The 205,740-nt window shown below is 37.4% G+C and carries 153 protein-coding genes, 1 tRNA gene and 1 pseudogene (1 of these 155 cut by a window edge); 71 read left to right on the top strand and 84 right to left on the bottom strand.

Going from position 1 to position 205,740, the window contains the following annotated elements; translation table 11 throughout:
* Positions 1-443: 443 nt before the first annotated feature.
* Positions 444-1,298, bottom strand: coding sequence for a bifunctional hydroxymethylpyrimidine kinase/phosphomethylpyrimidine kinase (gene thiD / locus ACFINX_RS00970; protein ID WP_375611307.1), 855 nt, complete (start codon positions 1,296-1,298; stop codon positions 444-446).
* A gap of 128 nt (positions 1,299-1,426) precedes the next feature.
* On the opposite strand from thiD, the gene ACFINX_RS00965 reads away from it, so the two are divergent.
* The 3 genes from ACFINX_RS00965 (at position 1,427) to ACFINX_RS00955 (ending at position 5,477) form a co-directional block, all read left to right on the top strand.
* Entirely contained in the window at positions 1,427-2,233 is an 807-nt protein-coding gene (locus tag ACFINX_RS00965) for a lysophospholipid acyltransferase family protein (RefSeq protein WP_375611308.1), read from the top strand.
* Positions 2,234-2,925: 692 nt separating this feature from the next.
* The gene (locus ACFINX_RS00960) at positions 2,926-4,023 is read left to right on the top strand and encodes a D-alanyl-D-alanine carboxypeptidase family protein (RefSeq protein ID WP_375611309.1); all 1,098 of its coding nucleotides are present in this window, start codon (positions 2,926-2,928) and stop codon (positions 4,021-4,023) included.
* A 392-nt stretch (positions 4,024-4,415) separates the two neighbouring features.
* On the top strand, positions 4,416-5,477 hold the full coding sequence (locus ACFINX_RS00955) for a CobW family GTP-binding protein (protein WP_375611310.1): 1,062 nt from the start codon (positions 4,416-4,418) through the stop codon (positions 5,475-5,477).
* Positions 5,478-6,369: 892 nt separating this feature from the next.
* Here ACFINX_RS00955 and ACFINX_RS00950 read toward each other — a convergent pair.
* The 3 genes from ACFINX_RS00950 to ACFINX_RS00940 form a co-directional block, all read right to left on the bottom strand.
* Positions 6,370-7,119 (bottom strand): L,D-transpeptidase family protein, encoded by a 750-nt coding sequence (locus ACFINX_RS00950; RefSeq protein ID WP_375611311.1) that lies wholly within the window; start codon positions 7,117-7,119, stop codon positions 6,370-6,372.
* 40 nt (positions 7,120-7,159) lie between these two features.
* On the bottom strand, positions 7,160-8,116 hold the full coding sequence (locus tag ACFINX_RS00945) for an acetyl-CoA carboxylase carboxyltransferase subunit alpha (RefSeq protein WP_375611312.1): 957 nt from the start codon (positions 8,114-8,116) through the stop codon (positions 7,160-7,162).
* 78 nt (positions 8,117-8,194) lie between these two features.
* The gene (locus ACFINX_RS00940; protein WP_375611313.1) at positions 8,195-9,133 is read right to left on the bottom strand and encodes a site-specific tyrosine recombinase XerD; all 939 of its coding nucleotides are present in this window, start codon (positions 9,131-9,133) and stop codon (positions 8,195-8,197) included.
* A 260-nt stretch (positions 9,134-9,393) separates the two neighbouring features.
* Here ACFINX_RS00940 and ACFINX_RS00935 point away from each other — a divergent pair, with 260 nt between their 5' ends.
* The 4 genes from ACFINX_RS00935 to ACFINX_RS00920 all read left to right on the top strand — a co-directional run bounded on the left by ACFINX_RS00935 (position 9,394) and on the right by ACFINX_RS00920 (position 12,356).
* Positions 9,394-10,026: a shikimate kinase gene (locus ACFINX_RS00935; protein ID WP_375606223.1), complete on the top strand. Its 633-nt coding sequence runs from the start codon at positions 9,394-9,396 to the stop codon at positions 10,024-10,026.
* A complete protein-coding gene (gene aroB / locus ACFINX_RS00930; RefSeq protein WP_375638134.1) occupies positions 10,001-11,134 on the top strand; it encodes a 3-dehydroquinate synthase in 1,134 nt (377 codons plus the stop codon). The genes ACFINX_RS00935 and aroB overlap by 26 nt, the downstream gene beginning before the upstream one ends.
* 416 nt (positions 11,135-11,550) lie before the next feature.
* Complete coding sequence (locus ACFINX_RS00925; RefSeq protein ID WP_375617422.1) at positions 11,551-11,946, top strand: MliC family protein; 396 nt, start codon at positions 11,551-11,553, stop codon at positions 11,944-11,946.
* 17 nt (positions 11,947-11,963) lie between these two features.
* The gene (locus ACFINX_RS00920) at positions 11,964-12,356 is read left to right on the top strand and encodes an MliC family protein (protein WP_375629080.1); all 393 of its coding nucleotides are present in this window, start codon (positions 11,964-11,966) and stop codon (positions 12,354-12,356) included.
* A gap of 16 nt (positions 12,357-12,372) precedes the next feature.
* Here ACFINX_RS00920 and mnhG read toward each other — a convergent pair whose 3' ends face one another.
* The 7 genes from mnhG to ACFINX_RS00885 all read right to left on the bottom strand — a co-directional run bounded on the left by mnhG (position 12,373) and on the right by ACFINX_RS00885 (position 19,151).
* Positions 12,373-12,783: a monovalent cation/H(+) antiporter subunit G gene (gene mnhG / locus ACFINX_RS00915; protein WP_375611317.1), complete on the bottom strand. Its 411-nt coding sequence runs from the start codon at positions 12,781-12,783 to the stop codon at positions 12,373-12,375.
* Positions 12,780-13,061, bottom strand: coding sequence for a K+/H+ antiporter subunit F (locus ACFINX_RS00910; protein WP_375606068.1), 282 nt, complete (start codon positions 13,059-13,061; stop codon positions 12,780-12,782). The genes mnhG and ACFINX_RS00910 overlap by 4 nt, the downstream gene beginning before the upstream one ends.
* Positions 13,058-13,543 carry a Na+/H+ antiporter subunit E gene (locus ACFINX_RS00905; RefSeq protein ID WP_375612748.1) on the bottom strand — a complete coding sequence of 162 codons (486 nt, stop codon included), beginning with the start codon at positions 13,541-13,543 and terminating at the stop codon, positions 13,058-13,060. The genes ACFINX_RS00910 and ACFINX_RS00905 overlap by 4 nt, the downstream gene beginning before the upstream one ends.
* A complete protein-coding gene (locus tag ACFINX_RS00900; RefSeq protein WP_375611319.1) occupies positions 13,540-15,162 on the bottom strand; it encodes a monovalent cation/H+ antiporter subunit D in 1,623 nt (540 codons plus the stop codon). Before ACFINX_RS00900 ends, ACFINX_RS00905 begins: the two co-directional genes overlap by 4 nt.
* The gene (locus tag ACFINX_RS00895; protein ID WP_273790150.1) at positions 15,162-15,503 is read right to left on the bottom strand and encodes a Na+/H+ antiporter subunit C; all 342 of its coding nucleotides are present in this window, start codon (positions 15,501-15,503) and stop codon (positions 15,162-15,164) included. Before ACFINX_RS00895 ends, ACFINX_RS00900 begins: the two co-directional genes overlap by 1 nt.
* A complete protein-coding gene (locus ACFINX_RS00890) occupies positions 15,503-18,424 on the bottom strand; it encodes a monovalent cation/H+ antiporter subunit A (protein ID WP_375668174.1) in 2,922 nt (973 codons plus the stop codon). Before ACFINX_RS00890 ends, ACFINX_RS00895 begins: the two co-directional genes overlap by 1 nt.
* Before the next feature lie 229 nt (positions 18,425-18,653).
* Entirely contained in the window at positions 18,654-19,151 is a 498-nt protein-coding gene (locus ACFINX_RS00885) for a BA14K family protein (RefSeq protein WP_375632101.1), read from the bottom strand.
* 167 nt (positions 19,152-19,318) lie between these two features.
* Between ACFINX_RS00885 and ACFINX_RS00880 the strand changes: the two genes are divergently transcribed.
* Both ACFINX_RS00880 and ACFINX_RS00875 read left to right on the top strand, forming a co-directional pair.
* Entirely contained in the window at positions 19,319-20,416 is a 1,098-nt protein-coding gene (locus ACFINX_RS00880) for a carboxynorspermidine decarboxylase (RefSeq protein WP_375612883.1), read from the top strand.
* 55 nt (positions 20,417-20,471) lie between these two features.
* Positions 20,472-21,710, top strand: coding sequence for a saccharopine dehydrogenase NADP-binding domain-containing protein (locus tag ACFINX_RS00875; protein ID WP_375628551.1), 1,239 nt, complete (start codon positions 20,472-20,474; stop codon positions 21,708-21,710).
* A gap of 1,141 nt (positions 21,711-22,851) precedes the next feature.
* On the opposite strand, the gene lpdA is transcribed toward ACFINX_RS00875, so the two are convergent.
* The 8 genes from lpdA to ACFINX_RS00835 all read right to left on the bottom strand — a co-directional run bounded on the left by lpdA (position 22,852) and on the right by ACFINX_RS00835 (position 33,983).
* Positions 22,852-24,258, bottom strand: coding sequence for a dihydrolipoyl dehydrogenase (gene lpdA, locus ACFINX_RS00870; RefSeq protein WP_375611323.1), 1,407 nt, complete (start codon positions 24,256-24,258; stop codon positions 22,852-22,854).
* A 31-nt stretch (positions 24,259-24,289) separates the two neighbouring features.
* Complete coding sequence (odhB, locus tag ACFINX_RS00865; RefSeq protein ID WP_375612752.1) at positions 24,290-25,501, bottom strand: 2-oxoglutarate dehydrogenase complex dihydrolipoyllysine-residue succinyltransferase; 1,212 nt, start codon at positions 25,499-25,501, stop codon at positions 24,290-24,292.
* Between the two features lie 32 nt (positions 25,502-25,533).
* Positions 25,534-28,533 carry a 2-oxoglutarate dehydrogenase E1 component gene (locus tag ACFINX_RS00860; protein WP_375668173.1) on the bottom strand — a complete coding sequence of 1,000 codons (3,000 nt, stop codon included), beginning with the start codon at positions 28,531-28,533 and terminating at the stop codon, positions 25,534-25,536.
* A 163-nt stretch (positions 28,534-28,696) separates the two neighbouring features.
* Positions 28,697-29,599, bottom strand: a complete 903-nt coding sequence (gene sucD / locus ACFINX_RS00855; protein WP_375612754.1) for a succinate--CoA ligase subunit alpha — start codon at positions 29,597-29,599, stop codon at positions 28,697-28,699.
* Between the two features lie 3 nt (positions 29,600-29,602).
* Complete coding sequence (gene sucC, locus ACFINX_RS00850; RefSeq protein WP_375612755.1) at positions 29,603-30,799, bottom strand: ADP-forming succinate--CoA ligase subunit beta; 1,197 nt, start codon at positions 30,797-30,799, stop codon at positions 29,603-29,605.
* An 88-nt stretch (positions 30,800-30,887) separates the two neighbouring features.
* Positions 30,888-31,850, bottom strand: a complete 963-nt coding sequence (gene mdh, locus ACFINX_RS00845) for a malate dehydrogenase (RefSeq protein ID WP_375628541.1) — start codon at positions 31,848-31,850, stop codon at positions 30,888-30,890.
* Positions 31,851-32,139: 289 nt separating this feature from the next.
* Positions 32,140-33,339 (bottom strand): cell division protein ZapE, encoded by a 1,200-nt coding sequence (gene zapE, locus ACFINX_RS00840; RefSeq protein ID WP_375668172.1) that lies wholly within the window; start codon positions 33,337-33,339, stop codon positions 32,140-32,142.
* Between the two features lie 98 nt (positions 33,340-33,437).
* Positions 33,438-33,983 (bottom strand): AprI/Inh family metalloprotease inhibitor, encoded by a 546-nt coding sequence (locus tag ACFINX_RS00835; RefSeq protein ID WP_375620904.1) that lies wholly within the window; start codon positions 33,981-33,983, stop codon positions 33,438-33,440.
* 225 nt (positions 33,984-34,208) lie between these two features.
* Here ACFINX_RS00835 and dapF point away from each other — a divergent pair, with 225 nt between their 5' ends.
* The 7 genes from dapF (at position 34,209) to ACFINX_RS00800 (ending at position 40,282) form a co-directional block, all read left to right on the top strand.
* The gene (gene dapF, locus ACFINX_RS00830) at positions 34,209-35,060 is read left to right on the top strand and encodes a diaminopimelate epimerase (RefSeq protein WP_375628539.1); all 852 of its coding nucleotides are present in this window, start codon (positions 34,209-34,211) and stop codon (positions 35,058-35,060) included.
* Entirely contained in the window at positions 35,060-36,343 is a 1,284-nt protein-coding gene (gene mtaB / locus ACFINX_RS00825) for a tRNA (N(6)-L-threonylcarbamoyladenosine(37)-C(2))-methylthiotransferase MtaB (protein ID WP_375668171.1), read from the top strand. The genes dapF and mtaB overlap by 1 nt, the downstream gene beginning before the upstream one ends.
* A gap of 14 nt (positions 36,344-36,357) precedes the next feature.
* Positions 36,358-37,611 (top strand): signal recognition particle-docking protein FtsY, encoded by a 1,254-nt coding sequence (gene ftsY / locus ACFINX_RS00820; protein ID WP_375638139.1) that lies wholly within the window; start codon positions 36,358-36,360, stop codon positions 37,609-37,611.
* Complete coding sequence (locus tag ACFINX_RS00815) at positions 37,608-38,294, top strand: septation protein A (protein ID WP_375620900.1); 687 nt, start codon at positions 37,608-37,610, stop codon at positions 38,292-38,294. Before ftsY ends, ACFINX_RS00815 begins: the two co-directional genes overlap by 4 nt.
* 62 nt (positions 38,295-38,356) lie before the next feature.
* Positions 38,357-39,118: a hydroxyacylglutathione hydrolase gene (gloB, locus tag ACFINX_RS00810; RefSeq protein WP_375628534.1), complete on the top strand. Its 762-nt coding sequence runs from the start codon at positions 38,357-38,359 to the stop codon at positions 39,116-39,118.
* Between the two features lie 2 nt (positions 39,119-39,120).
* Positions 39,121-39,618 (top strand): hypothetical protein, encoded by a 498-nt coding sequence (locus ACFINX_RS00805; RefSeq protein ID WP_375638140.1) that lies wholly within the window; start codon positions 39,121-39,123, stop codon positions 39,616-39,618.
* A gap of 196 nt (positions 39,619-39,814) precedes the next feature.
* Positions 39,815-40,282: a hypothetical protein gene (locus tag ACFINX_RS00800; protein ID WP_375611337.1), complete on the top strand. Its 468-nt coding sequence runs from the start codon at positions 39,815-39,817 to the stop codon at positions 40,280-40,282.
* Positions 40,283-40,305: 23 nt separating this feature from the next.
* Here the strand turns inward: ACFINX_RS00800 and ACFINX_RS00795 are convergent, their stop codons facing one another.
* The 6 genes from ACFINX_RS00795 to rho form a co-directional block, all read right to left on the bottom strand.
* On the bottom strand, positions 40,306-41,202 hold the full coding sequence (locus ACFINX_RS00795) for a ParB/RepB/Spo0J family partition protein (RefSeq protein ID WP_375612765.1): 897 nt from the start codon (positions 41,200-41,202) through the stop codon (positions 40,306-40,308).
* A 41-nt stretch (positions 41,203-41,243) separates the two neighbouring features.
* Positions 41,244-42,041, bottom strand: a complete 798-nt coding sequence (locus tag ACFINX_RS00790) for a ParA family protein (protein WP_273790170.1) — start codon at positions 42,039-42,041, stop codon at positions 41,244-41,246.
* 6 nt (positions 42,042-42,047) lie between these two features.
* Positions 42,048-42,695 (bottom strand): 16S rRNA (guanine(527)-N(7))-methyltransferase RsmG, encoded by a 648-nt coding sequence (gene rsmG, locus ACFINX_RS00785; protein WP_375611339.1) that lies wholly within the window; start codon positions 42,693-42,695, stop codon positions 42,048-42,050.
* Entirely contained in the window at positions 42,695-44,563 is a 1,869-nt protein-coding gene (gene mnmG / locus ACFINX_RS00780) for a tRNA uridine-5-carboxymethylaminomethyl(34) synthesis enzyme MnmG (protein ID WP_375668170.1), read from the bottom strand. Before mnmG ends, rsmG begins: the two co-directional genes overlap by 1 nt.
* A 106-nt stretch (positions 44,564-44,669) precedes the next feature.
* Positions 44,670-45,977, bottom strand: coding sequence for a tRNA uridine-5-carboxymethylaminomethyl(34) synthesis GTPase MnmE (mnmE, locus tag ACFINX_RS00775; RefSeq protein ID WP_375668169.1), 1,308 nt, complete (start codon positions 45,975-45,977; stop codon positions 44,670-44,672).
* Positions 45,978-46,008: 31 nt separating this feature from the next.
* Positions 46,009-47,274: a transcription termination factor Rho gene (gene rho, locus ACFINX_RS00770; RefSeq protein ID WP_015857121.1), complete on the bottom strand. Its 1,266-nt coding sequence runs from the start codon at positions 47,272-47,274 to the stop codon at positions 46,009-46,011.
* 552 nt (positions 47,275-47,826) lie between these two features.
* Between rho and ACFINX_RS00765 the strand changes: the two genes are divergently transcribed.
* The 6 genes from ACFINX_RS00765 to polA all read left to right on the top strand — a co-directional run bounded on the left by ACFINX_RS00765 (position 47,827) and on the right by polA (position 54,648).
* Positions 47,827-48,666 carry a pyruvate, water dikinase regulatory protein gene (locus tag ACFINX_RS00765; protein WP_375612767.1) on the top strand — a complete coding sequence of 280 codons (840 nt, stop codon included), beginning with the start codon at positions 47,827-47,829 and terminating at the stop codon, positions 48,664-48,666.
* A complete protein-coding gene (locus tag ACFINX_RS00760) occupies positions 48,663-49,259 on the top strand; it encodes a Maf family nucleotide pyrophosphatase (RefSeq protein ID WP_375611343.1) in 597 nt (198 codons plus the stop codon). The genes ACFINX_RS00765 and ACFINX_RS00760 overlap by 4 nt, the downstream gene beginning before the upstream one ends.
* A complete protein-coding gene (locus tag ACFINX_RS00755) occupies positions 49,252-50,124 on the top strand; it encodes a shikimate dehydrogenase (protein ID WP_375612769.1) in 873 nt (290 codons plus the stop codon). Before ACFINX_RS00760 ends, ACFINX_RS00755 begins: the two co-directional genes overlap by 8 nt.
* Entirely contained in the window at positions 50,121-50,708 is a 588-nt protein-coding gene (gene coaE / locus ACFINX_RS00750; protein WP_375612770.1) for a dephospho-CoA kinase, read from the top strand. Before ACFINX_RS00755 ends, coaE begins: the two co-directional genes overlap by 4 nt.
* Positions 50,709-50,712: 4 nt before the next feature.
* Complete coding sequence (dnaQ, locus tag ACFINX_RS00745) at positions 50,713-51,420, top strand: DNA polymerase III subunit epsilon (protein ID WP_375629128.1); 708 nt, start codon at positions 50,713-50,715, stop codon at positions 51,418-51,420.
* A 300-nt stretch (positions 51,421-51,720) separates the two neighbouring features.
* Positions 51,721-54,648: a DNA polymerase I gene (polA, locus tag ACFINX_RS00740; RefSeq protein WP_375668168.1), complete on the top strand. Its 2,928-nt coding sequence runs from the start codon at positions 51,721-51,723 to the stop codon at positions 54,646-54,648.
* A 5-nt stretch (positions 54,649-54,653) separates the two neighbouring features.
* On the opposite strand, the gene ACFINX_RS00735 is transcribed toward polA, so the two are convergent.
* The 7 genes from ACFINX_RS00735 to ihfB form a co-directional block, all read right to left on the bottom strand.
* Positions 54,654-55,517, bottom strand: coding sequence for an endonuclease/exonuclease/phosphatase family protein (locus ACFINX_RS00735; RefSeq protein WP_375612773.1), 864 nt, complete (start codon positions 55,515-55,517; stop codon positions 54,654-54,656).
* 112 nt (positions 55,518-55,629) lie between these two features.
* Positions 55,630-56,403 carry a Bax inhibitor-1/YccA family protein gene (locus ACFINX_RS00730; RefSeq protein ID WP_375611347.1) on the bottom strand — a complete coding sequence of 258 codons (774 nt, stop codon included), beginning with the start codon at positions 56,401-56,403 and terminating at the stop codon, positions 55,630-55,632.
* 1,120 nt (positions 56,404-57,523) lie between these two features.
* Positions 57,524-58,027: a signal peptidase II gene (gene lspA, locus ACFINX_RS00725; protein ID WP_375611348.1), complete on the bottom strand. Its 504-nt coding sequence runs from the start codon at positions 58,025-58,027 to the stop codon at positions 57,524-57,526.
* Entirely contained in the window at positions 58,017-58,871 is an 855-nt protein-coding gene (locus ACFINX_RS00720) for a TrmH family RNA methyltransferase (protein ID WP_375668167.1), read from the bottom strand. The genes lspA and ACFINX_RS00720 overlap by 11 nt, the downstream gene beginning before the upstream one ends.
* Before the next feature lie 2 nt (positions 58,872-58,873).
* Positions 58,874-59,806: a class I SAM-dependent methyltransferase gene (locus ACFINX_RS00715; protein ID WP_375611350.1), complete on the bottom strand. Its 933-nt coding sequence runs from the start codon at positions 59,804-59,806 to the stop codon at positions 58,874-58,876.
* Positions 59,807-59,980: 174 nt separating this feature from the next.
* Complete coding sequence (locus tag ACFINX_RS00710; RefSeq protein ID WP_273790185.1) at positions 59,981-60,277, bottom strand: lipopolysaccharide assembly protein LapA domain-containing protein; 297 nt, start codon at positions 60,275-60,277, stop codon at positions 59,981-59,983.
* Positions 60,278-60,284: 7 nt separating this feature from the next.
* Positions 60,285-60,563 carry an integration host factor subunit beta gene (ihfB, locus tag ACFINX_RS00705; protein WP_273790186.1) on the bottom strand — a complete coding sequence of 93 codons (279 nt, stop codon included), beginning with the start codon at positions 60,561-60,563 and terminating at the stop codon, positions 60,285-60,287.
* A gap of 183 nt (positions 60,564-60,746) precedes the next feature.
* Between ihfB and lptC the strand changes: the two genes are divergently transcribed.
* The 6 genes from lptC to rlmN all read left to right on the top strand — a co-directional run bounded on the left by lptC (position 60,747) and on the right by rlmN (position 67,902).
* Positions 60,747-61,391, top strand: a complete 645-nt coding sequence (gene lptC / locus ACFINX_RS00700; RefSeq protein ID WP_375611351.1) for an LPS export ABC transporter periplasmic protein LptC — start codon at positions 60,747-60,749, stop codon at positions 61,389-61,391.
* Between the two features lie 76 nt (positions 61,392-61,467).
* Positions 61,468-62,067: an LptA/OstA family protein gene (locus ACFINX_RS00695; RefSeq protein ID WP_375611352.1), complete on the top strand. Its 600-nt coding sequence runs from the start codon at positions 61,468-61,470 to the stop codon at positions 62,065-62,067.
* A gap of 6 nt (positions 62,068-62,073) precedes the next feature.
* A complete protein-coding gene (gene lptB / locus ACFINX_RS00690) occupies positions 62,074-62,868 on the top strand; it encodes an LPS export ABC transporter ATP-binding protein (RefSeq protein WP_012754448.1) in 795 nt (264 codons plus the stop codon).
* Positions 62,869-63,780: 912 nt separating this feature from the next.
* Positions 63,781-64,245 carry a PTS IIA-like nitrogen regulatory protein PtsN gene (gene ptsN, locus ACFINX_RS00685; RefSeq protein ID WP_375611353.1) on the top strand — a complete coding sequence of 155 codons (465 nt, stop codon included), beginning with the start codon at positions 63,781-63,783 and terminating at the stop codon, positions 64,243-64,245.
* Positions 64,246-66,130: 1,885 nt separating this feature from the next.
* Positions 66,131-66,634 carry an invasion associated locus B family protein gene (locus ACFINX_RS00680; RefSeq protein WP_375611465.1) on the top strand — a complete coding sequence of 168 codons (504 nt, stop codon included), beginning with the start codon at positions 66,131-66,133 and terminating at the stop codon, positions 66,632-66,634.
* A 41-nt stretch (positions 66,635-66,675) separates the two neighbouring features.
* Positions 66,676-67,902, top strand: a complete 1,227-nt coding sequence (rlmN, locus tag ACFINX_RS00675; RefSeq protein WP_375638148.1) for a 23S rRNA (adenine(2503)-C(2))-methyltransferase RlmN — start codon at positions 66,676-66,678, stop codon at positions 67,900-67,902.
* Positions 67,903-68,692: 790 nt separating this feature from the next.
* Here rlmN and ACFINX_RS00670 read toward each other — a convergent pair.
* On the bottom strand, positions 68,693-69,334 hold the full coding sequence (locus ACFINX_RS00670; protein WP_375612781.1) for a LysE family translocator: 642 nt from the start codon (positions 69,332-69,334) through the stop codon (positions 68,693-68,695).
* 170 nt (positions 69,335-69,504) lie between these two features.
* Between ACFINX_RS00670 and ACFINX_RS00665 the strand changes: the two genes are divergently transcribed.
* From ACFINX_RS00665 to trxA, 6 genes are all read left to right on the top strand, one after another.
* A complete protein-coding gene (locus tag ACFINX_RS00665; RefSeq protein ID WP_375612782.1) occupies positions 69,505-70,740 on the top strand; it encodes an argininosuccinate synthase in 1,236 nt (411 codons plus the stop codon).
* 373 nt (positions 70,741-71,113) lie between these two features.
* A complete protein-coding gene (locus ACFINX_RS00660) occupies positions 71,114-72,775 on the top strand; it encodes a lysine--tRNA ligase (RefSeq protein ID WP_375620882.1) in 1,662 nt (553 codons plus the stop codon).
* Positions 72,775-74,349 (top strand): peptide chain release factor 3, encoded by a 1,575-nt coding sequence (locus ACFINX_RS00655; protein WP_375638149.1) that lies wholly within the window; start codon positions 72,775-72,777, stop codon positions 74,347-74,349. Before ACFINX_RS00660 ends, ACFINX_RS00655 begins: the two co-directional genes overlap by 1 nt.
* A gap of 386 nt (positions 74,350-74,735) precedes the next feature.
* The gene (gene addB, locus ACFINX_RS00650) at positions 74,736-77,858 is read left to right on the top strand and encodes a double-strand break repair protein AddB (RefSeq protein WP_375668166.1); all 3,123 of its coding nucleotides are present in this window, start codon (positions 74,736-74,738) and stop codon (positions 77,856-77,858) included.
* Positions 77,855-81,331: a double-strand break repair helicase AddA gene (gene addA / locus ACFINX_RS00645; RefSeq protein WP_375668165.1), complete on the top strand. Its 3,477-nt coding sequence runs from the start codon at positions 77,855-77,857 to the stop codon at positions 81,329-81,331. Before addB ends, addA begins: the two co-directional genes overlap by 4 nt.
* 177 nt (positions 81,332-81,508) lie before the next feature.
* Positions 81,509-81,832, top strand: coding sequence for a thioredoxin (gene trxA, locus ACFINX_RS00640; protein WP_375611361.1), 324 nt, complete (start codon positions 81,509-81,511; stop codon positions 81,830-81,832).
* Positions 81,833-82,512: 680 nt separating this feature from the next.
* Here the strand turns inward: trxA and tsaE are convergent.
* The 11 genes from tsaE to gyrB form a co-directional block, all read right to left on the bottom strand.
* The gene (tsaE, locus tag ACFINX_RS00635; protein WP_375611362.1) at positions 82,513-82,983 is read right to left on the bottom strand and encodes a tRNA (adenosine(37)-N6)-threonylcarbamoyltransferase complex ATPase subunit type 1 TsaE; all 471 of its coding nucleotides are present in this window, start codon (positions 82,981-82,983) and stop codon (positions 82,513-82,515) included.
* Between the two features lie 51 nt (positions 82,984-83,034).
* The gene (locus tag ACFINX_RS00630) at positions 83,035-85,500 is read right to left on the bottom strand and encodes an ATP-binding protein (protein ID WP_375668164.1); all 2,466 of its coding nucleotides are present in this window, start codon (positions 85,498-85,500) and stop codon (positions 83,035-83,037) included.
* 34 nt (positions 85,501-85,534) lie between these two features.
* Positions 85,535-86,932: an adenosylhomocysteinase gene (gene ahcY, locus ACFINX_RS00625; RefSeq protein ID WP_375668163.1), complete on the bottom strand. Its 1,398-nt coding sequence runs from the start codon at positions 86,930-86,932 to the stop codon at positions 85,535-85,537.
* A 574-nt stretch (positions 86,933-87,506) separates the two neighbouring features.
* Positions 87,507-88,505 carry a complex I NDUFA9 subunit family protein gene (locus ACFINX_RS00620; RefSeq protein WP_273790204.1) on the bottom strand — a complete coding sequence of 333 codons (999 nt, stop codon included), beginning with the start codon at positions 88,503-88,505 and terminating at the stop codon, positions 87,507-87,509.
* A gap of 43 nt (positions 88,506-88,548) precedes the next feature.
* Positions 88,549-89,868 carry a bifunctional folylpolyglutamate synthase/dihydrofolate synthase gene (locus ACFINX_RS00615; protein WP_375668162.1) on the bottom strand — a complete coding sequence of 440 codons (1,320 nt, stop codon included), beginning with the start codon at positions 89,866-89,868 and terminating at the stop codon, positions 88,549-88,551.
* Positions 89,869-89,872: 4 nt separating this feature from the next.
* Complete coding sequence (gene accD, locus ACFINX_RS00610; RefSeq protein WP_375611366.1) at positions 89,873-90,793, bottom strand: acetyl-CoA carboxylase, carboxyltransferase subunit beta; 921 nt, start codon at positions 90,791-90,793, stop codon at positions 89,873-89,875.
* Between the two features lie 986 nt (positions 90,794-91,779).
* Positions 91,780-92,499 carry a sulfate transporter family protein gene (locus tag ACFINX_RS00605; RefSeq protein ID WP_375612793.1) on the bottom strand — a complete coding sequence of 240 codons (720 nt, stop codon included), beginning with the start codon at positions 92,497-92,499 and terminating at the stop codon, positions 91,780-91,782.
* Between the two features lie 1,888 nt (positions 92,500-94,387).
* Positions 94,388-95,809, bottom strand: coding sequence for a bifunctional phosphopantothenoylcysteine decarboxylase/phosphopantothenate--cysteine ligase CoaBC (coaBC, locus tag ACFINX_RS00600; protein WP_375668161.1), 1,422 nt, complete (start codon positions 95,807-95,809; stop codon positions 94,388-94,390).
* Between the two features lie 68 nt (positions 95,810-95,877).
* Positions 95,878-97,464 carry a 2-polyprenylphenol 6-hydroxylase gene (gene ubiB, locus ACFINX_RS00595; RefSeq protein ID WP_375611369.1) on the bottom strand — a complete coding sequence of 529 codons (1,587 nt, stop codon included), beginning with the start codon at positions 97,462-97,464 and terminating at the stop codon, positions 95,878-95,880.
* Between the two features lie 2 nt (positions 97,465-97,466).
* Positions 97,467-98,249: a bifunctional demethylmenaquinone methyltransferase/2-methoxy-6-polyprenyl-1,4-benzoquinol methylase UbiE gene (gene ubiE, locus ACFINX_RS00590; RefSeq protein ID WP_375612796.1), complete on the bottom strand. Its 783-nt coding sequence runs from the start codon at positions 98,247-98,249 to the stop codon at positions 97,467-97,469.
* A 118-nt stretch (positions 98,250-98,367) separates the two neighbouring features.
* Complete coding sequence (gene gyrB / locus ACFINX_RS00585) at positions 98,368-100,800, bottom strand: DNA topoisomerase (ATP-hydrolyzing) subunit B (protein ID WP_375611371.1); 2,433 nt, start codon at positions 100,798-100,800, stop codon at positions 98,368-98,370.
* A gap of 1,229 nt (positions 100,801-102,029) precedes the next feature.
* Between gyrB and ACFINX_RS00580 the strand changes: the two genes are divergently transcribed.
* The gene (locus tag ACFINX_RS00580; RefSeq protein WP_375668160.1) at positions 102,030-102,935 is read left to right on the top strand and encodes a transporter substrate-binding domain-containing protein; all 906 of its coding nucleotides are present in this window, start codon (positions 102,030-102,032) and stop codon (positions 102,933-102,935) included.
* Positions 102,936-102,946: 11 nt separating this feature from the next.
* Here ACFINX_RS00580 and ACFINX_RS00575 read toward each other — a convergent pair whose 3' ends face one another.
* Positions 102,947-104,479 carry a YifB family Mg chelatase-like AAA ATPase gene (locus ACFINX_RS00575; RefSeq protein ID WP_375612798.1) on the bottom strand — a complete coding sequence of 511 codons (1,533 nt, stop codon included), beginning with the start codon at positions 104,477-104,479 and terminating at the stop codon, positions 102,947-102,949.
* 408 nt (positions 104,480-104,887) lie between these two features.
* Between ACFINX_RS00575 and ACFINX_RS00570 the strand changes: the two genes are divergently transcribed.
* The 3 genes from ACFINX_RS00570 to ACFINX_RS00560 all read left to right on the top strand — a co-directional run bounded on the left by ACFINX_RS00570 (position 104,888) and on the right by ACFINX_RS00560 (position 112,187).
* Positions 104,888-106,852: an autotransporter assembly complex family protein gene (locus ACFINX_RS00570; RefSeq protein ID WP_375628501.1), complete on the top strand. Its 1,965-nt coding sequence runs from the start codon at positions 104,888-104,890 to the stop codon at positions 106,850-106,852.
* Complete coding sequence (locus ACFINX_RS00565; protein ID WP_375668159.1) at positions 106,852-111,510, top strand: translocation/assembly module TamB domain-containing protein; 4,659 nt, start codon at positions 106,852-106,854, stop codon at positions 111,508-111,510. The genes ACFINX_RS00570 and ACFINX_RS00565 overlap by 1 nt, the downstream gene beginning before the upstream one ends.
* A 554-nt stretch (positions 111,511-112,064) precedes the next feature.
* Positions 112,065-112,187 carry a hypothetical protein gene (locus ACFINX_RS00560; protein ID WP_375611376.1) on the top strand — a complete coding sequence of 41 codons (123 nt, stop codon included), beginning with the start codon at positions 112,065-112,067 and terminating at the stop codon, positions 112,185-112,187.
* Positions 112,188-112,946: 759 nt separating this feature from the next.
* Here the strand turns inward: ACFINX_RS00560 and ACFINX_RS00555 are convergent.
* Both ACFINX_RS00555 and infC read right to left on the bottom strand, forming a co-directional pair.
* A complete protein-coding gene (locus ACFINX_RS00555; RefSeq protein ID WP_375668158.1) occupies positions 112,947-114,713 on the bottom strand; it encodes an ABC transporter ATP-binding protein in 1,767 nt (588 codons plus the stop codon).
* Between the two features lie 592 nt (positions 114,714-115,305).
* Entirely contained in the window at positions 115,306-115,824 is a 519-nt protein-coding gene (gene infC / locus ACFINX_RS00550) for a translation initiation factor IF-3 (RefSeq protein ID WP_026500140.1), read from the bottom strand.
* Between the two features lie 196 nt (positions 115,825-116,020).
* Between infC and ACFINX_RS00545 the strand changes: the two genes are divergently transcribed.
* The 3 genes from ACFINX_RS00545 to dapE all read left to right on the top strand — a co-directional run bounded on the left by ACFINX_RS00545 (position 116,021) and on the right by dapE (position 118,972).
* Positions 116,021-116,800, top strand: a complete 780-nt coding sequence (locus ACFINX_RS00545) for an alpha/beta hydrolase (RefSeq protein ID WP_375612802.1) — start codon at positions 116,021-116,023, stop codon at positions 116,798-116,800.
* Positions 116,801-116,831: 31 nt separating this feature from the next.
* Positions 116,832-117,578 carry a M48 family metallopeptidase gene (locus ACFINX_RS00540; protein ID WP_375668157.1) on the top strand — a complete coding sequence of 249 codons (747 nt, stop codon included), beginning with the start codon at positions 116,832-116,834 and terminating at the stop codon, positions 117,576-117,578.
* 221 nt (positions 117,579-117,799) lie between these two features.
* On the top strand, positions 117,800-118,972 hold the full coding sequence (gene dapE, locus ACFINX_RS00535; protein WP_375611380.1) for a succinyl-diaminopimelate desuccinylase: 1,173 nt from the start codon (positions 117,800-117,802) through the stop codon (positions 118,970-118,972).
* A 1,605-nt stretch (positions 118,973-120,577) separates the two neighbouring features.
* On the opposite strand, the gene hemW is transcribed toward dapE, so the two are convergent.
* Entirely contained in the window at positions 120,578-121,777 is a 1,200-nt protein-coding gene (gene hemW / locus ACFINX_RS00530; protein ID WP_375638155.1) for a radical SAM family heme chaperone HemW, read from the bottom strand.
* Positions 121,774-122,421, bottom strand: a complete 648-nt coding sequence (gene rdgB, locus ACFINX_RS00525) for an RdgB/HAM1 family non-canonical purine NTP pyrophosphatase (RefSeq protein ID WP_375606138.1) — start codon at positions 122,419-122,421, stop codon at positions 121,774-121,776. The genes hemW and rdgB overlap by 4 nt, the downstream gene beginning before the upstream one ends.
* A 364-nt stretch (positions 122,422-122,785) precedes the next feature.
* Here rdgB and hrcA point away from each other — a divergent pair, with 364 nt between their 5' ends.
* Positions 122,786-123,856 carry a heat-inducible transcriptional repressor HrcA gene (gene hrcA / locus ACFINX_RS00520; protein ID WP_273790224.1) on the top strand — a complete coding sequence of 357 codons (1,071 nt, stop codon included), beginning with the start codon at positions 122,786-122,788 and terminating at the stop codon, positions 123,854-123,856.
* A gap of 124 nt (positions 123,857-123,980) precedes the next feature.
* On the top strand, positions 123,981-124,643 hold the full coding sequence (gene grpE / locus ACFINX_RS00515) for a nucleotide exchange factor GrpE (RefSeq protein WP_375611384.1): 663 nt from the start codon (positions 123,981-123,983) through the stop codon (positions 124,641-124,643).
* 106 nt (positions 124,644-124,749) lie between these two features.
* Here grpE and thpR read toward each other — a convergent pair whose 3' ends face one another.
* The 6 genes from thpR to ACFINX_RS00485 form a co-directional block, all read right to left on the bottom strand.
* On the bottom strand, positions 124,750-125,289 hold the full coding sequence (gene thpR / locus ACFINX_RS00510) for an RNA 2',3'-cyclic phosphodiesterase (protein WP_375668156.1): 540 nt from the start codon (positions 125,287-125,289) through the stop codon (positions 124,750-124,752).
* A 628-nt stretch (positions 125,290-125,917) separates the two neighbouring features.
* A complete protein-coding gene (locus tag ACFINX_RS00505) occupies positions 125,918-126,211 on the bottom strand; it encodes an HPr family phosphocarrier protein (protein ID WP_012754483.1) in 294 nt (97 codons plus the stop codon).
* A 17-nt stretch (positions 126,212-126,228) separates the two neighbouring features.
* Positions 126,229-126,627, bottom strand: coding sequence for a PTS sugar transporter subunit IIA (locus ACFINX_RS00500; RefSeq protein ID WP_375611386.1), 399 nt, complete (start codon positions 126,625-126,627; stop codon positions 126,229-126,231).
* A gap of 135 nt (positions 126,628-126,762) precedes the next feature.
* Positions 126,763-127,227 (bottom strand): HPr kinase/phosphatase C-terminal domain-containing protein, encoded by a 465-nt coding sequence (locus tag ACFINX_RS00495; protein ID WP_375611387.1) that lies wholly within the window; start codon positions 127,225-127,227, stop codon positions 126,763-126,765.
* A 23-nt stretch (positions 127,228-127,250) separates the two neighbouring features.
* The gene (locus ACFINX_RS00490) at positions 127,251-129,035 is read right to left on the bottom strand and encodes a stimulus-sensing domain-containing protein (protein WP_375611388.1); all 1,785 of its coding nucleotides are present in this window, start codon (positions 129,033-129,035) and stop codon (positions 127,251-127,253) included.
* A gap of 39 nt (positions 129,036-129,074) precedes the next feature.
* Positions 129,075-129,797 carry a response regulator transcription factor gene (locus ACFINX_RS00485; protein ID WP_005774392.1) on the bottom strand — a complete coding sequence of 241 codons (723 nt, stop codon included), beginning with the start codon at positions 129,795-129,797 and terminating at the stop codon, positions 129,075-129,077.
* Positions 129,798-130,183: 386 nt separating this feature from the next.
* Between ACFINX_RS00485 and lysM the strand changes: the two genes are divergently transcribed.
* Entirely contained in the window at positions 130,184-130,639 is a 456-nt protein-coding gene (lysM, locus tag ACFINX_RS00480; RefSeq protein ID WP_375668155.1) for a peptidoglycan-binding protein LysM, read from the top strand.
* A gap of 110 nt (positions 130,640-130,749) precedes the next feature.
* Here the strand turns inward: lysM and ACFINX_RS00475 are convergent, their stop codons facing one another.
* Complete coding sequence (locus ACFINX_RS00475) at positions 130,750-131,304, bottom strand: copper chaperone PCu(A)C (protein ID WP_375611390.1); 555 nt, start codon at positions 131,302-131,304, stop codon at positions 130,750-130,752.
* 959 nt (positions 131,305-132,263) lie between these two features.
* On the opposite strand from ACFINX_RS00475, the gene dnaK reads away from it, so the two are divergent.
* Positions 132,264-134,156 (top strand): molecular chaperone DnaK, encoded by a 1,893-nt coding sequence (gene dnaK / locus ACFINX_RS00470; RefSeq protein ID WP_273790233.1) that lies wholly within the window; start codon positions 132,264-132,266, stop codon positions 134,154-134,156.
* A gap of 158 nt (positions 134,157-134,314) precedes the next feature.
* Positions 134,315-135,457 (top strand): molecular chaperone DnaJ, encoded by a 1,143-nt coding sequence (gene dnaJ / locus ACFINX_RS00465; RefSeq protein ID WP_375606148.1) that lies wholly within the window; start codon positions 134,315-134,317, stop codon positions 135,455-135,457.
* A gap of 353 nt (positions 135,458-135,810) precedes the next feature.
* On the opposite strand, the gene ACFINX_RS00460 is transcribed toward dnaJ, so the two are convergent.
* Positions 135,811-135,990 (bottom strand): hypothetical protein, encoded by a 180-nt coding sequence (locus tag ACFINX_RS00460; RefSeq protein ID WP_375660465.1) that lies wholly within the window; start codon positions 135,988-135,990, stop codon positions 135,811-135,813.
* A 1,199-nt stretch (positions 135,991-137,189) separates the two neighbouring features.
* Here ACFINX_RS00460 and argB point away from each other — a divergent pair.
* The 3 genes from argB to lepA all read left to right on the top strand — a co-directional run bounded on the left by argB (position 137,190) and on the right by lepA (position 142,290).
* Positions 137,190-138,095 carry an acetylglutamate kinase gene (gene argB, locus ACFINX_RS00455; protein WP_375612884.1) on the top strand — a complete coding sequence of 302 codons (906 nt, stop codon included), beginning with the start codon at positions 137,190-137,192 and terminating at the stop codon, positions 138,093-138,095.
* Between the two features lie 32 nt (positions 138,096-138,127).
* Entirely contained in the window at positions 138,128-139,042 is a 915-nt protein-coding gene (locus ACFINX_RS00450; RefSeq protein ID WP_273790236.1) for a DMT family transporter, read from the top strand.
* 1,442 nt (positions 139,043-140,484) lie between these two features.
* Entirely contained in the window at positions 140,485-142,290 is a 1,806-nt protein-coding gene (gene lepA / locus ACFINX_RS00445) for a translation elongation factor 4 (protein ID WP_375611467.1), read from the top strand.
* Between the two features lie 167 nt (positions 142,291-142,457).
* Here the strand turns inward: lepA and ACFINX_RS00440 are convergent, their stop codons facing one another.
* Together ACFINX_RS00440 and dapD are read right to left on the bottom strand one after the other, a co-directional pair.
* Complete coding sequence (locus ACFINX_RS00440) at positions 142,458-142,628, bottom strand: hypothetical protein (protein WP_375668154.1); 171 nt, start codon at positions 142,626-142,628, stop codon at positions 142,458-142,460.
* 236 nt (positions 142,629-142,864) lie between these two features.
* Positions 142,865-143,713 (bottom strand): 2,3,4,5-tetrahydropyridine-2,6-dicarboxylate N-succinyltransferase, encoded by an 849-nt coding sequence (gene dapD / locus ACFINX_RS00435; protein ID WP_375668153.1) that lies wholly within the window; start codon positions 143,711-143,713, stop codon positions 142,865-142,867.
* 106 nt (positions 143,714-143,819) lie between these two features.
* Here dapD and ACFINX_RS00430 point away from each other — a divergent pair, with 106 nt between their 5' ends.
* Positions 143,820-144,683 carry an LOG family protein gene (locus ACFINX_RS00430; protein WP_375611394.1) on the top strand — a complete coding sequence of 288 codons (864 nt, stop codon included), beginning with the start codon at positions 143,820-143,822 and terminating at the stop codon, positions 144,681-144,683.
* A 32-nt stretch (positions 144,684-144,715) separates the two neighbouring features.
* Here ACFINX_RS00430 and truA read toward each other — a convergent pair whose 3' ends face one another.
* Genes truA through def form a run of 3 tightly spaced genes read right to left on the bottom strand, consistent with a single transcriptional unit; the run spans position 144,716 to position 146,926 of the window.
* Positions 144,716-145,459, bottom strand: a complete 744-nt coding sequence (truA, locus tag ACFINX_RS00425) for a tRNA pseudouridine(38-40) synthase TruA (RefSeq protein WP_375611395.1) — start codon at positions 145,457-145,459, stop codon at positions 144,716-144,718.
* 1 nt (position 145,460) lies between these two features.
* The gene (gene fmt / locus ACFINX_RS00420; RefSeq protein ID WP_375611396.1) at positions 145,461-146,390 is read right to left on the bottom strand and encodes a methionyl-tRNA formyltransferase; all 930 of its coding nucleotides are present in this window, start codon (positions 146,388-146,390) and stop codon (positions 145,461-145,463) included.
* The gene (gene def, locus ACFINX_RS00415) at positions 146,390-146,926 is read right to left on the bottom strand and encodes a peptide deformylase (protein WP_375649083.1); all 537 of its coding nucleotides are present in this window, start codon (positions 146,924-146,926) and stop codon (positions 146,390-146,392) included. The genes fmt and def overlap by 1 nt, the downstream gene beginning before the upstream one ends.
* A gap of 90 nt (positions 146,927-147,016) precedes the next feature.
* On the opposite strand from def, the gene ACFINX_RS00410 reads away from it, so the two are divergent.
* Together ACFINX_RS00410 and ACFINX_RS00405 are read left to right on the top strand one after the other, a co-directional pair.
* The gene (locus ACFINX_RS00410; protein ID WP_375668152.1) at positions 147,017-148,198 is read left to right on the top strand and encodes a DNA recombination protein RmuC; all 1,182 of its coding nucleotides are present in this window, start codon (positions 147,017-147,019) and stop codon (positions 148,196-148,198) included.
* A 111-nt stretch (positions 148,199-148,309) separates the two neighbouring features.
* A complete protein-coding gene (locus ACFINX_RS00405) occupies positions 148,310-148,897 on the top strand; it encodes a hypothetical protein (protein WP_375611399.1) in 588 nt (195 codons plus the stop codon).
* Positions 148,898-150,496: 1,599 nt separating this feature from the next.
* Here ACFINX_RS00405 and ACFINX_RS00400 read toward each other — a convergent pair.
* Both ACFINX_RS00400 and ACFINX_RS00395 read right to left on the bottom strand, forming a co-directional pair.
* Positions 150,497-150,572: transfer RNA gene (locus tag ACFINX_RS00400), tRNA-Ala, on the bottom strand.
* A gap of 117 nt (positions 150,573-150,689) precedes the next feature.
* Positions 150,690-151,070, bottom strand: a complete 381-nt coding sequence (locus ACFINX_RS00395) for a TIGR02300 family protein (protein WP_375611400.1) — start codon at positions 151,068-151,070, stop codon at positions 150,690-150,692.
* Between the two features lie 187 nt (positions 151,071-151,257).
* Here ACFINX_RS00395 and aroA point away from each other — a divergent pair, with 187 nt between their 5' ends.
* From aroA to pncB, 5 genes are all read left to right on the top strand, one after another.
* On the top strand, positions 151,258-152,586 hold the full coding sequence (gene aroA, locus ACFINX_RS00390; RefSeq protein WP_375611401.1) for a 3-phosphoshikimate 1-carboxyvinyltransferase: 1,329 nt from the start codon (positions 151,258-151,260) through the stop codon (positions 152,584-152,586).
* Positions 152,583-153,230: a (d)CMP kinase gene (gene cmk, locus ACFINX_RS00385; protein ID WP_375668151.1), complete on the top strand. Its 648-nt coding sequence runs from the start codon at positions 152,583-152,585 to the stop codon at positions 153,228-153,230. Before aroA ends, cmk begins: the two co-directional genes overlap by 4 nt.
* A 131-nt stretch (positions 153,231-153,361) precedes the next feature.
* Positions 153,362-155,062, top strand: a complete 1,701-nt coding sequence (gene rpsA, locus ACFINX_RS00380) for a 30S ribosomal protein S1 (RefSeq protein WP_026500132.1) — start codon at positions 153,362-153,364, stop codon at positions 155,060-155,062.
* 227 nt (positions 155,063-155,289) lie between these two features.
* Entirely contained in the window at positions 155,290-163,860 is an 8,571-nt protein-coding gene (locus ACFINX_RS00375; RefSeq protein ID WP_375668150.1) for a GH36-type glycosyl hydrolase domain-containing protein, read from the top strand.
* 132 nt (positions 163,861-163,992) lie between these two features.
* Complete coding sequence (gene pncB / locus ACFINX_RS00370; protein ID WP_375611404.1) at positions 163,993-165,297, top strand: nicotinate phosphoribosyltransferase; 1,305 nt, start codon at positions 163,993-163,995, stop codon at positions 165,295-165,297.
* Between the two features lie 1,463 nt (positions 165,298-166,760).
* On the opposite strand, the gene ACFINX_RS00365 is transcribed toward pncB, so the two are convergent.
* The 10 genes from ACFINX_RS00365 to nth form a co-directional block, all read right to left on the bottom strand.
* On the bottom strand, positions 166,761-167,147 hold the full coding sequence (locus ACFINX_RS00365) for a YbaN family protein (RefSeq protein ID WP_375611405.1): 387 nt from the start codon (positions 167,145-167,147) through the stop codon (positions 166,761-166,763).
* Positions 167,148-167,555: 408 nt separating this feature from the next.
* Positions 167,556-168,461, bottom strand: coding sequence for a metal ABC transporter permease (locus ACFINX_RS00360; RefSeq protein ID WP_273790250.1), 906 nt, complete (start codon positions 168,459-168,461; stop codon positions 167,556-167,558).
* On the bottom strand, positions 168,458-169,324 hold the full coding sequence (locus ACFINX_RS00355) for a metal ABC transporter permease (RefSeq protein ID WP_375611406.1): 867 nt from the start codon (positions 169,322-169,324) through the stop codon (positions 168,458-168,460). The genes ACFINX_RS00360 and ACFINX_RS00355 overlap by 4 nt, the downstream gene beginning before the upstream one ends.
* Positions 169,321-170,151: a manganese/iron ABC transporter ATP-binding protein gene (locus tag ACFINX_RS00350; protein ID WP_375611407.1), complete on the bottom strand. Its 831-nt coding sequence runs from the start codon at positions 170,149-170,151 to the stop codon at positions 169,321-169,323. The genes ACFINX_RS00355 and ACFINX_RS00350 overlap by 4 nt, the downstream gene beginning before the upstream one ends.
* Positions 170,148-171,056 carry a metal ABC transporter substrate-binding protein gene (locus ACFINX_RS00345; RefSeq protein WP_375611408.1) on the bottom strand — a complete coding sequence of 303 codons (909 nt, stop codon included), beginning with the start codon at positions 171,054-171,056 and terminating at the stop codon, positions 170,148-170,150. The genes ACFINX_RS00350 and ACFINX_RS00345 overlap by 4 nt, the downstream gene beginning before the upstream one ends.
* Before the next feature lie 290 nt (positions 171,057-171,346).
* On the bottom strand, positions 171,347-173,761 hold the full coding sequence (pheT, locus tag ACFINX_RS00340) for a phenylalanine--tRNA ligase subunit beta (RefSeq protein WP_375649122.1): 2,415 nt from the start codon (positions 173,759-173,761) through the stop codon (positions 171,347-171,349).
* Positions 173,762-173,793: 32 nt separating this feature from the next.
* Positions 173,794-174,876, bottom strand: a complete 1,083-nt coding sequence (gene pheS / locus ACFINX_RS00335) for a phenylalanine--tRNA ligase subunit alpha (RefSeq protein WP_375612817.1) — start codon at positions 174,874-174,876, stop codon at positions 173,794-173,796.
* 94 nt (positions 174,877-174,970) lie between these two features.
* Positions 174,971-175,372 (bottom strand): 50S ribosomal protein L20, encoded by a 402-nt coding sequence (gene rplT, locus ACFINX_RS00330; RefSeq protein ID WP_012754515.1) that lies wholly within the window; start codon positions 175,370-175,372, stop codon positions 174,971-174,973.
* A 33-nt stretch (positions 175,373-175,405) separates the two neighbouring features.
* On the bottom strand, positions 175,406-175,609 hold the full coding sequence (gene rpmI, locus ACFINX_RS00325; protein WP_183193590.1) for a 50S ribosomal protein L35: 204 nt from the start codon (positions 175,607-175,609) through the stop codon (positions 175,406-175,408).
* Between the two features lie 155 nt (positions 175,610-175,764).
* On the bottom strand, positions 175,765-176,505 hold the full coding sequence (gene nth / locus ACFINX_RS00320) for an endonuclease III (RefSeq protein ID WP_375612818.1): 741 nt from the start codon (positions 176,503-176,505) through the stop codon (positions 175,765-175,767).
* A gap of 120 nt (positions 176,506-176,625) precedes the next feature.
* On the opposite strand from nth, the gene ACFINX_RS00315 reads away from it, so the two are divergent.
* The 3 genes from ACFINX_RS00315 (at position 176,626) to ilvD (ending at position 180,144) form a co-directional block, all read left to right on the top strand.
* Positions 176,626-177,057, top strand: a complete 432-nt coding sequence (locus tag ACFINX_RS00315; protein ID WP_375612819.1) for an Hsp20 family protein — start codon at positions 176,626-176,628, stop codon at positions 177,055-177,057.
* 26 nt (positions 177,058-177,083) lie between these two features.
* Positions 177,084-177,335, top strand: coding sequence for a DUF1150 domain-containing protein (locus tag ACFINX_RS00310; RefSeq protein WP_012754519.1), 252 nt, complete (start codon positions 177,084-177,086; stop codon positions 177,333-177,335).
* A 970-nt stretch (positions 177,336-178,305) separates the two neighbouring features.
* Positions 178,306-180,144 carry a dihydroxy-acid dehydratase gene (ilvD, locus tag ACFINX_RS00305; RefSeq protein WP_375638162.1) on the top strand — a complete coding sequence of 613 codons (1,839 nt, stop codon included), beginning with the start codon at positions 178,306-178,308 and terminating at the stop codon, positions 180,142-180,144.
* A 1,030-nt stretch (positions 180,145-181,174) separates the two neighbouring features.
* Here the strand turns inward: ilvD and mutS are convergent.
* Positions 181,175-183,919: a DNA mismatch repair protein MutS gene (mutS, locus tag ACFINX_RS00300; RefSeq protein ID WP_375649126.1), complete on the bottom strand. Its 2,745-nt coding sequence runs from the start codon at positions 183,917-183,919 to the stop codon at positions 181,175-181,177.
* Positions 183,920-184,114: 195 nt separating this feature from the next.
* Between mutS and ACFINX_RS00295 the strand changes: the two genes are divergently transcribed.
* Entirely contained in the window at positions 184,115-186,415 is a 2,301-nt protein-coding gene (locus tag ACFINX_RS00295; protein WP_375668149.1) for an NADP-dependent malic enzyme, read from the top strand.
* A gap of 67 nt (positions 186,416-186,482) precedes the next feature.
* Here ACFINX_RS00295 and secB read toward each other — a convergent pair whose 3' ends face one another.
* Together secB and ACFINX_RS00285 are read right to left on the bottom strand one after the other, a co-directional pair.
* A complete protein-coding gene (secB, locus tag ACFINX_RS00290; protein ID WP_375611417.1) occupies positions 186,483-186,959 on the bottom strand; it encodes a protein-export chaperone SecB in 477 nt (158 codons plus the stop codon).
* A 142-nt stretch (positions 186,960-187,101) separates the two neighbouring features.
* Positions 187,102-187,596, bottom strand: coding sequence for an FxsA family protein (locus ACFINX_RS00285; protein ID WP_375612822.1), 495 nt, complete (start codon positions 187,594-187,596; stop codon positions 187,102-187,104).
* 174 nt (positions 187,597-187,770) lie between these two features.
* On the opposite strand from ACFINX_RS00285, the gene ACFINX_RS00280 reads away from it, so the two are divergent.
* Together ACFINX_RS00280 and ACFINX_RS00275 are read left to right on the top strand one after the other, a co-directional pair.
* Positions 187,771-188,463: a Tim44/TimA family putative adaptor protein gene (locus tag ACFINX_RS00280; RefSeq protein WP_375612823.1), complete on the top strand. Its 693-nt coding sequence runs from the start codon at positions 187,771-187,773 to the stop codon at positions 188,461-188,463.
* Between the two features lie 52 nt (positions 188,464-188,515).
* A complete protein-coding gene (locus tag ACFINX_RS00275; RefSeq protein ID WP_375612824.1) occupies positions 188,516-189,106 on the top strand; it encodes a Smr/MutS family protein in 591 nt (196 codons plus the stop codon).
* 135 nt (positions 189,107-189,241) lie between these two features.
* Here ACFINX_RS00275 and ACFINX_RS00270 read toward each other — a convergent pair.
* Together ACFINX_RS00270 and ACFINX_RS00265 are read right to left on the bottom strand one after the other, a co-directional pair.
* Positions 189,242-189,490 (bottom strand): annotated as a pseudogene (locus ACFINX_RS00270) (Arm DNA-binding domain-containing protein); the annotation flags it as partial.
* A 528-nt stretch (positions 189,491-190,018) separates the two neighbouring features.
* A complete protein-coding gene (locus ACFINX_RS00265) occupies positions 190,019-190,558 on the bottom strand; it encodes a GcrA family cell cycle regulator (RefSeq protein ID WP_375611421.1) in 540 nt (179 codons plus the stop codon).
* 490 nt (positions 190,559-191,048) lie between these two features.
* Here ACFINX_RS00265 and ACFINX_RS00260 point away from each other — a divergent pair, with 490 nt between their 5' ends.
* From ACFINX_RS00260 to ACFINX_RS00250, 3 genes are read left to right on the top strand one after another with little or no spacing between them, the layout of a single operon-like run.
* Positions 191,049-192,263 carry an aspartate aminotransferase family protein gene (locus ACFINX_RS00260; RefSeq protein ID WP_375668177.1) on the top strand — a complete coding sequence of 405 codons (1,215 nt, stop codon included), beginning with the start codon at positions 191,049-191,051 and terminating at the stop codon, positions 192,261-192,263.
* Entirely contained in the window at positions 192,260-193,195 is a 936-nt protein-coding gene (argF, locus tag ACFINX_RS00255) for an ornithine carbamoyltransferase (RefSeq protein ID WP_375611422.1), read from the top strand. Before ACFINX_RS00260 ends, argF begins: the two co-directional genes overlap by 4 nt.
* Positions 193,196-193,231: 36 nt before the next feature.
* Positions 193,232-194,233, top strand: coding sequence for an Hsp33 family molecular chaperone (locus ACFINX_RS00250; RefSeq protein WP_375611423.1), 1,002 nt, complete (start codon positions 193,232-193,234; stop codon positions 194,231-194,233).
* A gap of 705 nt (positions 194,234-194,938) precedes the next feature.
* On the opposite strand, the gene ACFINX_RS00245 is transcribed toward ACFINX_RS00250, so the two are convergent.
* The 5 genes from ACFINX_RS00245 to ccmA are packed head-to-tail and all read right to left on the bottom strand — an operon-like array spanning position 194,939 to position 197,860.
* Positions 194,939-195,532, bottom strand: a complete 594-nt coding sequence (locus ACFINX_RS00245; protein ID WP_375668148.1) for a DsbE family thiol:disulfide interchange protein — start codon at positions 195,530-195,532, stop codon at positions 194,939-194,941.
* On the bottom strand, positions 195,507-195,758 hold the full coding sequence (locus tag ACFINX_RS00240; RefSeq protein WP_375612828.1) for a hypothetical protein: 252 nt from the start codon (positions 195,756-195,758) through the stop codon (positions 195,507-195,509). Before ACFINX_RS00240 ends, ACFINX_RS00245 begins: the two co-directional genes overlap by 26 nt.
* Positions 195,746-196,525, bottom strand: a complete 780-nt coding sequence (locus tag ACFINX_RS00235) for a heme ABC transporter permease (protein ID WP_375611426.1) — start codon at positions 196,523-196,525, stop codon at positions 195,746-195,748. The genes ACFINX_RS00240 and ACFINX_RS00235 overlap by 13 nt, the downstream gene beginning before the upstream one ends.
* Positions 196,526-196,571: 46 nt before the next feature.
* Entirely contained in the window at positions 196,572-197,237 is a 666-nt protein-coding gene (gene ccmB, locus ACFINX_RS00230) for a heme exporter protein CcmB (RefSeq protein WP_375668147.1), read from the bottom strand.
* A gap of 11 nt (positions 197,238-197,248) precedes the next feature.
* Entirely contained in the window at positions 197,249-197,860 is a 612-nt protein-coding gene (gene ccmA, locus ACFINX_RS00225; RefSeq protein ID WP_375611428.1) for a heme ABC exporter ATP-binding protein CcmA, read from the bottom strand.
* 295 nt (positions 197,861-198,155) lie between these two features.
* Between ccmA and acnA the strand changes: the two genes are divergently transcribed.
* From acnA to recF, 5 genes are all read left to right on the top strand, one after another.
* Positions 198,156-200,843: an aconitate hydratase AcnA gene (acnA, locus tag ACFINX_RS00220; RefSeq protein WP_375611429.1), complete on the top strand. Its 2,688-nt coding sequence runs from the start codon at positions 198,156-198,158 to the stop codon at positions 200,841-200,843.
* Positions 200,844-201,080: 237 nt separating this feature from the next.
* Positions 201,081-201,347 (top strand): 30S ribosomal protein S20, encoded by a 267-nt coding sequence (rpsT, locus tag ACFINX_RS00215; RefSeq protein WP_273790272.1) that lies wholly within the window; start codon positions 201,081-201,083, stop codon positions 201,345-201,347.
* Positions 201,348-202,049: 702 nt separating this feature from the next.
* Positions 202,050-203,621: a chromosomal replication initiator protein DnaA gene (gene dnaA, locus ACFINX_RS00210; protein WP_375611430.1), complete on the top strand. Its 1,572-nt coding sequence runs from the start codon at positions 202,050-202,052 to the stop codon at positions 203,619-203,621.
* 186 nt (positions 203,622-203,807) lie between these two features.
* Positions 203,808-204,929, top strand: coding sequence for a DNA polymerase III subunit beta (gene dnaN / locus ACFINX_RS00205; protein WP_375606188.1), 1,122 nt, complete (start codon positions 203,808-203,810; stop codon positions 204,927-204,929).
* Between the two features lie 20 nt (positions 204,930-204,949).
* A protein-coding gene (gene recF, locus ACFINX_RS00200; RefSeq protein WP_375611469.1) for a DNA replication/repair protein RecF crosses the window boundary here: on the top strand, positions 204,950-205,740 show its 5' portion. It continues 343 nt past the right edge of the window; only the first 791 of its 1,134 coding nucleotides appear in the window; the start codon lies at positions 204,950-204,952; its stop codon lies beyond the right edge, outside the window.

Raw genomic sequence — 205,740 nt, 5'->3', positions numbered from 1 at the left:
GTGACATTTTGATTGTGTGTGATGGGGGAACGGTCTTTGTCTCTTTGCTCTCTCGCAGATGAATTTACAGGAGAAGCTCCCGCAAATTGCACGATGGGTTGAATGGCTGTTTTGCCACCAATATAAGAAACAGCGAATATAGTGGATCCGCTAGCTTTAATATCGCCTTGTAAAAGGTCTTTCCCTCTACTCTTTTTGCTATCAAATCCTGATTTTACAATTCCTTGCTCTCTTTTTTATACTCAAAATTGCCTCTAAAACAGGATAGATTAATCGTAAAAAATATATAAAAGAAGCAAATTATAACATTTTTTCTTATCCTTCTTAATACAAAATAACTGTTAAGCTACAATACGCTAACATTTATCAGTCATAAGTCCAAAACATCATATAATGACGAAACAAATTCATAGAGTGAAGATTTTTCACTATCAACCGTTGTATTAATCTTTCCATAATGCATAAAAATGATGAAGCGGCCCTCGCCCTTTCCCTACTTTTAAAGCATCTGAGGCAGTTAAAGCGCCATGCAAATAATCTTTTGCTTGTTTAACAGCGCAATCCAAAGGTTGGGTAGGTAACAGAGCTGCAATGGCAGCAGAAATGGTACACCCTGTCCCATGATCATGAGTGGTTGAAAGACGAGAGGCTTCAAGTATAACAAGGTTTTCACAATCACAATAAAGATCTGGACTAGAACAATCGTAATTTTCTGTACTATTTTTGGTCAGCGTATTCAAATGTCCCCCTTTTAACAAAACTGCATGACACCCTAGCGCCAAGAGTCGTGGAGCATATTGATACATAGTCTCTAAAGACCATTGCACTTCACATCCCAATAACAATGCAGCTTCAGGCAAATTTGGCGTGATCAAAGTTGACATCGGCACAAGAACATCACGCATAATTTCAATTGCATCAGACTTTAAAAGAACATCACCACTTTTTGCAACCATAACCGGATCAAAAACAATGAAACGCGCTTTATGATAAGCAAGACGTTCTGCAATAACCTGTGCAATCTGAGCATTTGCAACCATACCAATTTTAACGGCATCAACATGAATATCCTCAAAAACAGAATCAATTTGATCTGCAACAAAAGAAGCATCTAATGCCTGAAAAGAACGCACACCCTGAGTATTTTGTGCAACAACAGCTGTAACCACACTCATACCATAAGTTTTCATAGCTGAAAAAACCTTCAAATCCGCCTGCATTCCAGCGCCACCAGAAGGATCTGTTCCCGCAATAGATAAAATCCGTGGAATAAAAAGTTTATCTTTTTGTAATTCCATCAACCTCTTTCCTTCTGTTTTTAAATATCGGAAAATGAGTTACCGAAAAATAGATGCTTGAAAAAATATAAAGAAGATGTTTTCTCACGTGAATTATATTATATACGAAGTCTTCTTATAGATATAAAATGGAAAATGTAGTGCTTATCCTTCGTTCTATTCTTTTTACGTTCGCTTTTTATACATCAACTTTCATACAAATGATTCTTTACGCTCCCGTTTATTTTTTAATGCCCCGCAAAAAGGCATGGATTGTTCCTAAAACATGGGCGCGCGTTACACTCTTTTTGCAAAAATACATCGCAGGCACAAGTTATGAGATTGAAGGTTTAGAAAATCTTCCCAAAGGACCCTATATCATTGCTCCAAAGCATCAATCGGCTTGGGAAACTTTCAGTCTTGTTCCTTATTTTGATGATCCCACTCTCATTTTAAAACGTGAATTGATGTGGATTCCATTGTTTGGCTGGTATATGGCAAAAACGCAAATTATCCCCATTAACCGCACAACACCCATCAAAGCCTTAAAAATGATTATACAAAAAGCAAAAGAGAAAGTAAAACAAGGGCGCCAAATCTTGATTTTTCCCGAAGGAACACGCCGACAACCCGGTCAAGAACCAGATTATAAGTCAGGAATTGTCGCGCTCTATAATGAATTAGGACTTCAAGTTGTTCCTATTGCACATAATGCGGGTTTATATTGGCCACGCAATAATTTTCGCCGCTATCCCGGAACAATTCGTGTCCGTATTCTTCCCCCGATAGAGGCTGGTTTAAGCAAACGTGATTTTCTAGATCAACTTGTCCAAAAAACTGAAAAAGCGTGTGATGAACTGCTTCTCTTAGCAGCTCAAGACCCTACCCCTCCTCCTATGCCACCATACGCTGTTCAGAAACTTCAAAAACTAAATCAACATGAAACAATGCACTGATTGATAAGAATAATGCATAACTTTGTATATTGAGCGGAGTATAGGGAACAAAAATATAAGAAAGATACTTCAAACTTTCTAATTTAAAATTGTAAAACACTTGTACATGATAAGAAATGATCAATGTGTAAATTTTTTTGAAAAAGAATTCTTCCTCTCTTTAAAATCATTTAAATAACATACATCTCATTGATTTATAACGATGTTTTAGCGTTATTCAACTTGAATGAGAACCCTGAACACCGTAAGATTTTCTCATTTCAAATCTATTCTAGGTTGAATCAATTAGAATCATTTTCTTACACATTACAAGCGGGGATATCTGTGTGAATAAAACGATACAAGAAAAGATTAAAATGCTTTTTACGAACCGTCTCAAGTGCCAAGGGCTATCCTAACAGGAGAGCAAGAAAAATGCATGATTATGCAGATTCATTCCTTTCTGAGAAATTCAATCCCTCCAAGAACCTGAAATCTTGTACAATCTTCATTATTTAAAAAGTATTTCTTGAGATACTCAAACCATTAAACCAAATTCAAGGGGAAAATAAAAATGAGAATTGGTTTTTATCCCACAGACACAACGGATACAGCAATTAACCATCTTTCCTTCCTATCCTAGACTTAAATGCTTTGTGTGCTACATTAAAACAATTCTAAATAACGAATAAGAGGGAACTAGATTTAAATTAATGCGACGTCTCTTCTATAATTTATTTTTTTCTGTGATTTTGAGTTTATCCAGCGCTGTTGCTCTAGCGCAGCCTTTTATTTCTGTTGATGTTACAACGAGGCGTATCTTAAAACATAATCAAGCTTTTGAGCGTTGGTATCCTGCTTCCTTGACAAAATTAATGACCGCTTATGTTATTTTTCGTGCCATGAGCCGAGGGGAAGTTTCACCAAACAAACATATCACCATCAGCGAATACGCCGCAAAAGCTCCCTCATATCGTTCAGGCTATAAAGCTGGTTCTGTACTCACACTTGATACAGCCTTAAGTATCACCATGGTTAAATCTACCAATGATTTAGCCATTGCCATGAGTGAAGCTGTTGCGGGTTCACAGAAAGATTTTGTACGTAAAATGAATAGCGAAGCTAAACGTTTAGGCATGTTTGGCACCCATTTTGCGAACGCAAGTGGTTTACCAGATCCTCAAAACTACTCCACGGCACGCGATATTGCTCTTTTAGCCGTTCAAATACGTCGAGAATTTCCACAATATGCTCATTATTTTTCTATTCCAGCCATTGATTTTGGTAATAATCGAAAAATCCAACATAACTCAAACAACCTCATTGGCCGTTTTTATGGGATAGATGGTATGAAAACAGGCTTTATTTGTGCCTCTGGTTTTAATCTTGTTGCCTCAGCCACCCGCAATAAACGTACAATTATTGCTGTCATTCTAGGTGCTAACAACATAAGTGAAAGAGAAGAAAAAGCTGCACAACTTCTTGAAATAGGATTTTTGCACCAAGGAAGCCCCCAATTAACACTAGCAACATTAAAACCTTATGGGAGCAACATAACACAAGCCAACAATATGAGACAACAAACATGCACACCTGAAGCCATAAAAATGCATGCAAATTCATATGATGATCAAGGAAATATTATTCTCACCTCACCTTTTATCACTGCTCCACCTTCTTTTTCTCATCCTTTATCAGTACACCTCATTCGTACGCCACAAACACCTAAAATGACAGTAAAACCACTAAGAAAACCCTATATTCCGTATAAAAGGCACGCAAACCATTCTATAAAAAGCCATAAATCATAATCTACAATTAATTATAATACTTTGATTTATAATGATAATTAATTATTTTGTACCTTATGTCAAAACCACAAGTATTGTAAGATTCTCTCATTTCAAATCTGTATTTGTTGAATCAATAAAACCAGTCTCTTGCGCACCACAAGGTGGATGAACATGTAGATAAAATAATTAAAACAAGGAATAAAAGTCCTTTCAAGAACCAAGAATTATCATAACATTGACGCTAAAAGTGTATAATATACCCACGTGCACCTACCTTTATAAGCGTAAAGATAGTGGTACAATGGATTTCATGGGGGATTAACCATTATATCCCTCACGGACATCATTATAAATTGCTTAGACATACTGAGATATATTTTTTAAAAACAAAACTATGATTGATGATTAACATGAAAATAAAGCGCATCCCTCTCACGCTTATTACGGGTTTTTTAGGCTCTGGCAAAACAACTTTGCTCAACCGTATGCTACAAGACCCTCTTCTAACAGAATGTGCTGTTATCATCAATGAATTCGGCGAAATCAGTATTGACCACCTTCTGGTTGAAAAAACGACAGAAGGAATTATTGAGCTTGCCAATGGTTGCTTATGCTGTAATTTACGCAGTGATCTCATCGACACATTAATTGATTTAATAAATCGCGTTCAGACAGGACAGATCAAACAACTCCATCATATTATCATTGAAACCACAGGGATGGCTGATCCCGCCCCTATTTTACAAATACTTTTAAGCCACCCATTGTTTATTCAAACATTGTCCATAAATGCTGTTCTTGCAACATTTGATACATTAAGTCCACTTTCCATATGTAAGCGCTATCCTGAAATATATAAACAATTAATATTTGCTGATAAAATCATTCTCACCAAAACAGATCTTAGAGACCCACAAACGCTTTCAGATGCACTCCTTAGCACACTTAAAACAATGAATCCTACAGCACAAATCATTGACGCCCATTCTAAAGATTTCTGTTCAAATCTATTAATAAATAACACATTATGGGATGAAAAAGTAGAAAATACAAAACTTAAACAAAATCTTACGACTACCCCACATGATCATACCCCCCATAAAACCATTCGTACCTTTTCACTAAACTGTGAGGGTCCTGTTGATTACGCCACAATTGAAGCTTTTTTAGATCTCCTACAAGAGCGTTATGGTACAAAATTATTACGTATTAAAGCAATTATCGCATTGCGTGATGACCCTTATCGCCCACTTGTATTACATGGCGTACAAACATTTTTTCATCCTCCCATAAGATTGCCGGCATGGCCAAAAGGAATAAAACAAACACGTTTTGTCATCATTGCCGATGGTGTTGAAAAAGACGCAATACAAAAGCTCCTCAATGCTTTTTTTAATAAACCAGCAATAGATACTGCAGACAAAACAGCTCTCTTAGAAAATCCTCTGGTCATTCCAGGAATAAAATTTTAATTTTTTCTCCCCTTCAATGATATAATATTAAATTCATTGGCACCACCATCTTTATGCTTTTAAAGAAGCAAACCGGCACCATTACACACTTTGCTAATTCCCAATGTTGAAACAAGCCCTTGGTACTTGAGACGGTTTGTAAAAAGCATTTTAGTCTTTCTTGCACAGTTTCACCCACGCGGTTATCCCCGCTTGTAACGTGCAAGAAAATGGTTTTAATTTATTCAACATGGAACGGCTTTGAAATGAGAGAATCTTATGGTATTCAGGGTTCTAATTTAACTTGAATAACACTAAATTATCATTATAAATAAAATTGTTATGATAAAAAATTTAATATCCATCAATCTGCAAACAGATTGTTTTCTCTCTAAATGCGCTTCATCTGCAAACCACTTCATGTGATTCATTTCACAGACAGATTGACCAAATTCTTGGTTCTAAAATATTCTGCTCAACTCTATATTTATTCAAGCTAATTGAAATCAAAATCCCTGTTAAGAAAAAAACCAAAATCAGACAGAGGCAATATCGCATTTTAAAATATGTGAATGTGTCTTATATAACAGCACGACAAGACAATATTTTACAGCATAAAAGAATAAAACTCTTTGAAAGAAATAAAAAGAGAGGTGCATTTTATGTTAACTTACTCTTCACTAAAAACGAAGATTGACACCAGTGCCTATGTGCAAACAATCCAACTTCTTTGAGAAAATTCCTCTTGGCTTCCCACTTCATATGATTTACTTACATTAAGGCTCTATGAAAAAACTCTGCACTTTAAGACTATTGACCACTCACTTAAACACCTTGTGTGCAAAGTTTTTGCATATCCTGTATCGCCATTATTAAGTGATAGTGTTTACGGTGCTGTAAGATACAATAACACTTACTGCATTAGAGAAACTGAATTTTTATCAATATCGCGATTAAAAACGTAACGTTTTTCATAAACCTCAACAGTTGGAGGTTGACGATTTTTTTCAAAAAAATCATAACCTTTCTTAAGCATAACCCAGAATTGATAATGAGGATTCTTGCTATGACGTGACATATTATCCTCGGTCATGCGGAAAGGAAAAGCCTGCAACTGAAACTCTCTTTGTCCTCCTTTAAAAGCATCCCGTGCAAACGCATAAATCTGAGCCATGTTCTTATCACTCATAGAATAGCAACCTGCGGAAAAGCAAGAACCATGCACCATAAGATTGCTTCCTGTGCGACCATTTTCCTGATCATAAAGGTTAGGAAATCCTATATTAAAAGAGAGATAATATTTTGAATAAGGATTCATTTGGTTTGCGCTAATAGTATAAAAACCCTCTGGTGTCTGAAGATCCCCTTCTTTATATTTAGGTCCAAGCTTACCAGACCATTTGCAAATGCCATAGCGAGCAACCAAGATAAAAGGTCCTGAACGAGATTGCTTCCAAACTTCAGCAAGATTTTCTTCCTTAAAAAACCGCATCATAATCGGTGCATAGGGATCTATATCATACAGAACCATTCTATTTTTGATTTCTTGCGGCAACGGCTGCTCAACTTTAGCGCGAATAGAGGCTGGTAATCTTCCTTCACATGCTGTCAATAGTCCCATTACAAACAACACACACACAGCAAGGAATCTGCTAAATGTCATCGAATAAAACTCCAATCCAACACCCCTCACAAAAAATAACCTATGTTAGAGATCGACCAATTTGAAGGTATTTTTCCCTTCGCTCTTGTTTAAGCACTTGACCATCTTTTCCAGCCATAGCTTTTAAAGCCTCTGAAATAACATCACCCGTTGCATCAATGACAATCTCTTTGCCACGATGCGCTCCCCCTAAAGGTTCCGAAATAATGCCATCAATAATCTTTAAGCGATACAAATCTTGAGCGGTAATACGCATATTCATTGCAGCATCTTTTGCACGAGCTGGATCACGCCATAAGATAGAAGCTGCTCCTTCTGGTGAAATAACAGAGTAAATTGCGTGCTCCAACATATAAACTTTGTTGGCAGCCGCGATTGCTATCGCCCCTCCAGAACCGCCTTCTCCAATAACAACAGAAACCACAGGAACTTTCAAACGCAAAGTTGTAGCTGTTGATTGAGCAATTGCTTCCGCTTGCCCACGTTCTTCAGCGCTTACCCCAGGATAAGCACCTGCTGTATCAATAAAAGTGAGGAGTGGCAAACCAAAGCGGTCAGCCATTTCCATAATACGTACAGCTTTACGATAGCCTTCTGGACGCGCAGAACCAAAATTATAGCGCAAACGTGTTTGCGTATCGTGACCTTTCTCTTGACCAATATAAGCAACGGCCTCACCTTTAAAGCGTGCAAACCCCGCTTGAATAGCCTCATCTTCAGCAAACTTTCGATCTCCGGCCAAAGGCGTAACGTCACTCAATAGGCGTTTAGAATAGTCCATAAAATGGGGACGATCCGGATGACGAGCGACTTGTGTTTTTTGCCACGGCGATAATTTTTTATAAATATCGCGCAACGCTGTTTGGGAACGCGTTTCAAGACGAGCAATCTCGTCACTCATATCAAGACTGCCTTTTTCCTGAGAAATTTTTTTTAATTCAAGAATTTTCCCATCAAGATCAGCAACTGGTTTTTCAAAATCAAGATAATTATACATTTGTGTCAACTCATTCAGTGTCACTTATACACTTATAATTTGCTTTATAAAGTCTTTTTCAAAAACATCACCTTTTCTTTAACGAGCCTTTTGCTCATCGGCAAGTGGATGATGCTCATTGACTAAACGATAAAGTCCCTCTTCCAACACATGGGTATAAATCTGAGTGGTAGCAATATCAGAATGACCTAACAAATGTTGAACGGCACGCAAATCAGCACCATTTTGCAAAAGATGACTAGCAAAAGCATGACGCAACACATGGGGAGAAAAGCTATCACTTCCTATCCCTGCTCTTCTAGCGAGATTTTTCAACTCTCGTGCAACGACTTGACGAGCAATATATCCTGTCTCGGAATGCGCAGGAAAAAGATAAGAACTCGTAGCGTCCTTTCCCTGATCACGCAAATTTAACCACTGTGAAAGAACTTGGCATGCTTTTTTTGATAACAGCACCATTCGTTCTTTTTTGCCCTTACCACGAACCAAAACGCTGTATTCATTCCTTCGAACAGACTGAACCGGCAGACTCACCAACTCACTAATACGTAACCCTGTTGCATAAAGCATTTCAATCAATAGCTGAAGACGCAGTGCACGGAAATAACCTTTGGACCCATAGTCTGCTTGGTTGACTTCTAACTCCGCAAAATCAAGCAATTTTATCACTGCATCTTCACTCATGATTTTGGGCAAAGGACGCCTCTGACGAGGTGCATCAATATCATGAGAGGGATCATCTGCTCTCAACCCTTCAGCATAAAGGAATTGATAAAACTGACGCAAAGTTGATAAACGGCGCGCTTGCGACGATGCCGCAAAACCAAAAGTATGCATAAGTGACAAAAGAGTAATTAAATCTTCTTTTTGTGCTGAAAAAAGCGAAACAGAGTGTGAAGACAATTCGTCTTGTGCCCACTGCAAATCATGCTGATAAGCCGCAAGCGTATGAGACGAAGCCCCTCTCTCCGCACTCATCATCTCAAGAAAATGATCTATCACAGCACCACTTTTCATTTCATTGATTCGCTTCCGTAGAAAGATTCCATGAATTCAAGGGAACATCAATGTACATATCCACAGTTACTGGTTCAACCCAAACCACAAGAGCACCCATTATAATGAAAAGAACAGAAAGCAAAATGAAAAGAATCATCAAAAATCTAGTCAATGTTGGCATAAGACAATAACCTACCCAAAAATATTCTATCTCGTATTATGCCTCACAAAGATTAACAGGAATTGACTTTAAGATGGATAAATGCCGAAATAAAGTTATGAAAAGCAATCGACAAAAACGCGTCCCCATAACACAAATAAAGAATCAGCTCTTATCGTCCCTTGATAAAAGAGCACTTGTCCTTGTTGGTCTTATGGGGGCAGGCAAATCAGTGATCGGAAAACGCGTCGCCACCATGCTTCGTTTACCTTTTTATGATTCTGACCAAGAAATTGAAAAAGCTGCACAAATGACAATCACGGAACTCTTTGAAATTTATGGTGAATCCGAATTTCGTGCTCTTGAACAGCGTGTTATTCTAAACCTCATGAAAAAAAGTCCCCTTGTTTTAGCAACAGGTGGTGGTGCCTACATAAATGAAAATATCCGAAAAGCCATTCACCAAAATGGTATATCCATATGGCTAAAAGTCGATCTTGATATCCTCATGCAACGTGTCTCAAAGCACCCAACACGTCCCCTGCTTCAAACAGCCAATCCTAAAGAAACCATGCAAAAACTCATGGAACAGCGTTATCCTATCTATGCAAAGGCAAACTTAACAATTAACAGTCATAAAGAAAGCCGTCATACCGTAGCACAAAATGTTATACGATCCGTACAGCACTACCTATACACAGAAATTAACAATAGGGATAACCAGCATGCAAACCAAAACCGTCACTGTTAAACTGGACAAACACTGTTACGATATCATCATTGGTCCGGGTCTGATTACACAAGCTGCTTCACAAATTAAACATGCTCTTAATAAAAAAGATCCTCATCAAACGCGCTTGGCACTTGTTACAGATACAAATGTTGCTTCCCTTCATTTGGAGATATTGCAAGCAGAATTAACAAAAAATAAAATTCATACTGTCCCTATTATTGTAGAAGCGGGAGAACAATCAAAATCATTTTCAACCCTGCAAGTTGTTATCGATCAAATTCTTGCTGCACGCTTAGAAAGAGGCGACTGTGTTATTGCTTTTGGCGGTGGTGTCATTGGTGATCTAGCAGGATTTGCGGCAAGTATAATCCGCCGTGGCATGAACTTCATTCAAATGCCCACAACGCTTCTTGCACAAATTGATTCTTCTGTTGGTGGAAAAACGGGAATCAATAGCCAATATGGCAAAAATCTTATTGGTGCCTTTTATCAACCACAATGCGTTATTGCTGACACGTGTCTTCTTGATACCCTGCCACCGCGTGAATTTCGCGCTGGCTACGCAGAAATAGTAAAATACGGTCTCATTAACCAACCTGACTTTTTTGAGTGGCTTGAAAAAAATGGGCAGAAAATTTTCTCTAACGGCCCTATGCGAACAGAGGCCATTGTTCGCTCATGCCAATTTAAAGCTGCCATTGTAGCACGTGATGAGTACGAAACGGGAGAGCGCGCACTCTTAAATCTCGGCCATACATTTGGACACATGCTTGAAACAGCAACCGCTTATGACTCCAACCGTTTAATCCATGGCGAAAGTGTAGCAATTGGGATAATTCTAGCTCATCAATTCTCTGCTCAATTAAATTTAATAAGCCCCACGCTTACACAACGCATTGAAGCGCACTTCAAATCTATAGGATTGCCTACACAATTAAAGGATATCCCAGGGTCTCTACCAGATGCTGAAACTTTAATGACTCTCATTGCCCAAGATAAAAAAGTTTCGCAAAACAATTTGACTTTCATATTAACACGCGGACTTGGCCAATCATTTATTGCAAAAAATGTTTCACCAGATGCAGTTTTATCCTTTTTGGAACAAAAATTAACAGAAATTCGTTAATTCATATTGAATATAATTGATTCGTTTTTATACTTCTATTAAAGATTAAATATGATGATGTCTGCGTAGCTCAGTAGGATAGAGCACAGGATTCCTAAAGAAATTGGGCACTTTGAGGAGAAATCCTCAAAGTGAATCTGCTCAAATTCGGGGAAAGCTTCATGGGCGACTATATGCCAATCCCGAGCCAAGTCTCTTTTCAAATGAGAGAAAGGTGTAGAGACTGAACGGGCAGCACCTAAAGAGCAAAAGCTTCAAGGTGAAGAGACAGTCCAGACCACAAACAGCCGATAAGGCTGGCGGTGAAAATCGAAGTGGTATGAATCCTGGGGTCGCAGGTTCGAATCCTGCCGTAGACACCATCGTATCAGTCAAATTATTCTTTGTGCACAATATTAGGAATATAGGGAAGCATCATGAAAAAAACTTTGCACATTTTAGGATTTTTCACCGCTTTAAGTTTATCACTCTTCAGCTCAAACAATAGCTTAGCTGGTTCTTTAATCATTGAAGTACCAGACAATCCAGAGCCCAAAACAGAGACCATTACCTATCAGTGTGATACTGAAACAGGTAAAGAGCGCGTAGAGGCAGTCTATCTTAATGCTGACAATATTTCGTTGGTTGATTTCAAATGGAACGGTGATCGTGTCATTGCTGCTAATGTCATCGCGGCAACAGGAGCAAAATTTGCAGGAGCTCAGTACATCTGGTGGGAGAAGAACAAAGAAGTCACGCTTTATGACCTTGCTCAGGATCCAGAAGAAAAAAAACCTATCCTCTGTAAAGATGAGTCAACATTATTATTTTAAATAACACGGGAAATATTATGAAAAAAATTTCTTTTACTAAACAATTTTTCATTACTTTAAGTGTGCTCCTCCTCGGTTCAATTAATGCATTAGCAAGTTCTTTAGTCATTGAAGTACCAGATAATCCAGAACCAACAACAGAGACCGTCTCCTATCAATGCGATATGGGAACAAGCAAAGAGTATGTTGAAGCAACTTATTATAATGCTGGCAATATTGCGCTTGTTGATTTAAAATGGAACGGTAAGCGCATCGTTGGTTCTAATGTAATTGCCGCTTCTGGAGGAAAATATGTGGGTGGACAATACATTTGGTGGATAACTAAAAATGAAGCCATATTTTACGATCTTATTAATGATCCAAAAGAAGAAAAGCCCATCCACTGTGTAGAAGAAAAAAGCACAGAATAAGGAAGATTCTTACATTTCAAGAACCGCGCTGGCTCTCATCTCGTGATGTTCCTTCTGATGTGGGTAGCTTTTCCTCCGTTTGGTGTAATAAAAGAGCCAGCGGTTTTTCTGATTGTTTTTCTGAATGATGTCGATAAGCTGCCGTATGTGAAAGCAACATAGAAGCTACCGGTGCTGTTAAAAACAAAAAAAACATCAGCAACACTTCATGAAAAACAAAATAATGGTCCACAAATATTGAATAAAGAAATGAAGAAATAAGAATACTACCAACGCCCCAACTCGTACATACTGAAAGCATATGCAAACGCTTATAAAAATTGGAAAAACGCACCAAACCTATCGTTGCGATCAATGTCAATCCAGACCCTAATATTAAGAAAACTGTGATAGCAATAGCAACCACAAGCGATATATCATCTTTCATTCAATAATCTCCCCCCGCATAAGAAATTTCGCCAAAGCGATGCTTGAGACAGATCCCAACAATCCAATAATGAGAGCTGCGACAAAATAAGTGGTTGTTCCTGAACGAATATCGAATGTAAGAAACAAAAGAATAGTGGTTATATAAAGGGCATCCAAACCAACAATTCTATCCTGCGCCCGTGGACCACGAATCAACCGAAACAGCGCGAAAATCACCGCTAAACTTAAAAAAAACTGTGAAAAGAAAAGCCCCCAATAAAGAATCACCATACTCATAAAAAAATCTCCAAAAGCAATTGCTCATACCGTTGTTTGATCAACTGTTTGTAATCATATCCATTTTTTAAATTTAAGACATGAAGCAAAAGTTCACCCTTTTTACTATTATAGGCAACCCAAGCAGTTCCAGGGGTTGCCGAAAGGATGCATGCTAAAATAGCCAAAGCAGTGCGATTATGAAGCAGAAGAGGTACTACAATAAAACCAGATTTCTGCTCTCGAGACCTTTTTGTTAAAACAAACCAAGCCACCGAAACATTTGAGAATATAGAATCTATAAATACTCGAAAAACGAGACGAAAAACCGCACTCCAGCTTTTAATAACAACCTTCTCCGGCTCCAGAAGCCGTATCATCCAACCACAAAACAAAGCGGTTAAAATCCCTAAAAGCAATTGCCCTAAACTAAAACCATTTAAAATAAGCCACATAAGGACAATGACACCACTGAAAAAAGGGGAAGGACAAAAACGATTCATTTACTTATCTCCCTATTTTCGAGAGAAAAATCCGTTAAAACGCTCCCAATATAGTTTTGAGGTTCATACAAAGTCTTAGCAGTTTCAGACATATAATGACTAACAGGACTGGCTACAATTGTTATAAGAAAACACAAAGCAAGGAGAACGGCAATAGGCGCAAATTCTATCACTTGCACACGAGGAATACGCCCTTCAAGAGAAACCCAAAAAGTTCGGATACCCGTTCGTGTCAATGCAATCAAAGCCGCAAAACCAGAGAGAGTGACAAAAACTACAAAAAGCCAATCTTGGTAAACCGGAAGAGAAGCAGAAAAATCCTCTCTACTGTGGTTTAAAATTGCCATGAACATCATAAATTTAGCAACAAAACCAGAAAAAGGCGGCAATCCAATAATCAAAATGGCACAGATACCAAAACAAGCTCCAAGAATTGCCAAGGTTACTGGAAAATAGATGCCAACTTCATCTTCTTCCTCCTCTTCATCGTCACCATACACCTCCATTGTGACAGCAAGAACATTAGCAGCCACATCTTGACAGCGTTCTACCAACTCTACCAAAAGAAAAAAAGCTCCCAGTGCTAAAGTTGAAGAAACAATATAAAAAAGTGCGCCTGCTGTCAGTGCTGCATTGCCTATCCCGATCGCAGCCAACAATGTGCCAGAAGAGACAAGAACGCTATAAGCTGCCAAACGCACCAAAACTTGGCTCGCCAATACTCCAATAAAACCAATAATCATAGTGGCAAGCCCACCATAAAACAAAACTGTATGACCAAAATGGTTAAAATATTCACTTTCAGGACCAAACCATAGCAACGTTAAACGTAAAATAATATAAATACCAACCTTGCTCAAAAGTGCAAAAGAAGCTCCAACAGGCGCTGCTGCTGCACTGTAAGTTGGCACCAACCAAAAATTAAGCGGCCACATACCCGCTTTAAGCAAAAAAGCAATACCTAAAAGTGCAACACCTATTTCGAACAAAACAATATCTGTAGAAGATATATATTTTATTTTAACAGCCAAATCGGCCATATTAAGAGTACCAACGACTCCATAAATGAGCGCTATACCAACTAAAAAAAATAATGAAGCAACAAGATTAACCACAACATAATGCAACCCTGCACGCACGCGCGTCTGACCAGAACCATGCAAAGCAAGCCCATAGGAAGCCGTTAACATAACTTCAAAAAACACAAATAAATTAAATAAATCGCCAGTCAAAAAAGCACCATTTATCCCCACCATAAAAAATTGCATTAGTGACTGAAAATGAGAACCAGCTTTGTACCAATGAGCCCGCGCAAAAACCAACACGCTAGTCACCAACAAGCTGGAAAGTAAAAGCATCATAGCGCTTAAGCGATCAAGGACTAAAACAATTCCAAAAGAAGACGGCCAATTACCAAGTCGATAAACATCGCAAGCCGGTGCTATTTCAAGAGTACGTATAATCAATAAAATGGCAGTAACGACCAACAGTCCCGCAGAAGAAAGACTGATGAATGATTTAAGTCTTGCACGACGTTCATCATAAAAAAGAAGAAGTGCTCCAGTGATTAACGGCAAAAGAATAGGCAAAATAAGGAGATGATGCACTCCTATTTCCATTATTGCACCTCACGTCCATCAACGTGATCAGAACCCGTTAAACCACGTGAAACCAACAAGATAACTAAAAATAAAGCTGTTGTTGCAAAACCAATCACAATCGCAGTTAAAACCAAGGCTTGTGGAAGAGGATCGACATAATTAGCTGGATTAATAACAGTGGTAGGATCAACAATTGGAGCAGCATTACTACGCGGTCTACTCATTGAAAATATAAAAAGATTAACACCATAGGAGATCAAGGACAAACCAAGAATGACTTGAAAAGTACGTGGACGCAAAACAAGCCAAATACCTGATCCGACAAAAACACCGATACCCAAAGAAAGAACAATTTCCATTAATTTTCCTTCTCTTTTAAAATAGGTTTCTTACCGATTCGGTAACTCCGAATTGACTGGTGTGCAAGTGCAATTAAAATGAGAACAGTTGCTCCTAACACAAGAGAAAGCACACCAAAATCAAACAAAAAAGCAGATGCCATGGGAACTTTCCCAATTAACGGAAGATGAATATATCGAAAAAAGGATGTTAAAAAAGGATATCCAAAAAACCAAGAGCCCATCCCCGTTACGACTGACAATAATAAACCAAAGCCTATCCAACGCAAAGGTAAAACTCTCAAATGCGTTTCCACCCACCGAATATCGCGTGCAAGATATTGTAAAATAAATCCTATAGCCAAAGTAATACCACCGACAAATCCACCTCCTGGCAGATCATGCCCTCGCATGAATAAATAAATAGCAAAAGCGATAATAATTGGAAAGAGCCAACCCATAATAACAGCAGGAACAGCTAAATAATTCAATACTGTATCTCCCACATTTCGATTAGGCTGTGCTATATCAAAGGCTTTCTGGATACGTTGTTGAAAAGGCGCATCAATACTCTCAGGCGCAGGACGAAAACGTCGTAAGAGTGCAAAAACAGTAAGGGAAACAACACCCAAAACCACAATTTCTCCCATGGTATCAAAACCACGGAAATCAACCAATAACACATTCACAACATTGCGACCACCAGCATCTGAGTAAGCATGCGTTAGAAAAAAATCAGAAATCGTTGTACCTTGGGGACGTGTCATCACTGCAAAAGAAAGCCATGCTACACCAGCACCTCCTACAAGGGATATGATGAAATCACGGAAACGACGCAAACGAACCCAAAAATGAACAGCAGCTGGCCCAGGGTCATGCAAACGTTTAGGCAACCACCGTAAACCAAGCAATAATAAAACGACTGTAACAACCTCAACAACCAATTGTGTTATTGCTAAATCAGGAGCAGAAAGCCATAAAAAGGTTGCACAAGTCATCAAACCAGCTCCCCCTAAAAGCATAAGTGAAGCAAGACGATGAAACTTTGCTCGCCAAGCAACTAAAAGCGCACATAATCCGCCAACCAGCCAAAGAGCGAGAAAAGGAATATCAAGTGGAAAAAGCGGTAATGTCCCCACTGGAATGAAACCATCGCACCAAAGTAAAAGACCAACAAAGGCAAAACAGACCCAAAAAATCCAATGCAATTGGATCTGCAAACGGCGTGTTGACAAAGCAGACTCCACCGCACGGGCCCATTTCCAAGAAATAATTACGAGAATGCGTTCAAAAATACGCGGTCCTTTTAAGTGACGGAAAAAAGGAGCCCCATCATCACAGGATAAAAAATAACGATGCCCAACAGCATAGAGCAATCCGCCCCCTAATAATGCAACAAAGCTCATCACTAATGGAGTGTTAAACCCATGCCAAACAGCCAAACTATAAGGAATTGTCATTGGTCCTAAAACAGACACGACCGCATTATCTAAAATAGGTCCTATTGTTAAATTAGGAAAAATACCAACCGCTAAACAAATAAACACCAAAAGCTCCATTGGTAAACGCATGAAATGCGGTGGTTCATGGGGAGTCTTGGGTAAATTGTCAGGCTTTGGTCCTAAAAAAACGCCATGAATAAAGCGTATAGAATAGGTCACACTAAACAGACTAGCTAGCGTTGCCACATAAGGCGCAATCCAATCGAGCCATGATTCCATATGCGTTTCAACAGCTTCAGCAAAAAACATCTCTTTCGATAAAAAACCATTCAACAAAGGAACCCCAGCCATCGCTGCACTCGCAACTAAAGCAAGAGTTGCTGTGATAGGCATAGAACGATAAAGCCCTGACAGTTTACGCATATCACGTGTTCCCGTCTCGTGATCAATAATGCCAGCAGCCATAAATAAAGAAGCTTTAAAAGTAGCATGATTGGCCATATGAAAGATCGCCGCAACACATGCAAGTGGACTACCAAGACTTAAAAGTGTTGTAATTAATCCAAGATGACTAATAGTCGAGTAAGCAAGCAGTCCTTTCAAGTCTTGCTGAAACATGGAAAAATAGGCACCTAGAAGAAGAGTTGAGAGTCCTGAAAAGCCAACCAGCCAAAACCAAGATTCTGTTCCAGAGAGCACAGGCCATAAACGAACAAGCAAAAACAATCCCGCTTTTACCATTGTTGCCGAATGCAAATAAGCCGATACGGGAGTTGGAGCAGCCATCGCGTTAGGTAGCCAAAAATGAAAGGGAAATTGCGCGCTTTTTGTTAACCCTCCCAATAAAATACAAATAAGGATAGGACTATAAAGAGAACTTGACCGGATCATATCTCCAGACTGTAGCACCTTATCCAAATCAAAACTGCCAACAGTATACCCAATCAATAAAACTCCAATAAAAAGAGCAAAGCCGCCAAAACCTGTGATCGTTAGAGCCATACGCGCACCCTCACGCGCACTTGCATTATGGTACCAATAGCCGATCAGCAAAAAAGAAAAAATACTGGTAAGTTCCCAGAAAACAACCAAAAAGACGAGATTACCTGATAAAACTATTCCTATCATTGATCCCATAAAGGCCAAAAAAAAGGAAAAAAAACGCGGTACAGAATCCGCTGGATCTATGTAATAACGTGAATAAATGACAACAAGCAGCCCAATCCCTGTAATAAGCAAGCAAAAAAGCCAGGACAAACCATCTATGCGGAGAATCAAATCGCTTTCCCATTCTGGAAGCCAAGAAATATCTAAACGCACTATGTGGTTTCCGCGAACTTCCGGATAAAGCATTATTGTAAAAATAAGACAGAAAAGTGCGACGACCCCAGCAAACCACGCTTCATTATTTTTTGCTGTCGAACGAAAAAAGCCAATGACAGCACTTCCACCAAAAGGAAGCAAAACGAGCAATACCAACATTGCTTCCCGTGTTGTCATTCTTTAAACTCCATTTTACCTTAATATTTTGTCATCGACAAAACAAAAACTTATATTCTCACCCCCCCATTCCACACTTAATGATAATAAGATTTAATAAAACTTAAAAGCATTTAAATTTTAAAAAAAACAATGCTTGCATGAAAATACTGCGCACCACACAAGTCTTCTCTTTATTGTAAGAACAATAACGCCCACGACAAGAAGCAATTAAAATTTTATTTAATTTCTATCCTTTAAAAAAGCGTGATAAACACTGCCTACGCCCCCCATGAAAAGGCTGAAAACTATTATCATTTTTATTATAAGAGCGATAACGCGCACGGCAAGATTCAATATGTTGTTTAAGCATCCATGGCTCTTTTTTTTCTAATTTTTCCGAAGAAGACGTTAAAAACACTTTTTTAGCATCTGGTACAACTTTTAATGATGCGCCTTTTGTGCTTAAGTGCGGTGATGTAACAAATGCCACTTCAGGATACCACCAATTATCACTGTATTTACGATAACCACGCCGATAATGACGATAACCTTTGAAACCATTAAGTTCTCTACGCCCCGTAAAAATCAGAGGCACCGAACTATCTTGGACAGAAGTATGAGTAACCAGTTTGGCTTTAGCGTCACTTCTATTTTGCCCCCAATTAACAAGAGTGGTTGTTATAATGAAAAAAATGCTAACAAATACAAAAGCTAAAGCATAATATAATTTTTTTTTCATACTCATAACAAAAAACTCAACATAATAAACAACAGTAATTACAGAAAGCCTTTCTCTTGCTAGACAGAAACAGATTCTTTTCTTAAGATTCTTTTTTCTTGAGACATTCTGTTACTCTTTGTACTAAACGTTGATCTTGGCAATAAGATCCTTCAAAAAAGAATGAATAAATGATGATAAAAACCCCCTATTATCTTATAGACAAATCGAAACTCATCAAAAACATGCAAACAATTTCTCATTTACGGGAAATGTCCGGAGCTAAAATTTTACTTGCTTTAAAATGTTTTGCCACATGGAGTGTTTTTGATTTAATGTCTGAGTTCATGGATGGAACCACATCATCATCCCTTTATGAACTACGTTTAGGAAGAGAAAAATTTGGCAAAGAAACCCATGCTTATTCAGTGGCTTGGGCAGATGATGAAATTGATGAAGCCTGTGGTTATGCAGATAAAATCATCTTTAATTCCATCCAACAGCTTCAACGCTTTTCTGATGCAACAAAAACCATTCAAAGAGGTTTAAGGTTAAACCCAGGAATGAGCGCATCAAATTTTGATCTTGCCAACCCCTCACGCCCTTTTAGCCGCTTAGGAGAAACAAACCAAAGCGCTATCAAAGAAATTCTGCCACTTATCAACGGATTGATGATCCATAACAATTGTGAAAATGCTGACTTTAATCTTTTTAACCAAATGCTTGGGTATATGGAAGAAAAATTTGCAGAACTTTTTTCTGCTGTTGACTGGATAAGCCTTGGCGGTGGAATCCATTTTACGGCTGAAAATTATCCTCTAGAAGCTTTCGCAAAACGCTTAAAACAATTTTCTAAAACTCATGGTGTCACTCTTTTTCTAGAACCAGGAGAAGCTGCTATTACCAAAAGCACCACATTAGAAGTCAGTGTTCTTGACACATTGTATAATGAAAAGAATCTAGCCATCGTTGATAGCTCAATTGAAGCACATATGCTTGATCTTCTCATTTATCGTGAAAATGCTAAATTAGAACCTAATCAAGGACCACACGAAATTATGATTTGTGGAAAATCTTGTCTTGCCGGCGATATTTTTGGAACATTTCAATTTCAAAAACCTCTTAAAATAGGCGATAGACTGTCTTTTCAGGATGCAGCAGGTTATACAATGGTCAAGAAAAACTGGTTTAATGGCGTTACAATGCCTGCTATTGTTCTCAAAGAGTGCGATGGTACATTAACACTTCAACGCCAATTCAGCTATAGCGACTATCAGGAAAGCCTTTCATAAAGATAAACCATAAAAAACGTCATACAACAGTATTAAAAAGGGAGATGGACCTACAATGAAAAAAAATGTTCTCATTATTGGTGCTGGAGGTGTTGCACAAGTTGTTGCACACAAATGTGCTCAAAACAATGATATTCTTGGTGAAATTCATATTGCGTCACGAACACTCAAAAAATGTGAAGCCATCATTGCTTCTATTAAAGAAAAAAACACAATGAAAGAGCAAGGTGTTCTCAAAAGCCATTCGCTCAATGCCATGAATGTAGAAGAAACTATAAAGCTCATCCAAAAGACCAAATGCGAAATTGTCATTAATGTTGGTTCTGCCTTTCTTAATATGTCTGTTCTTTCAGCTTGTATTGAAACCAAATGCGCTTATATCGATACCGCAATTCATGAAGACCCATTGAAAATTTGTGAAACACCTCCTTGGTATGGCAATTATGAATGGCCTCGGCGTCCAGAATGTGAAAAAGCTGGTATAACCGCTATTTTAGGAGCAGGTTTTGACCCAGGTGTAGTGAATGCTTATGCAGCATTAGCGCGCGATGATTATTTTGATAAAATCACAGATATTGATATTATTGATATTAATGCCGGAAATCATGGACGTTGGTTTGCTACAAATTTTGATCCAGAAATTAACTTCCGTGAATTTACAGGACAAGTATGGTCATGGCAAAATAAAAAATGGACTTCCAATAAAATGTTTGAAATCAGCCATGAATGGGATCTTCCCGTTGTGGGAAAACAAAAAGCCTATATGACAGGACATGATGAAATTCATTCACTTTCCAAAAATCTTGATGTAGAGAATGTCCGTTTCTGGATGGGATTTGGTGATCGTTATATCACTGTTTTTACGGTTCTAAAAAATCTTGGTCTCTTATCTGAACAGCCCATTAAGACAGCAGAAGGACAAGAAGTCGTGCCCTTGAAAGTCGTAAAGGCCGTCTTACCCGACCCTTCCTCTCTCGCCCCAGACTACACAGGAAAAACCTGTATTGGAGATCTTATTAAAGGCGAAAAAGATGGACACCTGCGAGAAATTTTTATCTATAATATAGCCGATCACAAACAAGCTTTTCATGAAACTGGGGCACAAGGCATTTCCTATACGGCTGGCGTACCAGCAGCGGCAACAGCTCTTCTTATTGCCACAGGTGAATGGGATGTTAAAACTATGGTCAATGTGGAAGAATTACCACCCCACCCTTTCCTTAAATATCTTGATCATATGGGGCTTCCCACTTTTATAAGAGAACAACAAGAGGATAAAAAATTACAATTTTAATACCTATAGAAAGCATATGCTTGATTTTTTAAGTTATCACAAAACTGCCCAATGAAAACAAACTTAATATTCTCGTGTAATTATGGTTTTCAAAAAAATTTTAGCTATTCGTTATATTTTGGCAACATTGCGATTTCTTAACAACCCTAAAGAAGAGACATAGCATCTTTTTAAGACATAGCGAGCAATGATCAAGAAAAACAGAGAAGAAAAAACTAATTTAATCACACTGTATAACTTGTCATTATCATCAAAAAGATAGTGTCATAAACAAAAGATATAAAAATACCGCTCTTTTAAAGAAGAGCGGTATTTTGTAGAATATTCAATTCCTCGCCTCTTCATCTTAAATGACAAAGATCCTTAACCTACACCAATCATTAAACAATTCAATTTCTTTGAGTGAATTCCTTTTGACTTCCCTCTTCATATATAACGATTTGATTTATAACAATAAATCATCATTTTCAACTTGATTCATAACGCTGAATACTGTAAAATTCTCTTAATCACAAACTCTCTCACATTGAAGTAATTAAAATCTTTTGTCTGCACATCACAAACAAAACGAGCGTGTGAGGTAAAATGATAAAAGAACAGAATAAAAATTCTCTTATGAAAATTCTCAAATAATAAAGAGCTTTAGCAATATTAAGAACTGAAAAAGTGTATTATAATGCCAGCGTGTACTTTTACTAAACATAAAGATGATGGTGCACAATAGGTCTTATAACAGTTTGAATGAATTTCATATATTTCAAGAGGAACTTTTACAGCTATACCATTCACGAACACCCTCGCGAAGTAGATTTGAGCATTTTGAGAGATGTCTTCTTAACACAAAGCACCCAGATAGGCTCAGAATCCTATCTTAAATATTTTATAACAGTATAAAAACTACCCCATATATAAAACTTTACATAGACTAAACACCACCGCTCTAAACGATAGTGCACAACAGAATAATCAATCAAAACTGCACAACAGATATCTAAAACAGTAATTATCGAAAAGCATACAACAAATGGAACATTTCAATACAATTGGTTATATTCTTTTTTAAAGTTTTAAAATGTTGTTGCATGCTTCACAAATATTTTCTGCCTCATGTGCCTTTTAAAATTTACTTTTTAAAAGCTTTTTAAATATGAAGTGGTTTAGCAAATGTTGCCAAAGCTGCCTCACGCACGGCTTCTGATAAGGTAGGATGTGCATGGCAACAACGTCCCAGATCTTCTGATGAACCTCCAAATTCCATTAAAACTGCAATTTCATGGATCATTTCACCAGCACCAAATCCAAGAATATGCCCCCCTAATACCCGATCTGTTTTTTTATCAGAAAGGATTTTAACGAACCCATCACTCTTTTGCATTGCACGTGCACGACCATTGGCCATAAAAGGAAATTTGCCAACATTATATTCAATACCAGCAGTTTTTAGCTCTTCTTCTGTCCTTCCTACACTCGCAATTTCCGGCTGTGTATAAACAACACTAGGAATAACATCAAAATTAACATGCCCTTTTTGACCTGCCAAAATTTCTGCCACAGCAACGCCTTCTTCCTCTGCTTTATGTGCTAGCATTGGTCCTTTTACGACATCACCAATCGCATAAATTCCTGGAACATTCGTCTGCCAATGAGCATCAATTGCAATAAATCCGCGTTCATCTAACTGAACACCAGCCTCTTGTAATCCAAGCCCCTCTGTATAAGGAGAACGTCCAGTAGCAATAAGCACAACATCAGCCTCTAAAGTTTCAGATTCACCACCTTTGACAGATTCAAAGCTCACCTGAGCAGTTGAGCCAGATTGTGTAACAGCTGTTACCTTTGCACCCGTTTTATATTCAATCCCCTGTTTTTCCATTAATTTCTGAAATTGCCGTGAAACTTCACCATCCATTGAGCCCAAAACTTTATTAAGATACTCAATAATGGTCACTTTAGCACCTAAACGGCTCCAAACTGATCCAAGTTCTGAACCAATGACACCAGCACCTACTACAATCATATGCGTTGGTACTTTTTCAAGTGAAAGAGCTCCCGTAGAAGAAACAATAGTCTTTTCATCAATTTCAACATTCACCCCTGGAATGCCTGAACTCTCTGAACCGGTAGCAATAATAATATTTTTTGTCTCAATTGTTTGTTTATTACCATCTCTGGCAACAACTTCCACATGACCCGCACTCAAAATTTTGGCTGTCCCAAAAAAAGTATCAACTTTATTTTTTTTCATCAAAAAAGAAACACCACTCGTATTGGCTGTCACCACAGCTTTCTTATGAACCATCATTTGTTCAAGATTAAGCTTAGATTTACCAATAGAAATACCAAGCGTTTCAAAACCATGCTGGGTTTCAGAAAACACTTCTGAAGCATGCAGCAACGCTTTAGAAGGAATACAACCAACGTTGAGACATGTTCCTCCTAATGTTGTACGCTTTTCAATAATTGCTACTTTAAGTCCCAGTTGCGCCGCTTTTATTGCTGCTACATAACCACCTGGACCCGCTCCGATCACAGCCACATCATAAGACATCCGTTTCTCCTTTCATCCTGAAAACTGTATTTTACAAATCAAGAACAAGGCGTTCCGGATCTTCTAAGCTTTCCTTAACACGCACAAGGAAAGTCACAGCTTCTTGCCCATCCACAATACGGTGATCATAAGAAAGCGCTAAATACATCATGGGGCGGATCACAACTTGACCCTCAACAACCATTGCTCGCTCTTTAATCGCATGCATTCCCAAAATACCAGATTGTGGTGCATTCAAAATCGGTGTTGACATCAACGATCCATACACACCACCATTGGTAATGGTAAAAGTTCCGCCCTGCATATCAGAAACGGCTAATTTTCCATCACGCGCAAGACGCCCCAAACGACCAATCTCTTTTTCAATCTCTGCCAATGACATTTGATCTGCATCTCGCACCACTGGAACAACAAGCCCTTTATCCGTTCCAACAGCAATTCCAACATTGACATAGTTTTTGTAAACAATATCTGTCCCATCAATCTCTGCATTAACAGCAGGAAGTTCTTTTAATGCATGACAAACAGCCTTGGTAAAAAAACCCATAAAACCAAGCTTAACACCATGTTTCTTTTCAAAAAGATCCTTATAACGCTTGCGCAAATCCATCACCGCTGACATATCAACCTCATTAAATGTGGTCAACATTGCTGCTACATTTTGTGCATCTTTAAGACGGCGAGCAATTGTTTGACGCAATTTCGTCATACGAACCCGCTCTTCACGTGTTTCTTGGACAGGAGGTGCCGAAGAACTCGTCGCAGAAGAAGAGGGTGTAGGAGCATTTGTACTTTGTTTTAATCCACCAAGAACATCTTCTTTAAGAATTTGTCCACGTTTTCCAGAACCTGAAATATCGCTTTTTGCAACATTATTTTCAGCCATCAATTTTGCTGCTGAAGGAGAAGGAGGCATTGCACTGCTCAAAGCAGGCTTCTCCGATTCAGATGAAGCCGCTGGAACAAGTGTAGCAGAAGGTGAAAGTGATTGGGAGATACCAGCTTCTCCAGCTTTCACCACTCCTAAAAGAGCATTTACTTCAACCGTATCGCCTTCTTTTGCAATGATTTCAGATAATTTCCCAGCAACAGGAGAAGGAACTTCAACGGTTACCTTATCAGTTTCTAATTCAACCAAAGGCTCATCCATAGCGACAGCTTCGCCAAGTTTTTTAAACCATTTGCCAACCGTTGCTTCGGTAACCGATTCGCCCAAAGTAGGAACACGAATTTCAGTAGTCATAATATTTTTCCATACATCAGAGTAGTAATAAATTAAGAACCTAACGCGTCTTTAAGAAACGCAGCCAGTTGTTCAAGGTGTTTCACCATTAACCCAGAGGCCGGTGACGCACTCGCAGGACGTCCTGCATAACGAGCACGTGAATATTGCGCATTAATATGCGTCAAAACCCATTCCAAATAAGGCTCAATAAATGACCAAGCCCCCATGTTTTTTGGTTCCTCTTGGCACCAAAAAACTTCCGCCTGCAAAAAGCGCGATAATACATTCACCAAAACTTTCGCAGGGAAAGGATAAAGCTGTTCAACACGAAGGAGGTAAACATCATCAATACCCCTTTTTTCACGTTCTTCATAAAGGTCGTAATAAACCTTACCAGTACAAAGAACGACACGGCGAATCTTATTATCTTTTTGCAACTTAATGACAGAATCTTTGAGACATTCTGCATCATCAAGCAACACACGACAAAAACTTGTTTCTGGCCCCATTTCATTGAGAAAAGAAACAGCTCGCTTATGACGTAAAAGTGATTTCGGTGTCATCAAAATCAATGGCTTCCGGAAATCACGCTTAATTTGTCGACGCAAAATATGAAAATAATTTGCAGGGGTTGTACAATTAGCAACCTGCATATTATCTTCCGCACAAAGTTGAAGAAACCGTTCTAAACGTGCAGAAGAATGCTCCGGCCCTTGCCCTTCAAAACCATGAGGCAATAAACACACAAGACCAGACATACGAAGCCACTTACGCTCTGCGGATGAAATAAATTGATCAAAAATGACCTGTGCACCATTAGAGAAATCACCAAATTGTGCTTCCCAAAGTGTTAATCCTCGTGGTTCAGCAAGAGAATATCCATATTCAAAACCAAGAACAGCTTCTTCAGAAAGCATAGAATTAACAACGTCATAAAGCGCTTGCCCCTTTTGTAAATGATTCAAAGGAATATAACGCGCCTCATTTTCTTGGTCATAAAGAACTGAATGACGTTGTGAAAAAGTTCCCCGTTCAACATCTTCACCGGAAAGACGAACTGGTGCACCTTCCAAACAAAGTGAACCAAAAGCTAAAGCTTCAGCGGTTGCCCAGTCAACACCCTCACCGGTTTCAAAAATTTTAGCACGATTATTTAAAAAACGTTGAATGGTTTTGTGAACGTGAAAATTCGCCGGAATTTCAACAATTTTCTGACCAATTTCCTTTAAAGTTTTTAATTCAACACCAGTTGTTCTAGAATGCTGCTCATCAGAACTACTAAAAGCTTTGAGTCCCGTCCAGCTTCCATCAAGCCAATCAGCCTTATTAGGCTTATAAGAAGCACTCGCTTCAAGTTCACCTTCAAGCTTATCGCGCCATAATTTTTTTTGTTGCTCAATCTCTTCTGAAGAAATCATTCCTTCTGCTACCAATTGGTCACTATAAAGTTGAAGTGTTGTTTTATGATTACGTATTGCTTTATACATAAGCGGCTGCGTAAAGGAAGGTTCATCACCTTCATTATGCCCATAACGGCGATAACAAAACATATCAATAACCACTGGTTTATGGAAAATTTGGCGAAACTCTGTTGCTATTTTGGCAACAAAAACAACTGCCTCAGGATCATCACCATTCACATGGAAAATTGGTGCGTCAATCATTTTTGCGACATCTGATGGATAAGGCGAAGAACGTGAAAAACGTGGAGATGTTGTAAAACCAATCTGGTTATTGATAATAACATGAAGTGAGCCTGCAACACGATAACCTTTAAGACCTGAAAGACCAAAAGTTTCTTGGATAACGCCTTGTCCTGCAAAAGCGGCATCACCATGAATAAGCAATGGCATCACTTTTGAACGCTCACTTAATGGGAGTAAATCAGTATGCGCAGGTCCCATAAGTTGATCTTGTTTAGCACGTGCTTTTCCCATGACAACCGGATCAACAATCTCAAGATGAGATGGATTGGCCAACAGCGATAAATGAACTTTTTTACCATCAAAGTCCAGATCAGCGGTAGTTCCCAAATGATATTTGACATCACCGGATCCCTCCACATCATCAGGCTTGTAAGATCCCCCTTTGAATTCATGAAAAATAGCCCTATGCGGTTTGGCAAGAACTTGTGAAAGAACATTTAAACGACCACGATGTGCCATTCCTAAAATAACTTCCCTAACCCCCAAAGCACTACCACATTTGATAATCTGTTCAAGAGCGGGAATCAGCGCCTCACCACCATCGAGTCCAAAACGCTTTGTACCTTTATATTTAGTGTCTAAAAACTGTTCGAATCCCTCTGCCTGAATAAGCTTATTCAGAATAGCTTTCTTGTCTTGTTGTGTGAAAGAATTTTTTTTATCTCGCCCTTCAATGCGTTCTTGAAGCCATACTTTCTGAACCGGATCAGAAACATGCATATATTCCACACCGATTGTTGAACAATAGGTACGATTGAGAATCTCAAGCATTTGCGGAATAGTTGCACATTCCAACCCTAAAACATTATCAATAAAAATAGGACGCTCGTAATCAGCTGGGGTAAAACCATAAGCTTCTGGAGAAAGTTCCTTATAATCTTCTTGTTTTTCGGCCAATTGAAGAGGGTCAAGTTGCGCATGAAGATGTCCCCGTTCTCGAAACGCACGAATCATCATAATTGCATGAACGGAATCACGTGTTGCTCGAATAATATCTTGTTCACTGGAAGTTTTTCCCTTTTGTGCAGCAACTGTTATTGCTTTTTCCTTTAATTTATCGCCAAAATATTTTTCAAGAGAAGACCAATCACCATCAAGAGCAGAAATCAATTCACCCTCTGCTTTTAATGGCCAATGATCACGCTGCCATGTTGCTCCTTCAGCATTTTTAAGAACATCTTCTTTATTATCATGAAGTCCTTCAAAAAAAGCACGCCACTGTGAATCAACACTGGTAGGATCTTTTTCATATTGAGCATAAAGTTGATCTATATAATCCGCATTCCCACCATAAAGAAATGATGTCTGTGCAAAAAGGCTATTTATTTCGTCCTGCCTTGCCATATACTTCTCCGGAACATTTATTCCGTCTCCTTATATCTCTTTTTGACCTTTAAATGCTTACAAACAAGCAGTGATTCGAACATTCAAAAAAGTTTTACCTTTTTATACTCAAGCTTTTTCACCTGAATCTAAGAACCTTTTCTTATTCAGGTGAAACTTTCTTTTAGCCTTTCAAAACTGACATCAAAGTCTTACCTATCTGTGATGGCGAAGAAGATACACGAATCCCTGCTGATTCCATTGCCGCAATTTTATCTTCTGCTCCACCTTTACCACCAGAAATAACAGCACCAGCATGTCCCATTGTACGTCCTGGAGGAGCCGTACGGCCAGCAATAAAGCCAACAACTGGCTTTTTACGACCTTTTCTTGCTTCATCTTGCAAAAACTGTGCTGCTTCTTCTTCAGCAGAACCACCAATCTCACCAATCATAACAATAGACTCGGTTTCATCATCTGCTAAAAACATTTCCAACACATCAATAAATTCAGTGCCCTTAACAGGATCGCCACCAATCCCTATAGCAGTTGTTTGTCCGAGACCTTCCTGACTCGTTTGAAAAACGGCTTCATAAGTTAAAGTTCCCGACCTCGAGACAACCCCAACAGAACCTTTTCTAAAAATAGAACCAGGCATAATACCAATTTTACATTCATTTGGTGTAAGAATACCGGGACAATTAGGACCAATAAGACGAGACTTTGAGTTTTCTAATCGCGCCTTCACTTTAACCATATCCATAACGGGAATACCTTCCGTAATACAGATAATTAAACGAACTTCAGCTTCTATAGCCTCTATAATAGCTGCCGCAGCCCCTGCAGGAGGAACATAAATAACGGAAGCATCTGCACCTGTTTTTTCTTTTGCTTCTGCAACATTAGCGAAAATAGGAAGAGTTTCGCCTTTTGAACCTTCCCATGTTTCTCCACCCTTTTTAGGATTAACGCCACCAACCATTTGCGTACCATGATAAGCAAGCGCCTGTTCTGTATGAAACGTTCCTGTTTTTCCTGTAAGCCCTTGAACGAGAACTTTTGTCTCTTTATTCACAAGAATTGACATAGCTTAAGCTCCCTTCACGGCTGCAACAATTTTTTGGGCAGCATCATCTAAATCATCAGCAGGAATAACATTCAAACCACTCTCATTGATAATTGCTTTACCTTGCTCAACATTAGTACCTTCAAGACGAACAACCAAGGGAACCTTTAAACCAACCTCACGAACAGCAGCAACCACACCTTCAGCAATGACATCACAACGCATAATACCACCAAAAATGTTAACCAAAATGCCCTTAACATTTGGATCGGCCGTAATAATTTTAAAAGCAGCTGTCACCTTTTCTTTTGATGCTCCACCACCAACATCCAAAAAATTCGCTGGCTCTGCTCCATAAAGCTTAATGATATCCATTGTTGCCATAGCAAGCCCAGCACCATTAACCATGCAACCAATCGTACCCTCAAGAGCAACATAAGCAAGATCATGCTTTGATGCTTCTATTTCCTTTGGATCTTCTTCTGAAAGATCGCGCAATTCTAAAATATCTGGATGACGAAACAGAGCATTATTATCAAAAGAAACTTTCGCATCAAGAACACGCAAGTGACCATCTTTCATCACAATAAGCGGATTGATTTCTAAAAGGCTCATATCTTTTTCACAAAATGCCTTATAGAGAATCGGAAAAAGCTTTTCACCATCTTCTCGCGCACTACTTTGTAGTTTCAACGCATCACAAAGTCTTGCACAATCAGCAGAAGTAACACCCTCTACAGCATCAATGGGAAGCGTGAATATTTTTTCTGGTGTCTCTTCAGCAACCGTTTCAATATCCATTCCACCTTCTGTTGAAACAACAAAAGCAATTCGACCAACGCTACGATCAACCAAAAGTGAAAGATAAAGCTCCCGTTCAATATCGGCACCATCTTCAATATAAAGGCGGTTGACCTGCTTACCCTCTGGACCAGTTTGTTTGGTTACCAAAGTTTTTCCAAGCATTTCTTGAACATTTGCAACAACTTCTTCAACAGATTGTGCAAGCCGAACACCACCCTTTGCATCAGGACCAAGTTCTTTAAACTTACCCTTACCACGACCACCAGCGTGTATCTGACTTTTAACCACATAGAGAGGTCCGGGCAATTTTTCCGCCCATTTTTCAGCTTGCTCTACAGAATAAACAGCGACACCATTTGCAATTGGTGCTCCATATTCATGAAGCAGACGTTTGGCCTGATACTCATGGATATTCATGCATTTGTCCTTTTCTTTTATGGATCTTATTAATCCTAAAGTTTTAACATTCTAAATACTTATTTTAATGAATTAAATCTTGTTCAATTTACTTGAGACTAGGTACAAGAGCAATACAAGCTTCACAAAGCTTTTTAACCGCATTTACTGAATGATCAAAAGCACCTCTTTCTTCTTTATCAAGATCAATTTCAATGACTCGTTCAACACCACCTGCACCAAGTACAACAGGTACCCCAACATAGGTATCATTAACCCCATATTCTCCTGAAAGATAAGCTGCAACAGGCACAACACGCTTAGTATCCTTTAGGTAGGCCTCAGCCATAGAAACAGCAGAAGCTGCTGGTGCATAATAAGCAGAACCTGTTTTTAACAAACCAACAATTTCTGCACCGCCATCACGGGTACGCTGGATAATTTGATCAATTCTTCCCTGTGTTGTCCAGCCCATCTTTATAAGATCAGGCAAAGAAATACCACCAACCGTTGAATAACGCACGAGAGGAACCATTGTATCACCGTGGCCCCCTAAAACAAACGCTGTCACATCTTTAATAGAGACCTTAAATTCCTCAGATAAGAAATGACGAAAACGCGCTGAATCAAGAACACCAGCCATACCAACCACTTTATGTGTAGGGAGACCTGAAAATTTCTGCAATGCCCACACCATCGCATCAAGGGGATTGGTAATACAAATAACAAACGCTGAAGAAGCGTATTTTTTAATTCCAGCTCCAACTTGTTCCATAACCTTTAAATTAATGCCCAAAAGTTCATCACGACTCATACCAGGTTTTCGCGCAACGCCTGCTGTTACAATAACAACATCAGCACCTTCAATTGCTTCATAAGCATTAGCACCTTTTAGACTGATATCAAAACCATCAACAGGAGAAGATTCGGCTATATCTAGAGCCTTACCTTGTGGCACACCTTCTGTAATATCAAATAAGACCACATCAGCAAGCTCTTTAAGCCCAATAATATGTGCTAAAGTACCACCAATCATACCTGAACCAATGAGAGCTATTTTTTTCCGTGCCATTTTATTTTTTCCTAACTTTTAGATAATTCAGCGCACACCCAATCAACGTCCGTATACTGAATATTTTTGACTTCAACCATATTCAAACAATATCATAAAAAGGAGTAAAGAAATGAAATTTACAAATTTCTCTCCTTACAGAAACAACAACCCTCCGCTGAAACAACTATTAGAAAATTATCACGATGTATCGATAAAGTGAATTTAAAAAAAATACAACAGAATTATTATATTTCTTTAATTTCAAAAAGTTATTGTTTTGACAGTTTACGTAAAGGTAAAAGTATAATCAATGCTTCTTCTTCAAAAGAAAATGTTCTTCCCAAAGTTTTAAATAATCGTAGCTTTGCATTTCGAAAAGACGTGATTGTGTTCTTTGAAATTCAAATGTTTCCGTAATCTGCGCATGCCCTTTATACAAATCCCCTATCCCTGCGGCTGCCGACATAAACAACCGTATGTGGCGCTCATAAAGAATATCAATAAGCAAAATAAACCGTTTTGTTTCATTACGACATGTATCATCCATGACCGGTACATTATCAATAAAAATCGTATGATAATGCTTTCCTAATAACAAATATTCAGCCGCGGCCAAAGGCTTTGCACATAAATCCCCATAATCAAAACGAGCACATCCTGCACCAAAGCGCGGAATAGGAATAAAGCGCCCTTTTATAGAAAGCTCATCAGACATCTCCTTATGTCCTTGCAATACAAGTGTCCATGCTTGATCCATATATTCATTTGCTTGAACCCCCAACGGCGATACATACATCTGTTGTAGATTTGATTTCTCAAGGCGATAATCTGTTTTTGCATCAAGATTAACAACACGAACATATGCTTTCAAAACTTGAATAAAAGGCAAAAAGAGCTCACGATTTAAACCGTTACAATAAAGGTTATCTGGCGCCACATTTGAAGTCGCAATAAAGAAAATTCCTTTATCAAACAGAGCAGAAATAAGCCGCCCCAATACCATAGCATCAGCAATATCCGTTACACTAAACTCATCAAAACAAAGTACTTTTGCTTCTCGTGCAAGATCCTCAGCAACAGCTAAAATAGGATTATCTTGTTTAAATTTTGCACACCCAGATGCTTGACGATAAAAATTAATACGCTCATGCACATCAGCCATAAAATCATTAAAATGGGCACGCTTTTTATGACCTTTAGGCAAACAAGAAAAGAACAAATCCATCAGCATGGTTTTGCCCCGTCCTACTTCACCATAAATATACAGTCCCTGAAAAAAACCTGTTTCATCTCCTTGTTTTACAACACAAGAAATATTTTGTTTTTTCCTTTTAAATATTCTGTTAAAGAAAGAGCAAAATATCCAAGGCAAAGGATGAGAGATATTTTGTTCCGCAATTTTTTTTAATAAATGATCAAAATATTCTGTTATAGCTAATTGAGCGGGATCAAAACAAACCTCTCCTTTAGCAACAAGCTCCTTATAACATGTTGAAACGAGAATCATCCAAAAAACCTTTTTCAAACCGATCTCAATGAAAAATACAAATACTTTTCAAGAATCTGTCCGTCTAGTTTAGTTTGTCATAAACGATCAAAAATAATTTAACGACTTAAAATAACGGGATGATCATCAAGTGTACGTCCCTCAAAACGATCAACATTTGAAGAATAAAGAACGAGGATAACACGTCCAGAGTTATTATAAAAATATAATCTTTTTCCTTTAACAGCCCACGATCTCACTTGGGAAGCAATTCCTGGACAGTGTAAAGGACCAGCACGGTACCCTTGTCCAAACTTTGTTTGTGGAGTTGCAATCCGGCAAACTTTTCCTCCCATAGAAAGATTCCACACCCCAGCAACACTTGCAGGAAATAAATCAGTAGCATTACTTGGCAATTCGAGACTAGCCATTCGTCCATCGCTCTGAGAATCTCCTTTTTCATACATCGGAGCGTTTGCATCTTCAGATATCGACGAAGAAGTAGACGACAGATCAGACGCTTCTAATATTGTCATTTGTTGAGATGGATAAAAAACTTCTAATGCGTTACCATCGTCATTACCATCAAACCGTGTTGTTGAACATCCCCCTAAAAACATTACAGTTGATAGTGCAACGAAAAACGAAACTTTTGAAAACGCCATGTCTGTACTCTCTCCCACGACAATAAATAAGTTCACAAAAAAATTAAGCGAATATTTGTTATAGTTACAAAGATAAATTAACAAATTAAAAAAAACAGGTTAAAATCACTTATTTTAAAAGAAATAATTTATGTGCCCAATTTTATATTTATTAAACACTAGAAATTTATAATATTTTCAGTCATATATCTTTTTATAAGTAATCATTAGAAATAGAGAAATTTCATGAAAACGCCATTTAGCAAAATGGACGGTCTTGGAAATCAAATTATTGTTGTTGATATGCGTGAAAGCACATACGCTCTTACACCACAAGCAATCCTTGCTTTGTCGGCAGATCCTGAAATGCATTTTGATCAAATCATGGCTATCCACACACCAACCCAGAAAAAAACCGACTTCCGCATAGAAATATGGAATGCCGACGGATCAATGGCTAAAGCTTGTGGCAATGGTACCCGCTGTGTCATCGCATGGCTTAAAGATCACAATTTTGGTGAAAAATTTCATTTAGAAACTCCCGCTGGAATTATTGAAGGAAAATACCAAACCGATAATCTCATTTCTGTTGATATGGGATGCCCAAATTTCAATGCAAAAGAGATGCCTGTTTCACGTGAAATAGTTGATACCAATCACGTAGAAATTATCGCTGGTCCCCTAAAAGACGCTTGTCTCATATCCATTGGCAATCTCCATGCTATCTTTTTTGTTGAAAATGATATTCAACATATTCCATTAGAAAAATATGGGCCAAAACTTGAACATGATCCCCTGTTTCCCGAACGGTGCAATATTTCCATTGCTTGCATAACGTCAAAGAAAAGTCTAAATTTACGTACATGGGAGCGAGGGGCAGGATTAACACAAGCATGTGGGAGTGCTGCTTGTGCAAGTGCAGTGGCTGCTTATCGTCGTGGACTTACAGAGCGCCATGTTGATGTAAATTTACCAAAGGGAAAACTTAATATTTTTTACCGAGAAGACGATCATATTATCATGACAGGACCAATTAAATATCACTTTAGTGGTTTTTTAAGCCCTTTAACAGGGTGTTACAAAAAGGATCACTCCTGATGGCAATAGAAATTGTAACTTTTGGTTGTCGACTTAATAGCTACGAATCGGAAATCATTCGCAAAGAAAGTACTTCTTCAGGGCTAGATCAACTTAAAGATGGTGCTATTATCTTTAATACCTGTGCTGTCACTGCCGAAGCCGTACGACAAGCAAAACAAGCTATCCGCAAAGCAAGACGTGAAAATCCTCATGCGCGTATCATTGTAACAGGGTGTGCAGCCCAAACAGAAGCACAAAATTTTGCCTCAATGACAGAAGTAGATCTTGTTTTAGGAAACGAAGATAAACTTCACGCTCATTCTTATCGTCAACTTCCTGATTTTGGTATTAATCATTCTGAAAAGGTGCATATCAATGACATTATGGAAGTACAAAAAATTGCTCCACATATGGTCAGTGCAATGCAAGAGCGCACCCGCGCTTTTGTACAGGTACAAAACGGATGCGATCACCGCTGTACATTTTGCATTATTCCTTATGGACGAGGACCATCTCGTTCAGTTCCCATGGGTGCTGTCATAGAACAAATTAAAAAGCTGATAGGTGGGGGTATCCAAGAAGTGGTCCTTACAGGTGTTGACCTTACAAGTTATGGCCACGATCTTCCTGGAAAAGCTACTCTAGGAAAATTAACTTCAGCTATTTTGCATCATGTCCCTGACTTAGCCCGATTACGCCTCTCATCTATTGACTCTATTGAAGCAGACGAAGAACTCATAAATCTTTTAGCTTATGAAACAAGAATCATGCCCCATTTGCATTTATCTTTGCAAGCAGGTGATAATATGATTTTAAAACGGATGAAACGGCGTCATCTGCGCGAACATGCCATTCAATTTTGCCAAGAATTGCGTGCCAAACGTTCTACAATGGTTTATGGTGCCGACTTAATTGCTGGTTTTCCTACAGAAACAGAAGAGATGTTTCAAAATAGTCTTGCCTTAATCAAAGATTGTAATTTAACCCATCTCCATGTCTTCCCCTTTAGTCCAAGAGAAGGAACACCTGCCGCACGTATGCCACAAATCAACCGTAAAATAGTTAAGCTGCGTGCTGAAAAATTGCGTAAAGCAGGTGATATGGCTTACCAAAAGCATCTTGCTCATTTACAAAACAGTCTACAAACAATTCTCGTTGAAAAAGATGAAATCGGACGAACAGAAGATTATACTCTTGTACAAGTTACAGGTGCAAAAGCAGGAACAATTGTTCAAGCCCTTATCGTTGATCATGATGGCGATAAATTGATTGCTGTCCCTCCAAAATTAAACGCTGCTTGAGCAGGAGAATTCTTATGACTAAATCTTTTATAAAAAAAATATTCTCTTTTAACAAATCTCAAGAGCAAGAAATTGAACAACAGATTTCTATTCCTGATAAAAGCGATATAATAGAAGAAAATAAAGACAAAAATGAAAAGACAAAAAATAATCAAATCTCTATAAACACAGAAAAAGAAGAACAAACAAAAAATCCAGAGTCAATACTCACAAAATATGATGAAAAATCTCCATTTCTAGAATCCCATTCTGATAAAATTCCCTTTTCTGGTAAAATTATTGTCACAGACAACATCCGTGAAAAAAAGAATGAAGAAATTTTATCTGAACCTTCTGTTGAACAAAAAAAGACAGCGTGGTTTGGGCGCCTTAAAAAAGGCCTATCCCTTTCTTCACAACGCCTAAGCGGATCAATTGGCGATCTCTTTGTTAAAAGAAAACTTGATGAAGATACACTGCAAGAGCTCGAAGATATTCTTATCCAAGCTGACATAGGTGTAGAGACGGCAACACGCATCACAAATACTTTAGCTTCCAGTCGTTACGGAAAAAACCTCTCCCCAGATGATATTCATACTATTGTAGCTGATGAGGTCAAAAAAGTTCTGGAACCTGTTGCAATACCATTAGAACTTGATCTCAGCCATAAACCTCATGTTATTTTGCTGGTAGGTGTAAATGGCACTGGAAAAACGACAACTATTGGAAAACTTTCAGCCAAATTAACAGAAGGGGGATTAAAAGTTATGCTGGCAGCAGGTGATACTTTCCGAGCCGCTGCTATTGAGCAACTACACATTTGGGGTGAACGTACCAATTCTCCTGTTATTTCGACAAAATTGGGTGCAGATGCCGCCAGCTTAGCATTTGATGCTTATGAAAAAGCAAAAAAAACAAACAGTGATGTATTAATTATTGATACAGCAGGGCGTTTACAAAATAAATCTGAATTAATGGATGAGTTGGCAAAAATTATTCGTGTTTTAAAAAAACACACCCCCCAAGCACCCCACACAATCCTTCAAACTCTTGATGCAACAACCGGACAAAATGCACTCAACCAAGTGGACATTTTCAGTGATATTGCTGGTGTTAATGGTTTAGTTATGACAAAGCTAGATGGGACTGCACGAGGAGGAATTCTTGTCGCTATCGCAGCAAAATATAAATTACCCGTTTATTTTATCGGTATAGGAGAAGATATTGAAGATCTTCAACCCTTTTCTGCTTCTGACTTTGCCGAAACTATTGCAGGAAAACACGCATGAAACAGCCTTTATCTAATCTTAATTTACACAATAATTCTGAAAAAAAGATGAATAACAATAAAAAAATTTCTCTCTCACCAACACTTAAGTTTCTTTTGGAAATGGGTCCATTGGTTGCCTTCTTTTTTGCCAATTATAAGGGAGAATGGCTGATAAAAAACATTGGATTTTTTCAAAATTTTAGTAAGCCTATTTTCCCTGCAACAGCTATTTTTATGGTGGCTATTATTATTTCCCTAAGCTTATCATGGATCCTTGCAAGACAAATTCCTATTATGCCTCTTATTTCAGGAATATTTGTTTTAGTTTTTGGCTTTCTAACTCTCTGGCTTCATAATGAAACTTTCATAAAAATGAAACCAACAATCATTAATAGCTTATTTGCTTTTATACTTTTTGGAGGGATGTTTTTTAAAAAACCACTTTTACGTTATGCTCTTGATTCTACCTTAAAACTTGATGATTTAGGTTGGCAAAAACTTACCTATCGTTGGGCGTTTTTTTTCATTTTTCTTGCCATTTTGAATGAAATAATTTGGCGTAATTTTAGCGATAATTTCTGGACAAGTTTCAAAGTATTTGGCGTCATGCCTATAACAGTCCTTTTCATGCTTACCCAAATGCCTATAATTATAAAACATTCAAAAGGACTTTTTACAGAAGAGGACAAATCTGATTCTTAAAAAAATCATCACTACCGATTATTTTATAGATTCATCGCCAAACACTGTTCGGGAGAAAAAATATGTTGATTGAACAGTTTATTTGTCGAGAAGACAATTTCGGTGTACTCCTTCATGATGAAAAAAGTGGTATGACAGCTGCAATAGATGCTCCTGAAGGCAAAGCGATTCACAATGCCTTAAAGCGCCACAATTGGACACTTAACACTATTTTTGTAACTCATCATCATCACGACCATGTAGAAGCCCTATCAGAATTAAAACAAGTTTACAACGCTACGGTTATCGGACCAGAAGCAGAAAAAGAAAAGATCAATCATCTTGATAAAACACTTCAACCTGATGAAAGTTTTTCTTTTGGCTCACTCCTTCTTTTAGCTCTTTCAACACCTGGTCATACTCTAGGCGCATTATCTTACTATTTTCCTGAAAAGAATTTACTCTTTGCTGGAGATACACTTTTTTCATTGGGCTGTGGACGTCTTTTCGAAGGAAAACCAGCACAAATGCTGAATTCTTTAAAAAAACTTCGTAAACTTCCTGATGAAACACTTCTCTATTGTGGACACGAATATACAAAAAATAACGCTCTTTTCGCACTAACAATTGACCCACATAATAAAAAACTCCACCAAAGAATAGAGGAAGTTTTTTTGCTACGTGCAAAAAACGCTATGACTTTACCAGTAACCTTAGGGCAAGAAAAAGCCACCAATCCCTTTCTCCGCTGGGATGATAGTGTATTGCGAAAGAACCTTGTAATGGAAGAAAAAACAGATGAAGAAGTTTTTGCTGAAGTTCGAAGAAGAAAGGACAATTTTTAACCATGCGTAAGTTCGTATTACGTTTGTTCCTGCTTTTTCTTTTCGTGATACATATTCAACAAACAATGGCAGAGGAAAAGGAAACAGATAATTCTTCTCTTATAGCACCTCTCATTGCAAATTATCCCTTAACAGAAGATTTTCTTTTAAAGCTGGAAAAAATTGAAAAAGAATGTAAAAACTTACTTCCAGAAACAAAAAATAATCTTATAACTTATGATTCTAGTATCCACTCTAGTATTGAAAACTACACTACCTATATTTCTAGTAAACCAAAACTTGTGAATATTTTAAAAGAAAATAATATAACACCGAAAGATTTTGCTGCGGGAACCTCAGCACTTAAAGAAATATCAGCGCTTCTCATATTTGTACCTGAAAAGGAATATTCTACTGAGAAAAATACTATATTTCTAAACAATCTTGAATTTGTTAAAAAACATTTTTACAAAGCAACAATTCTTTTAAATAGCTGTGAAAAACTCATTTTGAGCAACTAATCAGTTATGAGACATTAAAAAATATTATCCCATTAATCTAATAAAAAAGTACGTGCATTAAAAAAACACCGTGTTTTTACCATTCCTAATAATTGTTTTTATTTCGATTATATTTACAAATGTTTTTCTAAAAATAAAGAATAACAGACGGAAAAATATTTATTGAAATTCAAAAAAGAAAGGATAATTTTTCGTCATGTTTAAACTTCTATTGTGTTTTTTCTTCATTTTTCCTTTTGTATCATACGCTCAAGAAAAAAAACAAGAAATAGATGATCCTTCTTTTATACCGCCTTTCATTGCAAATTATCCCTTAACAGAAGATATTCTTTTAAAGCTGGAAAAAATCAAAGCAGAGTGTAGAAATTTATCTTCAGAACCAGAACAAACAAATACAAAAAGTGATCTCAGTACTTATGATGATAATATTGAAAAATACGCTTCCTATATTTTTAATAATCCAAAACTTGTAAATATTTTAAAAGAAAATAATATAACACCGAAAGATTTTGTTGTTGCTCACCTAGCACTTCAAGCGACATTGTATGTACTTACTGATGAAGAAAATTCTACTTATGAAAAAAACTCTTTACCTGCAAGAAATATAGAATTTGCTAAAGAGCATATGTATAGAATAATAAAAATTTTAAAAGATAACTGTTAAAAAAATCTTTTTAGAACAATTGATTAACTTTGTAAACGCCGACAAATTTCATCTAATTGTTCTAATGAAGAGTAATGTATTTTTAAATCTCCACCTTTTTTACCATGTCGAATAATAACTTTCATTCCTATCACATCTGCAAGTAATTTTTCTAAAGATTTTGTTTCAGCATCTTTCTCCGTATTGGTACGCTTTTTAGTTTTAGGATTAGCTTGCTCATATGCAAGTATTTCTGTTTGACGTACTGAAAGCCCTTCACGAATAATTTTCTCAGCTAAATTTTGTGGATCATCAACGGTTATAAGACAACGTGCATGACCTGCAGAAAGTTGTCCATCAGTTAAGAATTGTTGTACTTTTTCTGGAAGTTTTAACAAACGAAGCGTATTTGCAACATGACTACGACTTTTTCCTATAACTTGCGCTAAATCTACTTGCGTATAATCATGTTCATTTAGAAGCATCTCATATCCCTTTGCTTCTTCGATAGGATTAAGATCTGCACGTTGAACATTTTCAATAATTGCCAATTCCAAAGCCGTTTTATCGTCCACATCACGAATAATAACGGGTAATTGACTTAAATTTGCACGTTGTGCTGCACGCCAGCGCCGTTCACCCGCAATCAATTCAAACCGATGAGGATGATCTCTTAAAGGCCTCACAATAACCGGTTGAACCACACCGTGTTGACGAATTGATTGTGTCAAATTATCAAGCTCTGTTTCAGTAAAATGACGCCGAGGATTGTGAGGATTACATGAAATAGATTCAATAGAAATAAATCGCTCAGAAAGACTACCGGATTCATTTAATTTATCAAAGCTTGATGAACGTGCAATATTGTTGTTTAAATTGATATCTCCAATCAATGCCGCTAATCCACGTCCTAGTCTTTTTTTTGATAGATCATCGTTCATAATTTTGCTCTTTGAGTTTTCTTACAAAAAATTTTACATTTTTAAGCAGCAGCACGTGCTTGTTTTTCACGTTGAATCATTTCTGATGCTAGACGCAAATAAGCTTGGCTCCCAGCACATTTAAGATCATAAAGCAATACAGGTTTGCCAAAAGAAGGCGCTTCTGATACTCTTACATTTCGTGGAATAACAGTACGATAAACTTTATCTCCCATAAAAGAACGTACATCTTCAACAACTTGATTTGAAAGGTTATTACGTCCATCATACATTGTTAGAACAATACCTTGGATCTCTAAAGATGGATTAAGTACGGATCGCACTTGTTTTACTGTTTCAAGTAATTGACTTAAACCTTCAAGTGCTAAAAATTCACACTGCATAGGCACTAAAACAGAATCCGCAGCCCCCATAGCATTAAGTGTTAAAAGATTAAGGGAGGGAGGACAATCAATTAAAATATAATTGAATTTTTTTTCCATTTCCGGATCATCATAGAGAGCTTTACGTAAGCGTTGTATGCGATCTTTTGATGAAGAAATTTCCATTTCCACACCTAAGAGATCAAGTGTAGAGGGAACTATATAAAGATTGGGTACGGCTGTTTTTAAAGCCGCCTGTGTAATTGAAACGCCCGAAACCAAAACATCATAAGAAGATAAAGGACGGCTATTACGATCAATCCCTAAACCTGTACTAGCATTACCTTGTGGATCAACATCCATAATAAGGACATTTTCACCAATAGCCGCTAAAGCTGTAGCAAGATTAATTGCTGTGGTTGTTTTTCCGACTCCACCCTTTTGGTTTGCAATAGCGATAATTCGTGTTTCGCTCATTTTGCTCTACCCTCTATATGATCGAATATGAGAAATTTCCAAAATAACAGAATTTTCATCAACTTTACTTTTATGTTTTAACAGATCAAAGTGCCAATTGGCAGAGGCATTTTTTATTTCTGTAGCGTAATCCCGACCTTTTTGCAAAAGAGCTATTGTTTTTTCTGTTAATAAAGGAAAAATGAGTTGTAAAAGAGTATCAAGCGGCGCTAATCCCCGTGCTGTTATAATATCAGATATGGGAATTTTTTGATATATATCTTCAATTCTAGCGTGATAAACCGTTGCTGGAAGATTAAGTTGAGCAATAACTGTTCGCAAAAAAGCAACTTTTTTCCCATTACTTTCAACAAGATTAATATGTCCTGCTTTTTTTTCTTTCAAAAAGATAGCAATCACAATTGCAGGAAAACCTCCTCCTGATCCTAAATCACACCAATGTAAAGAATGAGCATACAAAGGAAAAATTTGTGCTGAATCTAGAATATGTCGTGTCCATAGATCTGGTATAGTTGTAGCAGATATCAAATTAATATGTGCATTCCACTGAAGTATTAAAGACTCAAACTGAATTAAATTTTCCATCGTTTCACGTGAAACAGAAGGAACAATATTTAATAATTGTTGATATTTTTTTTCTGTAGAAAAATTCATTAAGCTGTTTTAGCCTTTTCACGTCGTTGACGTTGAATATGTGTAATAATAAGCGATAACGCGGCGGGTGTCATGCCATCAATTTTTTGTGCATCAGCAATTGAACGCGGCGACACTTCTTGAATTTTTGATTTAAGTTCATTTGAAAGACCTGAAATTGCCTGAACATCGAGAGAAGAAGGAATTTCTAAACGCTCATCTCTCTGAAGAGAGGCAATATCTTGTGCTTGTTTATCTAAATAAACCGCATATTGTGCTTCAATTTCTAAAGATTCTGCTGTTTTAGAATCAATTGTTTTTAATTGTGGCCAAAAATCTGAAAGACGCTCTAAGGTCATATGAGGATAAGCAAGAAAATCATAAGCCGAACGCCGAATTCCATCATGATTAACATGTAATCCATGAGCAGAAGCTTCATTGGGTGTTAAAAAAAGATTTTGACATATTGATCGTGCTTGATCAAGCCGTTGTTGTTTTTTCTGATAACATTCCCAACGTATTTTACTCACAATACCCCATTTTTGTGCCAAAGGTGTTAAACGCGTATCAGCATTATCAGATCGTAAAGATAAACGAAATTCAGCACGTGATGTAAACATCCTATAAGGTTCACAAACACCACGTGAAACCAAATCATCAATCATAACACCAATATAAGCAGTAGAACGACTTATTAGTATTTCATCTAATTTACCTACTTTACGTGCAGCATTTAATCCAGCTAAAAGTCCTTGTGCTGCTGCTTCTTCATATCCTGTTGTACCATTAATTTGGCCTGCTAAGAACAAACCCGGTAAAGAACGTAATTCTAAGTTTCTCGTTAATTGTTGTGGATTAACAAAATCATATTCAATAGCATAACCAGGTTGCAAAACTATAGCATTTTCCAATCCTTCAATGGTTTTCAATAGAAAAATTTGTACATCTTCAGGAAGAGAAGTAGAAAGACCATTTGGATAAACAGTATCATCATTTAATCCTTCTGGTTCCAGAAAGATCTGATGTCCATCACGTTCTCCAAATTTAATAATTTTATCTTCAACAGAAGGACAATAACGTGGTCCTAACCCTTCAATATTTCCAGAATATAAAGCAGAGCGATAAATATTCTCGCGAATAATTTGATGTGTTTTCTCATTTGTACGTGTTATTGCACATTCAATTTGTGGTTGTTCAATTTTCTCTGTTAAAAGAGAAAAGGGTATGGGATTTTCATCTGCTTGTTGTTTTTGGAGAGCTTCCCAAGCAATTGTTTTTTTACTCAAACGAGCAGGGGTTCCTGTTTTTAATCGTCCAAGTTTTATATGATATTTTTTCAAATGTTCAGCAAGTTTTACACTTGACTGATCTCCCATACGACCAGCAGCCCATGTTTTATTACCAATATGAATAAAGCCATTTAAAAACGTACCTGTTGTTAAAACAACAGCACCAGAAAAAATTGTTCCTTGTTTTTTTAAAATAACACCTGATACACAATTATCTTTAACAACCAGATCAATAACTTCATCCTCAATAAGAGTAAGATTTTCTTGTTCTTTTAATAATTTTTGAATTGCTTTTTTATAAAGTTGTCTATCTGCCTGTGTTCGTGGTCCTCTTACTGCCGGTCCTTTACGTCTATTAAGTAGTCTAAACTGAATTCCAGCAGCATCTGCTGCTCTTCCCATAAGACCATCTAACGCATCTATTTCACGAACTAGATGCCCTTTTCCAAGTCCACCAATAGCAGGATTACACGACATTGTTCCCAGTGCTGATATTTTATGTGTAACAAGCGCTGTTTTGGCTCCTACACGTGCTGAAGCTGAAGCCGCTTCACAGCCAGCATGACCACCACCAACAATAACAACATCATATGATTGCATTTAATTCATTCCGTAGAAAATATTCTAAGGTTTCACGTGAAACAGGATATAAATTACATAATCTTTATAATCTGTCTATGAAATAATCAATGTTTCACGTGAATCATTATTTACCAACACAAAATTCTGAAAAAATAATATCAAGCAAATCTTCAACATCAATATCTCCTGTAATTTTCCCAAGAAAATCACTTGCACAACGGAGATGTTCTGCACGTAAACTGAGATCAAGAGAATGATAATTAAGAGAAAATTCAATCTCTTTAACAGCCTGCTTTAATAATTGAAGTTGCCTTTTACGTGCTGGAACAATATTTCCAATTTTAGAAGCACGATAATGACAAAATGATTCAAGTTCTTTTATAAAATAATCAAAATTTAAACCAGTTAATGCGGAAAATTGTATAGACCAACGCTGATCATTTTTTTCATAAAGATCAAGCTTATTGCCAACACACCATATTTCAGCCGATGTTTCTGGTAAATCAACTTGCTTAGGATTTCCTATATCATAAACCAAAATAACCAAATCAGCTTCCCTAACATGCTGTTTAGCAATTTCTATTCCAATCTGTTCTATTTTATTTTCTGTTTTTCTAAAACCAGCAGTATCGGTTAAAAAAACAGGTAAACCACCAAGAATAATTCTCATTTCTAAAGCATCACGGGTTGTTCCTGCTTCTTCCGTTACAATAGCAACAGATCTTCCTGAAAGACGATTCATAATGCTTGATTTTCCAGAATTTGGAGCACCAGCAATAACAATTTTTAATCCATCACGTAAAATACTCGCACGTTCTCCTTCAGTAATATATTCCCGAATAGAAGTACAAAGATCCTGAACATCTTTCCAAACTTTATCAGATATTGCGTTGGGAATATCTGCTTCATCAACAAAATCAAGTTCTGCCTCAATAAAAGCACGCGCCTTCATAAGCTTATGACGCCAATCACGATAAAGCGTCGTTAAATGTCCACTTGTACCCATAACAGCTAAACGCCGTTGGCTTTCCGTTTCTGCTTCTATTAAATCAGCAAGACCTTCTGCTTGAACAAGATCTAATTTTCCTTCCATAAAAGCACGACGTGAAAATTCACCTGCTTCTGCAATACGGCATCCAGAAAATGTCGACAATTCATCGAGAAAACGATTAACGACTGCTTTTCCTCCATGTAAATGGAATTCTGCACAATCTTCCCCCGTAAAACTATGAGGAGCAGGAAAAAAAACAGTTAAACCAGAATCTAAAAAACTACCATCACGAGCAGTAAGATTTCCATAATGCATAAAACGTGCTTTAGGTAAACGACCACAAAGCGTTTTAACTATATCCACAACATGAGGACCAGAAAGCCGAATGACTGCAACCCCTGAAGGTAACAATCCACTCGAAACAGCAAAGATTGTATCCACAGGTTTTATCCTAATAAAAACTTTAATGACTCTACGTATTCATTGAATCAAAAAATTCACTATTGTTTTTTGTTTGCTTTAATTTATCAATCAAAAATTCAATTGCATCTGTTACATTCATAGATGCTAAAATACGACGAAGAACAAAAATTTTGTGTAAATCTTGTCGTTCTACCAGAAGTTCTTCCTTACGCGTTCCTGACTTTAAAATATCCATAGCAGGGAAAATACGTTTATCAGCAACTTTTCGATCAAGAACAATTTCCGAATTACCTGTTCCTTTAAATTCTTCAAAAATAACCTCATCCATACGACTTCCTGTATCAATCAAAGCCGTTGCAATAATGGTTAAAGATCCGCCTTCTTCAATATTACGTGCTGCACCAAAAAAACGCTTTGGACGCTGGAGGGCATTTGCATCCACACCACCTGTTAAAACTTTACCTGAAGAAGGAACAACTGTATTATATGCACGCCCAAGACGTGTAATAGAATCGAGAAGAATAACAACATCACGCCCATATTCAACAAGACGTTTGGCTTTTTCAATAACCATTTCTGCCACTTGTACGTGACGTATTGCAGGTTCATCAAAAGTAGAAGAAACCACTTCTCCTTTTACTGAACGCTGCATATCAGTAACTTCTTCTGGTCGTTCATCAATTAAAAGAACAATGAGATAACATTCAGGATGATTAGTGGTAATAGAATGAGCAATATTTTGAAGTAAAACTGTTTTTCCCGTCCGAGGAGGAGCTACAATTAACCCTCTTTGTCCTTTTCCCAATGGAGATATCAAATCAATCACGCGTGATGACATATCTTTCTCTGTAGGATCTTGTATTTCCATTTGGAAACGTTCATTTGAATAAAGAGGAGTAAGATTATCAAAGTGGATTTTATAACGAATCTTTTCAGGTTTTTCGAAATTAATTGTATTAATTTTAAGGAGAGCAAAATAACGTTCTCCCTCTTTTGGACTGCGTATGGGACCTTCAATTGTATCGCCTGTTTTTAAAGAAAACGACTGTATTTGTGCAGGTGAAAGATAAATATCATCAGGACCAGGAAGATAATTAGCATCAGCAGATCTCAAAAATCCAAATCCGTCTTGTAAAACTTCAACAACACCTTCTCCTATAATTTCAACGTCTTGTAGAGCAAGTTTTTTCAAGATAGCAAACATTAATTCTTGTTTGCGCATAAGGGAGGCATTTTCAACTTCTAATGTTTCAGCAAAAGAAACAAGCTCAACGGGATTTTTGCTTTTAAGTTCTTGTAGTTTCATTTTTTGCATGAAATATGCTCTTTGTAATTAAGGAGAAGATTGTTCTAAATAATTTATGGAAATTTATGAGTGAAATATTATTAAGAAAAAATATCCTACACTCAATTTTTTTAATCTGCAAGTACCATTTATATGAAATTTGTTCCTGTAATATTAAGTAATTATATGAAAAACTTGAAAAAATATAAAATCCAAATAGTATTTAATTATTTTAATAACAAAAATGTGAGTTAGGATTATAGCATTAATGAAATGCTATTCAAAAGTATTTTTTACAGAAATTTATATTAATAAATTTATATTAAAGAAAGGATTATTCTTATTTATAACTGTGTTTAGTGTGGATTATTATTTATCCTCAATTTTATCCACAAAAGGAACTGAAAAAAGAATAAAAATATCACTATCTTAAAGATATTATCCCCTCTTTTTTTATAAGAGGGATTAAATTATCACAAGCATTTAATTTGTGCATAAAAAAGGAGAATTTTTCATAAATTTTAGTTTTATAAAAAACGGTGAGTATATATACACATGTCTTAACAAGGAGTTAAAATTTTTGTGACAAAAGAAAAAAAATTCTTTCATTTACACATGCTTTCTGATGCAACAGGAGAAACATTAATTTCTGTTGGAAGAGCTGTAGCATCGCAATATGCAATGATTCAGGCAACAGAGCATATCTATCCTATGATTCGTAATAGAATACAGTTACAGAAAGCTCTTGATGAAATACAACAAGAGCCAGGTATTGTTCTTTACACAATGATTGATGAAGAACTTAAACTACTCCTTCAAAAAAAATGCAAAAAAATAGAAGTTCCCTGTATTGATATATTGCATCCTGTTTTAAATGCTTTTCAGTCTTACCTTGGAATGCCAACACATTTACGTGCGAGCGCACAACATGATCTTAATGCAGATTATTTTCGCCGTATTGAGGCACTGGATTTTACAATAGAGCATGATGATGGACAGTCTTCCAGTAGCTTATCCGAAGCAGATGTGATCCTTGTGGGAATTTCAAGAACCTCTAAAACACCAACAAGCATCTATTTAGCAAATCGCGGAATCAAAACGGCTAATGTTCCTCTTATTCCAGGAATTGATTTGCCAGAATCTCTTTTAGAGGTAAAAAATTCTTTAATTATTGGTTTAATTGCTTCAGCTGAAAGAATCTCACATATTCGTCAAAATAGAGATTTAGGAGAAGGTTTTGCTCTTGATAATTATACTAATCGTATCAACATAGCTGAAGAATTAATCCATGCAAAACGCATTTGCGAACGTTTTGGTTGGCCTATTATTGATGTCACAAGACGTTCTATTGAAGAAACTGCTGCTGCAATATTTGAACTGTTATCACGATTTCGTGAAGGAAATGAGAGAAAATTCTCATGAACGCAGATACTTTAATATTAGCATCTCTTAGTTTTTATCGTGCAAAATTATTAAAAAAAGCAGGCTTAAATTTTTCCATTGAAGGAGCTTCTTTTGATGAAAGAGAAGTAGAAAAAAAAGCAAAAGAAAAAACACCTAAAGAACTCAGCTGTTTTCTTGCGAGCGCAAAAGCAAAAAATGTTTCAGATCGTTTTCCTGATGCTTTCGTTATTGGTTGTGATCAAGTTCTTGATTTTGAAGGTCAAGTTTTTCACAAAGCAACAAATATTAAAGAAGCACATCAACGTTTATGTGAATTATCAGGAAAAACCCATTCTCTTCATAGTGCGGTAGCTTTATTTAAAAATGGTCAAAAAATTTGGGTTGAAGCTTTTAGTGCACATATGTCTGTTCGTTTACTCTCATCAGAATTTATTGAACGTTATTTAGCACGCGTAGGAAAAGATGTTTTAAACAGCGTGGGAGTATATCAAATTGAAGGAGAAGGAATTCATCTCTTTGAAAAAATTGAAGGAGATTTTTTTACCATTGTTGGTTTACCTTTGCTGCCTCTACTCATAAAACTGCGCCACTTAGGAATTATTGATGGTTAACTTAATAATAAAAAAGACAAATTATCCGCGTGCTTTTGTTGTTGGTTCTCCTATTCATCATTCAAAATCGCCAAGAATTCACAATTTTTGGCTTAAACAATATGGTTTACAAGGAGAATATCTTGCACAAGAAGTAACATCTGAAGAGTTCAGTCATTTTATTGCGTCTTTACAAAAAATAGGCTTTTGTGGAGGAAATGTTACTTTGCCTTATAAACAAGAAGCTTTTCGTTTAGCAGATTATAAAGATGAGAGAGCAACAATGATTGGTGCTGTTAATACACTTTGGTATGAAGGAGATAAGCTTTGTGCCACGAATAGTGATGCCTATGGTTTTAGCGCTAATCTTGATGATTTTGTATCTGATTGGGGAGGGGAAACAGCTCTTGTTTTTGGAGCAGGTGGTGCCGCACGCGCTATCATATATGCCTTAAAAAGACGCGGATTTGAACAGATTTATTTAATTAACCGTACAAAACAACGTGCTGATAATTTAGCTCAGCATTTTGGAAAAATCATTAAAGTTTACGATTGGCATAAAATCCATGAAATACTTCATCAAGCTGATTTGATTGTTAATACAACCTCTATTGGCATAAAAAGTCCAGAAGAAAAAAGTGATTCTTTTTTTTGCGATTTTCATAAAGCAAAAAAAACGGCATTAGTAACAGATATTATTTATACACCATTGATAACTCCTTTTTTACAACAGGCAAAGGCTTGTGATCTCAAGACGGTTGATGGACTTGGGATGCTTCTACATCAGGCTGTTATAGGGTTTGAACAGTGGTTCGGAATAAGACCACAGGTAACAAAAGCGTTACGGACAGCTATTTTAGAGGATATGAGTGAAAAAAGAGAATGAAGATCATAGGATTAACGGGATCAATTGCTATGGGAAAATCAACAGTTGCTGATTTTTTCAAGCAAGCGGGTATTTCTGTTTTTAGTGCTGATGAAGCAGTACAACAGCTTTATAAAAGTGAGCCAGCTTTGTCATTCATAGAGCGTATTTTTCCTGGTGTGGTTGAAAACGGAGAAGTTAACCGTTTGAAACTTTCTGAAATTTTGATTGATGATAAAGAAAAATTACAAACATTAGAAAAAATAATTCATCCTTTGGTGCAAGAAAAAGAAAGGGAATTTATTGATATAGCGCGTGAACAAGGGAAAAAATTAGTTATTCTTGATATTCCACTTCTGTTTGAAAAAAATGGTGAAAGTCGTGTGGATAGCGTTATTGTTGTTTCTGCTCCACCAGAAATACAAAAAGAACGTGTAATGATTCGCCAAGGTATGAATGAGAAAAAATTTGCCTTTATCAACGCTCAACAAATGCCAGATGAAAAAAAACGAGAACGCGCTGATTTTATTATTGATACAGGGAAAGATTTAGAGAATACACGTCAACAGGTTTTTGATGTGATAAAAAAATTGCTAAAGAATTAAAATTATGCGTGAAATTATTTTTGATACAGAAACAACAGGTTTAGATAAAGAGAAAGATCGCATAATCGAAATTGGTTGTGTAGAAATGGTTGATCGTTATCTCACAGGACGCCAATTTCATGTTTATTTAAACCCTGAAGGCGTTATTATTCCTGATGAAGTTGTAGCAATTCACGGATTAACCAATGAACGCTTGAAAAACGAGAAAAGTTTTAGTGATATTGTTGATGAATTTTTGGAATTTATCAAAGACGCGACAATGATTGCGCATAATGCGAGTTTTGATATTGGTTTTATTAATGCAGAATTAAAACGCGTCAACAAACCGCTTATCAGTGTTGATAATATTCTTGATACATTGGCTATGGCGCGGCGTAAATTTCCTATGGGTCCTAATTCTCTTGATATTTTATGCAAACGTTTTGGAATTGATAACAGCCATCGTGTTCTTCATGGTGCTTTGCTTGATGCAGAGATTCTAGCCGATGTTTATATTGAGCTCATCGGTGGAAAGCAAGGTGTATTGGGTTTTGATAACAGAAGGGGTATTGATGAACATATCCAGAACGATAAAGATACATCTTATGCCGTTAAAATTCGCCCGCAGGCTTTACCTTCAAGATTGAGTATGCAAGAAAAAAAGTTACACGCTGATTTTATCTACAAAATGGGTGAAAAAGCTCTGTGGAATAACTTCAAAATTCATGAATAACATCATCTTTTATCTAAAAGAGTCACGATTGAAATTAAAGAATATCGATGTCAAAAAAAAACGGTCGTTGTGGGGAGGGGAACACCACAACGACCCTGTCGCTACATCGTACCTCAGCTATCATAGGAGGAGCAAAATGAAAGCTATTAATCCTGTAACAGCAAAGAAAAGCTCTAGGTACTTAATATAAAGTGCAACGACTTCACGTCTTATGAAGAGAAAAAATGGCTTTTTAGAGGCAAAGTGAAAAAATATATAAGGTTAATTTGCTTTTTTAGCTGAAATGGAGAAAAAATTGTCATGAAAGCAACAGATCATCTTTTTTTGGTTGACGGATCAGGCTATATTTTTCGTGCTTATTATGCTTTGCCGCCTTTAAAACGTAAAAAGGATGGACTTCCTGTAGGAGCAGTAGCTGGTTTTTGCAATATGTTATGGAAATTACTTTGTGATGCTCGTAATACAGCTACGGGTGTTGTTCCAACACATTTTGCTGTTATTTTTGATTATTCATCTGATACTTTTCGGAAACAAATTTATCCTGAATATAAAGCGAATCGCGTTGAACCTCCTGAAGATCTAATTCCTCAATTCGCGCTAATACGCCAAGCAACGAAGGCTTTTAATTTGCCTTGTATTGAAAAGGAAGGCTTTGAAGCGGATGATTTAATTGCTACCTATGCAAAGTTGGCAACAAAGGTTGGGGCAAAAACAACCATTATTTCTTCCGATAAGGATCTTATGCAACTCGTAAATACGCATGTATCTTTGTATGATGGAATGAAAGATAAGCATATAGGTATTTCAGAAGTTATAGAAAAATGGGGTGTTGCGCCTGAAAAAATGATTGATTTACAAGCATTAATTGGAGATTCAACGGATAATGTACCGGGTATTCCAGGCATTGGTCCAAAAACTGCAGCTCAGTTGTTAAATGAATTTGGTTCTCTTGATCTTCTATTGCAAAACGTAACAGAAATTAAACAAACAAAACGACGTGAAAACATTCAAGCTTATAGAGAACAAGTTAAAATATCTCGTGAACTTGTCAGGCTTAAAACAGATGTTCCTATAGATAATGATTTAGATGATTTTATTTTGGAGCCACAAGATGGTCCACGTTTAATTGCTTTTTTGAAAGCGATGGAGTTTTCAACATTAACGCGTCGCGTGGCAGAGGCAACAACATGCGATGCAGCTGTTATTGACGCACTTGATATAAATGTTGAATGGGAAAAACTAAGCCCCAGGAATGATTCTGATATCAGGCATGATTCTGATATCAAGAATACTGAGCGCGCATCCCTTCATAATTTTTCTGAAAATTCTCCACAAGTTTTTGCACAAGAACGTAAAGATCAAGCGCTGACTCAAAAAATTACAAGAGATGCTTATACAACAATTCTTGATGAGGAAATTTTAAAAGACTGGTTATCACAAGCACAAGAGCAGGGTTTTTTCGCTTTTGATACTAAAACAACATCTCTTGATCCGATGCAAGCAAAGCTTGTTGGTTTTTCACTCGCATTACAGCCGGAAAAAGCAGCTTATATACCTCTTGAACATTTTGATGAAGGAGAAGAGGACCTTTTGAGGGGCGGGCGCATTGCTTCACAGATTGGGGCTCGAAAAGCTTTAGCACTTTTAAAACCGATATTAGAAGATTCAGCGGTGTTAAAAATTGGTCATAATATAAAATATGATTGGTTGGTGATGAAGCAATACGACATTATGATAAGCTCTTTTGACGACACCATGCTTTTATCATATGCTTTTGATGCTGGAATGTTAACCCATAATATGGATGATTTGTCTGAACGTTGGCTTGAGCATAAACCAATTGCCTATAAAGATTTAACGCATAACGGGAAAAAAATTACTTCTTTTGCACAAGTAGATTTAAAACAAGCAACCCTTTATGCGGCGGAAGATGCTGATATAAAGCTACGTCTTTGGCAAGTATTGAAACCGCAACTTGTTGCTCGTGGAATGACAAAAATTTATGAGCGTCTTGATAGACCTCTTGTAGAAGTTCTTGCAAGAATGGAAGAACGGGGGATTCTTATTGATCGGCAGATTTTATTGCGTCTTTCAGGAGAGTTGGCACAAGCTGCTTTGATTCTAGAAGAGGAAATTTACAAACAAGCTGATGAAAAGTTTAATCTTGCTTCGCCAAAGCAATTAGGGGATATCCTTTTTGGCAAAATGGGATTGCCTGGAGGCGCTAAAACAAAGGGTGGACAATGGTCAACTTCTGCACAGACCTTAGAAGAGTTGGCTGCTGAAGGTCATATTTTACCGCGTAAAATTATTGAGTGGCGTCAACTTTCAAAGCTAAAATCTACCTATACAGATGCCTTGCCTTCTTATATTTTTTCAAAAACAGGGCGAGTTCACACGAATTATTCTTTGGCAATAACATCAACTGGTCGGTTATCATCATCAGAGCCAAATTTGCAAAATATTCCAGTGCGAACTGCTGAAGGACGTAAAATTCGAACAGCTTTTATTGCTCCCAAAGGATATGTGTTACTTTCTGCTGATTATAGTCAGATTGAGTTGCGCATTCTTGCACATATTGCGGATATAAAAGCATTAAAAGAAGCTTTTGCTAAAGGGCATGATATTCACGCTATAACGGCATCACAAATGTTTGGTGTTGCGATAGAAGGAATGCATTCAGATATACGACGGCGTGCAAAAGCGATTAATTTTGGTATTATTTATGGTATTTCAGCTTTTGGATTAGCCAATCAATTGGGAATTTCACGCCAAGAAGCGGGTCGTTATATTCAACTGTATTTTGAAAGATTTCCAGGAATTAAAGATTATATGGAGAAGACCAAAATCTTTGCACGTGAAAATGGTTATGTAGAAACAATTTTTGGACGTCGTATCCATTATCCAGAAATAAAAGCAAAGAATGTAAAAATTCGTTCTCTTAATGAGCGGGCAGCTATCAATGCTCCAATTCAAGGTTCTGCGGCCGATATTATTCGCCGCGCTATGATACATATGGAAGATGCTTTAAAAGCAGAAAAACTATCAGCAAAAATGTTGCTGCAAGTTCATGATGAACTGATTTTTGAAGTACCAGAAGAAGAAAGTAAAAAAACCATGACTGTTGTTAAAAATGTTATGGAAAATGCTACAATACCGGTTCTATCTTTATCTGTACCGCTTGAAGTAAAAGTTATGACGGCTCAAAATTGGGATGAGGCACATTAATTTTTTTATTTATTTTTAAGAATATTGATTGCGTTGGAAAGATTAAGATAGGCTTTGATAGGCAAATGATCTGAAGCAATGCGTGCAAGTGGTGAATAATGATTTTCAATACTTGTTACCAATTGGTGGGGAAAAGAAAAAACTCTATCAAGGGCTAACAAAGGAAAACGAGAGGGAAAGCTTGGTACAACTTCAAAAGTGCTATCAAAATAGGGAGAAAAATGATTTAAAGATGAGCCTTTTCCCATTCGCCATTCATTAAAATCTCCTATGAGGAGTGTAGGCATAAGGGGGCGTTTTTGGAAAATTTCAAGGAGCATTTTTGTTTGTTGTTTACGAGAGTAACGTAATAAGCCAAAATGAGCCGCAATAATACGAATAGGGCCTGCTGCCATTTCCAACTCTACAATTACAGCCCCACGTGGTTCAATACTAGGAAGAGTGACTTGTAAAGTATCACGTACATATCCCTTTCGCAAAAAAAGAGCATTCCCATGCCAACCATGGCCATGAGGTGACATAGTATTAAGAGGTACAGGAATCAAACCGGTTTCAGCTTTTAATAGCTGAAGATTAATCAAACCGATGCGTTCCCCAAAACGTTTATCTGCTTCTTGAAGAGCAAGGATATCAACTTGTAATTCAGTAATAACACGGACAATTCTTGTAGGATTAAAAACTTTATCAACACCTACACATTTATGCACATTATAGGAAGCAACGGTCAGATCATAATTACTATTTTGATTGACGATGTTTGATTGATGATGAGAGCGGCTGTGAATTGTATTTAAAAAGGAGCTATGGAGTTTTTGTTGGATAAAACCGGTAAACCAAGGGAATTTTTGCTTATAAGGGATTTTTGTCATTTTGCGAAAAGAATAGTTTCTAAGAAGCAGAGGGTAAAGATTTACACTAAAAACAAAAGAACCTTGTTTCTTTTAGAAACAAGGTTCTTTAATTAAGTAATGATTTTTGCAATCAATCACGGTTTGAGCCAAGAAACTGTAGCAAGAAGACAAACATATTGATGAAATCAAGATAAAGATTCAGCGCGCCCATAATAACTTTACGTCCTCTGGTATCGCTTTCATCTCCTTCATAATACATCAACTTAATGCTCTGGGTATCGTAGGCTGTTAAACCAGCAAAGATAAAAACACCAATCACAGAGATAGCAAACTGCAAAGCGCTTGATCCAAGAAAAATGTTCACAATCATGGAAAGCAACAAGCCGATCAATCCAATGAATAAGAATGAACCGATTGCTGTGAGATCACGCTTTGTTGTGTATCCATAAAGTGAAAGAGCTCCAAAAGTTGCGGCGGAAATGACAAAGGTTTGCACAACACTTTCTGTCGTATAGCGCAAAACGATTGAAGACAGTGAAAGACCAACCAGAGCAGCATAACCAAAAAAGAGACTACGAGCAGCATTTGTGCTCAATGTATTAATTTTAAAACTGAGAAATAAGACTGCTATGAGTGGTGCAAACATAACAATATAAGAGAATGGCGATGTATAAAATGTTACTCCAAATGGTGTTAGATAAACACTGCTATTGATTTGAGCTGCTGCTTGGCTCATATCTGTTGTCGTTGCTAATGATACAATTGCATAAGCGGCAGCAGCTGTAATAAGCAAACCAATGGCCATTGCATTGTAGACACCCAACATATAGTCGCGTAATCCCTGATCAATTGATGCATCGGCATGAGAAGCAGGTGCCGAACGTAAATCTTTAAAATTAGCCATAATATAAAATCCTTTAGCATATGTTCTGTCAGGTATAGGGCTTTAAAGGTGTCTCTGTCATTACACAGATAAGCTTGGTATAAGCCTTAATTGGGCAAATACAAAAACCCTTAAGAATCACTGACAGAATTCCAGCATATATGCTCTTATTATGGAGATTTATTTAAAAATTACAAGAGATTTATATGAAGAAGGAACCTTACAAATTGGTAAGGAAATAGTTCATTTTAATAAAAAATATTTCCATTTTTTGCCATATTTTTGCAAGATAAAAAGACTATACTTAAAAGCTTTTCTATTTTCACAGAAACTATGTAATACAATCCCTTATAAAATATTCACTATTTTTGCGTTTATGAGAAGAGCGGCAAGTATCATCACACTATTTTCAACCTCCAATATTGCATCTGTTTTGCACGGTTATAAGAGCTATTGAATTGGATTTTTATATAATATATTGATGTATAATGATAAATTGTCTTTTTGAATGCTAAATGATACTCCGAATATCGCAAGATTCTCTGGTTGAAAATCTGTTCATATTAAATCAATCAAGATTATTGACTTGTGTCTTGCAAGAGACATTGTTTTAATGGATTCAACATGAACAGATTCCAAATAAAAGAGATTTAGGATAGTAAGGGCTTTTATTCAATATGAAAAACGGTAATTTATATTTATAATCAATATGTTGCTTTAACAAGACACCATTGAAAATAGTTGAAAAAATGTTTTTTATTAAACAATATATAAAATAAAAAAGGAGAGTTTTTAAACGAAGCACTTAAGAAAGGCTCTGTAAAATCGATATCTGTAAAAACTAAAAAACGTACGAAAATCAATTGTTCAAATCAAATAAACAGAACTTCAAATGCTGTGAAATGTCTCCTCAAAAATTGTGATGTAGGACACATGGATAAAAAAATATTGATTCTATTTGAGTTCATTTCTTTTGCACTAACTAAGTGTAGAAATGTAAAGTTGAAAAGAAAGTAAGATTTTATAGTCCCATGAAGAGAAACACGTGAAATGACGAGCAACAAGAATTGATTAAGAGAAATCAATGCGTAATCAGACTTGTGACGGTCAATAATCTCTGTTTTCTAAGGCACTGAACATATCAGTGAGAAGATGTACTATTGGAATGACGCCTTGCTTTCATCCAAGTACGCAATTCTTCAATAAGGATGGCAATAACACCGAGAGTGATAAAACTATCTGCAAGGTTGAAAATAGCAAAATAAAAAATATCATCAATATGAAAAAGTATGTAATCAGTGACATGATGAAAGCGAATACGATCAATGAGATTGCCGATGGCTCCCCCAATAATAAGAATAAGGCCAAAGCGCATTAAAGACTTATTATATTCAGTATTTTTCCATAACCATAGAAGAAAGATAATCACAATGATCGTGATGGCGATGATTCCCCACTGAGAAAAGGAAGAAAAAAACGAAAATGCAATGCCAGAATTGCGCACATGATAAAGGGAAAGAAAAGGAATAAGCGAAATTTCTGTTCCTAAAGGCATATTGTGCATAACCCAGTATTTGACAGCTTGATCAAGTACTACTGTAAAAGCCAAGCCCAAGAGAAGAAAAGGGAGTGATTTACGAATCATGTTTTTCCTCACATGGTTCCAGTATTAAATAGGGGCGACGGATTTCATAAAGCATAACAGCTGTTGCTACAGCTAGATTAAGCGAGTCTGCTCGTCCGCTTTGTGGAATACGCGTAAGTTTATCACACCGATTCGTAAGAAGATCTGATAATCCCTGTTTTTCATTCCCCATTAAAAGGATAACAGGACCATTTTTGAAATCAAGTGTCCGATAATCCAGAGATCCTTTGAGATGCGTGCCAACGATCATGCCTTTAAAGTGAGAAGACCAGTTTAAAAAGCCGTTTTCATCAAAACGATAAAGTGGTACAGAGAAAATAGATCCCATGGTTGCACGGACTGTTTCAGGCGAGAAAGGGTCTGTTGTCTCGCCAATTAAAATAACACCTTTAGCACCTACAGCATCAGCGGTTCGAATAATGGTACCAAGGTTTCCAGGATCACGTACACGATCAAGCGCGATGTAAACATCTTTAATCTGCCCTTTTATCATTTCAAAAGAGTGCCATTTTTGCTTGAAAATACCAATAACTGTTTGTGGATTATCGCGTCGGGTAAGTGATTCCATAACCTTTTGTGAGGCTTTAATAACAAAACCACCGTTGGCTACAGCACGTGCGGCAGTATTTTCGATAGTAGCATTACCGATTTCACTTTTAGAAAAAATAAGCGTCTGTATTGTCCAGCCAAGATTGAGAGCATCAATGACCAATTTCAATCCTTCTGCCATGAAAAGACCTTCTCTATTACGGTTTTTCTTTTGGCTAAGTGCTTTAAGATTTTTTATGATGGGGTTGCTAAGAGAGGTAATTTCTTTCACTCTACCAGTTTTGGGTCTACACATATTCAAGCAATCCAACGGCTAAAAAGAGAAGTAGAAAGAGCACGTCCTGCAACTTCTTCACGCAAAATGAGTTCTCCTGATTCGACCGTACCACCAAGATTTACAAATGCATCACGCATTAAAGCATGAAGTGCAAAGAAGGAAGCACGAATAGAATAAGCTGTAAGGACAACAGAGAGCGGTTTATCAGAGAGAAGTTTACGACAATTTGTGATCATGGCGGGTAAATGATCAAACAGTTGCCAAATTTCACCATGGGGTCCACGCCCATAAGCAGGGGGATCAAGAAGAATCATATCATAGCTTTTTTTACGACGCAGTTCACGCTCGACAAATTTCATAGCATCATCGCAAATCCAGCGAATAGAATGATCTGGTAATCCTGCTCTTTCTTGATTAGCTTTTGCCCACGCAATGGCTTTTTTAGAAGCATCAACATGGGTAACATTCGCACCCGCTCGTGCTCCAATCAAAGAGGCAATACCTGTATAGCCAAAAAGATTCAACAATTTTATAGGGCGTTCGGCTTTAACAATTTGTTCTTCCATAGAGCGCCAATGGGCATCTTGTTCAGGAAAAACCCCCACATGACGAAAGGAAGTAAAACGGCCTAGAAAAGACAATCCATTCCAAGCAAGAACCCATGTTTCATCAAGTGGCTTTTTAGGAAAATGCCAACGCCCAACCCCTTCTTCATCAAGGTTTCCTGTGAAAATAGCATCAACATCAGCCCATTGTTTTTGTGGTAAAGCGGGTTTCCATAGTGCTTGACCTTCTGGTCGAATAATGCGGTAAGCTCCATAACGTTCTAATTTTTGTCCATGACCAGAATCAATGAGAGCATAGTTTTCGCTTATACCCGTTTCTAAAATAAGGGGCAGCTTTTCCTGCGGATATCTATTGTTATGGGAGAATTGAAAGCATTGTGCAGGCATGTTTTGTATCACGGTATATGAGGTATAAAAATATATTATAAAGCTCTTAAATGTTTCGTAAAAGTGCAAAAAAGCTAAAGTCAATTAAAACAATGTATAAAAAAAAGAAAAAGAGCACTTTTAACTCTGTACTGAATATAGAATACAGAGAGAAAAGATTTCATTTAAATACCATTACACCAAATTTGTGATAGATGTTTTCAATTTTTCAATCTCGGCTTTACTTTTTTTGAGAGCTTTTTTGTATTTGTGATAGGAAAACCAACTGATCAGATTTCCTAATAAAATACCAAAACCAAAGAAAATAAAGAGCCATATAAAGAGGGGAGCATGATAAGTAAAACTTTCAGGATTTGCTCGAAAAGGATCAAGGGTTAACGGAACCATTTGACGATTAGCCACGATAAAAACAATCAAAACCGCTGCGAGAATCACACCGATACTTGTTAGAAGAATACGTTTAATTATCATAAGTTTCTCACTGATTAAGACGGTCGCGTAAATCCTTGCCAGTTTTAAAAAAAGGAATCCACTTTTCTTCAACAGAAACGGCTTCACCTGTTCGTGGGTTACGTCCATTACGGGCTGAACGGCTTTTTACAGAAAAAGCTCCAAATCCACGAAGTTCAACGCGATTGCCATTTGCAAGTGCTGTTGCAATTTCCTCAAAAATAGCGTTTACAATATTCTCCACATCCCGTTGAAAAAGATGCGGGTTATGACGAGCGATAATTTGTACAAGCTCTGATTTTACCACAATAGCCTCACTTTCACACAAAAAAATTTTGTAATTGTGCACTCCATGCATATTACAATATATAAACGGATAAAAGCAAAATAAAATCAAGAAAAAACAAATTGCAAGAAACAAAATTTGAAAATACCTTCTATAAAGGGTATACAGATTAAAAATGCGGAGGATTTAAGAGATCAGGAGAGTATGTCCGTACACAATCATTATAAAGCCTTTTCAACGCAATCATCTTTTGGAGATGTTTTAAAAAAAGCATCCCGTCATTCGCGTCGCATTAGCATATTAAAAATTTTTTTACCTCTCTTAGCGTTGATTTCAGCGCTGGTTTTTTGCTGGTTTACGTTTTTCTTGGTTCCCGTTACTTCTGATTCTATGCCTTTGAATAATGGAGAAAGTGGCGTGATGAATTTGACGATGCTCAATCCAAAATTAGAAGGGTATACGCGTGCTCATGAACCTTATTGGCTTAAAGCAGAAAAGGCATTTCAAGATCATACCCACGCTGGAATGATTGGGTTGCAAAACATTACAGCTAGAGCATTTATGGGCCAACAAAGACAGGTTTTTCTCGTCGCACAAGGGGGGGTTTACGATAACATTAATGGTTTTTTACAGTTGGATAAGCCATTCACGATTACGACGAATGATGGGATGATGGTACAATTTATGTCAGCTAGTATTAACTTATCCGAGGGACAGTTAAAAACAGATCAACGTGTTAATATTCAGCAAGCCGGTTTGAATCTTGCCGCAAACGCCTTACAAATTCGAGAAAAAGGAAAAAACATATATTTCCATGGTGGTGTGCATTTAGTGCTTCAAAAGCAATAACGCAATATCAATACAAATCTTTAAAGGATATTTATAAAGAGAAGTATGTGTATATACAAACAGAAGAATTGAAATAATGAAATCGTACAAAAGATGGATAGGTGTGATGTTAGCTTTTAGCATGGGAATGTTAGGAGAAGGAGCAGTTTTAGGATATGCTGAAGTGGCTCATTTTGGAATAAGTCTATCAAGCGATAAAGAACCGGTAGAACTTCATGCAGATTCTTTGGAAATACGTGATAAAGAAGGGATAGCGCTTTTTAAGGGTGATGTTTCAGTGGTACAAGGTAAACGTCTTTTAAAAACGGCAGAATTAGTTGTTTACTACGATAAAGCATATAAAGAAATTGATAAAAACAAGGAAGATACAAAGGCATCATCTGTTTCTTTATTTGGTTCGTCGAGTATACAAAAAATGGAAGCTTTAGGAAAAGTTTATATAAAAATTGCTACGCAAGTTGCTACGGGTGATAAAGGCGTTTTTGATGGAAAGTCAAAAATGATGAGTTTGACAGGGAATCATGTTGTGTTAACTGATGGTGACAATGTGGCAACGGGGTGCAAACTAACGGCAAATATGGAAAGCGGAAAGGCTTTTTTAGAAGGTTGTGAGACGCCTAAGAAAAAAGGTCGTGTTTCTATTATTTTAAAACAAAATCAAAAGAATGGTCATTAAGATTTCATGTTTGGAATCAAAAGAAAAAAACAGACCGATAGGTATAATCTTGAAAGTGAAGCTTCAAAAAATCCCTTAAAAGGGACCTTGATTGCCAGTAATTTGATTAAAGTTTATCGAGGAAGACGAACTGTTAATGGTGTTTCTTTTGGCATTCGTACGGGAGAAGCCGTTGGCATTTTAGGGCCCAATGGGGCAGGTAAAACAACTTGTTTTTATATGGTGACAGGGCTTATAAAATCTGATGGAGGATCCATTAAAATTGATGGATTTGATATTACGCATCTTCCGATGTATCGACGTGCGCGTTTAGGTATTGGATATCTTCCACAGGAAGCGTCTATTTTTCGTGGTCTTTCAGTAGAAAATAACATTAAAGCTGTTTTAGAGGTCGTTGAAAAAGATCGCCTTAAACAACGTGAAGAGTTAGATAGCCTTTTACATGAATTTAAAATTGATCATTTACGTAAAATGTCTGCACTTTCGTTATCTGGAGGTGAACGTCGGCGACTTGAAATTGCGCGCGCTTTAGCTTCTCGTCCCCATTTTATGTTACTTGATGAACCATTTGCAGGAATTGATCCTATCGCTATTTTCGATATTCAACAACTTATTCGTCATTTAACGAGGCGTGGCATTGGTGTTTTAATAACGGATCATAATGTGCGTGAGACATTAGGGCTTGTCGATCGCGCTTATATTATTCATACAGGGCGGGTGTTAGTTCACGGTTGTCCTAACGATATTATCAACAACGTTGATGTACGCAGAATTTATTTGGGAAATCAGTTTTCTCTTTGATTTTACAGCTTTCACGAGTTTCCATTTAAGTTTAACCAAACATTATTACTGAAAATTTCCTTATTTATGCCAAAACTTCTTTTATGACTATAACCTTAATGTTGTTATTGAGTGGTGAAAAAGGCTTCATCATTAGAGGTTAGTTTGTTGTTTTATAAGTTTAGCTTACTCATAATTGTATCATAGAAAAGATATCACTAGATTAACGTGATAATGAGTGATAAACGAAGCTCTCAATAAATGCGTGTGTTATTGAAAGGTAAGAGATATTTATCATATTTTTCTCTGTCGAATCAAAAAATATATCGATGATGCTGTTTTAGGTATTTTGATGGGAGCACCGGTTTATATATTGCGGTTATTCAATAGGAGTTGTCGTATTTTATTGGTTTATATCGCCTATTTGAAAATAGGAGCTTGGCTACAGATATCAGGCTAAATCTATAAATCTTTTAAAATAATCATTAAATTTCTAAAAATCTTTATATTCTTGTTATAAGTCGATGTTCAAGCTATACAGTAATTTTCAAAGTAAAGGTCCATTTTGCTCAGTATGCTTTTCATCTTAATTTAAGGGCTCATTGTTTAAAGAAAGAAAAACTCTGATGGCGGATTATACATCAACTCTTATGACAAGTTTAATAAGTTTATGAATAATGGCCTTTTCTAGAGTCGTAAGGAAATTAACTTTATGAACAACTTCATTTGTTTGGTTTCTCATGCCGTTAATGATGATCCGAATACTATTTATTATTGTTTTAGAAGTGATATGAGATGTATTGAGCCATCACCCATTATAAATTGAAAAGTAAAAACACATGCGATGTTGCGAAAAGTGAAAGAACATTAAGTATCTATAGCGTTTATAGGTTTATTGATGAGCATTTTAGCGTGTAAGAGGAAAATTAAAGTATGAATTTGAGTGAGTTAATAGCACCGGAAGCGATCATTCCGGCTCTTAAGGCTAATTCGAAAAAACAGGTTCTGCAAATTTTAGCCGAAAAAGCTTCCAAGCTAACAGGTCTTAGTGAGCATGTGATTTTTGATGTTGTTTTACAACGCGAGAAGCTTGGTTCAACGGGTTTGGGTGGAGGTATTGCGATTCCTCATGGAAAATTACCTGATATTAATCGGATCATTGGTATATTTGCACGTCTTGAAAGTCCTGTTGATTTTGAAGCTCTTGACGACGAACCTATAGATCTCGTTTTTCTCCTTTTAGCACCTGAAAATGCTGGTGCAGATCACTTAAAAGCTTTATCACAGATCGCACGTGTTTTGCGTCACACTGATGTTGTACAAAAGTTGCGCAGTACGCATAATGCCAATGCGCTTTATGCTTTATTGATTCAAACTTCAGAATCAAATGCAGCTTAAAAGTTATTATGAGCGTATAAATTGCGAGGTATGCACTACAGAGCGTAGGAAATAATATAATTTGCATCTTAAGACTAATAATAAAAGGTTATGTCATGAGATTTAAGAAAATTACTTCTAATTGAACCTTCTTTTTAAAGAGCAACCAACAAAAACGAAGGGCTTTTCCTTTCTTGTTCTCGTATATTAAAGCATCTAATTATTATGTTCGTGGATTCTTTTATCCTGTTATACTGTAAAAACACTATCATTTGAGATATGGTGAGATAAATTCTGTAAGTCTTCTTAATATATTAAGTGCTTTTAGAGTGCGTGGTAAATATTTTTAAACAGGACTTGTCTGTAGAGCCTTTAGTTAAGTGAATCACATGAGTGGGAAGAAAAGAGGAGATCGCTCGACAAGAATCCAAACTTTTTCAGTCCAGATTGGATTAAGAATCTTCGTCCTTTGAAAGCGGGAAAGAAATCAACAGAAAAGTTTATTTGTGCATTGAATTTTTTTGTAAGTTGAGTTTGAGTGTTTAGGGATAATATTTTAATGCTCAAGAAAAAATAAGAGATATATTGTATCTTCAGTATAGCAAGATATTGATTTTAAATATAATTCACTATTTCGCATGTTGGATGAGAGATCCGAATATTGTAAAATTCTCTCATTCCAAACTTGTTTATGTTGAATCAATCAAAACCATTTCCTTGCACGTTGTAAACGGAATTAGCGTGTGGATAAAAACTGTACAAGAAAGGGGTAAAAATGCTTCCTATGAATCGTCTAAAGTATCGAGAGTTGTGCAAAACATTGGGAGCTGGAAAATAGTGTTATGGTGCCAGCTTTCTTCTTCACAAGTGGAGAGATCAACTATTTTATAGATATGATTTAGATGTCTGCTGTTGTATAGAGCTCATGCTAAAGAACAATTTTGTACGGTAAGAATGAAAATTATACCTTTAGGTTGGGTGAAAGAGTTTTTATGCATAGGAAGATTTATTTAAGTGTCTTTAATTGATTAAAATATTTCTAAAAAAACGGTAATGTTAGAACTGCTATAGAAAAAAGTTTTATATTTCTTTTTATAAATTACTTAGAAATAAGATAAGGAGACTTTCCCAAAGAATTCTTAAGAAGTTTTTTATAACAGAAAGAAAAATATCGTCTAATACATTAAAATAATACGATTAAGCTATTATAAGCTACTAAAATCATTTTAGAAATTAATAATTGGAGATGAAATATATAGGGAAATAAGATCAAAAGAAACAAAATTGTATGTGATTATTGAGATAGAATCTAAATTCTTTATGTTTTATTATTAATATCTTGATAATATTTTATTATTTTTACAAGGTCTTTTGAAGATTGAGAAAAAGTGTTATCGGGACGATATTGAATACGAAATATGAATGCACTATAATGAGTAAAAGATGGAGTATTCTGCGAACATAAATGTATTGAATGCATAAAGTCGAGAAGTGATATTCGTAAGGCGATTAAGCTTTTTTGCGGGGAGTCTGGGGTGTATTTTCAAAATTTTGCATCAGATTGCTTGTGATATAAAGAGTATGGTTTATTTCTTAACAGAGTGATGGTATATTTTCATCTCGTTTTGAAGTTCTATAGCTTAAAGAAATCGTTTTTTATACAAAAACGAAATAAGTAGCGCAAAATGAAGATATTATTTTTTAATGTGGTTATTGAATAAGAAGTTTATGTTTTGGTAACGATTAAAAGGTCACAATGAAACGTAGAAATCTATTTTGATTAGTGTGAAAATATTTCGCTTATTGAAGGAATTAGGACAATAACACATGAATATCGAGGAGTTTTTGTTGAATTTTTCCAATGAAGAAAATCTTGTTAGAGACTAAAGAAGTGAGCTAAATGAAGATGTTTGAAAAGACTGTTATTGCTGCATCTGTAATGGTTCTTGTTACAGCGGGAGTGGCATATGCACAAACGCCAAGCCGTTTAAATCAATTTGAAGCGTGGGGAGCCTATTCTTATAAATCGCCCAAAAATACGATTTGCTATGTGTTATCGGTACCTTTGAAGGCTCTTCCAACGACAGTTAATCATGGTGATAACTTTTTCTTGGTTACCAAGCGTTCTCATTCACCTATTTCGTTTGAACCGCAGTTTATGGCTGGTTATACCCTTCAAGAAGGGTCGAGAGTGACAGTGACCATTGGAGGTAAGGACTTTGATTTTTTCACGAAAGATTCCTCAGCTTGGCTGGCGTCATCAGAGCTAGAAAAGCAGCTTGTTTCTGCTATGCGTGCTGGAAGCAATATGACAGTGCAAGCGATATCAAAACGAGGAACGCATACCACTTATACTTATTCCTTAAAAGGGGTCACTGCTGCATTAAATGCAGCTCAAAAGTGCCATTAAGGTTTCGATAACTCTAAAATAGTGATGTGAATTGGAAAGCAATGGCCATTTCTTATGACCTTAGACCAGTTGGTTCATGTTTTGCACGAAAAACAGATAATGTGGTCGTGAAGGAGAGTTCTAAGCTCTCTTTAATTGGTTTGTCGCAAGATGAAATGATGCAAGCTTTAAAGACAGTTGGTGTACCAGAGCATCAAACGCGTATGCGTGTGCGTCAGCTTTGGCATTGGCTTTATGTGCGTGGTGTTTCAAATTTTGATGAGATGCTGAATATTTCTAAAGCAATGCAAGAAACACTTAAGTGTCATTTCTCCATTGCGCGCCCAGAAATTGTTGGAGAACAAATATCAAAAGATGGTACGCGTAAATGGCTCTTACGTTTTCCTGCACGTGGAGCTGGAAGGCCTGTTGAAATTGAAACGGTTTATATCCCTGAAGAAGGACGTGGTACTTTATGTCTTTCATCGCAAGTAGGGTGTACGTTAACCTGCTCTTTTTGCCATACGGGAACGCAGACGCTTGTTCGTAATCTGACCGCAGAAGAAATTTTGGCACAATTATTGGTTGCACGTGATTGTTTGGGTGATTTTCCTGATAAGAATACCCCTGATGGAGCAATTGTTCCCATTGAAGGACGAAAAATTACCAATATTGTTATGATGGGAATGGGAGAACCTCTTTATAATTTTGAAGCTGTTAAAAAAGCTTTATTGATTGCCTCTGATGGCGATGGACTTTCTTTATCAAAACGTCGAATTACGCTTTCAACTAGTGGAGTTGTTCCTGGAATTATCCGAACTGGAGAAGAAATTGGTGTTATGTTAGCAATTTCACTCCACGCAGTACACGATACACTAAGGGATATGCTTGTTCCCATTAATAAAAAATATCCGCTTGCTTTACTAATGGAGGCTTGCCGTAATTATCCTGGTCTTTCCAATGCAAAACGAATCACATTTGAATATGTTATGCTGAAAGATATCAATGATAGTTTAGATGATGCTAAGCGATTGATTCAGTTATTGAAAGGGATTCCTGCTAAGATTAATTTAATCCCTTTTAATCCGTGGCCAGGGAGTAATTATCAATGTTCTGATTGGGAGCAAATCGAGCGTTTTGCTGATGTCGTTAATCAAGCGGGCTATGCTTCTCCTATTCGGATACCGCGTGGACGCGATATTTTAGCTGCATGTGGACAGCTTAAATCAGCTTCAGAGCGCTTACGTAAATCTGAACGTTTACGACTTGAAAATGCCATTGGTCATTAGGTAACGCAATTTTCAGCGATATCGAGGCCTATACTTTTTTGTTTGTAATTTAATATCCAAACTTCATGCGATGGCATATGTGAGACAGAGATTAAGATGGATAAGTGCTAGACGAACAGTTTCAGCGTTTATATGCTAAATGGGGTAAGAGATTGTCTATAGTCTGTTTACATAATCTCTGAAATAAGAAGGAAACCTAATTTAGAGGGAATATGAGGTCTTAAGGATTATAACTAATTTCTACCTTATTATCATACTCGTTAATTCGGTTTTATGTCTTTTAAAAGCATCTACGGTAATATCTTTTAAAAAGTGGAGATTGTGCACTGCCTCATGCTTTTGTTTATTATTTTCTTAAATAAGATCACGCATCACAAGCAAAACAGAGGATCTAAAATATAAATACCATTGAGTTATCCATTGATATGTTTTTTAAGTATCTCTTAGTACACTCTTCATATCACGATAATGCTTGTGAGGAGTATAACAAAAAGCTTCTGTAAATGTATTGTACTCCTACACCTTTATGTTTAATAAAGGTGTAAATTGGTACCACCATTCTATTTTTCAGCTCCCAATGTTGTAACAGCTTTTAGTACTTGAGATGGTTTATAAGAGGTGTTTTTATTCTTTTCTTAGATAGTTTTTATCCATACGAAAACTCCAGCTTCTCTTGTGATGTACAAAGGAAAGGTATTGTTTTATCCAAAACAAACAGGTTTGAAATGAAAAAATCTTATAATATTTGTTTTTTTTATTTAAATTAAAAGCGATACATTACACGTATAAATCAATGTTTTGTAACCACAAGGAGATGGAGGGCAAAGCTGGTAAAAGTACCAGCAATAAGCCAGTCGAGAAAGCGAATATAAAGAGGGTTCTTTTTGAGAGTTTTGGTAAGTTTATGCGCTGTAAAAACGATTGCAATTGTAATGGGGAAAGAAATAGGAATATAAGAGAGTCCTAAAAAGAGCAATTTTTGTGTTGCCATAGGATCATTCGCATTGATAAATTGTGGTAAGAATGTCGCGTTAAAGAGTATAACTTTAGGATTGAGAAGATTAATTCCAATACCAGCAAGATAGTTACGTTTAGCGCTTTGAGATTTAGAAGATGTCTGTTCAAAGGAAAAAGTGGGGTTTCTCCGTAAAGCTTGAAAGGAAAACCATAAAAGATAAAAGGCGCCAACAATTTTCAGAAGAACAAAAGTATGTGGTGCAGCAAAAATAAGCGCTGATAAGCCAAGTGCTACAGCGGTAACCTGAATGGCAAACCCTGTTGCACTACCCAAGGCGCACATAATTCCAGCTTTTTTGCTTTGTGTAATGGTTCGTCCTACAGAAAGCATCATATCTGGTCCTGGAATAAGTGCTAAAATCAACGATGCTAAAGCAAATTGTACAACAATAGACCACTCCGGTAGAAATGACACGTAAATCTCCTTTTATTTTTAAGCAGTGTTCACTATTTATACTTTGAGGCACCTTTATTTACGCTTTTTGCGTCTTTTTAATGTTGCTTAAAAAGAATTTATTTTTATATTTCTTGCATCGTTTTGATTTTTGGGTAGAAATAAAAAAGTAGCTCATATAGAACGTTAAAATGAAAAAGTGGCAAAATATTAGAAAAGTTGTTTTGGCTTATTCAGGTGGATTGGATACGTCAATTATTCTTAAATGGTTGCAAAGTGCGCTAGGTGTTGAAGTTGTAACTTTTACAGCAGATTTGGGGCAGGGGGAAGAGCTAGAACTTGCTCGTCGTAAAGCTGAAATGCTAGGTGTTAAAGAGATCTACATTGAAGATTTGCGCGAAGAATTTGTGCGTGATTTTGTGTTTCCGATGTTTCGAGCCAATACCGTTTATGAGGGGACTTATCTTTTAGGAACATCAATTGCACGTCCACTTATTTCAAAACGCCTTATTGAAATTGCTGAGGAAACAGGGGCAGATGCCATTGCTCATGGAGCAACAGGAAAAGGCAATGATCAGGTACGCTTTGAGCTTTCCGCTTATGCGCTTAATCCTGATATAAAGATTATTGCTCCATGGCGTGATTGGGATTTTAAGAGTCGGACAGATCTCTTTGAATTTGCTCGTATTCATCAAATTCCTGTAGAAAAGGATAAGCAAGGTGAAGCGCCTTTTTCAGTGGATGCAAATTTATTGCATTCTTCATCAGAAGGAAAGATTTTAGAAGATCCAGCACTTCCTGCTCCTGAATATGTCCATATGCGTACTCTTTCGCCGGAAGATGCTCCAGATCAAGCAACCAGAATTACTCTTGGCTTTAAAAAAGGCGATGCTGTTTCAATCAATGGAAAAAATTTATCACCTGCAACTTTACTTGCAGAGTTAAATCATTATGGGCGCGATAATGGTATTGGTCGGTTAGATTTGGTAGAAAATCGCTTTGTGGGTATGAAATCACGGGGTATTTATGAAACACCAGGTGGAACCATTCTTTTGACGGCTCACAGAGCTATAGAATCTTTAACGTTAGATCGTGGCGCAGCTCATTTAAAAGATGAATTGATGCCACGTTATGCAGAACTCATTTATTATGGATTTTGGTTTTCGCCGGAACGTAAGATGTTGCAGGCAGCTATTGATTTATCTCAAGAACATGTTGAAGGTGAAGTCACGTTAAAGCTTTATAAGGGGAATGTAATTATTGAAGGGCGCCAAAGTAAAAAATCACTTTATTCCAGTGAGTTAGTAACTTTCGAGGATGATCAAGGTGTTTATGATCAAAGAGATGCAACTGGTTTTATTAAATTAAATGCTCTACGTTTGCGTACATTAGCAATGCGTCATCAAGGTGATAAAGAAAAGAAATAGAAAATTACGGTGACAAGTGTAATATGGATTAGTGCTTTTGTATGAAATGCCTAGTTTAAGCATTTTTCTGTTGGTTTTTACCGTTCTTTCGTTCAATACTAGAAGCTTATCTTCTGCGCTAATAAATATAATAAGCAAAACCCATGATAATAATAGCAATGAAGGCTTCGATAATCAAAACAGGTCAATTTTGCTTTATAATATTGAATGTTTTTGATTTTTATCAGAACAAAATATATTTATAACGAGGGCGGTTTTTGTATAGTGACTTAAGAGTATAAAGAAATTTTCATCTTTTTGCTTGCTATTATTGACGAATAAATTCAAGAACCATACACCCTATTTTGAAAGAGTGTAATTTTTAGGATAAATAATGATGCGTGATCAGTGTGATACCCTCAACCTTACGCCTGAATTAAAAGATGCAGCTTCTCAATCGAGAACTTGGCCATTTGAAGAAGCACGTAAGATTATCAAACGGTATGAAAAAACGGGTTATCCAGACAGTGTGATATTTGAAACAGGTTATGGCCCTTCTGGTTTACCGCATATTGGAACTTTTGGGGAAGTTGCACGTACAACCATGGTGCGTCATGCATTTCATATTCTCACGGAGAATAAAGTAAAAACAAAATTACTTTGTTTTTCTGATGATATGGATGGTTTGCGCAAGGTTCCTGAGAATGTGCCTGATCGCGAGAGGATGGAACATTATCTTGGTCAACCGTTGAGCCGTGTACCCGACCCTTTTGGAGATGATTATCCTTCTTTTGGAGCGGCAAATAATGCGCGGTTACGGGCTTTCCTTGATCGTTTTGGTTTTGATTATGAATTTGCAAGTGCTACGGATTATTACAATTCCGGTCGTTTTGATGAAACACTTTTGAAAATCCTTGCCTGTTATGACAAGGTTATGGCAATTATTTTACCAACATTAGGTGAAGAACGGCAAGCGACCTATTCACTCTTTCTACCGATTTCTCCCTTTTCTGGAAAAGTATTACAGGTACCGATGATTGCGCGTAATGTTGAAAAAGGGACTGTCACTTATATTGAACCTGAAACAGGAGAAACCATAGAAACAGAGGTTACGGGGGGCAAAGTTAAGTGTCAGTGGAAGGTAGATTGGGCAATGCGTTGGACAGCACTTAGCATTGATTATGAAATGGCCGGAAAAGACCTTATCGATTCCACAAATCTTTCTTCTAAAATTTGTAAAGTATTAGGTGGAACCCCCCCAGAAGGATTCAACTATGAGCTCTTTTTAGATGAGAAAGGGCAGAAAATTTCCAAATCCAAGGGAAATGGCTTAACCATTGATGAATGGCTTACTTATGCCCCAACAGAGAGTTTAGGGCTTTATATGTTTTCAAAACCTAAAACAGCAAAAAGGCTTTATTTTGATGTTATTCCTAAAGCTGTAGATGAATATTATGCTCATCTTTCTGCTTATGGTCGTCAAAAATGGCAAGAACGGCTCAGTAATCCTGTATGGCATATTCATAATGGTTGTCCACCGCAGGTTGATTTGCCTGTATCCTTTGCGATGCTTTTAAATTTGGTAAGTGCTTCAAATGCAGAGAATGCAGAAGTTCTTTGGGGTTTTATTTCTCGTTACGCTAAAGAAGCAAATGCACAAACTTATCCAGAACTTGATCAATTGGTGAAGTTTGCCATTAAATATTTTGATGTTTTTGTTAAACCAAACAAGAAATTTCGTATACCAGATGATAGCGAACGAGCAACATTAGCACAAATTGATGAAAAATTAGCTCATTTACCTGAAACTGTTGATGGCAACATATTACAAAATATGCTTCTTGATGTTGCAAGGTTAACGGAACGCTATCAAGATCATAGCAAAAAAAGCCCTGAAGGTGGGCCTGGTGTTTCTAATGTTTTTTTTCAAATGTTGTATGAAGTCCTTCTTGGACAAGAGCGAGGTCCACGATGGGGATCATTTATAGCGCTTTATGGGATTAATGAAATGCGTGCACTGATTGCTGAAACACTTGCACGTCCTGTGGAGGAATAATGGAACGAAGAGTGCAGGAAGTAAAGCGACGCCGTACATTTGCAATTATTGCTCACCCAGATGCGGGGAAAACAACATTAACAGAAAAGCTTTTATTGTTTGGTGGTGCTATTCAACTTGCAGGAGAAGTAAAAGCCAAAAAAGATCGTATTCAAACCCGTTCTGATTGGATGAATATTGAGCGTGATCGTGGTATTTCCGTTGTGACTTCGGTGATGACGTTTGAATATGAAAATCATATTTTTAATCTCCTAGATACTCCAGGACATGAGGACTTTGCGGATGATACGTATCGCACTCTCACAGCTGTTGATAGTGCTATCATGGTATTGGATGGGGCACGCGGAATTGAGCCAAGAACACTGAAATTGTTTGAAGTATGTCGGATGCGGGATATTCCTATTGTTACTTTTATCAATAAAATGGATCGTGAGGCACGTGATCCTATAGAGCTTTTAGATGAAATTGAAGAAAAGCTTGCTCTTGATACCGCCCCCATAACATGGCCCATTGGGTCGGGTAAAGATTTTGTCGGGACCTATGACCTTCATCATAACCGTTTTCGCCAAAAAGATGATGAGATAACACAGCGGATCGTTTCAAATCCCAGTGAGGTTGTCCATTTACTTCCCCAATATCAACGTTCCACTTTTCTTGAAGGAGTAGAACTCGCTCAAAGTGTTTGCAAGAATTTTGATCTTCAAGCTTTCCGTGAAGGTCATATGACACCGGTTTATTTTGGTTCAGCTTTGCGAAATTTTGGTGTTCGTGATTTGATCAATGCGCTTATAGATTTTGGTCAAAGTCCTCGTGATCAAAGTGCAGATCAGCGCAATGTCATAGCAACTGAACCTAAAATGACGGGATTTGTTTTTAAAATTCAAGCGAATATGGACCCTAATCATCGTGATCGTATTGCATTTTTTCGGGTATGTTCTGGAACACTTGAACGTGGTATGAAAACAAAGTTGGTTCGAACAGGAAAACCGATGACACTTTCGGCTCCACAATTTTTCTTTGCGCGTTCGCGCCAAATTGCTGATCAAGCCTATGCTGGTGATATCGTAGGGATCCCTAATCATGGAACATTGCGTATCGGCGATACTTTGACTGAAGGAGAAGATATCCTCTTTAAGGGAGTACCAAATTTTGCACCAGAGATTTTGCGTCGTGTTTGTTTAGGCGATCCAATGAAAGCAAAAAAGCTCAAAGAAGCTTTGCAACAAATGGCTGAAGAAGGGGTTGTACAATTGTTTATTCCTGATGATGGGTCGCCTTCTCTCATTGGTGTTATTGGTGCTTTGCAAATTGATGTCTTAAAAGAACGATTAAAAATAGAATATTCTTTGCCAGTGAATTTTGAGTCTGCGCGCTTTAATTTATGCCGTTGGATTTCAGCGCAGAGCAAAGATGAGTTGCAAAAGTTTCTCAGCAATCACCGCTCTGCTATTGCGTATGATTTAGAAGGTGATCCAGTTTTTTTAGCGGAGAACCATTTTTCATTAAATTATGAAGCAGAAAGAGCTCCTAAAATAAAATTTTCTGCTTTTAAAGATTATCAAGTACGCTCTTAAAATAAAGAAGAATTTTTTATGTAACAATTTGGTTGATAATGATTTTTCATATTGAGTTGGGGATCTGAATATTGTTATTTTTTCTGAAAACAAAAGGAGTATGTAAAGAACACTTTCAGATTGCACTGTATAAAGAATACGGTAAATTTATTTTATAATATTCAATAAGTTATAATATATTTGTAATTGTAACGTCTTTTAAAATTTTGATATATTTTTTCACAATAGCTTAAGACAAGGTCATATATTTCAGTATTTTGAATGTCAGCTAAAAATCTCCTGTATAAATAGAGCTTTTCAGTTTTTTCTTGTATGAAAATTGTATACAGTCAAAATAAAGCAAATAATCAATAAGATGAAATTTGTTATTCCCAATATGAGATCATATGACTTATAAACCACGTGTCTTTTCTATATCTTCTGGAATGGCTTTTTTGCCTCACTTTGTTGAGGCACTGCTCTCCGGTACCCTTATTGATAATTTCGCTCCCAATGGAGACATTCAAACTGCTCTTGCCGATAGCTTTATTTATGTTCCGACACGTCGTGCTGCTCGCGCTTTACGTTTAGCCTTTGTTGAAAGAAGCGATACACAATCAACTTTCTTACCAACCATTCGTGCTCTAGGAGATGTCGATGAAGACAGTTTCCTTTTTGTTGAAAATCATACCAGCACTCTGAATCCACCCATTGGAAAAAGTGAACGCTTACTGCTTTTAGCGCGCCTTATTCGCCCATGGCGTGAAAATTTACCTGCGCATCTGCGTGCCATGTTTGGTACAGAAGATGTACTTATTCCGGCTCATAGTGCTGATGCAATTTGGCTTGCTCAGGATTTAGCGCATTTGATGGACGAAATTGAAACAGAAGGAGCAGATTGGTCGAAACTTAAAGATATTGCACCTGATATGGTCGCTGAATGGTGGCAAATAACGCTCGACTTTCTGACTATTGTTACGCAAAATTGGCCACAAATCTTGACCGAAAGGCAACGAAGCAATCCCGCGGAATGGCGTAATCAAGCACTCACAATGCATGCAGAGACTTTGCGATGCACGCAGCCTGATAAACCTATCATTGCTGCTGGTGTGTCAGGTTCTATGCCCGCAGTTTCTCATCTTTTAAAGGTTATAGCTTCTCTGCCCAAAGGGGCTGTTGTTCTTCCTGGCCTTGATCTTCATATGGATGAAGAACAATGGAATGCACTAAGCACAAGCAATAAAGAAAAAACAGCTTGTGATTTTTTTGATCCTGCAGAAAATGTTTTTAGCCATCCTCAATATCATTTAAAAAAACTTCTAACTCTCATGGAGTGTCAACGTCATCATGTTTGCGAAATTGGCCAACAAAGTATAACAAAGAAAAAACGAAAGGCTCTTTTATCAGAAGCACTCCGACCTGCTTCTACAACAGATAAATGGATACAAATTGTCCGTGATGATTATGAAAATCTTTGTGCAGATTGGTCATTTATTGAAGCTATAAATGAACGTGAAGAAGCTCTCGCTATAGCTGTTACCTTACGCAAAGCTATTGAAAAACCCAAAAAAACTGCAGCCCTTATTACAAATGACCGTAATTTAGCACGCCGTGTTGCCGTGGAATTACAGCGATTTGGAATTGAAGCAAATGATTCAGGCGGAATACCACTTGCACAAACATTGCCTGTAACTCTCTTACGACTTATCTTAGAAAATGTATTGCAACCTGATGATCCCATTGCTTTTCTTTCTCTTCTTAAACATCCCCTTACAACACTCCAACAAAATCGTCATCGTTTACGGGAAATGGCAGAAAATTTTGAACTTTTTGTTCTTCGAGGGAATACAGGGCGCATCAATCTTTGCGAGTGTGATCAATTTCTTGAAAAATGGATTGATACATCCTTTCATAATAGTTCTGAAATCGACACCCTTGATCAGCAGAAATGTGAAGAAGCACGTCTCCTTTGTCATCTTTTAAAAAAAGCTGTTGAGCCTTTAACGTCTCTTATGAAACAAGAGAAAGAATGCACCATCAATGAGGCTGCAATAGCAACTGTTGAGGTTTTTGAAAATTTTGGTCGCAATGAGGATAATTCTCTTGCACATCTTTATCAACATGAAGCAGGACAAGCCTTATCAAATTTTTTGCGTGAATTGGTCAGTGATCAATCGGGATTAACATTTCATCTTTGCGAATGGCCTGCTATGTTTTCTGCCATAATAGCAACTCGTTCCGTCGCACCTTCGCCTGGAGGACATCCACGTTTATTCATCTGGGGTACTTTGGAATCGCGTTTGCAAACGGTTGATACAGTGGTCATCGGCGGTCTTAATGAAGGGTCATGGCCAATATCAACCCGAAATGATGCTTTTTTATCGCGACCGATGAAAATGATGTTAACTCTGGAACCACCAGAGCAGCGTATTGGTCTTTCTGCGCATGATTTTCAATGGGCGATGGGAATGGATAAAGTGGTGATGAGCCGAGCACTACGAGTTGATCATGTTCCTTCTCTCCCTTCACGCTGGCTACAACGCTTAGAAACTGTCGTAGGACAACAAGTTTGGAAACAAATCCGTGCACGAGGTGAAAAGATACGCCATTGGGCAAAGATGCTTGACAATACGGACATGTCTGCTTGTGCAACACGCCCTTGCCCTGTGCCACCCATTGCAGTGCGTCCACGTCATTTTTCCATCACCGAAATAACAACGTTACGCCATGACCCTTATGCCATTTATGCTAAAAAAATCTTAAGGCTCAAACCACTTAAAGCCCTTATTCATGACCTTGGTGCTTCTGAACGCGGAACACTTTATCACGCTATTCTTGCAGATTTTTGCACACAAATAAAAAATCTAAATGCTGCAAATGCATTAGATGTGTTGCTCGCTATTGGACGTAAAGAATTTGATAAGTTTAATTTGCCTGCTGATGTTGAAACAATCTGGTGGAATACATTTGAAAATCTTGCTCCCTTTATTTTGCAATGGGAACAAAGTCTAGAACCCCGAATACGACATTCGGAAGTGGAATCGCAAAAAATACCCATAGGTACAACAGGGGTAACTCTTTCAGGACGTGCTGATCGTATTGATATATTGCCAAACAAAACGGTTGAAATACTTGATTTTAAAACGAGTACACCCCCTTCATCAAAACAGGTTCGCGAATTATTATTTCCACAATTAGCATTGGAAACCGCTCTATTAATGAGAGGAGCTTTTACAGATTTTCAAAATCTGTCCCCCTCAAAACTATTTTATATTCCTCTTAATGGAAAAGGTAAGATTACTCCTCAATTAATTCTTTCAGAAAAAGCGGAAAAAGATCACCAAAATGTTATTAATCTTGGTGAAAGGGCGTGGGAACATCTTATCGCGTTAATGGAGTATTATCAAAATCCACAACAAGGCTATCTTTCACACGCAGTCCCTATGTTAAAACAATATGAAAGTGACTATGATCATCTGGCACGCTTATGGGAATGGTCAAATGGATTTCATAAAGGAGATCAATCATGACTCTTTTTTCTATTCCTGAAGCAGCCCTTGATGCACAAGCAACAGCAACACATCCAAAAACACATGTATGGGTTTCTGCAAATGCAGGATCTGGAAAAACCCATGTTCTAACCGAACGCGTTATTCGTTTGCTTTTAAACGGTACTTCTCCAGCACGTATTTTATGCCTTACTTACACGAGAGCCGCCGCCGCTGTTATGCAATCACGTATTTTTCGCACGCTTTCCAGTTGGAATGAACTCGATGATGCACAGCTGCAAGAAACCTTAACACGGTTTGAAAATAAACCCGTCAATGCGCAAAAATTGACTTATGCACGCCAACTCTTTGCTCGTGCTTTAGAAACACCTGGTGGCTTAAAAATCCAAACGATTCATGCTTTTTGTGAATCTCTTTTGCATCAATTTATGTTAGAAGCCAATATTGCTGGACATTTCGAACTCATAGATGATGTCAACCGCAAGAAATTACTACAAGAAGCCCGCTGCCAACTTTTGAAGCATCATGACGTACAACCCGCTCTAAAACAGCTGCTTAAGGTTATCAGTGAACATACTTTTAACCAATTGCTGTATGAAGCAGCTGAAAAGCAACATAAACTGTCTGATTTTTTGTCTTCTCTTCTGTCTGAAAATGGAGAAGAAAAATTGCGGGCGCTATTTAATTTAGCACCTGATGATACAAATCAGCAATTACTAGAAAAAATTCAACAGACTGCTCGTCTTCCTCTTTATGCTTTTACCCATTGCCAAACTCATGGGAATAAAAACACCAAGAGTATCATTGAAAAACTTCCCCAATTAGAAACCGCTTGTAATGAAGAAACTATTATTGATATTGTTTCAAATATTTATTTTACAACAGAAGGTAAACCTCGTAATTTTGCACTTATATCGTCTAAAAAATCAGATGAAATTTGGCCTTTTATTCAACAAATGCTTGAAGATAAACAAAACAAGCTTTCTGTTCTTTTAGAAAAATATCAATGCGCAAAGGTTGCCACCCTCAATATGGCTGCTTTTCAGCTCTGTACTATTTATCTCAAAATTTATAAGAATTTAAAAAAGTCCAATGGCTTCTTAGACTTTGATGACCTTATTGAGCGTACACTTCATTTGTTACAGCGCAAAGGTGCAAGCCAATGGGTGCACTACAAACTTGATAAGGGTCTTGATCATATTTTGCTTGATGAAGCACAAGATACGAACCCTGATCAATGGAAAATTATTCAACTTTTAGCGCAAGAATTTTTTACAGGTCATAGTCAACGTGACAATATACGTACTCTTTTTGCTGTTGGAGATGAAAAACAGTCTATTTATTCCTTTCAGGGCGCTGCACCAGAAAATTTTGCTGCAAATGGGAAAATTATTCAAAAAAAAGCACAACAAGCAAAGCAGAAATTCGAAAAAATACAACTGCATTACTCTTTTCGCTCTACAGCAGATGTTCTTAAAAGCGTTGATCTTGTTTTTGAAACACCAGAAAATTATAAAGGGCTTTCGGCAGAAAATACAAAAACCATACACGAAGCTATCCGTACTCACAGTCCAGGTGAAGTTATTTTATGGGATGCCATTTCTAAAGAAAAAGACGAATTTCCTGATGATTGGCATGTAACTGTTGATCATTTAGATACACCAGCAGTACGTTTGGCAGAAAAAGTTGCTGAAACTATTGCAGGCTGGTTACAAAAAAGAGAAATGCTTCCAGCAAAAGGGCGGTTATTGCGTGCTAGTGATATTATGGTTTTGGTTCGTAAGCGTGATCAATTTGCCCTAGCGCTTTCTCGTGCCCTTAAACAACGCAATATACCTGTCGCTGGTGCAGACCGTTTACAGCTTATAAAACATATGAGCGTGCGTGATTTAATGGCACTCGGACGTTTTGTTTTGCAACCACAAGACGATTTGTCTCTTGCTTGTGTTTTAAAAAGTCCACTCTTTGCGCTTAGCGAAGAGGAACTTTATCAACTTGCCGCTCACCGTACAGGCTCTCTTTGGAAAAGCCTTTGTGAACAGGCATCGTCGCATATTCCTTTTAAAGATACTTTTGAAAGCTTGAGTCAATATCGTACTTTAGTGGATAAAATACCAGTCTTCGAATTCTATAGCCGTATTCTGAATAATGATAAGGGAAGACAAAAAATTTTATCGCGCTTAGGCTCGGAAGCCAATGATGTGCTTGATGCTTTTATGGACTACACACTCGCGATTCAAAAAACGGGGTTACCAGGATTACAAGCTTTTTTGGAAACATTAAGTGTCAGTGAACCAGAAATTAAACGTGAGTTTGACCAAAATCATGAAGAAATTCGCATCATGACTGTTCACGCCGCAAAAGGACTGGAGGCTGCTGTTGTATTTTTAGTTGATCCCGGTAGTGCGATTTGGCATCCCCAGCATTCACCTCACTTGCTTGAAGTTCCCTTGAACAATGCATATTTGAGTGACCAACAAGCTTTTATCTGGCGCCCTAATGCAGAATTCGATACAATGCCTTCTAAACAAGCAATTTTGCGTTTAAAAGAGCGTGCTGAAGAGGAGTATAGGCGCCTTCTTTATGTAGGAATGACACGCGCTGAAGATCGCTTGTTTGTTTGCGGGTATAAAGGTCCGAAAACGCCATCTCATACATGGTTACAACTGGTAAAGAGAGCTCTCGAACCACATGCGGTAGCTATAAAAGGTCCTGCGGAAGATATTGCAGCTTGGCGTTATTGCATTACACCGCCTTCTTCTACTTCTATAAACCAAAAAATTTCTTCCGTTGAGTGCCAAACACTTCCACCTCTACCAGACTTTTTCTCCCATAAAGTCCCAGCAGAACCGGTGCTCCCAAAACCGTTAAAACCGTCAGTGGCGAGCCTTTCCATTGAAGCTGATACAGAGCTATTCTCAAATCCAAAACAGTTTACCACTTCACCTGTTTTAGGAGCCATGAACACAAACAGAGCTTTTTCCATTGAATATGGTAATCTCGTTCACCGATTGTTACAGTATTTGCCCGATTGTCCCCCACAAAAACGTCGAGATTATGCTCGAAACTATCTCAATATCAAAGCCTCTCATTGGCATGAGAGCCAAAGAGAAGATGCTCTTTGCCATATTTGGAAAATATTAGATCATGTTTATCTCAAACCCCTTTTCTCTGAGCATTCACGTGCTGAGGTCTCCTTAATGGGTATTGTGAAAATTCGTGGAAAAGAACAAGCAATCTCTGGTCAAATTGACCGTCTCTACATCACGCAAAACAGCGTTATCTTTGCAGATTTTAAAACAGGAACCCCGCCAGAAAATGAAGCTGCTATTGCTTCCCATCATTGGTTGCAAATGGCTCTTTATCGAAAATTATTGCAAGCTATTCATCCCAATAAAGATATACAGGCTCTGCTTATCTACAGTAAAGAAGCCAAAATTTTTAAACTTCCTCCAGAAAAACTTGAGGCATTTCTTAGTGAAGTTGCCTTATAAGTTAGTCTTTTCCCTGCAAAGCATTTTTACACTTTATTTACTTTCATAAAATCGCTCAAACAAACACAACGCACAATCCCTGGTATAAAAAAGTCCTTTAATAATTTATCTTTGCAATAACTTGATATGAATTGTTATTATACCAATCTATAAAAGGTGAATATAAAGGATAAATCAATGACGTGTATAAAAGTTGATAAGGACAATTTCGAAAGTGAAGTTCTAACCTCTTCCACCCCTGTTGTGGTTGATTTTTGGGCAGAATGGTGTGGCCCTTGCAAAGTGATTGCTCCAATTTTGGATGAAATTTCAATAGAAATGCAAAATCAAGTTAAAATTGCTAAGGTAAATATTGATGAAAATCCGGAACTGGCTACCCAATACGGAGTACGTTCTATCCCTACATTACTAATGTTTAAAAATGGAAATATTTCATCGAATATGGTTGGCGCTACCTCTAAAGGACGTCTTTCTGAATGGATAAAAGATGGGCTTAGTTAATTCCACATATAATCACTATAAAGGAGAGAAATTTTGTCTCTCCTTTTGACTTTTTTAAAATATTCTTTTTTGCATTATATTATAATGAAAAGACAATAAAAATCAAAATTTTAAATGAATTTAAGAATTCGTGCTTTTATGCATGATTCAATTGACCATTTTTTATAAAAAATTGCTTTGTATGAAGAATATATGCAATTCTTTCCTTATAGGCGCGTTAAAAATATTGGGTGAATGATAATTTCATTAAAGGTATTTCTTCTTAGATAAGACTATTGAGATAGATAGTATTTTCAACACATAAAGGGAGATTTTAAGCAAAAACTTTGCAAATTACTTTTCTGAAGCTCACAATTTTTAAGCAGAAAGAGACAAGCAATTCACTACAGGTTATATAATGCTCTTATAAAGGGTTATCACTTCAATTTAAAATTCTCTTATACTATTCTCTAAAATCAAAATTGTAGGTATCAGATTCTCTAAAATAAATTGATGAATTTCTATAAATTAACGGCTGTCCTTTGCAATTTATGTCATTGTTATATAAAAGAGTCAGCATTTCGTTTCATCTTCCATGGTTGGTGCCTCCATGAAGCCTTCTTTATGTTGTCCATCATCTCAGATTTCATAGGTAGTACTGAGGTATTATCAAATTAAAAAATGATGATGTTCATGTTTTTTTAAAATGTACGAATTGTAAAAGACTGTTGCAAACATTCAATGGAATGTTGCGCTGATCTAACTGTTACATGACGCCCATGTTCTTTATAGTGTAAGGTGAGTGCAAAAGTGGCGAGTTCTAAAAGAGCTGTATTTCTTTCTGGCCATTCAACAAGTAAAATATTTTTCTCACGAGCTTCATGAAGCCCTAATTCATCAATTTCTTCTGCCATAGAAAGGCGATAAAGATCAGCATGAATAATTTCAAACTTTGGAAGTTGATAGCTTTGCACAAGAGTAAAAGTAGGGCTTGGAACATCTATAGTGTTATCGTTCGCAAGTGTTTGAATGATTGTACGTGCAATGGTTGATTTTCCAGTTCCAAGATCTCCTTGCAGCGTTACAAGATCTCCTGGCTTTAAAGAAAGAGCTAAATTTTGTGCAAAAAGCTTTGTTGCCTCTTCATTTTCAAGAAAAAAACTAAAATTCATTAAAAGTTCCATGAAATGGATGAAAAATTTTTGTTATCATAAAGGTTAAAATTAAAAAATCGTATCTCCTTTGGAGAGTGGGAAAAAACATTTAACTGTTGTTCCTTTTCCAGAACCGGTAAGAATTTCAACATGTCCACCGTGTAGTTCAACGAAACTTTTTACAAGGGAAAGGCCAAGACCCGCTCCCGCACGCCCACCATGGTGTGAATGGGAAGAAAAACGTTTAAAAATACGATCAAGAACGTCTTCTGGGATGTCAGAGCCCTGATTGTGAACGCTAAAGACAATGTTATCATCTTGTTCATCGACGCAAAATTCAATAGTACTCGCCTCCGTTGCAAAATTAATAGCATTACTCAGTACATTCACAAAAATTTGATGCAAGCGCTTTTCATCAGCAGAAATAGAATTTAAGGAAGGAGAAATTTGTTGTAAAAGCGTAATATGCCGTCCATTAAGGCGATCTTCTACACGTGCTACTGCTTGTATCATAGCATCGGCAATGTTAACCGATTTTATGTCCAACTCCATAATGCCTGCATCAAGGGTAGCAAGATCAAGAATATCGTTAACAATATTTAAAAGAGTTCCTGATTCTGAATGAATGTGTTCAAGATATTCTTGTTGACGTTCATTGATAGAGCCGAAAATTTGATCACGTAAAATATCGGAAAATCCAATAATATTGGTGAGAGGTGTGCGTAATTCATAAGAAACATGTTGGACAAATTCATTACGCAAACGATCAGCACTTTCTAATGCTTCATTTTTTTCTTGAAGAGCACGCGCAACATGGACAGTGTCCGTAACATTCACAAAAGTAAGCATCGTTTGTCCATTAGGAAGAGGGACTAGAGTATAGTCAATAATCATATCATTTTTAAGATCTATACGACCTGAAAATGTTTCACGTTTTTCAGCAAAACCGGTAATGAACTTGGTAAATTGATCCCATTCTTGCCCCAAGGTTAAGGCTGAACAATGGCTTTGTAACTGTGTAATATGGGTTCCTTCTACCAGTAAATTATAAGGAAGAGACCACAATTTCGACAAGGCAGGATTCGATAAGCGAAGGCGTCCATCAGTACCAAAAACGACCACACCTTCAGAAAGTTTATCAAGTGTTTCACCTTGTATTTTAATAAGTGTATTATAACGGCGCTCAAGATCAATTTTTTCAGTAAGGTTTTCGTAAAGCCAAGTGACACCTCCTTGTGGATGAGGGTTCGAGACAACACGCACTGTACGCCCATCTGGAAGATTCCAAATTTGTTGGTTCGATTCTGTTTGCCAATAGGCTTTTAAAAGTTCTTCTTTCCATGCGCGCCAATCAGGGTGTTCAGCAATGAGCCCCTTTTCACGTAAACGTTCAAGAAACAATGTATGGCTTGGTTCACTTTCTAAAAAAGAACTCTCCAACGGCCATAAAATTTTGAAAGCGTGATTACAGAATTTTAATTTTTGGTTTGTATCAAAAATGGCTACAGCTGTTGAAATTTGGTCAAGTGTTTCACAATGACTTTGAAGAACATATCTTAATTCATGAGCAAGATTTTCATAGGCGCTGTCATCACGTGCAAAAGCTGCCATCCCTTCAGCTGTTGTAATACGTGTGAGATGAAAACGGTGCCGTTCTCCACCAATAACCGTATGAACATGTTCTTGAAAAATTGTTTCTGTTTCATCTGTTTTGCGTTGTGTATTTTCATTGAAAAGATCCCCCACGTCATCACTGTCTTCACGAAAGTCTGTCATTTCTCTAAAGGCGCGATTGATAAAACAAACTTTTCCTTCACAATCTTTTATCCATACGGGCTCTTGAATAAGATCAAGAAGATTACGCTGCATTCTCAGTTCAGTAAGAAGGCGGGCGATATCTTTCTGTAAACGAGCATTTTCACTCTGTTGTTTTGAGATATCTTGAAAACGAGCAATGGCGACTGTTCCTGCGATGACTCCTGTAACTTGTAGCAGTACATTGTTTGTGGTGGTGATAGAAAGATCAAAAGGGTGACATTTACAACGGAGTTGAGTCAATGCATAATCAAGTTCTCGCAGAGAATTTTCTTCAACCCAGAGCTCAAAACGCTGAAAATCTTTCTGATCGATTCCTATTTTTTGCAATGCGGAAAGAGCACCAACAACATGGGGTAAGGTTGTTGGATTTTCCCAAATAAGAAGGAATTGCTCGGTTTCTTCCAGAAGCCATTCATAATATTTAAGTTTTTCAGAAAAATTTGCCTGAATTATCTTCAAAGGCTTCTGTGCAGTTTTTTTTGCACGCATAATAACAGCTAGGCACGTGAGAAGTGAAGCACAAGAAATTCCTCCACACAGCGCTAAAAGCAGCCATGGACTATTTGGAAAAGTGAAGAAAAATGGTAAATAACCTTCCAATGACTGAGCAACAGCGCATGTTGGAGAAAAAAAGAAAAAAAGGCAAAATATATACGTATAGATTCGGATCTCTTTTTGAGTTTTTTCTTTGGGGTTATAGTCACCAAAGCTGAGCACGACATCTTTCCCTTTTTTAACCCAAGGAAACGTATTAGTAACGGTAATGGTTTGGTTTATAAGGTCCTTGTGGTGAGACTCCAATATAAGCGGCTTGTTCTTCTGATAAAACACTTAATTTTATTCCTAACCGATCCAGATGTAGACGTGCAACCTTTTCATCAAGATGTTTAGGCAAAACAGTGACTTCATTTGTATAGTGTTCTGTACGGGTAAAAAGTTCAATTTGCGCTAAAACTTGATTGGTAAACGAAGCTGACATGACAAAAGAAGGATGCCCCGTCGCATTGCCGAGGTTTAACAAACGCCCTTCAGAGAGCAAAATGATGCGTTTTCCATCGGGAAAGGTGATCATATCAACTTGTGGTTTTATATTTGTCCATGGCAAATTTCTAAGGGCAGCGACTTGGATTTCGTTATCAAAATGACCAATATTTCCAAGAATACACATATCCTTTACTTGTCGCATATGGTCTAAACGAACAACATCTTTATTGCCTGTTGTCGTGATGATAATATCAGCACTGGAAGCAGCATCATCCAAATTAACAACTTCATAGCCATCCATAGCGGCTTGAAGAGCGCAAATAGGATCAATTTCTGTTACTTTAACACGAGCCCCAGCACCAGAAAGAGATGCTGCTGAACCTTTACCTACATCACCATAACCACAGACAATGGCAATTTTACCGGCGATCATCACGTCTGTTCCACGTCGAATACCATCGACCAATGATTCTTTACATCCATATTTATTATCAAACTTTGATTTAGTGACGCTATCATTAACATTAATAGCAGGAAAAGGTAGAAGTCCTTCTTTTTGTAACTGATAAAGACGGTTTACACCTGTTGTGGTTTCTTCGCTTACACCTTTAATTGCTGCACGCTGTCGTGTAAAAAAACCTGGCGTTGCATCCATACGCTTTTGTATTTGTTTGAAAAAAATTTCTTCTTCTTCTGTTTTGGGATGCGATAAAATATCTTTATTTTGTTCTGCACGACTTCCCATTAAAATATAGTTTGTGGCGTCAGCTCCATCATCTAAAATAAGATTGGAAGGATTACCATCTGGCCATTGGAAGATTGCATCTATATAAGTCCAATATTCTTCCAATGTTTCACCCTTAACGGCAAATACAGGAATGCCAGTTGCGGCGATAGCTGCTGCTGCATGGTCTTGCGTAGAAAAAATATTGCTAGAGCTCCACCGTATATCGGCGCCAATCGCTTTTAATGTTTCAATTAAAACAGCTGTTTGAATTGTCATGTGCAATGAGCCAGAAATACGCGCTCCGCGCAAAGGTTGGCTGGAAGAAAACTCCTTACGACAAGCCATCAAACCAGGCATTTCAGTTTCAGCAATATTAAGTTCTTTACGACCATAAGCGGCAAGTGCAATATCTTTGACAACAAAATCTTGAGCTGCCATTCTTCATTCCTTTAAAATAAGTTTTTCCAAGACGGTAGGAGAAATTAAAAAAAAATGCAAGACAAGAAGAGGACTTCTCTATGTGAAAAAGCTCTTTTAAAATCTCTAGAGGGAATACCTTTTAAATAATAAAAATGGTGCATTGCTTCACAGTTTTTATATCGATTTTTTATGGGATAATATCGAAAGTAGTATACCCATATTCTACTCACTTATGCGGTTGTTGAAAAAGGAAGTATTACTTTAATCTCATTATTAAGCTTTTTAGCAAAATAATATAATGCAAAGCCATAGGCTATCATGTTTATGAATAGGCAATTCAGAATCGGTTCTTTAGGATTCCAATATTGCATCTGCTCTTGGATAAAGACAGTTTATAAGAAGTGCTTTTCTCCTGTTTTCAAAGATTTTTATCAAAAGACTATAGATATACGATTAAACATTTTTTGTGATACTGAATAGAGTATTTAAAATGTAAAAACATCACTCTATTGAACACTCTGATTTTAAAACTGCTAACAACGAGCGATGAATTATAAATCAAATAATTAACTCAGTTTTAGAAGAATTTATTCTAAACGAATAGGTTTTGGGAAAATTGACCATGTGGACGAAATCGCCAAAGATAACTTGGCAAGAATGCTGCCATTGCTCTGGGGGTAATTCCCACACCTTCTAGAGTATATCCATTCTCTATAGCTTCTTTAGAAACAATGTTATCCATTTGCAAAAAACGTATCTGATTGGCTGTTACGAGTGTTGGTACAAAAGGCAATTTACCGACTGTTCCCAAAATTCCTCCAATCAATAGACCAGCAGAAAGGGGCATGGATAGGATTGTTTTTTTACGGTGAATAATTTTGAGTATATTTTCAAGAGTATTTTGGAAGGTGATAATCTGGGGACCACCAAGATCATAATTTTTTCCCCAAGCAACTTGTCCATCTAAAGCGCGCGCGATAAACTCAGCAACATCACCAACATACACGGGTTGCAATTTGCTTTGCCCACCTCCAAAAAGAGGCATAATTGGTAAAAAACGTGACAAATCTGCCAAGGTGTTAAAGAAACAGTCCTCTGGTCCAAAGATAACGGATGGACGGATAATAATTGCTTGAGGATGCTTGTTATGAATGATTTGTTCACCCATAAACTTAACACGTGCATAAAGACATGAAGCATTCTCGTTAGCCACAAGTGTTGACATATAGATTAGCGGAATACCAGTTTCTGCTGTTAATTCAGCAACATTGTAAACACCATCAATTTGTGTTTTTTTAAAATTCGATTGATTTGCTTGTTTTAAGCTACCAGGCAAAAACACTGCTGCATCAGCTCCAAGCAATGCGCGTGCAACAGAAGCACGATGCTTGATATCTGTTTTAAGCATTTGGGTTTGTCCTACTTCTCCTATTTGAAGCATGTAATAAGCTTTTTGTGGACAACGAACAGCGATACGAACGCGATACCCCCGCTTAGTCAAAGTTTCAACGACATGTCGTCCTACAAAACCAGATCCGCCAAAAACAGTAATAAGTTTAGGATGTTGATAAAGTGCACAATCAAGTTGCATGATGAAAAAGTCTATCTTTCAAAGTTTTAAAAATGGCTAATTTTTAGCACGGAGGTGTTTTATTGTCACGCAAAATATCGCCCGCAAGATAAAGGGAACCACCAATAAGGACAATTGCCTCTTTATATTCCACCTTAATCTTATGCAAAGCATCTTGTAGATGAGCTTGTGGAGTAGCAAGGATTCCTGCTTTTTGCGCTGATTCAGCTAAGTTTATTGGAGAGATACTTGCATTATTGTTAATCAGCGGTATCGTATATACTTTATCGACAAGGTTTGCTAAGGAACGAAAATAACCGACAGCATCTTTGGTATTGAGCATGCCAGCAATCATAATAATAGGACGATCTGTTTTTTTTCTCCATTGTGCAAGTTCTGCTCCAATAACTTTTCCAGCAGCAGGATTATGACCACCATCTAACCATAAATCGATATTAGGAGACAGTTGATCAACCAAATGTCCCTGGGTAAGATGTTGCATTCGTGCGGGCCAATAAATATTTTTCAAAGCATCATTTATGGCTTGTTCTGAAAGTTGAAAACCTGCTTGAAAGACTGCTTCAAGAGACGCGCCAGCATTAGCAACTTGGTGGTCTCCAATAAGGTTAGGAAGGGGAAGATCCATGAGACCTTGATTGTTTTGAAAAACCATACGTCCATGTTCTTTATAACTTTGATAATCTTGATCAAATAGAGAATAAGATGCTTTATTTTTATTAGCAAGGGGTATTAGAGTAGCAAGAGTTTCTTCATAATTTTGCTTTCCAATGACTACAGGAACGTTTGGTTTGATAATCCCTCCTTTTTGAAAAGCGATTTGAGCAATTGTATTTCCAAGAAAGCTCTCATGATCATAATCAATGGGCATAATAAGCGATACAGCTGGTTTGTTAACGACATTGGTAGCATCAAAACGTCCTCCCAATCCAACTTCTAAAATGACAACATCAGCTGGATGTATACTAAACAACATAAAGGCAGCGGCTGTAAAAATTTCAAAAATAGTAATCGGCTCTTGACGATTTACTTTTATAATTTCACGGATTGTCTCAGCCAATTGGTTTTCTGTAACAAGTTGACCACCTCCTTTTTGACCTAACCGGCAGCGTTCATTCCAGTTGACGAGATGAGGTGAGCTATAAACATGAACGCGGTATCCTGCACTTTCCAAAAGAGCACGGCAAATTGCTGAAGCAGATCCTTTGCCATTTGTTCCAGCGATGTGAATAACAGGGGCAAGTTTTAAATGTGGGTTACCAAGACGCTCTAAAAGGTGAACAATACGCTCTAAAGAAAGATCAAATTTTTTCGGATAATTTTTTAGTAAATCATCCACCACCCTTTGTATTTGACTTTGTTGCATAAACTTAAGCTGCTTTTGTCCTAGAAAGCGATGTTTGAGAGTCTGTTGGGGATGGATCGGAAGGGTTAAAAACAGCAGGGCGTTTCATCATCAAGCGTAAAATACGCGCAATTGTTGTTTTCATTTCTAAACGCGATACAACCATATCAATCATACCATGTTCAAGCAGATATTCACTACTTTGAAAACCTTCTGGTAGGGTTTCGCGTATAGTTTGTTGAATTACACGTGGACCAGCAAAACCAATCATAGCGCCAGGTTCGGCAATGTGAATATCACCAAGCATGGCGTAAGAAGCAGTAACACCACCGGTGGTTGGATTGGTCAGCACAACAATATAGGGAAGCTTTGCTTCTTTCAACATTTCAATCGCTACTGTTGTACGGGGCATTTGCATCAACGAGAGTGTTCCTTCTTGCATGCGTGCACCACCAGAAGCAGCAAAAAGAACCAGCGGACGCCTTTCAGCAATGGCAGTATCAAAAGCTTTGATAATAGCTTCTCCTGAAGCCATACCAAGTGATCCACCCATAAAGGCGAAATCTTGAACAGTTGCAATAATTGGCAAACCCTCAATCGTACCACGTGCACTTAAAATATTGTCATCAACCCCAAGTTTAGAACGATAATCTTTTAACCGGTCAATATAGCGTTTTTCGTCACGAAATTTTAAAGGATCTGTTACAACTTTTGGATTTTCAAGAGCTGTATAAACACCATCATCAAAAAAATGCATGAGACGATTTTTAGCACTGATACGCATATGATGACCAGAATTGGGAGCTACAAATTGATTAGCTTCCAGATCTTTATGGAAGACCATTTCACCACTGGTAGGATCTTTAATCCATAGATTTTCTGGAATTTCACGGCGCCCCAATATAGAGTTAATTTTAGGACGAACATAATTTGTAATCCAGTTCATCTTTATAACCTTCCTTTAAATATTGTGCATCTTTTGCATGATTTGAAAGAATATAGAACTTAAGCAGTCACATTTGCTTTACCGGTTGAACAAAGGAGTCTATTTAATACTTTTATCAGTGTACGTATAGCTTGTTTTTTAATTTTTAATTTTTCCCATATTATAACAATCATATGCATCATGAAGAGTATTCCCTATAATAAATTTCTCATAAGTTTTAAGAACTTACATGTTTGTATTTTTTACTTTGGTGTTAAAATTTACTCCTTGCGATGGTTAACAAACGCCTTATTTTTTAATAAAAATGAATATCCAATTAATCATTCGTATCAACAGTTTTGAAGAAAAGAAACCTTATAGTATAAGGCGCTAACAAGGCTAAAATAATCCATTAAAGATAATGAATACAATAACGCTATATTAGCGAAACGCTAACATCAGAGCAAGATTTTTTTCAAAAGGTTTCTTTAAAGCGCACGCTTTTTACAATTAAAATAGAATACGCTCACAATACCATTATATTACTCATTTACGTGCTTGTTTTACACAGATATCTTTCAATAATTTCCAAAACTCTCTTATGAAGAGTATACACTCTCCATGAATGGTATAAAAGACATTATGCTATCCGTTTTTACTGAAATAGAGGGTACAAAGCGGCACCATCATATTCTTTTTCAGTTTTCAATACGACGATAATGTTTGCATTAAGAGGATTCATATAAAGATATTTCACGCTTTTTTGAAAGTACTTTTATCCGCACACCACCTCCGTTTATGACATATTAACAAACGATTTCAATTGATCCAATATGAATAGGATTAAAATGAGAAACCCTCATAATATTTAGGTTTTTCACTCATGTTGTGAAACGATAAGTTATCATTATAAATCAATATATTGCTTTAATAAAAGATAAAGCATAAAATTTTATATTATGCTTTCTTTGGCTGGCAAGTTTTATTAACCTTAAAGTCAAGGAACACTATTTTTGTGTAATGCGTGCTATGGTCTTTTGGGAAAGCATTTTGTGTAAATGTGTCATAAAGGCGGCGGCAAAAAGCGGTGTTGCTAGATTAATAATAGGAATCGAAACAAAAATCGCTATCAATAATCCTGCGCCAAAAACTGTTGTGTAATGAGTATGTAAAAAAGCACGCGCATTTTGCTCTGTTCGAAAACGGTAAGCCGCAAACAAGAAATATTCATGACCGAGCAAATAACCATTAATAAGATAAAAAGCAATTAAATTAATACCTGGTATGAAGAATAAAATAAAAGCAATTCCATTACCAAGAAGGCTTAAAATAACAAATTTAAAGGAAATGATAAGAGAACGCTGAAACGGCAAGGCTTGTCCAATAGGCTCGTTTGGGTAATCCTCCTTTTCAATGATTTCAGCAGCAGAGTCAATGAAAAAACCACCAATCATAGCTGTGATGGGTGCAATCAAAAAAGCCAACAAAAGAGCCAACCCAAGATTAAAGATGATAAGCATGCTAAAACCAATCCATCCCGCCCAACTAGGGAGTCCAGGAAGAAATTGAGCAATCCAGGGCCAAAAGTAAGACACAAAAAGTTGGTGCACACATAACCATAAAATGGTGAGAATGAAAAAAGTAACCCCCAATGCTTTCAGTATCATAATACGATATTGCGAGGTCAGAAGACGTTGTAAAGCACGATAAGCAGCAGTAAAAATCATAGATTAATAAACTAAGGAAAGAAGCAAAAAAAACAAGAAATATATTTAAAGTATGTACAGTGTAATTTTTTCTTTCTTTGAATTACAAGATTTTTTTCAAGAACATTATAAAAAACGGTTAAGGTTTCTTTGTTAAAAATAAAGTTTGAATAAATAGAAATTTTGATTTTTAAAAACAAAGAAGAATTTAAAAAGTAGCTGTTGTAGAAGAAATTTTTAGTATTTTTGTACATAGTGTAGATTATTGCGTTTATATGATATATGTAAAAAATTAAGGAATAAGAACTATTTGGGAGAAAAGTTGTTTATTTCTATTTATTCAGTAGAGTTATCTAACTTCGTTTATCTAAATGTTTAATTGTTTTGCACAATTCCTAAAATTCTGTACTTTTCTACTATTTGGCGGCATGCTTTTGCCTCTCGCTTTCAAAAAAATATTGAGTTCAATGGAATAGGGGTAACGTAGTAGCTCCGTAGATATTCTAATTTTGGGCAACAGAATGATTAATATGATAGAAGTGGAAAAAATAAGCTTAGGCGATTGACTGTCAGATCCCATAGAAGAGCAGTTTTCTGAGAAGAAGCAAAGAAAGGGAGAAACCACGGATGCTTAAAAATGATGAGATTTTGAATTTTAAAAGCCATAAGTGCAATGAAGTAAGCATTCATTGAAGCACTTTTCATACAAGTGGTGCACTGTATCAAATAATTTTTAGATAATAACACCACTAATTTATCGAAGAGAATTGATCATTTTCAACTTGAATAAAATCCCAAATATAGAAATATTCTTTAATTTCAAAGACTCTATTCAACATCAAAAAATTATTTACGTACACATTATAGGCGAGACCAATGTATGGATACAAAGCTTTCGATAAAGGAATAAAAATGCTTCTCATGAAACATCACAATGTGAAGATATCATGGATAAAATTCTAGTCTTTGTGGTCTTGGTATTCTGGAGAGAGGACACAGACATTTAATCTTAAAGACCGATCACTGAGGAAAATAATAAAGGCTTCAGTTTCATAAACTTATAGACAGTGGTACAATGAATTTTGTCTACATTCTTTATGAGCGTCAGCATGAAGTATGCTTAAAATTGCATTGAGATGTTATAATATTATTGATTTATACATTATTTTTCATAGCGAATAAGAGCTCAAAATAAAGTTGTCATATTTTCTCATTAGCTGCTCTCATCATGAAACAATCAAAATCATTTATTTGCATATCATAAATATGACCAATATGTGGATAAAAACATTGAAGAAAGAAAATGCTTTTTATAAATTTTATCCATTACAAGAGCTTTGTCAAAATTGATGGTAGCCAAAGTGAATGATAGCTTGTTTTTTTATAAGCTGGCGAGACAGTGGTGCAATAGATCCTGCTTTTATGAAGGCTAGGGTGAGATAGGATTTTTTTAAAAAACATTTCCCAACGGCTCATCACACCCATTTCGCAACAGCGTTTGTGAATGGTATATGGGTAAAGCTCTCGTGAATAATATAAAACTTATAGGGCATCACTAACTTTACGCTTAATAAAAAGAGCACGTTGGCACCATCATCCTCAGTGTTGTTCGAGACAAGCCCTTGGTTCTTGAGACGGTCCATTATAAGCGCTTTTAGTTCTTTCTGAAACGTTTTGTATTCATACAGTTATCCTTGTTTACAACGTGCAAGAAAATGATTTTTATTGATTCAACATGAGAGAGATTAGGAATGAGAGAATCTTATGATATCTGGGATTCTAATTTAATATGAACAATGCGATATTATCATTATAAACCAGAAATATTATATACTAATTGAGATGGATAGACACATATTGTCAGTTCTATTTTATAAGGTGTTTTAATATCAACGCGTTTGAAGAGTTCTTATTTGCAAAGGGGTATATTTTCCTCATGAGGAGTAGGTGTTTTGGGGGCAAAAAATGATACAATCACGTTTGCTAATTTTTGCGCTACGTGTTGTTTACTCATATGGGGCCATTGTTCAACTTTTTTTCTACTTACGAGATAAACTTGATTTGTATCAGCACCCATGACACTTGTACCATCTAGTTGAAGAGAAATATCATTAGCAAGAATGAAATCAGCTCCTTTTTCAACACATTTTTTTTGCGCATTGGCAATGATATCACATGTTTCAGCAGCAAAACCAATGACCAATGAGGGGCGGTTTGGAGCGTGTCCAATCGTTGCTAAAATGTCAGGATTTTCAACCATATGAAGGGATGGTGGTATTTTATGAGCATTCTTTTTAATTTTGTGTAAAGACTGCGTTTGACTGCGCCAGTCACAAACAGCGGCAACAAAGATAGCACCATCAGCAGGCAATGCGGTTTGAACGGCTTGTAACATCTGTTGTGCTGTTTCAACATGAATGGTTTTTACTTCTTGTGGGTCTGCAAGATTAACAGGTCCACAAATAAGTGTTACTTTTGCACCCAAATGCGCAAGAGCGGTTGCGATGGCATGGCCTTGTTTACCTGAAGACCGATTAGCAATATAACGCACTGGATCAATTGGTTCATGGGTAGGGCCAGAGGTAACGATGAAATGGCGGCCAAAGAGAGGTTTTTCATGCACATTCAAAAGATTCTCTATAGCAGCGATAATAGTTAAAGGTTCGCTCATACGTCCATATCCAATCTCGTCACGTTCAGCCATCTTTCCGATTTCTGGTCCGATGATATGAACGCCATCTGCGTGCAATTGTGCAACATTACGAATAGTTGCTGGATGCACCCACATGGACGGATTCATGGCGGGTGCAATCAAGAGTGGACAGCGTGCTGCTAAAAGGACACAATCAGCCAGATCATCTCCTATGCCATTGGCTATTTTTGCAATGCGGTTGGCTGTAGCAGGAGCTAAAATAATCAGGTCAGCATCACGTGCTAATCGGATATGTCCGATATCGTGTTCTTCTTCACGTGAAAATAAATCAGTATATACAGTACCACCGCTTAAAGCTTCAGCGGCTAAAGGCGTAATAAACTTTTGCGCTGCTTTTGTCATCACAACTTTTAAATGTGCTCCACGTTCTTGTAAACGGCGAATCAAATCAAGGGCTTTATAGGATGCAATACTTCCACCAATAATAAGAAGGAGAGATTTTGATTTCAATGATTGCACTTCAACAGCACTAGTATGAAGGGGTTGTGTGGTGAGAGGAGTGGGATTGCTTAAAAGGCGTCGAACTTCTTCTTCCATAGAAATACCATTTTGCGCGGCGCGTATGCGTAAAGCTTCTTTGGTTTCAGGAGACAGGTTACGAATGGTAATACTGGCCATAAAATACCTCCAAGAAATAAAATGATTGCAATGATTTCATTGTTGATATTTTTAGCATATTAAGGAGATTAGAAAAGGTGAAAAAAGTAAAAAGTAAGACAAGCGCAACAAAGTGCAATGATGAAAAGACTATAACGACCATAACGGTTTCTGTGACTTTGTTCTACAGCAAGTTGTTTGAGGGTAGCAGGAGAAAGATTAAAACCTGTTTTTCTCATTTGATTGAAATCTTCTTCTATTTGTTGGAAATTTTGAACCAATTGTGGTGTTTTGCGTGCCAGCGAAAGGAGAGCTTGTGCTCCTTCACTAAAGTCTTTTACAACGCCTACGGGTCCTAAATTTTTACTAATCCATTCTTTGACAATGGGTTCAGAAGCTTTCCACATATTAAAAGTGGGGTCTAATGTGCGGGCAACACCTTCCACGACAACCATCGTTTTTTGCAGCAATAAAAGTTCAGGTCGCGTTTGCATGTCAAATAATTCAGTGACTTCAAACAATAAAGTGAGCAATTTAGCCATGGAAATGCTTTGTGCTGATTGTCCGTGAATTGGTTCGCCAATAGCGCGGTTGGCTTGCGCAAAGCTTTCGATATTATGGTGTGAAGGAACATAGCCGGCCTCAAAATGGGCACGTGCAACTCGATGGTAATCGCGGGTAATAAAGCCGTAAAGAATTTCAGCAAGGAAATGCTTTTCTTTTTTGCCAAGCCTTCCTGTAATGCCTAGATCAACAGCAACAATACATCCTTTTTCATCTACAAATAAATTACCAGGATGCATATCGGCGTGAAAAAAACCATCACGCAGTGTATGACGAAGAAAAGATTGAATAAGCGTAATAGCAAGCGCCTTCAAATCAAATCCTGCTTCTTTGAGTTTGGAAGTTTCGGATATTCTTATACCATCAATCCATTCCATTGTAAGAACATTACGTCCTGTCCGTTCCCAGTCAATACGTGGAACCCGAAAGCCTGTATCATGTTGAATATTTTCAGCCATTTCAGATATAGCTGCTGCTTCTAAGCGTAAATCCATTTCAAGTCGTGTTGTTTGTGCTAAAGTATCCACCACACAAACAGGACGAAGCCTTCGAGAGGCAGGGATATAGCGCTCTTGTAAATGAGCAATGAGATAGAATCCTCTAAGATCTTTAGAAAAACGTGCTCTGATATTGGGACGAATAACTTTTACAGCACATTTTTTCTTATGGCCAGTTTCATCACTGTATTCAGCTGGATGAACTTGAGCAATAGAAGCGGCGGCAATGGGGGGATAAAAATTTACGAATAAATCATCAATAGAGCGACCAAGAGAACTTTCAATTTGAGCAATAGCGGCAGTGCAAGAAAATGTTTGGACACGATCTTGTAGCTGTGACAAATCTTCCGCAATATCACGCCCAACAATATCAGGTCTTGTGGCAAGAAATTGACCAAGTTTTATGTAAGAGGGTCCAAGCTTATTAATGGCATATGAAATATTTTCAGATCGCTGTTTCTTTTTTGTTTTGCGTCGTGCTAATGCACTCGCTATACGATGACATAGCGCTGGAAATCCTTGAAGATCATCATGAGGAAGAGCACTTAAAACACCTTCACGTGTTAAAACCCATCCTGCACGCATCAATTGAAAGTAAGGGGAAATTTGCACCATTTTTAAATTTTCCAACCTGAATGCAGCGCTGCAATCGCACCGGTGAGATTGCGGTACGATACCCGCGAAAACCCCGCATGCTTGATCATATGGGAAAAATCATCTTGCTTAGGAAATTTGCGGATAGATTCAACCAAATAACGATAAGCATCGCCATCATTTGCGATAAATTGACCTAGCTTAGGGATAGCATGGAAAGACCAAAGATCATAAATTTTATCGAGCCAAGGCATCTCGACATTTGAAAATTCTAAACATAAGAAACGTCCACCGAGCTTTAAAACACGAAAAGCTTCTCTAAGAGCTTGATCAATATGAGGAACATTGCGAATTCCAAAAGCAATCGTGTAAGCGTCAAAGCTTTGATCTTCAAAAGGTAGATTTTCTGCATTGGCTTCAACAAAATCAATCAGAGGGGCAAGACCATTTTTTTGTGCGCGTTTTTTGCCAACGCTGAGCATTGAGCCATTAATATCAAGCACTGTAGCATGGGCTTTTTGGCGTGAAGCATTAAGAATACGAAAAGCAATATCACCTGTACCGCCAGCGACATCAAGAACTTTCCAATGAGAAAGTGCTGGTGGGGAAAGCCAAGCAATCATGGAATTTTTCCACACACGGTGTAGCCCTAAGGATAAGATATCATTCATCTTGTCATAATTTTCAGCAACAGAATGAAACACACCATCCACCATGGATTGTTTTTGTGTTTCATCTACTATTGTAAAACCAAAAGAGTGCTCCATGCCACCCTTGGTTCCTACACGTTCTGTTTCAATTGCCATGTATATGATCTTCCTTATTTTTCTTTTATCGTAAATGAAATAGAGAGGGAATGTTCAACTACGAAAAAACAACGTATAAAACTACGACGTTTACACAGCCAAAAACAGAAGAGTACCTTTAGATATCAAGATTGGCAACGCTTAAGGCATTGTCTTGAATAAAAATACGTCTAGGTTCAACTTCATCACCCATGAGACGAGAAAAGAGTGAATCTGCATCGGTTGCATCATTAATCTTTACTTGTAAAAGAGAACGTGCATTGGGATCAAGCGTTGTTTCCCAAAGTTGTTCAGCATTCATTTCCCCAAGACCTTTATAACGTTGAAGAGTAACACCTTTTTTACCGTTTGTAAAAATGCTCTCTAAAAGGCTCATAGGACCAAAAATACGCTCTGTTTTATCTTTGCGACGTAAAAGAACAGGAGGATGATATATGTCGATAAAATTTTGAGAAATGCGATCAATTTGGCGTGCGTCAGTTGAATTTATAAGTCCCACATCAAGCGTAACAACATCTTTAACACCACGCAAAATACGCTCAAAACATAAACTTCCATCTGCTGTATATTGTCCACTCCAACCTTGTTCCATATCATCAGCAATCAGATTAAGGCGGTGTGCTGTAGTATCTGCTATTTTTTGCGCTTTTTCTTGTGTTGCAAAGACTTCAAGATTAAAAGCGCCAGCAATTGCTGCTTGTTCAACAATATTACGGTCATAACGGGTATGAAGACCATTTAAAAGTTGACGTAATATACGAGCATCTTTAGCGAGTTGATACAAATCAGCCCCTGCACGAACTTCTCCCGTTGAAAGCTCAAGCGTTGTTTCTTCTAATCCAGTATCGATCAAGAATTCTTCAAACGCTGCTTCATTTTTAATATATTGGGAAGATTTTCCACGCGATACTTTATAAAGAGGAGGCTGAGCAATATAAAGATGTCCACGTTCAATCAACTCGGGCATTTGTCTAAAAAAGAAAGTGAGCAGCAGAGTACGAATATGGGCTCCATCAACGTCCGCATCCGTCATGATAATAATCTTATGATAACGTAATTTATCCGGCGAAAATTCATCCTTACCGATAGACGTTCCAAGAGCTGTAATAAGTGTTCCAATCATATCAGATGAGAGCATGCGGTCGAAACGTGCTCGTTCAACATTGAGGATTTTACCACGAAGGGGTAAAATTGCTTGATTTTGACGTGAGCGCCCACTTTTTGCTGAACCGCCAGCCGAATCCCCCTCGACAATAAAGATTTCTGATTTTGCGGGATCTCGTTCTTGGCAATCGGCAAGCTTTCCTGGTAGAGAAGTGATATCAAGCGCCCCTTTTCGTCTTGTGAGTTCACGTGCTTTGCGTGCTGCTTCACGTGCTGTTGCAGCTTCTACCACTTTACTAATGAGAAGTTTTGCTTCATGAGGATGTTCTTCCAGCCATATTGAAAGACCTTCATTGACCAAACTTTCAACAATAGGGCGCACTTCAGAAGAGACTAACTTATCCTTTGTTTGTGAAGAAAATTTTGGATCAGGAACTTTGACAGAAAGAATAGCTGTTAATCCTTCACGGCAGTCATCACCGGTTAAGTTCACTTTTTCTTTTTTAGCAATACCTGAAGATTCAGCATAGCCATTAATTTGGCGTGTAAGGGCACTTCTGAAACCTATCAAATGCGTTCCACCGTCACGCTGAGGGATATTATTGGTAAAACACAAGACCTTCTCATGATAGGAATCATTCCACCACAGGGCAACATCAACGCTCATACCATCCTTTTCACTTGCAATATAAATAGGAGTATCAAGCAGAGCCTTTTTTGATTGATCAATATATTTCACAAACTCTATTAATCCACCTTCATAATGCAATTCAACGGATTTAATATCAGCATGACGCTCGTCAACAAGAAGAATATAAACCCCAGAATTTAGAAAAGCTAATTCCCGTAAACGACGCTCTAAAGTTTCAAAATCAAACTCAACCATAGTAAAGGTTTCAGAGCTTGGTAAAAATCTAATTTCTGTTCCACTTTCTTGATCGCAATCGCCAACAACTTTTAATGGAGCATCAGCTACCCCGTGGGTAAATGATATTTCATGAATTTTACCATTGCGTTTGATTTGCAATTTAAGCCAAACGGATAATGCATTCACAACAGAGACGCCAACACCGTGTAATCCGCCTGAAACTTTATAAGAGTTTTGATCAAACTTTCCACCGGCATGAAGCTGTGTCATAATAACTTCAGCGGCAGAAATACCTTCTGTTGGATGGATATCTGTCGGAATTCCACGTCCATTATCACGAACAGAACAAGAACCATCAGCATGGAGTGTGACGTTTACAAGAGTTGCATGACCGGCTAAAGCTTCATCTATAGCATTGTCTACAACTTCATAGACCATATGGTGTAACCCCGATCCATCATCAGTGTCACCGATATACATACCAGGACGTTTGCGTACAGCATCAAGACCTTTGAGAACTTTGATAGAAGCGGCATCATAGTTATTGCTTTGTGCTGGTGAGGTTATTTCATCACTCATAAGTTAGTCCATTCCTGTGTTCAATTTACAATATTTTATCCGCTTTTTTTAAAGCTCAATGTTCTGATCAGTTATTTATGGAATAACCACATTAAATATTTACCGTATATCAGATCTAGATTCAATATCTGTCGATATATAATGGAGAGAATGATAAAATGATAGTGTACTGCTATGCTGTAAAACACTAGGGCGGTGATATAAGGCGAATAAACACTTATGACTTATACAAAAAGCTGTTTCATAAACGATGCTATTTACTTTGTTTATTTTTGCATATGCGTAATGTTTCAGAATTAGTTATGCATTTTTGTGTTACACTAATAAAGGTCTCACTTGTTTTATCCATAAATCAATTTTTCAATCCTAATTCTACCATATATTTAAAACAAAGGTTGCGAGCTCTCTAAGCAGTTCAAACTTTTGTATGTTAGATTGAGGCGAAAATATTGTGTATATTGGTTTGTGTCATCTTTAAAATGTGAAAAAAGCTTCATTTGAGGAAAATATAAATGCGTAAATGTAAAAACACGTTTCCACGATCATCTTTTATATTCAACTTTACAATTTAAAAAAACGTCTACGGTGATGTTTTTGAATAATGAGGGTAATGACGAATTATCTTACGCTTTTGTTTCTTGCATTCTCGTGAGGTTGCATCGCTCATTCAAAACAAAACGCCATTGTACTGTTTATTCACGCGCTTTTTTAAGGAGCATCTCTCAATGTTCCCAAACTCATTTTACAACGATGTTTGAATAGTATAACGCAAAATACCCTGTGAATACTACAAGATTTATGTCCCCCATCTTTCCCATTGTGACAATAAAGTGCAAATCAGAATCATCATTTTATTTTTCAGCTCTTAAATGTTGATGCAACCTTAATGTTGAGAAAACCCTCGGCATTTGAGGGGTATTTTTACTCTTTTCTTCAATAGTATCTATATACTTCCTAGGTTGTGATACGCAAGGAAATGGTCTTAATATTTTAAGATACGCAATAAAGTATATACAGCTTATTTCTTATATTAAAAAATTAAATCGCTTTTCTCTAAAATTACTTTTTATATATTCATTTTGGAAAATTAACATCAGAAATCTAAGCATTTTCAATGGTTTCAAAAATAGCAAGAATTTTATTTATTAAACGCCAGATATTTTGGTGAAGTGCGTTAGATAATAGTTAAGAAGTGTTGCATCTTAGTTTTGAAAAATGGGGGAGAGATTTTGAAAATAAAAAAATCTATATATGTGAAACATCTTCAATTGCGTTTACAGTACTTTTTATTCAATAATCCATACAATATTTTTATTCGTATTTTATTTGTAGCAGGGGGGGTTCTATTTTCCTCTTACGCAGAAGCTGAAAGGCTGCCTTCTTTTTTTGATTCGCATGAACATTTGGTACAACCTGATACAACAGATATCTTTCGTTTGCGTTTTGTAACAACTTTTGATTTTCCTCCTTTTAATTTTATTGATCAATCGGGGTATCTTGCAGGTTATAATATCGATTTATTGCGCGCTATTTGCTCAAAATTAAAATTAGATAAGCTTTGTGAAATAGAAGTGATTCCTTGGAAAGAGCTTGTAGAACATGTTAAAAATGGTGGTGCAGAAGTCATTATTGCGGGTTTAAAAGAAACAAGTAAAACCCAGCAAGATCTTGTTTTTACAAAGTCATATTTGCGCTTTCCAGCGCGATTTGTTGCTTCTCGACGTTTAAATCTCGATGAGCCAATAAGCGATCAATTGATACATTTAACCAGTGGTGTTTTGTCTAAAAGTGTTCACGAAAAACTCTTTCAACATTATTTTCCTAAAGCCAAATGGCAAGGGTTTAAAAAGAGAGAAGAGCTCTATAAAGCATTACAAGAGCGTAAAATTGACCTTATTTTTGATGATGGATTTGCTTTATCATTATGGTTCAAAAAACAAAAATCTGTTGATTGCTGCCATTTTGTTGGGGGGGCATATATGGCGCCACAGTTATTGGGGCAAGGAATGCAGCTTGCTGTTGCAAAAAAGAATGAAAAATTGGTTGATATACTCAATTATGCGCTGAAATCTCTAGAAGAGGATGGTAAACTTACAGAACTTTATTTGCGTTATTTTCCAATAAGTTTTTTTTGATGAGTAGTTTTTTAATTAAGGGCTGTTAATCTTTCTGCGCCTAGTCGATAGGAAATAGCTTCTGCGAGATGATAGCGTGAAAGAGTATCTGATCCGTCAAGATCAGCAATTGTGCGTGCAACTTTGAGAATGCGATGATAAGCGCGTGCGGAGAGGTGCATTTTTTCACTCACATCTCGTAAGAGTATGGTCGCACTTTTATCAGGAATGGCAATCTGTTCTATAATTTTGGCAGGGCAATCGCCATTGGTACGAATATGATCAAACCCCATTGTTGAAAAACGTTTAGCTTGAATGGTACGGCACCGTGCGACGCGTTTGGCAACGTCGCAGCTTTTTTCTGATTGTTCTGGTTGCATAAGGTCCATAGCCGTCAAAGCAGGGACATCAATCCGTAAATCAATTCGGTCAAGCAGAGGACCAGAAATACGGGACTGATAATCGATTTGACAGCGTATCCCTTTAGGGCAAACATGGTCTTTTTCGCCTGCCATACCACAACGGCAAGGATTCATTGCGGCAATAAGTTGGAAGCGAGCAGGATAGCTAATATGGTGATTAGCACGGGCGATAACTGACTCCCCACTTTCTAAAGGTTGACGAAGAGAATCAAGAACCCGTGGAGAAAATTCAGGCAATTCATCAAGGAATAACACACCATTATGAGCAAGGGAGACCTCTCCCGGTCGTCCTTTAAGCCCTCCACCAATCATTGCGGCCATGGAAGCAGAATGATGTGGGGAACGAAAGGGGCAATGAAGTGAAATGGTATTATGAACCGTTTCTCCTGTAATAGAAGCAATCAGAGAGACATCTAAAAGCTCACGGCTATCAAGAGGTGGCAAAATGGAAGGTAAGCGTTGCGCTAGCATAGATTTTCCAGCACCAGGGGGACCTACAAACAAAAGGTTATGGCGTCCAGCAGCACAAACTTCTAAGGCACGTTTGGCTGTTTTTTGTCCTTTGATTTCGCAAAGATCTGGAAGTTCAGTTTCGATAGTATATTGGCGCGGTTGTGGACGTTTTTGAATTTGGGTTCCTTTGAAATGGTTGACTATAGTGAGCAGAGTCTCTGGGGCAAGAATATTTATTTCTGCATTTGCCCATGCTGCTTCAGGTCCACATTGGAAGGGACAAATCAGTCCTTTATCGAGTGATAAAGCTGTCATGGCAGCTGGTAAAACACCATTAACGGCGGTAAGTGAACCATCCAGTGATAATTCTCCTAAAATGACATAGTCTTGAGCTACTTCGGGAGGGAGGATTCCCATAGCAAGCATTAAGCCTACGGCGATTGGCAAATCATAATGCGATCCCTCTTTAGGCAAATCAGCTGGTGCAAGATTAATCGTAATTCGTTTAGTAGGCATAGAAAGTCCACAAGCGTGGAGGGCTGCTTGTACACGTTCACGGCTTTCTGCAACTGCTTTATCAGCTAATCCAACAATAGCCATTCCTATTTTACCAGACGAAATCATAACCTGTACATCGACAGGGACTGCTTCTAGACCGCGAAAAGCAACAGTTGTAATACGTGCGATCATTTATTTATTTTCCCCCTTTAGACTTGGTAGAGACAATCATATCTATTTATAAAAATCAAGAAGCATCTCTATAGCTTTTTTTATAGAGAGAACTATATACGTGGGCAGTTTTTTAGCATTCCCATGGAAAGTCATTTGTACAAATTTAACCATGATGATATGGGACGCAATAAAACATTTATAATAAGCTAAATAAATATGTTAAGAAAAAAAGAATGAGGCTGTTCGTGTTATACAACAGTGCAAAATTTGATGAAAATATAAGGGGAGGATAACGTTATGTATCGCAGAGTGTTATTTGATGTGATAAAACGTGTAAAATGTGCAAAGTAATTATATTTACCTTTCTTATTTTTATATTATTTAAAGCGTAGTAGATGCAAAGTGTATTATAAGGTATCTGATTTTATGGTATACCAGACAAGAATTTTGTTAAAATCAGGGACTGTGCGCTGTGTATTTATAGGCTTGTGTTTTACTTTTTCTTTTCCACAGCCACTTGCTGCATTTGATTTTTTCGGCATCCCTTTTTTTGGTCAAAAGAAAACAAATTCTTCTTCACATTATACCAAAAGTACAGAGAAATTTTATAAAGTTGATGTTGTTGCACCGCCAGGTGCACCATTAGAAGGTATAAAAATAGTTAAATCTGTTTCTTCTCTTGTTGCTGATAAAGAGAAAGCATCCGCCAGTTCTTCTGGTTTGCTCGCCAAGGCGCGTTCAGATTATCGAGCAATTCTTTCTGCTCTTTATGCTGATGGACGCTATGGTGGTGTTATTAGTATTAAAATTAATGGCTTAGAAGTCGCTGATTTAAGTCCGGTAACTCAACTTCCAGCACAATCGAATATCGTTATTACAATTAATGCTGGTCCACAATATGTTTTTAGTATTGCCAATATTGATAAAGTAGCTCCGTTTGAAAAACGTAAAGCGCATAAAATGCCCACAATTGAAGAATTGGGCTATAAATTTGGGGCTATTGCTAAATCTGAAACCATTTTGAAAGCAGAAAAATGGGCGATAGAAGGATGGCGGCAACAAGGTTATGCTAAAGCTAAAATTATGAAGAGTGAAGTCGTGGCTGATCATGCTACATTGCGTGTTGAAGGACGGATTGTTGTTGGTCCTGGACAAAAGGCTTATTATGGTCCTTTAAGTGTGCGTAATATAAGTAAGAAACCACGTGTAGATTCAGCTTATATCGCGTGGATGACCGGATTGAAACCAGGGCAGATATACGATTCTGATGCGTTAGCTAAGGCAAATGAACGTCTTGCGCGCCTTGGTGTTTTTCGTGCTATCAATATACGTGAGGCTGATACTATTAATCTAGATGGTAGTTTACCGCTTGCACTTGTTGTACAAGAACGTAAACCGCGTCGTTTTGGTGTAGGCGGTAGCTATTCAACTTTAGACGGTGCTGGTTTTGAGACTTATTGGATGCATAATAATCTTTTGGGTCATGCAGAGACTCTTAAAATTGAAACAAAAATAAGTGGTGTTGGTAGCAATAAAAAGCAATCATATAATTTTAAAAATTTTGATTATCTTTTCGGTGGTACATTTGTAAAGCCCGGTGTACTCACGCCAGATACAGATTTCAGATCAGAATTAAAAATACAACAAGATGTTTTAGAAAATTATACGACAAAAGCCATCAAAGGAAAATTAGGTATTACGCATATTTTTAATGGTAATCTATCGGGACAGGCTGCTGTAGAAGTTTCAAATGGTTATTCACGTGATATCTATTTTGGGAGCCGTAATTTTACAACAATCGGTTTCCCTAGCGGCTTGATTTACGATAGTCGTAATAATAAGTTTAATGCAACAAAAGGTTTATATGGTGAAGTTTTCATTGAGCCTTTTTATGAGATGCGTTTTAGCAACTTTGTTGCAAAAGTAACAGCAGAAGGTCGTTCTTATTGGGCGTTGGATGAAGGGGATCGTTTTGTTGTTGCTGCGCGGGCAAAGCTTGGTACAATTCTTGGGAATGATACAGCACAAGTACCCGCAAATACGCTTTTTTTTGCTGGTGGTGGGGGCTCTGTTCGTGGTTATGCTTACCGTAATATTGGTATCAAAACAGAAAATGATGGGGTTGTTGGTGGACGGGCGCTTATTGAGGGGTCAGCAGAATTGCGTGTTTCTTTAAATGATAAAATAGGGTTTGTCAGTTTTCTTGATGGAGGTTTAGTAGGGAAAAAGGCGAATTTTGATTTTTCTCAAAAAATTAAATGGGGAGCCGGTATAGGAGGTCGTTATATGACGGGTCTTGGTCCTTTACGCGTTGATTTAGCCTTTCCTTTAAAGAGAGAGAAGGGTGACCCTCGCATTGGTTTTTATGTGGGTATAGGGCAAGCATTTTAATGAAAAAAGGTGTACGTTTATCAGCTTTCTTCTTTGTATTTTTGTTTTTTGGGGTGGGTAGTTTTGTTTTTGCGCAAAGAGGAGACATTCTTCCCTCTAGCGAAATGAAAACAGATGATCGCTCATGGTTTGTTTCTTTAATTGAACGAAAGCTTTCAGCGCCTAATCGTCAAGTTCGTTTACACAATATGCAAGGGACACTGTCTTCTCAAACATCAATTGATACTATTACTGTCAGTGATAAAAAAGGGGTTTGGCTTAAAATTACCAATGCTAAAATGGATTGGAATCGTCTAGCGTTGCTGAGAGGGCGGATGGATATTAACCAGCTTTCGGCAGAACAGGTTACATTTTTACGCAAACCGCAAGGCAATTCTTCTTTTGTTTCTTCCCTTGAGACTGGTAAATTCTCTTTACCAAAATTACCGCTTGCTCTTTCTATCAATACGCTTACAGCTCAACATGTGACATTTGAACAGAATCTTTTTGGTTTTTCTGCTGATATGTCCTTAAAAGGCAATTTCACCTTGGCTGGTGGTAATTTTGATGTCGATATAGCGGCGCATCGTTTAGATGCACCGGGTTCTTTTTCTGTTCTCACCAAGATATCTGATAGTAATCGTACAGCTCAAATTGATATTTCTGCTAACGAACCACAAAATGGTATTTTGGCGAATATTTTTAACATTGAACAACGTCCAGCATTAAGTCTCGTCGTGAAAGGTGATGGTACTTTTGATGATTTGGTTATCAAACTTTCTTTAGAGTCCGATCATCATTCTATTTTAGATGGTAATGTTATTCTTGCAAGTGTTCCAGAAGGACAGAGTTTTTCTACGAAATTAGAGGGAACACTGAGCCCTTTAATACCTGTTCAATATCGTAGTCTCTTCGAATCTGATATAACATTAAAAGCAAAGGCAAGAAGAACAAAAGAAGGTGTGACACACCTTGATCAGATGGTTATTCAGAACAAAGCAATGAATGTTATAGCCAATGCTGAAATAACCGCTGATGGATTCTTGCGACGGCTTTTTGTTGATGGCAAAATGGCTCTTGATAACGAAAAGAAGTCTATTCATTTACCTATATCAGAAGTGCCAAAACCTGCGAATACTCTTGCTTTGAACATTGACTATGGTCGCGAAGGTCAACAATCTTGGAATGGGCGGTTGGTTGTAAATCATTTAAGCAATAAAAATATTTATATTCGCGATGCAATTTTTGATATGGGAGGAGTAAGCGAAAATCTTGATAATGCAGCTTCTCGTCATGTTGGTGTTCAGGTTAAAGGGACGCTTCAAGGGGTTAAAAAGATTAAGGGAGCGTTAGTAGAAAATTTAAGCCAAGCGGTTCATGTGCATTTAGATACGGATATTGTTTCGAACAAACCAATTTTGATTCATGATCTGAGTGTTACGGCTCAGGGTTTTTCTTCTTGGTTAAAAGGGACAATGGAGAATTTTGTTTTTAAAGGCGATCTCGGTTTAAAAGCTCAAACATTAACTCCTTTGGAAGTGTTCAGTAAACAATCACTTTCTGGTAATGCAGATATTAAAGCCAAAGGAACGATCAGTTTATTGAGTGGCATTTTTGATCTCCAATTATCAGGAATGGCTGACGATATGAAAATAGGCGTGCAGTCTTTTGATCGTTTATTCAAAGGAAATACTACTCTTTCAGGTGGCACTGCTCGAAATACAAAGGGCTTCACTTTACGTCATTTTAATTTGAAAAATCAATATACAAATATAGAGGCTAATGGTTATTTTTCAGATGAAAGCGCTAAAATGGATCTATCTGCTCAAATATCTGATTTGTCCAAATTAGACTCAAAGATAAGCGGTGCACTTACAATTCAAAGTACGGCGAGAGGGCGCAATAGCCATATAAAACTAAATACACGTGCCCATATTTCTGAAGCATTAATTGTAGGGAAGAAACTTCAAAACACAACATTTAACATAGATGCATTTGTAGATAATACAGCACCAGTTACTTCTTTAACAGGGGTGGTAAAAGGTGAAGGAATTTTTGCTAAGAAACCTTTGCATTTATCGGCCTCTTTTGAAGATTCTCATAAAATTCGAAAACTTGAAAATATCGATATTAGAGGGGGAAGTGCAAAAATAACGGGTGATCTTTCTCAACAACTTGGCGGTTTTTTGAAAGGAGCGCTGCATATTGATGCCGATGATATTTCCGTACTTTCAGCGTTATTTTTGCAGGATGGTAGTGGAAAAGTAAAAGGAGATTTTATTTTTGATGAACAAAATGGCAGACAAAAAACCAATGTGAAGGCGCATGTTAACCATTTGAATTTTTCCAAGAATAAAATAAAAAAATTGGCAATAGATGCTGACATATTCGATCCTTTTGGCATGACTCAGTTTGAAGGAGTTATCAATGCAGAACATATTCAAACACCTTTGGTAATGGTCAATCGTTTAAATGCTCACGCTGATAGGAATAATGGACAAACGGTTTTTACTGTCCAGGCGATGTTGCATGATACTCTCAATACAAGGCTTTCTGGTCGTTTAATGGTTGAGGAACTTCCAGAAAGTATAAAACGAGAAGTGCAAATTGAAGCTGTGGACTTAAAACAACATACTTTTCATGCAACATTGCCGAAGCCATCTATAATTTCTTTTGATAAAGATGGAATGACAATCAATGAATTAGGAATTGCAATAAATGGAGGCAACATCATTTTAGCAGGAAATATTCAAGATACCCTGAATTTACAACTTACAATGAATGCGCTTCCTGCTGCTTTAGTCAATCTGTGGAAATCCGATCTTGGAGCAGCAGGGAGTGTAACAGGGCAGGTTATGATTCGTGGTCATTTAAAAAAACCTGATATAACTTACGATATAAAAGGTGAGGGACTGACAACCGTTGCTTTTCAAGATAAAAAAATTATGCCTTTTTCTCTTTCTGCTACGGGAAATACTGTAGATCAAAATCTTACTTTGAATGCAAATTTAACAGGAGAAGGAGTACAAGCACAAGCTCAGGGGCGTGTATCTCTAGAGAAAAATGCGCTTGATCTTCATATTAATTTGCAAAATTTATCTGCACGTTTGGCGAATGGTTTTATTGCAGGACAAGCGCTTGATGGGACAGTGATAGGTAAAGTTGATATTGGTGGAACAATGAAGGATCCATCTGCTCATTTTGAGCTTTCTAGTCAAAATTTAACCGCTATGACGCATAAAGGACCGATGTCAATCAATATAAATGCTCGTGGTTCTTATAAAAAATCGACATTTCATATTGAAAATATGATAGCTACTGGAGATAAAGGATTAGATCTTTCCATCCATGGGCCTGTATCTCTTAATGGTTCAGAGGCAAAATTAAACGTTAAAGGGATAATGCCTCTTGATTTTGTTAATCTCTTATTAGCTAAGCGTGGTGCACATATAACGGGTACAGCAAGAATTGATACAGCTCTTAATGGGTCATTATCAAAGCCACAATTAATAGGAAATATTTCTATAGGCGACGGTAGCTTTTTTGATTCACAAACAAATGTAGGATTAAATAATATAACGATTGAAGGCAAATTGAAAGGTGATCATATCCTTATAGAAAAAGCTTCAGCTTCTTCGTTTGAGGGGGGAGGAATTTCTGCTTCAGGTCGTATCTCTAATGGTCTAGAGACAGATTTGATATTTCATCTTGATAATGCCAATTATAATGATGGTTCTATGATTCTGGCAACATTATCAGGTGAGATGACAATGACAGGTCATTTTTTAAATAGTCTTGTTCTTGGTGGTGATATCATCGTTGAAAAAGCTGAAGTTTTTGTTCCTGATCATTTTAAAAGTGCCAAGTTTCTTGATGTTAGAAATAAGAATTTAACTAAATCGATTCAAACAACACTTGAACGTGCTGATGTTAAGAACACGAACAAAAGCAAAAGCCGTATAGTTACACAAGAATCTTCATCTGTCGTGCTATCAAACATGCGTATTACAGCACGCAATCAATTTTTTGTACGCGGAAAAGGCTTAGATGCTGAACTGGGAGGACGCATTAATCTAGCAGGTCCATTGAATGATGTGCATCCAGTTGGTGAATTTAGAATGATTCGTGGACGTTTTGATATCTTGTCGCAACGTCTTAATTTTGATCAAGGACAAGCGAGTTTTAGTGGTAATCTTAATCCTACGGTTTATTTTGTAACCAACAATAACAGTGGTGATATTCGCGTCACTGTAACTGTAAGTGGGACGGTTGATAATCTTGATATTAATTTTTCATCACAACCAAATTTGCCTCAGGATGAGATTTTGGCGCGTTTGATTTTTAAACGCTCTCTTAATGAATTATCACCATTTCAGATTGCTCAACTTGCAGCAGCAGCGGCTGATCTTGCAGGTAGTTCTAATACATCTTTGTTGAATACTTTACGAACTAAAATTGGACTTGATGATCTTGATGTTATCGTTAATGAGAAAGGGAATACAGGCTTACGTATTGGACGCTACATACACAATAATATTTATTTGGGCTTTGAAGCAGGGTCTGATGGAACGACGAAAGGGACAATTAATTTAGATATTTCGCGTCATCTCAAAGCTAAAGGTGCCATAGGAAATGAACAAAATTCTAGTATAGGTCTCTTTTATGAAAGAGATTATTAAAGATTGAATTTTAAAAAAACAATTTCTTTGTTTTTTGTCTCTCATTTCTAAATCTGAGGAAGGAGGCATAGACTAGAAATCCTATAAAAGAAGAAGCTTTTTGTTGAGGCGTGAAGAGATATATCTGAAATATTTGATTTTTGTTATGCTATTCTCTAAAGGGACAAAATCTTCACGAAAGATAGTATGTTATTTTGCTGCTATATATTTATTTTAGAGAAATACCTTACCTTGTTTTCAAGCCCATATCGTGCTGTTGCCTAAAGAATGTAGTGTGTGCAATATATTGATTTATAAAGATAATTTATTGTTATTCAACTTGAATTAGAACTTTGAATATCGTACGAATCTCTTTCGTATTGAATCAATCAAAATCATTCGGCTTGTATGCTACAAGCGGAGAATCCTGTGTGGATAAAACTATTAAGAAATAACTAAAAATGCCTCTTATGAATCATCTCGAGAGCTAAGAGCTGTCGCAACATTAGGGACTGGCAGAATAGTGTGAGTGGTGTCGGCTTGTTACTCCATAAGCGTAAAGATAGAGGGGGTTAATGGATTTATCGTTATACAATTCACGAATGTTATTGCGAATGGGCTTAGGGAAGACTTTGAGAGAGGTCTCTTTAAAACAAGTACGTGAATTTGCAACACAATGGCATTCTGTTTTTACGTGAAGGACATGATTCCATTAAAGACCGTCAAAAACGTGAGGCAAGCAGAGAATTCATAAGATATCGATTTTATTGTCAAACGCATTTAAAGCAATATTTTTTAATAATAAAAATTACCTATTATTTTAGATTTTGTTTATTGTGTCTGGAATAAGATCACTTTTCTTATAACGAATAGCTCCCCAAACAGAATACTCCAAAATATAACATTATTGTGTTGCAAGTTTATGTACTTGTTTTAAAGGAACATTTCTCAGTGTGCGCTTGAGTCTATTTCATAAGATTGCTTGTGAAATGGTATAAAGTATCTCTTATGAATGGTATAAAATCTACACTACCGTTATTAATAAAGGTATAAGTATTTACTAAAGCTATAAGCCGGCATTATCATTCTATTTTCCAGCTTCTCATGTTGCTGACAATCTTTTCACTTGAAAGTGTAGAGGTATTTTTATTGCTTATCTTAAGAGTTTTTATGCATATACCAATATCTCTTATGACGTACAACAAGCGCTTTTGATTGATTCATCATAAATATAAAGAAAATTTGCAATAAGCAAATTACATCTTATCTTTTGCATTCAACAAAACAACGAGTAAAGTTTTCATCTAAATCCAAGAATTTTATTTTCAATAAACCATAAATTCTTTACCAATTCTTGATTGAAGTAATGCTTTTTCTTGATAACAAGTCTTTTTTTATAAATGGAGCATTACCTTCTATCCATTTTTTATTTCAAATCTTATTTAAGGATCTAGAAATTAGGGGGTATGTTTTTTGAACTGGATATTATGAAGTTTTTTATAAAACCCATGTTCTTTTGCTAGCAATTCTTTTTGAGTACCTTGTTCAATCAGTTGTCCATTTTGTATGACCACAATTTTATGAGCACGAGCAATCGTTGAAAGGCGATGAGCAATAATGATCGTTGTGCGTCCTTTAGTAAGGTGGTGAATGGCTTCATTAATTTGTGCTTCGGTGTGTGAATCGAGCGCACTTGTTGCTTCATCAAGAATCAGAATTTCACTATCGTGAATCATTGCTCTAGCGATAGCGAGTCGTTGTTTTTGCCCCCCTGAAAGATTACAGCCATTATCACCTATCTGTGTATCATAACCATTTGGCAAACTCATAATAAAGTTATGAGCATTTGCTGCTTTTGCTGCTTCGATAATTTCGTCATCACTAGCCCCTTCTTTTCCAAGCCCGATATTATATTTAACAGTTCCTTGAAAGAGAAAAGTATCTTGTCCTACATAGGCCATCAGGTTTCTCAGAGAGCGAAATGTTGTGTAGCGAATGTCTTGATCATTAATCAATATGCGTCCTTTTGTGGGGTCATAGAGGCGCATAATAAGGTTGATAAGGGTTGATTTTCCCGAACCGGATGGTCCCACCAATGCTGTCATTTTTCCGGCTTCTATTTCTAGGTTGATGTCTTTCAATATCATTTTGTTATTAGTGTATGCAAAAGAAACATGTTCGAAACGAATAGTTCCTTGCGTTTTATTCAGATCTTTAGCTTCTTTATGTTCTACAACTGTAAGGGGACAATCGAGTATTTCAAACATCGTACGGATATTGACCAAGCCAGATTCAATTTTTACACGTACATTTGCTAGTCTTTTTGCGGGCTCATAAGCTAAAAGTAAAGCAACAATAAAAGACATAAATTCACCTTGAACACCTGCGCGTTGGGTTGCAAGGTAACCGGAAAAACAGATAATACCAGCAATGGCAACACCTGTGAGTGTTTCCATAATCGGATTTGTAATAGCTTCGAGTGTTGCAATATTATTTGTTTGTTTTTCAACATCACAAATAGCTTTATCCATCCGTTTTTTCATGACTTCTTCTAGTGAAAAAGCCTTAATGACTCGAATGCCAACAGCAGTTTCCTGTACGATTTTTATAATTTCACCAAGTGAAAGGAGCTCTTTTTCCATAAGGCGGCGAACGCGTTTTAAAGCCATTCGAACGCCTAAAAAAGCTAGTGGTCCTATGATTAAAGTAATGGAAACTAATATAAAGTTTTGAATAAACATGACAAGCAACAAACCACTAACGGAAAGCAAATCACGTACAAAAGTTGTGATAATAGTATCAATGATATTACGTACAGCTGTAGCATTGTGGGTTACGCGAACAAGAAGATCAGATGAAGTGTTATTATGATAAAAAGAGACTCCTTGTTCCATAAGTCGGGCAAAAATTTTGCGTTGTTGTTCAGCAATGATACTATTTCCGGCTTTGTTTAGAAAATAAGTTTGGGAAAAAGTTGCAACTCCTTTGAGAATAAAGATAAAAGCAATGATGCTAGAAATTAAAACGATCATAGGAAAATTTTGCGCATCAATAATCTGATTAACAACATCACGCATCATCCATGCACTCGTTGCAGTTGTACCAGAAATGATGATCATTGAGAAAATAGCCGCACTGTACCAACGCGCATGTTTATGAAAATTTTCTCGCAAAAGACGGATAATAAGATGTTTATCAAAAGAGGAAATTTGTTTTTTGTCCATAAAGTGCTTCTATATTTTCTTGTTGTTTTATGCAAGATTGAAGCACTCTTAATTAAAAAAATCCATTAATCTTTTGTACAAAAATAGCCTTTTCTTTCAAGGTTCATCCATCAATTTCACGACGGCGAGCGTAAAGAAATACAGTGCAAAATCTCTGTGAAAGGTAGAACGAAAAGGTGTTGTTTATCACTATCTTTAGTTAAATAAAAAGTACGGGCGAGTCCCATCATTATTATTTACTAATTTCCATATTGTAATAGCCTTTGGCACTTGAAATGGTTCACAAAAGGCATTTCTGCTTTTTTTAATAATTTTATGTATGCATTATCTCTGTTTGTGATGTGCAAACAGAATTATTTTGTTGGATTCATATAGAAAGAGCTTGAAACGAGAAGATCTTAAGATGTTTGGGTTCTCTCATTTAATATATAAAATAACGAATTCTCCTTATAAATCGAGAAAGCACTATTAAAAGGATTTATACACATTTATAAAACCTTAAAAGCACCACAACAAATTCCATGTGGTGCTTCTAAATTATAGCTATACGCTCATTTGATGAATTGCATGCGAATATTATTCCAATGCAAAACTATTTAGGTGCTATCACCATCATCATTTGCCGGCCTTCAAGCTTTGGCTCCAATTCGATTTTGGCAATTTCACTTGTATCTTCTTTCACACGCTGAAGAAGCTTTAATCCAAGATCTTGGTGAGCCATCTCACGACCACGAAAACGCAAAGTAATCTTTACTTTATCACCATGATCAATAAAGCGATGAACAGCCTTGAGTTTAACTCCATAATCATGGACATCAACATTTGGGCGCATCTTAATCTCTTTGATTTCGATGACTTTTTGCTTCTTACGTGTTTCAGCAGCTTTTTTTTGGGTTTGATATTTTAATTTTCCCAAATCGATGATTTTACATACAGGTGGCTCCGCATTTGGTACAATTTCAACCAAATCAAGTCCCGCATCTGCAGCCATAGCAAGAGCTTCTTGTATCGCAACAACTCCCTGATGTTGTCCCTCATCATTGATAAGCTGAACATGAGGTACCCGAATATCCTGATTTGAACGTGGTCCGTCTTTTTGGGTAGGTGTCATTTTAAACGGTTTACGAATGGTTTATGCTCCTTAAATTTTGATTCAACTACAGTTAATTTAATATACAATTATGTACCTAAAAACAACTATAATTCGTGTTATTTTCATTATTTGATTTATTACTTTTTGGAATGATTTAGATTATAAAAGTTTTTCTCTTAATTTAAAGAAATTGTTTTATAGAGGATAAAAAATCATGGATCAAAATATTCCTTGTCAGTTTTTTTCATTTGAGAACACCGCACTTGCAGTACGCTATCGCAAGGGGCGCCAATCTCCAGGTTTGGTTTGGCTTCCTGGCTATCAATCCGATATGTTAGGAAGTAAGGCAACGTTAGTTGATCAGTTTGCTCAGAAGAATGATTTGTCTTGTTTACGTTTTGATTATTCTGGACATGGAGAATCTGAAGGTGATTTTTTTCAAGGAACAATTTCGCGTTGGGTTAAGGAAAGTTTAGCGACTTTTGAAACCTATTGTGAGGGTCCACAAATTTTGATTGGTTCCTCTATGGGGGGGTGGATTGCGCTAAGGCTTGCAATGATGCTAGCACAGAAAAATAAGAAGCTTGCTGGCATGATATTGATTGCTCCAGCACCTGATTTTACACAAACATTGGTGGAACCAAAATTAGGCCCAGAAGAATGGAAGATTTTGGAGGAGAAAGGCTATATTGAACGACCTGCAGTTGATGATACAGAGCCAATGCCCTTTACAAAAACATTGATTGAAGATGGGCGCGAAAATTGTGTTATGAAAGGATGCATTGATGTTGGATGTCCAGTCCATATTCTACAAGGGATGGAAGATGAAGATATCCCCTATCAGCATACATTGACTTTACTTGATCATTTACCTCTCCATGATGTAACATTGACACTTGTTCGTGATGCGGATCATCGCTTTTCTCGTCCACAAGATTTAGATTGCCTTGAAACAGTATTGAGATCTTTTATTAATCAGATTAATGCAAAGTAAGGGGTACATTTATTGATGAAGATAAAAATATATGAGCATTTCTAAACAGCATTTTATTTTTTCTGAGCGCTCTGTACCTGTACGGGTGCGGGAAAATAAGTATGCGCGCCGTCTTACCTTACGTATTGATGCCAGAAGTCAGGAGATTTGTGTAACAACACCACCAGCAATAAATCTCTATGCGGTTGAAAATTTTATTGAAAAGCATCGATCTTGGATTGAGGCACGTCTTTCTCATGTACAAATCTCTCATAAAAATGCTTATCTCAAAGAGGGGACGACAATTCCCTTATTGGGTGTTTCTCATACCATAAAGCATAGAGAGGGACGTGGGGTAACAGAAATCATTACAGCAGATGCGGAGCAAGGGCCTGAAATTATTGTTTATGGTCAATTAGAATATCTCCCAAGACGCATTGCTGACGTTTTGAAAAAACAAGCGGCGCTTATTATAACGCCTTTGGTGGCACATTATGCTCATCAGGTAGAGCGTAAAGTCAAATCCATTTGTTATAAAGATACGAGAAGTCGTTGGGGCTCTTGTTCAATCGATAAGCGTCTTTCTTTTTCTTGGCGCCTTATTATGGCACCAAAAGAAGTTGTTGAGTATGTTGTTGCCCATGAAGTTGCTCATCTTGTTGAAATGAATCATGGGCCAAGATTTTGGGCTCTTTGTGAAGAGCTATGTCCTGATAGTAAAACATATCGTGCTTGGTTGAAAGAAAATGCTCCTAGACTGCATGCAATTAATTTTGATTCATATAATTTAGAGGCGTAAAAAACTTTCAAATGAAGGCAATATTTAACGGAACTTTTTGTTGAGTGTTTTGTTGAGTGTGTGCTTGCTCATGTATAATGAGGAAGCCATTGAAGCTCTCAGCACGATTGTTCTCCCCTGCTTGGTTTGCTGAGTGTCTTCAATGTTTTGCTTTATCTTTTTTGTAATTCAGCGTAATAACCCTAAGTTCCGATGACTTATAAAAAATGGGAAGGTTTTTTATGTCTGTTCTTACAGATCCACTTCAGCTATTACAGGCACTTATTCGTTGTCCTTCTGTTACACCTCATGAAGCAGGGGCTTTATCAACTTTGGAACAATTTTTGAAAAAAATGGGATTTCACGTCGATCGCCCTGTTTTTACGGATAAAAATACAGATAATGTTGAAAATCTTTATGCAAAAATGGGGAGTGAAGGACCCCATCTTATGTTTGCGGGTCATACGGATGTCGTACCGCCAGGTGCATTGGAAGATTGGACTTACCCACCTTTTGAAGCTGTTATAGATCAGGGGAAATTATATGGGCGGGGTGCTGTTGATATGAAGGGTGGTATCGCTTGTTTTATTGCGGCTCTAGCGCGAGTTCTTGAGAAACGACCCATTAAAGGAAGGGTAAGCCTTTTAATTACTGGTGACGAAGAGGGGCCTGCTGTTAATGGTACGGTAAAACTTCTCAAATGGGCAGAAAAAAAAGGCGAAAAATGGACTGCGGCTCTTGTGGGAGAACCAACAAGCGTAAAGACTGTTGGTGATATTATCAAAATTGGTCGCCGCGGATCGATTTCTGGTGTTATTACCGTGAAGGGTCGTCAAGGTCATGTTGCTTTTCCAGAGAGGGCTGCCAATCCCTTGCCTTTGGCAAGTAAGCTTATTCAAGCATTGACACAAATCGTCTTAGATAAAGGGACAGAAAATTTTCAACCCAGTAATTTAGAGCTAACAAGCATCGATACCGGTAATTTAGCGGTCAATGTTATCCCAGCGCAGACAACAGTTCATTTTAATATACGCTACAATGATCTTTGGACAAAAGAAACACTGATGAAGGAAATTGAAAAGCGTCTTGCTTTGGTGCAATCAAAAAACAATGGTGATCAATATCCCTCTTATCAGCTTGAATGGATTCCAAGTTTAGGAGATGTTTTTTTGACCAAAAATGATAAACTCATTCAAACTTTATCCAATGCTATTAAAAGTGTAACAGGGAATATACCAGAATGTTCCACTTCTGGTGGTACTTCAGATGCGCGATTTATTAAGGATTATTGCCCAGTGGTTGAATTTGGCTTACCAGGGCAAACGATGCATATGGTAGATGAGTGTGTAGCCCTTGATGCAATGGAAACACTTACTACTATTTATGAGCGTTTTATTATTGAATTTTTTGCATAAAGAAAAGGTTGCTGGTTCAAAAATACCTTTATCTTGTTGTGCCATAAGATATTGCCATTTATGGTGTGGTGATACGAGACTCGTAAAACTTAATATATTAAGTAGTCTTAGAGTAAGTAATGAATATTCTTAAGTTGGGATTCTTGCCTGTAGAGTCTTTAAGTTAAGTGAATTACATAATTGAAAAGCCAAAAGAGACCTGCTTGAAGAAGCAGAACTGTTTAGACCATATTGGATTGAAAATATTCGTTCTTTAAGGTGTAGAAAGGCGGTGCAATCATATATGGAAAACAATGAATATTATATCATCATTGTGTAGTGACAGGTTGAAGCCATGAAGACACACAAAAACATGCTGCTATTGTAAAAAGTTCGTACAACATAAATGCGCTCATTCACAGCTCATGTTTTAATATGGTTTCTGAGCTCTCACAAAAGGCACTTCTTGTTCCAATTAGACTCTCTTAGAATAAAGACTATAGGAAAAGCGCTTTAAGTTTATTTTATTTCATATATTTTGCTCTGCTTTTTTTGTCCCCAAGAACTTCCGTTGCAATATCATTACGAGATAGAAGGTGAGGTTATTTAATCAGCTTTAATATTGGTTATGATAAAGGTACACAGAAATTCTTTTGTAGCATCACGTTGACTTCTTTAGCCAAGGATTGTCCTAGTATTATTCTCAATTTTTTAATTAAATAACTTTAAAGGACGCGTATAGACACTTATAAGCATATACGCATACAAGTAAGATCATATGAGATTAACATCGTTTCACTCGCTAACAAAGCAATACCGATTCATATTTAGTATATTTGTCATTTGAGTGCATTATTTGTTTAGTAAAGCTCATGATGTTGCTGTTACCTATAAATTAATACCGATCATACGGCCGCGTATCTCAAATAAATATTGGTTCAGTATTTTTTGCGATAACAGCTTTTACATGCCAGAATAGGATAAAAGCATTGTGTATATCTATTTTTTATAATCTCTGAAACAGACATACAAACATAACCTCATTGAGGGAAAATATAAAAGGTATAAAGGTGAAAATCAGCGTGCTTTTTTTACTTTCTTTTTTATTCGGCTTTACGGTTTTCAAAAGTAACTAGAGTAATATCTTTTTAAATAATCAGAGACTGATGCATGGCTTCATGCTTATTTCTCTGGTTCTTTAAATGGTGCCACGATTTCATAAAGAACAATACATTATCGTATTATGCATTCACATACTTGTTTTAAAGAAATTTTCTCAATGTTTGTCACATTTGTGCTACTACGGTGCTTATGAATGTTGTAATATAAAATCTATAATGCCTCCCCATCTTTATGTTTATGAAAAATAAAGTTAGAGCACCATACACTTTCTAGCTCAAAATATTGCAATAGCTTTTAGCACTTAAGAGTGTTCATAAGAGGCCTTTTTACTCCTTTTTTATAGTTTTTATCCACATGCTTCTCCCTTTTTAAGGTGTAAGCAAATGGCGGTAACTAGCTTGCTATAAATAGTTTTGAAATGAGAGAATCTCACGATATTCTAATCTCACCTTTGCTGTGAAAAATGATAATTATGATTAAAATAAGTATGTTGTTATAAAAACTTTAGTTTGCGAGTTGGCTGATGATGTGATCAAGAACAATACGTCCTTTGGTTGTTGCTTTTAAGCGTTGGTTATCCACCATTTCTATCAATTCTTGGTGTTGTAAATCGATCAGTTTTTCCATTGGAATGCGTTTAGGGCTTAAGGTTTCATAGCGTATAAGTTCTAAGCCTTCGCAAAGGCGTAATCCCATAAGGAGCATTTCATTTGCCTGTTGTTCAGTGGTTAAATGTTCCGTTTCAATACAGCCATGTCCTGTTGTTTCTACCAAATTAAGCCACTGTTCGGGATGCTTTTCATTTATTGTGACATAACGTTCGCGGTTTTCAAGGTGTGATGACAATGTTTTTGAACAGAAAGAGGAATGATTCGGTGTATGCTCAATGAAACGTCCATGTGCTCCTGGACCAAAGCCTGCATATTGGTGATAACGCCAATAAAGAAGATTGTGTGCTGATTCGGCACCGGGCATTGCATGGTTTGAGATTTCATAGGCAGGAAGTCCATGTAGTGCCGTTATTTCTTGAGTAAGATGATACAGATCTGCTGCTAGCTCTGATGGGGGAAGGATAAGTCTTCCTGCATCATGAAGCCGTTTAAAGGCGGTTCCTTCTTCGATCGTCAATTGATAAAGAGAAAGATGGTCCGCTGCTAAATCAATTGCTTGTACAAGTTCAGATTTCCATTGTTCAAGGGTTTGTTCGGGGCGGGCATAAATGAGATCAAAAGATAAACGTGGAAAAATTTGCCGTGCTAAAGTAATAGCGCAAAGAGCTTGTTCCACATTATGGAGTCGGCCAAGTTTGCGCAATACTTTATCATTGAGCGCTTGTATCCCTAGAGATAAGCGATTAACACCTGCCGCACGGTATCCACGAAAGCGCTCTGCTTCCACACTGGATGGATTAGCTTCTAATGTAATTTCAACTTTATCATCGACTACCCATTTTTTTGCAAGTGCTTGCAATAGGGCATCGACAGTTTGCGGCTCCATAAGAGAAGGGGTTCCTCCACCAATAAAAATACTTGTAATATGGCGTGGGCCTATTTTGTGGTATTGCGTTTCTATTTCGCGCTTAAAGGCGGTGACAAAACGTGGTTGATCAACACCATGGATGCGAACATGCGAATTAAAGTCACAATAAGGACATTTAGCTGCACAAAAGGGCCAATGAATGTAAATGCCAAAAGGTTCATTCATGAGAATGCTAAAAGGTTTTCTGCCAAAAGTTTGAAAGCACGTGCGCGATGTGAAAGAGGGGGAATATCATTACATTTCCAGTTGTGTTTTTGCTCTGTTGACATTTCTCCAAAGGTATTTTCATATCCATCGGGTAAAAAAATAGGATCAAAACCAAAGCCTTTGTCTCCCCGTGGAGGCCAAATGAACGTTCCTTCAACGCATCCGCGGAAGTAATCTGCATGAGCATCAGGCCATGCAATGCAAATGACGGATATAAAACGGCATTTCCGTTGGTTTTTTTCTCGTGCTCCGACTTTTTGGAGTTCATTTTCTATTTTTTTCATAGCTTTTGGAAAATTACGTGTACCATCGGCTTGAATTGCCCAATCAGCGGTATAAACGCCTGGCGCACCCTCCAATGCATCTACCTCTAAGCCTGAATCATCAGAGAGGGCAGGAAGTCCTGTCTTTTTTGCTGCTGAAAAAGCTTTAATATAAGCATTTTCTTCAAATGTTTTTCCTGTTTCTTTTGGTTCTGGCAAGCCCAGTTCTTTTGCCGATTGTATTATTAAACCGAAAGGCGTAATTAAAGTAGTGATTTCATGCAATTTTCCGGTGTTATGTGTAGCAATGACAAGTTTTTTATCTGCTATGCTTCTCATATAGATTTCTCCAAAAATGAAAGGGGAATTATTTTTGTGCTAAAAACGGTTTAAATGCTCATACACACACATTCTGCTTGCTCTAAAGGGTGAAATTTTCTATTTACAGCGGTTTTTAATCAAGCTAGATTCTCTTGACAAGTCCCTACAGCAGACCACTTTACAGATCAATTCTTAATCTTAAATATTTCTCACACACTCTAACAAAAATATTTCCTGCGTAATTTATCAAGCATCACTCTGAAAGGTAGCATTTTACAGCTCAATAGGATAATATGTTTTTATACTACTTTAGACTATTTGACCAAACCTTGGCAAAACTTATATAAGAGATGAGGATTTTAAAAGTAGTGAAACAATTGTGATGAAGCACAAAACTATTGATAATGAACTAAAATATCTTGATGAACGTTCGCGTGATATTTTTCGCCATATTGTTGAAGCTTATCTTAATGATGGTGAACCTGTAGGATCACGTAATCTTTCGCGGCTTTTACAACAGACATTATCGCCTGCGACGATTCGCAATGTGATGAGTGATCTTGAACACCTCGGTTTGATTTATGCACCACATGTTTCTGCGGGTCGAATGCCAACACAATCAGGTTTACGCTTTTTTGTTGATGCATTTATGGAAGCGGGTGATTTGCCAAACGAAGAGCGAGAAAATATTGAAATGCAAGTCAAAGAGGCTGGTCATGCACAATCGGTTGAACATTTTCTTGTTCAAGCAAGCCGAGTTCTTTCAGATCTTTCACGTGGGGCAGGGCTTGTTTTAGCAACAAAACAAGAAGGAACATTGAAACATATTGAATTTGTGCGCCTTGATAGGGAGCATGCTCTTGCCGTTTTGGTGACTCAACAAGGTGAAGTTGAAAATCGTATTGTTCATTTACCAGAAGGGGTTACCCATGCACAATTGACGGAAGCAACGAATTTTCTCAATGCCCATATTCAAGGGCGTACATTGAGTGAAGCTAAAGGGGAAATTGCCCGCTTATGCGCAGAAACAAGGGCCGCACTTGATGATTTATCACATCATCTTGTTGAAACGGGATTAGCTCTTTGGGGAGGAGAAGATGCTGATCATAAAATACACCTCATTGTTCGCGGGCGTAGCAATTTACTTGAAGATGTGAAAGCAGAAGAAGATTTAGAACGGTTACGCCATTTGTTTGATGATCTTGAAACGCGCGAGAGTATGGCACAGCTTCTCGATTTAACGGATGAAGGTTCTGGGGTTAGAATTTTTATTGGTTCAGAAAATAAGTTATTTTCACTTTCTGGTTCTTCTTTAGTTGTAGCACCTTATCGAGATTCACAACAAAGAGTCATTGGTGCTTTAGGTGTTATTGGTCCTACACGGCTTAATTATGCAAGGATTGTGCCCATGGTTGATTATACAGCTCAACTTGTGTCACAGTTATTGCGTTAAAACGATGCAAGTAAGTATTTGTACTATAAAAGCTCATTGTATTATATACATCGCTACCCCTTGATTTTTGTCTGTAGAATTTCGATATCGAGAATAACGAATCTTATGAAGGAATAAAATTTTTATGTCTGATGAAAAAAACAAATTTACTGACGCTTCATTTGAAAATTGTGATTTAAAAAATCCAGCTGATCGTAATACACTTAAACAGGCAGCCGATGAATTTTTAAAAACACATAAAACAGAGGAACACGAAGTCGTTGAAACAGAAAGCAATGAGGTTAGTGATCTTTTAGCGTCTTTGCAGGATGAAAATAAAGAACTGAAAGATCAGCTTTTACGTCTTGTTGCAGATATGGAAAATCTTCGACGCCGTACTATGCGAGATGTGGCGGATGCAAGAGCTTATTCCATTGCTAATTTTGCACGGGATATGTTATCGGTTTCTGACAATCTCAATCGTGCTTTGGAAGCTATTCCAGAAGGTGCACGGGAGAGTGATGCTGGTTTGAAATCATTGGCAGAAGGCGTTGAAATGACTGAACGTGCCATGATGGCAGCATTAGAACGTCATGGGGTGCAAAAAATTCATCCAGAGGGGCAAAAATTTGATCCTCACTTTCATCAAGCGATGTTTGAAATTCCCAATGCTGATGTTCCAGATAATACTGTTCAACAAGTGGTTCAGGCAGGTTATATTATCGGGGAAAGGGTACTACGTCCAGCTATAGTGGGTGTAGCTAAAGGAGGAGCAAAAGAAGCTTCTGTTGAAGCTGATTCGGCTTAAAACACATCAATAATAAATCTCCAACATAAAATGCAGTATTCCCTGCAATTACACATATATGAAGTCTTTTCTTAAAGGGTTTTTAAAGGGTGTTATAAACACCCTTTTATCTTTGAAGTGGCCAATTTCCTTTTACAACATACACGGCATCGCTTGAGGGAAATGGCGATGAAAATAAAACAAAATGATCAACTTCAAAAGGAGGAAATGAAAAATTCCTTCGAAAGAACAGATAAGGAACAAGGTCTTCAGGTTTAGTATCAAGCAGTCGCGCAATAGTAATATGTGGAGTAAATTCTCTTTCATCAGGTGTTAGACCTAAATGGCTACGGATAGATTGCATCTTTTCGTGTAGAAGATTGAGAGCTTTACAAGGTTTAATGCGAATAACAAGAGAGGGGGCAGTATTTTCTGAACCAAAAATATCAAAACCATCTATTTGTAGCATAAAAGGAGAGAGCTTTATTGTGTCAAAGGCGTGCATAAGTATATCTGCGGTAGAACTTTCAACTTTGCCAAAAAAAGATAAGGTGACATGAAAATTTTGCGAATTAATCCACTGCGTATTTGGTAAGCCACTTTGCAACGACACAAGTTGTTGTGTTGTTTGTTGAGGAATTTGAAGGGCACTAAATAGACGACCCACAATATTACCTCTTTACAATGAAAAGATGCCACTCCAAGCACAATGATAGATAACGAGAGTGAGTTGTCTACCACAGAACATAAGGCAATAGTATAGAAAAATAATGTTTAAAAAATGCTTACCATAATTATGAATATACACAGCTTATTTGTTTTAAGAAAATGGTTATGATATTGATAAGAATTGCGTTTTCAGGATCTGTATCACAATGATGTGCAATGGAAGATTACTTGTGTATTATAAAGGCTACAAAGTTAGCAGAAAATAAGAAAAGTTGATAGATTTTTGATGTGCGAAATTATTTTGACATTTATCTTTAGCCTAAAATAAAGCATACTTTAATACAAGGTAAAGAGTTCTCTTTTCTGTAAAAATTTAATTATATGATTAAGTCGGGGAATAGCCATAATACGCAAAACTATTCAAATTGGTCAAATAATGTTAGGAAAGGAAGAAAAAAATCGAGCATAACAAAATTACTATAAGCTTTTACATTTATGATAATTATGCCAATCTATAATGGATATGAATATTGGTATAAAAGCGGGAAGAGAAATTAAAATTCAAAATAATGATGGAAAGTTCCTATTTTCTAAGAATTATCATCTTTGTTTATGATGAAAAAGCACTAGTTTTCCTCTCCAAAGTTGTTATTGATGAGCTTTTCAAGAGCATTAAGAGCATCTGTTGCTTCTGGTCCTGAAACACGAATGGTGAGGTTGCAACCGGATGAAGCCGCTAGCATCATAAGTCCCATAATTGATGATCCGCCAACAATTTTCCCGTCCTTTTCAACTTCAACAGTAACATTAAAATTGTCAACAGTTTGTACAAATTTTGCAGAAGCACGTGCATGCAACCCACGTTTATTACAGATATTGAAATGACGACTTATACATGGGAGGGTATCTTTGGAAAACATTGGTATTTTATTATCCGCTATAAAATCATACTTGGTACATTAATATATTTACGCCCTGCTTCTTGTGCTATTCTTAACGCGTCTGATAATGAAATATCAGGACATTTGCGAATAGAAATCAGTTTAATAAGCATGGGCAAATTAACACCCGCAATCATTTCAACGCGTCCTTTTTCAATAGCAGGAATAGCTATATTTGATGGTGTTCCACCGAACACATCTGTTAATATGATGACGCCATGATCCGTATCTGTATCGGTTACTGCGGCTATAATATCACCTCGGCGCTGATCTATATCGTCATCGGGATAAACGCATATTGTTGCGAACTTTTCTTGTACTCCAACAACATGTTCCACGGCATGTAAAAATTCGACAGCCAGCTCACCGTGCGTTACAAGCACGAGTCCAATCATTTACGCAAACTCCTGTTAACTAATAAGACCCAACCATAGTTGGTGGGAAAGACATTGTACAAGGCTTTATCTTGCTGCCAAGAAAAATTTGCAAAAAAAAGGCAAAAATTGTGATTTTTTTATCTTTAGAAAAAATTAGACAGATTTTTGCCATATTTTTCTAAACAAAAATGCTTCAATAGCTTGACAAATGGCTGTACAATCGGCTTCACGAAGAGAGGGAAGTTTTAAAAGAGGAATGTGCAAATTTTCAAATTGAAAAGTTTTATTTGTGGAAAAACGTTCATATTCCGGACCGAGAAAAATAACACAATCGATAGTTGTGTGCTTTTCAAATTCTATCATATAAAGACCAACGCCACGAATCTCGATGCCGCCCTCTAAATTATCAGGAGTGTATCCGTGAAGCTTTCCATTTTCCGCACGCAACATTGTATAATCATCACTGATAAGCTTCGCTTCACGTTTTGACCACTCAGCGCGGTCAAGCAAAGAAAGGGTGATGGTTGATTTTCCTGATCCGGATGGACCTATAATTAACAGCCCCTTGCCGCCTAGTTGAAGGCAATTTGCGTGGAGTATTTCACATTTTGTTTTCATGTTTTTTACTTTGGATAAAAGATTTATTTAGCAAGCGGAAGCATAATAGTAAAACGTGCACCAGTTTTACACTTCCCAAGTGTAGGATCAATAATATTTTCGGCTGTAATTGTCCCATTATGAGCCTCTATGATTTGCCGACTAATAGAAAGGCCAAGTCCAGAGTTTTGTCCAAAAGCATCTTCATTTGGTCGATCTGTGTAAAAACGTTCAAAAATGCGTTCAATATTTTCTGAACGAATACCTGGGCCATTATCTTCAATGGTTAAAATAAGGGTTGAAGCATGGCTTTTCATAGTAATGCAAATTTTGCCACGATTCCGAGGAATAAAAGAACGCGCATTTTCAAGAAGATTTGAAATCACTTGTCCTAAACGAAGTTCATGTCCCAATACAAGATAAGCTTTTCCATGAGGACGTGGGACAATATTAAGGCTTATATCAATAGTTTGCGTATTACGATACACTTCCTGAACAGCATGAACAAGACTTTCCAAAAGCGGTGTCATATCAACAATCTCTGCGGTTTCTCGTGCAAGCTCTGCATCGAGTCGCGATGCATCAGAAATATCTGTAATCAACCGATCAAGGCGGCGCACATCATGTTGAATAATTTCCAGCAATTTCTCTTGTGCTTCTTCATTTTTAGCCAGAGGGAGCGTTTCAACAGCACTGCGTAGAGAGGTGAGAGGATTTTTTAATTCGTGGCTTACATCAGCAGCAAAGCGTTCAATGGCTTCAATACGCATATAAAGGGCATTAGTCATATCACGAATAGAAGTTGAAAGGTGACCAATTTCATCTTCACGCATTGAAAAATCAGGAATTTCTACACGCTGATTATTACCATTACGCACTCGATTAGCCGAGGCAGATAATTTACTTAATGGATGGGCAATCGTATGGGCCAAAAAGAGAGAAAGAACCAAAAGTACGCTACCTACAACGGCAAAAACTTTAAAGATAACCAGTCTTTCGCCTTTTACAATGTTATCAATATCGGAACCAGTGGTTGAAAGAAGAAGAGCTCCAACCACTGCGCGATAGCGTTGAACAGGAACGGCAACAGAAACAATTAATTGCCCTTGTCTGTTGCGTCTTTTAGCCGTAGCAAGAGATCCGTTTAATGCGCGGTACACTTCTGGATAAGCAATACCACTGGTTTTTGTTTGTTCTCTGTCAAGAGCAATACCTTTGCCATAAAATGCGCTTGAATACCATGAAGTAAGGCGATCCCACATGTTTTGTTCTGTTTTAAGTGGGGGTAAATCATAACTAAAAACTTCTCCACTAGAATAAAGAACGCGCGAATCAAGAAGGAGAGTAGCATCACGATCATAGATACGTGCTCTTGTCGTTTTAGGTGTAATAAGACGCCGTAAAAGAGGGGCAACTTGCTCAGGGTTAATAGGAAAATCCCAAGAATCGGTTGATTGAGGAGCGGGTGTAACGCTTTCACCAGTCTGTAACTCTAAGAGTTTTTGAGGGTCAATGAGGATAGAATTTGTATCTACTGTTGCAGAAGCAGCAATAGCCCCAGCAATAATTTTTCCTTGGGTACATAAACTTTTGATTTTTGCTTCAATTAAACCATCGCGAAATTGGTTAAGGTATAAAATGCCTGTAACTAAAACAGCAAGAGCAGCAATGTTTAATATAACAATGCGACGTGTGAGGCTGGAAAAAAGCAATTGTCTAAAGAGACGTTGTGTTCGAAGATGCAAACGAGCGAACATAAGAAATGGCGTTGAGGATGTACCATTAACGGTTGTTTTTTGTAAAGTTTCCAGTTGAGAATTGTCTGTCATCGATTTGATTGCCATTCAAATTTTTGCGACAAAGTAGTTTTATACCTCGTGGAAACGATAACCTACACCATAAAGTGTTTCAATCATTGCAAAATCATCATCCACTTGTTTAAACTTTTTACGCAGACGTTTAATGTGACTATCAATGGTGCGATCATCTACGTAGACTTGATCACTATAAGCAGCATCCATTAAAGCATCACGACTTTTTACAACTCCTGGTCTTTGTGCTAAGGTTTGCAGAATCAAAAATTCCGTAACGGTTAAAATAACAGGTTTATCTTTCCATGTACAGGTGTGGCGTTCTTGATCCATCACAAGATCTCCGCGTTTGAGAGAAGAGGTGGAAGAAGTTCCTGTAGAAAGCGGTTGGTTACGTGCATTAGAACGGCGTAAAATAGCTTTCACGCGTTCAATAAGAAGACGTTGGGAGAAAGGTTTAGTAATAAAATCATCAGCTCCCATTTTGAGACCAAATAATTCATCAATTTCATCATCTTTAGAGGTAAGAAAAATAACTGGAAGATCAGATTTTTGACGCAAACGACGCAAAAGTTCCATCCCATCCATTCGGGGCATTTTAATATCAAAAATAGCTAAGTGTGGAGGGTGAAGTGTGAGACCCTTGAGTGCAGATGCTCCATCTGTATAGCTTTCAACCCGATATCCTTCTGTCTCAAGCGCAAAAGATAAAGATGTCAAAATATTGCGATCATCATCAACAAGTACAATCGTTTGCGTGATTGTTGGTGTATCTTTCATGGTTTCTTAGACCTTTCTATTGCTGTGGTAGCAAATTACCCACACTTATTTATATGGGAGTTCATATTTTTTTTGCAAAACAAATATGATACAAATTGTAGCAAAGTAAAAAACCTTTTGTCATTACTGTAAAATATTGTTTTGCTTTCATAATTTATAATGTTTCTACGTCTATTAAGATCCCTTCATTTGAGAGAAAATTTTCATAAAGGCTTTTTTTATCAAGGTTTATTACAAAGTTTATTATTGTATTTGTCTCATAATTGAACAGATGTAGTTTTGATTGTTGAAGTTTAGAAAATCTGCCTATGTGTTTTAAGAGCAAAGAAAAGAATGTGGCAATATATGCACAAAAATTTGTTTCTGCTACACGAAAGGAGGTCGTAATGGGATTTTTTAATTTTATTAAAACTGTAGGGGAAAAGTTAGGTATTGGGGACCATGAACCAAAAGAAAAGGATTTTAAGAGAGCATTTGATCATTTTCAACTCGGTACAGAAAAAGTCAATATTCAAGTTGAAGACGGTAAAGCTATTTTAAGCGGTGAAGTTTCAGATAGGGAAACACTTGAAAAAGCACTGCTGGTTGTTGGCAATTCACAAGGTATCTCTTCTGTAGATGTTAATCAATTAAAGGTTATAGATACAACGCCTAGAAAAACTTCTCGCTTTTATGAGGTTAAATCTGGTGATAATCTTTGGAAAATTGCTGAAGAGGTTTATGGAAAAGGGCAAGGTAATAAAAACACATTTATTTTTGAAGCCAATAAGCCAATGCTAAAATCTCCCGATAAAATTTATCCTGGACAAGTTTTACGTATTCCTGAAATTGACCATAGTTAATTCATCAAAGGGGATAATTTTTTACTGATGGCATTAAACAAAAAATAAAGAAGCGTAAAAAATTTCACGCTTCTTCATTTTATAAAGTGTGTATTTATAATAAAAGGAGCTTAGTGAACAGGAGAGGATTTAGAAGGTGATGGTACTTTCATAGCGTTTACAGAGAAATCAACATCAATGGTTCCTGCTTTCTCAAATGTTAATTTTGCGCTAATTTTATCACCTAACTTAAATGGTTGTGAAAGCCCCATGAACATAATATGATCACCGCCAGGCTTAAGCGTGATTTCGCCATTTCCCGGAATTTCAATGCCATTGTGCATTTTTTCCATTTTCATAATATCATTAACGACAGCCATAGAGTGTATCTCTGTTGTTTTTACTCCGTTTGTGGAAATAGAAACCAAACGGTCTGGGGTATTACTGTGATTGATAATGTAGAGATAACCGCTACCAACTCTTATACCTCTAGGTGTTTCGCGTGTCCAAGGATTGAGAATTTCTATGTCGCCAAGTTTATATTGCTGAGCACCTGCCGGCAGGGTTATACCAGCAAAGAGAAGAGCACACACGATATTTATGATAACCTTTTTGTATGGATATTGTGTATGTATTATATTCTTAAAGATGAGATTTGTTATTTTCTTAATAATAGATGTCATCATTGATTTACCCTCCTTCATAAGATTCACACTTTGAATATTTTTATTTTAGCAGAGCTTTTATTTAAAATAAAAGAAAGAAATGCTAAAATGAAATTGATTTGAATATAAAAATCATAGAATTCTTGAAATTTAAAAGAAGACAGTAAGATTTACAATGACAACACACCTCTTAACGCTTCCGTGTTCATCTCATAAATAGTATTTGCAAATGGTATAAAATCTATGATGCACTACTGTTTTACTTAATGAAGATATAATACAGAACAATCATCAACTACTTTACCAATTTTAATATTATGACAGCTCTTGGCATTTTAAAGCGTTTATACAGAGGTATTTTTATATATTTTCAAAGTTCAAAATTATACAGTTAAGAAAAAACGCTTTAGATGAATTTAAAGCACAGATTTCAAATAGCCGCAAACAATGAGACCGTTAGAAGGAGAATTTTTGAAAGGAGATCGATAGATAATACCTTTACTGATATGAGCATTAGATATGATGACTATTTTAGTCCAAGGAAAATTTATAATATTTGTGATATAAATTATTTGCCTTTTAAAAAGCTTTTACGTGAGTATGATTTTATCAATGATGAGAAGATCAAGAGCGAGAGTGCAATCATTCTTTTATTTTTTAATTTTTATAGAAAGATATATTTTTTGAGAATTGCAAGAAAAATATATTATGCTCTCAAGTCTCTCATAAATATGGTATTTATGGGTCATTAGAGTGCCTATTTTAAAATAAATTTTTTATTTTGGAGATGTTTCTCTCATTATTCTCTTGTAGCAATAAAAGCCTGTTCTTATATACGAGGCAGCAAGGCTTGTTGCGACTTGCAGTTTATTATTATTTATATTGCTTGAAGCAATATACGGGCTTTAGGTGTTATGAGGAGCTATCTTAAAAAGATGCTTTATGAAGGTTGAGGTAGCTTGCTGAATGGAGATTATAATATGGCAAAAGTAATTGGTATTGATTTGGGGACAACGAACTCTTGTGTGGCTGTTATGGATGGCAAAAACGCAAAAGTTATTGAAAACTCAGAAGGAGCGCGAACAACACCTTCCGTTGTTGCCTTTACTGATGGGGGGGAGCGGCTTGTTGGGCAGCCTGCTAAACGGCAGGCGGTGACAAATCCTGAAGGGACAGTTTTTGCAGTTAAACGTTTGATAGGGCGCCGTTTTGATGACCCTATGGTTGAAAAAGATAAAGCGCTTGTTCCTTATAAAATTGTTAAAGGTGACAATGGTGATGCATGGGTTGAAGAGGCGGGAAAGAAATATTCTCCGTCACAAATTTCAGCTATGATTTTGCAAAAGATGAAGGAAACAGCAGAATCTTATCTTGGTGAAAAAGTTGAACAAGCCGTTATTACGGTTCCTGCTTATTTTAATGATGCGCAACGTCAAGCCACGAAAGACGCAGGTAAAATTGCTGGACTTGAAGTTTTACGGATTATTAATGAGCCAACTGCTGCTGCTTTAGCTTATGGTTTGGACAAAAAGGACGGAAAAACAATTGCTGTTTACGACCTTGGTGGTGGTACATTTGATATTTCAGTCCTTGAAATTGGAGATGGCGTTTTTGAAGTTAAGTCAACCAATGGGGATACGTTTTTAGGGGGTGAAGACTTTGACATGCGCTTGGTCGGTTATTTTGCCGATGAATTCAAAAAAGAACAAGGAATTGATCTGAAAAATGATAAACTCGCTTTACAGCGCTTAAAAGAAGCGGCAGAAAAAGCAAAAATTGAGCTTTCTTCGTCACAGCAAACAGAAATCAATTTACCATTTATCACGGCAGATCAATCAGGTCCCAAGCACTTAACAATGAAATTGACTCGGGCAAAATTTGAATCTCTCGTTGACGATTTAGTGCAGCGTACCATTGAACCTTGTAAAGCTGCGTTGAAAGATGCTGGATTAAAGGCCGGTGAGATTGACGAAGTTGTTTTAGTGGGTGGAATGACACGTATGCCCAAGATTCAGCAAGTTGTGCAGAGCTTCTTTGGTAAGGATCCACACAAAGGCGTTAATCCTGATGAAGTGGTCGCAATGGGTGCTGCCATCCAAGGAGGTGTATTGCAAGGCGATGTCAAAGATGTGTTGTTGCTAGATGTAACACCTTTATCTTTGGGTATTGAAACCTTGGGTGGGGTTTTCACACGCCTTATTGAGCGCAATACCACTATCCCGACGAAAAAATCGCAAGTTTTTTCGACAGCTGATGATAACCAGAGTGCTGTGACGATTCGTGTTTTTCAAGGTGAACGGGAAATGGCAAGTGATAATAAGTTATTGGCTCAATTTGATCTTGTTGGTATTCCTCCAGCCCCACGTGGTATACCTCAAATTGAAGTTACTTTTGATATTGATGCGAATGGTATTGTTAATGTTTCGGCCAAAGATAAGGGAACAGGTAAAGAGCATCAAATTCGTATTCAGGCATCAGGTGGTTTAAGTGATGCTGATATTGAAAAAATGGTAAAGGATGCAGAAGAGCACGCGGCTGAGGATAAAAAACGCCGTGAAGGTGTTGAAGCTAGAAATCAAGCGGAGGCTCTTATTCATTCAACTGAAAAGTCGCTCAATGAATATGGCGATAAAGTATCAGCTGAAGAAAAGGGACAGATTGAAACAGCAATATCTGATTTGAAATCTGCGCTTGAAGGCAGTGATACGGAAGAAGTAACAACAAAGATGCAAAAATTAGCAGAAGTCAGTATGAAGCTTGGACAGGCTATGTACGAAGCCTCACAAGCAGCGAGCGCTGACACTGAAACAGAGGCAAAGAATGATGATGTTGTTGATGCTGATTTTGAAGAAGTTAATGATAAGAAGAAATAGTGTCAGCATATGTGTTGATTAATTGATAAACCCGGCCTTTGAAATATAAGGCTGGGCTTTATTATTTGAGATAAGTTGCAACTTTGTTGCTAAAAATATAAATTAAAAGCAATATTATCCATAAAGATGGATGACAGAAAAATTATCAGGAATACATGATGAAGGTTGACTATTATGAAATTCTTGGCGTGACTCGCGAATGTGATGATAAAAAGTTGAAATCTGCTTTTCGTAAGTTGGCAATGCAATATCATCCTGATCGCAACGCGGGGGATAAAGAGGCAGAGCGAAAATTCAAAGAAATTGGCGAAGCCTATGAAGTTCTTAAAGATCCCCAGAAGCGTGCTGCTTATGATCGATTTGGCCATGCAGCCTTTGAAAATAGCGGTGGTCAAGGGGGAGCAAATCCCTTTAGTGGTTTTGCTGCTGGTGGTGGATTTGCCGATATTTTCGAAGACTTTTTTGGTGAGATTATGGGAGGGACACACCGTAAGCGTGGTGATAGTCGCGAACGTGGCGCAGATTTGAGTTATAATATGGAAGTGACTTTAGAAGAGGCATTTTCAGGAAAAACTGCAGAAATTAATATTCCCAGTTCCGTTACGTGTGATGTTTGTGAAGGATCAGGAGCGAGAAAAGGCTCTAAGCCGCAAGTTTGTGGAACATGTCATGGATCTGGTCGTGTGCGTGCTGCACAGGGTTTCTTTTCTATTGAGCGGACATGTCCTACATGTCATGGACGTGGTGAAACTATTACGGATCCATGCCCCAAATGTCAGGGGACACGGCGTATAGAGAAAAAACGTTCATTAAGCGTAAATGTTCCAGCTGGTATTGAAGATGGAACGCGTATTCGCCTTTCTGGTGAGGGTGATGCTGGTATTCGTGGTGGCCCCAATGGTGATCTTTATATTTTCCTTTCCATTAAACCGCATGAGTTTTTTCAGCGAGAAGGAGCAGATCTTCACTGTCGCGTTCCTATTTCAATGGTAACAGCTGCTTTAGGAGGAGAGTTTGAAGTTTCCGACCTTGATGGTGTTAAAGCACGCGTTAAGATTCCAGAAGGGACACAAAATGGACGTCAATTCCGCCTTAGAGGCAAAGGTATGCCCATGTTGCGCCGTCAGCAAGCAAGGGGTGATCTTTACATCCATATCACGATTGAGACACCGCAGAAATTAACGCAAGAACAACGTGAATTGTTGCAAAAATTTGAGAAACTCTCAAATCATGAAAATTCACCGCAATCACATGGTTTTTTTTCACGTATGAAAGAATTTTTTGAAAATATTTCTGGTTAAAATTATGTGAATGTTCTCAGAATAATTAGAGAGAACTGTGGGAAAGTTATTTTCATTAAGCTTTCTATTGTCTCATTATCTTTGAAAAGCATTTTTTCTTGAAAAGAAAAGAGAGAGACAGCTAATTTAGGATAAACTCCTGCTGCTGATAGTTTTTATATTTCATGAGTTTTATGGATAAGTCTTATTTTTGAGTGTCTATGACATTTTAAAAAGGGCTTATCCATATAAGAACGCAATTGAGTGATTGATAATAAATATTGCCAGTGTCATGATAACTGCCTTTATGCATTCAGTATTTTTGGTGTTTATTTTTTCACTCAAAATTTCTTTTTAAAGGCTCTATAATAAAACTATAAAATAGGTAGCGGCTTGCCAAGAAACGCTAAATAAGCTGTTAGGCAATCCATCTTTTTCAAATAAAGTATCAACTTCTTATAACCGATTTTATTTTTGGCATTTTTCATAGTTTTAATCACTGCTTCCTTTAAAATAAGGGTTATTTTGTTCGGAATAGCTTTTACATGCCTCATCTTAGCTTTTAGCAGTAATCATGTCTTTTTAGATGCGGATTTAGTTTTGTATTTCTGATGTCATAAATAGTTCTTCCAGATAATAAAAACGCTATAATCAAGTTTATTTTGTTCCAAAGAAATTGTGGAATGAGATAATGTGTGTTGAATGCTAAAGAAGACATAACAAAACACTTTTTGAGGTATTCGATGTATCTCTCTTGTGGGGAAACAGATTCGATGGAATTCACTTAATTGAATTTATTGGCATAATAAAAAGTTGGTGGGAAGATAGAGGAAGTTACCTTTAAAAAGAAAAAACAAATACAATAAAAAAATAGCACAATATGCTTAGAAAACAGCACGACATATTATTGAAATTGTTAGTGATATGGAAAGAGAAGTATACGAAATGAATCTTTTTTCATAAAATAACATAATTAAAATAATACATTAAAAGAATTAACAATTCTAAAAAACATTGAATAATTCAAGCATGTATTGCTATGCAAAAAGAAAAACTTAATGACAGATCATGAAAATGAGAAATTTTATCAAATCTTACGAAGAGAGTAATCTAAACAATTAAATGCTTTTACGAAGATGCTTTTGAAGAGCTATCACAATATATGGATAATGTTGCAAAGCCTTTTTTCGATTTTACGATATAAAAAGATAAATTATTATTATAAATCAACTTATTATGATTCTCCATAAGGAGCGTTCAGTTGACATTTCCTCATGTTTTATGATTGAGAAAAAGTCAAATTTTTAAAACCAAAGTTATAGTTTATTGAGATAAGCTATAAAGCGGTTGAGTGATTTCTTAATCTTGGGAATATGTTAATTTTATTATTATAAGAAACTTTATTTTTATCTTATAAAATCAATGGTTGTATATATTCCCATTCATTGTTAAGTATCCGTAGGGATAAACTAATGAGTTGAATGTACGGCTTAGCTTCAAAATTTTGCTTTTCAATTTTATATATAAGATCATAAAATAATGACATTTTTTTACGTCTATTTTGTTTAATTTTTCGCTGTCAATTTTTAAAGGAAGTTTTTTGTATTTCATTTTGCTATTCCTTTTTCATAATTTAGAGGAAAATTGACGGTTTTCAGGGGAGGGGGTGGATAGAGTAAAGTTTGGTTTTATTGTTTTCACTTTTCCTAAATTTCATTAAGAGATGGTAAAAAGTGATGAGGAGGCTCTATTGATGGATGATGCTAAAAACGGTGATGTAGATGTTTTGGAAAAACAAGCAGCATTTTTATCGTCTGCTTTACCTTATATGCAAAAATATGAAAATGAAACGGTCGTGGTAAAATATGGCGGCCATGCTATGGGTGATCCTGCTTTGGGGCGAGCATTTGCGCGTGATATTGCTCTATTAAAGCAATCGGGGATTAATCCTGTTGTTGTTCATGGTGGTGGTCCTCAAATTGCTGAAATTTTAATGAAAATGGGGATTGAATCACGATTTGAAAACGGACTACGGGTAACCGATGAGCGGATCGTTGAAGTGGTTGAAATGGTTTTAGCGGGTTCCATAAATAAAGAAATTGTTGCTCTCATCAATGCTGAGGGTGAATGGGCAATAGGATTATGCGGCAAGGATGGCAATATGGTTTTTGCCGAAAAGGCTTATAAAACTGTCATTGATCCTGATTCGCATATTGAACGTGTTTTAGATTTGGGGTTTGTTGGTGAGCCTGTTGAAGTTGACCGCACATTGCTAGATCTTTTAGCATCTTCTGAAATGATACCAGTTCTTGCTCCTGTAGCTCCAGGACGCGATGGTAAAACTTATAATATCAATGCTGATATTTTTGCTGGAGCTATTGCTGGTGCATTAGAGGCTAAACGCCTTTTATTTCTCACTGATGTTCCTGGTGTTTTGGATAAACAGGGTAAACTTTTAAAAGAATTGACAGTTGCTGAAGCTGAGAAATTTATTAAAAATGGGACAATTTCAGGAGGCATGATTCCAAAAGTAGAGACTTGTATAAAAGCCCTTCAAAATGGCGTGGAAGGTGTTGTCATTTTAAATGGTAAAACTCCTCATTCTGTTTTACTAGAGCTGTTTACCGAACAGGGAGTTGGAACGCTTATTGTTTCATAAATTGTGGGGAAAATTGGAAGAGAAAGTTTTTCATGGTGAATCTAAAACAGTTTAAATATCCTTTATTAAGTAAGCCAGAATTGGCAATATTTACTGCGACAATATTGTGGGGCGTTACATTTTTAGTCATTCACATTGCGGTACGCTATAGTGGTCCTCTGTTTTTTGTTGGATTTCGTTTTATTGTTGCATCTCTTATATGTGGGGTAATTTTTTGGCGCTCTATAAAAGGTATAACTGTTTATGAAGTTTTCGCTGGGATGGCGATAGGTTTAGCCATGTTTTTTGGTTATGCTTTTCAAGCAGCTGGACTTCAAACAATTATTAGTAGTCAGTCAGCTTTTATCACAGCGCTTTATGTACCGATGGTTCCAATCTTGCAATGGATTGTTTTTAAAAAACCTCCCCGTTTAGCTTGTTGGATTGGTATTATTTTCGCTTTTATTGGGCTTGTATTTATTTCAGGACAAAAGCCGGGAAATTTTGATTTTTCAAAAGGCGAAATTTTAACTTTGTTAGGCGCTTTAGCGATTGCTGGAGAAGTCATACTCATCGGAATTTTTGCGAACAAGGTTGATAGTCGGCGTGTAACCATTATTCAGTTATTTTTTAGTGGTTTTTTTTCATTTGCTTGTATGCCTTTGATGGGTGAAAGCATCCCTGAATTTTCGTGGGTGTGGTTTAATATTGGTATAGGATTGGCATTAATGAGTGCCATCATTCAATTAGCTATGAATTGGGCACAAAAGTCTATTTCCCCTACGCGTGCGACACTCATTTACGCAGGTGAACCGGTATGGGCTGGTATTGTTGGGCGTTTGGCTGGCGAACATTTATCTCCCTTAGCTTTATTGGGCGGTTTGCTTATTCTGATTGGGATAATTGTGGCTGAATTACAACCTTCACAATGGCGTAAAAAAAATAAAGCAATTAAAAAAATTGATTAGCTATACATTTTTTTATTATGATTTTATTACATGAGATTTTTGCTTGTAGAGTTTTCATTTTTGGAGCTTTTTTAATACTAAGATGATTAAGAAGTTCTATAAATTATTCCAGCTTTTGCATGCCAAAGTGGAGAAATAGTATGCTTCTATCTGTTTGTCAGATTTCTGAACCGGGCAGACAACCTTCATTGAGCCAAAGCATGAGGTGATATAAAGGTAAAAATTAACGCTCATCTTTAAATTCGGCTTTAACAACTTTCAAAAACATCTACGGTAATGTTTTTGAATAATGAAAATTACGCACTGTCGCACGTTATTTCTTTTGTCCTTTAATAGAGTTACGCTTCTCACGCAAAATAGAACGCCCAAAGTATCCCCATAACGTTGTACATTAAAGCGTTTTTTAAAAGATAATTTTCTCAATATACATCATATTCATTGACGGTTTGCATGAAGTATAGAAAAACCACAGAGCATCATCATTTTACTTAAAATAAAAGGCACGAGCATTTTCTTTATCTGTTCTCAATATTACGATAGCTTTTGGCATTTGAAAGAGAGAGGTATTTTTACTCATTTCTTAAACGTTTTTATCCATACACTAGCTCTGTTTTATAATGGGGGAGCAAAAAATTTATTGATTCATTATGAGAAGATTTAAAATGAGAGAAGCTCGCGATATTCAGAGCTTTAATTTAAATTGCAAAACAATAAACGATCATTATAAATCAATGCGTTATCCAATGAATCGAAGAGGATTTGTGTGTTTTATATTTAATGAAGGAAGGGAGGAGTTGTATAAAAAGGACATAAAAACTTTGTTCAATAAAGCCTATTTCTAAAGTTTTAAAAATTAAGAAGAAACTCCCTCGATATTCATGTTATCTTATATAAGATTGCTAAAAAAGAAGATTATTGCGTACAAATAAAAAAGCATTTCTTGCGAATTTATTGCAAGCCTAAATGATATACACGCCCATCATATAAATATGATAATACATTGATTTATAATTATAATATATCATTATTCACATTGAGTTAGAACCCTGAATACTGTAAAACTTTCTCACTTCAAATCATTTTCATGTTAAATCAATCCAAATCACTTTCTTACACATCACAAGTGGGTGGGGGCATGTGGGTAAAGACTGTACAAGAAAGGCATATCCCTTATAAACTTTTTCAAGTGTAAAGGATCGTCGCAATATTGGAGATTGGCAAAGTGTGTGATGGTGCTAGCTTACTACAGCATATGAGTTATCAAATAAGATGTGAAAGGATCATTTTAGCACCCTTGGATTTAATTTAGCAAACAAAAGCCTCATTTTTTAGGCTATAAAAAGTTGTGTTTTGAGAAGCTTTTTAGGTTTATATTCTTTTGATAGAAGCCGGAGCATAATTGGTCTTTGCGTTTTGTATTATTCTTTGCTAAATCGCCTTATATGACAATAGATCGTAATTATATTCGTAATTTTTCCATAGTGGCGCATATTGATCACGGCAAATCCACTTTAGCTGATCGTTTGATTCAAATAACAGGTGGGCTTGATACACGTGAGATGAAAGAACAAGTACTCGATTCCATGGATATTGAGCGTGAACGTGGAATTACTATTAAAGCACAGACGGTACGTTTACACTATAAGGCAAAGAATGGTGAAACCTATATTTTAAATCTTATGGATACACCAGGTCATGTGGATTTTGCTTATGAGGTTTCGCGTTCACTGGCAGCTTGTGAAGGTTCTCTGTTGGTGGTGGATGCAAGCCAAGGCGTAGAGGCGCAGACGTTAGCAAATGTTTATCAAGCCATTGATAATTCCCATGAGTTGGTTGTTGTTCTCAATAAAGTTGATCTTCCAGCAGCAGAACCTGAGCGTGTTAAAGAACAAATTGAAGATGTGATAGGCATTGATACATCTCAAGCAGTAGAAATATCAGCAAAAACAGGTTTGGGTGTTCCTGATGTTCTGGAGGCAATTGTTGCACAATTACCACCTCCACATACAGGCGATGTTGCAAATCCCTTGAAAGCAATGTTGGTTGATAGCTGGTATGACGCATATCTTGGTGTCATTGTTTTGGTACGGGTGATAGATGGTATTTTAAAAAAAGGCCAAACCATTCGTATGATGGGTACAGGTGCAAAATATCCAGTTGAGCGCGTTGGGGTTTTTACACCTAAAATGGTACAGGTTGATGAATTAGGACCAGGCGAGATTGGTTTTATCACTGCTTCTATCAAAGAGGTAGCAGATACACGGGTTGGGGATACGATTACTGAAGAGCGTCGTCCTTGTGAAAATGCTTTGCCTGGTTTTAAGCCGGCGCAACCGGTTGTCTTTTGTGGACTTTTTCCAATTGATGCTGCTGATTTTGATGATTTGCGTGCAGCCATGGGCAAATTACGCTTAAATGATGCGAGTTTTTCTTTTGAAATGGAAACGTCTGCGGCTTTGGGATTTGGTTTTCGCTGTGGTTTTTTGGGACTTCTGCATCTTGAAATTATTCAAGAGCGATTAGAGCGTGAGTTTAATTTGGATTTAATTGCGACAGCACCTTCAGTTGTTTATCGCATGAATATGAATGATGGTTCTGTTAAAGAGTTGCACAATCCAGCGGATATGCCTGATGTGGTTAAAATTTCTTCCATAGAAGAACCATGGATTCGAGCGACAATCATGACTCCTGATAATTATCTTGGTTCAATTTTAGAGCTATGCCAAGAGCGGCGTGGGGTACAGGTTGGTTTGTCCTATGTTGGAACCCGTGCTATGGTAACGTATGATTTACCACTGAATGAAGTTGTTTTTGATTTTTATGATCGGCTAAAATCGATTTCAAAGGGTTATGCTTCTTTTGATTATCAAATGACAGATTATGCAGAAGGTGATTTAGTTAAAATGTCTATTTTGGTGAATGGAGAGCCTATTGATGCATTATCGATGCTTGTTCACCGCACGATTGCAGAAAAGCGCGGGCGTTCAATGTGTGAAAAATTGAAAGATCTTATTCCTCAGCATATGTTTCAGATTCCAGTTCAAGCGGCTATTGGTGGTAAAGTTATAGCGCGCGAAACGATTCGTGCTTTGCGTAAAGATGTAACAGCGAAATGTTACGGGGGTGATGTTACGCGTAAGCGCAAACTTTTGGAAAAGCAAAAAGAAGGCAAAAAGCGGATGCGCCAATTTGGAAAAGTAGAAATTCCACAATCGGCATTTATTCAAGCGCTCAAAATGAACAAATAATGAAAAAAGGGGTATTTTCTCTCATTGATTGCGCTTTTGCTTTTGTCGATTGGTTCAGGTGTTTAAAGAACACTTTTAAATAGAATTGCGTCGTGCTTCATGTTCTTGTGTATTGCATAATGGTATCACTTTCTCACGTAAAACAGAATGCTTTAAACAAAATACATTTATGTTGCATATTGGCGTGCTCGTTTTCGTAAATCATCACTCAATACATCAAACTCCATTTCACAACGGGGGCTATGAAAAATATAACGTAAAATACACTGTGAATGATATAAAATCCATTTGGCATTACCGCTTTTACGCGTCAGAAAGGTGCAAAGCGCACCTATCATACTCTTTTTCAGCTCAAAATATTATGACAGTCCTTATCACTTGAGAGAATTCATTAAAGGTATTTCACTCTTTTCTTGAAGTGTTTCTTACCCACATACCAACTGTGTTTGTAACGAGCAAGGAAATGATAGTGATTGATTCACTATGAAAGGATTTGAAATGAGAGAATCCTTGTATTCGAGGTTATTATTCAAGTTAAAAAACGATGAAATATTATTATGAATTAATCTTGTGTCTAAGAACGTAAAAGATCATTAATAGATGTTTTTTCTCGTGTTTTTTGATCAACGCGTTTTACAATAACAGCACAATAAAGGTTTGGGCCTGCTTCACCATTTGGTAAAGGTTTTCCAAGGAGAGAACCTGGTACAACCACTGAATAGGCTGGTACTTCACCAATAAAAATTTCACCTGTTGTACGATCAATAATCTTTGTTGATTTTCCAATAAAGACTCCCATTCCCAAAACAGCACCTTCACGGATAATACAGCCTTCAACAATTTCAGAGCGAGCACCGATAAAGCAATGATCTTCAATGATTGTTGGATTTGCTTGCAGTGGTTCTAAAACACCTCCAATACCAACACCGCCAGAAAGATGGACATGTTTACCAATTTGTGCACAAGAACCAACGGTGGTCCATGTATCAACCATTGTGCCCTCATCGATAAAAGCACCAAGATTGACAAAGGATGGCATCAATATAACATTGGGTGCAATGTAAGCAGAATGACGTACAATGGCTCCAGGAACGGAACGGAAATCAGCACTTTTAAAATCTGCCTCTTGCCAACCAGAGAATTTTGAAGGAACTTTATCCCACCAATGTGTCCCATTGATTCCACCAGTAATAATTTGCATAGGATTAAGCCGAAAAGAGAGTAAAACCGCTTTTTTCAACCATTGATGAACATGCCATTGTCCATTTTTTTGTCGTTCTGCAACACGGATTTCACCTTTATCAAGAAGGTTCAATGCATGTTCAACACTCTCACGTATTTCGCCTTTTGTGGTAGTATCGATAGAATCGCGATCGTCAAAAGCTTGTTCGATAATAATTTCAAGTTGTGTGATATGGGTCATGACGAGAGTTCCGTTAAACAAGTTGAAAGCTTCAAGATTTATTCTCTATGAACTACGCGAAGAAATGTGTTCAGTCAATAAAACGATGAGGAAGTAGGACAGGTGCATGAAAAAAAGCTGTAAAGAAAAAAGAAAAAGGGAGCAAGAAAACTGGACGCCACTTCTCCATACGAAGGATGCTCTACAACAGATCCATAAAGTCTCTAATTCAGCACAGGTGCGTTCGTCTACTTATCGTTTAGCCTATATCGATCAAGATTTTATGATGCGTCCAGAGCTGCGTTCACAACGTATTAGTCTTGAATTTTTAAAGCCGGAAATAACCCTTAAAGAATATGATATTCAATCAACAGTTGTTTTGTTTGGTGGTGCGCGTATTCCTGAACCTGGGCAAGCAGCGTGGGCTGCAAAAAATGAAATACAAAAGAAAAATTTGCATGCTATGTCACATTATTACGATGAAGCAAGAGAGTTTGCGCGTTTGTGCTCACTCTATTCTGCTACGACACAATATCGTGAATTTGTGGTTGTTACGGGGGGCGGACCAGGAATCATGGAGGCGGGAAATCGTGGTGCTTGTGATGTTGGTGCCCCAACGATTGGCTTGAATATTATTTTACCACATGAGCAAGAGCCTAATTCGTATGTGTCGCCGCATTTATGTTTCAATTTTCATTATTTGGGGATGCGCAAAATGCATTTTTTAGTACGAGCGAAAGCCCTAGCCATTTTTCCAGGAGGATTTGGGACTCTGGATGAACTGTTTGAGACATTAACTTTAGTACAGACGGGGCGTATGAAACAGGTACCGATTTTATTGTTTGGCAAAGAATTTTGGAGCAATACTGTCAATTTTGAGTATCTGTCTGCACAAGGCACAATTTCTCCTACTGATATTAATTTTGTGAAATTTGTTAATACAGCAGCAGAAGCTTTTGAAGAAATTCGTTCTTTTTATAAATTGCCTTAACGACTTTTCAGATGCTCACTCTTGAAGGATCATTAATACTCTACTTTGGTTAAATAAAGTCCTGAGGGGGGGGCAACAACACCACAACGTTTACGATCTTTAGCATGAAGAGCTGTTTCGAGATCTTGAGCTGTCCAACGTCCAATACCCACTTCCATGAGGCTTCCTGCGAATGAACGGATTTGATGATGAAGAAAAGAACGAGCTTGTGCATAAAGGAAAATTTCTTCACCTTCTCTTTGAATATCGAGGCGTTCAAGGGTGCGAATAGGGCTTTTGGCTTGGCAATGTGCTGAACGGAAAGTTGTAAAATCATGTTGTCCTACAAGCTTTTGCGCAGCTTCATGCATGGCTTCAGCATTAAGAGGCTTTGGCAACCACCATACGCGTTTGGCATTTAAAGCTGGTGGAGAGCGACGATTAAGTATTTTAAAAAGATAATGACGTTTGGTTGCGGAAAATCGTGCATCAAAGTCATCAGGGGCATTTTCTACATTTAAGATTGAAATCGCTTCTCCCTGTTTACGTAAAAGAGCATTGAGCGCGTCACGCACAGTATGGGGGGGCCAGTTTTTTATGAAATCAACATGGGCAACTTGTCCCGTAGCATGTACGCCCGCATCGGTTCTTCCTGCTGTTGTTATGGTCAATTGTTGTCCACTAAAGCAAAAAATTGCTTGTTCAAGAGCTCCTTGTATCGTGTGAAGTTTTGCTTGACGCTGCCAACCAGCATAATTTGAACCATCATATTCAAGAGTGAGTTTAAAACGTGGCATCTTAAAAAACAGCAGAAATATGAGCTCCTCGCAAAAAGGTTGCGCACTCAAGAATTTTACCGCCAGATCTTTGGAGAGAGGTTATTTCTATCCGTCCTTGCCCACAATGGATAATCAAAGAATCTGGTTCTATCCGTCCAATTTCAAGAGAAGGACCTGTCGTTAAGCGACTATCAAGAATTTTTACACGTTCTTCTCGTCCACCGATATTCATGTTGCACCAGCAACTAGGAGAGGGAGAGAGCGCGCGAATATGCCTATGAATAAACTCTGCAGGTTTTGTCCAATCAATGCGGGTCTCTTCTTTCTTAATTTTGGCTGCATAGGTAATGCCTTCCTCTGATTGTGGGGTCAGTTTAAGTTGTCCTTTTTCAAGAGTTGATAAAGTCTCTACCATAAGTTCTGCGCCAATATGTGAAAGTCTGTTTGAAAGCTCAGCAGTGGTGGTGTTATCAGTAATGGGGATGGAGCGAGAAAGAGCGATAGGCCCCGTATCAAGTCCTTCATCCATTTTCATGATCATGATACCTGTTTCTTTATCACCAGCCATAATTGCTCGTTGAATAGGCGCAGCACCACGCCAACGTGGTAAGAGTGAAGCGTGGGCATTAAAACAACCAAAACGCGGTGCTTCGAGAATAGCTTTAGGTAAAAGGAGTCCATAAGCCACCACAATAGCAGCATCAACAGAAAGTGCTGCAAATTGCTCCTGTTGTTCGATTGTTTTGAGTGTTTGAGGCGTGAAGACAGGAATGGATTTTTCTTTTGCTACGGTGTGAACAGCGGAGGGGATTAATTTCAGCCCTCGACGTCCTGCTGGACGAGGGGGTTGACTATAAACAGCAACAACATCATGACCTGCATCCAATAAAGCATGTAAAATAGGAACAGCAAAATCTGGTGTTCCCATAAAACTTAATCGTAAAGCCATTACAAAACTGCTTCCTGCATGTTTTTTTCTTTTGCACGTTTTTTAAATTTTCGTATCACCATATCGCGTTTGATCTTTGAAATGTAATCAATAAAAAGGCGCCCATCTAAATGATCAATTTCATGCTGTAAGCAAGTTGCTAAGAGATCGTCTGCTTCAATTTCTGTTTGTTTTCCTTCACGGTTCTGATAGCGAACACGAAGGCGTTTAGGACGTTCAACCTCTGCAAAATAATCAGGAATAGAAAGACAGCCTTCTTTGTAAATATTACGCTCATCTGAAAGCCATAAAATTTCAGGGTTGATAATAACAAGTGGTTTTTTCTGCTCATCTTCAGAATTTCCAGAGACATCTATAACCAACATACGTAGCGGTATACCAATTTGAATAGCAGCAAGACCAACGCCCTTAGAATTATACATGGTTTCCAACATGTCATCCGCAAGTTTTTGGAGAGCTGAATCGACCTGCTCAACAGGTTTGGACACTTCCCGTAAAATCGGATCAGGTAAAGTAACTAAAGATCTCATTGGCATAAGTAGAGATTAATCAATGGTTTGTTATTGGTCAATATTGAATAACGGATTCTTGCGTTTTTTTACAATAAGAGCGTTATATTACAATTTATGTTTGATTCGTTTTTTTCCATACTCGCTGGTGATTTTTTTTCTAAACTAATGCTTTTGCTTTTATTTATACTTGTCTGTTTGGCATTTTTTATGTTGATACATTCTCATCGAAAAAAAGCATTTTTGGAAAATGAAATTGCTGAACGCGCACGTGAGGCACAAATGCAGATGGCTACCTTGCTGAAAACACAAGCTGAAATGCAAGGACGAATGCAAACGATGGCGGAAATTTTTGGTCAACGGCAGGCTGAATTGAATAAATCACTCAGTGAGCAACTCAATGGGATGACAACAAGCTTAGGCCAAACACTTCAGGTACAGACCAAATCTACTTATGAAAATTTGAATCGTTTGCAAGAGCGTTTAGCAGTGATTGATGCAGCACAAAATAATATTCAATCGCTTACGGGACAAGTTGTTCAGTTGCAGTCCATTTTAAGCAATAAGCAGACGCGTGGTACTTTCGGTCAAGGGCGGATGGAAGCAATTATTGCCGATGCCTTACCAACAAACGCTTATGCTTTTCAGGCTGTTCTTTCCAATGGAAAGCGCCCAGATTGTCTCATTCATATGCCCAATAAAGCTCCTTCTCTTGTTGTTGATGCTAAATTTCCTCTGGAAGCTTGGAATGCTATGCGTAAGGCAGAATCAGCGCAAGAGCGTCAAGAGGCAGAACGCCAATTTCGTACCGATATGGAAGTCCATATTCGTGATATTGCACAAAAATATTTGATTCCTGGAGAAACCCATGACACTGCTTTCCTTTTTGTGCCATCTGAATCGATTTTCGCAACAATTTATGAGGATTTTGAGGCATTGGTACAAAAATCCAATAGAGCCCATGTGATTATTGTTTCACCATCTTTGTTGATGCTCTCTGTCCAAGTGGTACAAACCATTATGAAAGATGCGCGGATGCGTGAACAAGCGCATTTAATTCAATCAGAAGTAGCAAAATTGATGGAAGATTTTGGACGAATGGATACGCGTGTTCGCGCACTACAGAAGCACTTTCATAAAGCAAGTGAAGATATAGAGGGAATTTTGATATCGTCTTCCAAAATCATGAAACGGGCAAATCGCATTGAAACTGTCGAATTAAAAGAAAATTACTCTGAACCAACAAAAATGACAACATTGGCTCAGTCGCAAACATTGCGTTTTGCTGATGAGGAATAAAGCAAAGCAAGCTTCTTAAATATTACAAGTTAGATCATGTTCTTTATTGATTGGTAATCATTTTTTAGTATCTCTATCTTGTTTTATTTCTTAAACGAGAGGAATAGGAATATGCGACACCTTTTGTTTTTAGGGGCACTGGTGTTTTTGCTAGAGGGATGCGCAACAACCACTCCCATCCACACAAATAATGCTTGTGCTATTTTAGCACAAAAAAATGGTTTTTTTGACAATTGGGGTAAGGTGTCTCAAAGAGCGGAAATGCGCTATGGAATTCCTATGCCTATTATTCTTGCAACCATTAAGATGGAATCGAGCTTTCGTCACAATGCACGTCCTCCACGCAAAAAACTACTTGGTTTTATTCCATGGAAGCGTCGGTCGACAGCTTATGGTTATGCTCAAGCGCTTGATAGTACATGGGCAATGTATCTTCGCTCTACAGGAAAGTCTTTTGCATGGCGTACGAATTTCGCAGATGCTGCTGATTTTGTTGCTTGGTATCATCGCCAAAGTGTTCAACGCAATGGGGTGAGGTTTGATGATGCATATAGCCTTTATTTAAATTATCATATGGGGCATGGTGCTTATGCACGTAGTGGTGGGCATGTCAGTGCTGCGCTTTCACAGACAGCACAGCGCATGGCAAGGATATCGAGGCTCTATGAACAGCAATTAAAAAGATGTGGATGGCATTAGGGAAGATTTTTGAAAATCTCAATCAGGGAATTGATGGGATAAAATTATTCGAAAGCAAAATTCCACATGATATGATAAAATAGTGTCGTTTTTCCGATCGTTCAATGAAATAAATTGTTATTTTTTAGAATAAACTCAAGCAACAGAAAGTTTTTGCAATACACAATATATTTGAAGATACTCTCGACATTTTTACCTCCTTTGTTAAAAAAATTTATAATAGAAACTATCTTCTATTTAGCGCTGGCATTTCGCATTGGGCTAAGTACTAGAGGTTATTGAAGAAAAATTTTAAAATATAATATCATTTTTTATTTTCATTATGCGTATTACTGGCTGATTATTATATGAATATTTTCTTTGTTAAGCGTATAAAATAGCAATTAAAACAAATGCAATTCGGGCATCATAAAAAGGGTAAAATATTCAATATAAAAAAACGAGAAATGCATTAAACGAAAAAACGTTATTTTGTATAAAGAGGGCGCTACAGTCTTCAAAAGAACTAGGTGTATTTAGTGTTGTATGAAATAAAACATATTCGTCCATCCAGTTCATCTTAATTGAAAGAAGTTATCTTATTGTATTGTAAAAACACTCCCGTTTATAGGATGATAAGGTATATGCAACTTTATACACAATGAATATTCAGGGTAGGGAATATTCAGAGAAAGATTTGTAACGCCTATGAAGTAACAAGTCAGTCTCCAATGTTGTGATAGCTTTTGCATTTGAGAATATTTATGAGAAGCATTTTTATTCTTTTTCTTAAATGGTTTAAGATATTGATTTATAAAGATAATATATCGTTATTCATATTAAAGTAAGAATCTCGAATGGCGTAGGGTTTTATCGTTTCAGATCTCTTGAGGTTGAATCAATAAAACCATTGGCTTGCACATAACAAGCACAATGGGTATGTGGATAAAAACTGTGAAAGAAAAGACTAAAAATGTTTTTTTATGAACATACATTCTCAAATGTAAGAATTATCCGTAACATTGGGAATTAGCACATATAATGATAGCACCACTTTGCTCTTACACCTCGACCTTGTTTATGACGTGCAAGGAAAAAAATTAATTGATTCAATATATTATTTAAGTGTTAATATACCTTAGTATTGAGCAGGTATACGCTACTCAAGGTGGATAATTTTTAATTGGCAGAACATCTGATCAGGCTAAAAATACTCGAAAAAAGTTCTGATTCGCAATAATTGAGAAGTATATTTTAATATTTTATTCTCTACTCTTTGTTTAAGTACTTCATATCTTTAAAAAAGATACCGGTAACCAACATATTATGATATTTGTGGAAATATTGTGGTAAAGGAAATTCAAATTTTGTCCTTTAAGACAAGGCGCAGGTTAAACAGCTCATTTTCTATTTCTGTGCAAAGCATAAAAAATTATCTACTTTCACGGCTGCGACAGTAAATTTTATAATCCAACAAATGATTAAAAATGTATTATAATATCATTAAGATGCAAGGAACAGGCGCTATTGGAATGATAATTAAATAGCACATAAACCTTTTAAATTGATGCACACATCTTTTATTATAATTGATTCCCTTGATAGAACAGTTGGTCTTTTTGGTGGAGCTAAGCGGGATCGAACCGCTGACCTCTTGCATGCCATGCAAGCGCTCTCCCAGCTGAGCTATAGCCCCTATAAAAACAAATTGTCCCAAAAAGACAGTATACAATTCCAGCTTTTCTAGAACGATCAAAATTGAAGATCAAGAAGAATTTACATTCAATAGAAAAGATGTCCTCTTTTACTTCTTTTAAGCATCGTCATCATTAGAAACACCGCCTCCGAGAATATCAGTAACGTCATCATCTTCATCGTCACCATCATGAGACAAAAATGTATCATCATCATCACCAAGATCTACATCACTATCTTCTAAATCAGGAAGATCGTCATCTTTAGAATCCACATCATCATCTTCAAGAAGCATAAAAGCAGATTTTTCAAGTGCTGTATCAAGCTCTTCAGTATCAACTTCTTCTTCATTATTTGCTTCCGCTGCTGCAACTTCAAAGTAAGAACGCGGATAAGAAATCCCTGTATAGGGCGACACAATAGGATCGCGATTTAGATCGTAAAATTTTTTTCCTGTTTCTGGATCAACACGTTTAGTTCCAAGTTCTTGTTTTGCCATAAACCGTGCCTCTTTGATTAACTATTATTCCATTAAAAGATAAATTTTATGGTGCTTAATCGAAAAATAATACCTTTGTCAAAGATAAATACACTGTTCCACAGTGATTTTTTCATGACGTCTTTTAAAGCATGTGCTAAAGGATGCACAATTTCATAAAAGTTAGATAGAATTAAATAGAATTTCCATGCAAAAAGCAATCCCTATAACCACCTATAAATCGAGTAGTCTCTCTGGAAAAATTCAAATACCAGGAGATAAATCAATCTCTCATCGCTCTCTTATATTGGGAGGATTAGCAAGTGGTGAGACATATATTCATGGATTACTTGAAAGCGCTGATGTACTCAATACAGCTGCTGCTATGCAAGCTATGGGTGCCTGTATTATTAAAAAAGAAGACTTTTGGATCATACGAGGAACAGGGAATGGTTGCCTTTTAGCTGCACAAAAACCTTTAGACTTTGGAAACGCTGGAACAGGTGCTCGTTTGGTTATGGGAATGGTTGGTCCGTATCATATGAAAACAACCTTTATTGGTGATGCTTCTCTCTCTAAACGTCCAATGGGACGTATCCTTGATCCACTGCGTCTCATGGGGGTTGAAATTGAGGCAACGCGCGACGATCACCTTCCTTTAACGCTTTATGGTCCGAAAATGGCTAATCCGATTCGTTACCGTGTTCCAATAGCTTCCTCCCAAATTAAATCAGCAATCCTGCTTGCTGGACTCAATACCGCCGGCACTACAACTGTTATTGAACCAGTTCTGACACGAGATCATACGGAAAAAATGTTAAAAGCATTCGGTGCGCAACTTGAAATAGAAAAAGATAACGAAGGTGCGCGTTTGATTCATCTTAATGGTCAACCCCATCTTACTGGACAAACGATTCATATTCCGGGTGATCCTTCTTCTGCTGCTTTTCCAATTATCGCAGCCCTTCTTATAGAAGACTCTGATATCACCATTGAAAATGTTTTGATAAATAACTCTCGAATAGGACTTATCGAAACATTGTGGGAAATGGGTGCTCAAATTGAATTTTTGAACCGACGTCAAACAGGTGGAGAGGATGTTGCTGATCTACGGATAAAATCATCGGTCCTTAGAGGCGTTACGGTGCCCAAAGAACGTGCTCCATCGATGATAGATGAATATCCTGCTTTGGCAGTAGCAGCTGCCTTTGCAGAAGGCAAAACAGTTATGCTAGGAATTGAAGAATTGCGTGTAAAAGAATCGGATCGATTGTCTGCTGTTGCTCAAGGATTAAAAATTAATTGCGTAGACTGTGAAGAAGGTCAAGATTTTCTTATTGTTTATGGAAAAGGTTCTGCCAAAGGTTTGGGGGGTGGGTATGTTGCCACACATCTTGATCATCGAATTGCTATGTGTTTTCTCATTTTTGGGCTTGTGTCAGAAAAACCTGTTACCATTGATGATAAACGAATGATCGCTACGAGCTTTCCAGAATTTATTCCTTTTATAAAACAACTTGGGGGAAAAATCGCTTGAAGCCTTTTGTTATCGCCATTGATGGACCTGCTGCCTCAGGCAAAGGAACCTTAGCACGCAAAATTGCTGCACATTATCGCCTTCGTCATCTCGATACTGGTCTTACTTATCGTAGTGTTGCTCATACGCTTTTACAACAAAATTTAGCTCTTAATGATGAAAAAAATGCTATTATTTATGCTAAAGAACTTGATTTTAATACCTTAAATCCTTCTTTTCTTTCTTCTCATGAACTTGGTGAAGCGGCTTCAAAAATAGCAATTAACCCTGCTGTACGCAAAATTCTTGTCGAAAAACAACGCAACTTTGCTAAAGTTTTGCCCGGCTGTGTGCTTGATGGGCGTGATATCGGAACGATTGTTTGTCCTGATGCCGATATCAAGTTTTATATTCTAGCCAATGTTCAAACACGCGCCAAACGCCGCTACCAAGAGATTTTAAAAAAAGGTGTTCAAGCAAATTATCATGAAATCCTAGCTCAACTTGAACAGCGCGACAGTCGCGATATAACGCGCAAACAAAGTCCACTAAAACCAGCAAAAAACGCCCACTTGCTTGATACGTCAGAATTGAGTATAGAAGCAACATTTGAAATTGCATGCAGTTTTGTTGATCCAATCATAAAAATGCATATAATTGGATAAATTCGTTAAGGTAACTTCCAGCCTAGCGCTAACTTTTTTCCTTTATTCAAGGAAAAGGCTAGGGAGTTACTCATGTTAACACTAACCTAGCGCTCATACCTTATAATACAAGGTATATATTAGGAGTTCTTATGTCACAATACAATCCCACAACAGCGGATTTTGAAGCCCTTTTAACAGAATCTTTTCAAACTAATGATCTTAATGAAGGATCTGTTGTTAAAGGTCGTGTTATTGCAATCGAAAAAGACATGGCCATTATTGATGCTGGTCTTAAAGTCGAAGGACGTATTCCTCTCAAAGAATTTGGAGCTAAAGCAAAAGATGGTTCTTTGCAAGTTGGCGATGAAGTTGAGGTTTACATTGAACGCATTGAAAATGCGATGGGTGAAGCTGTTTTATCGCGTGAAAAAGCACGGCGCGAAGAAAGTTGGGTCCGTTTGGAGGAAAAATTCAATGCTGGTGCACGCGTTGATGGAGTGATCTTTAGCCAAGTAAAAGGTGGTTTTACAGTTGATCTTGATGGTGCCGTTGCTTTCTTGCCTCGCAGCCAAGTTGATATTCGTCCCATTCGTGATGTTTCACCCCTCATGCATAATTCACAGTCCTTTGAAATTTTGAAGATGGATCGTCGTCGTGGCAATATTGTGGTCTCACGCCGCACTGTTTTAGAAGAAAGTCGCGCTGAGCAACGTTCAGAAATCGTACAAAATCTTGAAGAAAATCAAATCGTTGAAGGTGTGGTGAAAAATATTACAGATTATGGTGCCTTTGTTGATCTTGGTGGGATTGATGGTCTCTTGCACGTTACAGATATGGCATGGCGGCGTGTTAATCACCCATCTGAAGTGCTCACAATTGGCCAAACGATTAAAGTGCAGATTATTCGCATTAATCAAGATACGCACCGTATTTCTCTTGGAATGAAACAGCTTGAAAGTGATCCTTGGGAAAGCATCAGTGTCCGGTATCCGATTGGTAAAAAAATTACGGGTGCTGTTACCAACATTACTGATTACGGTGGTTTTGTTGAAATTGAACCAGGAATCGAAGGGCTGATCCATGTTTCTGAAATGAGCTGGACAAAGAAAAATGTTCATCCTGGAAAAATTCTGTCTACATCACAAGAAGTAGAAGTGGTTGTTCTTGAGATTGATCCTTCTAAACGGCGTATTTCTCTTGGCTTAAAACAAACATTTGAAAATCCATGGGAAGCTTTTGCCAATAAATTTCCTGTCAATTCGCAAATTGAAGGAGAGGTTAAAAATAAAACAGAATTTGGTCTGTTTATTGGGCTTGAAGGCGATGTTGACGGTATGGTTCATTTGTCTGATCTTGATTGGAACCGTCCTGGTGAACAAGTTATTGATACTTATAATAAAGGCGATATCGTTAAGGCTGTGGTCCTTGATGTTGACATTGAAAAAGAGCGCATTTCTCTTGGAATTAAGCAGCTTTCCAGCGATAAAGTTGGAGAAGCAGCTGCTTCTGGCGAATTGCGAAAAGGTGCAGTTGTAACATGCGAAGTGATTGCTGTTAACGACAATGACATTGGTGTGAAATTGATTGACCACAACCTTGAGACAACCATTCGGCGTGCTGATCTTGCGCGTGATCGTGATGAGCAACGTCCTGAGCGTTTCGCAATTGGGCAAAAGGTTGATGCTCGCATCACAGCATTTGATAAAAAAACACGTAAAATTTCAGTATCGATTAAAGCTTTAGAAATTGCAGAGGAAAAAGAAGCTGTTGCACAATATGGTTCTACAGATTCAGGTGCTTCTCTTGGTGATATTCTGGGTGCAGCTTTGAAAAAACAAGAACAAGATTAATCATCAATCATTAAAGTTGGTTTTATTATTAAGGTCACTCATTAGGAGTGACCTTTTTATTTTATAAAAAAAATTGTCTGCTTATTTTTAAATTATTGAAACAAAAATTATAAATGCTTGCAAATAAAAACAAAAAGTTTGTTTTTTGTCTAACAACGGTTCACTATTCAGATAAAATGCTTAAAATTTAAATAAAAAACAATGTAATTGAATAACAATGGGACACTATGACGTGCATAATACCTTTCATAAAGTGCTTTTTTTCTCAAAAAGAGAAAAAAGATCATTTTATTAATACGGATTTTCCTCTTCGTGCAATTTATAAGGTACAGGAAGATCTTTATAACTTAGGGCATGATATAGCTTCTGGTAAAGAAATTTTACTCCCTGAATATGAAGGAGTAGGAGATTTTCGCAAGAGATTGAATGAAAATGCTAAACTTATTCTTCATGCCTTTCATACCAGTGATTTTGCTGCTCGAAATGATGAAACCATCGCACCATCTGCTCAATGGCTCATTGATAATCATTACACCATTGATAAAACCATACAAAAGCTACGTCGTAATCTACCCAAGTCCTTCATAAAGCAACTTCCTCTTTCTACACACAAAGCCGGAATACCACGAATTTTTGCTTTAACTTGGCTTTATATTGCGCATACCGATAGCAGCTTTTCACAAGAAACACTCATGGCTATGACCAACGGATTTCAAGAAGTTTGTGCGCTCACAATTGGTGAATTGTGGGCTCTTCCTTCAGTTATGCAAATGCTGCTCATTGAAAATGTCCGTCGTCTTTCAGTACGTATCGAAAAAGCGCGACATATGCGCCATCTTGCTAGTCAAGTAGCTGATAAAATTTCTCTTGTAGAAAATAAAACAAATCTACACTCTCTTTTTACGCAGTATAAACCATTTACTGTTGATCCAACTTTTTCAGCACATTTATTCTATCGCCTGCGCAGTGCATCTGTCGATTCAACCGTAGCATTAACTTGGCTTGAAAAGCAATTGAAAAGCCAAGGCAGTAGCTTAGAGATTGCAACAGCTGATGAACATACCCGACAAGCAGCAGATGGTGTGACCATGGGAAATATTATCTGTTCTCTTAAAGCTATAGATGATGTTGATTGGACAGCATGGTTTGAAACAGTGAGTTGTGTCGATTCTATTTTGCGTAAAAATAGTGATTTTTCTGAAATTGATGCTCACTCACGCAATATTTATCGACAAGTCATTGAAAAAGTTTCTCGCTTTTCGCCTCTTAGTGAACTGGAAGTTGCACATAAAGTTGTAGAAATGGCAAATTCCACTTCTAAAGATATGCCTCATCATTCTTGTGTGGGGTGGTACCTTGTTGATGATGGTCGTGGCATATTTGAAAAGGCTTGTGGGTATATTCCGCCCTTTCTCATAAAATGGACACGCGCTTCCTGTTGCTCAAAATTGAGAGTCATCGCCGTTCCTGTCTCTCTTCTGACGCTTGCTCTTTTGCTGGTAATTTACGCCCTTTTACAGCTATCTGGCATGACACAATGGATGTCTTTTTGCTTTACTGGATTGGCGCTTTTTCCTGCTATCGATGCTGCTTTTGCTTTATTTAACACTGTTGTTTCGTGGTTTGTCCCATCAAAACAACTCATTGGTTATGAATATAAAGAAGGTATTCCAAAACATGCACGGACAATGGTTGTTGTACCTACTTTGATGACATCACGCGCTGACATTGATGAACAAGTGCGCAATCTTGAAGTGCACTATCTTTCCAATCCTAAAGGTGCCATTCATTTTGCACTCATTACAGATTGGGTGGATGCTCCATTGAGAGAAACGCAAGATGATCTTGATTTATTGCACTATGCGCAAAAGAGTATTGATAAACTCAATAGTCGTTATCATCGTGATGAACTTCCGCTTTTCTTCCTTTTACATCGCCGACGCCTTTATAATACAAGCGAAAAATGTTGGATGGGATGGGAACGAAAGCGAGGAAAACTTCATGAACTTAATCGGCTCTTAAGAGGCGATAAAAATACAAGCTTTTATCCTCCCAATCCACATCTTCCCATGGATTGCCGTTTTGTTATGACGCTGGATTGTGATACACGTCTTACTCCAGAGAGCGTCGCGAAACTTGTTGGAAAGCTTAACCATCCACTCAATTATCCCGTTTTTGATCCACAAAGTGGAAAGGTTGTAAAGGGCTATAGCATTTTACAACCACGCATTATTCCTTCTCTTACAACAGGAAAAAAAACATCAATTCTCCAACGGGTTTTTTCTATAAACCGTGGCATTGATCCTTATGTTTTTGCTGTTTCTGATACTTATCAAGATCTTTTAGGAGAAGGCACCTTTATCGGTAAAGGTCTTTATAATATTGATGCATTTGAACAAGCGCTTGATGGCAAAATTAAAGAAAATACTATTCTTAGCCATGATCTCTTAGAGGGAGGTTATGCTCGTACTGCTCTGGTAAGTAGCATAGAAGTCATTGAAGACTATCCAACCGCTTACAATATTGATGTTATGCGTTATCATCGTTGGGTCCGCGGTGATTGGCAGCTTTTGCCTTATCTTTTTCCCCACCGTCAAATAAGTTCCGTGACGCGTTGGAAAATGCAGGATAATTTACGTCGTTCTCTCACGCCACTTATGTGGTTAATCGCAGCATTTGCAGGATGGGCTTTTTTGTCTTTAAAGAGTGCAATCGTCTGGCAACTATTCTTGTTGTTTAGCTCCTTCATTTCACCCATTCTATGTGTATTAAAAACGCTTGTCTCATCCAATATAGATCATTCTTTGCGTGGACATTTTCAATTAATTTGGAACAAAATTGCTCTTACAAGCGCTGATATATTTCTTAAAACGACGTTTCTTGCTCATTCGGCGTATTTTATGACCGATGCGATTATTCGTACACTCTATCGTATGACGATTTCAAAACAGCATCTTCTTGAATGGAAAACTTCTGCCGCAACAAAATCAATACCCAATAGTTTGCGTTTCTATGTTTTTACAATGGCACCAGCATCGCTTATTGGTATTCTTACTATAGCACTCCCTCTTTTTTCTGATAGTTTTGCAAGCTTGGTTGCTTTGCCTTTTGGGATAGCATGGTTTTTTTCACCCTTCATTGCTTGGATTGTGAGTCAACCTTCAACCTTTCAAGATAGCCTTGATCTTTCTTCAAAAGATGAAAAAAAACTCCGTTCTATTGCACGTCGGACATGGCTTTATTATGCAACCTTTGTCAATGCACAAAACAACTATTTGCCTCCCGATAATTTTCAAGAAGATCCTGAACCTCTTGTTGCTCAACGTACATCGCCTACGAATATTGGGGTTTATCTCCTTTCTATTATTGCAGCACGTGATTTTGGCTGGATTGGTTTTGAAGAGACCATCACCCGTATTGAATGTACATTACGCTCTCTTACAAAAATGGAAAAGTTTCGTGGTCATCTCTATAATTGGTATGAAACGGATACACTCAGGCCTCTTTTACCTACTTATGTATCAACCGTTGATTCAGGAAATCTTGCCGGTCATTTGGTAACACTCTCTTCTGCTTTAAGTGAATGGGCTGAAAAACCGCCTCTTTTTTTCCAAAGTGATCGAGAAGGCTTATCGGATGTTCTTGCTATTCTTGAAGAAACTGTCAGAGAAATTCCAGATCATCAACCCAGTTTACGCTCTTTACGCCAAAAAATCGAAGAAAACATCACTCGTTTTCATGACTCTGTCTTCACTTTTTTAGAACAAGAAAATACGGTCCCTTCTCACATCATAGATCTTTCACTTGCAGCCCACGATATTGTGCACTTAGTCGGTGAACTTGACCACAAAATTCAAACGATAGAATCTGCTGGTGCGCTTTCTTGGGCTAAATGCCTTATCGACACCTGTAACGCTCATCATAATGATGCGACTGCTCATTGTGATACTGAAAAATTAAGTAAAAAACTAAACAGGCTGGCTATAATGGCACGGCAAATAGCCTTTGATATGAAATTTGACTTTTTAGAACAGCCTAAACGGCATCTCTTATCCATAGGATATCGTGTTCAAGAAAACAAACTCGATGAAAATTGTTATGACCTACTTGCTTCAGAAGCACGTCTTGCAAGCTTTTTTGCCATCGCAAAAGGAGATATAAAACTTAAACATTGGTTTCGTCTTGGTCGACTTCTCGTACCCATAGGTGGGAAAGGTGCACTCCTATCATGGTCTGGATCAATGTTTGAATATCTTATGCCATCTCTCGTAATGCATGAACCTTTAGGATCTCTCCTAGATCAAACAAATCGATTGATTATTCGTTGTCAAATACAATATGCCCATAAACGGGAATTGCCATGGGGTATTTCAGAAGCCGCATTTAATGCTCGCGATCATTTAATGAATTACCAATACGCTCATTTTGGTGTTCCAAACCTCGGACTCCAACGTGGTCTTTCACGCAATGCTGTCATTGCTCCCTATGCCAGCCTTCTAGCGGCACAATATGTTCCTGCTTGCGCTGTCGCTAATTTAAAACGACTCCGTGATCTTGGAGCTTTAGGAACATATGGTTATTATGACTCTGTTGATTTTACTCCAACACGCGTGAAAACAGGGGAAAAATACGCCATTGTACGCAATTATTATGCGCATCATCATGGCATGTCTATTCTTGCTCTTAACAATGTTATTTTTCAAGGGCGAATGCGTGATCGTTTTCACCGTGATCCCGTTATTGAAGCAACACAATTGCTCTTACAGGAAAGAGCGCCTCATCTCATTCCTATTATTCATACCAAAGCTGTTAATCGTATGCGCAATAAGTCTCAAGCATTTGACGCAGCCCCTTTGCGCATTATTACAAACCCGTTACTCAAACCACGAGCAACTTTACTTTTGTCTAATGGCTTTTATTCTACCATGTTAACAGCGAACGGTTCTGGTTACAGTCGTTGGCACGATTATGCGATTACGCGCTTTATTCCTGATGCAACAGAAGATCAACAAGGTACTTTATTCTTCTTACGTGATACGCATAGTGGACGGTGGTGGTCTGTTACTGGTGAGCCAACACGTGTTATTGAAGAAGACGCTGTCAGCATTTTTACAGATGAAAAGGCTGAATATACAAAAATGGTTGATGGTATTAAATCAACACTTGAATGTCTTATTACATCTGAAGGATGTGGCGAAGGGAGACGTATTCAACTGATGAATACGACAAATAAAGACCGACTCATTGAAGTGACTTCTTATGGTGAATTAGCACTTGCCACGATGGATACAGACCAAGTTCATCCTGTTTTTTCTCGTATGTTTATAGAGACAGAAATTGCTGAGGAAGGCAAAACAATTTTTGCCAAAAGGCGTAAACGCTCACCTAGCGACCCTGATATTCATATTGCTCATTTTGTTTCTAGTACAACAGATACTCTCCAAGAGACAGAAGCTGAAACAGATCGCTCTCTGTTTATTGGTCGGGGGCGATCTATTCATCGTCCCGCTGCATTTGACCAAAATACTCGTTTTAGTAACAGTCAAGGTTGTGTTCTAGATCCTATTATGTCATTGCGCTGCTGTGTACAAATTCCAGCCCATGGCAAAGCAGAACTTATTTTTTGGACTTTCGCTGCTCATACAAAAGAAGCGTTGCATAATCATATTAAACATTATCGACAACCTGATATGTTTCAAAAAGAACTTTCAATGGCATGGACGCGCTCACAAGTCGCACTGCATCAGAGCGGAACCCAGCTTAAAGAAGCTATTGTCTATCAAAAATATGCAACACCACTTATTTATCCAGAAAGAACGTGGCGTCTTCCTTCTGAAATATTAGCAAAAACGCTAGGAAAACAGTCTAATCTTTGGCCCATGTCTATCTCAGGAGACAATCCACTCTGTCTTCTTAGATTAAATAACGAGGGAAATATAACTGTACTGCGCGAGCTCCTTAAAGCACATGAATATTGGCGTATGCGTGGACTCATTGTTGATTTGGTCATTCTTAATGAACAAACATTTTCTTATATACAAAGTACACAACGCGCTCTTGAGTGGGTCTGTGAATCTTATTATCACCACACGCAAAAAGCAGATGAACGCCAACATATTTTCATGCTTCGACGCGATCAAATGAGTGAACAGAGTTTTAAAACGCTTATTGCATCAGCGCGTATCGTTCTTGATGCCCAAAATGGCTCTTTATCTGAACAACTTAAACGACTTGATGAGAATGATTTTAATCTCACAGTTCGTAAAAATTATCAAGAACCTTATGATCAATTAGACTTGCCAAGATATAACGAAGGACAGCAATTTACAACACAAACTGAACAAAATCTTTTTTCTTCCATTGGTCTTATTAGCCAACAAAAACCATCCTCTTTTCTCCCAAATGGAGAAGATCTAAGATATTGGAATGGTTACGGTGGTTTTAATCAGCACAATCATTATGTAATACGTCTTCATGGACGTACCACTACACCGCATCCGTGGATTAATGTCATTGCTAATCACAGATTTGGTTTTCATGTCTCTGCTGAAGGTGCAATTTTTACTTGGGCTAACAATAGCCGCGATTATCAACTAACTCCTTGGGCGAATGATCCAACGTCTAACCGACCAGGAGAAGCTCTTTATCTGGTTGATCGCCAGTCTTTAAAACGTTTCTCACCCGTTTCTACTGTTGAATGTGACGAAAATATTGTCTATGAGGCGTGTCATGGGTTTGGATTCTCAACTTTTAAATCAACACATTCAGAAATCGCATTAGAATTGACTCATACACTTGATCCCGAAAAACCTATTCGCTTTTCACGTCTTATCCTTACGAATGAAGGGAAAAAACCACGCAGTTTACGCCTTTATAATTATGTTGAATGGGTTTTGGGAAATGTCCGTACAAAATATGCCCCCTTTATTGTTTCCTCTTATGAGACCAGATGGGGTGCACATTTTATTCAAAATCCCTATCACATCGAGAAATCTCAACAAGTTACATTTTTATCAGCGTCCGAAATGCCAACCAGCACTACGACCAATCGCGCTGAATTTATTGGTGCAACGGGAACCGTAACACGTCCAAATGCGATCCGTAAAGCCGCTGCTCTTTCGAATACCATTGAAGCAGGATGTGATCCTTGTTCAGCATTCGCCTATGATATTGATCTTCAACCAGGGCAAACAAAAGAAATCATCTTCTATCTTGGCAGTGCTGAAAATAGGCAAGAAGCTGAAAAATTACTCAATCAAGTACGTGCAAGTGATTTTGAAATTCAGCTCACAAAACAAAAACAGCAATGGAGTGATTTTGTTTCTCCTTTCCAAGTCAAAACACCTGATGCTTCTTTTAATCTTATGGTCAACCATTGGCTTCCTTATCAAATCTACGCATGCCGCATCATGGCACGCGCAGGCTTTTACCAAGCGAGTGGTGCATTTGGTTTTCGTGACCAGTTACAAGATAGCTTGTCTTTGTTATTGCTGGAACCACAATTAGCACGTGAACAATTGTTAAATGCAGCAGCGCACCAATTTCTTGAAGGTGATGTGCAACATTGGTGGTTGCCTGACACAAATGCTGGTGTTCGTACATACATTTCTGATGATATCGTTTGGCTTGCATATGCAACAGCTCTTTATGTCACTACCACTGGTGATGACGCTTTTCTTGATACGCTCATTCCTTTTATTGAAGGTGATGTTCTCAAAAGTGGGCAACAGGATGCTTATTTTCAACCCACCCAATCCCCAAAGGTTGCAACAGTTTATGAACATTGTGTTTTAGCTTTAGACCTTGCCATTAAACGCTGCGGACCACATGGTCTCCCTCTTATTTTAGGTGGGGATTGGAATGATGGCATGAATTTGGTCGGTGTGGAAGGAAAAGGCGAAAGCATTTGGTTAGGATGGTTTCTTGGGTACACATTACAAGCATTTATCTCTTTAGCCAAAAAACGTGCTGACAATAGCCATATGCAAATATGGAGTACGTACCTTGAACATTTAACAAAATGCCTAGAGAAAAATGGTTGGGATGGTGCTTGGTATCGACGTGGTTATTTTGATGATGGAACACCTCTTGGCTCTAAAATCAATGATGAATGTCAAATTGATACCATTGCTCAATCTTGGGCTATCATTTCTCAAATGGCATCGCCTGAACGTCAAAAACAAGCAATGACATCAATGTTGGAACATCTCTATGATAAAAAAGGCGGACTCATTCGCCTTTTTTGGCCGCCTTTTGATAAAAGTACGCTCGAGCCTGGTTATATAAAAGGTTATCCTCCAGGAATTCGAGAAAATGGTGGTCAATACACGCATGGTGCCATTTGGAGTATTTTTGCGTTGGCTGAAATGGAACAAAACGATAAAGCTTATGCTTTATTTTCTATGATAAACCCAATTACCCATGGACAAGATCCTGAAATTTATCGTGTTGAACCTTATGTAATGGTCGCAGATATTTATGCTGTTGAACCACGATGTGGTCAAGGCGGTTGGACTTGGTATACAGGTTCAGCCGGTTGGTTTTATCGCGCCGCAACACAAGCTATTCTTGGAATACAGCGTCAGGGAGACCTATTGTTTTTGCAGCCACATTTACCCTCTATTTGGCCAAAATATGAAGCAACAATGAAGTTTTATGATGCCGTTTATTGCATTAAAGTAAAATGGGGACCTAAAAATATGCTCTATATTAATAGCAAAGAATATACCGAAGTTCATATAGGGATAAAGTTACAAAAAACAGGTCAGCATGAAATTATACGTATTGTCAAATCTTAAAGATTAAAGATGAAAAAAGAGAGCAGACTTTTTATTCTTGTCCAAAACTGTAGAGTTGTTATATTGCACCGCCTATATTAGCCGTGTTGGTGCATAATATTTTAGATTTTATGAAAATGAAAGAAAAAGGTTATGAATCATCCGGATATTGCTAGACGTGTTTACAATCACACTTGGAAACTTGATCCCATTATTCGGTCACTTCTTGATACGGATTTTTATAAGCTTCTAATGGTGCAGATGATTTGGGGGTTATATCCTAATGTTAATGTTACTTTTTCCCTCATAAATCGCTCTAAAACAATACGTCTTGCCGACGATATTGATGAGAGTGAATTGCGTGCCCAACTTGATCATGCTCTTAGTTTGCGCTTTACAAAAAAAGAAATGATTTGGCTTGCTGGTAATACATTTTATGGACGCAAACAAATTTTTGAACCGGATTTTCTTCAGTGGCTTGAGAATTTTCAACTTCCAGAATATGAACTCACCCGCAAAGATGGCCAATATATCCTTCATTTTCATGGACCCTGGGCCCATAGTTCCATGTGGGAAATTCCTGCCCTTGCTATTATTAGTGAATTACGTTCACGTGCTGCTCTCAAAAAACTAGATCGTTTTGCTCTTGATGTACTTTATGCGCGTGCTAAAGCAAAAATGTGGAGTAAAGTTGAACGTCTCAAAAAATTGCCTGATATTAAAATATCTGACTTTGGGACAAGGCGTCGCCATTCTTTTTTATGGCAGCGCTGGTGTGTGGAAGCATTAAAAGAAGGCATTGGTCATTCTTTTACTGGAACTTCTAATGTTCTTCTTGCCATGGATACGGATTTAGAAGCTCTTGGAACCAATGCACACGAATTGCCTATGGTTATTGCGGCTCTCAGCAACAATGATGATGAATTACGCAGAGCTCCGTATCAAGTCTTGCAAGATTGGAATCGTTATTATGGTGGAAATCTTCTCATTGTATTACCTGATACCTTTGGTACAGAAGAATTTTTACGCAATGCACCAGATTGGGTCGCTGATTGGACGGGTTTCAGACCCGATAGTGCGCCTCCTATTGAAGGTGGTGAACGTATTATTCAATGGTGGAAAGAAAAAGGAAAAGATCCACGCAAAAAACTTTTAATTTTTTCTGATGCTCTTGATGTCAATACAATTGAAAAAACCTATCATCATTTCCATGGTAAAGTGCGCATGAGTTTTGGATGGGGCACGGATCTTACCAATGATTTTACAGGCTGTGCACCTCAGGAAATCGAAACTCTTGATGCTCTTTCCCTTGTTTGTAAGGTGACCTATGCCAATGGTCGACCAGCCGTAAAACTTTCAGATAATCCTGAAAAAACGATCGGTGATTCAAAAGAAGTACAACGTTATCTCAATTTTTTTGGTAATAAAAAACGAATTGCTAGACCTATAAAGACATAGTTTCCGGTTCTTTAAAACAAGTATATTGATCCATCATATTGTTTATAAGATTGATTTTTGTCCTACCCTAAGGACGAGGATTCTTAACCTTTGCTGGTCTGTAAACAGTTCGGCTGTTTTTGAGCAGATTCTACTTGGCCTACCACGTATACGCTTCACTTACATAAGGCGCGATAGATAAGACTTAAAAATATTTACGACGCATTAAAAAAATACTTAACGGGCCAAGGAAGTTTAGCCAAGGAGATTTTCTCATTTTAACCCTGTTAAATCAAGCACACTCATCTCCTTGCATGTATGAAGGTTTTCAAGTTCTAAGGGTTATTGTTGTAGTTTGACAGTAGGTTTTATACTAAGTGGGAAGAGGTTGGATTAAGTAGGAATACGTGGTAATTTGTTGTTTTTATGTACAATTTTGACCATTCAATGCGCGTTTTATCAAAATAGATTTTGACACCTAAAATTGCAAAAATTACCGAAAATCAGAAAAAAGTGCGTTTCCATAAGTAAAAATGAGAAAAGGCTTTCAAAACCCTTTGAGAACATCTTTAAACTCTTTGAAAAAATAAATTGGTACAAAATCTAGTGTCAAAATATACAAAACCAGATGACAAGCTATAATTGTAGCATTAGGAATTACTAAGGCAACATTGGAGGATGACAAATAGCATGGTGACTATTGGTGTGCATTTTGAAAGGCAAGGATGATGGTGCTCAAATAGATTTTATACACGTTACAATGAGATTTTACTTTATCCATGTATGGTCTGCTATTATGAAATGAGTAAAGTGTTGGGAGATGTTTCATTAAAATAAATGTGTAAATAACATGATTTGGGAGACCTTTTGTTTTACGTGAGGGGCATGACTTTATTAAAAACAGAGAATGCAATAATATTTTTATTTCGAATAAGCTTTATACAAAGACAGAGAAATTATTTATTCGCATATTATAATAAGAATGCGTGTATATATAAAACCATTTGAAAAACTCTGTTGTTTCTTATGAATTATTCTTAAGTTAATAACAGATGTAACATTAAAGATTGATATAATAGACCGGCTTCTTAACTGTATAAGTATAAAAATGATGGTGTTTAGTAAGCTTTGTATTATATCCTCATTAAGAGATATGAAAACAAACGAAATGTCTTTTAGAAAGAAATGACTATCATATCAATGACTTTTTAATGATGTATATGTAGAGATTCATACAAACATGCTTTACAAAAATAATGACTCTCTTCCATGAATGTGATTTATCATTGTTTACCAAGTGAGAACATTTTGAGTGTTCATAAAAATTATTTCACAAACATATTATTAATTAATTGCGTTCAAAAAGCTTGCTATTTCATATGCATTTTGGAAATGGAGAGCTTATATTCAAAACTTAAAAGTTCTCATAGTTTTTACAAATAAGTTGAAGCTAAAAAGAGTATCCCATAAAGCCTTTTTTATCATTAGGAAGATGGACGTGTTACAATATAAATGGCAATCAGCAATAATATAACCGCAACAAGTAAAGAAATCCACAAAGGAGGGTGTAGCATTACAAAAAAGGATAAAAATCCTCCTGTCATACTCATCATTGCAAAAACTTTAACGAATGGAGAGATTGCTTTTTTTTCTTCCCATCGCTTAATAGGGGGACCAAAAATACGATGATTATTCAACCATTGATGAAAACGTGGAGAAGAACGCGTAAAACACCATGAGGCAACCAATAAAAAAGGCACAGTTGGCATAATAGGTAATACGACACCGATAATACCTAATATAACCATCGCCCACCCTGCTATATAATAGCAGATACGTAAAGGGTGCGATATCTTCAAATCTTTTTTCATTTTCTCGTACTATTTTCCTCTACGCAAAACCCTATACAAAAACATTGTATCTGTTTTTTTCTGTTTACATGTCTGAGTGCACAATTACGCTCTACCCCTTCATGCGTAAGTGTCTTTGCTGTTATAAGTTCCTTGAAAATACCGAATAGCTTACACAATATTATAATCATTTTAAATGATTTCAAGAAAAGAGGAGAGATTTTAGAAAAACAAAAAAATAAAAAGGCTGCAGAAGAAATCAATGCAGCCTCTTAATTAAGAATGCAGTGTTGGGGGGGAGAAAATTTACTGCATTCACCTGCTAGATATTAGGAGGAAAAATAACCTAGCACCCCAAACTCTAATTAAAATAAAAATGAGAAACAATATATAAAAATGCATGGCTGATATGCATGAATTTTAACACTTTCAAGTCTCTTGAACTGTGTTTCGACGAAAGAAAATCATCATGAAAATAGCCATAAAAATCAACGTCAAGATCAACACAATTGTGGAAGCAGAATCAGAGCCGATAAATAAGCTGAGATAAATCCCTAAAAAACCAGAAAAAGCTGCAACAAGTATCGCGATCATTAACATAAAAGAAAACCGCTTTGTGACAAGATAGGCAATTGCTCCTGGTGCTATCAGTAAAGAAATAACGAGTACGATACCTACAGCTTTCAAAGCCGCAACAATTGTAAGAGAAATCATCGTTAGCAGGGTATAGTGGAGTAGAGATATTGGTAACCCCATTGCACGTCCTTGAACTGTGTCAAAAATATACAGCATAAAGTCGCGCCATTTTGCTGCTAAAATAAAAGTGACAACAGCAGAAATGATTGCCGTCTGCGTTATATCAAGCCAGTTAACACCCAAGAGATTACCAAATAGAATATGATTCAAATCTAAGCTACTATAAATAGACGTGGCTAAAACAAGCCCCAAACCAAACATTGAAGAAAAGACCACACCCATCACCGTGTCCTGTTTGATACGGCTATTGCTCCCTAAAAAACCCGTTAATAGTGCACACACCATTCCTGCAACAAAAGCACCGCAAGTAATCAAAGTCATTGTAATATTCTCTGGACGCATATGCTGAAACCAAGCAAATGGCAAAGAAGTTAAAAATGCGATTACCCATGGTGTTGTCATATAACCAACAACAACACCTGGAAAAACTGCATGAGAAATGGCATCGCCTAACAGCGCCCATCCTTTCAAAATAAGAAAACAGGAAAGCATCGCCATGGGAATAGAAAGAATCATGACAATAAGCATACCCTTAAGCATAAAAGAAAACTGAAATGGAAGCAGTAATTGATCAATCATGATAATATTACACCCTTTTTTGCCGCATTTATGCGTAAGCGCGCAGCAATAAACCCATGTTTAGGAGCAAAAATAAAAGCCAAAACAAATAAAGATGCTTGAAAAAGCACTACAACCCCCCCCGTTTGTGCATTCAAAAAATAACTCACATAAACACCCAAGACACTTGTGAAGGTTCCAATTACAACTGCAATAACCAAGATGTTTACGAAACGATCACTTAAAAGATAGGCCGTTGCCCCAGGTGTCACAACAAGACAAATGACTAAGAACGCTCCAACGGTTTGCATCGCAGCAACGGTACAAGCGGCAAGCAATGTGAAAAAGAGAATCTTTAAAAATTTTACGTTTAATCCAATGGCATGCGCATGCGTTTCATCAAATAACGAAACAAGAAGATCTTTCCATTTCAAAAGCAATATAAGCAACGAAACAAAGCCGATAAAAGCCAATTGTAGAATATCTGTTGAACTCACTGCTAAAATATTTCCCAAAACAATCGTATCAATATTAACAGCCATTGGTTTTAATGATTTGAGAAACAACCCAAAGGCAAAAAAGGAAGAAAAAATGAGCCCAATAATGGTATCTTCTTTAAGCTTTGTCCGGTGGTTAAAAAAGAGCATTGCTGCTGCTGCAAGACCACCAGAAAAAAAAGCGCCGAGTGAAAAAGGTAACCCTAAAAGGTAAGCTCCTGCTACACCAGGAACAATCGAATGGGAAAGTGCATCACCAATCAATGACCAACCTTTTAACATCAAAAAAGCTGAAAGAAAGGCACAAACACACCCAACTAACCCAGAAACCCACATTGCATTCACCATATATTGATAGCTCAGTGGCTCAAGCAACCAAGAAATCATGCAACGTGCTCCACTCTTTCAATATCTTCACAAACGCTAGACTGCTTTCTTCCCATGAAAACATCATTTTTTTTTGTGGTTTGAAGATCAAAAATATGGTGATGCAAAGACCCTCCAAAAGTTTTCTCCAGATTTTCCTTTGTAAAGATTTTTTCTGTTAACCCAGAAGCTAACACTGTTCCTTTTATTAAAACCGTATGATCACAAAATTCACGAACAGAACCCAAATTGTGAGTTGAAACCAAGATCACAGCTCCTTCTTTACGAAGATCTTGTAACAAAGCAATGATTTTATCTTCTGTTGTAACGTCAACCCCTGTAAACGGCTCATCTAATAAAATAGCTTTTGCTTTCTGTGCAAGAGCGCGTGCTAGAAAAACACGCTTTTTCTGTCCACCAGAAAGTTCTCCAATTTGGCGCTTGGCAAAAGCCAGCATATCAACACGTTCTAAGGCAATACGAACGGCTTCATAATCTTGTGTACGGGCATAGCGAAAGAAATTCATATGACCGTACCGCCCCATCAATACAACATCTTCAACCAAGACAGGAAAATTCCAATCAACATCTTCACTTTGAGGAACATAAGCAATAAGATTTTTTTTCAAAGCTACATCAACGGGCAAATCAAACATACGAATTTTTCCCTTTGAGGGGCGTACAAACCCCATAATCGCTTTAAATAACGTTGACTTACCGGATCCATTAACACCAACCAATGCCGTAATAGAACCCTTTGGACTTTCAAAATTCACTTCGCGTAAAGCTGTATGTCCATTACGATATGTTACCGTTACTCCTTGGGCAAAAATTCCACATTCCGTCATTGGTTTTTTACTCCCTCTACTAAAGCATTGCTAATACGCCCACTCGTGACACGTAATAAATCAATATAAGTGGGTACCTCACCATTTTTCTCACTTAAAGAATCAACATAAAGAACACCACCGTATTTAGCTCCTGTTTCTCTGGCAACCTGCTTAGCAGGCGCAGGGGAAATAGTGCTTTCAGAAAAAACTGCATGAATATTGTATTTGCGAACCATATCAATAACATGCTTGACCTGCTGTGGTGTTCCTTGTTGGTCAGCATTGATGGGCCATAAATAAAGTTCTTTTAGATCAAAATCACGCGCCAAATAGCTAAAAGCCCCCTCACTGGTCACAAGCCAACGTTTATCTTGCGGTACAGCTTCTAATTCAGCCCTAATTGGATCAATCGTTGCACGAATTTTCTGTTTATAAATTTCAGCATTCTGTTTATAAATTTCAGCATGTTCAGGATCATATTTTACAAAAGCATCGCGAATATTATCAACGTAAATCAAAGCAGAGGTCGGTGACATCCACGCATGAGGATTGGGTTTACCGCTAAAGGGGCCCTCACCAATTTTAATGGGTACAATACCTTTTGAAACAACAACACTTGGAACATCCTTGATATTTTGAAAAAACTTTTCAAACCAAAGCTCTAACTCTAAACCATTCCACAATACAAGGTTAGCTCCCTGAGCACGCATAAGATCGCGTGGGGTGGGTTGGTATTCATGAATTTCCGCACCTGGTTTTGTAATGGATTCAACATCAGCGGCATCACCTGCTACATTGCGTGCCATATCAGCAATGATAGTGAATGTCGTAACAGCTTTAAATTTACCAGCACACAAAGCAAAATTGGGTGTAAAAAAAATAACACTTCCAAAAACTATGGTGAAAAACGTTCTTACGTTCATTGATTCTCTCTTTCCTTTATATGCCTTCTTTTTATTGCAAATAATTTGCATTATCATTTAGCAATAGCAGTTATCTTTTACATTTGCAATGAAGGATTAAGAGAAAAAATAACTTTTCAAGATGTTTAAAAACAGTTTTTTCATATTGAAAAAACTGATGATTTAAGCAGCTTGTTTTGGTAATAAAATCCCCTTTCAAGAAGCTCTATAGCTCTTGAGTGCTAAACAAAAAGGGAGTACTCAAACAAGCTCCCACTTCATGTAAAATATCTCATAAAAAATGAGAATACTCAGTAGCGTAAATATGCACCTGTCATTTTGGTAACATTATCCACGATCTTTGAGGCAAGCTTTTCTAAATCTTCATCTGTTAAAGTCCGTTCTATGGGCTGAATAGTTACTTCAATTGCAACAGATTTTTTATCTTCACCAAAGCTTAAATCTTCAAAAATATCAAAAACCTGCACTGAATGAATAAGTTTTTTATCGGCTCCACTTGCCGCCCGAATAATAAGAGAAGAGGCAACAGTTTTATCCGCTATAAAGGCAAAATCACGCCGCACCATTTGAAAAGGTGAGAGTTTCAAAGGAGGACGGCTTTTGGTCGTTTTTTTCTTTGATTCTGGAATTCGATCTAGAAAAATTTCAAAGCCGCATAAAGGGCCACTGACATCTAACTTTTCTAATGTAGCAGGATGAAAAACACCAAAAAAACCAAGAATAATCTTTGATCCAAGTTTTATGACACCTGAACGACCAGGATGATACCAATCCGGTGCTCCAACTTCAATCTGCACTTTCCCAACATCCATATCGCATGCTTCTAAAATAGCTAAAGCATCTGCTTTGGCATCAAAAACATCAACGACGGTTGCATTTCCATTCCAAAAACGCCCAGCCCCTTTAAATTGCTCTGTTCCGCGACGAATTCCACTAACAACACGGTGTTGTTTATCAGGGGTGTCGCCCTCATAAATACTTGAAACTTCAAACAAAGCAAGATCGGAAAAACCACGATCAGCATTTCTTTGTGCCGCCATAATCAAGCCAGGTAAAAGGGAAGGACGCATCATTGACATATCAGCAGCAATAGGATTAACTAATTTAAGCTCTTCTTGACCTCCTCCAAAAGCAAGAGCTTGATTTTCAGAAATAAAAGACCATGTCACCGCTTCTTTCATACCACGTTGCACTAGAGCCAAACGTGTAGCACGTGAACGAATTTGTGCGCATGTTAAAATTTGATCTTTTCCTTCTGCAAAGTTTTCCAAAGGAATAGGTTTAATTTTATCTAACCCATAAATTCTCATAACCTCTTCCACCAAATCGGCTTTACCCATAATATCAGGGCGCCATGATGGTACTTTTACCGTAACGACTTCTCCTTTTCCTTCAACAAAAAATCCAAGTTTTGTTAAAATAGAGATGACTTTTTCAGGTTCTATTTCCAAATTTGTTAAACGTTTAATTTCAGAAAAAGGAAAAGCGATCTGTTTGATTTCTTGTTGCTGATAGCCAACGATCTTCTTTTTAGATACTTCACCACCACAAAGACGTAAGACCAATTCTGTTGCAATCTCAAGTCCTGTTTCTATAAAAGCCGGGTCAACACCTCGTTCAAATCGATAACGTGCATCACTAATAAGACCTAATGCTCTTCCTGTTTGTGCAATGCTTCGCGCATCCCAAAGCGCCGATTCAATAATAATGCGATGTGTTGTTTCATCACAACTCGTTCTTTCACCGCCCATGATACCGGCAATCGAAACAACCCCCTCGTCATCTGCAATGACACAATTCTTAGGGCCCAGATGATAGATTTTTCCGTTCAGTGCTTGAAGCTGCTCTCCTTCACGCGCGCAACGTACACACAAATTACCTTTAATTTTATCTGCATCAAAAACATGGAGCGGACGACCAAGGTCAAAACTGATGTAATTGGTCATATCAACAAGCGCATTAATCGGTCTCAGACCAATTGCATTCAAACGCTGTTGCATCCACTGTGGTGATGCACCATTTTGAACATTGCGCACTTCACGCCAAGCAAAACCTAAACATAATGATGAATCTTGCGAAAAATCTAATGAAACATCGAGAGGTGTTTCAAAGGAAGGATCAAATTTTGACAAGGATAATTCTTTTAATTTTCCCATTCCAGCGGCAGCAAGATCACGTGCAATACCACGAACACCTGTGCAATCGGAACGATTAGGGGTCAAACCAATATCAATAACCGGATCATCTAAACCAGCATAAGCTGCAAATGAACCTCCAATAGGTGCATCTTCTGGAAGTTCAATAATCCCATCATGCTCATTTGATAATTCAAGCTCCGCTTGTGAACACATCATCCCAAAACTTTCAACACCTCGGATTTTTCCTACAGATAATGTTACATCAAGTCCTAGAATATAAGTGCCTGGTAGTGCCAGAACACCAACAAGACCTGCGCGTGCATTTGGTGCTCCACAGACAACTTGAACAGGTGTGGAAGTCCCTGTATCGACTGATAAAATTTGAAGTTTATCTGCATCAGGATGCTTTATTGCTGTTAAAACTTTTGCAATCACAAAACCTTTTAAAGAAGACCGATCATCAACGTAATCAACCTCAAGACCTATAGCGGTTAATTTTTCACAAATTTCATTCAAAGATGCATTTGTTTCTAAGTGATCTTTTAACCAGGACAATGTAAACTTCATTTTAAAACCTCACATGAAAGCGATGACTAAGATCACACATTTCTATTAGGAAAAAAAGCAGGCATATCAAAGCAACGAAAGCCATAATGGTCTAACCAACGCAGGTCAGCATCAAAAAAAGCCCGCAAATCAGGCATACCGTATTTCAACATGGCAATACGATCAATGCCCATGCCCCATGCAAAACCTTGATATTCATCTGGATCTAAACCAACATTTTTCAACACCTGGGGATGCACCATTCCGCATCCTAAAATTTCCAACCAATCCTGCCCTTCTCCGAACTTTACTTCTGAACCAGAACGATCACATTGAATATCTACCTCCATAGATGGTTCGGTAAAAGGGAAAAAAGAGGGACGAAAACGCATTTTTACAGAGGGAACTTCAAAAAATGCTTTACAAAAAGTTTCATGCAGCCACATCATATGTGCAATGGTGGAGGTTTTATCAATGACAAGACCCTCGACCTGATGGAACATGGGAGAATGTGTTGCATCCGAATCCATGCGGTAAGTTTTTCCAGGAATAATGATTCGTATCGGTGCTTTTTGTTTTTCTAGTGTGCGAATTTGTACGGGTGATGTATGGGTTCGCAATAATTTTCGTTCTCCCATTTTATCAACATCAAAAAAGAAGGTATCATGCATTTCACGCGCTGGATGCCCTTCAGGAAAATTCAATGCTGTAAAATTATAATAATCTGTTTCAATATCAGGTCCCTCTGCAAGAGAAAAACCCAACTTTGTATAAATGGCAATAATTTCCTCAATCACTTGTGAAATAGGATGAATGCGTCCCCGTTCTATAGGTGAAGAGCGAACAGGCAAGGTAACATCAACTGTTTCACGAGAAAGACGGGCATCCATTGCCTGTCTTTTCAGAAGATCACGCTTTTGTGCCCATAATTCTAAAATGCGATTTTTTAATCCATTAAGAACTGGTCCAACTTTATGGCGCTCGCCAGCATCCATTTTTCCTAATTCTTTTAATTTTTCAGAGATACTACCTTTTTTACCCAATGCTGCAATACGCACTTCTTCAAGTGCTTGTTCATCACCTGCTGCCTCTAAGGCTAAACAAATTTCTTGTTCCAGACGCTCAATATCATTCATATTTTTGCCTATTTTTTAATAAAGAAAAACCCGCACTCGCAATAGCCAGCACGGGACCTCGAATAAATGAATGCTTTAAGAGAACACGACTGGCTTATTTGACAGCGCCTTCGAAAGCATTAGGTGTCGTATCTTTTAAATATTCTAAAGCTTTTTTTGCCGAAGCAACTAAAGCAGAAAATGCTTCTGCCTCATGGATTGCTATATCTGAAAGAACCTTACGATCAACCTCAATACCGGCTTTTGATAAGCCATCAATAAAACGTCCATAAGTTAAACCTTCTGCGCGAACAGCCGCATTAATTCTCTGAATCCACAAAGCACGGAAAGTACGTTTCCTATTTTTGCGGTCACGATAAGCGTATTGCTTTGAACGATCAACCGCTGCTTTAGCTGCACGAATGGTATTTTTACGACGACCGTAAAAACCTTCAGCCTGTTTAAGAACTTTTTTGTGCTTAGCGTGTGCTGTCACACCTCTTTTCACACGAGCCATATTATAATCTCCTCAAAATCAAAAGCGTAAGGTTTAAATACCATTCGGCAAATAATGCTGAATGACTTTTTTAGCATCTTGTTCACACAAAACCATTGTTCCACGTGCATCGCGAATAAATTTATTCGAACGCTTAATCATGCCGTGGCGCTTACCGGCAGCTGCTACTTTAATTTTGCCTGACGCAGTGATTTTAAACCGCTTTTTAGCGGATGATTTGGTCTTCATCTTGGGCATTTTGCTACTCCGTACATTAATTTATTCAATCAAACATTTTATTCACTCAAGCGGACCAACGCTTGAACAAGCATTTAAACAGCCACGGCATGCCCTGCCGGGCGGCTCTTAAAGACGTTTTCATAAGCTAGTATACACAAAATAGCAAGACCGTATTACAAAAAAATCGGCGCTCCATTGCCTTGAAGCTCAACCAAAGGTGCTGGAATTGCATTTGTTTTGATGGCTGCTTTACATAAATCGGCAATAATGCATTGCGTACATTGTGGTTTACGGGCTTGACAAATATAGCGACCATGTAAAATCAGCCAATGATGCGCATGGCGAATATAATGAACCGGTATAATCTTTAATAATTTTTTCTCAACAATTTCTGGTGTTTTTCCAGGCGCCAAACCAAGACGATTGCTTAAGCGAAAAATATGTGTATCTACTGCCAATGTAGGCTGACCAAAAGCAACATTCAAGACCACATTAGCCGTTTTGCGCCCCACTCCAGGAAGGGCCATGAGTGCTTCACGCGTATCGGGTACTTGACCGCCATAATAATCAATTAAACAGTTGCAAAGCGCATAAACATTACGTGCTTTTGCACGCCAAAGGCCAATTGAACGGATATGATTTGCTATTTCTTCTTCCCCTAATGCAACCATTTTTTCCGGTTGATCAGCAAGGCAAAATAATTCTTTTGTCGCTTTATTAACGCTTACATCTGTCGCTTGAGCCGAAAGCACAACGGCAACTAAAAGTGTAAAAGTATTTATGTAGTTAAGATCACTCTTAGGTGTTGGGCGTTGCACAGAAAAACGGCGAAATATTTCCGCAATTTCATCTTTATTATACAATATACTAGATAAATTTCGCACCTTTGATAATTTTATGTTACTTTGAGGCATTGAACTCTCTTAAATCTTCTCTCTTGAAGTTATCATTCACGCTCGCCATATGAGAGGAGTGCAGCGAACACTTTTATAGAGTTTGGTCAAGTAAAGCCGTTTTAAAGAGGATACTCATGAATGACACATGTGACGCCTTTCTCCAATCCTTTTCTTTTAGGGTTTGAAACCGTAGAAAAAATATTGCAACGTATCGGTAAAGCTGATGAGGCTTACCCAGCCTATAATATTGAACGTTTGCATAAAAGTGATGATGCAAATCATATCCGGATAACTTTGGCTGTTGCTGGATTTAAGATTAACCATCTTAATATTTTACTCGATGATAATCAATTGGTTATTCATGGTAAACAAACAGACAACCAAAATCATCAATATTTATATCGCGGTATAGCTGCGCGACAATTCCAGCGAACCTTTGTTCTCGCGGAAGGGATGCATGTTACAAATGCAGAGTTGAAAAATGGTCTTTTATCAATTAATCTGTATCAACCAAAATTAAAAAAAGAAATAAAACAGATTCCAATTAAAGTCAGTAGTGGTGAGTCATAAAAGTTAAGGCGTAAAGGAACAGTGAAATGGGAGAACACAAACAAAACTTGTCGTTTCAGAACACATCCTACTCTGATGCGGGACAGATTGCCTATTTAAAAAAAGTTTGTACAGATGATCTGGCTAAAAACTTTCCAGATCTTCCACCAATGACCCCAGGCATTACGATATGGGCTCTCTTTGGTGAAACAGGTTATCCTATCATTTTATCCGATGAGCGTTCTATCGCCCTTGCTGGAGCCAATGAGCATGAACTACAAATTGTAACTCTGCACTAGATTACCTTACGAGAAAAAGCTGTACTCTTTATAAATTCTATCTGTTTTTTCGTAAAGGGTGTAATGTGAGTTATAATTAGATTAAGTATTGATTTATATTCATAATTAATTTTTTACAACTGGAATGAGAGTCCCGAATATCATAAGGTTCTCTCATTTGAGATCTTCTTATATTGAAACAATTAAAGTCACTTGCTTGATGTCATAAGCAGGGAGAGCCATGTGGATAAAAACACTTGAAGAAAGGAATAAAAATATCTCTTTTTAATTGTCTCAATTACCAAGGACGTTCACGATATGGGGATAAAAAATGTATGATGGTGTCAGTTTTCTTCTTCATAAGTGTGAAGATGTCCCTTATAGATTTATATTATTCACGGGGGCTGTTATACCATTCATAGGCGCTATCGTGAAATGGGCTCGAGTGCATTGAAAGATGTCTCTTTAAAATGAGTATAAAGGCTATACAAGTGTATTTTGTTTGGTGTGTTTTGTTCTTCCTGAGGGGAGTAGCTCTATTGAAGAGTGTAAAAACAAAAGCATGAGATAATGCGTCATCATTATTTAAAAGATATTTTTATGAATGCGTTTGAAAGGTGTAAAGCTGAATTATAAGGAGATGATAGATTTTTATCACGATTTCTTTATATTCTTTCCAATTCCAGAAATTACGCAAACAGATAGATGCAATATGCTAACCAAATCTGGCATACAAAAATCTGGAACAGTTCGTGTTATACTGAAGCGTTTTGATATTTGTCTCAAACGTGGACTTGCACAGGGATTAGATGTTGATTAACAGGTAATAAAAAACAAAGGCTTTATGAAAAAGTTTATGCAGAGCTTTTAATTTTGTGCTTCAAATGCCGCAGTACAAGGTATTTTTCTCTTTTGAATATTAAAGCTCTTGTTTTTATAATGAAGTTACAGCACAACAAGCAAAATGGAATTATTTGAGGGGAAAAAAATAATGCCTTCTTACCGTTCAAGAATATCAACCCACGGGCGTAATATGGCAGGAGCCCGCGGACTTTGGCGTGCAACAGGGATGAAAGATACTGATTTTGGTAAACCCATTATTGCGATTGCGAATTCTTTTACACAATTTGTACCAGGGCATGTTCATTTAAAAGATCTTGGGCAATTAGTCGCACAACAGATAGCAGTTGCCGGTGGTGTTGCGAAAGAATTTAATACCATTGCTGTAGATGATGGAATTGCGATGGGGCACGATGGAATGCTCTATTCGTTGCCCTCACGTGAAATCATTGCTGATTCTGTAGAGTATATGGTTAATGCACACTGTGCAGATGCACTTGTTTGTATTTCTAATTGTGACAAAATTACACCTGGTATGTTAATGGCTGCTTTACGGTTGAATATTCCGACAATCTTTGTTTCAGGCGGTCCTATGGAAGCAGGTAAGATTAAATGGAAGGATCAAGATCTAACGGTTGATTTGGTCGATGCCATGGTTGCAGCAGCTTCAGAACAAAATTCAGAAGAAGAAGTTGCTGAAATGGAGCGTGCTGCTTGTCCTACATGTGGTTCTTGTTCAGGAATGTTTACGGCCAATTCTATGAATTGCTTAACGGAAGCATTGGGGCTTTCTCTTCCCGGAAATGGATCAATGTTAGCAACACATGCAGATCGACGAATGCTTTTTGAAGAAGCTGGAAAACAGATTGTTGCATTGGTTAAACGTTATTATGAAGAAGATGATGAAACAGTTTTGCCGCGCTCTATTGCTTCACGCAAGGCTTTTGAAAATGCAATGACCGTTGATATTGCCATGGGGGGATCAACCAATACAGTACTGCATCTTTTAGCTGCAGCGCAAGAAGGTGAGGTGGATTTTACCATGACGGATATTGATCATCTTTCACGTTGTGTTCCTGTTTTATGTAAGGTTGCTCCTGCTGTTGCAAATGTACATATGGAAGATGTTCATCGCGCTGGTGGTATTATGGGGCTTTTAGGTGAACTGGATGCGGCAGGACTCATTGATACATCAACTTATACGGTTCACGCAAAAACAATGAAAGAAGCTCTTTACCGCTGGGATGTAAAGCAAACTAATGAGCCAACAGTTCATGCATTTTATCGTGCCGCTCCAGGTGGTATTCCAACACAGACAGCTTTTAGTCAATCTTGTCGCTATGAGACCCTTGACCTTGATCGTGAAAAAGGTGTGATTCGCGATAGGGAACACGCATATTCACAAGATGGAGGATTGGCAGTTCTTTATGGGAATCTTGCAAAAGATGGCTGCATTGTAAAAACAGCAGGCGTTGATCAATCAATTTTAACTTTTAAAGGTCCGGCAAGAATTTTTGAAAGCCAAGATTCAGCTGTTTCAGCTATATTAACTGATAAGATTAAAATAGGTGAAATTGTTTTAATCCGTTATGAAGGCCCACGTGGTGGACCTGGAATGCAAGAAATGCTTTATCCAACGAGTTATCTCAAATCTAAAGGATTAGGCAAGGTTTGTGCACTTGTTACAGATGGACGTTTTTCAGGTGGAAGTTCAGGGCTCTCAATAGGACATATTTCACCAGAAGCTGCTGAAGGAGGAGAAATTGCGTTGGTGGAAGAGGGGGATATCATAGAAATTGATATTCCAAATCGTAGAATTCATATGTTGGTGGATGACGTTGAGATGAACCAGCGCCGTTCTAAGATGGAAGCAAAAGGAAAAGGCGCTTGGCAACCGATTGAGAAGCGTCAGCGTAAAGTTTCAAAGGCTCTCAAAGCCTATGCAGCGATGACCACATCTGCTGCAAAGGGTGCAGTACGTAATATTTGATGAGTTGAATAGAGATAGTGCTCTGATTTTTTGCATCTTTTGCACGATATTCTAAGCTAATTATTTTATGAGTTTATGAACTTATCAGAATATTTCGAGTCATGATGAGTATGATTAAAAAGCTATCAATACAACTAAAAACTGCGGTAGATTGCTTATTTTAGCAGCTATGTAAGACAGATACAGTATAATTACTTTTCATATCATATTCCAATCTTATATGAGATTATGATTTCTTATTACTCATAATTTATGAAAGATATTTATTGTACTGGTGGCATTATCTTGTTGTACCGTAAAACACTGTCATTTAGAGCTGTGATATACGGCATCTTCCTTAAATATTAAGTGTGTTTTTAGTGTGTGGTGAATATTCTTAGACTTGTTTGTAAAGCTTTGAGTTTAAGAGAAGCACATGATTAGGAAGTCAAGGAAAATCCGTTAGAAGCTGGACTATTTGCAGACTTTATTCGAATGAAAATCCTTATCCATTAAGGTGTGGGAAGGAGTTGAAGGATGTTTATGAAAATAAAGTACAGCTGTGATATATCTGATTATATGTTTCATATGAAAACAGTAAAAGAGCTCTTTATAACTTAAAATGTGAAGAAAATACGAGACCCATTATCTATGAATTTATTATGCAAAATGGGATGGCATTCCAACACCAACAGCTTTAAACTAGAAATGTTGCTATGATAACAATAATATCGATCGTGAAAAAGCATAATTCACTAAATATGGCGTATTTGCAAGGTGGAGGAGATTTCATGACAATCTTTACAAAAAACGACTATCTTGTAAAAATAGTCGATCTTGACCAATTTTTTGTATAAGAGCCAATATTAATCTAAGGGAATATGAAATATAATGCATAGGGTTTTGCCTATAGGCAATTACACTTATCAAAATATATTATGTAGAAAAGCGATGGGAATACGATAAATAACTGTTTATGCTGTGGTATATCAAAAATGGTTACGTTATCTCCTATTAAGAAGGTTTTTTAATAAAAAATAACATCTGTTTTCTATAAAGGGTTACTCTTTTCAAGCTGTTTGAGGTGGTAAATTGCTTCTAAAGCTTGTTTAGGAGAGAGTTCATCGGGATGAATATTTTTTAAAGCTTCGTGAAGTATACAATGTTTGTTTTTTGCTTCATTGACGGGAGATGTTGCTTTAAGAGAAAAGAGTGGTAAATCATCAATGAGTTTATGTCCTTTTCCAGCCATTTCGCCTTGTTCTAATTGATGGAGTACATCTGTTGCTCGTGTAATAACGGCTGGGGGAAGTCCAGCAAGCTTTGCGACTTGTACACCATAGGAACGGTCAGCGGCTCCTGGTGTGACCTCATGAAGAAAAACTACATCACCATCCCAATTTTTGACTTTCATGGTTACATTATGCAGTCTGTCAAGTTTTTCGGTAAGTGCAGTCATTTCATGAAAATGGGTAGCAAGAATAGCACGACAATGGTTAACTTCATGGAGATATTCAACAGCAGCCCAAGCAATAGAAAGTCCATCAAAGGTTGATGTTCCACGTCCTATTTCATCAAGAATAACAAGGGAATGGTGGCTAGCATGATTGAGAATCGTTGCTGTTTCAACCATTTCCATCATAAAGGTTGAGCGCCCTCGTGCAAGATCATCGGAAGCCCCAACGCGACTAAATAGGCGATCAACGACACCAATATGTGCTGAAGTTGCTGGAACGAAGGACCCCATTTGCGCCATAATAGCAATAAGAGCATTTTGCCGCAAAAAAGTTGATTTTCCTCCCATATTAGGCCCTGTCAACAGCCAGATTGCTGCATATTGCTGATTTTCTTGCACAGAGAGATCACAATTATTGGCAATAAAAGGTTCTGCTGCTTGTTTGCGGAGTGCTTGCTCAACGACAGGATGGCGTCCTGCTGTAATGCGAAAGGTAAGTGAAAGATCAATTTTAGGGCGGCAATATCCTTGTTCTTCAGCAAGATATGCTAAAGCGACAGAGACATCTAAAATAGCAAGTGCTTCAGAGGCTTTACGAATAAAATCAACTTGTTCGGTAATTTCATGAACGAGAATATCAAAAATCTCTAGTTCAAGTGTCAATGCGTGATTGGCAGCATGGGCAATACGGCTTTCAAGGTCAGCGAGCTCTGTTGTCGTAAAACGCATAGCGTTTGCCATTGTTTGCCGATGAATAAAACGTGCTTTAGCTTGTGGATTATTTGTAAGGGAAGATGCTTGTGTGCTGGTTACTTCAATGAAATAACCTAGAATATTATTATGCTTTATTTTAAGCGTCTTAATATCTGTTTCTTGGGCATATTGCGCTTGAAGCTCAGCAATGACACGGCGAGATTCATCACGTAAAGCACGCATTTCATCGAGCTCTTTATGATAATTAGAACGAATAAAACCACCATCACGTTTAAGGAGTGGGAGATCATCAGCTAATGCTTGTTCTAAATGAAAGTATAACGCTGTGGGTAATTTTGAGAACACCTGTTGTACATCACTTATTTCTTGAGGCAGAAGCTCATTATCAAGAAGTTGATGCAATTCACGAATGATTTCAAAGCCACGCTGGATTGTCGCCATATCACGGGGACCTCCTCGTCCAAGAGCCAAACGTGAAACGGCGCGGGGCATATCTGGTCCCCCCTTTAAAATAAGCTTTATCGCTTCTGCAAGAGAAGGATTACGTAGAAAAAAATCGATAGAATCCAAACGCGTATCAATAGCTGAAGGAGTGGTGAGGGGAGCAATAAGGCGGTCAATAAGAAGGCGTGATCCTCCTCCTGTTACAGTGCGATCAATAGCTTTTAATAAACTTCCATCCCGTTGACCTGATGTCGTACGAATAAGTTCAAGGCTTAGTCTGGTTGCGGCATCAATAAAAAGAGTCGCACTTTCATTTTGGCGCTCAGGCTGCATGAGGGGAGGGCGATGCGTGATTTGTGTTTTTTCGATATAACGAATAGCAGCTACAATTGCAGAGAGTTCACAGCGTGAATAATCGGCAACGCCTTCAAGAGTTGAGAGTTTAAAATAATTGCAAATATCGCGTTCAGCGGTGAGTGCATCAAAGAGACAAGCAGGTTGAGGTGAAACGATACGATCAAGAACACTAAAAAGTGACTTGTGAGATTTATCATGAAAAAATGAATCAGAAACAATGATTTCTTGTGGATCCACACGCATAATATCTGCTAAAAGTTTTTCTTGGCGGCTCTCTGTTACACGAAATATGCCTGTTGAGATATCAATCCAAGAAAGAGCAAATTCCTCTCCATCGCTAGTTTTTATACGGGAAAGTGTCATCAAATAATTTGCGCGTGTTGGATCAAGGAGTTTTTCTTCTGTTATTGTTCCAGGTGTTACAAGACGAACAACATCACGCCGAACAACAGATTTTGAGCCACGTTTTTTTGCTTCAGCAGGATCTTCTATTTGTTCACAAACAGCAACTCGGTAACCACAAGCAATCAGTTTTTGTAAATAATCATCTGCAGCATGAACGGGAACACCACACATAGGAATATCTTGTCCTAAATGTTTTCCGCGTGCTGTGAGTGTGATTCCTAAAGCCTGAGCAGCTTCAATCGCATCATTAAAAAATAATTCATAAAAATCCCCCATTCGGTAAAAGAGAAGGGAATCATGATGGACGGCTTTGATTTCTATGTACTGCTCCATCATAGGTGTAAGACGTTCTTGAGAGGAAGCAGATGGGGAGGCAGGCTGTGGAATTAAATTATTTTTATGATTGTTTTTTTTATCCATTTGTACGAGGCCTGTTTCCTTTAAGTGAAGTTTTTACTCTTTTTTGTTTACTTCAATATCTATTTATCTCTAAATTGCAACGCATCATCAGATTTGCTAAGGCAAGAATAGCGATTTCTAATATATGAATCAAATTTAATGACTATACGCATTATCAAGCAAAATTTACACTGTTTTTGGAGAAAATAAAGTGAGATGAAAAAGAGCGAGCAGGATCAGAAAATGTCTCAAACTGTTTACAGTGCGAGCGAAAGAGAAGCTCTAGATTTTCATAGTCGTGGTCGACCAGGAAAGCTTGAGATTATTGCAACAAAGTCTATGGCAACACAGCATGATTTAGCACTTGCTTATTCACCAGGTGTTGCCGTTCCAGTTAAGGCAATTGCTCAAAATCCAGCGCTAGCTTATGATTATACAGCAAAAGGTAATCTTGTTGCTGTTATTTCAAATGGAACCGCTATTTTAGGGTTAGGCAATTTAGGTGCACTTGCCTCTAAGCCGGTCATGGAAGGCAAAGCAGTGCTGTTTAAGCGTTTTGCGGATATTGATTCCATTGATTTAGAAATTGATATAAATGATACGGAAAGTTTTATCAATTTGGTGCGTCATTTAGAACCTTCTTTTGGTGGAATCAATCTTGAAGACATTAAGGCACCTGAGTGCTTTATGATTGAAAGCCGCCTACGCGAGGTGATGAATATTCCTGTTTTTCACGATGATCAACATGGTACAGCGATTATTGTTGCTGCGGGTGTTCTCAATGCTTTGACTTTAACAGGGCGCGATATGCAAAATACGCGGTTAGTCTGTAATGGTGCTGGTTCTGCTGGGATTGCTTGTATTGAACTGATTAAAGCAATGGGCTTTCGTTCTGAAAATATCATATTATGTGATACAAAGGGTGTGGTCTATGAAGGTCGTAAAGAGGGAATGAATCAGTGGAAATCTGCGCATGCTATTCAAACGGATAAACGTACGCTTATGGAAGCAATGGAAGGAGCAGATATATTTTTCGGGGTTTCTGCTAAAGGTGCTCTTACCCCTGAAATGGTAAAATCCATGGCGCCGCAGCCGATCATTTTTGCTATGGCCAATCCCGATCCAGAAATTACACCGGAAGAGGTTATGCAAGTGCGTCATGATGCCATTGTCGCAACAGGGCGTTCCGATTATCCAAATCAGATTAATAATGTTCTCTGTTTTCCTTATATATTTCGTGGTGCGCTTGATGTGCGTGCAACAGTTATTAATGAAGACATGAAGATTGCTGCGGCAAGGGCTCTTGCCGATTTAGCGCATGAGGAAGTACCTGACAGCGTTGCAGAAGCTTATCGTGGAAAGCGATTAAAATTTGGTCCTAATTATATCATTCCCGTTCCTTTTGATCCGCGGTTGTTCACAGTTGTTTCAATAGCGGTAGCAAAAGCAGCAATGGAAAGCGGTGTTGCACAAAAGAACATAGATGATTTAGAGGCCTATGAGCGTGATTTAAATGCGAGGCGTGATCCTACTTCTTCGATAATGCGTGGGGTTTATAACCACGTTCGTCAAGCGCCAAAACAAATTGTTTTTGCAGAAGGTGAAGAAGAACAAGTTATGCGGGCAGCCGTTTCTTATGTTCATCAAAAATTAGGACAAGCGATTTTGGTTGGTCGGGAAGAGCAAATAAGAGAAGCAGCTGTTATCGCTGGAATTGATTTGGAGCGTGAAGGTATTTCTATTATAAATGCCAAGCTTTCTTGCCGTACAGATGCTTATGCGAATTATCTTTATAAAAAGATGCAGCGTCAAGGCTGGCTGTTGCGTGACTGTCATCGTCGTATCAATAATGATCGCAATTATTTTGCTGCGTGTATGGTGGCACTAGGAGATGCTGATGCAATGGTTACAGGGGTGACACGCAATTATGAAACAGCGTTGATCGATATACGTCGGGCAATTGATGAAAAACCAAAAGAACGATTGATTGGTATTTCAATGGCCATTTGCCGTGGCCGAACTGTGTTTATTGCCGATACAGCTGTTTATGAAAATCCTAATGCTGAAGAATTTGCTGATATAGCGGAACAAACAGCTTCGTTTGTACGTGGATTTGGGTATCAACCACGGGTAGCATTTTTAGCATTTTCTACGTTTGGCTACATGAAAGGGCAGACGACGCAGCAAATTCAGGATGCAATTAATATTTTGCACGAACGCAAGGTTGATTTTGAGTTTGATGGAGAAATAAGCGCTGATGTGGCGCTCAATTCCAAATTGATGCAGCAATATCCATTTATGGGATTAACGGAGCCTGCTAACATTTTGGTTATGCCTGGATATCACGCATCTTCCGTTGCAAGCAAAATGTTACAAGAACTCGGTGAAGCAACTATCATTGGTCCTATTTTAATTGGATTGGAAAAATCTGTCCAAATTGTACCGTTTAGTGGGAGCGATACAGATGTTGTCAATATTGCAATGCTTGCGGCTTATCATGCCGCAAAAGTCGTCTAAAGGAAAAAAGCCCCTAATATACCAATAATATATCAAGGGGCTTTTTGATAGCAAAAAAATAAATTTTTTAAGAGGGCTGTATTTGATTGTCTTTTTGCTCTTCAGAAAGACGCTTTTGGAAGAGTGCTGCAAAATCAATAGGATCAATCCACAAAGGTGGAAAACCACCACTTTGAGTAGCATCAGATATAATTTGGCGAGCAAATGGAAATAAAAGACGGGGACATTCAATAAAGACCAGTGGCATAACATGTTCTTGTGGAATGTTTTTAAGGTGGAAAACACCACCGTAAATAAGTTCTACATGAAATAAGGTTTCAGTTTCATCATTGGCTTTGACGGAGAGAGACAAAACGACATCATAATTGTCATCACCAATTGGGTTAGCATTGACGTTAATATTGATATCAATTTGTGGTGATTTTTCACGTGCACGTAATGAACGAGGAGCACCAGGGTTTTCGAATGATAAATCTTTTAAATATTGAGTTAATACAGCAAAAACCGGCTCTCCACCACTGTTATTCATTTCATCTTCGGCCATACGACAAACCTCTTCCATTATAATATGTATATTTATTTTAGATCTAAAGACCAGATTGGTTATCACGCCTTGCAAAAGGTTGCAAGAAATGCGCTCTTTATCTTGAATATTTTTTTAGTTTGTTACAGATTTTTTAGGCATTTCAATGGTTATCATCATTTTTGCGCCATGGAGATTCTGTCGTATCATGAATTGTGTAATCTTCTGCTTTTAGATCAATTATTTTTTCAGAGTCATTTTTTCTTTTAGTATTGGGATTCATTTTGTTTTTTAATGATGCAAAGAAATGCCAAGCAACAGAGCGAATTGGTTTAATAAGAAGTAATATTCCCAAAAGGTCAGTTACAAAGCCGGGAAGAATAAGTAAAATTGCACTAAACATGATGAAAGCATCATTAATAATATTATTCTCTAATGTGCGTCCTTGGATAAGTTCATTTTGTATATTTTTTAAGAGGCTAATCCCTTGAATTCGCAATAAAACAACCCCAACTATGGTTGTGAGAATAACCAAGCTCAAGGTTGCCAAAATACCAATTTCTTGACCAACAAAGATAAAACCAGCAATCTCGATTAAAAGAATGCAAAGAAAGATAACAACAAAAAAACGAGGATTTATAGAATAAAGTTTTATCACATGAAAGTTTCCTTCTAGATGAGTAGGGGGAGAAATTCTTAAGAGAACTCCGTTTAAATACAAAATCTATAAAAATATTTGAATGATAAGATTCCTTATTTTACATATTTATTGATAAATGGTATTGACTGCAATGTTTATTAGAGACTTAAGCTTTGGAGATTGACAGCGCCTATGGAATTTGACGTTATACTTGTCATAGCTCTTGTTGTTATGGTTGTTATTTTTGTGCAACTCCGTAATGTATTAGGGAAACGAATTGGGTTTGAAAAGCCACCCTTTGATCCTTATTCACGACGTTCTAAAAAACAAGTTGAAGCAGAAACGGCTGATAATATTGTTTCGTTCCCTCATCAGAAAAATTCACAAAAAGACGACTTTAGTGAAATTGATAAAATTTCACCGGAGGGGAGTGTTTTGAATAAAAATTTGCGGGAATTTCATAGAATTGATCCTCATTTTTCTCCTCAACTTTTTATAAAAGGTGCACAAATTGCGTATGAAATGATTGTAACAGCTTTTGCCAAAGGTGATCGCAATCAACTTAAAAGCTTGCTTTGTCAGGATGTTTTTGAGAGCTTTTGTATGGCTATTGAGCAACGAGAAAAAAATAAAGAAAGAATAGAATTCACTTTTGTTGGAATTAATAAGGCCGAATTTGTTGCGGCGGCAATACAAGAAAAAGATGAACTTTTAACGATACGTATTGTCAGTGAGATGATTTCTGTTACTTATAATGAACAGGGCGAGCGTATAGACGGTGATCCTGATGCTATTGTAGAAATCAGGGATATTTGGACTTTTGTTCGCAATAGTTTATCGTCAGATCCCAACTGGAAGCTTTTTGCTACAGAAAATGAAAATTAAAATACTTTTTGTTTTTCTTCCATAAGCATTCAATGATTTATGAGAAATTAAAATGTCCTCAAGTAAATGGAGACAAAAAAGAGATTTATTGGCTTCACAAGATCGTCTTTTATGGGAGATGGTTTGTCGTACGATAACACCGCTTCACGGTAAGATGCTCTCTTCTGCTTCAGAAACTATTGCAAATATTAATGATAAAAAACAGCCTGTAACTCAAATCTCCTCATTGTCTCAGGAAAATCAACAACCCTCGACAATTATTAAAAGAGAAAAGAGGTCAGTTACACAAGCACAAAAGATTCATTTTTTTGATCATGTTGCATATCGTAAAATTTCCCAAGGTCGTTGTCCTCTTGAGGCGCGTCTTGATCTCCATGGTTATATACAGGAAGAAGCTTATTTTTTCTTAAAAAAATTTCTACAGTCCTCTCAGCAGAGAGGATTGCGTTATGTCCTTGTGATTACAGGAAAAGGACGATCCGTTGGGAGCGATGGAGCTTTGTATAGATTTGTTCCGTATTGGTTATCAACACCAGCTTTTCGATATTATGTCCACGCGTTTGAGCAAGCAGCGCGTCAGCATGGCGGAGAAGGTGCGCTTTATGTTTGGTTGCGCCGTTTTGTGTCGGGAGAAGGAAAGTGATGTTATTGTGGTCGCTCTAGATTTTATATTTATTTATACTTATAATTTATTGTTTTTGTATATTTCGTAAGAGCCTTGAATACAATATTCCCTTCTTTATAATTTTTTATAAAAAATTATAAAGATATTATTTTACATTCTACGTATTGCTTCACGCTTTTGTTTATCGCATTCTTTAACGGGGCACATCCCTCACGCAAAACAGAATGACATTGAATTGCATGTATTCACAGGCTTGTTTTAAAGAAACATCTCTCAACGCTCCCAAGCCTATTTTGCGACGGCATCCGTGAAGAGTATAATGATAAATCCATGAAGCACCCCCTATCTTTATACTTAATAAAAGGGCAATCTGGCATCATTGTACACTTTGCCATCTCCCAATGTTGCAACAACCCTTTAAGTCCTTGGCACTTGAAAGCATTTATAAGAGGCATGCCTTTCTTTAAGTGTTTTTAACTCTCCACAGTTCTCATCTCGCTCGTGACGCCCAAACAAAAGATTTTGATTGATTCAATATAAGAGGACTTAAAATGAGAGAGATATAAATGGATCTCATTCAGGTTGCAAAGCGATAAATTATTTTTATAAACCACAGCATTACTCTATTAAATACACGAAGCATAAAAACATGAGAAATTGAGAAACTAGCTTATTCAAAAGATGTCGCTATGGATAGTGTTAAAAGCAGTACAACTAAATTAAAGAAAATTGTGAAAATAAACAGGAATATAACTTTACAACACACAGCTGCGCAATAGCACCAAAAGATACAGTTTCGTTGAATAGTTTCATGAAGAAATTTTTTCATTCATTAAAAGCTCCATTAAATTTCTTTCTCATAATAATTCGATAATTAAAATTTAATAGCGAAGCGCAGAAGGCGTAGAATACGAGATTCAATTGAGGATATTACACTCTTATCCGACGTCTTTCAGATATTGGTTGAAATGCTAGCTTAGCATGAAAGGCACAATAGGGGCTATTTTCATCAGAATCTGCACCACAAAAATGAAAATCTGCTGATAATGGATCGCCAACCGGCCATCTACATGTATTTTCACTCAATTGTAGAAGATTAAGTTGACGTGATATAGGCACAACTACATTGGATTTTGTGGACATATCAACTTCTTTTACATCTTCCACTACAAATTCTGTCTTTAAAGCGGTTTCTTCAATACTTACAGATGATGTGTTTATTGGCGATACCGTGGATGTGTTGCGACGCACACGTGGAGATGATGGGCTGCTACTTCCCACGGGAGTTTTTTGCGCACGCGTGGTGCTTCCTTGTACTGTCTTACCACGTCCTGGTAACTTTAATCGATGTACTTTGCCGATGACTGCATTTCTGCTGACCCCACCCAATTGAGCAGCAATTTGACTTGCACTTAACCCTTCACTCCAAAGCTTTTTAAGAAGCTCAACGCGTTCACATGTCCAACCCATACCAGCACTCCATTCCGATTACGTCACTAAGATGCTCTCCCCCGTTGCATCTTCAAATGTTTAAATAATGTTTTCATTACGCTGAATGAAAGAACTTTACACTCTACGTGAGCATAAAAAAATCATCCAACCTGTGGATTTACAAATCAAAACACATCATCTTGCTTATTATATTGTAAATTACAATATGCACTCACTCTATGACAAGAGTCTTTACCTCTTAAAGAGTTTATTTAGAATGTTTTCCCCAACTTGCAAATCAATCATAGGTTAAACTTTCACTTTTGTTTAAGGCTTTTTCCCAAAATGCTTATTTGTAGAACCTTCATTGACTTTTTTTCAATTGGTGTAATGATCTATTCTATAGGTGTAATCACTAATCGTAATGAAATGTTGAAAGCACCGTAACGAAATATACCATGCTGTTTTATTTGTAGTGTTGCTTTGTATATATATATATTGAAAAGACTAAAATATAAAGGGAATTATGATGGATGCCGTCTCTATACAACCACTTTATGAATGCTTCGCAAGACGAAATTTGCATTTTGAACAAGGGCATGGTGTATGGCTTATTTCCGATAAAGGAGAACATTATCTTGATTTCACATCTGGTATTGCTGTTAACGCATTAGGGTATTCACATCCAAAATTGGTTGATACGCTCAAAATACAAGCTGAAAAACTTTGGCATATTTCTAATATTTTTCAATCTCCTGAACAGGCATCTTTTGCCACGCGGCTTTGTGCAAATAGTTTTGCGGATAAGGTTTTTTTCTGCAATTCAGGTACTGAAGCATTGGAGTGCGCATTCAAAACGGCACGCCATTATTACTATGCTGCTGGTCATTCAGAACGCATTGAAATAATTACTTTTGAAGGGGCATTTCATGGACGTACACTTGCTGCACTTGCTGCGACTGGGCATGAAAAATATCTTGAAGGCTTTGGACCTAAAGCTGGTGGATTTATTCAAGTACCTTTTTGTGATGAAGTCGCTTTGCGTAACGCTATTAATAAAAATACCGCCGCTATTCTTATTGAACCTATTCAAGGAGAAGGAGGAATACGAACGGTCCCTCATGAATATTTAAGATTTTTGCGCAAAATATGCGATGATAATGGTCTGTTATTGATTTTAGATGAAGTCCAAACGGGTATAGGACGAACAGGAAAGCTTTTTGCTTATGAATGGAGTGATATCACGCCTGATATTCTTACCCTCGCAAAAGGATTAGGAGGGGGATTTCCATTAGGTGCTTGCCTTGCAACGGATAAAGTTGCAAAAAGCATGACACTTGGGACACATGGCTCAACCTTTGGAGGAAATCTTCTTGGAATGGCTGTAGGAAATAGTGTTCTTGATGTTTTGTTAGAGCCAAGTTTTCTTAACCATGTTCAGCGTATGGGGGATAAACTAAAAAGTGGACTTTTGCACATTCTCAATATCTATCCTGATATTATCTGCGCAGTTCAGGGGATGGGGCTTATGTTGGGTATTCAGTGTATTGTACCTTCAAATCTTGTCGTTAATGCTTTGGAAAATGAATATCTCTTAAGCGTTGCAGCCAACAACAACGTTGTGCGCTTATTGCCTCCTCTTATCATTAGGGAAGAAGAAATAGATGAAAGTTTACATCGTATTGAAAAAGCAATAGCGTATCTTGCACAAGTAAACAAAGAAAGACAAATATCACACACATGACAAATGCTCTTCGTCATTTCACGGACTTATCCATTTTAACGCCAGCAATAGCACGTGCACTGATCGATTATGCAAAGATCCTTAAAGCATCTTTTAAAGCAGGAAAAGGTTCAAAACCTTTTATAGGTAAAACACTTGCGATGATTTTTGAAAAACCATCCACACGAACCCGTATTTCATTCGATATCAGTATGCGCCAGCTTGGCGGAGATACAATCATGCTCACGGGTTCAGAGATGCAACTTGGTCATAGTGAAACCATAGCTGATACGGCGCGCGTTTTATCCCGTTTTGTGGATATCGTGATATTGCGAACAACGAAACACCAACGTATGCTCGAATTGGCACAATATGCACAAATTCCTGTCATTAATGCCCTTACAGATGATACACATCCTTGCCAAATTCTAGCAGATATCTTAACCTATGAGGAGCATCGGGGGCCAATTGCTAGCAAAATATTTGCGTGGATGGGGGATGGTAATAATGTGCTTCATTCCTTAATTGAAGCTGCAGCTCTTTTTGGTTTTCATTTGCGTATTGCCACACCAAAGGGCAGTGAACCACAGGAACAATTTGTACATTGGGCACGTGAGCGGGGAGCACATCTTATGCTAACCCATGATCCCCAAAAAGCGGCTCAAGATGCTGATTGTATTATGACCGATACATGGGTCTCCATGGGACAAGAATTTCGTGCTCGCAGTCATTCTATTTTTCAGCCTTATCAAGTCAATGAATCTCTCATGAAATTAGCAAAATCTGATGCTCTTTTTATGCATTGTCTTCCTGCTCATCGTGGTGAAGAAGTGGTTGATTCTGTGATTGATGGACCGCACTCCGTTGTTTTCGATGAGGCTGAAAATCGTCTTCATGCTCAAAAAGCAATTCTTTCTTGGTGTTTACAAGATGCGTTTTTCTCTCCACAATAGCCTCCCTACAACAAATTATATAAAAAAGGCAAAGCTATGAGTGAACAAGCTAAAGATGAAGCCTCTCTCAACAACAACTTCTTGCATGAAGATGATAGTGTTATTCCCTTTCAAGTTGAAGAACTTGATATCCGTGGACGTGCCGTACAACTTGGGGAAACTTTAAATTCTATTCTTAACAGACATCAATACCCTGAACCGGTTTCTTATCTTCTAGCAGAAGCTTTACTTTTAACGGTTCTGTTTGGAACTTCTCTAAAACTTACGGGAAAATTTATTTTACAAACTCATTCCGATGGACCAGTTAATATGTTGGTGTGCGATTTTTTGCCTCCTTCAAGTTTACGTGGATACGCTCGTTTTGATAAAGAACAGCTTAAACAAGCCATAGACAATGGTCAAACCTCTTCAGAAACACTTTTAGGAAAAGGCACTTTAGCTTTCACAATTGATCAAGGTCCCCATATGCAACCCTATCAAGGGATAGTTGCATTAGATGGATCAAATTTACAAGAAGCTTCTCGTATTTATTTTGATCAATCAGAACAAATTCCTACCGATATCCGTCTGGCTGTTGCTATATTAATTAATCGTGACCAACAAGGAAAACAGCAGAAAAGCTGGCGAGCTGGAGGTATTTTGATCCAACTTTTACCCCAAGAATCGTCTCATCATAAAATAGATGCCCCTCATCAAAAGCGAGAAGAAACGAAAACTCATACCCAATTGGATAACCAATGGCAGGAAGCTAAAATACTCATGGCAACGATTGAAAGTTCAGAATTAACAGATCCCCAAGTCGGTAGTAAACAGCTCTTGTTCCGTCTTTTTCATGAACAAGGTATTAGAGTTTTTAACCCTTTTTCTCTTGTCGATCAATGTTCTTGTTCACACGAAAAAATTAAAGGAATCCTAGAAGGCTTTTCTATTGATGAACGCAATAAAATGGTTAAAAATAAATATATTTCAGTCACATGTGAATTTTGCTCAAAAACATATTGTTTTACACCGCAAGAATTTTTAGAAGAAAAAACATAATCAAATATTTTTCATAAAAAATGATGATTGCAACAAAAGCCTATTTTATTTGCGTCATAAAAGTTTACGCATAAGCTCATATGAACTTCTAGAATATTTCTTTCTTTAGCTTTTTTCGATGTATGCCAATGATCTTTCTTTTGCAATCAGTATTAATATCATACAGTACCTTCAATATATTGATTTATAATAGTAATTTATCGTTTTGCATGTTGAATGAGAGTCCAGAATATTGTAAAGTTCTCTCATGGCAAATCTCTTTTATATTGCATCAATTAAAATCACTTGCTTGCACGTTACAAGCAGAGCTGGCGTGGGGGTAAAACACGAAAAAAGGTGTAAAAATCCTTCTGAATCGTCTCAAGTGCCAAGGCTATGTCGTAATACCCCAGAGCTGGCAAAATGTGTGGTGATAATAGCTTGCTATTTATATTAAGCGTAAAAATGGTGGTGCTCTATAAAACGGCATACATAGCGTGGTAAAACTGGATGTTTTTACTTACAAGTCTGCATTATTATATTTTTCAACTTAAAATATTGCCAATTATTTTCATATTTAGATGATTCATAAAAAGTATTTTTAGCCTTTTCTTAAACATTTTTTTAATTCAACATAAAGAAATTTGAAAAAATCTCATAGTATTCGGTGTTTTCATTTAATAGATAAAAATGGTAAAAATTATTTAAAATCAATATGTCGATATTTTATTTGTCTTCTGTCATAATCGCTTGTTCAATTTTTGGTAGAATTTTTTTTTGATAAATTTGCCATGTTAAGGGACCAGCATGTTTGGCAATAATAATACTCTCTTTATTCAAGAGAAAGGTTTCTGGTGGTCCATACACCCCCCAGTCAATAGCTGTATATCCTGAAACATCAAAGCCAATAAATTTAAAAGGATTACCAAAACTGTTTAAAAAGCGCAGGGCGTTTGTTTTATTGTCTTTGTAATTAATACCAATCAGATCAAAACGTTTATCTTGTGCAATTTGCATAAGAATAGGATGCTCTTCGCGACAGGGCAAACACCAAGAGCCCCAAAAATTGACCAATGTAACACGTCCTTTAAACTGTTTTGAATTGAGATAACTTTCTTTATCAAGAAGAGGAAGATGAATATTGGGAGCAGGTTTTTCAGCTAATGCGTTTGGGAGAAGAGAAGAATCTTGAAGGTGTTTTTTATCCATAAAGTTGAAAAAAAACATCATGAGAAGAAGAAAAAGCACAAATGGTCCAAAAAAAACAAGCAGAACAGGCAAAGATATATTTTTTTTAAGTTTTGGAGGGATGTTTTTCATTATACTTTTCTTTTTGTGACAGCTCTTTTTTGTTTAGCTGTTGGAGAATTTTTTTTTGGTAGAGGGCTTTGCAAAGAATATATCCAATAAGACATAAGAGGGATATTGCAGAAAGCACATAGCTTAAAACAACAATTTGCTCGTGTTTAAGGGTGCTCAGGAAAAAATCAATTTTCTGAGATAGATTTCCTAAAAGTCCGCCGTGGATGCCATTTAGGTCGAGCATGATGAAGCGTCCTGTTGTTGTGCACGACGGGATTTTTTAATCTGAAGTATTCGGATATAATGACGATTGATTTCATTTCGCATAGCCATCAAATAAAGAGCAATAAACATAAAGATGAAACAAAAGAGCATTGTTATAAGGGGCCATAACATAGCATTGTCGATTGTTGATCCTCCAGCACGTAACAATGATGCTGGTTGATGCAATGTATTCCACCAATTAACGGAAAATTTAATAACAGGGATATTAACAAATCCAACAAGTGTAAGAATTGCAGTAGCACGAGCGGCTTTTACTTGGTTGTCAAAAGCACGCCCAAGCAGGATAATGGAGAGATAGATAAAAAGCAGAATTAAAACTGATGTTAATCGTGCATCCCAGACCCACCATGTTCCCCATGTAGGTCGCCCCCAAAGCGCTCCTGTCATGAGAGCCAAGGCGGTAAAAATTGCCCCAATAGGCGCTCCACATTTAAGTGCTACATCAGCAAGATGATATTTCCAAATCAGATTTCCTAAAGCCGCTGCACTCATCGTTACATAGCAGAATGTAGACAACCACGCAAAGGGTACATGAAGGTACATAATCTTAACAGTAATGCCTTGTTGATAGTCATCAGGGGAATGCATCACTAGAATAAGCCCTAAGATAAGGAAACACAATGTTATGCCGGCCAACCAAGGTAAGACGACTCTGCTTATTTTCATGAAAAGGGTGAAACTTGCAGGGAGTAACCTGATTTTATATGTACGAGATAGTTTATTCATAAAATTCATAATAGGCAGAGTTTTGCTATGCGGCAATCATCTTTTATTATTCTGATAAAAGTTTAAGCGTTATCGCAGCAACAAAAGAGCTAAAGAGACTCAAAAGAAGTGAAAAAGCGCTGAGAAGAGCTAGAGAAGTGAGAAAAGAGGTATTTGGGTTTATTGGGGCTGTAGCAGCGGAAACACCAAAAATCATAATTGGAATGATCCACGGCAAGATAATGATAAAAATAAGCAAAGTACTGTGCAACAATGAGGTTGCGAGTGCAGCGCCTATAGCACCAATAAAAATAATAGCTGGTGTTCCGCATAAAAGGGTAAGTATTGTTGTAAAAGTTATTACTACATCTAAATGGAGCATGAGGGCTAAAATAGGTGTGGCAAAAATAAGAGGAAGCATTGTTCCTACCCAATGGGCAAGACATTTTGTAAAGACAATTAGTGTAAAACTTTGTCTTTTTCCTGAAAGGATAAATTGGTCGAGATTACCATCATCGCGATCGATTTGGAAAAGTTTGTTCAGATTGAGGAGTCCTGCAAGAAGGGCTCCAAACCACAATATACCTGGTCCTATTTGTGCAAGAGTTTTGGGATCTGGTCCAATGGCAAAGGGGATTATGACAACAACAGCGATAAAAAACAATAATCCTGTTAGTGAAGTGGCTTGTAGCGCTAATAATAGTTTAAGATCACGCCAGAACAGTGCTTTCATTTTATTCTCTCCTAGAGAGGTAAAAATTTTTCCAGAGCGATTTTATGGTTTTCTGGAATGCCTATGGAATTATGAGTTGCAGCGATAATCATACCACCTTGATTGAGATGACGCTGGAAAATACGAGCGAGGAGTTTTTGAGCATGGTTATCAAGCCCAGATATTGGTTCATCTAAAATCCAAAGAGGACGATAGGAGAGCAAAAGGCGAGCAATAGCTACGCGTCTTTGTTGTCCAGTTGACAGAGCGTTAAAGGGTAAATGTTCAAGGTTAGAAAGACCAATATCGGCAAGAGCTTCATGCGCAAAACGTAAATGTTGACCGTAAAAATCTGCCCAAAATTGCAAATTATCAATGACAGATAAGAGAGGTTTCATAGCATTTTGAGGACCAAGATAATGACAAGCAGTTGCAACAGGGTATATTTGATCATGGTCTTTAAGTATTATATGACCTTCAGCAGCCTCAAGAAGACCGACAATGATTCGGAGTAATGTAGACTTTCCGATACCATTAGGACCGGTGATTGTCATAAGTTGCTGTGAAAATAAACAAAAAGAAAGACCTTGAAACAGAATTTCCTCGTTTCTGTAAGCGGCTAAATCTTTGCCTGATAACACCATGTGATTGCCTATTTTGTTTTTATTTTCATATTCTTTATTGCATTATAGAATAAAAAACACATTTTTTATGCAATTGTACCTAGAATAGTTCTAGAAATAGTTCTATAAGGGATACCTTACATCAATATCTGGTGTAAAATGGTTTCTGGCGCTGATTTCCGCATTATGCCTAGAGGGTGGAGGGGGAAATGGATGGCGGAGGTAATTGCGTCTGCGCTCAAGCTGCGACCTTGACTCGTAGTTTGTGTTGTTCATTCCTGGAAATTGGGTGGTTATAGTATGAGGGTGGACAGTCATGACTCAAATTGATAGCTTTAATTGTCGTAGAGTATTAAATGTTGGTGGCAAAGAATATACTTATTATAGCTTGATTGAAGCGGAGAAGAACGGACTTGAAGGTGTTTCTCGTTTACCGTTTTCGATGAAAGTTATTCTCGAAAATTTATTGCGATTCGAAGATGGTCGCACAGTTAAAAAAGAGGATATCTTCAACGTTGCTAAGTGGTTAAACGACAAAGGGAGCGCTGGGGCAGAAATTGCTTACCGTCCTGCACGTGTTCTTATGCAGGATTTTACAGGTGTTCCAGCAGTTGTTGATCTTTCTGCAATGCGTGATGCTATGGTTAAACTTGGCGGTAACGCTGAAAAAATTAATCCTCTCATTCCCGTTGATCTCATCATTGATCACTCAGTTATTGTTGATGCTTTTGGCAATTCCATGGCTTTTAAGGAAAACGTTGAGCATGAATATGAACGCAATGGTGAACGCTATCGTTTCCTTAAATGGGGGCAACAAGCCTTTCAAAATTTTCGCGTTGTTCCTCCAGGAACAGGGATTTGTCATCAGGTTAACTTAGAATATTTAGCACAATGTGTATGGATGAAGAATGAAGAGGGCTGTGAGACGATTTATCCTGACACCTGTGTGGGAACTGATTCGCATACGACTATGGTAAATGGTTTAGGGGTTTTAGGTTGGGGTGTTGGTGGTATTGAAGCAGAAGCAGCAATGTTAGGCCAACCTGTTTCTATGTTGTTACCTGAAGTGATTGGTTTTCGTCTAACAGGTAAACTTAAGGAAGGTGTAACAGCCACCGATCTCGTATTAACGGTGACCCAAATGCTACGTCGGAAGGGTGTTGTCGGTAAATTTGTTGAGTTTTTTGGTCCTGGTTTGGAGCATATGACGCTTGCTGATCGGGCAACGATTGGAAATATGGCACCTGAATATGGAGCAACGTGTGGTTTTTTCCCAATTGATAAGGAGACAGTGCGTTATCTCAATATGACAGGGCGTGATGAAAGTCGGATTGCCTTAGTGGAGGCTTACACCAAAGCACAAGGGATGTGGCATGATGAAATGGTGGCTCATCCCATTTTTAGTGATACAATTGAATTAGATATGGGAACCGTTGTCCCTTCTATGGCTGGTCCTAAACGTCCTGAAGGACGTATTGCATTGGAAAATGTTGGGCAGGGTTTTGAGAAGGCATTGGTCGAAGACTATAAGAAGACTTCTGGACAAGATAAGCGTTATCAGGTTGAGGGTGAAGAATATACGCTTGGTCACGGTGATGTGGTGATCGCTGCGATTACGTCGTGTACGAATACATCGAATCCAAGTGTTCTTATTGCAGCGGGCCTTTTGGCACGAAATGCTGTGGCAAAGGGTCTCAAGAGCAAACCATGGGTAAAAACTTCTCTTGCACCTGGTTCACAAGTCGTTGAAGCTTACCTTCAAAATTCGGGTCTGCAAAAAGATTTAGATGCATTAGGATTTAACTTAGTAGGATTTGGGTGCACAACATGTATTGGGAATTCTGGTCCTTTGCATCCAGCTATTTCCAAAACGATTAATGACAATGGTATAATTGCATCTGCAGTTCTTTCAGGAAATCGTAATTTTGAAGGGCGTGTTTCCCCTGATGTGCAAGCGAATTATTTAGCGTCACCACCGTTAGTTGTTGCACATGCGCTCATCGGGACGGTGTGTAAAGATTTAACTAAGGAGCCTCTTGGTGAAGATACAAATGGCCACCCCATTTATTTGAGAGATATTTGGCCAACTTCTCAAGAAATACAGGAATTTATCGAAAAAAATGTCACGCGTAAGGTTTTTGCCGAAAAGTATGCAGATGTTTTTAAGGGAGATGAAAATTGGCAAAAAGTTCAGATTCCTACGGGTTCTACCTATTCTTGGGATGAGCAATCCACCTATGTACGCAATCCACCTTATTTCGATGATATGCAGAAAACACCTGATATCTTACCAGATATTAGAGATGCACGGATTTTAGGTTTATTTGGTGATAAAATCACAACGGATCATATTTCTCCTGCTGGTTCTATTAAAGCAGCTTCTCCTGCCGGAAAATATTTAATGAATCATGGTGTTAAAGTGGCTGATTTTAATCAGTATGGAACGCGTCGTGGGAATCATGAAGTTATGGTACGTGGGACCTTTGCCAATATTCGCATTCGTAATTTCATGTTAGGGGAAAATGGTCGAGAAGGAGGTTATACGGTTCATTATCCGTCAGCGGTAGAACAAACCATTTACGATGCAGCAATGGCGTATAAACAAGAAGGTATTCCACTCGTTGTTTTTGCAGGTATTGAATATGGTAATGGATCATCCCGCGATTGGGCTGCCAAGGGGACCAATCTTCTTGGTGTCAAAGCAGTGATTGTGCAGTCTTTTGAAAGGATTCATCGCTCTAATCTTGTTGGTATGGGCGTTGTCCCTTTTGTCTTTGAGGAGGGGCTAAGTTGGAAATCTTTAGGCTTAAAGGGAGATGAACAGGTGACAATTGAAGGGATTCATAACTTGAAACCTCGTCAAAAGACTGTAGCGAAAATTACTTTTTCTGATGGTACGGTAAAAACTGTTCCATTATTATGCCGTGTTGATACTGAAGATGAGCTAGATTATTTGCATCATGGTGGAATTTTGCAATATGTCTTGCGTAAGTTAGCCGTTTAAATTCTTTTGTTTGTTAAGGAATATCTATTATTAAGCTATAAAGTTGCGGATCAAAGAGTTTGGCTTCGTTTTTTTATGGCTATCTTTGAAAATCTAATTGACGTTAGCTTTAGGATTGCGCTATAACCCACACGGTTATAGGCAGCTTTATAGTTTTGCTTGAGTTGGATTTATTTATATTGGTAGAGTTGTTATTGAGACTCATTTTGCCAAGGTGTTGAAAGAGAGATTATATTTATGGCGAATACACCTTCTGCTCGAAAAGCGGTGCGCAAGGTTGCGGCGCGCACACAGGTTAATAAGGCCCGCCGTTCACGCGTTCGTACTTTTATACGTAAGTTTGATGACGCTTTAGCGGGTGGCGATAAGGCATCTGCAGAGATTGCTTTTAAGAATTTTGAGCCTGAAATTATGCGTGCAGTTTCTAAAGGGGTTTTTCATAAAAATGCTGCTGCGAGGAAAGTATCACGTTTAGCTAAACGTTTGAAGGCTCTCAGCGTTTAAGCTTTTTCTCCTTTAATTGAGAACAAAGCCAGTATCCATGAGGATGCTGGCTTTTTGTTTATTATTTCAAAAAGTTTCTATTGAAAATAAGAATCGATAATGATTCTCCACTTGAAAAAGGAGAGAAAGTTTATAGAGGGAGGTATGGTTATCCACAAGCTTTGTGGATTTGTACAGAGTCTTTTTTGTCAAGCATTTTATTTTTTTTTTTAAATCTGAAGAGATTCTTTAATTATTGGTAAATTTAGAGAAAAAAAATGAATTGAATCAATATTTTTTTCAGTCCTCATTAATATAAGCATTTTTTTCGGGTTTTTTGATTTTATTTTGACCTCTTGCATTTTACCTCTGCTGTTTTGTATGGTTCTTATGAAGACTAAGAAGCATGAAGGGGTCACATCAGCGCATTATTCTGTATTTTGTTGAATACAAGATGTTTTGATTTAGGCTTTTCGAAATTTTTGTGTTGGAGAGGTTTTCTGACGGTTTTTTAGTTTTCTTAATGGATATGTTTACCATTTTAGAAGGGTGGGTCATATCATGAGTGCAAGTAAATCTTATTGGTCATCTTTGTTAGTAGGGTTGTGATGAGGCTATCCTAGGGGAGGGTGAGTAATCTTATTTGGGGTAGGGCGTTTTGCCTTCGCTAGATTTATTTTAGTTGTTTGGCAGGACAAAATTTTATTTTTATCAGGATGGAAGATGGTGGATAAATTGAACTCTAAAGCTAGTTCCTTTAAAAGGGTTTCGGTAAATATCCTGTCGGCAGAGAACATAATAAAGAATAGGATGACGGAAAGTGATGAGAACGTTTGTAGAAATGCTTCTATAGGGCATTCTATTGTTTCAGAGGAGGAAAGTGCGGCGGCTTTTATACGTGTTATGGCGCAATTAAAGGTGCAGGTTGGTGTTGAGGCTTATACCAGTTGGTTTGGACGTGTGAAGCTTGCTGAATATAGTCATACTCTTGTAAAGCTTTCTGTTCCTACTGCTTTTTTACGTTCATGGATTAATAATCACTATGGTTCTCTTTTGACTCATTTATGGAAACAAGAGAATTCAGCAATTCTTCGTGTTGAAGTTATTGTTCGTGGTATGGAACGCGTTTCAAGAGATGTCGTTTGTAAAAGAAGTGTTCCTCCTGTTGTGCTAGAGGAGCAGGCGACTTCATCTTTTGTTGAAAGTTGCGCAGAGCATTCAGTTAAGAATTCTCAAACGGGAGTTTTTGGATCTCCACTTGATTCTCGCTATACTTTTGAAAGTTTTGTTGAGGGGGCTTCTAATCGTGTTGCTTTAGCAGCTGCGCGTTCCATTGCAGAGGGGCATAAAAGTGCCTTACGTTTTAATCCTCTTTTTATTCACGCATCTGTTGGTTTAGGAAAAACACATTTGCTTCAAGCGATTGCTGCTTCTGCATTGAAGCGTTTAACGTCTGCGCGCGTTATTTATTTAACTGCTGAATATTTTATGTGGCGTTTTGCAACAGCTATTCGTGATAATGATGCTCTTTCTTTTAAAGAACAGCTTCGTGATATCGACCTTTTGATTATTGATGATATGCAGTTTTTGCAGGGTAAGTCGATACAACATGAGTTTTGCCATTTGCTTAATATGTTACTTGATAGTGCAAAACAGGTTGTTGTCGCTGCAGATCGTCCACCAGCAGAATTAGAATCGCTTGATCTTCGCGTTCGCTCTCGTCTTCAGGGAGGGGTAGCTCTTGAAATTGAAGCGCCAGATTATGAAATGCGTTTGCAAATGTTGCGCCAGCGGTTGAAGGTGGCACAACAAGATGATGGCATGGTATCAATTTCTGATGATATCTTGGAATATATTGCGAAAACGGTTTTAGGGTCGGGGCGTGATATTGAAGGTGCGTTTAATCAGCTCTTGTTTCGTCAATCTTTTGAGTCTGATTTATCTTTAGAGCGGATTGATGAATTATTAGGTCATTTGACACGTCCTGGTGAACCTAAGCGTATTCGGATTGAAGAAATTCAGCGTACGGTAGCACGCCATTATAATGTTTCTAAACAGGACTTGTTATCTAATCGTCGAACACGTACGGTTGTGAAGCCACGGCAAGTTGCAATGTATTTAGCAAAAGTATTAACTCCTCGCTCATTACCAGAAATTGGGCGCCGTTTTGGTGGGCGTGATCATACAACAGTTTTACACGCTGTGCGTAAAATTGAAGATTTGGTTTGTGGTGATCAGACCTTGGCTAAGGAACTTGAGTTGCTTAAGCGGTTGATTGGAGAACAGGCTGTATAGTGTTTATCGTTTCTTTCTTTGGAGAGACTTTAAAGAATTTAATGAAAAGATTTATTTTTTCTTATGCAGGAGTGACTTGCCATTTTAAGAGAGGTTTAATAAACTCTAGCAGGCGATTCTCTAAAGGGATCTATTCTTTAAGTCTAAAGAATTCTTATAGTTTTTAGTAAATCATACGGGGCTTTTATGCGTATTACAGTTGATCGCAGTCAATTTCTCAAGTCTCTTGGTCGGGTTCACCGTGTGGTAGAGCGCCGTAATACTGTTCCTATTTTATCGAATGTGTTGATTGATGCAGAAAATGGCCGTGTACAGTTAAAAGCAACAGACCTTGATTTAGAGGTTATGGAATCTTTTGCAGTTAATGTTAAACAAGCTGGAGCAACAACTGTTCCGGCACATTTGCTCTATGATATCATTCGAAAACTTCCTGATAGCAATGAAGTTGTATTATCCCTCGATGAGAATCAAGCAGGTACAATGTCCGTTGTTTCGGGTTGTGCACATTTTCAGCTTCAATGTCTTCCGAAGGCAGACTTTCCAGAGTCGCTTCCTGGGCAATTTGGTTATCGTTTTTCTTTATCGGCATCAGGCTTAAAACATTTACTTGATTGTACACAATTTGCCATTTCTACTGAAGAAACCCGTTATTATCTTAATGGTATTTATTTCCATATTATTAATGATGGTGTTTTGAAATTGCGTTTGGTTGCAACTGATGGTCATCGTTTGGCACAAGTTGAGATGGAAGCTCCTTCGGGAGTTGAGGGAATGCCTGGTGTTATTGTTCCCCGTAAAGCTGTAGGAGAATTGCAAAAACTTCTTTCAGAAGAAAATGATAGCGATGTATGTATAGAGCTTTCGGAGACAAAAATTCGTTTTTCTATAGGCTCTGTGATTTTTACATCAAAATTAATTGATGGAACATTTCCAGATTATCAACGTGTTATCCCTCTTGGAAATGATAAAGAATTAATTGTTAATAGGCAGGACTTTTCTTCTGCAGTTGATCGTGTTTCAACGATTTCAAGTGATCGGGGGCGTGCAGTTAAATTAACGATTGAGCATGGACAGTTAAGGCTTGTTGTTAATAGCCCAGATTCGGGCAGTGCAGAAGATCAATTATCAGTAACTTATGCATCTGAACCGCTTGAGATAGGATTTAATTCACGTTATCTTTTGGATATTGCTGGGCAGCTTTCAAGTGATGAGATGGTTTTTATGTTGGCTGAGGCTGGAGCACCAGCTCTGATTCGTGATAATGATGATGCGGATGTGCTCTATGTACTGATGCCTATTCGCGTTTAGGGGCCGTTGTTTTGCAATGCATGGCCAGTCATGTGCACAAAGTGGCAGTGAGGCAGCTGAAGCTTTTACGTTATCGCAATTATTCTTTTTTCAATATTCATTTTTCTGGTCAGCATGTGGTTTTTACTGGCCATAATGGTGCTGGTAAGACGAATCTTTTAGAGGCGTTATCTTTTCTTTCTCCTGGTCGTGGTTTGCGGCGTGCTGTTTATTCTGACGTTAGTTTTGTAGATGGTGGTGGTGGAGGATTTGTTGTATTTGCGCGTCTTGAATGCGCTCTTTATGGTGAAGTAAAGATTGGTACAGCTTTTGAGGTTAGCGATAACAGTCGAAAGGTCCATATTAATGGTGTGAATGAGTCGAGTGATTGCCTAACAGATTATTGTCATATTAGTGTCCTAACACCGTCTATGGATGGTCTTTTTACAGGTCCTTCACTTGAGCGCCGTAGTTTTTTGGACCGTATGGTTTTGGCGATTGATCCCTTGCATAGGCGCCGCATAGCCGATTATGATAGAGCTATGCGCGCACGTAATCGTTTGTTTTTAGATGGAAATGAAGATTGTGCTTGGTTTGATGCTTTAGAAAAGCAAATGGCAGAATTGGCGACAGCTATTTCTGCGGCGCGTGTTGATGTTATTCGTCTTTTAAATGACATGTTTACACAAATGCCCTCACAGATACCTTTTCCACGAGCTTTTTTGCAAATTGATGGTTTTTTAGAAACAGCTCTTAGTGAAATATCAGCAACTGAAGTTGAAGAACAATTTTGTGATCGATTGCGGCATAATCGCGCAATGGATCGTGCTGC

Source organism: Bartonella sp. AP36NXGY, from assembly GCF_042195865.1.
Classification (GTDB): Bacteria; Pseudomonadota; Alphaproteobacteria; order Rhizobiales; family Rhizobiaceae; genus Bartonella.
Note: the sequence above shows the minus strand (reverse complement) of the source record. Positions and strands in the feature narration are given on the sequence as shown.

Excerpts from the sequence above, each read along its gene's own strand:
- truA (WP_375611395.1), bottom strand. The coding sequence starts at position 145,459 with ATGCCACGTTTTAAACTCACTCTTGAATATGATGGTTCAAATTATGCT.
- ccmA (WP_375611428.1), bottom strand. The coding sequence starts at position 197,860 with ATGGTGTTATCAGGCAAAGATTTAGCCGCTTACAGAAACGAGGAAATT.
- ACFINX_RS00920 (WP_375629080.1), top strand. The coding sequence starts at position 11,964 with ATGAAAAAAATTTCTTTTACTAAACAATTTTTCATTACTTTAAGTGTG.
- lspA (WP_375611348.1), bottom strand. The coding sequence starts at position 58,027 with ATGATTCGTAAATCACTCCCTTTTCTTCTCTTGGGCTTGGCTTTTACA.
- ACFINX_RS00805 (WP_375638140.1), top strand. The coding sequence starts at position 39,121 with ATGCGTAAGTTCGTATTACGTTTGTTCCTGCTTTTTCTTTTCGTGATA.
- mnhG (WP_375611317.1), bottom strand. The coding sequence starts at position 12,783 with ATGAAAGATGATATATCGCTTGTGGTTGCTATTGCTATCACAGTTTTC.
- lptC (WP_375611351.1), top strand. The coding sequence starts at position 60,747 with ATGTCCGTACACAATCATTATAAAGCCTTTTCAACGCAATCATCTTTT.
- trxA (WP_375611361.1), top strand. The coding sequence starts at position 81,509 with ATGACGTGTATAAAAGTTGATAAGGACAATTTCGAAAGTGAAGTTCTA.
- ACFINX_RS00375 (WP_375668150.1), top strand. The coding sequence starts at position 155,290 with ATGACGTGCATAATACCTTTCATAAAGTGCTTTTTTTCTCAAAAAGAG.
- ACFINX_RS00500 (WP_375611386.1), bottom strand. The coding sequence starts at position 126,627 with ATGATTGGACTCGTGCTTGTAACGCACGGTGAGCTGGCTGTCGAATTT.
- ACFINX_RS00240 (WP_375612828.1), bottom strand. The coding sequence starts at position 195,758 with ATGCTCGACCTAAATGGCATCCACGGCGGACTTTTAGGAAATCTATCT.
- coaBC (WP_375668161.1), bottom strand. The coding sequence starts at position 95,809 with ATGGCCAGTATTACCATTCGTAACCTGTCTCCTGAAACCAAAGAAGCT.
- nth (WP_375612818.1), bottom strand. The coding sequence starts at position 176,505 with ATGCCTCAAAGTAACATAAAATTATCAAAGGTGCGAAATTTATCTAGT.
- polA (WP_375668168.1), top strand. The coding sequence starts at position 51,721 with ATGAAAGCAACAGATCATCTTTTTTTGGTTGACGGATCAGGCTATATT.
- zapE (WP_375668172.1), bottom strand. The coding sequence starts at position 33,339 with ATGATTCTCGTTTCAACATGTTATAAGGAGCTTGTTGCTAAAGGAGAG.
- ACFINX_RS00555 (WP_375668158.1), bottom strand. The coding sequence starts at position 114,713 with ATGGACAAAAAACAAATTTCCTCTTTTGATAAACATCTTATTATCCGT.
- ubiE (WP_375612796.1), bottom strand. The coding sequence starts at position 98,249 with ATGGCAATTGAAACAGAACGTGTAGGAACCAAGGGTGGCATGGAGCAC.
- ccmB (WP_375668147.1), bottom strand. The coding sequence starts at position 197,237 with ATGAAAGCACTGTTCTGGCGTGATCTTAAACTATTATTAGCGCTACAA.
- ACFINX_RS00485 (WP_005774392.1), bottom strand. The coding sequence starts at position 129,797 with ATGAAAGATACACCAACAATCACGCAAACGATTGTACTTGTTGATGAT.
- fmt (WP_375611396.1), bottom strand. The coding sequence starts at position 146,390 with ATGGCTTTACGATTAAGTTTTATGGGAACACCAGATTTTGCTGTTCCT.
- lepA (WP_375611467.1), top strand. The coding sequence starts at position 140,485 with ATGACAATAGATCGTAATTATATTCGTAATTTTTCCATAGTGGCGCAT.
- rlmN (WP_375638148.1), top strand. The coding sequence starts at position 66,676 with ATGGCCATTTCTTATGACCTTAGACCAGTTGGTTCATGTTTTGCACGA.
- ACFINX_RS00235 (WP_375611426.1), bottom strand. The coding sequence starts at position 196,525 with ATGAATAAACTATCTCGTACATATAAAATCAGGTTACTCCCTGCAAGT.
- ACFINX_RS00245 (WP_375668148.1), bottom strand. The coding sequence starts at position 195,532 with ATGAAAAACATCCCTCCAAAACTTAAAAAAAATATATCTTTGCCTGTT.
- ftsY (WP_375638139.1), top strand. The coding sequence starts at position 36,358 with ATGACTAAATCTTTTATAAAAAAAATATTCTCTTTTAACAAATCTCAA.
- ACFINX_RS00540 (WP_375668157.1), top strand. The coding sequence starts at position 116,832 with ATGAGCATTTCTAAACAGCATTTTATTTTTTCTGAGCGCTCTGTACCT.
- ACFINX_RS00950 (WP_375611311.1), bottom strand. The coding sequence starts at position 7,119 with ATGACATTTAGCAGATTCCTTGCTGTGTGTGTGTTGTTTGTAATGGGA.
- sucD (WP_375612754.1), bottom strand. The coding sequence starts at position 29,599 with ATGTCAATTCTTGTGAATAAAGAGACAAAAGTTCTCGTTCAAGGGCTT.
- ACFINX_RS00880 (WP_375612883.1), top strand. The coding sequence starts at position 19,319 with ATGATAAAAACCCCCTATTATCTTATAGACAAATCGAAACTCATCAAA.
- gyrB (WP_375611371.1), bottom strand. The coding sequence starts at position 100,800 with ATGAGTGATGAAATAACCTCACCAGCACAAAGCAATAACTATGATGCC.
- ACFINX_RS00655 (WP_375638149.1), top strand. The coding sequence starts at position 72,775 with ATGGAACGAAGAGTGCAGGAAGTAAAGCGACGCCGTACATTTGCAATT.
- rho (WP_015857121.1), bottom strand. The coding sequence starts at position 47,274 with ATGCAAAAAATGAAACTACAAGAACTTAAAAGCAAAAATCCCGTTGAG.
- ACFINX_RS00760 (WP_375611343.1), top strand. The coding sequence starts at position 48,663 with ATGAACGCAGATACTTTAATATTAGCATCTCTTAGTTTTTATCGTGCA.
- ACFINX_RS00505 (WP_012754483.1), bottom strand. The coding sequence starts at position 126,211 with ATGTTTTCCAAAGATACCCTCCCATGTATAAGTCGTCATTTCAATATC.
- thiD (WP_375611307.1), bottom strand. The coding sequence starts at position 1,298 with ATGGAATTACAAAAAGATAAACTTTTTATTCCACGGATTTTATCTATT.
- lpdA (WP_375611323.1), bottom strand. The coding sequence starts at position 24,258 with ATGTCTTATGATGTGGCTGTGATCGGAGCGGGTCCAGGTGGTTATGTA.
- dapD (WP_375668153.1), bottom strand. The coding sequence starts at position 143,713 with ATGACCCATATCACACAACTTGAAATTATTATCGAACAAGCTTTTGAC.
- ACFINX_RS00910 (WP_375606068.1), bottom strand. The coding sequence starts at position 13,061 with ATGAGTATGGTGATTCTTTATTGGGGGCTTTTCTTTTCACAGTTTTTT.
- ACFINX_RS00365 (WP_375611405.1), bottom strand. The coding sequence starts at position 167,147 with ATGAAAAAAGATTTGAAGATATCGCACCCTTTACGTATCTGCTATTAT.
- aroA (WP_375611401.1), top strand. The coding sequence starts at position 151,258 with ATGCAAAAAGCAATCCCTATAACCACCTATAAATCGAGTAGTCTCTCT.
- ACFINX_RS00940 (WP_375611313.1), bottom strand. The coding sequence starts at position 9,133 with ATGAAAAGTGGTGCTGTGATAGATCATTTTCTTGAGATGATGAGTGCG.
- ACFINX_RS00315 (WP_375612819.1), top strand. The coding sequence starts at position 176,626 with ATGACACATGTGACGCCTTTCTCCAATCCTTTTCTTTTAGGGTTTGAA.
- ilvD (WP_375638162.1), top strand. The coding sequence starts at position 178,306 with ATGCCTTCTTACCGTTCAAGAATATCAACCCACGGGCGTAATATGGCA.
- dnaA (WP_375611430.1), top strand. The coding sequence starts at position 202,050 with ATGGTGGATAAATTGAACTCTAAAGCTAGTTCCTTTAAAAGGGTTTCG.
- acnA (WP_375611429.1), top strand. The coding sequence starts at position 198,156 with ATGACTCAAATTGATAGCTTTAATTGTCGTAGAGTATTAAATGTTGGT.
- aroB (WP_375638134.1), top strand. The coding sequence starts at position 10,001 with ATGCAAACCAAAACCGTCACTGTTAAACTGGACAAACACTGTTACGAT.
- tsaE (WP_375611362.1), bottom strand. The coding sequence starts at position 82,983 with ATGAATTTTAGTTTTTTTCTTGAAAATGAAGAGGCAACAAAGCTTTTT.
- ACFINX_RS00605 (WP_375612793.1), bottom strand. The coding sequence starts at position 92,499 with ATGATTTTTACTGCTGCTTATCGTGCTTTACAACGTCTTCTGACCTCG.
- argB (WP_375612884.1), top strand. The coding sequence starts at position 137,190 with ATGGATGATGCTAAAAACGGTGATGTAGATGTTTTGGAAAAACAAGCA.
- ACFINX_RS00560 (WP_375611376.1), top strand. The coding sequence starts at position 112,065 with ATGGATTTATCGTTATACAATTCACGAATGTTATTGCGAATGGGCTTA.
- pncB (WP_375611404.1), top strand. The coding sequence starts at position 163,993 with ATGAATCATCCGGATATTGCTAGACGTGTTTACAATCACACTTGGAAA.
- grpE (WP_375611384.1), top strand. The coding sequence starts at position 123,981 with ATGTCTGATGAAAAAAACAAATTTACTGACGCTTCATTTGAAAATTGT.
- ahcY (WP_375668163.1), bottom strand. The coding sequence starts at position 86,932 with ATGGCAGCTCAAGATTTTGTTGTCAAAGATATTGCACTTGCCGCTTAT.
- argF (WP_375611422.1), top strand. The coding sequence starts at position 192,260 with ATGACAAATGCTCTTCGTCATTTCACGGACTTATCCATTTTAACGCCA.
- ACFINX_RS00490 (WP_375611388.1), bottom strand. The coding sequence starts at position 129,035 with ATGACAGACAATTCTCAACTGGAAACTTTACAAAAAACAACCGTTAAT.
- ACFINX_RS00460 (WP_375660465.1), bottom strand. The coding sequence starts at position 135,990 with ATGAGGCATGTAAAAGCTATTCCGAACAAAATAACCCTTATTTTAAAG.
- ACFINX_RS00615 (WP_375668162.1), bottom strand. The coding sequence starts at position 89,868 with ATGCAACAAAGTCAAATACAAAGGGTGGTGGATGATTTACTAAAAAAT.
- ACFINX_RS00545 (WP_375612802.1), top strand. The coding sequence starts at position 116,021 with ATGGATCAAAATATTCCTTGTCAGTTTTTTTCATTTGAGAACACCGCA.
- dapE (WP_375611380.1), top strand. The coding sequence starts at position 117,800 with ATGTCTGTTCTTACAGATCCACTTCAGCTATTACAGGCACTTATTCGT.
- lptB (WP_012754448.1), top strand. The coding sequence starts at position 62,074 with ATGTTTGGAATCAAAAGAAAAAAACAGACCGATAGGTATAATCTTGAA.
- pheT (WP_375649122.1), bottom strand. The coding sequence starts at position 173,761 with ATGAAGTTTACATTGTCCTGGTTAAAAGATCACTTAGAAACAAATGCA.
- ACFINX_RS00410 (WP_375668152.1), top strand. The coding sequence starts at position 147,017 with ATGTTTGATTCGTTTTTTTCCATACTCGCTGGTGATTTTTTTTCTAAA.
- ACFINX_RS00800 (WP_375611337.1), top strand. The coding sequence starts at position 39,815 with ATGTTTAAACTTCTATTGTGTTTTTTCTTCATTTTTCCTTTTGTATCA.
- secB (WP_375611417.1), bottom strand. The coding sequence starts at position 186,959 with ATGGCCGAAGATGAAATGAATAACAGTGGTGGAGAGCCGGTTTTTGCT.
- ACFINX_RS00660 (WP_375620882.1), top strand. The coding sequence starts at position 71,114 with ATGATGCGTGATCAGTGTGATACCCTCAACCTTACGCCTGAATTAAAA.
- ACFINX_RS00260 (WP_375668177.1), top strand. The coding sequence starts at position 191,049 with ATGGATGCCGTCTCTATACAACCACTTTATGAATGCTTCGCAAGACGA.
- ACFINX_RS00730 (WP_375611347.1), bottom strand. The coding sequence starts at position 56,403 with ATGGCTAATTTTAAAGATTTACGTTCGGCACCTGCTTCTCATGCCGAT.
- odhB (WP_375612752.1), bottom strand. The coding sequence starts at position 25,501 with ATGACTACTGAAATTCGTGTTCCTACTTTGGGCGAATCGGTTACCGAA.
- ACFINX_RS00710 (WP_273790185.1), bottom strand. The coding sequence starts at position 60,277 with ATGATAATTAAACGTATTCTTCTAACAAGTATCGGTGTGATTCTCGCA.
- ACFINX_RS00345 (WP_375611408.1), bottom strand. The coding sequence starts at position 171,056 with ATGAACGTAAGAACGTTTTTCACCATAGTTTTTGGAAGTGTTATTTTT.
- ACFINX_RS00295 (WP_375668149.1), top strand. The coding sequence starts at position 184,115 with ATGAAAAAGAGCGAGCAGGATCAGAAAATGTCTCAAACTGTTTACAGT.
- dnaQ (WP_375629128.1), top strand. The coding sequence starts at position 50,713 with ATGCGTGAAATTATTTTTGATACAGAAACAACAGGTTTAGATAAAGAG.
- ACFINX_RS00495 (WP_375611387.1), bottom strand. The coding sequence starts at position 127,227 with ATGAAAACAAAATGTGAAATACTCCACGCAAATTGCCTTCAACTAGGC.
- dnaN (WP_375606188.1), top strand. The coding sequence starts at position 203,808 with ATGCGTATTACAGTTGATCGCAGTCAATTTCTCAAGTCTCTTGGTCGG.
- ACFINX_RS00815 (WP_375620900.1), top strand. The coding sequence starts at position 37,608 with ATGAAACAGCCTTTATCTAATCTTAATTTACACAATAATTCTGAAAAA.
- ACFINX_RS00720 (WP_375668167.1), bottom strand. The coding sequence starts at position 58,871 with ATGTGTAGACCCAAAACTGGTAGAGTGAAAGAAATTACCTCTCTTAGC.
- dnaK (WP_273790233.1), top strand. The coding sequence starts at position 132,264 with ATGGCAAAAGTAATTGGTATTGATTTGGGGACAACGAACTCTTGTGTG.
- ACFINX_RS00265 (WP_375611421.1), bottom strand. The coding sequence starts at position 190,558 with ATGGGTTGGACATGTGAACGCGTTGAGCTTCTTAAAAAGCTTTGGAGT.
- mdh (WP_375628541.1), bottom strand. The coding sequence starts at position 31,850 with ATGGCACGGAAAAAAATAGCTCTCATTGGTTCAGGTATGATTGGTGGT.
- ACFINX_RS00790 (WP_273790170.1), bottom strand. The coding sequence starts at position 42,041 with ATGAGCGAAACACGAATTATCGCTATTGCAAACCAAAAGGGTGGAGTC.
- ptsN (WP_375611353.1), top strand. The coding sequence starts at position 63,781 with ATGAATTTGAGTGAGTTAATAGCACCGGAAGCGATCATTCCGGCTCTT.
- ACFINX_RS00395 (WP_375611400.1), bottom strand. The coding sequence starts at position 151,070 with ATGGCAAAACAAGAACTTGGAACTAAACGTGTTGATCCAGAAACAGGA.
- accD (WP_375611366.1), bottom strand. The coding sequence starts at position 90,793 with ATGAACTGGATTACAAATTATGTTCGTCCTAAAATTAACTCTATATTG.
- ACFINX_RS00450 (WP_273790236.1), top strand. The coding sequence starts at position 138,128 with ATGGTGAATCTAAAACAGTTTAAATATCCTTTATTAAGTAAGCCAGAA.
- ACFINX_RS00565 (WP_375668159.1), top strand. The coding sequence starts at position 106,852 with ATGAAAAAAGGTGTACGTTTATCAGCTTTCTTCTTTGTATTTTTGTTT.
- dapF (WP_375628539.1), top strand. The coding sequence starts at position 34,209 with ATGAAAACGCCATTTAGCAAAATGGACGGTCTTGGAAATCAAATTATT.
- coaE (WP_375612770.1), top strand. The coding sequence starts at position 50,121 with ATGAAGATCATAGGATTAACGGGATCAATTGCTATGGGAAAATCAACA.
- ACFINX_RS00310 (WP_012754519.1), top strand. The coding sequence starts at position 177,084 with ATGGGAGAACACAAACAAAACTTGTCGTTTCAGAACACATCCTACTCT.
- ACFINX_RS00570 (WP_375628501.1), top strand. The coding sequence starts at position 104,888 with ATGGTATACCAGACAAGAATTTTGTTAAAATCAGGGACTGTGCGCTGT.
- ACFINX_RS00475 (WP_375611390.1), bottom strand. The coding sequence starts at position 131,304 with ATGATGACATCTATTATTAAGAAAATAACAAATCTCATCTTTAAGAAT.
- ACFINX_RS00355 (WP_375611406.1), bottom strand. The coding sequence starts at position 169,324 with ATGATTTCTTGGTTGCTTGAGCCACTGAGCTATCAATATATGGTGAAT.
- ACFINX_RS00905 (WP_375612748.1), bottom strand. The coding sequence starts at position 13,543 with ATGAATCGTTTTTGTCCTTCCCCTTTTTTCAGTGGTGTCATTGTCCTT.
- ACFINX_RS00895 (WP_273790150.1), bottom strand. The coding sequence starts at position 15,503 with ATGGAAATTGTTCTTTCTTTGGGTATCGGTGTTTTTGTCGGATCAGGT.
- hrcA (WP_273790224.1), top strand. The coding sequence starts at position 122,786 with ATGAAGCACAAAACTATTGATAATGAACTAAAATATCTTGATGAACGT.
- ACFINX_RS00955 (WP_375611310.1), top strand. The coding sequence starts at position 4,416 with ATGAAAATAAAGCGCATCCCTCTCACGCTTATTACGGGTTTTTTAGGC.
- addA (WP_375668165.1), top strand. The coding sequence starts at position 77,855 with ATGACTCTTTTTTCTATTCCTGAAGCAGCCCTTGATGCACAAGCAACA.
- ubiB (WP_375611369.1), bottom strand. The coding sequence starts at position 97,464 with ATGGTGCAAATTTCCCCTTACTTTCAATTGATGCGTGCAGGATGGGTT.
- hemW (WP_375638155.1), bottom strand. The coding sequence starts at position 121,777 with ATGAATGAACCTTTTGGCATTTACATTCATTGGCCCTTTTGTGCAGCT.
- ACFINX_RS00715 (WP_375611350.1), bottom strand. The coding sequence starts at position 59,806 with ATGCCTGCACAATGCTTTCAATTCTCCCATAACAATAGATATCCGCAG.
- ACFINX_RS00965 (WP_375611308.1), top strand. The coding sequence starts at position 1,427 with ATGGAAAATGTAGTGCTTATCCTTCGTTCTATTCTTTTTACGTTCGCT.
- ACFINX_RS00885 (WP_375632101.1), bottom strand. The coding sequence starts at position 19,151 with ATGAGTATGAAAAAAAAATTATATTATGCTTTAGCTTTTGTATTTGTT.
- ACFINX_RS00945 (WP_375611312.1), bottom strand. The coding sequence starts at position 8,116 with ATGTATAATTATCTTGATTTTGAAAAACCAGTTGCTGATCTTGATGGG.
- ACFINX_RS00795 (WP_375612765.1), bottom strand. The coding sequence starts at position 41,202 with ATGAACGATGATCTATCAAAAAAAAGACTAGGACGTGGATTAGCGGCA.
- ACFINX_RS00860 (WP_375668173.1), bottom strand. The coding sequence starts at position 28,533 with ATGGCAAGGCAGGACGAAATAAATAGCCTTTTTGCACAGACATCATTT.
- ACFINX_RS00250 (WP_375611423.1), top strand. The coding sequence starts at position 193,232 with ATGAGTGAACAAGCTAAAGATGAAGCCTCTCTCAACAACAACTTCTTG.
- ACFINX_RS00440 (WP_375668154.1), bottom strand. The coding sequence starts at position 142,628 with ATGATAGGTGCGCTTTGCACCTTTCTGACGCGTAAAAGCGGTAATGCC.
- def (WP_375649083.1), bottom strand. The coding sequence starts at position 146,926 with ATGCCAATGAGATCTTTAGTTACTTTACCTGATCCGATTTTACGGGAA.
- mtaB (WP_375668171.1), top strand. The coding sequence starts at position 35,060 with ATGGCAATAGAAATTGTAACTTTTGGTTGTCGACTTAATAGCTACGAA.
- ACFINX_RS00620 (WP_273790204.1), bottom strand. The coding sequence starts at position 88,505 with ATGCAACTTGATTGTGCACTTTATCAACATCCTAAACTTATTACTGTT.
- ACFINX_RS00960 (WP_375611309.1), top strand. The coding sequence starts at position 2,926 with ATGCGACGTCTCTTCTATAATTTATTTTTTTCTGTGATTTTGAGTTTA.
- ACFINX_RS00430 (WP_375611394.1), top strand. The coding sequence starts at position 143,820 with ATGAAAAAAAGCTGTAAAGAAAAAAGAAAAAGGGAGCAAGAAAACTGG.
- rsmG (WP_375611339.1), bottom strand. The coding sequence starts at position 42,695 with ATGAATTTTTCTACAGAAAAAAAATATCAACAATTATTAAATATTGTT.
- lysM (WP_375668155.1), top strand. The coding sequence starts at position 130,184 with ATGGGATTTTTTAATTTTATTAAAACTGTAGGGGAAAAGTTAGGTATT.
- ACFINX_RS00275 (WP_375612824.1), top strand. The coding sequence starts at position 188,516 with ATGTCCTCAAGTAAATGGAGACAAAAAAGAGATTTATTGGCTTCACAA.
- ACFINX_RS00360 (WP_273790250.1), bottom strand. The coding sequence starts at position 168,461 with ATGATTGATCAATTACTGCTTCCATTTCAGTTTTCTTTTATGCTTAAG.
- ACFINX_RS00935 (WP_375606223.1), top strand. The coding sequence starts at position 9,394 with ATGAAAAGCAATCGACAAAAACGCGTCCCCATAACACAAATAAAGAAT.
- ACFINX_RS00695 (WP_375611352.1), top strand. The coding sequence starts at position 61,468 with ATGAAATCGTACAAAAGATGGATAGGTGTGATGTTAGCTTTTAGCATG.
- ACFINX_RS00665 (WP_375612782.1), top strand. The coding sequence starts at position 69,505 with ATGAAAAAGTGGCAAAATATTAGAAAAGTTGTTTTGGCTTATTCAGGT.
- mutS (WP_375649126.1), bottom strand. The coding sequence starts at position 183,919 with ATGGATAAAAAAAACAATCATAAAAATAATTTAATTCCACAGCCTGCC.
- ACFINX_RS00835 (WP_375620904.1), bottom strand. The coding sequence starts at position 33,983 with ATGGCGTTTTCAAAAGTTTCGTTTTTCGTTGCACTATCAACTGTAATG.
- infC (WP_026500140.1), bottom strand. The coding sequence starts at position 115,824 with ATGACACCTACCCAAAAAGACGGACCACGTTCAAATCAGGATATTCGG.
- ACFINX_RS00575 (WP_375612798.1), bottom strand. The coding sequence starts at position 104,479 with ATGATCGCACGTATTACAACTGTTGCTTTTCGCGGTCTAGAAGCAGTC.
- ACFINX_RS00680 (WP_375611465.1), top strand. The coding sequence starts at position 66,131 with ATGTTTGAAAAGACTGTTATTGCTGCATCTGTAATGGTTCTTGTTACA.
- ACFINX_RS00900 (WP_375611319.1), bottom strand. The coding sequence starts at position 15,162 with ATGGAAATAGGAGTGCATCATCTCCTTATTTTGCCTATTCTTTTGCCG.
- sucC (WP_375612755.1), bottom strand. The coding sequence starts at position 30,799 with ATGAATATCCATGAGTATCAGGCCAAACGTCTGCTTCATGAATATGGA.
- ACFINX_RS00280 (WP_375612823.1), top strand. The coding sequence starts at position 187,771 with ATGGAATTTGACGTTATACTTGTCATAGCTCTTGTTGTTATGGTTGTT.
- addB (WP_375668166.1), top strand. The coding sequence starts at position 74,736 with ATGACTTATAAACCACGTGTCTTTTCTATATCTTCTGGAATGGCTTTT.
- rplT (WP_012754515.1), bottom strand. The coding sequence starts at position 175,372 with ATGGCTCGTGTGAAAAGAGGTGTGACAGCACACGCTAAGCACAAAAAA.
- dnaJ (WP_375606148.1), top strand. The coding sequence starts at position 134,315 with ATGAAGGTTGACTATTATGAAATTCTTGGCGTGACTCGCGAATGTGAT.
- pheS (WP_375612817.1), bottom strand. The coding sequence starts at position 174,876 with ATGAATGATATTGAGCGTCTGGAACAAGAAATTTGTTTAGCCTTAGAG.
- rpsA (WP_026500132.1), top strand. The coding sequence starts at position 153,362 with ATGTCACAATACAATCCCACAACAGCGGATTTTGAAGCCCTTTTAACA.
- ACFINX_RS00890 (WP_375668174.1), bottom strand. The coding sequence starts at position 18,424 with ATGACAACACGGGAAGCAATGTTGGTATTGCTCGTTTTGCTTCCTTTT.
- rpsT (WP_273790272.1), top strand. The coding sequence starts at position 201,081 with ATGGCGAATACACCTTCTGCTCGAAAAGCGGTGCGCAAGGTTGCGGCG.
- ACFINX_RS00405 (WP_375611399.1), top strand. The coding sequence starts at position 148,310 with ATGCGACACCTTTTGTTTTTAGGGGCACTGGTGTTTTTGCTAGAGGGA.
- rpmI (WP_183193590.1), bottom strand. The coding sequence starts at position 175,609 with ATGCCCAAGATGAAGACCAAATCATCCGCTAAAAAGCGGTTTAAAATC.
- gloB (WP_375628534.1), top strand. The coding sequence starts at position 38,357 with ATGTTGATTGAACAGTTTATTTGTCGAGAAGACAATTTCGGTGTACTC.
- ACFINX_RS00925 (WP_375617422.1), top strand. The coding sequence starts at position 11,551 with ATGAAAAAAACTTTGCACATTTTAGGATTTTTCACCGCTTTAAGTTTA.
- rdgB (WP_375606138.1), bottom strand. The coding sequence starts at position 122,421 with ATGAGAAGCATAGCAGATAAAAAACTTGTCATTGCTACACATAACACC.
- ACFINX_RS00350 (WP_375611407.1), bottom strand. The coding sequence starts at position 170,151 with ATGACGGAATGTGGAATTTTTGCCCAAGGAGTAACGGTAACATATCGT.
- ACFINX_RS00755 (WP_375612769.1), top strand. The coding sequence starts at position 49,252 with ATGGTTAACTTAATAATAAAAAAGACAAATTATCCGCGTGCTTTTGTT.
- mnmG (WP_375668170.1), bottom strand. The coding sequence starts at position 44,563 with ATGCAATCATATGATGTTGTTATTGTTGGTGGTGGTCATGCTGGCTGT.
- ACFINX_RS00735 (WP_375612773.1), bottom strand. The coding sequence starts at position 55,517 with ATGACAAAAATCCCTTATAAGCAAAAATTCCCTTGGTTTACCGGTTTT.
- ACFINX_RS00875 (WP_375628551.1), top strand. The coding sequence starts at position 20,472 with ATGAAAAAAAATGTTCTCATTATTGGTGCTGGAGGTGTTGCACAAGTT.